This is a genomic window from Streptomyces sp. 135 (assembly GCF_020026305.1).
GTDB lineage: Bacteria > Actinomycetota > Actinomycetes > Streptomycetales > Streptomycetaceae > Streptomyces.
Genome location: NZ_CP075691.1, coordinates 6307518 through 6538203, shown reverse-complemented (window position 1 = coordinate 6538203; position 230686 = coordinate 6307518). Strand labels below are relative to the sequence as shown.

General features: G+C 70.9%; 184 protein-coding genes, 2 pseudogenes and 1 riboswitch (2 of these 187 only partly in view). Of the genes and pseudogenes, 73 read left to right on the top strand and 113 right to left on the bottom strand.

The genetic code is table 11. The annotated features are described in order from the left end of the window. The 11 genes from KKZ08_RS29415 to KKZ08_RS29365 all read right to left on the bottom strand — a co-directional run. Positions 1 to 1225, bottom strand: the 5' portion of a protein-coding gene (locus KKZ08_RS29415) for an alanine racemase (RefSeq protein ID WP_223777302.1). Its footprint begins 80 nt before the window's first position; 1225 of the gene's 1305 nt are visible here — the first part of the coding sequence; its start codon is at positions 1223 to 1225; its stop codon lies beyond the left edge, outside the window. After that, positions 1209 to 2762 carry a class I adenylate-forming enzyme family protein gene (locus tag KKZ08_RS29410; RefSeq protein ID WP_223777301.1) on the bottom strand — a complete coding sequence of 518 codons (1554 nt, stop codon included), beginning with the start codon at positions 2760 to 2762 and terminating at the stop codon, positions 1209 to 1211. The genes KKZ08_RS29415 and KKZ08_RS29410 overlap by 17 nt, the downstream gene beginning before the upstream one ends. Beyond that, on the bottom strand, positions 2759 to 3940 hold the full coding sequence (locus KKZ08_RS29405) for a hypothetical protein (RefSeq protein ID WP_223777300.1): 1182 nt from the start codon (positions 3938 to 3940) through the stop codon (positions 2759 to 2761). The genes KKZ08_RS29410 and KKZ08_RS29405 overlap by 4 nt, the downstream gene beginning before the upstream one ends. Beyond that, positions 3930 to 4202 (bottom strand): acyl carrier protein, encoded by a 273-nt coding sequence (locus KKZ08_RS29400; protein WP_223777299.1) that lies wholly within the window; start codon positions 4200 to 4202, stop codon positions 3930 to 3932. The genes KKZ08_RS29405 and KKZ08_RS29400 overlap by 11 nt, the downstream gene beginning before the upstream one ends. Further along, positions 4199 to 4942 (bottom strand): alpha/beta fold hydrolase, encoded by a 744-nt coding sequence (locus tag KKZ08_RS29395; protein WP_223777298.1) that lies wholly within the window; start codon positions 4940 to 4942, stop codon positions 4199 to 4201. The genes KKZ08_RS29400 and KKZ08_RS29395 overlap by 4 nt, the downstream gene beginning before the upstream one ends. Further along, positions 4939 to 6237, bottom strand: coding sequence for an MFS transporter (locus tag KKZ08_RS29390; RefSeq protein ID WP_223777297.1), 1299 nt, complete (start codon positions 6235 to 6237; stop codon positions 4939 to 4941). Before KKZ08_RS29390 ends, KKZ08_RS29395 begins: the two co-directional genes overlap by 4 nt. Continuing rightward, a complete protein-coding gene (locus KKZ08_RS29385; RefSeq protein WP_223777296.1) occupies positions 6234 to 7520 on the bottom strand; it encodes an ATP-grasp domain-containing protein in 1287 nt (428 codons plus the stop codon). Before KKZ08_RS29385 ends, KKZ08_RS29390 begins: the two co-directional genes overlap by 4 nt. A 29-nt stretch (positions 7521 to 7549) precedes the next feature. Continuing rightward, on the bottom strand, positions 7550 to 8881 hold the full coding sequence (locus tag KKZ08_RS29380) for a PLP-dependent transferase (RefSeq protein ID WP_223777295.1): 1332 nt from the start codon (positions 8879 to 8881) through the stop codon (positions 7550 to 7552). A gap of 44 nt (positions 8882 to 8925) precedes the next feature. After that, entirely contained in the window at positions 8926 to 10044 is a 1119-nt protein-coding gene (locus KKZ08_RS29375; protein WP_223779238.1) for a homoserine O-acetyltransferase, read from the bottom strand. A gap of 1244 nt (positions 10045 to 11288) precedes the next feature. Continuing rightward, positions 11289 to 11429, bottom strand: coding sequence for a hypothetical protein (locus tag KKZ08_RS29370; RefSeq protein ID WP_223777294.1), 141 nt, complete (start codon positions 11427 to 11429; stop codon positions 11289 to 11291). A gap of 93 nt (positions 11430 to 11522) precedes the next feature. Next, positions 11523 to 12191 carry a hypothetical protein gene (locus KKZ08_RS29365; protein ID WP_346657899.1) on the bottom strand — a complete coding sequence of 223 codons (669 nt, stop codon included), beginning with the start codon at positions 12189 to 12191 and terminating at the stop codon, positions 11523 to 11525. Between the two features lie 17 nt (positions 12192 to 12208). On the opposite strand from KKZ08_RS29365, the pseudogene KKZ08_RS29360 reads away from it, so the two are divergent. The 6 genes and pseudogenes from KKZ08_RS29360 to KKZ08_RS29335 form a co-directional block, all read left to right on the top strand. Further along, positions 12209 to 12349 (top strand): annotated as a pseudogene (locus KKZ08_RS29360) (NADH:flavin oxidoreductase); the annotation flags it as partial. Between the two features lie 243 nt (positions 12350 to 12592). Then, the gene (locus tag KKZ08_RS29355) at positions 12593 to 12823 is read left to right on the top strand and encodes a hypothetical protein (RefSeq protein ID WP_223777293.1); all 231 of its coding nucleotides are present in this window, start codon (positions 12593 to 12595) and stop codon (positions 12821 to 12823) included. Between the two features lie 144 nt (positions 12824 to 12967). Beyond that, a complete protein-coding gene (locus tag KKZ08_RS29350) occupies positions 12968 to 15232 on the top strand; it encodes an MMPL family transporter (RefSeq protein ID WP_223777292.1) in 2265 nt (754 codons plus the stop codon). Beyond that, positions 15229 to 16788, top strand: a complete 1560-nt coding sequence (locus KKZ08_RS29345; RefSeq protein ID WP_223777291.1) for a streptophobe family protein — start codon at positions 15229 to 15231, stop codon at positions 16786 to 16788. The genes KKZ08_RS29350 and KKZ08_RS29345 overlap by 4 nt, the downstream gene beginning before the upstream one ends. 111 nt (positions 16789 to 16899) lie before the next feature. Next, the gene (locus tag KKZ08_RS29340; protein WP_223777290.1) at positions 16900 to 17640 is read left to right on the top strand and encodes a response regulator transcription factor; all 741 of its coding nucleotides are present in this window, start codon (positions 16900 to 16902) and stop codon (positions 17638 to 17640) included. Between the two features lie 65 nt (positions 17641 to 17705). After that, positions 17706 to 19190, top strand: a complete 1485-nt coding sequence (locus KKZ08_RS29335; protein ID WP_223777289.1) for a HAMP domain-containing sensor histidine kinase — start codon at positions 17706 to 17708, stop codon at positions 19188 to 19190. Between the two features lie 641 nt (positions 19191 to 19831). On the opposite strand, the gene KKZ08_RS29330 is transcribed toward KKZ08_RS29335, so the two are convergent. Next, complete coding sequence (locus KKZ08_RS29330) at positions 19832 to 20464, bottom strand: TetR/AcrR family transcriptional regulator (protein WP_320589727.1); 633 nt, start codon at positions 20462 to 20464, stop codon at positions 19832 to 19834. A gap of 107 nt (positions 20465 to 20571) precedes the next feature. Here KKZ08_RS29330 and KKZ08_RS29325 point away from each other — a divergent pair, with 107 nt between their 5' ends. From KKZ08_RS29325 to KKZ08_RS29310, 4 genes are all read left to right on the top strand, one after another. Continuing rightward, positions 20572 to 22128 carry a long-chain fatty acid--CoA ligase gene (locus KKZ08_RS29325; protein ID WP_223777287.1) on the top strand — a complete coding sequence of 519 codons (1557 nt, stop codon included), beginning with the start codon at positions 20572 to 20574 and terminating at the stop codon, positions 22126 to 22128. Between the two features lie 11 nt (positions 22129 to 22139). After that, on the top strand, positions 22140 to 23309 hold the full coding sequence (locus KKZ08_RS29320; protein ID WP_223777286.1) for an acyl-CoA dehydrogenase family protein: 1170 nt from the start codon (positions 22140 to 22142) through the stop codon (positions 23307 to 23309). A gap of 125 nt (positions 23310 to 23434) precedes the next feature. Further along, the gene (locus KKZ08_RS29315) at positions 23435 to 24745 is read left to right on the top strand and encodes an MFS transporter (RefSeq protein ID WP_223777285.1); all 1311 of its coding nucleotides are present in this window, start codon (positions 23435 to 23437) and stop codon (positions 24743 to 24745) included. Positions 24746 to 25195: 450 nt separating this feature from the next. After that, on the top strand, positions 25196 to 25369 hold the full coding sequence (locus KKZ08_RS29310; protein WP_223777284.1) for a hypothetical protein: 174 nt from the start codon (positions 25196 to 25198) through the stop codon (positions 25367 to 25369). Between the two features lie 333 nt (positions 25370 to 25702). Here KKZ08_RS29310 and KKZ08_RS29305 read toward each other — a convergent pair whose 3' ends face one another. Next, positions 25703 to 26263: a TetR family transcriptional regulator gene (locus KKZ08_RS29305; protein WP_223777283.1), complete on the bottom strand. Its 561-nt coding sequence runs from the start codon at positions 26261 to 26263 to the stop codon at positions 25703 to 25705. 116 nt (positions 26264 to 26379) lie between these two features. On the opposite strand from KKZ08_RS29305, the gene KKZ08_RS29300 reads away from it, so the two are divergent. The 4 genes from KKZ08_RS29300 to KKZ08_RS29285 all read left to right on the top strand — a co-directional run bounded on the left by KKZ08_RS29300 (position 26380) and on the right by KKZ08_RS29285 (position 30276). Next, the gene (locus KKZ08_RS29300) at positions 26380 to 27072 is read left to right on the top strand and encodes an SDR family oxidoreductase (protein ID WP_223777282.1); all 693 of its coding nucleotides are present in this window, start codon (positions 26380 to 26382) and stop codon (positions 27070 to 27072) included. 56 nt (positions 27073 to 27128) lie between these two features. Next, positions 27129 to 28184 (top strand): aldo/keto reductase, encoded by a 1056-nt coding sequence (locus KKZ08_RS29295; protein ID WP_223777281.1) that lies wholly within the window; start codon positions 27129 to 27131, stop codon positions 28182 to 28184. Between the two features lie 133 nt (positions 28185 to 28317). Then, positions 28318 to 29322: an NADP-dependent oxidoreductase gene (locus KKZ08_RS29290; RefSeq protein ID WP_223777280.1), complete on the top strand. Its 1005-nt coding sequence runs from the start codon at positions 28318 to 28320 to the stop codon at positions 29320 to 29322. Between the two features lie 90 nt (positions 29323 to 29412). Further along, entirely contained in the window at positions 29413 to 30276 is an 864-nt protein-coding gene (locus tag KKZ08_RS29285; protein ID WP_223777279.1) for an alpha/beta hydrolase, read from the top strand. Between the two features lie 723 nt (positions 30277 to 30999). Here KKZ08_RS29285 and KKZ08_RS29280 read toward each other — a convergent pair. The 9 genes from KKZ08_RS29280 to KKZ08_RS29240 form a co-directional block, all read right to left on the bottom strand. Continuing rightward, a complete protein-coding gene (locus KKZ08_RS29280; protein ID WP_223777278.1) occupies positions 31000 to 32313 on the bottom strand; it encodes a TIGR02679 family protein in 1314 nt (437 codons plus the stop codon). After that, entirely contained in the window at positions 32310 to 36443 is a 4134-nt protein-coding gene (locus KKZ08_RS29275; RefSeq protein ID WP_223777277.1) for a TIGR02680 family protein, read from the bottom strand. Before KKZ08_RS29275 ends, KKZ08_RS29280 begins: the two co-directional genes overlap by 4 nt. Further along, positions 36440 to 37753 (bottom strand): TIGR02678 family protein, encoded by a 1314-nt coding sequence (locus KKZ08_RS29270; RefSeq protein ID WP_223777276.1) that lies wholly within the window; start codon positions 37751 to 37753, stop codon positions 36440 to 36442. The genes KKZ08_RS29275 and KKZ08_RS29270 overlap by 4 nt, the downstream gene beginning before the upstream one ends. Further along, a complete protein-coding gene (locus tag KKZ08_RS29265; RefSeq protein WP_223777275.1) occupies positions 37750 to 39306 on the bottom strand; it encodes a TIGR02677 family protein in 1557 nt (518 codons plus the stop codon). The genes KKZ08_RS29270 and KKZ08_RS29265 overlap by 4 nt, the downstream gene beginning before the upstream one ends. A 117-nt stretch (positions 39307 to 39423) precedes the next feature. Then, positions 39424 to 43968, bottom strand: coding sequence for a hypothetical protein (locus KKZ08_RS29260; RefSeq protein WP_223777274.1), 4545 nt, complete (start codon positions 43966 to 43968; stop codon positions 39424 to 39426). Further along, a complete protein-coding gene (locus KKZ08_RS29255; RefSeq protein WP_223777273.1) occupies positions 43955 to 46834 on the bottom strand; it encodes a DUF3962 domain-containing protein in 2880 nt (959 codons plus the stop codon). The genes KKZ08_RS29260 and KKZ08_RS29255 overlap by 14 nt, the downstream gene beginning before the upstream one ends. Before the next feature lie 67 nt (positions 46835 to 46901). Continuing rightward, positions 46902 to 50348 (bottom strand): signal recognition particle, encoded by a 3447-nt coding sequence (locus KKZ08_RS29250; protein ID WP_223777272.1) that lies wholly within the window; start codon positions 50346 to 50348, stop codon positions 46902 to 46904. Next, positions 50341 to 51537 (bottom strand): hypothetical protein, encoded by a 1197-nt coding sequence (locus KKZ08_RS29245; RefSeq protein WP_223777271.1) that lies wholly within the window; start codon positions 51535 to 51537, stop codon positions 50341 to 50343. Before KKZ08_RS29245 ends, KKZ08_RS29250 begins: the two co-directional genes overlap by 8 nt. Next, positions 51534 to 53159, bottom strand: a complete 1626-nt coding sequence (locus tag KKZ08_RS29240; RefSeq protein WP_223777270.1) for a PD-(D/E)XK nuclease family protein — start codon at positions 53157 to 53159, stop codon at positions 51534 to 51536. The genes KKZ08_RS29245 and KKZ08_RS29240 overlap by 4 nt, the downstream gene beginning before the upstream one ends. A gap of 139 nt (positions 53160 to 53298) precedes the next feature. Here KKZ08_RS29240 and KKZ08_RS29235 point away from each other — a divergent pair, with 139 nt between their 5' ends. The 4 genes from KKZ08_RS29235 to KKZ08_RS29220 are packed head-to-tail and all read left to right on the top strand — an operon-like array spanning position 53299 to position 58224. Further along, on the top strand, positions 53299 to 54198 hold the full coding sequence (locus KKZ08_RS29235; protein WP_223777269.1) for a hypothetical protein: 900 nt from the start codon (positions 53299 to 53301) through the stop codon (positions 54196 to 54198). A gap of 53 nt (positions 54199 to 54251) precedes the next feature. After that, the gene (locus KKZ08_RS29230) at positions 54252 to 55376 is read left to right on the top strand and encodes a hypothetical protein (RefSeq protein WP_223777268.1); all 1125 of its coding nucleotides are present in this window, start codon (positions 54252 to 54254) and stop codon (positions 55374 to 55376) included. After that, a complete protein-coding gene (locus KKZ08_RS29225; protein ID WP_223777267.1) occupies positions 55373 to 56884 on the top strand; it encodes a hypothetical protein in 1512 nt (503 codons plus the stop codon). Before KKZ08_RS29230 ends, KKZ08_RS29225 begins: the two co-directional genes overlap by 4 nt. Then, positions 56881 to 58224 carry an AAA family ATPase gene (locus KKZ08_RS29220; protein WP_223777266.1) on the top strand — a complete coding sequence of 448 codons (1344 nt, stop codon included), beginning with the start codon at positions 56881 to 56883 and terminating at the stop codon, positions 58222 to 58224. The genes KKZ08_RS29225 and KKZ08_RS29220 overlap by 4 nt, the downstream gene beginning before the upstream one ends. 78 nt (positions 58225 to 58302) lie before the next feature. On the opposite strand, the gene KKZ08_RS29215 is transcribed toward KKZ08_RS29220, so the two are convergent. From KKZ08_RS29215 to KKZ08_RS29205, 3 genes are all read right to left on the bottom strand, one after another. Next, complete coding sequence (locus KKZ08_RS29215; protein ID WP_223777265.1) at positions 58303 to 59238, bottom strand: site-specific integrase; 936 nt, start codon at positions 59236 to 59238, stop codon at positions 58303 to 58305. 213 nt (positions 59239 to 59451) lie between these two features. After that, positions 59452 to 59658: a helix-turn-helix domain-containing protein gene (locus KKZ08_RS29210; protein WP_223777264.1), complete on the bottom strand. Its 207-nt coding sequence runs from the start codon at positions 59656 to 59658 to the stop codon at positions 59452 to 59454. Between the two features lie 316 nt (positions 59659 to 59974). Continuing rightward, positions 59975 to 60259 carry a helix-turn-helix transcriptional regulator gene (locus KKZ08_RS29205; protein ID WP_223777263.1) on the bottom strand — a complete coding sequence of 95 codons (285 nt, stop codon included), beginning with the start codon at positions 60257 to 60259 and terminating at the stop codon, positions 59975 to 59977. 271 nt (positions 60260 to 60530) lie between these two features. On the opposite strand from KKZ08_RS29205, the gene KKZ08_RS29200 reads away from it, so the two are divergent. The 8 genes from KKZ08_RS29200 to KKZ08_RS29165 all read left to right on the top strand — a co-directional run bounded on the left by KKZ08_RS29200 (position 60531) and on the right by KKZ08_RS29165 (position 67872). After that, positions 60531 to 61418 (top strand): hypothetical protein, encoded by an 888-nt coding sequence (locus KKZ08_RS29200; protein ID WP_223779237.1) that lies wholly within the window; start codon positions 60531 to 60533, stop codon positions 61416 to 61418. Beyond that, positions 61415 to 62116, top strand: coding sequence for an ATP-binding protein (locus tag KKZ08_RS29195; RefSeq protein ID WP_223779236.1), 702 nt, complete (start codon positions 61415 to 61417; stop codon positions 62114 to 62116). The genes KKZ08_RS29200 and KKZ08_RS29195 overlap by 4 nt, the downstream gene beginning before the upstream one ends. A 107-nt stretch (positions 62117 to 62223) precedes the next feature. After that, positions 62224 to 63036, top strand: coding sequence for a DUF2637 domain-containing protein (locus KKZ08_RS29190; protein WP_223777262.1), 813 nt, complete (start codon positions 62224 to 62226; stop codon positions 63034 to 63036). 64 nt (positions 63037 to 63100) lie between these two features. After that, positions 63101 to 63709, top strand: a complete 609-nt coding sequence (locus KKZ08_RS29185; RefSeq protein ID WP_346657898.1) for a plasmid mobilization relaxosome protein MobC — start codon at positions 63101 to 63103, stop codon at positions 63707 to 63709. Continuing rightward, positions 63706 to 65421, top strand: a complete 1716-nt coding sequence (locus tag KKZ08_RS29180; protein WP_223777261.1) for a relaxase/mobilization nuclease domain-containing protein — start codon at positions 63706 to 63708, stop codon at positions 65419 to 65421. The genes KKZ08_RS29185 and KKZ08_RS29180 overlap by 4 nt, the downstream gene beginning before the upstream one ends. A gap of 102 nt (positions 65422 to 65523) precedes the next feature. Beyond that, positions 65524 to 65904: a hypothetical protein gene (locus tag KKZ08_RS29175; RefSeq protein ID WP_223777260.1), complete on the top strand. Its 381-nt coding sequence runs from the start codon at positions 65524 to 65526 to the stop codon at positions 65902 to 65904. A gap of 20 nt (positions 65905 to 65924) precedes the next feature. Continuing rightward, positions 65925 to 66278, top strand: a complete 354-nt coding sequence (locus KKZ08_RS29170; protein ID WP_223777259.1) for a hypothetical protein — start codon at positions 65925 to 65927, stop codon at positions 66276 to 66278. A 205-nt stretch (positions 66279 to 66483) separates the two neighbouring features. Further along, on the top strand, positions 66484 to 67872 hold the full coding sequence (locus KKZ08_RS29165) for a hypothetical protein (RefSeq protein WP_223777258.1): 1389 nt from the start codon (positions 66484 to 66486) through the stop codon (positions 67870 to 67872). A gap of 57 nt (positions 67873 to 67929) precedes the next feature. Here KKZ08_RS29165 and KKZ08_RS29160 read toward each other — a convergent pair whose 3' ends face one another. Next, the gene (locus KKZ08_RS29160) at positions 67930 to 68481 is read right to left on the bottom strand and encodes a flavoprotein (protein WP_223777257.1); all 552 of its coding nucleotides are present in this window, start codon (positions 68479 to 68481) and stop codon (positions 67930 to 67932) included. Positions 68482 to 68693: 212 nt separating this feature from the next. Between KKZ08_RS29160 and KKZ08_RS29155 the strand changes: the two genes are divergently transcribed. Then, the gene (locus KKZ08_RS29155; RefSeq protein WP_223777256.1) at positions 68694 to 69740 is read left to right on the top strand and encodes a phosphotransferase; all 1047 of its coding nucleotides are present in this window, start codon (positions 68694 to 68696) and stop codon (positions 69738 to 69740) included. Here KKZ08_RS29155 and KKZ08_RS29150 read toward each other — a convergent pair. The 12 genes from KKZ08_RS29150 to KKZ08_RS29095 form a co-directional block, all read right to left on the bottom strand. After that, positions 69737 to 70768, bottom strand: coding sequence for a glycosyltransferase (locus tag KKZ08_RS29150; protein ID WP_223777255.1), 1032 nt, complete (start codon positions 70766 to 70768; stop codon positions 69737 to 69739). The genes KKZ08_RS29155 and KKZ08_RS29150 overlap by 4 nt on opposite strands. Positions 70769 to 70774: 6 nt before the next feature. After that, positions 70775 to 71389, bottom strand: a complete 615-nt coding sequence (locus KKZ08_RS29145) for a hypothetical protein (RefSeq protein WP_223777254.1) — start codon at positions 71387 to 71389, stop codon at positions 70775 to 70777. Then, entirely contained in the window at positions 71383 to 72309 is a 927-nt protein-coding gene (locus KKZ08_RS29140; RefSeq protein WP_223777253.1) for a PIG-L family deacetylase, read from the bottom strand. Before KKZ08_RS29140 ends, KKZ08_RS29145 begins: the two co-directional genes overlap by 7 nt. After that, positions 72306 to 73037, bottom strand: a complete 732-nt coding sequence (locus KKZ08_RS29135) for a glycosyltransferase (protein WP_223777252.1) — start codon at positions 73035 to 73037, stop codon at positions 72306 to 72308. The genes KKZ08_RS29140 and KKZ08_RS29135 overlap by 4 nt, the downstream gene beginning before the upstream one ends. Then, complete coding sequence (locus tag KKZ08_RS29130) at positions 73034 to 73813, bottom strand: aminoglycoside phosphotransferase family protein (protein ID WP_223777251.1); 780 nt, start codon at positions 73811 to 73813, stop codon at positions 73034 to 73036. Before KKZ08_RS29130 ends, KKZ08_RS29135 begins: the two co-directional genes overlap by 4 nt. 101 nt (positions 73814 to 73914) lie before the next feature. Then, on the bottom strand, positions 73915 to 74802 hold the full coding sequence (locus KKZ08_RS29125; RefSeq protein WP_223777250.1) for a glycosyltransferase: 888 nt from the start codon (positions 74800 to 74802) through the stop codon (positions 73915 to 73917). A 65-nt stretch (positions 74803 to 74867) separates the two neighbouring features. Further along, positions 74868 to 75062 carry a hypothetical protein gene (locus KKZ08_RS29120; RefSeq protein ID WP_223777249.1) on the bottom strand — a complete coding sequence of 65 codons (195 nt, stop codon included), beginning with the start codon at positions 75060 to 75062 and terminating at the stop codon, positions 74868 to 74870. Next, entirely contained in the window at positions 75059 to 75505 is a 447-nt protein-coding gene (locus KKZ08_RS29115; protein ID WP_223777248.1) for a hypothetical protein, read from the bottom strand. Before KKZ08_RS29115 ends, KKZ08_RS29120 begins: the two co-directional genes overlap by 4 nt. A gap of 193 nt (positions 75506 to 75698) precedes the next feature. Then, complete coding sequence (locus KKZ08_RS29110; protein WP_223777247.1) at positions 75699 to 76901, bottom strand: transcriptional regulator; 1203 nt, start codon at positions 76899 to 76901, stop codon at positions 75699 to 75701. A 90-nt stretch (positions 76902 to 76991) separates the two neighbouring features. Next, complete coding sequence (locus tag KKZ08_RS29105) at positions 76992 to 77651, bottom strand: HAD-IA family hydrolase (RefSeq protein WP_223777246.1); 660 nt, start codon at positions 77649 to 77651, stop codon at positions 76992 to 76994. A gap of 300 nt (positions 77652 to 77951) precedes the next feature. Beyond that, complete coding sequence (locus tag KKZ08_RS29100; protein WP_223777245.1) at positions 77952 to 78434, bottom strand: ASCH domain-containing protein; 483 nt, start codon at positions 78432 to 78434, stop codon at positions 77952 to 77954. After that, a complete protein-coding gene (locus tag KKZ08_RS29095) occupies positions 78431 to 80491 on the bottom strand; it encodes a GNAT family N-acetyltransferase (RefSeq protein WP_223777244.1) in 2061 nt (686 codons plus the stop codon). The genes KKZ08_RS29100 and KKZ08_RS29095 overlap by 4 nt, the downstream gene beginning before the upstream one ends. A 297-nt stretch (positions 80492 to 80788) precedes the next feature. On the opposite strand from KKZ08_RS29095, the gene KKZ08_RS29090 reads away from it, so the two are divergent. Beyond that, complete coding sequence (locus KKZ08_RS29090) at positions 80789 to 81541, top strand: HNH endonuclease signature motif containing protein (RefSeq protein ID WP_223777243.1); 753 nt, start codon at positions 80789 to 80791, stop codon at positions 81539 to 81541. A gap of 620 nt (positions 81542 to 82161) precedes the next feature. Then, positions 82162 to 82662 (top strand): very short patch repair endonuclease, encoded by a 501-nt coding sequence (locus KKZ08_RS29085; protein ID WP_223777242.1) that lies wholly within the window; start codon positions 82162 to 82164, stop codon positions 82660 to 82662. Positions 82663 to 82922: 260 nt separating this feature from the next. On the opposite strand, the gene KKZ08_RS29080 is transcribed toward KKZ08_RS29085, so the two are convergent. The 3 genes from KKZ08_RS29080 to KKZ08_RS29070 form a co-directional block, all read right to left on the bottom strand. Further along, positions 82923 to 84266 (bottom strand): class I SAM-dependent RNA methyltransferase, encoded by a 1344-nt coding sequence (locus tag KKZ08_RS29080; RefSeq protein WP_223777241.1) that lies wholly within the window; start codon positions 84264 to 84266, stop codon positions 82923 to 82925. Positions 84267 to 84372: 106 nt separating this feature from the next. After that, on the bottom strand, positions 84373 to 86439 hold the full coding sequence (locus KKZ08_RS29075; RefSeq protein WP_223777240.1) for an APC family permease: 2067 nt from the start codon (positions 86437 to 86439) through the stop codon (positions 84373 to 84375). Positions 86440 to 86499: 60 nt separating this feature from the next. Continuing rightward, complete coding sequence (locus tag KKZ08_RS29070; protein WP_223777239.1) at positions 86500 to 88881, bottom strand: MMPL family transporter; 2382 nt, start codon at positions 88879 to 88881, stop codon at positions 86500 to 86502. A 193-nt stretch (positions 88882 to 89074) separates the two neighbouring features. On the opposite strand from KKZ08_RS29070, the gene KKZ08_RS29065 reads away from it, so the two are divergent. From KKZ08_RS29065 to KKZ08_RS29050, 4 genes are all read left to right on the top strand, one after another. Next, positions 89075 to 89407 (top strand): winged helix-turn-helix domain-containing protein, encoded by a 333-nt coding sequence (locus tag KKZ08_RS29065; RefSeq protein ID WP_223777238.1) that lies wholly within the window; start codon positions 89075 to 89077, stop codon positions 89405 to 89407. Further along, positions 89407 to 89646: a hypothetical protein gene (locus KKZ08_RS29060; protein ID WP_223777237.1), complete on the top strand. Its 240-nt coding sequence runs from the start codon at positions 89407 to 89409 to the stop codon at positions 89644 to 89646. Before KKZ08_RS29065 ends, KKZ08_RS29060 begins: the two co-directional genes overlap by 1 nt. A gap of 146 nt (positions 89647 to 89792) precedes the next feature. Further along, positions 89793 to 90461 (top strand): TrkA family potassium uptake protein, encoded by a 669-nt coding sequence (locus KKZ08_RS29055; protein WP_127910113.1) that lies wholly within the window; start codon positions 89793 to 89795, stop codon positions 90459 to 90461. Further along, the gene (locus KKZ08_RS29050; protein WP_223777236.1) at positions 90461 to 91138 is read left to right on the top strand and encodes a TrkA family potassium uptake protein; all 678 of its coding nucleotides are present in this window, start codon (positions 90461 to 90463) and stop codon (positions 91136 to 91138) included. The genes KKZ08_RS29055 and KKZ08_RS29050 overlap by 1 nt, the downstream gene beginning before the upstream one ends. Positions 91139 to 91206: 68 nt before the next feature. Here KKZ08_RS29050 and KKZ08_RS29045 read toward each other — a convergent pair whose 3' ends face one another. The 13 genes from KKZ08_RS29045 to KKZ08_RS28985 all read right to left on the bottom strand — a co-directional run bounded on the left by KKZ08_RS29045 (position 91207) and on the right by KKZ08_RS28985 (position 105524). Then, entirely contained in the window at positions 91207 to 91953 is a 747-nt protein-coding gene (locus KKZ08_RS29045; protein ID WP_223777235.1) for a DUF3159 domain-containing protein, read from the bottom strand. A 3-nt stretch (positions 91954 to 91956) separates the two neighbouring features. Next, positions 91957 to 92355, bottom strand: a complete 399-nt coding sequence (locus KKZ08_RS29040; RefSeq protein ID WP_127910110.1) for an OB-fold nucleic acid binding domain-containing protein — start codon at positions 92353 to 92355, stop codon at positions 91957 to 91959. A gap of 104 nt (positions 92356 to 92459) precedes the next feature. After that, positions 92460 to 93143 (bottom strand): response regulator, encoded by a 684-nt coding sequence (locus KKZ08_RS29035; RefSeq protein ID WP_223777234.1) that lies wholly within the window; start codon positions 93141 to 93143, stop codon positions 92460 to 92462. Positions 93144 to 93175: 32 nt separating this feature from the next. Further along, complete coding sequence (locus KKZ08_RS29030) at positions 93176 to 95731, bottom strand: sensor histidine kinase KdpD (RefSeq protein ID WP_223777233.1); 2556 nt, start codon at positions 95729 to 95731, stop codon at positions 93176 to 93178. Positions 95732 to 95900: 169 nt separating this feature from the next. Next, positions 95901 to 96569 (bottom strand): ABC transporter ATP-binding protein, encoded by a 669-nt coding sequence (locus KKZ08_RS29025; RefSeq protein ID WP_223779234.1) that lies wholly within the window; start codon positions 96567 to 96569, stop codon positions 95901 to 95903. 14 nt (positions 96570 to 96583) lie between these two features. Beyond that, positions 96584 to 97531, bottom strand: a complete 948-nt coding sequence (locus KKZ08_RS29020) for an ABC transporter ATP-binding protein (RefSeq protein WP_223777232.1) — start codon at positions 97529 to 97531, stop codon at positions 96584 to 96586. Further along, complete coding sequence (locus KKZ08_RS29015; protein ID WP_223777231.1) at positions 97524 to 99173, bottom strand: hypothetical protein; 1650 nt, start codon at positions 99171 to 99173, stop codon at positions 97524 to 97526. The genes KKZ08_RS29020 and KKZ08_RS29015 overlap by 8 nt, the downstream gene beginning before the upstream one ends. A 1022-nt stretch (positions 99174 to 100195) precedes the next feature. Next, positions 100196 to 102175: an ABC transporter permease gene (locus tag KKZ08_RS29010; protein ID WP_223777230.1), complete on the bottom strand. Its 1980-nt coding sequence runs from the start codon at positions 102173 to 102175 to the stop codon at positions 100196 to 100198. Next, entirely contained in the window at positions 102172 to 102948 is a 777-nt protein-coding gene (locus KKZ08_RS29005) for a hypothetical protein (protein ID WP_223777229.1), read from the bottom strand. The genes KKZ08_RS29010 and KKZ08_RS29005 overlap by 4 nt, the downstream gene beginning before the upstream one ends. Before the next feature lie 26 nt (positions 102949 to 102974). After that, positions 102975 to 103436, bottom strand: coding sequence for a hypothetical protein (locus tag KKZ08_RS29000; protein WP_223777228.1), 462 nt, complete (start codon positions 103434 to 103436; stop codon positions 102975 to 102977). A 177-nt stretch (positions 103437 to 103613) separates the two neighbouring features. After that, positions 103614 to 104390 (bottom strand): DUF3710 domain-containing protein, encoded by a 777-nt coding sequence (locus KKZ08_RS28995; RefSeq protein ID WP_223777227.1) that lies wholly within the window; start codon positions 104388 to 104390, stop codon positions 103614 to 103616. 1 nt (position 104391) lies between these two features. Beyond that, positions 104392 to 104940: a dUTP diphosphatase gene (dut, locus tag KKZ08_RS28990; protein ID WP_223777226.1), complete on the bottom strand. Its 549-nt coding sequence runs from the start codon at positions 104938 to 104940 to the stop codon at positions 104392 to 104394. After that, a complete protein-coding gene (locus tag KKZ08_RS28985; protein ID WP_223777225.1) occupies positions 104940 to 105524 on the bottom strand; it encodes a PaaI family thioesterase in 585 nt (194 codons plus the stop codon). Before KKZ08_RS28985 ends, dut begins: the two co-directional genes overlap by 1 nt. A 58-nt stretch (positions 105525 to 105582) precedes the next feature. Here KKZ08_RS28985 and KKZ08_RS28980 point away from each other — a divergent pair, with 58 nt between their 5' ends. Beyond that, positions 105583 to 106035: a DUF3093 domain-containing protein gene (locus KKZ08_RS28980; protein ID WP_223777224.1), complete on the top strand. Its 453-nt coding sequence runs from the start codon at positions 105583 to 105585 to the stop codon at positions 106033 to 106035. Here KKZ08_RS28980 and KKZ08_RS28975 read toward each other — a convergent pair. The 4 genes from KKZ08_RS28975 to KKZ08_RS28960 all read right to left on the bottom strand — a co-directional run bounded on the left by KKZ08_RS28975 (position 106032) and on the right by KKZ08_RS28960 (position 109548). Further along, the gene (locus KKZ08_RS28975) at positions 106032 to 106937 is read right to left on the bottom strand and encodes a hypothetical protein (protein ID WP_223777223.1); all 906 of its coding nucleotides are present in this window, start codon (positions 106935 to 106937) and stop codon (positions 106032 to 106034) included. The genes KKZ08_RS28980 and KKZ08_RS28975 overlap by 4 nt on opposite strands. A 13-nt stretch (positions 106938 to 106950) precedes the next feature. Next, positions 106951 to 107247 carry a DUF4193 domain-containing protein gene (locus KKZ08_RS28970; protein ID WP_205035431.1) on the bottom strand — a complete coding sequence of 99 codons (297 nt, stop codon included), beginning with the start codon at positions 107245 to 107247 and terminating at the stop codon, positions 106951 to 106953. Positions 107248 to 107640: 393 nt separating this feature from the next. Continuing rightward, positions 107641 to 108888, bottom strand: a complete 1248-nt coding sequence (locus tag KKZ08_RS28965) for a HAMP domain-containing sensor histidine kinase (protein WP_223777222.1) — start codon at positions 108886 to 108888, stop codon at positions 107641 to 107643. Between the two features lie 6 nt (positions 108889 to 108894). After that, a complete protein-coding gene (locus tag KKZ08_RS28960; RefSeq protein WP_055544891.1) occupies positions 108895 to 109548 on the bottom strand; it encodes a response regulator transcription factor in 654 nt (217 codons plus the stop codon). 302 nt (positions 109549 to 109850) lie between these two features. Between KKZ08_RS28960 and KKZ08_RS28955 the strand changes: the two genes are divergently transcribed. Beyond that, entirely contained in the window at positions 109851 to 110024 is a 174-nt protein-coding gene (locus KKZ08_RS28955; protein WP_167515896.1) for a hypothetical protein, read from the top strand. Positions 110025 to 110139: 115 nt separating this feature from the next. Here the strand turns inward: KKZ08_RS28955 and KKZ08_RS28950 are convergent, their stop codons facing one another. Then, positions 110140 to 110949, bottom strand: coding sequence for an inositol monophosphatase family protein (locus KKZ08_RS28950; RefSeq protein WP_223777221.1), 810 nt, complete (start codon positions 110947 to 110949; stop codon positions 110140 to 110142). Between the two features lie 32 nt (positions 110950 to 110981). Continuing rightward, on the bottom strand, positions 110982 to 112109 hold the full coding sequence (locus KKZ08_RS28945; RefSeq protein ID WP_223777220.1) for a ferrochelatase: 1128 nt from the start codon (positions 112107 to 112109) through the stop codon (positions 110982 to 110984). 142 nt (positions 112110 to 112251) lie between these two features. Here KKZ08_RS28945 and KKZ08_RS28940 point away from each other — a divergent pair, with 142 nt between their 5' ends. Further along, positions 112252 to 113502, top strand: a complete 1251-nt coding sequence (locus KKZ08_RS28940; RefSeq protein ID WP_223777219.1) for an MFS transporter — start codon at positions 112252 to 112254, stop codon at positions 113500 to 113502. Beyond that, entirely contained in the window at positions 113450 to 114781 is a 1332-nt protein-coding gene (locus tag KKZ08_RS28935) for a D-arabinono-1,4-lactone oxidase (protein ID WP_223777218.1), read from the top strand. Before KKZ08_RS28940 ends, KKZ08_RS28935 begins: the two co-directional genes overlap by 53 nt. Positions 114782 to 114787: 6 nt before the next feature. Here KKZ08_RS28935 and KKZ08_RS28930 read toward each other — a convergent pair whose 3' ends face one another. Then, entirely contained in the window at positions 114788 to 116023 is a 1236-nt protein-coding gene (locus tag KKZ08_RS28930) for a hypothetical protein (RefSeq protein ID WP_223777217.1), read from the bottom strand. Positions 116024 to 116496: 473 nt separating this feature from the next. Here KKZ08_RS28930 and sepH point away from each other — a divergent pair, with 473 nt between their 5' ends. Further along, a complete protein-coding gene (gene sepH / locus KKZ08_RS28925) occupies positions 116497 to 117597 on the top strand; it encodes a septation protein SepH (RefSeq protein WP_223777216.1) in 1101 nt (366 codons plus the stop codon). Positions 117598 to 117657: 60 nt separating this feature from the next. Here sepH and KKZ08_RS28920 read toward each other — a convergent pair whose 3' ends face one another. Next, positions 117658 to 118485, bottom strand: a complete 828-nt coding sequence (locus tag KKZ08_RS28920) for a sulfurtransferase (RefSeq protein ID WP_223777215.1) — start codon at positions 118483 to 118485, stop codon at positions 117658 to 117660. Positions 118486 to 118808: 323 nt separating this feature from the next. Between KKZ08_RS28920 and KKZ08_RS28915 the strand changes: the two genes are divergently transcribed. Further along, positions 118809 to 119621 carry a VOC family protein gene (locus tag KKZ08_RS28915; RefSeq protein ID WP_223777214.1) on the top strand — a complete coding sequence of 271 codons (813 nt, stop codon included), beginning with the start codon at positions 118809 to 118811 and terminating at the stop codon, positions 119619 to 119621. Position 119622: 1 nt separating this feature from the next. On the opposite strand, the gene KKZ08_RS28910 is transcribed toward KKZ08_RS28915, so the two are convergent. The 4 genes from KKZ08_RS28910 to KKZ08_RS28895 all read right to left on the bottom strand — a co-directional run bounded on the left by KKZ08_RS28910 (position 119623) and on the right by KKZ08_RS28895 (position 125061). After that, positions 119623 to 120282 carry a thymidine kinase gene (locus KKZ08_RS28910; protein ID WP_223777213.1) on the bottom strand — a complete coding sequence of 220 codons (660 nt, stop codon included), beginning with the start codon at positions 120280 to 120282 and terminating at the stop codon, positions 119623 to 119625. A gap of 68 nt (positions 120283 to 120350) precedes the next feature. After that, positions 120351 to 121541 (bottom strand): nucleotide pyrophosphatase/phosphodiesterase family protein, encoded by a 1191-nt coding sequence (locus KKZ08_RS28905; protein WP_223777212.1) that lies wholly within the window; start codon positions 121539 to 121541, stop codon positions 120351 to 120353. Continuing rightward, the gene (locus KKZ08_RS28900) at positions 121541 to 122128 is read right to left on the bottom strand and encodes a DUF5998 family protein (protein ID WP_223777211.1); all 588 of its coding nucleotides are present in this window, start codon (positions 122126 to 122128) and stop codon (positions 121541 to 121543) included. Before KKZ08_RS28900 ends, KKZ08_RS28905 begins: the two co-directional genes overlap by 1 nt. A 71-nt stretch (positions 122129 to 122199) precedes the next feature. Next, on the bottom strand, positions 122200 to 125061 hold the full coding sequence (locus KKZ08_RS28895) for a bifunctional GNAT family N-acetyltransferase/acetate--CoA ligase family protein (RefSeq protein WP_223777210.1): 2862 nt from the start codon (positions 125059 to 125061) through the stop codon (positions 122200 to 122202). 177 nt (positions 125062 to 125238) lie between these two features. Here KKZ08_RS28895 and KKZ08_RS28890 point away from each other — a divergent pair, with 177 nt between their 5' ends. Further along, positions 125239 to 125520 carry an HPr family phosphocarrier protein gene (locus tag KKZ08_RS28890; protein WP_223777209.1) on the top strand — a complete coding sequence of 94 codons (282 nt, stop codon included), beginning with the start codon at positions 125239 to 125241 and terminating at the stop codon, positions 125518 to 125520. Between the two features lie 179 nt (positions 125521 to 125699). On the opposite strand, the gene KKZ08_RS28885 is transcribed toward KKZ08_RS28890, so the two are convergent. From KKZ08_RS28885 to KKZ08_RS28870, 4 genes are all read right to left on the bottom strand, one after another. Further along, positions 125700 to 126386, bottom strand: coding sequence for a GntR family transcriptional regulator (locus KKZ08_RS28885; protein WP_223777208.1), 687 nt, complete (start codon positions 126384 to 126386; stop codon positions 125700 to 125702). 193 nt (positions 126387 to 126579) lie between these two features. Next, entirely contained in the window at positions 126580 to 127383 is an 804-nt protein-coding gene (locus KKZ08_RS28880; protein WP_223777207.1) for a M23 family metallopeptidase, read from the bottom strand. A gap of 12 nt (positions 127384 to 127395) precedes the next feature. After that, positions 127396 to 127558: riboswitch (cyclic di-AMP (ydaO/yuaA leader) on the bottom strand. Between the two features lie 204 nt (positions 127559 to 127762). Then, a complete protein-coding gene (locus tag KKZ08_RS28875; protein ID WP_223777206.1) occupies positions 127763 to 129148 on the bottom strand; it encodes a pitrilysin family protein in 1386 nt (461 codons plus the stop codon). Continuing rightward, positions 129145 to 130515, bottom strand: a complete 1371-nt coding sequence (locus KKZ08_RS28870) for a pitrilysin family protein (protein ID WP_223777205.1) — start codon at positions 130513 to 130515, stop codon at positions 129145 to 129147. The genes KKZ08_RS28875 and KKZ08_RS28870 overlap by 4 nt, the downstream gene beginning before the upstream one ends. 236 nt (positions 130516 to 130751) lie before the next feature. On the opposite strand from KKZ08_RS28870, the gene KKZ08_RS28865 reads away from it, so the two are divergent. Then, positions 130752 to 133205, top strand: a complete 2454-nt coding sequence (locus KKZ08_RS28865) for a DNA topoisomerase IV subunit A (RefSeq protein WP_223777204.1) — start codon at positions 130752 to 130754, stop codon at positions 133203 to 133205. A gap of 6 nt (positions 133206 to 133211) precedes the next feature. Here KKZ08_RS28865 and KKZ08_RS28860 read toward each other — a convergent pair whose 3' ends face one another. Further along, positions 133212 to 134381, bottom strand: a complete 1170-nt coding sequence (locus KKZ08_RS28860; protein ID WP_223777203.1) for a GTP-binding protein — start codon at positions 134379 to 134381, stop codon at positions 133212 to 133214. A 346-nt stretch (positions 134382 to 134727) separates the two neighbouring features. Here KKZ08_RS28860 and KKZ08_RS28855 point away from each other — a divergent pair, with 346 nt between their 5' ends. The 3 genes from KKZ08_RS28855 (at position 134728) to KKZ08_RS28845 (ending at position 136034) form a co-directional block, all read left to right on the top strand. After that, the gene (locus KKZ08_RS28855) at positions 134728 to 135303 is read left to right on the top strand and encodes a DUF6082 family protein (protein WP_223777202.1); all 576 of its coding nucleotides are present in this window, start codon (positions 134728 to 134730) and stop codon (positions 135301 to 135303) included. Between the two features lie 93 nt (positions 135304 to 135396). After that, positions 135397 to 135633 carry a hypothetical protein gene (locus KKZ08_RS28850; RefSeq protein ID WP_223777201.1) on the top strand — a complete coding sequence of 79 codons (237 nt, stop codon included), beginning with the start codon at positions 135397 to 135399 and terminating at the stop codon, positions 135631 to 135633. A gap of 128 nt (positions 135634 to 135761) precedes the next feature. Further along, positions 135762 to 136034, top strand: a complete 273-nt coding sequence (locus KKZ08_RS28845) for a hypothetical protein (protein ID WP_223777200.1) — start codon at positions 135762 to 135764, stop codon at positions 136032 to 136034. Positions 136035 to 136345: 311 nt separating this feature from the next. On the opposite strand, the gene KKZ08_RS28840 is transcribed toward KKZ08_RS28845, so the two are convergent. Further along, positions 136346 to 137530 carry a citrate synthase/methylcitrate synthase gene (locus tag KKZ08_RS28840; RefSeq protein WP_223777199.1) on the bottom strand — a complete coding sequence of 395 codons (1185 nt, stop codon included), beginning with the start codon at positions 137528 to 137530 and terminating at the stop codon, positions 136346 to 136348. 130 nt (positions 137531 to 137660) lie between these two features. Between KKZ08_RS28840 and KKZ08_RS28835 the strand changes: the two genes are divergently transcribed. From KKZ08_RS28835 to KKZ08_RS28805, 7 genes are all read left to right on the top strand, one after another. Beyond that, on the top strand, positions 137661 to 138941 hold the full coding sequence (locus KKZ08_RS28835; RefSeq protein WP_223777198.1) for a citrate synthase: 1281 nt from the start codon (positions 137661 to 137663) through the stop codon (positions 138939 to 138941). 503 nt (positions 138942 to 139444) lie between these two features. Continuing rightward, complete coding sequence (locus KKZ08_RS28830) at positions 139445 to 140881, top strand: MFS transporter (protein ID WP_223777197.1); 1437 nt, start codon at positions 139445 to 139447, stop codon at positions 140879 to 140881. Positions 140882 to 140917: 36 nt separating this feature from the next. Continuing rightward, entirely contained in the window at positions 140918 to 141823 is a 906-nt protein-coding gene (locus KKZ08_RS28825) for a sucrase ferredoxin (RefSeq protein ID WP_223777196.1), read from the top strand. A gap of 159 nt (positions 141824 to 141982) precedes the next feature. Beyond that, positions 141983 to 143623: a sensor histidine kinase gene (locus KKZ08_RS28820; RefSeq protein WP_223777195.1), complete on the top strand. Its 1641-nt coding sequence runs from the start codon at positions 141983 to 141985 to the stop codon at positions 143621 to 143623. Between the two features lie 22 nt (positions 143624 to 143645). Then, the gene (locus KKZ08_RS28815; RefSeq protein WP_223777194.1) at positions 143646 to 144323 is read left to right on the top strand and encodes a response regulator; all 678 of its coding nucleotides are present in this window, start codon (positions 143646 to 143648) and stop codon (positions 144321 to 144323) included. 107 nt (positions 144324 to 144430) lie between these two features. Next, positions 144431 to 144838 (top strand): YciI family protein, encoded by a 408-nt coding sequence (locus tag KKZ08_RS28810; RefSeq protein ID WP_223779233.1) that lies wholly within the window; start codon positions 144431 to 144433, stop codon positions 144836 to 144838. Positions 144839 to 144858: 20 nt separating this feature from the next. After that, a complete protein-coding gene (locus KKZ08_RS28805) occupies positions 144859 to 146046 on the top strand; it encodes a DUF6596 domain-containing protein (protein ID WP_223779232.1) in 1188 nt (395 codons plus the stop codon). 37 nt (positions 146047 to 146083) lie between these two features. Here KKZ08_RS28805 and KKZ08_RS28800 read toward each other — a convergent pair whose 3' ends face one another. The 3 genes from KKZ08_RS28800 to KKZ08_RS28790 all read right to left on the bottom strand — a co-directional run bounded on the left by KKZ08_RS28800 (position 146084) and on the right by KKZ08_RS28790 (position 150496). Then, a complete protein-coding gene (locus KKZ08_RS28800) occupies positions 146084 to 147676 on the bottom strand; it encodes a cation acetate symporter (protein ID WP_223777193.1) in 1593 nt (530 codons plus the stop codon). Next, entirely contained in the window at positions 147673 to 148233 is a 561-nt protein-coding gene (locus tag KKZ08_RS28795) for a DUF485 domain-containing protein (RefSeq protein ID WP_223779231.1), read from the bottom strand. Before KKZ08_RS28795 ends, KKZ08_RS28800 begins: the two co-directional genes overlap by 4 nt. 139 nt (positions 148234 to 148372) lie before the next feature. Next, complete coding sequence (locus KKZ08_RS28790; RefSeq protein WP_223777192.1) at positions 148373 to 150496, bottom strand: DNA topoisomerase IV subunit B; 2124 nt, start codon at positions 150494 to 150496, stop codon at positions 148373 to 148375. A 441-nt stretch (positions 150497 to 150937) separates the two neighbouring features. Here KKZ08_RS28790 and KKZ08_RS28785 point away from each other — a divergent pair, with 441 nt between their 5' ends. Then, the gene (locus tag KKZ08_RS28785; protein WP_127911237.1) at positions 150938 to 151168 is read left to right on the top strand and encodes a hypothetical protein; all 231 of its coding nucleotides are present in this window, start codon (positions 150938 to 150940) and stop codon (positions 151166 to 151168) included. Positions 151169 to 151364: 196 nt separating this feature from the next. Here the strand turns inward: KKZ08_RS28785 and KKZ08_RS28780 are convergent, their stop codons facing one another. The 7 genes from KKZ08_RS28780 to KKZ08_RS28750 form a co-directional block, all read right to left on the bottom strand. Then, a complete protein-coding gene (locus KKZ08_RS28780; RefSeq protein WP_223777191.1) occupies positions 151365 to 152195 on the bottom strand; it encodes a serine protease in 831 nt (276 codons plus the stop codon). A gap of 139 nt (positions 152196 to 152334) precedes the next feature. After that, positions 152335 to 153879 carry an RNA polymerase sigma factor gene (locus KKZ08_RS28775; protein WP_263303363.1) on the bottom strand — a complete coding sequence of 515 codons (1545 nt, stop codon included), beginning with the start codon at positions 153877 to 153879 and terminating at the stop codon, positions 152335 to 152337. A 452-nt stretch (positions 153880 to 154331) separates the two neighbouring features. Then, positions 154332 to 155222, bottom strand: a complete 891-nt coding sequence (locus KKZ08_RS28770) for a FadR/GntR family transcriptional regulator (RefSeq protein WP_223777190.1) — start codon at positions 155220 to 155222, stop codon at positions 154332 to 154334. A 162-nt stretch (positions 155223 to 155384) separates the two neighbouring features. Beyond that, the gene (locus tag KKZ08_RS28765) at positions 155385 to 157265 is read right to left on the bottom strand and encodes an ATP-binding cassette domain-containing protein (protein WP_223777189.1); all 1881 of its coding nucleotides are present in this window, start codon (positions 157263 to 157265) and stop codon (positions 155385 to 155387) included. Between the two features lie 261 nt (positions 157266 to 157526). Then, entirely contained in the window at positions 157527 to 158288 is a 762-nt protein-coding gene (locus tag KKZ08_RS28760; RefSeq protein WP_223777188.1) for an NUDIX hydrolase, read from the bottom strand. Positions 158289 to 158455: 167 nt separating this feature from the next. After that, complete coding sequence (locus KKZ08_RS28755; RefSeq protein WP_223779229.1) at positions 158456 to 160372, bottom strand: glycogen debranching N-terminal domain-containing protein; 1917 nt, start codon at positions 160370 to 160372, stop codon at positions 158456 to 158458. Between the two features lie 399 nt (positions 160373 to 160771). Next, the gene (locus KKZ08_RS28750; protein WP_223779228.1) at positions 160772 to 162484 is read right to left on the bottom strand and encodes a DUF4192 domain-containing protein; all 1713 of its coding nucleotides are present in this window, start codon (positions 162482 to 162484) and stop codon (positions 160772 to 160774) included. 133 nt (positions 162485 to 162617) lie between these two features. Here KKZ08_RS28750 and KKZ08_RS28745 point away from each other — a divergent pair, with 133 nt between their 5' ends. Both KKZ08_RS28745 and KKZ08_RS28740 read left to right on the top strand, forming a co-directional pair. Then, positions 162618 to 164807 (top strand): RecQ family ATP-dependent DNA helicase, encoded by a 2190-nt coding sequence (locus KKZ08_RS28745; RefSeq protein ID WP_223777187.1) that lies wholly within the window; start codon positions 162618 to 162620, stop codon positions 164805 to 164807. Between the two features lie 220 nt (positions 164808 to 165027). Further along, positions 165028 to 165666, top strand: coding sequence for a hypothetical protein (locus tag KKZ08_RS28740; protein ID WP_223777186.1), 639 nt, complete (start codon positions 165028 to 165030; stop codon positions 165664 to 165666). A gap of 593 nt (positions 165667 to 166259) precedes the next feature. Here the strand turns inward: KKZ08_RS28740 and KKZ08_RS28735 are convergent. From KKZ08_RS28735 to KKZ08_RS28725, 3 genes and pseudogenes are all read right to left on the bottom strand, one after another. After that, positions 166260 to 166965: pseudogene (locus KKZ08_RS28735) on the bottom strand (hypothetical protein). A 79-nt stretch (positions 166966 to 167044) separates the two neighbouring features. After that, the gene (locus KKZ08_RS28730) at positions 167045 to 167746 is read right to left on the bottom strand and encodes a ribonuclease HII (RefSeq protein WP_223777185.1); all 702 of its coding nucleotides are present in this window, start codon (positions 167744 to 167746) and stop codon (positions 167045 to 167047) included. A gap of 241 nt (positions 167747 to 167987) precedes the next feature. Then, entirely contained in the window at positions 167988 to 168602 is a 615-nt protein-coding gene (locus KKZ08_RS28725) for a TetR/AcrR family transcriptional regulator (protein ID WP_223777184.1), read from the bottom strand. 142 nt (positions 168603 to 168744) lie between these two features. Here KKZ08_RS28725 and KKZ08_RS28720 point away from each other — a divergent pair, with 142 nt between their 5' ends. Next, entirely contained in the window at positions 168745 to 170301 is a 1557-nt protein-coding gene (locus tag KKZ08_RS28720; protein ID WP_223777183.1) for an MFS transporter, read from the top strand. Between the two features lie 185 nt (positions 170302 to 170486). Here KKZ08_RS28720 and KKZ08_RS28715 read toward each other — a convergent pair whose 3' ends face one another. From KKZ08_RS28715 to abc-f, 4 genes are all read right to left on the bottom strand, one after another. Continuing rightward, entirely contained in the window at positions 170487 to 171989 is a 1503-nt protein-coding gene (locus tag KKZ08_RS28715; RefSeq protein ID WP_223777182.1) for a DUF4173 domain-containing protein, read from the bottom strand. A gap of 614 nt (positions 171990 to 172603) precedes the next feature. After that, complete coding sequence (locus KKZ08_RS28710; RefSeq protein ID WP_223777181.1) at positions 172604 to 173512, bottom strand: ADP-ribosylglycohydrolase family protein; 909 nt, start codon at positions 173510 to 173512, stop codon at positions 172604 to 172606. A gap of 12 nt (positions 173513 to 173524) precedes the next feature. After that, on the bottom strand, positions 173525 to 174184 hold the full coding sequence (locus KKZ08_RS28705; RefSeq protein WP_223777180.1) for a histidine phosphatase family protein: 660 nt from the start codon (positions 174182 to 174184) through the stop codon (positions 173525 to 173527). Between the two features lie 34 nt (positions 174185 to 174218). Continuing rightward, the gene (gene abc-f / locus KKZ08_RS28700) at positions 174219 to 175829 is read right to left on the bottom strand and encodes a ribosomal protection-like ABC-F family protein (protein ID WP_346657897.1); all 1611 of its coding nucleotides are present in this window, start codon (positions 175827 to 175829) and stop codon (positions 174219 to 174221) included. A 138-nt stretch (positions 175830 to 175967) separates the two neighbouring features. On the opposite strand from abc-f, the gene KKZ08_RS28695 reads away from it, so the two are divergent. Next, the gene (locus tag KKZ08_RS28695; RefSeq protein WP_223777178.1) at positions 175968 to 176720 is read left to right on the top strand and encodes a TetR/AcrR family transcriptional regulator; all 753 of its coding nucleotides are present in this window, start codon (positions 175968 to 175970) and stop codon (positions 176718 to 176720) included. 28 nt (positions 176721 to 176748) lie between these two features. Here the strand turns inward: KKZ08_RS28695 and KKZ08_RS28690 are convergent, their stop codons facing one another. Next, positions 176749 to 177354 carry a YdbC family protein gene (locus KKZ08_RS28690; protein ID WP_223779227.1) on the bottom strand — a complete coding sequence of 202 codons (606 nt, stop codon included), beginning with the start codon at positions 177352 to 177354 and terminating at the stop codon, positions 176749 to 176751. A 91-nt stretch (positions 177355 to 177445) separates the two neighbouring features. Here KKZ08_RS28690 and KKZ08_RS28685 point away from each other — a divergent pair, with 91 nt between their 5' ends. Then, positions 177446 to 178168, top strand: a complete 723-nt coding sequence (locus tag KKZ08_RS28685; RefSeq protein WP_346657896.1) for a TerD family protein — start codon at positions 177446 to 177448, stop codon at positions 178166 to 178168. Between the two features lie 159 nt (positions 178169 to 178327). On the opposite strand, the gene KKZ08_RS28680 is transcribed toward KKZ08_RS28685, so the two are convergent. Further along, complete coding sequence (locus KKZ08_RS28680; RefSeq protein WP_223777177.1) at positions 178328 to 181228, bottom strand: vitamin B12-dependent ribonucleotide reductase; 2901 nt, start codon at positions 181226 to 181228, stop codon at positions 178328 to 178330. Between the two features lie 137 nt (positions 181229 to 181365). Then, positions 181366 to 181911 (bottom strand): transcriptional regulator NrdR, encoded by a 546-nt coding sequence (nrdR, locus tag KKZ08_RS28675; RefSeq protein ID WP_223777176.1) that lies wholly within the window; start codon positions 181909 to 181911, stop codon positions 181366 to 181368. Between the two features lie 496 nt (positions 181912 to 182407). On the opposite strand from nrdR, the gene lexA reads away from it, so the two are divergent. Beyond that, positions 182408 to 183193 carry a transcriptional repressor LexA gene (lexA, locus tag KKZ08_RS28670; RefSeq protein ID WP_223777175.1) on the top strand — a complete coding sequence of 262 codons (786 nt, stop codon included), beginning with the start codon at positions 182408 to 182410 and terminating at the stop codon, positions 183191 to 183193. Between the two features lie 96 nt (positions 183194 to 183289). Here the strand turns inward: lexA and KKZ08_RS28665 are convergent, their stop codons facing one another. The 5 genes from KKZ08_RS28665 to KKZ08_RS28645 all read right to left on the bottom strand — a co-directional run bounded on the left by KKZ08_RS28665 (position 183290) and on the right by KKZ08_RS28645 (position 192181). Next, complete coding sequence (locus KKZ08_RS28665) at positions 183290 to 185260, bottom strand: ATP-dependent DNA helicase (protein ID WP_223777174.1); 1971 nt, start codon at positions 185258 to 185260, stop codon at positions 183290 to 183292. 40 nt (positions 185261 to 185300) lie between these two features. Continuing rightward, a complete protein-coding gene (locus tag KKZ08_RS28660) occupies positions 185301 to 187181 on the bottom strand; it encodes an IucA/IucC family siderophore biosynthesis protein (protein ID WP_223777173.1) in 1881 nt (626 codons plus the stop codon). Between the two features lie 58 nt (positions 187182 to 187239). Further along, positions 187240 to 188022: a GNAT family N-acetyltransferase gene (locus KKZ08_RS28655; RefSeq protein WP_223777172.1), complete on the bottom strand. Its 783-nt coding sequence runs from the start codon at positions 188020 to 188022 to the stop codon at positions 187240 to 187242. Between the two features lie 54 nt (positions 188023 to 188076). Further along, complete coding sequence (locus tag KKZ08_RS28650; RefSeq protein ID WP_223779225.1) at positions 188077 to 190440, bottom strand: IucA/IucC family protein; 2364 nt, start codon at positions 190438 to 190440, stop codon at positions 188077 to 188079. Between the two features lie 151 nt (positions 190441 to 190591). Further along, positions 190592 to 192181, bottom strand: coding sequence for a diaminobutyrate--2-oxoglutarate transaminase family protein (locus tag KKZ08_RS28645; protein ID WP_223779224.1), 1590 nt, complete (start codon positions 192179 to 192181; stop codon positions 190592 to 190594). 712 nt (positions 192182 to 192893) lie between these two features. Here KKZ08_RS28645 and KKZ08_RS28640 point away from each other — a divergent pair. After that, complete coding sequence (locus KKZ08_RS28640) at positions 192894 to 194141, top strand: hypothetical protein (RefSeq protein WP_223777171.1); 1248 nt, start codon at positions 192894 to 192896, stop codon at positions 194139 to 194141. Positions 194142 to 194437: 296 nt separating this feature from the next. Beyond that, a complete protein-coding gene (locus KKZ08_RS28635) occupies positions 194438 to 195658 on the top strand; it encodes a hypothetical protein (protein ID WP_223777170.1) in 1221 nt (406 codons plus the stop codon). A gap of 112 nt (positions 195659 to 195770) precedes the next feature. Here the strand turns inward: KKZ08_RS28635 and hflX are convergent, their stop codons facing one another. The 6 genes from hflX to miaA all read right to left on the bottom strand — a co-directional run bounded on the left by hflX (position 195771) and on the right by miaA (position 203856). Next, on the bottom strand, positions 195771 to 197261 hold the full coding sequence (gene hflX / locus KKZ08_RS28630) for a GTPase HflX (RefSeq protein ID WP_223777169.1): 1491 nt from the start codon (positions 197259 to 197261) through the stop codon (positions 195771 to 195773). A 242-nt stretch (positions 197262 to 197503) separates the two neighbouring features. Further along, a complete protein-coding gene (locus KKZ08_RS28625; protein WP_223777168.1) occupies positions 197504 to 199003 on the bottom strand; it encodes a M1 family metallopeptidase in 1500 nt (499 codons plus the stop codon). Positions 199004 to 199118: 115 nt separating this feature from the next. Then, the gene (locus KKZ08_RS28620) at positions 199119 to 201260 is read right to left on the bottom strand and encodes an HD domain-containing protein (RefSeq protein WP_223777167.1); all 2142 of its coding nucleotides are present in this window, start codon (positions 201258 to 201260) and stop codon (positions 199119 to 199121) included. Positions 201261 to 201402: 142 nt separating this feature from the next. Further along, positions 201403 to 202281, bottom strand: a complete 879-nt coding sequence (dapF, locus tag KKZ08_RS28615) for a diaminopimelate epimerase (protein WP_223777166.1) — start codon at positions 202279 to 202281, stop codon at positions 201403 to 201405. 67 nt (positions 202282 to 202348) lie between these two features. Continuing rightward, complete coding sequence (locus KKZ08_RS28610; RefSeq protein WP_223779223.1) at positions 202349 to 202810, bottom strand: hypothetical protein; 462 nt, start codon at positions 202808 to 202810, stop codon at positions 202349 to 202351. 107 nt (positions 202811 to 202917) lie between these two features. Then, complete coding sequence (gene miaA / locus KKZ08_RS28605; RefSeq protein WP_223777165.1) at positions 202918 to 203856, bottom strand: tRNA (adenosine(37)-N6)-dimethylallyltransferase MiaA; 939 nt, start codon at positions 203854 to 203856, stop codon at positions 202918 to 202920. Positions 203857 to 204038: 182 nt separating this feature from the next. Here miaA and KKZ08_RS28600 point away from each other — a divergent pair, with 182 nt between their 5' ends. Then, entirely contained in the window at positions 204039 to 204341 is a 303-nt protein-coding gene (locus tag KKZ08_RS28600; protein ID WP_223777164.1) for a hypothetical protein, read from the top strand. Between the two features lie 34 nt (positions 204342 to 204375). Further along, entirely contained in the window at positions 204376 to 204663 is a 288-nt protein-coding gene (locus tag KKZ08_RS28595) for an antitoxin (protein ID WP_223777163.1), read from the top strand. 382 nt (positions 204664 to 205045) lie between these two features. Here the strand turns inward: KKZ08_RS28595 and KKZ08_RS28590 are convergent, their stop codons facing one another. Together KKZ08_RS28590 and miaB are read right to left on the bottom strand one after the other, a co-directional pair. After that, complete coding sequence (locus KKZ08_RS28590; RefSeq protein ID WP_223777162.1) at positions 205046 to 205759, bottom strand: class III extradiol dioxygenase subunit B-like domain-containing protein; 714 nt, start codon at positions 205757 to 205759, stop codon at positions 205046 to 205048. A gap of 183 nt (positions 205760 to 205942) precedes the next feature. Then, positions 205943 to 207433 carry a tRNA (N6-isopentenyl adenosine(37)-C2)-methylthiotransferase MiaB gene (gene miaB / locus KKZ08_RS28585; RefSeq protein WP_223777161.1) on the bottom strand — a complete coding sequence of 497 codons (1491 nt, stop codon included), beginning with the start codon at positions 207431 to 207433 and terminating at the stop codon, positions 205943 to 205945. A 140-nt stretch (positions 207434 to 207573) separates the two neighbouring features. Between miaB and KKZ08_RS28580 the strand changes: the two genes are divergently transcribed. Continuing rightward, positions 207574 to 208569, top strand: a complete 996-nt coding sequence (locus KKZ08_RS28580; RefSeq protein WP_223777160.1) for a TAXI family TRAP transporter solute-binding subunit — start codon at positions 207574 to 207576, stop codon at positions 208567 to 208569. A gap of 53 nt (positions 208570 to 208622) precedes the next feature. Here KKZ08_RS28580 and KKZ08_RS28575 read toward each other — a convergent pair whose 3' ends face one another. Both KKZ08_RS28575 and KKZ08_RS28570 read right to left on the bottom strand, forming a co-directional pair. Then, a complete protein-coding gene (locus KKZ08_RS28575; RefSeq protein ID WP_223777159.1) occupies positions 208623 to 210038 on the bottom strand; it encodes a HAMP domain-containing sensor histidine kinase in 1416 nt (471 codons plus the stop codon). 15 nt (positions 210039 to 210053) lie between these two features. After that, entirely contained in the window at positions 210054 to 210743 is a 690-nt protein-coding gene (locus KKZ08_RS28570) for a response regulator transcription factor (RefSeq protein ID WP_223777158.1), read from the bottom strand. A 279-nt stretch (positions 210744 to 211022) separates the two neighbouring features. On the opposite strand from KKZ08_RS28570, the gene KKZ08_RS28565 reads away from it, so the two are divergent. From KKZ08_RS28565 to KKZ08_RS28535, 7 genes are all read left to right on the top strand, one after another. After that, entirely contained in the window at positions 211023 to 211802 is a 780-nt protein-coding gene (locus KKZ08_RS28565) for an amino acid ABC transporter ATP-binding protein (RefSeq protein ID WP_276573909.1), read from the top strand. Between the two features lie 47 nt (positions 211803 to 211849). After that, positions 211850 to 212770, top strand: a complete 921-nt coding sequence (locus KKZ08_RS28560; RefSeq protein WP_223777157.1) for a glutamate ABC transporter substrate-binding protein — start codon at positions 211850 to 211852, stop codon at positions 212768 to 212770. A 95-nt stretch (positions 212771 to 212865) separates the two neighbouring features. After that, positions 212866 to 213513: an amino acid ABC transporter permease gene (locus KKZ08_RS28555; protein WP_223777156.1), complete on the top strand. Its 648-nt coding sequence runs from the start codon at positions 212866 to 212868 to the stop codon at positions 213511 to 213513. After that, entirely contained in the window at positions 213510 to 214508 is a 999-nt protein-coding gene (locus tag KKZ08_RS28550; protein ID WP_223777155.1) for an amino acid ABC transporter permease, read from the top strand. Before KKZ08_RS28555 ends, KKZ08_RS28550 begins: the two co-directional genes overlap by 4 nt. Positions 214509 to 214774: 266 nt before the next feature. Next, complete coding sequence (locus tag KKZ08_RS28545) at positions 214775 to 216508, top strand: FAD-dependent monooxygenase (RefSeq protein WP_223777154.1); 1734 nt, start codon at positions 214775 to 214777, stop codon at positions 216506 to 216508. Positions 216509 to 216969: 461 nt separating this feature from the next. Further along, positions 216970 to 217530 carry a cysteine dioxygenase family protein gene (locus KKZ08_RS28540; protein ID WP_223777153.1) on the top strand — a complete coding sequence of 187 codons (561 nt, stop codon included), beginning with the start codon at positions 216970 to 216972 and terminating at the stop codon, positions 217528 to 217530. Further along, a complete protein-coding gene (locus KKZ08_RS28535; RefSeq protein WP_223779221.1) occupies positions 217521 to 217916 on the top strand; it encodes a rhodanese-like domain-containing protein in 396 nt (131 codons plus the stop codon). Before KKZ08_RS28540 ends, KKZ08_RS28535 begins: the two co-directional genes overlap by 10 nt. A 35-nt stretch (positions 217917 to 217951) precedes the next feature. On the opposite strand, the gene KKZ08_RS28530 is transcribed toward KKZ08_RS28535, so the two are convergent. The 4 genes from KKZ08_RS28530 to recA form a co-directional block, all read right to left on the bottom strand. Beyond that, entirely contained in the window at positions 217952 to 220525 is a 2574-nt protein-coding gene (locus tag KKZ08_RS28530) for an FtsX-like permease family protein (protein WP_223777152.1), read from the bottom strand. Continuing rightward, on the bottom strand, positions 220522 to 221313 hold the full coding sequence (locus KKZ08_RS28525; protein ID WP_223777151.1) for a helix-turn-helix domain-containing protein: 792 nt from the start codon (positions 221311 to 221313) through the stop codon (positions 220522 to 220524). Before KKZ08_RS28525 ends, KKZ08_RS28530 begins: the two co-directional genes overlap by 4 nt. A gap of 300 nt (positions 221314 to 221613) precedes the next feature. Beyond that, positions 221614 to 222420: a recombination regulator RecX gene (recX, locus tag KKZ08_RS28520; protein ID WP_223777150.1), complete on the bottom strand. Its 807-nt coding sequence runs from the start codon at positions 222418 to 222420 to the stop codon at positions 221614 to 221616. Positions 222421 to 222423: 3 nt separating this feature from the next. Next, complete coding sequence (gene recA, locus KKZ08_RS28515) at positions 222424 to 223557, bottom strand: recombinase RecA (RefSeq protein ID WP_223777149.1); 1134 nt, start codon at positions 223555 to 223557, stop codon at positions 222424 to 222426. Positions 223558 to 223855: 298 nt separating this feature from the next. On the opposite strand from recA, the gene KKZ08_RS28510 reads away from it, so the two are divergent. Next, on the top strand, positions 223856 to 224992 hold the full coding sequence (locus tag KKZ08_RS28510) for a winged helix DNA-binding domain-containing protein (RefSeq protein WP_223777148.1): 1137 nt from the start codon (positions 223856 to 223858) through the stop codon (positions 224990 to 224992). A gap of 72 nt (positions 224993 to 225064) precedes the next feature. Here the strand turns inward: KKZ08_RS28510 and KKZ08_RS28505 are convergent, their stop codons facing one another. Then, entirely contained in the window at positions 225065 to 226339 is a 1275-nt protein-coding gene (locus KKZ08_RS28505; RefSeq protein WP_223777147.1) for an AI-2E family transporter, read from the bottom strand. Between the two features lie 104 nt (positions 226340 to 226443). Then, positions 226444 to 226638 (bottom strand): DUF3046 domain-containing protein, encoded by a 195-nt coding sequence (locus tag KKZ08_RS28500; RefSeq protein WP_127910735.1) that lies wholly within the window; start codon positions 226636 to 226638, stop codon positions 226444 to 226446. Between the two features lie 79 nt (positions 226639 to 226717). Here KKZ08_RS28500 and KKZ08_RS28495 point away from each other — a divergent pair, with 79 nt between their 5' ends. Further along, positions 226718 to 227692 (top strand): hypothetical protein, encoded by a 975-nt coding sequence (locus tag KKZ08_RS28495; protein ID WP_223777146.1) that lies wholly within the window; start codon positions 226718 to 226720, stop codon positions 227690 to 227692. A 150-nt stretch (positions 227693 to 227842) separates the two neighbouring features. Further along, positions 227843 to 230686 carry the 5' portion of an ATP-dependent helicase gene (locus KKZ08_RS28490; protein WP_223777145.1) on the top strand. It continues 1845 nt past the right edge of the window, so 2844 of the gene's 4689 nt are visible here — the first part of the coding sequence; its start codon is at positions 227843 to 227845; its stop codon lies beyond the right edge, outside the window.

Sequence of the window (230686 nt, the reverse complement as noted above, 5' to 3'; positions counted from 1 at the left end):
CCTCCGCGGGCAGTGGATGCCCGAGGAAGGCGACGAGGCTCGCCGACAGGCCGTAGGCGCCGACGTTGGGCACGGCGACCAGGTCGTGCGGGCGCAGCGCGGGCAGCCGCGCGGCACGGGACCAGGTGTCGAGGGGGGTGCACAGGGGTCCCGCGACGAGTGCCGTCAACTCTCCCGCCTCCCGCGGCTCCTGGGCGGCGACCAGGGTCGGGTCGAGCGGGGGGAGCCGCCGCATCCCCGCCATGCCGCCCAGGTGGTTGATGCCGGATTCGAGGACCACGATGTCCTTGCCGTGCGAGCGCTTGACGTCGAGTACGGCCGTGAGCAGGGTGCCCGCGGTCCCGACGAGGTGGCGCCCGGACTCGAAGACGACCTCGGGGCCGCCGTCGCGCCAGCCGGGTATCTCCTCGTCGAACAGCGCCTCCAGGCGGGGCCGCAGGGCCCGCAGGTCGGGGGCGTGGCCGGCGCGGGCGAAGGGCGCGCCGAAGCCGCCGCCGAGGTCGAGCACCTCGCAGCGCACCCCGTGCGCGGACAGGGTGGCGTCGAGAGTCCGCGCGGTGCGCAGGGTGCGGGCGAACTGCGCTTCCAGGGCGTCGACTTCGCCGAGGTTGCTGCCCATGTACAGGTGCAGGCCGACGACGCGGGCGTGCGGCCGGTTCGCGAATCGGGCGGGTTCGGCGAGGACCCAGCCGGCGTCGGCACCGAACTGCGAGGCCACCCCGGTCATCGCGAGGCCCTGCCCCGGCACCGGCTCGTCGTCGTTGATCCGCAGCAGACAGCGGGCGGTGACCCCGGACTCCTCCGCCAGACGGCTCAGTTGCCCGATGGCGTGCGGCGAGTCGACGGAGAAGAACCGTACGCCGCGCTCCAGCGCGTCGGTGATCTCCGCGTCACGCTTTCCGGGGCCTGTGTACAGCACCGTGTCGGCGGCCCAGCCCGCCTGAAGCGCGGCGGTGAGTTCGCCGGTGGAGCACACCTCGGGCCTGGCGCCGCCTTCGCGCAGGGTGCGCAGCAGCGCGGGGTGCGGGTTGGCCTTCAGTGAGTAGTACAGGCCGGCCCGCTCGGGCAGGGAGGCCCGCAACCGCGCGTGGTTGCGGCGGACTTCGGCGAGGTCGTAGACGTAGGCGGGGGTGGGTACGTCCGCGAGGTCCTCCAGCGGGACGGGCAGCACGGCCGCGCCCTCCTGAGGGGCGAGCGGGGACGCGGCGTCAGCGGGTGTGGACACGGCCGGCCCCTTCCTCCAGGGCGGCGAGCGCCTTGCGGTCGGTCTTGCCGTTGCCGGTCAGCGGCAGGGCGTCGATGACCAGGCAGTCGCGCGGAATCTTGAACTCCTCGATCTGCTCCCGCATGCGCAGCAGTACGTCGGCTCCGGTGAGCCCGCCGGTGACCTGTACGAAGAGCCGGGCGGCCCGGTCGCCCTCCGGGGCGAGCACGGCCGCGGCCTCCACTCCGGGCACGCGGCGCGCGGCCGCCTCCACCTCGGTGGCGCTCACCCGGAAGCCGTTCGTCTTGTAGAGGTCGTCGCGGCGTCCGCTGAAGTACAGGAAGCCGTCCTCGTCGAGCCAGCCGTAGTCGCCCGTGCGCAGCTCGGGGAAGAGGCCTTCCGCGCGGTGGAACCGCTGGGCGGTCAGTGCGGGGCGGCGCCAGTACCCGGCCATGACATGAGGGCCTCGTACGGTGATCTCCCCGATCTCGCCGGGCGGCAGGCGGTGGCCGGCGTCGTCGACGACGAACACCTCGGTGCCGGGCAGCGCCCGGCCGCTCGCACCGGGCCGTACGAGGTCCTCGTCCGCGGGCATGATGGTGGCGCGCTTGCACTCGGTGAGGCCGAACATCAGATGCACCCGGAGCCCGGGGACGGCCTCGCGCAGCGCGGTGAGGGCCTGCTGCGGCATCGCGGCGCCGGTGTTCGTCAGCATCCGCAGCCGGGGGGTGCGGTCTGCGCCGGCCCGGCGCAGCAGCCGGGCCAGGGCGTCGGCGACGGCGGGGACGGCGGGCAGGACGGTCGCCCCGGCGCGCAGCAGGTTCGTCAGGAGCCGCGGGCCGACCTCGGCCGGCCGGCCGAGCCAGAGGTGCGCGCCGCTGCTCGTGGCGAGGAAGAGCTGGTAGAGGCCGTAGTCGAAGGACTGCGGCAGCGGACTGTAGATCACGTCGTCGGACCGGTAGCCGAGCACCCGCTGTATCGCCCGTACCGCGAACACCGCCTGCTGGTGGGTGCTGACCACGGCCTTCGGAAGCGCCGTGGTGCCGGAGGTGTAGATCAGGCAGAACGGGTCGACCGGCAGCGGCGCGGCCGGCAGCGGGCCGAGCGGTGCCTTCGCGTCGAAGGCCCGGCGGGCGACGTCGTCGGCGTGGTGCGCGCGCACGCCCCGGAGTGCGGCGGCGGCCAGCGACTCGCTGTGGTCGCTCACCAGGAGCGCGGGCTCGCAGTCGCCGAGGACGTGGTCGAGGGCCGCGCCGCGCACCTGTTCGTGCAGCAGTGAGAAGGCGACACCCGCCCGGGAGGCGGCGTACACGAGGACGGACCGCAGCACTCCGGGGCCGCCGGCGATGATCAGGCGCTCGCCCCTGCGCAGCCCCAACTCGTTCATCCAGACGGCGAGTCGGCGGCTGGCTGCGTCCAGTTCCAAGTAGCTGACGTGGTGCTCGCCGCTGGTGACGGCGGGGGCTTCGGGGTGCAGCCGGGCCGCGGTGTCGAGCAGTTCGTGCATGGTGGTGGCGCTCGGCGGGGCCGCCTGCGCGGTGGACGTCGGGAAGTTCATCGGCCCTCTCCGTCAAGGACGAGCGCACGGGGTGCGCCGCCGTCGTTCGATCGTTGGACGACGCGGCAGACGGCGTCGACATGGTGCAGGTTCTCGGGGGCCAGGTCGTCGGCGGCGAACTCGATGCCCAGTTCGCTCTCCAGCCGCTCGACGATCTCCACGACCCGGAAGGAGCTGAAGGACGGCACGGAGTCGAAGGCCGCGCCGGCGAGCAGGGTGGCCTCGTCGGTGCCGAGCACCCGGGCGGCCGTGGCGGCGACCGCGCGGCGCAGTTCCTCCGGTACGCCGGGGGTCCGCGGTTGCGGTGTCCGGGCGGCGGAGGCGGCCGACGCGGGCTCCGCGCCGTGCCCGAAGACCTCCGGGTCGGCGTGGAGGAGGGCGGCGAGCCGGTCGGTGAGGCCCTGGGGCTCCGGGCGGCCGCGCTCCACCCGGCGGTGTGCGAGGTAGACCTGCTCGGTCAGCTTCCGCCAGGCGGTGAGATGCGCTTGCGGCGCGTCGCCGTCCGGGAGCCGCCCGGTGTGGCGGAGGTAGGCGGTGTGCAGCTCGCGGTCCCTGGTGAGCAGCCAGGTCTCCAGGGTCAGCTGCCGCAACGCGGCCGTACGGTCGGGGTGTTGACGGTACGCGTCGGCGTAGGCGTCCACCGTGTGCGGGTCCGCGAAGTCCGCCTCGGGCACGGCCGCGGCGGGGACGCCGTGCCCGGCTCCCAGCCGCACCGCCAGCGCGGGGCCGGGGACGGCCGCGGCGAACTCCTGCCGGGTCAGCGTCCACCGGCCCGGTCTCGCGATGCCCCAGGGCGTCTCGTTGTGGTAGCTGTCGCGGATGAGCACGCCCTCCGTACCGTCGTTCTCCAGCAGGAAGCTGTGCTCCATGTGGCGTTGCCGGTAGTACGGCACCCAGGGCAGATGGAAGGCGTCGGCGACGACATAGCAGCCGTCGGCGGGAATGAGGTCCGCCGCCGAGGCGGCCGTGTGCGGCTCGCCCGCCACGAGTCCGAGGCGCCGGGTGGCCTCCGTCAGCTGCGCGCGTACGCCGCGCTCCACCGTGGGAAGACCGAGGGGCCCGGGCGCGGGCCTGAACCGCAGCCCGGCGCCGAGCAGGAGATGGGTGCCGGCACCGTGCAGCCGGTCGGCGTGCGCCGCCAGGTTGACCTGGAGGCAGTCGAAGAGCTCAGCGTCCATCGGGGGCCCCGGTCAGCACGATGTCGATGAGGTCCCGCACCGTCTCGAACCAGCGCCCGACGAGCACGTCGTCGGTGAACTGGACCCCCAACTCGTCCTCCAACTCGACGAGAACGCTCAGTACCGCGAGGGAGTTGAGCTGAAGCACCTCACCGACCAAGGGTTCGTCCTCACGGAGGTGGCCGACGTCGGCCGGGATCCGCTGGGCCAGGATCCGTCGCACGCACGCGGCGACGGAGTCACGCGTCAGTAGGGCGCTCATCGTGTTCCTTCTGGGTGGAGGTGGTGGGCGTCGGACACGCCGACGGAGGCGTCGATGAAGGTGTCGAGGTGGCGCAGGACCGTGCTCGTGTGCCCGGTGCCGAAGGTCTCGAAGTGGCCGCAGTCCAGCTCGGTCACGGCCAGCCGGGACGCCCGCCGCCGCCAGTCGGCGATCTGCCGCTCCCGCTCCGCGCCCGCGCAGGACATGAGCAGCACCGCTCCGGTGTGCCGGCTCGTCACATGGTGTACGGCGCAGGCGTCGAGGTGGGCGGCGGCGGTGCGGCCCGCCGCCTCGGCGGCCTCGGGGCCCATCGGCACCAGTCCCCCGCGCCGGATGTCCGCGAGGAGTCCCTCGCGCGGTTTCCCGTACGCGGACCAGGGTTCGGCGAAACTGTCGATCATGACGACAGCGGGGGCGGCTCCTACCGCGGCGAGCCGGGCCCCGGTCTCCCAGGCGAGCAGCCCGCCGAGCGACCAGCCGACCAGCAGGTTCGGGCGCTCCGGCAGGTCGCGGATGAGCCCCAGGTAGCGCTCGACCATGGCGTCGACCGTGCGGTCCGGTTCCTCGCCCGGTACGAGTCCCACGGCACGCACCCCGTGGACGGGGCCGCGCCGGGCCAGCCGGGAGAGCAGCGTCACGTACTGGCCGAGGCCGCCGCCGGCCGGGTGGAACACCACGGTGTTCAGCGCTCCGGGTCGCCGGCCGAAAGGGGTGAGCACCGGCTGTGCCAGGGCCGTCATGTGGCGCTCACCTCCTGCGCGGCCGGCGTCTTCGCCTGCCGCACGGGCACGGGGCGCGTCTTCAGGAAGACCTCGAGGGCGATCCCCGAGGCGACGGCGAGCGCCGCGTACAGCAGGCCGACGGTGGACAGCGCCAGGACGTCGAAGAGCGCTCCGGCGAGCAGGGTGCAGACGATCAGGAGGCCGGTGCCGAGGGCGTTGGTGAAGCTGGTCAGCGCCACCAGGTCGGTGGCCGGGCACTTCTGCACGACCTCTCCCTGCGCCGCCGTGAAGGCGAACTCGAAGAGGAAGAGGAAGCCGAAGTACGCGGCGTACAGGCTCCACGGCTGCGCGGTGAGACAGACCAGGAACAGCACGGCGGCGGTCAGGCCGTTGAGCGCCAGCCCCTGGTAGGTGCGGGCCGTCGTACGGCGCAGCACGACGGGGACGGTGACCGCGCCGAGGACGAGCGCGATACCCGCGACGATCTGCAGGTTCATCACGCCGCTCTCGCCCTGCCCGAGCACCCGTACCGGCACCACCGTGCGGGCCGCGCTGTGGAAGCCCTGGAACACCCCGACCGCGAGGACGAGATACACCACCGCGCGGATCAGCCCGCGCCGGCCGCTCAGGGTGGCCCGGACCTGGGCGGGCAGTCCGCGGCGCGTCGTGCCCTCGGCGCGGGGCACCGAGACGGCGGGCAGCCAGCGGTAGCAGCAGGCGGAGAGGGTGAAGGTGACCGCGTCGATGGCCCCGGCGGTGACGACCGACACCTCGCCGACGAGGAGGCTGCCGAGGACACCGCCGGCCGCGCTCCCCAGGTAGTAGGAGTTGTTGAAGGTGTACGAGGCGAGCTTGAGGTCCGGCCCGTCGAAGAGCTGTCGTGCGTAGACCACGCGGGCCGTCTTGGTGATGCCTTCCAGGAGTCCGCGGACCAGGAAGCAGCCGAGCACGGCGACGATCAGGTCCGCGCCGAGGAGGACGCCGATGGCCAACGAGACCGCGGCGCCGCCCAGTTCGGCGTACACGACCGTGCGACGCAGCCGCGGCCCCTCGCACACTTTCCGGACGACGCCGACCAGCACGACCGGCAGGATCCACTGGAAGCCGAAGACGGCGGCCGCGCCGAGCCCGGAGCCGCCCTCGGTGAGCAGCCAGGAGGAGGCGGTGAGCAGCAGGAAGAACGTACCGGCGGAGCTGACGAGCATGGCCGCCCAGAGCACCAGGAACCGGCGTGAGGTGAAGAGCGCGCGCCGCGCGGCAGCGGCGTCCGGCGCGGTCCCGTCCGTCGCGCCCTCGGTGCGTCGTGCGCTCATGAGCGCGCCTCCAGCAGGCCGGGGGCCAGCGGCACCATCGGGAAACCGAGGAGTTCCGAGATCTCCTCGCGCAGCTCCGTGCAGGCCGCCTCGGCGCGCGCGGCGTCCTCGGCGACCACCCGGATGACGCCGTACGTGGTGGTGTTGCCCTCCATGCCGAGCAGGCGGGAGCCGGGGCCGATGCTGGTGGACCCGGAGTGCAGCCGGGGCCGGAACGCCTCGAACCAGTCGGCGGGCAGGTCGTCGCGGACGACGCAGTCCTCCTGGGCCGCCAGGAAGGTGTGGCTCGCGGCGGTCTCGACCGGGAAGGGCTCGGGCGACAGCGGCTCGCCGTCGTACAGGTCGACGAGGACTTCGAAGAGGCCGCGGCCCGTCGCCGCCCGGATGACCTCGGGCACGGTGCCGCCCGCTATCCGCGGGTTGACCTCCACCAGGCGGGGCCCGTCGGCGGTGCCGATCACCTCGACGTGGAAGAGGCCCAGGTCCAAGCCGAGCGCCCGGCACACGTCGACCGCGTAGGCGCCGAGTTCCCGCTCGGCGGCCGGTGGGAGGCCGCAGGGCACGGTGGAGCCGAGTTCGAGCACCGGGTTGCCGAGGCCCAGCTTGCGGCGCACGGTGACGAGCGGTGTGTAGGTGGTGCCGTCCGTGGCCACCTCGACCGAGTAGAGCGGTCCGACGGCCACCTCCTCCAGGATGTAGCGGTCGTCGAGGTCCACGGCGAATCCCTGCTCGAGGGAGTCGAGCCGGGCGCCGGCCTCCTGGAAGTGACGTTCGATGTCCTGGGGCGACCGGGCGAAGGTGGTGACGTTCTTCCCCACGCCGCAGACCGGCTTGACCACGACCGGATAGCCGATGTCCGCGGCCGCGGCGAGCGCCGCTCCGGCCTCGGTGACCTCGGCGTACCGCACGTTGGGCAGGCCGTGCTCGTCCATGATGCGGCGGCAGGCCGCCTTGTCCCGGGCGGCGGCCACACCGCGGAGCGAAGGCCCCTGGGCACCGGTCAGCTCGGCGAGCCGCGCGGCCGTCCCGGCGAGCATGTGCAGGGTGGCGATCACCCCGTCGATCCCGTCCGGGTGCACACCGGCGGCGCGCAGGGCCCGCAGCGCGGCTCGCGGGTCATGGAGCTCCGTGACCTCGATGGCCCGGTCGGCGAGGTCGAGGGCCCGTTCGCGGCTGGCGGGGGTGTGCATGAAGTCGTACCGCGACGACCACAGAAGCGTGACGCTGTCCCCCTTCTCCCTCGCGTACTCCATGGCCCGCAGGCCCAGGACGCTCGAATCCACAAAGACCAGATGCTGCACCGCTGCTGCCCTCACTGCTTCGTCGCTCGGCCGGGAGCCGAGGTGGCTGCCGCCAGTGCGGTCGCCAGGTCGGATGTGATGTCCTCGATGCCTTCGATGCCGGTCGAGAACCGGATCAGCCCCGGCGCCACACCCGCCGCCCGCTGCTGCTCGGGGGTCAGTTGGTAGTGCGTCGTACTGGCCGGGTGGATGGCGAGACTGCGTACGTCGCCGATGTTGGCGAGGTGGCTGACGAGTTCGAGGCCGTCGATGAAGCGCGCGCCCGCCTCCCGCCCGCCGGCCAGCTCGAAGGAGACGACTCCGCCCGCCCCGCGCGGCAGATACTTCCGCGCCAGGCCGTGCCAGGGGCTGGACGGCAGCCCGGGGTAGTGCACCGCCGAGACCTCGGGGCGGCCCTCCAGCCAGTGGGCGAGCGCGAGGGCGTTGCCGACGTGCCGCTCCATGCGCAGCGAGAGCGTCTCCAGGCCCTGTAGCACCAGGAAGCTGGTGAACGGTGTGGTGGCGGGACCGAGGTCGCGCAGCAGCCGCAGCCGTAGCCGGCGGGCGTACGCGCCGGGCCCGAACTCGGCCCAGAACCGCAGCCCGTGGAAGCTCGGGTCGGGCTCGCAGTACTTCGGGAAGCGGGCCGCGTGCGCGCCGAAGTCGAAGGTGCCGTTGTCGACGACGACACCGCCGATGACCGTGCCGTGCCCGGAGAGGTACTTCGACGTGGAGTGCACCACCACGTCGACGCCGTGCTCGGCGGGCCGCAACAGGTACGGCGTGAGCCCCGTGTTGTCGAGCACGAAAGGCACCCCGGCCGCGTGCGCGACGTCGGCCACCGCGCGTATGTCGAGGAGGTTGTTACGGGGATTGCCCACTGTCTCCCCGAACACCGCCTTCGTGGTGGGCCGCAGAGCCCGCCGCCACGATTCGGGGTCATCGGGATCGTCGACGAACGTCGTCTCGATCCCGTACTCGGGCAGCAGATGCCGGAGCAGGTTGTACGTTCCGCCGTACAGGGTCGCGCTCGACACGACATGGTCACCGGCGCCCGCCAGATTGAGGATGGCCAGGGCCACGGCGGCGTGCCCGGAAGCGACGGCCACGGCGTCGACGGCGCCCTCCAGGGACGCGATGCGCCGTTCGAGCGCTTCGTGCGTCGGGTTCTGGATGCGCGAGTAGATGTTGCCCTTCTCCTCGAGGGTGAAGAGGCGCGCCGCATGGGCGGTGTCCTGGAACGCGAAGGCTCCCGTCTGGTAGATCGGCACGGCTCGGGCCAGCGTCGTCGGGTCGGGCGCCGTTCCGGCGTGGATCTGCCGGGTCTCGAAGGACCAGGCCTCGGGCGCCATCACTTCCGTCATTGCGTCGTTCCTTGCTCTCTCGGTCCTACTTGCCGATGGTCCGTTCACCGCAGTGCCTGCCGGAGGACGGCGCCGACCTGCTCGTGTTCGATGAGGAATCCGTCGTGCCCCGTGGGCGACTCGACGACGGAGAAGTGCGCGCAACGCGGCAGCCCGCGGGCGATCCTGTGCTGCTCGTACGGCGGAAACAGCCGGTCACTGCTGAACCCGAGGACGAACGCGTCCGCCCGTACGCGCCGCAGAGCCGCGTCCACGCCCCCGCGGCCGCGCCCGATGTCGTGCCGGTTCATGGCGTCGGTGAGCGCGACGTAGCTGCCCGCGTCGAAGCGGTGCACGAGCTTTTGGGCGTGGTGGTCGAGGTAGGACTCGACGGCGTAGCGGCGGATTGGCGGGGTGGGGGCGCCCCCGCCTCCCCCCGGTACCAGGTGTCTCTTCTCCCTCTCGATCCGCCTGCCGAAGCGTTCTTCCAGCTCGGCGCCGCCGCGGTAGGTGACGTGGGCGATGCGGCGGGCGTTGCCGAGCCCACGGTGCGGGCCGCGGCCGGCCGGAGCCCCGTAGTAGTCGCCGCCCCGCCAGTGCGGGTCGCTGCGGATGGCGTGCAGTTGGGGAACGGACCAGGCGATCTGGTCCGCCGTGGCCGCCGCGGAGCAGGCCAGCACTCCCAGGGTGCGCACCCGGTCGGGCCGGCCGACGGCCCATTCCAGGGCGCGCATGCCGCCCATGGAACCGCCGAGGACGGCCGCCCAGGTACGGATCCCGAGGGCATCGGCGAGCCCCGCCTCAGCAGCCACCTGGTCGCGAATCGTCAACGCCGGGAAGCGCGACCCCCAGGGATGGCCGTGCCGTGTCGTCGAGGCGGGCCCGGTGGAGCCCTGGCAGCCACCGAGAACATTGGGCGCGACGACGAACCAACGGTCGGTGTCGACCGCCCGGCCGGGACCGACGAGCGCGTCCCACCATCCGGCGGTGGGGTGCCCCGGCATCGCCGGACCGCTCGCATGACTGTCGCCCGTGAGCCCGTGCAGAACGAGCACCGCGTTCGACGCGTCCGGGGCGAGCCGGCCCCAACTCTCGTAGGCGAGCCGCACATCGGGGAGCACGCCGCCCCCCTCCAGCCCCAACGGAGCGGGCAACGCAGCCCACTTGCGCCGCCCGACCGCCATCCCCGGCACCCAGGCACCACTGACGGGCGCCCCCGGCCGAACGTCGGCCTCCGCATCCACCTCGACATCCGCGTCCGGACCTTGGAACACGGCCGGACGAATGCCCCCGGCCCGACGAAGCCCCAGGGCCAGAACGCTGTCTGTATCCATGCCGGAGAACCTAGAAGCGCCCCTGCCCACCCCGGCACGGCCGACCCGCTACTTCGTCATCTCCCCACCGGCCGGGCTGTCACGGGGCCCGCAGTAAGTCAGGTCCGGCATGCCGGCTGCGCCGCGTACTCCCCCGCGACGCCCCCTCCCGGCACCGGCCACCGGGACCCGCCTCGCCGCGGGGCCGCGGTCATCAAGAGCCTCGGCTTCTCCACCGTCTGCCGAACGGCCCGATCTGGCGGAGGGCCACGCCCGCAAGGCCGCCTCGGCACTGGCGGCCTGCTGGTGGACCAGACCGAGCGGCTGGGCCCCGACCACCACGACACCCTCGCCACCCTTTGGCCACGACGGTGCCACCGCAGGACTTCGCTAACCGGTGGGAGCAGAAGGCCGAAGACAAGGTCCACGAACTCGGCCACGGATCACCCACGAGCAGATCAGCCTGCTGTAACCCGCACCTACAACCGCCAGGCCCGCGGGATGGCTACGCGGCCTTCGCCCTATGCCGCCAAACAGCATGCTCCAGTGCGCCCTTGTCGTGCCCGAGCAGTACGGCGGCTTCCTCATACACTGCGCGCACCCGAACGCGGGGCCTCGCACCGCCTGCGGCGGCACAGCAGAGGCTTCCGCTTAGAGCGTCGTCCGAGCGTCAAGAATCTCCGAACGCCCCTCTGAAGGCATCCGCTCGAACCACTGCACGGAGGGAAACTGGGCGAGCAACCCACCCGGACAACAAAAGCGCTGGTCAGGACCCCTTGCTCGCAGGTTCGAGGATCGCCACGCACTCAACATGATGCGTCATCGCGAAACATGTGGAACGGAGACACGTGCAAGAACCTGCAGGTCAGTGACCTGCGCGCGGAAACCAGGGCGAATCGCCCCTGTGCATTGTGCGCGCTGTAGGCGTTACGCGCGCATGTCCGACGCATGCTGCCCAGGCTGCCAGTGCCCTGCAGCAGCCTCTCCCAGGGCGATGCACGCCTCAGGAGGTCTGTGCCCGGCCGGTTGCTATGGGGGTGGCCGCTCGGCGGACCTGCGCCGCGGGACCGACCTGGCGAAATGTCCGCCCCCGCTCGCCGGCATGCCCGGCCGCGTCACGCCTCTGCGAGAGTGCGCGAGGCGTCCAGGAAGCGCTTGGCGGTCGCGTGTAGAGGTTGGTGGGGGGACTGCTCGACCTTGCCGGGCTTGCCCTGGCAGGCGAGACGCGACCAGTCCGTGCGGCGACGGCTCGGCAACGTCGTGCGCTCCTGTCTCCCGGAGCGGGGCCGCGCGGCGGATCGGCGAAGATCATTGCGTGTCCGTCCCGCGTGCGCGGCTCCTGACTGGTTTCACAGCGGTTCACGGAAGTTCAGCTGCGGCGGAAACGACAAGCGCCGCCTCCTGCGGGCCCACGGCGGGCGGTGCTCATGACCTGACTGCCGGGAGCGCCGGCCCGTTCGCCGACGATCACGCAAGAACGCAACGAGTCCCCGAGAAGTTGGTCGGTATGCACTTGTTGCAGCGCAGGCACAACGAGCGGGCCGTGCCCTCCGCCCGTACACGGTTGACGAAGTCCGGTGCGCGCAGCAGCGCACGGGCCATGGCGACAGGAACGCATCCCGGTAGGGGTATCCACGTAGAAAGCGGTGACCGAGCAGCTGTACGCCGAGACGCTGCGGCTGCGGCAGTGCGGCCGCGAAGTCCCGTACCGGCGCCCTGCCCTTGAATAAATACATGGGGTTGAGCAGCGAGCTCCCGACGGTCAGCTCAAGGGCGTCGACCGTGCCGTCCGCCTCGATCCAGCGGGCGACCCGCAGCGCCTCGTCCAGCCAGAGACCACCGCCGGCCCCGTCGTCCATGTTGAACTTCGCCAAAATCGCGATCCGGTCCCCCACCGCACGCACCGCCGCGCGGGCCACCTTTGCCCGGTTGTCCAGTGAACCGCCGTAGGCATCCCGTGGCTTGTTGATGCGCGGGCTGAGGAAGGAACTGGCGAAGTAGTTGTGCCCGAGGTGCATCTCGACCGCGTCGAACCATCAAGGCCGCGACGTTCGAAGGGCGCAGCGACGGTGGCCTCGTCACCGACGCGCTGATCGAGTTCCATCGGGTCGTGGCGGCGGGCGGTGTGGGCATGACGACCGTCGCCTACTGCGCCGTCGCGCCCGAGGGGCGCACCCAGTACGTAGTGGCCGTCCCCCGGTGCCATCTGTAGTGGCTCACACCACCGATTGCCATGGTCACGTCGCCGCCGCTCAGCGCTCCGCGGCCGCCCGCATCGCGGCACACGCCGGTGCGGGTCGGAGAACGCGAGCTTCCCCATCAACGACGCCTCGGCCTCACGGCGTCGGCCGAACACCTCCACGTAGCAGTCCTGGGCCGAGGGCGACTCCGGCTCGGCGAAGAACGCCCACTCCGCCACATGGCAGGCCAACCGTATGTCCGTGTCGGCGAGTTCGTGGGCCCGAGCGGTCAACGCGTCGACGCCGCCCGCGAGACGCACGCCCTGGAAGCCGCCCCCGACGACCCCGCGATCGCCGAGGCAGTGGCCGCCCTCTACACCGAGCGCGGCGCCCGGGAGTCCAGTCTGATGGCGACGAACCTCCACCGGTCCGCGGCCACCGGCGCACTGAGCCGATTTCCCCCCTCGTAGAATTCGAGATGGCCGCTTTCCGTGAGCAACACGGCACGGAAAGCGGCTCTCAGGAAACTCCCAGGAATCACTCCGGAACCGGTCAGTGAAAGATGCCACTCTTGCCCCCGTTCTGTTGATCGGCAACATATCCGGGGGCCGCTTGTGGCTGCTTTCCTCTTCAAGACCGGCAAATTCTCCTTTCGATGGCGGTGGTTGGTCACCGTCCTGTGGGCGGGTCTGCTCGTGGGGGCTGGGGTTCTCGCCTCCCGCGCGGACGCCGCGCCGCCGAACGATTTCTCCATTCCGGGAACTGAGGCCCAGCAGGCTTATGACCTCTTGGCAGAGCGCTTCCCCGAGATAAAGGCCGATGGCGCCACGGCACGGGTCGTCTTCAAGGCCGACGACGGCAAGGTGACCGACCCGGACCAGAAGCACGCTGTCGACGACGCCGTACGGGCTCTCGGCGAGGCACCGCAGGTCGAGCGGGTGACCAACCCCTACGAGACGGGGTCCGTCAGCAAGGACGGTACGACCGCCTACGCGCAGGTGTCGTACGGCGTGACGGTGAACGAGCTCACCGACGCCTCGCGCGAGGCCCTGATGGACACCGTGGAGGAGGCACGCGCGTCCGCCCTCACCGTCGAGACCGGAGGCAACGCCGTCTCCGAGAAGGCCGCGGGCGGCCACTCCTCTGAGGCCATCGGACTCGCGGTGGCCGCCGTCGTGCTCGTCATCACCTTCGGCGCGTTGATCGCGGCGGGGCTGCCGCTGCTCACCGCGCTGCTCGGTGTCGGCGTCGCCACCTGCGTGATCAAGGTCCTCTCGGCACCGCTCGACCTGGGCGGGACGACGTCCGTCCTGGCCTCCATGCTGGGCCTGGCCGTCGGCATCGACTACGCGCTGTTCGTCGTCTCCCGCTACCGCGACGAGCTGGCCCGCGGCAGGAGCCGTGAGGACGCCGCCGCACACGCCGTGGGCACCGCAGGCTCCGCGGTCGTCTTCGCCGGTCTCACCGTGGTGATCGCCCTCGCGGCACTGCCCGTCGTGGGCATCCCGGTGCTCTCCCAGATGGGGCTCGCCGCGGCCGGCACCGTCGCGCTCGCCGTACTGATCGCCGTCACCCTGATCCCGGCCCTGCTCGGCATCGCGGGAGGCCGCATCAAGCCGGCCCGCCCCCGCCCCCGCCGCCGCAAGGGCCACAAGGGCCGCAAGGACGGCGCGGGGTCCGAGACGGCGCCGCGGCCCGGTCCGGGCGCCCGCTGGGTCCGGTTCATCACCCGGCGGCCGCTCGCGGTCCTGCTGCTCGGCGCCACCGCCCTGATCACCGTCGCGGTGCCGGCCGCCTCGCTCGAACTCGGCCTGCCCGGCGACGAGTCCAAGCCGACGTCCACCACCCAGCGCCGCGCATACGACCTGCTCGCCGAGAGCTTCGGCCCCGGCTTCAACGGGCCGCTGACCGCTGTCGTGCGAGCCGACGGCGGCGGTGACGCCCAGGCCGCCGCACGGGACACCGCCGCCCGGATGCAGGACACGGACGGGGTGGCCACAGTGACGCCGCCGCGGTTCAACGAGAGCAAGGACACCGCCGTACTCACCGTCGTGCCCGCCACGGCGCCCGGCAGCAAGGAGACCACCGACCTCGTCCACACGCTGCGCGCACCCGAGGCCGAAGGCGACGACGCGCAGGTCCTGATCGCGGGCACGACCGCGATGAACATCGACGTCTCCCAGAAGCTCGCCGAGGCACTGCTCCCCTACATCGCGCTCGTCGTGGGCCTGGCGTTCCTGCTCCTGATCGCCGTCTTCCGCTCGATCCTGGTGCCGCTCAAGGCGGCGCTCGGCTTCCTGCTGTCCATCGCCGCCGGGCTCGGCGCGGTGGTCGCGGTCTTCCAATGGGGCTGGCTCGGCGCCCTGTTCGGGGTCTCCGTGCCCGGCCCCGTGATGTCCATCATGCCGATCTTCATGGTCGGCGTCGTCTTCGGTCTCGCCATGGACTACGAGGTCTTCCTGGTGACGCGGATGCGTGAGGCGTACGTCGCCGACCCGCGGCCCGTACGGGCCGTGGTGAGCGGTTTCGACCACAGCGCGCGGGTCGTGACGGCCGCCGCGGTGATCATGATCGCGGTGTTCGCCGGATTCATGGGGTCGAGCGAGCAGATGGTGAAGACCATCGGCTTCGGCCTGGCGATCGCCGTCCTCTTCGACGCGTTCGTCGTCCGGATGACCCTCGTCCCCGCGGTGCTCGCGCTGCTCGGGCACCGTGCCTGGTGGCTGCCGCGGTGGCTGGACCGCTGGGTGCCGCGCGTCGACGTGGAGGGCGAGAGCCTCCAGGGCAGCGGTCCGGCCCCGACCGACCCCGCGCCTGCCGGCCTGCCGCCGTCGGACACCACCGCCGCCCCCGCCGAGCCGTACGAGGTGCTCCGATGAGCCGTACCACCACGACGCCCCCGATAGCGCGGAAGAGCGACCCGGCGCCGAGAGCGGCGAGAGGGCAGAAGGGCCCGGGGAACGCCGACACCCCGCTCAAGCCCGCCGGGGGCTCCGCGCGCCACGCGGTCGAGGGCGGGCTTGCCGTCCTCACTGCCCTCACGGTCATGTCAGGCGCGGGATACGCGGCGCTGCGCGCCCTCGGCGCCGACGGCAGCGCGCCGCTGACCCAGCTCGTCCCGGCCCTCGTCAGCCTCGCCTTCGGCGGGCGGGCCGACCTGAGCGCCGACCTGACGCCGAAGGCCGGTGCCGGCGGAGGCATGCTCGACATGCTCGGCGGCGGTGGCGGTGGCGGTGGTGGTCTCAGCGTCGGGATCGCCGGTCAGGTGTGGGCCATGCCGCTGATGCTCACCTTCCTCGGCGCGGCCGTCCTCGGCTGGTGCTTCTTCCGGCCGCTGCGCCGCCGCGCGCGGCCGGCCCCCGCGCTGGTGATCGCCCGCTCCATGGGGGCGCTCGGCGTCACCGCCGTGCTCGTACCCGTGCTGGCGGTCATGGCCCGCGGCTCGCTCTCCCTTCCCGAGAGCGTGTCGGACAGGCTCGGCAAGGGCGGCGGCTCGGGCGGCGGGCTCGGCAGGCTGACCGGCGGCGGGGGGATCCCGTCCCTCGACTTCACCACGGATGTCGTGCTGACCGGGTTCCTCGCAGTGCTCGAAGTGGCACTCGTCATCGGCCTCGGCTGCCTGGCCGCGCGCCACACGTCGCTGCCCGCGCCCGTCGCTCTGAGCCGGGCGCGCCTCAAGTGGAACCCGGTCACCTCGACCCTGACCGGGATCTTCACCGCCCTGTGCACGCTCGCCCTGTTCCTCGCGCTCCTGGCCGGAGCCGCCGCGGCGACCGGCCGCGACCAGGCGGCGAAGGCGGCCGGGGTGCTGCTCCTGGCCGCGCCGAACCTGCTGTCCGCCGTCCTCACCTCCGGCCTGGGCGCGTCCTGGCAGGCCGGAATGGAGCGCCGACAGCCCCAGGGCGGCGGAATGATGGGCGGCCTCGGCGCCATGGGCGGCGGAACGGGGGGCGGCGGTACCGAAGGAGGGGGCAAGCAGGTCGACGTCAGCGGCAAGGCCGTGGCCGGGCTCCCCTTGTGGCTGATCGGCCTGACGCTCCTGCTGTGCCTGCTCGTGTACGCGGGTTACCGCACCGCCGCGCGCACCCCGGCCCGAACGGCACGCGAGGAGGCCGACGCGCTGCTGGGCCGCCACGTGGAGATCGCGCTGCGCGCCGGCGTGGCTGTCGGCGTCGGCATCCTGATCCTCGGCCTCGTCTCGCAGGCGTCGATGGGTATCGGCTTCTCCCTCATGGGCAACGAGATGGGCGGGATGGACGCCGGGCTCGACGGCTCCGTAGGGTTCCCGGCGCTCGCCGGCTTTGTCCTGGCCGGCCTGGCCTGCTACGCGGGCAGCCGGCTGTACACCGTGCGGGACGGGCGTCGGCCGCATCCGCGGGGCCACACACAGGTTCGTGAGGTTTCCTCGAAGCCGGGCCCCCGTCGGCGGGGCTGACGCAAGACATGACAGAAACCCGGGGACCGGCCCGGCCAGGTGTCCCGCCAGGGCGACCGGTCCGGTCCCCGGACGCGGAACTCACGTACAACGAAGCGGAACGAACCAGCCATGACACCAGCCCGCGCGGCACGCCGCGGCACCTCGTCCAAGGGCCACCTGCTCGTCGTCGACGACGAGCCGACCGTGCGTGAACTCCTCCCGGCCGCCCTGTGCTACGCCGGGTTCGACGTCGATGTCGCGGCGGACGGGGAAGAGGCCCTGCGAGTGGCGGCCCAGCGCCCGCCGGATCTGGTGCTCCTCGATGTGATGCTCCCGGGCATCGACGGTTTCGAGGTGATCCGACAGCTGCGCGCCCTTCCCCGCACGGCCGGCCAAGGCGTCGGCGGCGACGTGCCCGTGCTGTTCGTCACCGCTCGGGAGGACCGCCAGGACCGGATCGCCGGCCTCACCCTCGGCGGTGACGACTACATCACCAAGCCCTTCGACCTGGAGGAGCTGATCGCCCGCATCCACGCGGTGCTGCGCCGCACCAAGGGCGAGCCGTCCGAGAACCTGACCCTCGGCGACCTCGAACTGGACCCCGAAGGACACCTGGTGACCCGGGCCGGGCAGCCGGTGCGTCTGTCGCCCACCGAGTTCCGCCTGCTCCACTTCCTGCTGACCAACGCCGGGCTGACCATGTCCAAGGCGCAGATCCTGGAGAACGTCTGGCGCTACGACTTCGACGGCGACCCCAGCATCGTCGACACCTACATCAGCTACCTGCGCCGCAAGGTGGACCGGGTCGGCCCCAAACTCATCCACACCGTGCACGGCATCGGCTACGTACTGCGCGGGCCCCGACCATGAGGGTGCCAGGGTCTCTCCACAACCGGCGCCATCCTGTGCGCAAGGCACGGCGTGCCCTCGCGCGCATGTCTCTGCGCACGCGTCTTCTGTGCCTGGCGACCACGCTGGTCGCCGTCGGGCTCCTCGCGGCGGGCGCCGCCGTCAACACCGCTCTGCGCGGCTATCTGGAGGGACGCGTCGACGCGCGCCTGAAGATCACGGCGCAGATCGCCGCCCGCATCACACCGCCACCGGGCATGGACACCTCGCAGAATGTGCGCGTCCTGAGTTCCTTCGAGGACACCACGGTGTCGTACGTGGACGACGCCGGCGCCCCCCGTAGCACCTTCGACTCCACCACCGCCGCGCCCGGGGGCGGGCCGCAGCTGCCGGAACTCGACCGGGACGCCGTAGTCGACCGAGCGGGGAAGCCGTTCACCGTTCCGGCGCGGGACGACGGCCACAGCTGGCGGGTCGTGGCGCTGACCAGGCCCGACCAGTCGATCGCCTCGACGGACGAAGCAGCCGCCCGCGGGAGCGTCCTCGTCGCGACGTCGCTGGACGAGGTGGACCGCACGGTGGAGAAGACCCGGACCGTCTCCCTGACCACCGGCGGGATACTGCTCGCCGTGCTGGCCGTCGTCGGCTGGTTCGCGGTCCGTTCCGGGCTGCGGCCGCTGACCCGTATCGAGGAGACCGCGAACGCCATCACCTCCGGTGACTTCTCCCACCGCATCCCGGAGGCGGCCGGAGCGCAGACCGAGGTGGGGCGACTGACCACCTGCCTGAACCGGATGCTCGACCAGATCGACACCGCCTTCCGCGCCCGAGCGGAGGCCGAGGCACGGATGCGGCGCTTCTTCGCGGACGCCAGCCACGAACTGCGCACCCCGCTCGTCGGCATCAAGGGGTACACCGACCTGTACCGGATGGGCGCCTCACGGACCCGGCTGGAGACGGACCACCTCATGGCGCGGATCGCCGGGGAGTCCGAGCGTCTGGCCCGCCTCGTGGGCGACATGCTCCTCCTGGCCCGCCTGGACGAGGCGGCGCAGGGCAGCGCCGTCGGGACCGGCCCGGCCCCCGCCTTCCCGCTGGAGCGCGCCCCGATGGACCTGCGCACACTGGCCGCCGACGCGTTGCACGAGGTCCGGGCCCTGGACGCCGCCCGCCCCGTCACGCTCACCGGCCCGGGCGGTGGCAAGCCCGCCACCGCCCAGACGCTCGCGGACGAGGCACGTCTGCGGCAGGTCGTGACCAATCTGGTCGGCAACGCGGTAGCGCACTCGCCCGGCGGTACGCCGATCCGGATCGGCGTGGGAGTGCGGGACGGCCTCGCGGTACTGGAGGTGGCGGACCGGGGGCCGGGCCTCTCACCGGAGGAACGGCAGCGGGTCTTCGAGCGGTTCTACCGCGCCGACGCGTCCCGCAGCCGCGCCACGGGCGCCGGTGCGGGACTCGGCCTCTCGATCGTGCACTCCCTCGTCACGGCCCACGGCGGCGACATCGAGATCGATTCAGCCCCCGGTCAGGGGTGCACCTTCCAGGTACGGCTCGCCCTCCTCGAGTAGGGCTGCCTCCCGCGTCGGAAGGCGGGCCGGAGGCCGCGGGCCGGGCACCGATCTGGGAGGCGTAGTGGACGATCACCAGGTCGAGGGCGGGAGAGATGAAGAGGCGCTGGCCGTGGATACCGCCGGCCATGAAGGACCGTACGGGTCGTTGGGGATCCACCAGAGGTCGTGGTACGAGAGGGTCGCGGGCGCGTCGGGGGTGCGGCGGGGAAGCGCACGCAGTGGGGGTAACCGGCCGGGACGCCGGAGACGATGGTGGAGGTGACTGCCTCGGTAAGGATCTGGCGGTCGCCGACCGCGCCGCAGCGGATCATCTCGGACAGGAGGGCGGAGGTGGTGGCGCCGGTGACGCGCCGTAGGAGCTCGGCGAGGGCTTCGACGTTGCCGTTCTCGTAGCGGAACTCGGTGCCCGGCTCGGCGGTCGCTCGGGCGGTGCCGAGGTGTTCGCGGATCGTGGCCGGCCCGGTGTAGCCGTAGGGGCGCAGTTGGGGCGAGGACGGCGAAGTAGCGCTGCGCTTCGAGTGCCTTGTCGTACGGGCGGCCCGCGTAGCTCCCACCTTCTGGACGAGTTACCGTACATGCTGTTCAGCAACTCAACCAGATGGGTCAGTCAGCGGGCGGGCGCCGTGGCGCAGGCGTGGTCAGGGGGTGAGGTCGAGAGCTCCCGGGGCGTCGGACGGGGTGAGTCCGGTGGCCCAGACGCGGCCGTAGACCGAGAGGTCGCGCAGATGGGCGGTGATTTCGGCGGCGCTGTAGCCGGTGTCGTTCTCAACCCACCAGGTGAGCAGGCCGATGAGTTCGCCGGTCCACGCCCGGGCCACGACGTCGAGGGGGATGCGTGGCGTCACCGCGAGCTGCTCGGTCCGGGCGCGGAAGGCGGCCTCGGCGTGGGCGCAGATGAGGTCCGTGAACTCCCGTAGGGCCCGGCCGTCGCCCTCACCTCGCAGGACGACTCTATAGACGGGTTTCTCCTGCTCGGCGTGTTCGAAGATGTACTTCACCGGCAGTCCGGTGAACCCCTCCGCGTGCGCCTGCCGGACCGCCGGCAGGAGGCGGTCCCGGTCCTCGGCCAGGTCGCGGACGATACCGACGAGGAGGTCCTCCTTGTCCCGGTAGTGGGCGTAGAAGGTAGCCCGGCCGATATCGGCGCGTTCGGTGATCTCCTCGACCGTGACCGCGTGGAACCCCTTCTCCAGGACCAGTCCGACCAGGGCCTGGCGCAGTGCGGCCCGCGTCCTGCGGACGCGGCGGTCTCCCGCGGGCTTCATGTCCACTTCGTTTCCTTCTCATCCGAACCGTTGACCTGACCCTAACGCTGCCTTTACGTTGCCGCACACCAAGCTTGCTACTGGACATACTGTTCGGAAACTCTGGAGGTGCGATGAACCTCGGACGGTACGTACGCCGTACTGCCGGTCACCAACCCGATGCTGAGGCGGTGGCCTGCGGACCCGTCCGGCTGACGTACGCGGAACTCGACGACCACAGCGACCGGCTCGCGACGGCCCTGCGCGCCCTCGGCATGAGCCGGGGTGACCGGGTCGCGACCCTCGCCGGCAACCGTGCCGAACTGATCGTCACAGAAGTCGCCCTCTACAAGGCCGGCCTGGCCCGCGCGCCGATCAACGCCAGGCTCGGCACCGCAGAAGTCGCCCATCTGCTGGCGGAGTCGGACGCGCGGGTGCTGTTGACGGACACGGCTCATCTGGACATCGCCCGCGCCACGGTGCCCGGCACGGGAGTGAAGACTGTCGTCGGCTATGACGGTTCGAGCGACCTCGGGCCGGGTTACGCCGAGACCCTCGCGGGCACCGAGCCGGAGCCCGTCGAGGCGGAGTGCGACGAGGGCGACATCGCCGTACTGCACTTCACCTCGGGCTCCACCGGCAAGCTCAAGGCGGCGGTCCAGACGTACGGCAACCGGCTCGCCCTGATGCGCAAGTCGGTGATGAGTGCCGATACCCGGGTGGGCCCCGGTGACCGGCAGATCCTGGCCGGGCCTGTCACCCATGCCTCGGGCATGCCGCTGATGGGCATCTTCTTCGCCGGCGGCTGTGCGGTCGTACTCCCGCGCTGGGACGCCGAGGAGTTCCTCGCCACCGTCCAGCGCGAGCGTGCCACCCATGCCTTCGTCGTGCCGACGATGGTCAACACCGTGCTCGCGCTGCCGAACGCCCGCGACTACGACGTCTCCAGCCTGCGCCAGCTGATCTACGGCGCCGCACCGATGTCACCGGCCCGGATCAGGGCCGCCTGGGACCTCTTCGGCCCTGTCCTCTCCCAGGGATACGGCTGTGGCGAGACCACCTCCGGTGTGCTCTTCCTCTCCACAGAGGACCACCGGCGCGCGATCGAGGGCGAGGACGAGGAACTGCTGCTGTCCTGCGGCCGTGCGCTCGCCGAGGCCGAGGTCGCCATCGTCGACGACAGCGGACAGCCCGTCGCCGACGGAGAGATCGGAGAGATCGCCGTCCGCGGCCCCGATGTCGTCCCCGGCTACCACAACGAACCGGCCCTCACCGCGGAGACCTTCCGGGACGGCTGGTTCCTCACCGGCGACCTCGCCCGCCGCCGCGCGGACGGCTACGTCTTCATCGTCGACCGCAAGAAGGACATGATCGTCTCCGGCGGGTTCAACATCTACGCCGTCGAGGTCGAGTCCGTCCTGCACCAGCACCCCGACGTCTACGAGGCCGCCGTCGTCGGCGTCCCGGACGAGCAGTGGGGCGAGGCAGTCAAGGCCGTCGTCGTGACGCGCGACGGCGCCCCCCTCACGGAGGCCGAACTCATCGCCTTCTGCGCCGAGCACCTTGCCCGCATGAAGAAGCCCCGCTCCATCGACTTCGTCGACGCCCTGCCCCACAACCCCAACGGCAAGATCGACCGCCGCGCCATCCGCGACCCCCACTGGGCGGGCGCCGAGCGCCGCGTCAACTGAACAGGACTGGCATGCCCTTCACCCTCGAACCCTCCTACGACGACAACCCTCGCCTCCAGGACCTCGTCATCCGCCTGCGCGCCTACCTCACCGACGAGCTCATCCCCTACGAGCGCGAGCACGGCATCACCGCCGAGACCAAGCTCGACCGCACCACGCTGGAACACGTCTGGAAGCGCAGCGCCGAACTCGGCTTCTACGGCATCAGCCTGCCCCCCGAACTGGGCGGCCAGGGCCTGAACTTCTACGAACTGTGCGCGCTCAAAGAGGAGCTGACCGCCTCCGGCGCCGCGCTCTCCCACTCCGTGCTGGGCGACATGGGCGGCCCGCTGCGCGTCGGCGCGATCGTGAAGTACGCCACCGAGGAACAGCGTGAGCGGTACTTGCTGCCCGTCGTCCGGGGCGAGCGGGCGTGCTGCTTCTCCATCACGGAGGAGGACGCGGGCTCCGACGTACGCCGCATGACGACGACCGCCACCCCGGAGGGGGACACCTATGTCCTCAACGGCAAGAAGGTGTTCTCCTCCGCCGCTCCCTTCGCGGACTTCGCCATCGTCGTCGCCCGCATGGCCGGCACCGAAGAGGCGTACAGCGCCTTCCTCGTCGACCTGGACACCCCAGGCTGCACGGTGCTCGACGGTGAAGTCCCCATGTCCGGGCAGCAGATGGAGGGCGACCTCGTCTTCGAGGACTGCCGCATCCCCGCCGCCAACCTGCTCGGCGAGATCGGCCAGGGCCTGCGCATCGGCATCGGCCGCATCACCCTCAACCGCCTGCTGCACTGCCCGTCCCTCATCGGCGCCGCCCGCCGCGCCTGGGACCTGTCGGTGCACTACGCCATGAACCGCACCGTCTTCGGCCAGCCGCTCTTCGCCCACCAGGCGATCCACCACAAGATCGCCGAGATGGCCACCGAGATCTACGCCGCCCGCGCGATGGTGATGGCCACCGCCGCCAAGGCCGACCGGGGAGACAACGTCTCCGTCGAAGCCAACATGTGCAAGCTCTTCACCTCCGAGGCGTCCTTCCGCGTCGCCGACCAGGCCGTCCAGATCCACGGCAAGGCCGGGCTGACCCGCGGCAACGAGGTCGAGCAGATCTTCCGCAGCCTGCGGATGTTCCGGATCGTCACCGGCACCACCGAGATCCACAAGAACGCGATCGCCAAGGGCCTGATCTGACCCACCCCTTGGTGCCCAGGGCGGTGCCGCGGGCCCCCGCTTCGGCGAGCGGGCCCGCGGCCTCGGGGAACAACCGCCCACCTGTACGACCCCCTGCTCCACCCGCATCCGCAGGAGTCGCCCCCATGGCACCCCGTACCGCCACGCAGTCCCAGCACGCCCCCGCTCCCGCCGCTGACAGCCGCAGAGCCTGGCTGATCACGGCGATGATCGTGACCTTCATGGTCATCAACTTCGCCGACAAGTCGGTCCTCGGCCTCGCCGCCGTTCCGATCATGGAGGAACTCGACCTCAGCAACAGCACCTACGGCCTGATCTCCAGCTCCTTCTACTTCCTCTTCAGCATCTCCGGACTCCTCGTGGGCTTCCTTTCCACCCGCATCTCCAGCCGGGTCCTGCTGTTCGGCATGACCCTGCTGTGGGCCGTGGCCCAACTCCCGGTCCTGGCCCTGGCATCGGTCCCGACCCTGATGGCCGGCCGTATTCTGCTCGGCGCCGCCGAGGGACCGGCGGCGTCCATGTCCATGCACGCCCTGTACAAGTGGTTTCCGCCGGAGCGCCGCGGCTTTCCCTCGGCCCTCCAGATCGGCGGTGCGGCCCTGGGCACCCTCATCGCGGCACCGGTGGTCACCTGGCTGATCGAGGGATTCGGCTGGCGCTCGGCCTACGCCGTCCTCGCTGCCGTGAGCGCGACCTGGGCACTGGTGTGGTGGCGCGTCGGCCACGACGGCCCGTACGACCACAAGCGCACAGCCGGCGGAACCAGTGAGCCCAGATTGCCCTACCGCAAGATCCTGCTGACCGGAACCGTGCTCGGCAGCATTTCCAGTGCCTTCGGCGCGGCGTGGGCGCTGTCCCTCAGCCATGCCTGGCTGCCCGCCTACTTCAGGACGCAGATGGACATGTCGGCGGCGGCTTCCGCGACCGCGATCAGTGTCATGTCCGGCTTCGGGCTGGTGCTGCTACTGGCGGTCTCCCCGTTCATGGACGCGCTGAAGTCCCGTGGTGTGAGCAGCCGTTGGTCCAGCGGGGCGGGGCAGAGCATCGCCGTGTGTGTGGCCGGGTGCGCGATGACGGCCTTCCCGTTCATCGACGCCTCCGGTCCGCGGCTCGTGCTGATCGCGCTGGCCTTCGGCGGCACCGCGATCGCCGTCCCGCTCCACTACATGACGACCGCCGAGGTCGTTCCCCCTGCCCAGCGCGGCGCCGTCTTCGGCATCGTCGCCGGCGTCGGCACCCTGCCCGGCCTTGTGGCGCCCTTCTTGACCGGCCATCTCATCGACGCGGCCGACACCCCGTCCATCGGCTACACCACCGCATTCCTCGCCGCCGGCGCGGTGATGCTCACGGCAGGCACCTTCGCGCTGGCGGCCATCCGCCCGGAGCGCGACGCGCGGCGCCTGAGGCTCGGAGCCGAGCCTCAGCCGCTGGGGTAGGCACCCTCTCACGGAGATCGCACAGGAGGTCAGCACCACGGCTGGGCGGCGAGGGCGTCGATGTTCGGTGCTTGGTGGGTGGGGCAGGGGTGCCCCCATGGCGTCCGGCAGGACAGCACGTACAGGGCCCTCAGGCCCCGCAAAGCCGCGGACTGATCAGAATCACCAAACGTCGCGGGCATTGAGGCGCCCAGCTCACCGGCAAAGGCAGACACAATCTCTGGCGCCTCGCCGAACTCGCCCCGCTCCCCATACCGGCCAGACTCGTCAAACCACACCCTGTCGTAGCCGCCCTCGAAAAGCCCGCCACCGGTGCGCAGGGCCATAAGGCGGTACTCGGCCCCAAGGCGAAAGCGTCGGCTTCCTCGCCTCCGCGGTGAAGCCGCCGAACGCAAACGCCGCGCAGGCCACCAAGCCCGCGAGGAGCAGCAGCGGCGCTGGGAAGCCGCCATGCACGAAGCCCGCGCCGCATACGCCCACGCCTATCGCGTCAAGTACCTCGGAGAGCAGGCAGACGCCTGGTACCAGGCCAAGCGCCTGACCGAGTACGTCACGGCAGTACGCAACATTAAAGAAGGAGCTTCCACCAGGCCGCATCCGACGCACCGCCACCGGCGGGAATGACTACCTGACACCTCATCAGAATGCGCGCCGAACGTGCGTCACGTGCGTCGCTCATGCGTCAAGATATCGCCCGTAACGCCCACGGCGCACATAATGCACAGGAGGCGAAACCGCGGGTCAGCGACCCTTCTCGGCCGGCTCCAGAATCGCCACACACTCCACATGATGCGTCATCGGCCTGAGCAGATGCTGTGAAATACCAGGTCAGAGCGCTATGTCGGCTCTCTGCCTCCCCTCTCCGCGTGCGAAGAGCGTCAAACGAGCGTCATGACGCCCGGCTCGTCACTTCCCGGGGACCGGACGGCTGCCACGACGCGGCCACCGCGCCCGCGATCAGCCCACTTCAGCCAAGGCCGCGTGCGCGGCGGCGAGGATCTCCCCGGAGAGCGGGGAGCCCTTGGTGGCCCTGGCCAGGACCAGCGCACCGAACAGGGTGCAGAGGCGGACGATGCCGTCCTGGTCGTCACCGGCCAGGAATTCGGCGAAGTCGGCCACCCCCTCGGCGTAGACGCGACGGGCCTCGCACCCCCCGCCCTCGCGCGCGATGTCGGTGGCGAGCGCGGCGACCGGGCAGCCGTCCGCCGGGGCGTCGCGGTGCTCGACGGAGAGGTAGGCGTCGATCAGCGCCTGCTGGGCGGCGGCGCGCTGCCCGTCGTGCCGCTCGAGCCCGGCGCTGTAGCGCTGGGCGAGCTCGGCGAAGGCGTGCGCGGTGGCCTCGTCGACGAGTGCCTCCTTGGAGGCGAACTGCTTGTAGAAGGCGCCGTGGGTCAGACCGGCCGCCTTCATCAGGTCGGCGACGCTGACCTGCGTGCCCTGCTCCCGGAACAGCCGGGAAGCGGTGTCCACCACCCGCCTGCGATTTTCCTCCGCCTGCGCCTGCGACACGCGACCCATGACCCGCCTCCCATTTGGATGTCGACTGGCATCTATCATAGACCCGTGTTTAGATTGCCTTCATAATCTAAAAAGCTGCGGGTGGCCGTGAGCGCCCGCCACGACCAGGAGTGGACATGGAACTGAAGAAAGCGGTCGCAGTCGTCACCGGCGCCAATCGGGGCTTCGGGCGGCACCTGGCCGCCCAGCTCGTCGAGCGCGGCGCGAAGGTGTACGGCGCGGCCCGACGCCCCGAGACGGTCGATGTGCCGGGCGTCATCCCGCTGCGGCTGGACGTCACGGACGAGGCGTCGGTACGAGAGGGCGCGCGCCTGGCGTCCGACGCGACACTGCTGATCAACAACGCGGGCATCTCCACCGGCACGACGCTGATGGGAGGCGACGTGTCTGAGGTACGCCGGGAGATGGAGACCAACTTCTTCGGCCCGCTCGCCGCGACCCGCGCCTTCGCCCCCGTCATCGAGGGCAACGGCGGCGGCGCCGTGCTCAACGTCCTGTCCGCCCTGTCCTGGTTCCACCCGGCAGGACTCGGCTCCTACGCCGCGTCCAAGGCCGCCGCTTGGGCGCTGAGCGACGCGACCCGTGAGGAGCTGGCACCGCGCGGGATCACCGTCTCGGCGCTGCACGTCGGCTACATGGACACCGACATGGCCGCCGGCGTGCCCGCCGATCAGAAGGTCGCCGTCGCCGACGTCGCGGCCCAGGCCCTGGACGGCATCGAGACCGGCCTGCCCGAGATCCTCGCCGACGAGACCAGCCGGTACGTCAAGCAGAGCCTGTTCGCGGCACCCCAGCCGAACGCGGACTGACGCTCACCCCTCCCCCCGGCGCGACCACCCTCACACCCCTCAAGCAAGGACGTCTGATGCGCTACACGACCTTCGGCCACCGGACCGGACTGCGCGTCTCCGAGTACGCGCTCGGCACCGCGAATTTCGGCACCGGCTGGGGCGCAGGCGCCGAGCCCGACGAGGCCCGGCGGATCTTCGACCGGTTCGCCGAGGCCGGCGGCACCTTTCTCGACAGCGCGGACGGCTACCAGTTCGGCGAGTCGGAGCAACTGACCGGAAAGCTGATCTCCGCCGACCGCGACCACTTCGTCCTGGCCACGAAGTTCACCCTCGGCGCCGCCCCGCAGCCGGATATCTCCAAGACCGGCAACAGCCGCAAGAACATGGTCGCCTCGGTCGAGGCCGGCCTGAAGCGCCTGGGGACCGACTACATCGACCTGTTGTGGGTGCACTTCCCCGACGAGCTCACTCCGATGGAGGAACTCCTGCGCGGGCTCGACGACCTGGTGAGCGCCGGCAAGATCCACCACGCCGCGCTGTCCAACTTCCCCGCCTGGCGCGTCTCGCGCGCGGTAACCCTCGCGGACCTGAAGAACTGGGCCCCGATCGTGGGCATCCAGCACGAGTACAGCCTCGTCGAGCGCACCGCCGACCGTGAGCTCCTGCCCATGGCCGAGAGCCTCGGGCTCGGCGCAGCCCTGTGGTCCCCGCTCGGCGGCGGACTGCTCACCGGCAAGTACCGCAGCTCCGCCGAGGGGCGCCTGAGCGACCTGGGCATGGTCATCCACACCGAGAGCACCGGCCAGAAGACCGCCGTCGTCGACACCGTCCTGGCGATTGCCGAGGAGACCGGCGTGACGCCCGCCCAGGTGGCGGTGGCCTGGGTGCGCGAGCGCGCCGCCCGCTCCGTTGCCACGCTCGTCCCGATCATCGGCCCACGCAGTCTCTCCCAGCTCGACAGCTACCTCGGCGCCCTCGACGTCCAGCTGACCGACGAGCAGTACACCCGCCTGGCCGAGGTCAGCGCGGTGCCGCTCGGCGTGCCCCACGAAGGGATCGCCGCCACCCTGGACCGCCTCCAGGGAGGCGCCGCCGACCGCGTCACCGCCCCGGTCGTGCCGGTGGCCTGATGGCTGAACGCGGCTGAGGACGGGATGCGCCCACGCCGCAGCCAGGAGCGCAACACAGCTGTCTCGCGCCGGGAGAAGCCCGGGGCGAGCGAGACCCTGACCTTCACGGACGGGAAACGGAACGGAGACAACGATGAAGGCTTTCATGGTCGAGAAGTACGGCGACCAGGCCGGGGTGCGCGCCGCCGAAGCACCCGACCCCCAGGTAGGTGCCGACGACGTCCTGGTCAAGATCCACGCGGCGGGCGTCAACCCGCTGGACATGAAGATCCGCAATGGTGACCTCAAGGCGATCCTGCCCTACCGTCTCCCGCTCGTCCTGGGCAACGACCTCGCCGGGACCGTCGTTGGGGTCGGATCGTCCGTCGACCGCTTCGCCGTGGGCGACGAGGTCTACGCGCGGCCTGACAAGGACCGCATCGGCACCTTCGCCGAACTCATCGCCGTCCACCAGGACGACCTGGCGCCCAAACCGGCCACCCTCACCATGGCCGAGGCCGCCTCCCTCCCCCTGGTCGCCCTCACCGCATGGCAGGCACTGGTCGAGCGGGCCCGCGTGCAGCCGGGCCAGAAGGTCTTCATCCACGCGGGCGCCGGCGGCCTCGGCTCCATCGCCGTCCAGCTGGCCAAGGCACTGGGCGCATACGTGGCCACCACCGCGAGCACCGCCAAGGTCGACCTGGTCAAGGAACTCGGCGCAGACGAAGTCATCGACTACCGCACACAGGACTTCACCGAAATCCTCCACGGCTACGACGTCGTCCTGGACTCCCTCGGCGGCGAGGACCTCGCCAAGTCCCTGCGCGTCCTCAAGCCCGGCGGCCAGGCCATCTCCGTCGCGGGCCCGCCCGACCCGGCCACCGCCCACGAGCTCGGCGCGAACCCGGTCCTGCGCCTGGCCATCACCGCCCTCAGCGCCAAGACCCGGCGCCAGGCCAAGCGCCTCGGCGTCACCTACGCCTTCCTGTTCATGAAGGCCAGTGGCGCCCAACTCCGCGAACTCACCCCCCTCATCGACGCCGGGAAGATCCGCCCCGTCGTCGACCGCGTCTTCCCGTTCGAAGAAACCCTCCAGGCCATGGAATACGTCGAGAGGGGACGAGCAAAGGCCGGCAAAGTCGTCGTCGCGATGACGTAAGGGTGAAAACGAGTCCCAGGCGCCAGTCACCTCCGACAGCAACAAGACCCTGCACGCCCCACTCCCCCCCCACCACCTCAGGACCCGGCCATGAGCACACCGTCCAGTTCACCCGCCCCGATGTCGTACAAGAACACGCCGAACCGCTCCGTGTCGGTGCGTGGCGTGACCTTCGCCTACCGGCGGCTCGGCCCGGACGACGGCGTACCCCTGATCCTCCTCAACCACCTGTCCGCAGTCCTGGACAACTGGGATCCCCGCGTCGTCGACGGACTCGCCGCCCGGCGCCCCGTGATCACCTTCGACAACCGCGGCGTCGGCGCGTCCGGCGGTTCCACACCCGACACGATCGAGGCGATGGCTCGCGACACCGTGCTGTTCATCCGGGCCCTCGGGTACGACAGCGTCGACCTGCTCGGCCTGTCGATGGGCGGCTTCATCGCCCAGGTCATCGCGGCAGAAGAATCCGATCTTGTACGTAAGCTCATCCTCGCGGGCACGGGTCCCGCCGGAGGCCCCGGCATCGACAAGGTCACAAGCCTCACCATCAAGGACACCGTCAAGGCCGTCCTGACCCGCAAGGACCCCAAGCAGTACCTCTTCTTCACCGACACCGCGGGTGGCCGCCGGGCGGTCCACGCCTTCCTGGACCGGCTGAAGGAACGCACGAACGACCGCGACAAAGCCATCTCGCTCTCATCGTTCCGCGCCCAGCTGAAGGCCATCCACCGCTGGGGCCGCCAGGCACCGGCCGATCTGTCGCGCATCCACCAACCGGTCCTGGTGGCCAACGGCGAGAGCGATCGCATGGTCCCGAGCGTCAACACCGTCGACCTGGCGGCCCGGCTGCCCCAGGGCGAACTGGAACCCCTCTACCCCGACGCCGGACACGGAGGGATCTTCCAGTACCACGACAGATTCGTCCCGCGGGCGCTCGAATTCCTGGAACGGTAGCCAGCCGCCGGACAGGTCCATGGCCCCTGCCCTGCGCTCAGCGAGACCGGCACCAGGAAATCAGTCCGCACACATCGCCACCGCTCTGGGAGCCCCGCCGACTGCGGCTCGCCTGCTGACCACGGCCGGACAGCTCGTCACCACCGGCCGTCGGTGAATCCTCCGCCTGGCCCGGCACTGGCCCGGTCACATCACCCCAGCCCTCGACCGGCTCACCCACGCGCCCGCCCCAGGCTGACCAGCTTCCCCGTCCCCTGGACGGCACCTCACCACATGGAACCTCGAGGCCGACGCGCTGCTCGGCAGGTCAAGCCCGACAAGTCGATCGACCCACGCTAGCTGATCCAGGACGACCACCTCACGCGCCGTCAGAAACAGCGTCGAACGAACGTCAGGGCATTTCCCGAACCCGTCCCTTACGGGAGTGTTCTCGGCGCACGCCCCCGCTGCGAAACCGCAGGTGAGACACGTGGCGGGAACCCGCAGCACGCTCCACACGGTGGACCTGCGGCAACATGTCGGCACGACCCGCCCGCAACCTGTGGAATTAATATATCAGCAGGTCAGAGGCCCTTTGCTGCGGACTCGAGAATTGCCACGCACTCCACGTGCGAGGTCATCGGAAAGATGTCACGCAAAACGGCAGTCGTCATAGCCGCAGGTCAGCACCGGTATACGGCTCCTCTGAGCGCCCCTTCGGTCGCTTGGAGCGTCAAATGAGCGTCACGGACAGCCAGCGGGGTGCTCCTGGCGAGCCGCAGCAGCGAGATCTTCCAACAGCACATCGGCTACCAGCTCCTCGACCACGGCGATGTCGTGCTCCGCCATGGCTTCGGCCAACTCGGGATCCCACGGTGCTCCGGTGATGCGCCCCGGTCGAGGACCGTGCGCGTTGCGGACGATCGCGGATCGGTAGTCTGCCGCCGTCATGCACCAGGGGTGCGCCCCTGTTTTCTCCATGACGTATGCGGCAATGCGGATGCCTTCGCCATCGAAGTCACCGTGGTAACGGAGAGCAGCGCCTTGGTCCGCGAGTAGGCGCAGGAGCTGGATAGCTGCGCTGTTGGGCCAGCCGGACGTGCAGACAAGCGGCGGGCAGCTGGAGCCGAAGCGACGGAGGGCGAGGGCCAAGATACTGGGGTTCTCCACTACGTGGACGACGAGTGGGGCAGGAGTGGCGGGCAGGGTGAGCTCGCCCGGGTTCCTGACGTGGGCGAGGGTCAGGCTGGCGGCCTGGCCGGCCTCCGTGCACAGGCGGGCCACACGGGCGAGAAGGCCGTCGCCGCCGGGGCGCAGTCCGCCGGCGATGACGGTGGCGGACAGCTCGTCGTCGGCGACGCCAGCGCGGGACCACAGGGCGCGCCGTTCCGCTGCGGACTGCGGCGGAGCAATGTCGTACAGAGTCGCCAGGGCACGCAGGACGAGGGTGGAGACGGGTGCGCCGTCGTCGAGAGCGTGGGCGTGGCCGTTCAGGACTCGGGCGGCGAAGACGGGCAGGGGTTCGGCCTGGCCCGGTAGTTCGGCGAGCACCTTGAGCGTGTCGGTGAGGAGCGTACGGGTACGTTCCGCCGAGCCGCCGACCAATCCCGCGGCTCGACAGGACGCAGCCCAGTCGGCGAGCACCGGCTGCGCCCGTACCGTGTCGTGACCAGCCAGCCAGGCCCACAGACCGGCGCGTTCGTCCTCCTGGCGGCGGCGTTCACCGGCTCTGTCGCCGAGCGGGCCGATGAGTTCGGCGACGACTTCTCGTACTGTGCGGCCGCAGAGCTCGGTGACGGCCTCCTCCAGGCGGGCCAGGGCGACGGAGGGCCGGGGGTTCGGCAGGCGGTCCAGGCCGAGGAGGTCTGCGAGGGCTTCGCGCTGGGTCTCGTCCAGCAGTCCGAGGCGTACGCGTGTGACGGGGCGGCCGGAGGAGAGACGGTCGTGGACCGTTTGCCAGACGGGATGGAGTTCGGGGCGGCGAAGGGTCGCGTCACCCGACGCGAGATGCTCCCGAGAGGTCGTCCCGCCGGACACGGGGTGATCTCGCAAGGTCATCCTTCCTCCATTCCGGTGCCGTTCCAGACGAAGCGCGCGCTGGTGACGGCGTCGTCTCCGTCGGTCAGGAGTTGGTGGACGGCGATGCCGGGCAGTTCCCTGTAGTTTCCCCACTCGTGGTCGGAGGTGATCATGAGGTCCAGGTCGAGTGCGGTGAGCAGGGCGAAGACTTGTCCGCGGTTGACGGTGTCGACGCCGACGAAGACCTCGTCGAGGAGGATCGGGCGGGGGGCCAGGGGCACGTCCTCGTAGTGGGCGGCGACGGCGGCGAACAGGGGCAGGTGCAGTGCGATGGCTTTCTCCCCGCCGGAGAGCGCGCCGTGCAGCCGCTTGGTCAGGGGCTGCCAGCCGCTCCCGTCCGCCCGGTCGAGGCGGACGGTGAAGGTGTGCCAGGCGGTGTAGTCGAGCACCTCGCCGAGGTGCTCCTCCCAGCTCGCGGCCGTGTCGCTGCCCTTGGCCTCCTCGATGCGGGCACGGAAAAAGGCGTGCAGGGCCTCCCGGTCGGACTCGGTGACCCGACCGGGATCCTTCAGGAGCAGCTGGCGGGCGGTGCGGGTGCTGTCGGGGAGGTCCGGGCGGACGTCCCAAACGAGCTGGACGGCGACGTTGGAGGCGGTACGGACCCGCTCCAGGTGCCCGTTCATGTGCGCGACGAGTTCGCCGGCCCGGCGGATGCGGGCGGCGAGGTGGCGGCGGATGTCACCGGTGAGGATCTGGTCGAAGAGGCGCCGTTCGGCGGTGCTGATGTCCTCGCGGCTGCGGTCGCGCTCCTGGGTGAGCGCGGCGAGCAGACCGGTCGCCCCGACGCGGACGCCCTCCAGAGTGGCGGTGAAGAGCTGGACGTCGTCGTCGGGCTCCAGCTCCAGGTCGGCGCGGACGCCGAGGTGGCGGCGGGCCTCGTGGACGGCTTCGGAGAGGCGGGTGGCAGCGTCTCCGAGGTGGCGCGGGGCGTGCGGGACCTGGGGCCACCGTGCCGCCATGGCGCGCGCGGCCTCCAGAGTGGCCTTGGTACCGTCCCCGGCGTCGAGTTCGGGTACGACGCCCGCGTCCTCGGCCAGACCCATCAGGCACAGGTGCCGGAACCGCCGCGCCGCGCCGTCGCGGGCCTCGACTGCCTTCTCCTGCCGGTCGGCGTCCTGGCCGCTGGTGGCCCTCAGCTCTCCGATGCGGCCTTCCAGGCCCAGGAGGAGCTCGGCTGCCTGGCGGGCTTCCTTGCCGCAGCGGATCCGCTCGGCACGGGTCTCCGCAACGCGCGCGACGATCTGCCGGTAGTCCGCGCCGACCGTCTCCTCCACCGCCTTCAGGCGTGCCGTCATACCAGCCGCCTTCGCTTCCGCAGCGGCCGCGTCGGCGGTCTGCTTCTCCGCGCGAAGGCGTGACCGGTCCGCCCGTGCGGCCGTCTCACCAGCCCTTTCAGCGGCCGCGATCGCGTCGATGCGGGCGTCCGTCCAGGCATCGGCGAGGTCGCGGAAGCTCTCCACGTCGCGGCCGAGTTCGCGCAGCCGGTCGCGGTCCGTGGGCAGTCCGTGTTCGGCGGCCCTGCGGCTCAGCGTGCGCAGCGCGCCGGCCACGTCACCCTCGCGTGCGGCCAGATGCTCGGTCGCGTCACGCACGGCGTCGTCCCGGGCGGCCACCTTCTCCTCGGCCCGGTCCCAGTCCCGTCGGCAGGCGTCGAGTTCCCGGTGGTCGGGCCGGGCGGTGCGGTCCTCCGCCAGCCGGGCGGCGCGGGCTCCGAGTTCCCGCAGCCGGTCGGCGAGGGTGGCCAGGGAGGCGTCCTTCTCGGCGATCAGCTCGGTCAGTTCGGCGATCTCACGCTGCTTGGCCCGCTGCCGGGCGAGGGCTCCGATGTGGGCGGGCTCCGGCTTGCTCCAGGAACCCGTGGCCGGCGCGAGGCGCCAGGCGCCGTCGGAGGAGACTGCCGCAGGGTGACCGCCGGGCAGGGTGGTGCCGTACGCGATGCCGGCGAGGATGCGGGTCACCGTGCCGGCCGGTACGGGAATGTCCTCCTCGGGCCTCAGCACGTCCAGCAGGCTGGAGCCGGGGGCGGTCGTGGCGAGGCCGACCTCGACACGGGTGTCGTGCCCAGGAAGGGTGAGCCCTTCGGATGCGCTCACCCATGCGTCCAGGAGGCCCGACGCCTCCAGTGCCGCTTCCACCCCGGCCTGTACGGGGAGCGGGACGTCCTCGTGGAAGGCGATCAGCCGCCACAGCGGCGCGCCCGCCGCAGCCGTGCGGACGGTGGTGCGGGTGGGTGGAGCGACGGGCTGGAGATCGGTCTCGCCGCTGAGCTTGCGCCTCCGCGCGTCGAGCAGGTCCCGTTCCTGCTCCAACCCCTGTTGCGCCGTGCGGACTCCGGCCCGCTCCGTGGTGATCTCCTGGTCCAGCGGTCGTGCGACCGTTTCGACCAGCTCGCGCACGTCTGCCTCGACGGCCGCCCTGGCGGCCAGTTCATCGAGGTCGGGGATGCGCAGCTCCGTGCAGTCCCGGGCCCAGGCGAGCAGCCGCTCCGCCTGGGCTGCCAGGGCTTCGTCCCAGGCGGCGGCGGTCGTGTCGCGGTGGGTGATCGCGTCCGCGAGCCGGGTTCGGGCCTCGTCCAGCAGGCCCTCGGCGGTACCCCGGTCGCGTACCGCCCGGTCGTGGGCGTCGATCGCGTCGGTGATGTCGGCGACCTGCTGCCGTCGGGCGGTGACCGCGCCCCGGAGCAGTCGGCGGGCGGCGGTGCCAGGAGCATCGGACCGCCTGCTCCCCGTCCTGACCGGGGTGTTCGCCGACTCGTTGCCGAGGGGCTTCACCTCCCCTTCCGCGTCCAGCATCGTCTTCACCTCGTGGTGAATGGACTCCATGCCTGCGGCCCGGGCCGAGCGGTGTGCCTCGTCCGCAGTCGCGCGGGCGTGTTCGTCGCGCGAGCGGGCGTGTCCCGCGACCTCGTCGGCGTGCTTCCGGTCCTCCTCCGCCTCGGCCTCGGCGGACCGGGCGGCGGTACGCAGCTCCGCGGCGGCCGCGACCTGTTCCTCGGTGCCGCGGCGGAGCCGGTCGAGCTCCTCCCCCTTCTGGTAGGCGTCGCTCTCCCGAAGCCCTTCGATGATCTCGTCCAAGGCGTGCGCCCGCAGTTCCAGCTCCTCGCGCAGGGCCAGGGTGGAGGCGCGCTCCTCGCACGCCTTCTCGTACTCCTCGGCGCTGACGCGGGCGTTCCGGGTGAGGTCGTCCATCTCGGTGGTCGCAGAGATCAGCGCTGCCGCGCCGGCCCGCAGGACCCGACGGGCGTAGGCGCGCTGCCGGGAGGCGACGTTCTCGGCGGCCGTCACCTCGGCGTCGAGCCGGTCGAGGTGGTCCCGCTGTCGGTCCAGGCGCTCGAAGCCCTCGGCGAGCTCGGTGATCTCTCCTTCGCCGAGCGGGGGCAGGGCGCGGGACAGCAGGGTGGACAGGAGGGAGGGGTCGAGCCGTTCGGACAGCTTGGGCTGGCGGAGCTGGAGCAAGGCGGAGAGCAGGGACTCGTACCGCTGCTCGCCCATGCCCCCGAAGAGTTCGCGCCGCACAGTGGCGCGGTAGTCGATGGCTGCCGGATGTACCTCGCCGCGGTCGCGCAGGGCTTCGGTGAGGGCCGCCTTGGTCAGGGGCTGTCCGGTGTCGTTGACGAGGTGAACCCCGTCGGGGTGGGCGATCCGGGCGGTGGTGGTGAAGTAGTCGGCGTGCGCCGTGGTGGTGTGCACGCTCGCGTGCAGGCGGGCTCCGCAGCCGAACCAGTGCTCGGTGCCGTCGTCTCCGACGCGGCGGAACTCCATCCACACATACCCCACACGGGTCTTTCCGGACGCTCCCTGGCCGAGCAGGTTCCAGTGCATCGTGCGCTCCGAACCGCCGAACGTGGAGAGGCGGTTGGGGCGGAGGCTGGCGTCGAAGAGGAAGGGGAGCAGCAGTTCCAGGGCCTTGGACTTGCCGGTGCCGTTCTGACCGCGCAGCAGCAGGCGACCCTGGTGGAAGGTGAAGGTCTCGTCGTAGTAGCGCCAGACGTTGAGGATGCCCGCGCGATGGGGCTGCCAGCGTCCGCGGCCGGTGTCCGCCTCGTGAACGGGTGACGGTTCGATGGTCTCCTCGGGCCGTCGCTGGAGGGGGAGTTCCGTCACGCTCACTGCTTGTCTCCTTCTCCGACGCTGCCGGCGGTGGTCACGGCTAGCGGATCGTTCTTCGGGGCTGGGCCGGTGGTCTCCGTCAGGCGGTAGCGGTACGCGGCCGGTCGCGCGACGACACGGTCTCGGGCCCTGCCTGCCAGGCCGACGTCGAGCAGGATCCGTACGGCGTCGTCGGCAAGGCGGGCCGGGCCTTCCTCCGACTGGTACGCCTTGGCCCAGCCCGGGAAGCGGCGCAGCAGCTCCGCTCCGGCTTCGGCCAGCTGCTCGGGCAGCAGGCCCGCGGGCGTGGCGCAGAGCGGTGCGAGGAGGAGCAGCGCGGCGACTCGGGCTGTGGAGCTGTCGTCGGGGAAGCGGACGTCGGTGGCGATGGCGTCCGGGTCGACGAGTAGAAAGCCCTCCGCCCGTTCCTCCAGGAGGAAACCGGCCTGTTCGACAGAGCGGCGCAGGATCTGGCGTCCGGTCAAAGAGGTGACGTAAGCGAGCTCGTCGTCGGCGAGATCGGCCCGGTAGAGCACGGGGTCGTCGAAGAGGCGGCGCAGCACCGAGTGGCGCAGCCTCAGGTTGCGCTGGGCGTCCGTGATCGCGGTGGTCTCGGCGTGCGTGTCGTCGGCTGTCCCGTCGGCAGAAGCGCCTCCGTAGCGGCGCTCCCTGACCAGGCCGACAAGGAGGTCCTCGAACCGCGCGGGCACCTCCTCCGGAGGCACGGCGAGCCGGGAGGCGCCGACCGGTGCGGCGGGCAGCCGCATGAGCAGCGTGTTGTCCACGCGGTAGAGGACCTTCGCCTCCGCGGAGTCGACGTACGTCTCGGTCGTGCCGTCCACCACACGCAGTACGTCGTACGACTCCAGCAGCTTCAGGACGTCGACGAACGCCATGCGCTCCGGCCGGTGGACCGGGTCGAACCCCGCCAGCGCGCGGTCGGCCGCCATGGCCTGGACGACGCGGTCGGCGAGCATGCCGATGGTCGTCATCGGCATCGACAGCAGCTCCGCGGCGGCCACGCACAGCAGGACGTACCGTCGGCGGTCGAACGGGGCCCGGCCGGAACGCGCCCGGCGAGCGGGGCGGGAGCCGTCGGGGTTGACGCGGACCTTGGTGAGGCGGGCGTAGCCCCGGCGGGGCTCCACGACCAGATTCCAGCCGCAGGTGTAATCGAACCAACGAGTCAGCGGGTCACGGCGGCGGCGCACCAGATCGAAACCGGTCGGGTCGGCTGCCTCGGTGAGCAGCGGGCGGGCCAGAAGGAGGCGGATGGCACGGGCGACCTCCTCCCGTTCGGCGGAGGCCAGTTGGTTGGCGAGGGTGCTCATCCTGCGGCCTCCTGCCCCGTGGCGGCGCGGACTGCCGGGAAGGAGATCGCCCCACCCACGGCCGTGACGTGGATGACGTAGTCCGGTCCTGCCATCGTCCCCTGCACGGTACGCAGTACGGCGGTGCGCCCGTCGGGGGGCGGCGACAGCGCCACCTCCACCCGGCCGTCGCCGGTCGTGGCCCGTCGCCGGCCACCCGCGTCCGGCCGGGCGGCCAGCGCCCGACCCAGCAGGTCGAGGAGACGGTCGAAGGCCGCGGGGTCGAGGGTGCTGAAAGAGGAGAGCCGTACCGGGCCGTCCGTCTCCAGCGCCTGCCAGGCGCGTGCCAGCTCCGCTCGCTCCGCCCGGGCCCGCTCGGCGCGTTCCGCCCTGACCGCCGCAACGTCCCGCACCGTGGCCGTACGAGTGAAGCGTTCGGTCCGTCCGCTGGTCCTCAGCAGGGCCGACACCTGTACCGGCGGCGCCTCGGACCAGGAGTGGGACGAGGGGATCAGCTCCGGGTCCGGGTGGGCGAGGTGGGCATGGCGGGCCGGGCCGAGGCCGAAGGCGGCCGACCACAGCCGGTGCAGGTCCTCCTCGTCGGGAGCCGCAGCGAACCAGCGCGCGAGCTCGCGGAAGTCCTGTACGGCGCTGGAGGGGCGGCGCCGGGACTCGTTGATCCGCTCCAGCACCTGCAGGAGGGAGACGATGGCGCGCCGGGCGATGTCGTGCAGCTGCTCGATCCGGGGGCGCGCCCCGTCATCCGGCAGGAACCAGGCCCTCAGCCCCGCCCAGCGCGCCCGCCGGCTCTCCAGCCAGCCGGCTGCCGGGTCCTCTCCCGGGGCCGGAGGCAGCTCGGCACCGCGCAGGGCCCGCTCACGCAGCACCGCGATGCCCCGTTCCTCCACGCGGGCCACGGCGGCGGCCACCGTCTCGCCGCGCCGGTCGAGATTGACCAGGAACTCCTGGAGATACGCGACGGTGGCGGCCTTCACCTCACGGAACACGTCCAGATCCACTCCTTCGGCGCGAAGGAGCCTCTGCAACTGGCCGTTGAAGGCCTTGGTGTTCTCCACCAGACCCTCCAGATGACCCTCCAGCTCCCGCAGGGTGCTGAAGATCCGTCGGTCGGCCGCGGCAGGTTCGCCTGACAGGAGGGTCAGTTCGTCGAGCCGGTCGGCGATCGCCTCCAGCACCGCGGTCTGCAGCGCTCCTGTGGAGGCCAGCACCTCCAGGGCGTGTCTCACCCCGGCGAGCGCGGCCTCGCCCCGGCGGGTCAGCGAGTAGTGCAGGTTGCGCCGCTCGTACTCCTCGGCCGTGCGATAGTTCTGGGCGTGGTTGTGGACCACGTCGAGGAGTTCCCACTTCACCAGCCGTTTCAGCGTCTCGTGCAGTTCCTCGTCCTCGAGGTCCGAGACCCAGCCCACCGCACGCAGCCGCTCCCGTACGCCGTCGAGCCCGAGCGCGGTCTCCAGGTGCTCGCCGGCCACCCCGAAAGCCTCGAGCACGGCGCCGTTCAAGTCGGCCGTCTCCCCCGTGGTGAACCGGAACATCTCCGGCGGAACCCTGCGCATGCTGGTACGTCCCCTCCGCCGCCACCCCTGCGGCACTTCGGCGCCCACGTTAAGGGGCGGTCCGAAATCACGTTCTCGAGTCGCTGTCATCATTCTCATGGCAGTCACGGCCGAGGATTACTCCGTGCTCTCGAACGGGTAGACAAGGCTCTGCGCGCCCCGGATGCCGGAGACGAGTACGTTGCTGCTCGGACGGTAGGGCAGGTGCTTCAACGGCTCCAGGATGATCCGTACGGTGACCGGTGCGGCTCCGGCCTCCAAACCGGAGACGACCACAAGGAAGAAATCGTCGCTTTCGATCGCCCGCTGGAACTCCGCAGGGGTGAGCTGGATCGTGTCCGGCTCGGCACCGCCGTACGTCTTGAGTTCGTAGAACCGGGCCAGCTCGTCCACTGCGTCCGCCCCCAAACCGTGCTGAGCCCTCAGGTCACGCAGCTCGGTCTCGTCCAGCGCCAGAGCCCGGCGTACGAGGTCCAGTGCCGCCTTCTCCTGCTCCACGGCCGTATAGGGACGTGCGGCGGTGCGCTGCTGGGGGACGGCCGAGCCGGACCGGGGCTGGGGCAGGCCGACCGGGCCCTTCTTCGGGGCGGTGCCCGTCGCGGGCCCGGCCCCGGATTGCGGTGCCGTGAGGTTTCCCCGGTCCACGACGAGACGGAGGGTGGCGGGATCCACCAGTCGGCGGAACGAAGCGGGGGGCCGCACGGCGGGGACGGAGGGGCCCCGGCCGTGCGGGATCGCGGGTAGTGCGGGCGCCCGGCCACTGATCGTCGACGGGGCTCCCGCAACCGGACGCCTTTCCCGTCCGTTCGTCCGGCCGCGTCGGTCCGCTTCTTCCCGCATCTCCATGAGCCGGCGATCGCGTTCGGCGACGGCGGCTTCCTGTTCACGGCGGACCTGATCCTCCGCGAGGCTAAGGTCCACGGCAGTGCGGCCCCGCTCCGCCCGGTCACACGCGGCGGTCCAGGCGAGGGCCGCCGCCCTGCGGTGTCCAGGGAACTTGGCGGCGATCGAAGCACCGCCCGCAGAGGGCCGGTTCACCGCTGACAGGTCACGGACGTACAGGGTGCTGGAAGCCCAGTCGACACCGGCGTCGACGGATACTTCCACCGGAGTACCGGACAGTTCCACCCGGCAGATCAGGTCCGGTGCCACGCTCACAGTGAGTGTCGCGAGTCCGTCCCAGGAGCCGTCCAGGCCGCGGGCCACCTCCGGGGCGTTGCGTTGCAGGTCCTCGCGCAGATGGGTGACAGCCGCGCGGACCAGTTCCGTCGCGTCCGGATCGTGCGAAGCGACAGTGGAGCTGTGCACACTGAGTTGCTCCACTCCGATCCACGTGAGGCGCAGGGCCCCGGCCAGTGGACGGAACTGATCCAGCTCTGCTCCCGGCCGCCACACGGCGTGGTCACGGCCCAAGCCGTCGGCGACCATGGGGTCCTCGACCGCGTACACAGGCCGCTTGCTAAGCCATCCCTTGCTCGTGACCAGGGGAAGTCTTCCCAGCCGCCCGGCTGTCAGCTCCTCCGACCGGACGGCAGAGGGGCGACGGAGCATCTTCAGGGTCTCCAGGACTACCGATTGAGTAGTTCCCTCCGGAACGTTCCGTCGCTCCCTCCTGTCCTGCTGCGCCAACTCCCTGATCACCTTCACAGCGTCGTCGACGGTCGGCCGACGCGCCCCGAGCCGCGTCCAGAACGCCTCGCCACCAGTGAACACGGGAGCGAAGGCCCGTGACGCTCCGAACAGTGGCTCGCCGATGAGGCACTCGCCCGGGCGCCGCCAGCCGGAGTTCGTGAGGACCAGCCCTTCGCCTGTGGTGAAGGCACGAAGGACTTCGCTGAACGGCATCTCTCCTGATCCGCCCGAAGTCCCCCTTCCGGCGGCACGCTCGGCCAGGGCTTCGTAGACGATCATTGCGGCGGGGGCGTTTCGTTCAGCCCCGTCCTTCTCCTCACGACGGAGCCGCCGCAGGCACTCGACGAGATCGCGGGTACGGGCGTCTCCGACGACGTCCAGGGCTCGGAGTACCTCAGTACGCCGCCGTGCCTGCTCCTGGATGTCCGGATGCAGGAATTGGGCGTCCCCGTCCCCGTAGACGGCCACGGTGCCCGCGGTGCGGGTACGGAGCCGGAAGGGGCTGGACGGAGTGCCGTTCCGATCGTCCAGCCAGGCCACCTCGCGTAGTTGCCAGAGCCATAGGGCGGCCGTCCGCCCTCGGTCGTGCCATGTGTGGTAGTCGAAAGCCGCACCGACCTCGGCATGTTCGGAGAAGCGACTCCATGAGCGGCCGAGTACGTGGAGAAGCGCGGCCGCCCTGCGTCGGCGACGTGCAGAGTCGTCGTCCTTCGCGATATCGGTTGCCACGGCATACAGGTCGGGGCAGTCGTAATCGTTGAGGGTGTAGGTCGCGCGAAGAGCCTCCAGCGCTTCCGTGCGCGCCTTCGAACCCGAGGCGAAGGCTGAGGGAAGTCCTCTGGCGCCTCGTTCGAACCGCGAGTGCTGTCCAGGATGACTGCGCGGCCGGGGAGCCGTCTCGGCACCAAGCAACCGGAGAAATCTCAGGGCTCCGATGCTGCCGCCTTGCAACACCTTGGCGTAACGCGATCGCAGCCGCGCCGGGCCGGAAGTCGAGCCGGCGGCGAAGGCGAAGCTCTCGTCGTGCTCGGCGCTGTCCAGCCCGGACGGAAGATAGGCCCGGGCGGGTGTGATCTCCACGTCCTCCCGCGCTCCATCGGTGGTGTAGCGGTGGCCTTGGAGCCGCACTGCCAGCCCGACCTTCCTTCCCCACAGCTCACGGCGGCTCTCCGGTACGTGTGCGAAACCGTCCCGCAGCGCCACGAGCTGCTCATCCGTGAGGACAAGCCCAGCTCCACCTCGCGCACCCCCGAAGTCTGCGAGACGCTGAATCACCGCTGCCGGGTCGTCGTCGTTGAGCAGTACCCCTTGCTTGCCGAGCCATCCCCGGACCGACCGCGCGTCGTCGGTGTCGGCCAGAAAGTCCGGGTGGATCTCACGGGTGAGCCCCAGTTCGAGTCCCAGCCCACGAGGAGTGGCGGCGAACAGCACGGGTACAGAGCCGCGCATGCCGTACTGCGTACCGGAACTGTCCACGAGCCAATCACGTGACGACAGGAGGCCGCTCCAACCCGCTTCGATGACTCGCGCGACCAGTCGGACCGTCGCTCGTGGTGATCGACTCCCGTCGCCAAGGAGGTCCAGCGTGTCGTACACCTCGACCCGGGCCGGTGCGCCGACACCGTTCTCCTCCCAATCCGACAGCACCTCCCGCCACCTGCCGTCCGGGGCTCGCATCGCTCCGGGCAGCGCGGCGGGCACATCAGCCAGACGGGCGACCTCCTCCTCGGTCACGGCACCTTCGAGTTCTTCGTCCTCCACGGCAAGCGATCCGAGATCGAGGAGACCCTCCCCCGGGACTTCCAGGAGCAGCTTCGCGGACACCAGACGCCGGGCGTGGTCGAGCAACCGCTGTTCCATCGCAGCAGCCGGATTGCGCCCGTCACGGACGTGATCCGGCAGGGGAACAGCACTCCAGGCGTTGACCGGATCCTGCCGGAACTGCCGCAGAACGGCTGCCGTCCACAGATCGGCCACCAATGGAACGAGCGCACGGTTCCACGGGGTTTCGTCGAGCGCCTGCCGGCTGGCGAGCGGGTCGAACTGCGCACTCGTCCAGAGGGCCGGCCCGATCTCCTGAACCGGCAGACCGACGTGGATCCGTCCGGGACCGCCGTGTCCGAGCGGGAGGGCGACGGCGAGAGTCGTGGTGGGTCCGGCAGCCTTGTGCGCCCTGTCGATGCCCGAGGGACTGGGCACAGTGGTACGGCACACCAGCCATCGAGTCCCAGTGGCCGCACGGGCGAGGTGGGTCCCCACCTCTGCCGGTCCACCGCCGACCTCGGCCTCGAAGCCGGGTCCGGGCTCCCGGGATAGAGCGAGCCGGTGCCGGACGCCGCCCTGCGTATCCAGGTGCGTGACGTCGGATACGTGGTCGAGGAAGAGCAGCGCGCCGGAGGTCCAGGCAGCGAGCCACCCGTCGACGCTCTCCGCGTCGAGCGCACCGGGTGCAAAGGGAACGCGGAGCACGGTCCAGGCGTCGTCCGCGAACCAGTCCGGTACGACGAGCGGTTCGGCGACGGAGACATAGGGATCGCCGATGCGCACCCGGTAGTGGCCGCTGTGCACTTCCAGATGGGGAGAAAGCGACTGCAGCGTCATCAGCCCGATGCCGAACCGCCCTGTGGATTCGGCTTCGTCCGCCTTGCTGGACAGCCACGGCATGGCCAGGGCCACTACGTCCGGCAACCGCACCGGGGCACCGTTATGGGCAACGAGAAGGTCTCGCTCCCTGGTGAGGATGCGCACTTCTGAGGCGCCGAGATCCTCCGAGTTCTGCACGATCTCGGACAGACCCTGCAGTGGATCACTCGAAAGGTTGCCCGCGTGGTCCCGGGTCCGGCCGAAGGCGTGGCGAACCATCCCGGGCAGTGTCGCGAACCGTTTGCCCAGGTGCTCGACGGCTGCGGCCGTCGCTTCACCGCCCTCCGGCTCCGGTACGGCGTTCGCGTCCCGCATTTCCTCCTGATCGAAGATGCGGTCGGCGAACCCGACGGCCCGCGCGGCCGCCTTCGTGTCACGCGTTCCCATGTGCCTGGTCCTCGTCGTCCTCATCGGTGTCGAAGTCGAATGCGAGCTGCCCTGGGCCGTCTTCGACGCCGGTCCCTACGACCGGCCCCGCCGTCGGGTCCACCGCCTCCTCCTCGTCGTGCGGCAGCGCGTACTCGTCCGCGAGCCGTGCGAGGTGGAGAGCGAGCGGCAGGCCGAGCACGTCCCGGTAGTCGTCCTTGCAGATGCGCTGTTGGTGGACGAACGCAGCCCATGCCTCGGGGTCGTCGCCGGGCTGAAGGCAGGCCAGGGTGAGCTCCAGTAGCTCGGGGTTCCACGCGTTCACCGTCGGCCGGTGGGCGCTCCGGCCGGCGGGGTTGACGTGAGGGGTCAGCTTCGCGTCGTCGTTCGTCAACTTCGTCTGCGTGCTCGCCTTGTCCGCCGTGCTGTAGAAGACGCGGCCGGGGGCTCCGGGCTCGTCGGGCACCCACAGTCCCATGCCGAAGCCGCCCCGCTGTTGCCCGGCCAGCTCTTCCTCGCGCTCCTCCCGTTCCGCCCACCACTGGGGCGTCTCGTCACGGCCGCTGTCAGCGACCCTGACGACCCGGAGGTGCTTGCCGTAGAGACCGATCCGCTGCGCGGGGCCCCCGTCGAGGCCGATCCGATCCACCTCGAGCCCGCCGTTGGTGAGCCACGGCCAGCGCTTGCGCACGTCTTGTGCGTGGGACAGGACCAGGGTCGGCGTGCCGCGCAGACTCGCCAGGGTCCTCCTGATGAAGGCAGCCGTGACTGCCGACTGCTGCGCCGAGGTCCTCAGGTCATTCCCCCGCACTCGTCCGGTCAGGATCCGGAGCAGGTCCGGGTAGGGCATCCACTCCGAGGTGTCCGCGGTCCGTCCGAGGACACATGGTGCGTCCGGCCGGAGCAGCACGGCGATCGGGGTGAACTGTGCCCTGCCCGTGGGACCGTCGACCCGGCGCTCGACCAGATGGAAGGCCACCTGGTTCAGACCGGAAGGGATGCGATCGCCGAGAGTGTGCTGGGGCACCAGGCGCATCCCGGTCTGACGAAGGCCGTCCGCCCAGGCCGCTTCGGCCCGCAGGGCAGCGTCCTTCTCGGCGTCAGCCGTGTCCATTGCGGTGTCCAGGGGGCGGATGAACTGGGTGACCAAGCCTGCGTCCGCGCACCCGAGCCGGATCGCGTACTTGGGGTCGGTACGCCTCGCGGGACCTTGGAACGCTTCGCTTCCTTCCAGCTCGACAAGGGCGATCCGAGCCCCGGGCACCTGCTCCCTCAGGCGGGTCATCGCCTCGGCGACCCGTCCGCGCCGCTCACGGATGGCCTGGTCGTGTTCCTGTCCCGCGCGCGGCGGCCGGTCCTCCGCTCCGAGCGGGGATCCCAGCTCGCCCAGCGGGTGGGCGTGGAGCCGCACGGTGAGCTCCTCGGCCTCCCACACCCATGTCTCCGGTCCTCGTTCACGCCGAAACTCTGTGAGTCCGAGCGCGCTCTCGGCGGTGGCGACGAGCCTGTCCCGCTGGTCGTCGGTCTGGTGAACCAGGAAGCCGACGAGATCGGTGCCGTCCAGCGTCGCGGCGAGCGCCGCACGCCGCACCCGCGCGTTGTCCGCCGCGGTCCGTTCCGTCCGTTCCAGGAGGGCGGCGAGCTCTTCGGTGGTGGCGTTCTTTGGCATGGAGGGCCGCTTCGTGAGCTGTCTGACAGGCGGGCGACCGTACCGGCTGCGCTGGAGCTTCGGGGCGGGGACGAACTCGGGGGCCAGCGCTTGCTCGGCCCACTCGATGAGACGGCGGCGTTCGCTGGGCATCAGTCCGGTCCCGATGGGGTGTCTGCCCATGGCGGCCTGGTGGCCGACCGCCAGCCTGATGCCGTCCTTCCCGTCCCCGATCCAGTGGTCGGCCTCCTTGACCAGTCGATCCACCGACGGGAGCCCGTCGAGCGCGGCGACGGCGGCGAGCATGCCACTGGGGCCGCCCTGCCTCCAATCCGTGGTCCCGTTGCGCCACTGCAGCATGGCAACCGAGAGTCGCCGGGACACCGGTGCGTCCGGCACGAGCGAGATCTCTGGCAGTAGGTAGACCGAGACCCCCTTGCGGAAGGGCATCCAGACCTTTCCGGTGACGAACCGGCGGATTCCCGCGCTGAGGTGAATCCGAGGAACCGGCGAGAACGGGACGGTGCGCACGCCGACGCGGAGGGTGGCCGCGTAGTACGACGGCTTGCGCTCGCCGCCCCTACCCGCGGGTCGGTATTCGATCGGCGGCCACGACATCAGTTCCGCGCTGCTGCTTCCGGCGTCGTACCCGCCGCCGGCGCCGGCGACCTGGTGGAAGGTGAGTTGCCGGCCTCCGTGCTCGTAGGCACCCTGACGTGCGATGCGTGCGGCCAGTTCGTCGGGGAGCAGTCGGTACACCAGACGGGTGGGCTTGGCGGTGCCACCGGGAGAAGGCTGTTGTTCGAGCAGGTCGATGGTGTCTGCGCGCCAGGTCAGGCTTCCGGTGTCCAGCTCGCGGAAGCACTCCGCGAGCAGACGCCGTGCGTCCGGATCACCGGGATGGCGGGGGAGGTTTCTGAGCCAGGTGGCGGCGTAGAGGTTGGTCACCGGGGTGGGAAACGGCTCGGTGCAGTAGAGCCAGGGGGAGTCCGTTCCGAAGGTGGCGTTGGACGCCACGGTGACGACGTCCGGGGCGGTGGTGCGGATCAGCTGGTTGATCTCCCGGGTGGGGATGCGGCGTGCGCCGTGCCATCGGCCTTCCGGCCGGCCATGGTCACGCAGCTGGCCGAGCGGCTCCTCCCAGTGAGCGGGCAGCGAGAGGGTGTGCCGTAGGACGGGGAAAGGCCCCTGTGCCGGGTCAGGCATGTACGAGGCGGTCCGTACGTGCTGGTACGCCATCTTGTGAGTCTCCTGATCGGAGGAAGGTGCGTGAACAGGTTCGGGGTGCGGATGGGCAGCCGCGGTCTCAGCCCATGTCGACGAGGGCGCGGTAGAGCGGCTCGTACAGCTCGCGGACGAGCGACTTGTCGATCGGAGAGGGTTCCGGCGGAGCTTCGGCGCCTTGAGCGACGATGCCGGGCTCGTCGAAGTAGGGGGCCAGCACGGCGCGCATGCTCGCCAGCAGGCTGGTGCCCGGGGTGTCGACAGCCTCGAATCCCGCCTCGCGGGGTGAGAAGGCGGCGTCCACGAAGGCCACCCTGGCAGGCACACCGCCACGTACGAGGCGGCCGATCACCTGCCACATCACGACCAGCTGGTCCCAGGTGAAGGCGACCTTCTCGTCGTCCCGGAGGCTGGACCAGGCCATTCGGCGGGTGAGGTACCGGTTCCACTGGCGGCGGGCGCGACTACGGAACCCGATGGCGGCCTGGTGCGGCGTGGCAGCCGCGAGCGTCGCCTGTGTGAAGACCCTTCCGGTGTCCCGGAGCTGGCGTACCGCCCAATCGTTGATCGACTGGATGGCGAGGGCGATGTCGTCGGGCCGCGGGTGGGGCCGGGCGAGGAAGTAGACGCTGCCGATCGCGGCCTTGCCCGTGCTCAGCACGATGTTGTGCCCTCGTTCCACCGCGAGCAGCGGCGCGATCAGGAGTTCGCCGCCGATCTTCGCAAAGGAGTGCACGTCACCTCGGGTGAGGGTGCGCACCGCGGGGTCCTCCGGCAGCCGGGCCCAGGCGGTGTCGGCGTCCGCGTCGTCCGAGACGAGTTGGACGACACGGCCGTTCCACTCGGGGATCCCATTGAGGTACTCGGCCGCGCGCCGCGCCTCGTCGTAGCTGCCGACGAGGAGCAGGATGCGGCGTCGATCCTGGTCGGGGATCTCGTCCAGCTCGGTGTCGAGCATGCTGGACGCGCCGGGCAGGCTGCGGTCAGGAACCGCGAGCTGCCGGAGCATCTCGACGAGCGCCTGGGGCCGTTCCTTCGGGGGGCAGCCCGACAGCCGCAGGGGCCGCGGCCCTTCGCTGCCCGGCCAGTGGAGGAACTCCTTGCGGAACTCGGTGCCGAGGACGGCCTCGACCTCCTCGTCCCGCGGGCGAAGCACGGCTCCCACATCGGCGTGCAGGTGGTACCGGCTGGAAGTGCCGGCCCAGCTGGTCGCGGACATGAGCAGAACGTGGGGGGCGGGTCGACTGTCCACCCGACACAGGTCGCCCATTCGCATGAGGAGTTCGCGCCCCACACCGTTGCAGTGGAAGAAGCGCAGCTCACCGCTGCGGTCACCGTCGCGCTCCGAGTCCGTGAGGCGAAACTGGAAGCCGAGGACGTTGCCCATCGGTGATTCGGGGATGACCGCCTCGTAGTCCTTCGGAGGTCTGCGGGAGAGGACGTTCGACGCGTTCTCCAGGTGGAGTGCGGCCTCGACGCGCGGCCACAGGATGGTCATGAAGTCGAGTCGGCTGTGGAGCGCGGCGAGGAGCAGGGTGAACTCGAAGCGTCGGGCCTGTACGTCGATCCGGTCGAGGACTCCGGAGTCGTGGCCCACGACAGCAGTGAGGGTGGAGCGGAGCCGTTCCCGGGTGCGGGCGCCCTGGGGGGCGTGGAGCAGTTCGAGGGCCAGGTGGACGAAGGTGTTGACCAGGGGGGTCACCTGGTCGCCGTCACCAGTGCTCTCGTGCTCGTGCAGGGGGTCGTCCCGGAACCGCAGCAACGCCTCGTCCAGCAGCCGTGCCGCGGGCGGTGGTTGGTCGCCCGCGTCCCGTCCGGGGAACCAGCTGTCGATCAGCAGGTTGTGCAGGGTGAACGCGCTGAAGTAGTCGACGCTGATCCACTGCCGCAGCTCCCCGTCCTTGACCAGGAGCGAATAGAGCCGGTCGGTGGCGGCGCTCACGGTGTTGACGGCGTTCGTCCAGTCGTCGACGTCGCGTTCGGACAGCTGGAGCCGCCCGTCTCGGGCCATCTGCTGGAACTTGTGGACGGCGACCTCGTCGAACCATGAGTTCGGGTAGGTGCCGACGAGGGTGCTGGCCGGGGCGAACACGGTGTCGAGCTGCATCTGCACGCGGTCCGCCTCGTCGACGATGATCAGGTCGCTGAGTCGGCAGGCGAGTTCCAGGTAACGGATCTGCTCGTCGTGCTGGTGCTGGGGCACGGAGCTGTGCACCAGCCCGGCGGGGGTCGCAACCCAGACGCGGGCATCGACGAGGTCCCGGGCGCCGCGATGTCTCGGACAGCGGTTCCACAGCGGGCACAGCTTCCGCTGGGGCTTGGGGCGCGACCTTCGGCCGGCCGGGTTCTCCGCTTCGACCAGTGGATCGTCCGGGGTCTCTTCCTGGTCCACAGCGGGGTACAGCCCGAGGCACGGGGCTTCCCTGATGCCGAGGGGCCTGCGTGCCTCCATGCCGCGCAGCACGTCCACGGGGCAGGCACTGCTCAGGTATGCGAAGCCGGGGTGGTCGTGTCCCAGCATGGTGTCGGCGCCCGCCACCGCGGTGCGGCGGTGCAGGCGTCCGATGTTCCGCTCTCGCGTGGAGTGGCCGAGGATGGGTGCCGCCGCTACCCCGAGCCGCTTGAACAGCTCCACGACGGCCAGGGTTTCGGCGACGTCGCCGACGACCAGGGTGACACGGCGCGACGTCCGAGTGACCAGGTGGTAGGTGAGGATGTCGCGGAGGGTCGACTTGCCCGCACCGACCATGCCGACCAGGTGGAGCAGCTGGTCGATCCTGAGGCGCTCGCCCCGCGTGAACCGACCGAGGGCCTCGTCCCGGACGAGTAACCGGACACGGCTCAGTCGACCGCGCCATCCGCTTCGGGAGCCGCCGATGACCTCCTCCTTCGCGTCCATGGCTGCGGCCGCCGACTCGAGTTCTTCCCAGGTCACGTCCACGGGTTCCCCGCGCCCGGCGGGTGCCGCGTCGAGGGCGTGCGACCTGGGAAGGGCGCCGAGCAGCAGGTCGTCGGTGATCTCGACCGAGTGGAGCCGGTCCTGGGCCCGGAAGGTGTGCTCGCCCGACCCAGCGAGCGGAACACGGCGGGTCGCGAACTCGGGTCCTGTGGTGAGCAGCTCTTCGAACACCTCGAAACGACGCGCTGCCCGGGCGGGTACGCGTCGACGCGGGACCGCGTCGACGCTTTCGAGGTCGTATCCGCGCAGCTGCTGCGGCACGCGTAGGTACGACTCCAGCGCCTCAGACCAAGCGTGTCCGCGTCTGAGGACCCACAGGTGGTGGCGGGCGCGCAGGATGCGCAGCCGCTGTTCGTCGGAGCGGACGTCCCCGAGCGCTTCGCTGTGGGGGTATCCGCCGAGGAGGGGCCACACGTCGAGTGCGGCGCGCGTGGGCGCCACGCTCTGCAGCAGATAGAGGCCCAGTTCGACATCGAGGAGATCGGCGACCCGGAACGCACCGAGGTCATCCGGCCATACATCGGTGAGCTGGCGGGAGCAACGACGGTGCCAGCTGCTGCGATCACGCATGGTGGTCTCCTTGGCGGCGAGGGGATCCGGCGGCTCCCGTCCGGTCGGCGATCTGCTCGGCCACGAGACGCAGGAAGGTCCGGTCGTCGAGCATGGTGATGTTCCCTGCCAGATCTTCGGGAAGGTTTCGGCGGAACTGTCGTCCGTACGCCTCGTTCTCGCGGAATCGATAGCGGGGCACGACCAGGAAGGCTCGGTCGAAGGGCGGGTCGGCCCGGAAGCGGGTGAGTGTGCGTGCGAGCAAAACCGGGTTCACCCGGTCCTTGACGTCCACGGCCCAGTACCGGCCTCCCGGCAGCGGGACGCGCAAGTCGTACGCGTCGAACTGGGGCCACATCTCGGCGTCGATGCCGAAGCGTCTCTTGAGGGTTGACCCGATGTCGTTCTCTGCCAGGCCCGGACTGGTGACGAACATCCGCAGGGGGCGGCTGAGCTGGTGGAGCCCGCTGCGGTCGGAACGTACCGGAACGGGGACAGCGGCGGTGGCGTCACGGCGGCAGCGGTCCAGCTCGCAGCGGTGACCTCCGCCGGGCAGTGGCACCATCAGGCAGCGGCAGCGTCCGCACTGCTGGTACCCGCCGTCGCGTCGATAGGTCGCAGGGACGGGTTCGTAGCACTGTCTGATGACGTGGTGGAGCAGGAGTCCGCACTCCGGGTCCCCGCCGAGCAGGGCGAGCTCCGCGCCGGTGAGTACGGGCCGGGTGGTCAGCAGGGACCGGAAGGCGGTGTACGCCGCAGGATCGCCTGCTGCCCGGCATACGGTGAGTGCCTCCAGCATGCGCTGGTTCTCGAAGATCTCTGCGGCGGGGTCCGCCGCATCCACCTCCCACTCGAGGCAGAGCTGGTGCGGCAGTCTCGTCTGGGGATCCACGAGCGTGCCGGCGGCCCCACGGGCTTCGGGAGGCAGGTCCAGCGGCCAGCCCGTCAGCGGTCGTTCGCAGGCCCAGCGCACCATCTCGGGAATGCTGCCCGGCGGTTCGACTCCGTGTCGCAGGCAGTGCAGGACGAGTCGGTTGTAGGCGTTCTGGACCTGGGCCGGATAGATCGGGTGGGGCACGCCGCGCTGCCGGGACAGACGGACCAGCGCACTGGCGATCTCCCGGAGCAGGGGTTCGTCCGAGCCCGCGGACGGTCGGGAGACCAGGCCGGATCGGGCTGCCCCGGAGTTCGGTGGGGTCTGGGTGATCATGCCTTCTCCTCCGCGTCGGCAGGGGCTTGGGCGCTCGGGCACCACCGCGAGACCGGGCACTGGTGGCAGTGCCCGCCCGGCCGTGCCTCCCACGCACGGTCCTCGCGCCAGGGGCCGGCGTACCGTCGGAGCACCGCTCGCGCCTTGGCCAGGCGCTCCGCGTCCATCGGGTCGATGACGTGGGGGTCGGATCCATCGGGACGGAGGACCTCCAGTTCCACCCTCGATCCGGAGGGGTCACCGCCCAGCTCCCCCTGGGCAAGCAGGACGACGGCCAGGGCGAGCTGCGGATACGCGTCCAACGGATCTTTGCCGATGCGGGCAGGAGTGCGGGTGGTCTTGAGCTCCCGCCATACCCAGGAACCGTCCTCCCTGTAGAGCAGGTCGGGTTTGGCCACGACCAGCGCCTGGGCCGCCGTGTCGTGAAACACCCGGGTCGGTTCGCATTCGACCCGCTCGATGGCCTCGGGGAGCTGGAAGGGGCACGAGTCCACATGCTGCAGGAGCATGGCGCGGCCCGTCTCCGCCTCCTCGTCCGGGACCCTCCACCGGCCGGCGGTCCAGTTCTCCCCCGGCGGGGGCATGTCACCGCGCGTGCAGGGAATGGGGCCGGTGCGGCGGTGGAGCGCCTCGACCCAACCGTGCACGGCCTGGCCGAGCTTGGCCGCGTCGCTGTACTCACCTGTTTTCGGCAGGTGCAGGGAGCGCAGCAGGGACTGCGCCGGGCAGGCGGCGTGGTACCTGAGGTCGCTGATGGACACCTTCCGCAGCGGTAACCGGCGGGAGGGCAGTGCCAGTACCCCCGGAGAGCGGGACACCGCCTCACACCCGGTGAACTGCTTGCAGTCGAAGCAGGCCGCCCCGGGACGCTCCGGACCGCCCCTGACCACATTCCTCACGTGGGGGCCGCCGTGCGCCTCGTAGTACGCCTTGGCCTCCTCCGCAGTTCCGTCGAACTGAACGGTCCGCGATCCGTCGCCCAGGCCGATCTCGATGATCCTGACCCTCGCGACGGGCCCGGGAGAGCCGTGGATCACGAATTCCTGGTTCCAGCGGCGCGGCCACGCCGCGTCGGCTCCGAACGCCGCGGTGTACGCGGCGACCGCGATCTCACCCCGGCTCGACGCACGGGCGTCCCCGTGTCTCAGGCGCCGGTACTCGCGCACCGTGCCGTCGGCCGACTGGTAGCGGCGCCACCATGCGTAGAGCTCCCAGCGCCGACCATTGTCCTTGCGCACCGCCCAGTACGGCTGGACGGGCACGAAGGCGTCCGGCCCCTGGCTCGTGTACTGCCGCACCGCGTGCTCCACGTAGGTCCGGTGCCCCTCGTGCAGAGCAGGCCGGTGGCCGGACAGGGCTCCGAGCGCCTCGTCCACCGTGGCGCCGCCGAACTCGATCCGGTCCAGTGCCGCGCACACGGGACCGAGCGTGAAGGTCTCGTGCTCTTCCCGGGGAAGCTGCGACGGCACCCGCGCCCGAAGTCCTGGCCGGGCCTTCGCCGCGTCGCGGGCCGGGCAGACGTGCGGCTCGTCCGCTCCCCCTCCTGTGCCCGGCCCGATCCGGACCGGCCCCTCGTCCCCCGTCATCCACTGCGGCACACGCCACGGCACGTCGCACGTCATGTCGTTCCCCCTCCCGGCCGAAGCACGGAGTTAGGCCGGCCGTCGTGAACCCCGAGGCCGTGCCGCCGAGCGTAGCGCACAACTTTGGAACTCTTTGGAGAACCTTGGAAATCAAAGGGATCGGCGATACAGTGCGCCCATGACCGCATCGCTGGAGGAGCTCGAGGAACGCCTGTCGCGCCTGCGCGCCCTCCTGCGAGAGGCTCGACGCGCCCGCGACAACGCGGCCACCGCCCGCATCCGCGCCGAACTGCGCGAGGCGGAGGCCGCGTGGGAGCGAGCCCTCGACGCCGAGGAGGCGGAGGGGGCCGCGCCACCTGCCGCGGCTCCTTCCTCACCCGCCGGGACCCCGGCACCTGCCACCACCGCCGGGACCGCATCCTCATTCCGGCTCCAGGCCCACGGGAAGCAGTCCACCCACGGCGCCGTCCCGGTCCGCGAGCAGGTGCACCAGGCGCTCACCCTGCTCGGCGCTCCCGCGTCGCCCAAGCTGATCTCATCCGTATACCAGGCCTTCTTCACCGAGCCGCTGGTCGCGACGAAACTCGCCTCCCTCCGCCGGGACGAGGAAAGGTCCTTCACCGCACAGGGCTACGCCCGCCCCTACTACATCTGTGCCGCCCTCACCCACGACCGGCTCACACCCGCCCGCGGTCTCCTCGCCGTATCCGTCTGGCCCCTGGAGCAGCGCATCGTCGGCCCACTGAGCCCGCGTGCCGACTTCCTTGTCCACGCCATCGGCACCGCCGAGCAGATCCTGCGGCTCGACGTCGCCGGACACGCGCCCTCCGGCGCAGCCCGCCAACTGTTGCGCCGTTTCGCGCTCAACATCCCCGGCGCGTACGACGACGAGGAAATCGACCCCGAACGCGTGATCTCCGCAGCACGCACGGAGGCCGCAGTGCACCAGGAGGCGGACTACTCCCTGCGTCGCACGACCGCCGACCGCGCACGCGGCCAACTCACAGAAGTACAGCAGCTCTTCGGGGCCCCGCCCCTGCACGATGCCCTGCGCGGTTCAGCCGGCTTCACCATCTGACCGACTACCGGATTCCTCCGGTGCCGCCACAGAATTCCGCGTAAGAAGAGAAGATGCCTCCGCAGCACCCTTCTGCCCCCTCTCCGGGAAGACTCGCCGTCCTGCGCGGACCGCGACCTCCGCAGGAGTACACGGCACGCAAGATCACCGCCCTCACGGCCAACCCGGCCTGCTCCCGCCGCGCCGTACTCGACGCAGCGGGCGTGGACAAGGCGTTGCTCGCCCAACGCCTGGGCCATGAGCCGCGTTTCGGCCAGTCCCCCTTCGCGATCCGGCGCGAGCAGAGCTTCGAGGCCCTGGTCAAATGGGGCGGCTACGCGGAGCTCATTCGCCTGCTCCGGGAGCAACTCGACGTCCCCGTCGAGGAAGCCGCGGTAGCCGATCTGACCGAGGTGGGCGGCGACGCTTCGCTCGCGGTGCGGGCGGGCGAGAGTCGGCGGCTTCTGAACCGCCTGGCGGCCGGCGCCGACGAGCGGCTGATCCTGGACCGCCCCGTCCTGACCCTGGAGGTCGCCGGTCAGACCGCCCACGTGATACCGCAAGCCCTCAGCCACCGCACCGGCGGACAGTTCTACGTGGTGGAGATCCGCTCCTTCCCGGCCATCGACGGCCAGGCGAACCCCTTGGCGGTCGCCCAAACCACGAAACAGGCGGCGGTCAGCGTCCTCGCCCTGCGGCAGACCTTCACCGAACTCGGCCTCGATCCCAAGGCGATCGCCCACAGGTTCCTTCTCATCTGCCCGAAGGACTTCTCCAACCGGCCCTACGGGAAGCTGATCGACCTCCGCCAGGAACTCGACGCCCTGCGGTTCCAGTTATCGCGCCTGCGCCGGGCCGAAGACCTGGCCCACGCCCTCTCTCCCGATGCGACGCTCGACACCGAACGGCCGAAGGCCGAGATCGACGCCACGATGCGGGAGCTGGACGCCAGCTTCACCCCCGACTGCCTCTCGTTCTGCGAGATGTCCCGCTACTGCCGGGACGAGGCCACTGACTGCGCCTCCCCGGCCCGACTGGGTGGAGTGGTACGCAACAGTCTTCCCGGCATCGACTCCACCCGGACCGCCCTCCGCCACCTCGACGGCACCAGCGCCCCGGGCCCCGCCGAGGAGGCGGTCATCATCCGGCTGCGGGCCGCCGAACGACTCCGTCGACTGCGTGGAGGTGCGACCGCGTGAGCGTCATCGTCACGGTGGCCGCCCTGCGGGCATCCACGTCGGAATACGCCGAGCGGCTGACGACCGTGCGCCACGAGCATGTGGACGACACCCCGTTCGTCCTCATCCCGCTCACCCTCGCCGGCGAGGCCTGCGCGCCACTCGCAGCTCTCGCCGGGACGGATCCCGACCACCCGGTGCTTCTGACGGTTCGCCGCCCCCACGACCGAACCGAGCGCTTCGGCTTCGTCGAGAGCCTCGCGGACCTCCTCCTGCCCTACTTCGAGGAATGCCGCGCCGCGCCGAAAGAGCCGTACACGGTCGGGCGCGGCAAGGACAAGGAGGAGCGGGAGCGACCCCTGCGCGCACCCCAGCTCCTCGTCCCGAACGCTGGGGGGATCACGTACGTCCGGCTGCTGGGCCGTCTGACCCGGCTGCGCGCGACAGACGGTCCGCATGCCGTCTCCCCATCCGTACCCCTGCTCGGAAAGTGGCTGACCTGGTTCGCCGACCGGGCCGAGTTCCCGGATTCCGCCCTGCTCCAGGCCATGACGCGGTCCCTCTCTGCCCACTGGGCCACCGGGCAGAGCCCCACCGAGAACGCGAACCTGGCGTCCCTGCTCGGCTGGATCGACCCCCCCGCCGGACGCACCGGGGCCGAGACCGCCCGGGAGCGCGAAGACCCCGCGGCGTGGCCGCCCGCCGGGCCGGCGACCGACCCGGTCTTCGACCGCACGCTCGACGAACTGATCACGAAGTACGACGGCGCAACCGGAGAGCGGGGGCGGGACGCCGCCGCTCGCACCATCGACCGCGAGCTGCACGCCCAGATGCTGCCGACCTGGCAGCTGATGTGGCACGGCGTCCGCCTGTTGCGCGAGCTTCCCGCCGGGGGCCACGTCGCCGAACGGCGGGCATACGACCGGCGTCTGTTCGGCGAGTACGCGACCTATCTGGACGACGACGGGCGCCCACAGGCCCGCCGCGACCACGCGGTGGGGGCGGCCCGCCGCCTCGCCCGTATGGAGGAGGCCCAGGAGCGGTACGACGCCGAGCGCGCGTATGACGATCCGCTGGTGATGGCGGAGTACGAACTGACGGGCGAGGCGTTCACGGGCGTGGTCACGGCCCGGGAGGAAGAGCGCACCATCCCCGGGGCGCGGCCCGGATCCCCGCTGTGGCGCCCGACAATCACCGTGCACTGCGAAATTCCCGTGTCCATGGCGGTGGGGACGGCGGTCAAGTCCCCGGCAAGACCGAGGCAGAGGGCCGAGATTCTAGACGTCCTTCCCGACGGAGCCGGGTCCGCCGTGCTGATCCAGCTGAACGGCGGCTTCGGCAACAAGCGCAAGCCTCCCGCGCCTGAGGGGACCATGGCCGACCTCGGCGAGACGATCACCTTCACGTCGATCGATCCCAAGAACATGCCGTCCTCGCTCCCGGCTGAGGAGGACACCCCCTGGACCCACGGCGGTCCGCCACAGCCGTACGAACCCACCGACGAGGACGCGGAAGAGGTCTGGGAATGACAGCCACTCCGGAACCCGACAGCGGCACGTCACCCGGCGCCCTCGCCGACCGGGCGGTCGCCGACGTGCTGTCCGGCCTGGACTCGGCCACCGGACGCGGCATCGTGGTGGACTCTCCACCGGGCGCGGGAAAGTCCACGCTGGTCAAGCGCGCCACCGGCCACCTGACATCGACCGGCCATCAGGTGATGATCGTCGCGCAGACCAACGAACAGGTCGACGACCTGGTCGACAACATCGCCCGGGAATACCCGGACCTCCCCGTCGGCCGCCTCCACAAGAAGGACTTCGTCCTGCCCGAACGGGTGCGCCGGCACGCCAACGTGTGGGGCAGCAACGAGGCACCCGCCCTCCGCGAGCTGCCGGTCGTCGTCTCCACTGCCAAGAAGTGGTCGCACGTCCCCCGCGAGAAGTGCGCGCCATGGCGCTGGGCCATCGTGGACGAGGCCTACCAGATGCGGTCGGACGCGCTGCTGGCGACGGCACCGCTGTTCTCCGAGAAGGACTCACAAGTCCTCTTCGTCGGCGATCCCGGGCAGCTGGACCCCTTCGCCACAGTGGACACCGACCGCTGGCAGGGACTGACCTGGGACCCGCTGCGCAACGCCGTCGACGTGGCGCTGGCGCACAACTCCGACCTGCTGCGACACGAGCTCCCGGTCTCCTGGCGGCTGCCGGAGATGGCAGCCCCTCTCGTGCAGAAGGCGTTCTATCCCTTCTACTCCTTCATCTCCGGCACCAAGGCGGCTGACCGCGTCCTCACCTACGGCACCGCACCTCACCGTGCAACACCGTCGGACGCCGTCCTCGCCTGCGCGGCCGGGTCGGGCTGGGGTCTGCTTGAGCTTCCGCCTCGGCACACCCTCGACGATGACCCCGAGGTGGCCGAAGCCCTGGCAGAAACGGCGGCCCGGTTGCTGGAGCGAGGGGCGCTGGTGAACGGAGAGCCGCTCACCGAGTCCCGCATCGCGATCGGAGCCGCCCGTACGATCCAGGCGGACTCGGTACGGTCGCGACTGGAGAAGCGGGGTCTCACGGACATCACCGTGGACACCGCCAACCGTCTCCAGGGCCGCGAGTTCGACGTCACACTGGTCTGGCACCCGCTCTCCGGCCGTCAGGATGCCTCCGCCTTCCATCTGGAGACGGGTCGCCTGTGCGTCCTGCTCTCCCGCCACCGCTTCGCCTGCATCGTCGTGGCCCGCGCCGGCATCACCGACCTCCTGGACCGGCATCCCCGCAGCAGCCCGGTCTACCTCGACGTACCACCGAAGTTCCCAGACGGGTGGCGGGCGCACCAAGTGGTCATGGACTACCTGGAGAAACAAGCTCGTCCATAGCTGTAGGCCGCCCTTCAGCTCGCCCTGTACGTAGGCGCAGCGCGCATCCGACGCACGCCAGTGGACGGGACGAGTTATTTACGCTGCAAAGGTCAGCGGGACGTCCAAACGCTCCCAAGCTGCCAGCACTGCTTTGTGCGCGTCCGGCTGCAGGTGGGCGTAGCGCTGGGTGGTCTGGAAGCTCTCGTGGCCGAGGAGGTGCTGGACCTCGTAGAGCGAGACTCCCTTCTGGACGAGCCACGAGGCGCAGGTGTGGCGCATGGAGTGGGGCGGATAGTGCGGGACGGGGAGTTGCTCCCCCTCGGTGTCGAAGTAGTGGGCTTTCTCGATGGCCGGCCACCAGGTCTGGCGGCGCCAGTTGCCGTCGTCGAGCCGACGGCCGGCGCGGCCCTTGGTGATGGTGGTGAAGACCAGGGCGTCGCGGTCGAGCGGGTGGATGTGCTGTTCGAGGGCGTCCAGGACGTGTGGTGGGAGCGGAACCTCCCGACGGCTCCTCGAACTCTTGGGGTACTCCTTGATGCCGCTCTTGGTGTTGACCTCCACCACGAACAGGCGGGAACGGCGCCGGTCGATCCGATGGCGGTGCAGGCCGGCGAGTTCGCCCCAGCGCAGGCCCGTGTAGAAGCCGAGCAGACACATGGTGCGCCAAGGGGCCGGGAGCTCGTCGACAATGCTCTGCGCCTGATCGAGGGTGAACCATTGCGGAGGCTTGATCGCGATCTGCGGCAGGTCGATGTTCCGGCAGGGGCTGACCGCGATGACATCGTCGTCGACGGCCGTACGCATGATGGACGACAGCAGGTTGTAGGCCCTCTTGGTCGCCGAGGCACCGACCCCCTTCTCGACCAGTCCGCGGATCCAGCTCTGGACGTCCATGCGGGTGATGGCCCGCATCTCCCAGTCGGCCCAGTGGGGCAGCACGTGGTTCTTGATGCTGGAGGCGTCGCCGCGCAGCGTGTGGGGCTCGACGACGCGGGCCTGCCACCAGCGGGCATGCCACTCGTGAAACGCCATTTCGCCGGCTCGGGGGTCCCGCATGCTTCCGCGGGCGAACTGGGTCTCCATCTCGGCGCCCCAGGCACGGGCCTGTGCCTTGAGGGGAAACGACTCGCTGAACCGGTCTCCAGCCCGGTTGCGGACGGTCGCCTGCCATTTGCCGGACTTCAGCTTCCGGAGGTACGTGGTTCCGTTCCTTCCTGTTTCGCGTACGGAGGGACTTGGTCCTGGTCAGCGGCGGCGCGCGGGCGAGGAGACCGCCCGGCTGTTGATGAAGTCGTCCAGGCTCGCGGCGGGGACGCGAACGCGAGAGCGAGCCGGTCCTGTGCGCAGGTCGACGACGGGCAGCTCGCCGGCGGCGATGAAGCGGTAGACCGTTCGGCGGTCGACGTCCAGGGCTGCGGCGACGGTAGGTATGGACAGCAGGCGCGGGGCCATAGGCGGTTCCTTTGCGGGAGAAAGAGCGACGGGAATGGAGAGATCTAGCTGGGGCGGGGGGCAACAAGCCCAGCCGATGCCGCGAGGTCGCCGAATAGGGCTTCTACGTACGGCCGGAATCTCCGAGCGGAGCAGAAGAGGAAACGAGCGGGACTACACGTACACGGCGGGGGGATCTGAAATCGGCGCGTAGGCGGATCAAGCAAGGCTTCTTCTGGGGATGTGGGCAGACTTCTGACAGGGACCGGCACGACGGGCGTTCCGGGACCCACAATGATCCGGAGAATCCCCGGTTTCGCTAACCGGGGATCGTCGGCTATATTTCGCCCACCCCTGCCGCCCCTGGGGGCATGAGGGGGCCGACGAGGAGGGTTTGCGGGGCGATTCCGAGGGCTGTGGCGATGGCGACGAGGTCGTCGATGTCGCAGCGGCGGACGGTGCGTTCGATGCGGGAGAGCGCGGTGAAGGTCATGGGCCGGCCCAGTGCGGTGACCCGGGCGGCGAGCTGACGCTGGGAGTAGCCGCGGGCGGTGCGGGTGCGTTCGATGGCTTGGGCGGCGGCGTGTCCGGCGGGTCCGATGACGAGAGGGCGTGGCGGCATGGGTGGTGTTGTAGCTTGCGCGCCGGCCGGTCCGGAAGGGCATTCCTGTCTGCCGTGAGCGATGCAAATCACCCGGCGATTTCCCGCAGCAATTTCGGTGACCGGGAATTCGCCCCTACAGTTGCGGGATTCGCCGACGCGGCATGCCGCCGGGCTGTACGGAATTCCAGTGCAAAGTCTGGACTTCTGCGCCCCAGGTGTGGCTGTGTTGGCCATGCACCCCGGCACCGCCGGATTCCCCGGCCCTCTCCCTGAAAGGTGGTCGATCGCCATCGCCCGTATCCGCACCATCAAGCCCGAGGCGTTCTCGTCCGAGTCCCTCGCGGCGGTGTCGCTGTCCGCCGAGCGGACCTTCTTCGGGCTGCTCACCCAGGCCGACGACCAGGGCCGGTTTCGCGACCAGGCCGCCGTCATCGCCGGCCAGCTGTGGTCGCTGCGCCGCGAGCACGGCCCGGAGGCGGTCGAGGACGACTTGATCCAGCTCCACGGTGCCGGGCTGATCTGCCGGTACGAGGGCGGGGACGGCAAGCGGTACCTGCACATCGTCACCTTCGCCCAGCACCAGAAGATCAACCGGCCCAGCGGTGTCCGGACGCCCCCGTGCCCGCACCACGATCTCGGGATTCCGCGTGAGCCCTCACCGCAGGCGCAGGGAGCTCTCGTGGAGACTTCCGCAAGTCGTCAGGGAGGACTCACGGAGCCCTCCGTGAACAACGAATCCGCAGGTCAGAGGCAATTCCGTGAGCACTCACCGCAGCCGCAGGGAGGGCTCACCGAGCCCTCCGTGAGCCCTCACCGTCCGGATCTAGGACCTAGGAACAGGGATCTAGGATCTACCCCGTTGGGGGCGCAAGCGCCCCCCGCGCCCGACTCGGTCTCGACGAAGGACCTGATCGGCGAGTACGCCGCCGGATGCGCTTACCGCCCGCCGCAGGACGTGCTCAGCCACCTCGGCCAGGAGGTGAAGAAGCTCCTCAACGAGGGCATCGCCCCGGACCACATCCGCGCCGGCCTCAACCGTCACCGCGCCAAGGGCCTGCACCCCAGCACCCTGCCCAGTCTCGTCCACGAGGCCATGAACGCCACCCCCGCCGCCGCTGCCCACCAGCCGTGGACCAACCCCACCAACACCGCCGCTGCCTACGGAGGCGACCTCTGACCACCACCGCCCTCACCCGCGCTCCGCAGCAGCCTGCCCGGATCACCGGCCGACTCGGCGACATCCTGGCCCAGCGCGGCATCGCCCCCGACGCCGCCGCCCAGGAGCCGACGCCCGAACCCGTCACCGCACTGCAACAGGCGGAAGCCCGCATCCCCGCCCGCTTCCGCCACGCCCTCGCCGACCACCCCCAGGTCACCGCCTGGGCGGACGAGATCACCCGCGCCGGACGCCCCGGCCCCGGCGGCGCACCGGGCATCGCGGAGGGCCCCTCGCTGCGAATCGTCGGACCGACCGGCACCGGAAAGACCCACCAGGCGTACGGCGCCATCCGCACCCTGCTGGCCGCCGGGGTCCGCCTGCGCTGGGAAGCCGTCACCGCCGCCGACCTCTACGCCCGGCTGCGCCCGCGCCCCGGGTTCGACAGCGAGCGCGACCTGCAGAGCCTGATGCGCTGCCCGCTGCTGCTCCTGGACGACCTTGGCGCGGCGAAGACCAGCGAGTGGACCGAGGAGTTGACCTACCGGCTGATCAACCACCGGTACGAGCACCTGCGCCCCACCCTGATCACCAGCAACCTCACCACCGACACCCTGCGGGCAGCCCTCGGCGACCGCGTCGCCTCCCGCCTGGCCCAGATGACCGAACGCGTCACCCTCGAAGGCGACGACCGCCGCCGTCAGAAGCCCGTCGCCTGACCCCGACAGCGCCCATCCCGCCCCTTGCACCACACCGGAGATTCCTGCTCTTGCCCTCCCCTGCCCCGATACGCCCCGCCTTCGAACGGCGAGGCCGTCCCCTCCTCATGGGGATCACCCTGATCGCCGCCGTCGGCTTCGTCCTCTCCGACGACGCCCTGCGGCAAATGGCCGTCGCCGCCCACATCAGTGGACCGCTGACCTACCTCTTCCCCCTCGTCATCGACGGCTTCATCGCGCTGGGCGTCACCGCCCTGCTCATCCTGCGCACCGCCCCGCTCCGCTCCCGCCTGTACGTGTGGACGCTCGTCACCCTGGCGACCGGCGCCAGCATCTGGGCCAACGCCCTGCACGCCATCCGCCTGAACGAACAGGCCCGCCTCCGCCTCAACAACGCCACCGTCGGCGCCCTGTCCGCCATCGCCCCACTCGCCCTCGCCGGCGCCGTCCACCTCTACCTCGTCATCAACCGCCACCTCGCCGCCAACAAGGCGATGGCGGCCGAACCGCCAACCGCCAAGGCACCCAGTGGCGGACCGCCACCGCCCGCTGCCAAGTCCGCCGCCACCGCCATACCCGCTAAGCAGCGCCTGGTGCAGCCGACCGCCACGCCAGAGCCGAAGCCGCCCGCCGCACCGGCTTCCCCCGCCACGACCGCCACGGCGCCGCCTCCCGCCACCGCCACACCGCCGAGGAAAGCGACGCCAAAACCTGGCGGGCGCAAGGCCAGCGCCCCTGACGCGTACCTCCTGGAGCTCGCCCGCCAGATGCGCTACGAGACCGGCACCGTCCGCCGGACCGACCTGGAGCGCACTGCCCGTGCCCAGGGCTACACCGTCGACAGGGCCCGGGCCCAGAAGGCCGCCGACACCGTCCTGGACGAAGCGGCCACCGCCAAGAATCTGGCGACCACCGCCTGACACTCCTGTCCCCCCCATGCCTACACGGGCGCCCCTCCAGCACCCACTCCGAAGGAACACCCCGATGCACGACAGCCACACCGAGGCCCTCACCAACCAGCCGTTGGTACCCACCGGCGCTGCCCCGGGCGGAGCAAGTTGGAGGTTCGGACACTCCCCCGTCGGGGGTGCGTCCGAACCGGTGCCCGCCCCGGGGGTGGCGGGCACCCTCCCGCGCCAGGGGGCGCGGGAGGGTGTGGCTGCGGCCGAGGGCGGACCGCAGCCGGTGCCGCGTCGCCGGGGCAAGTCCCGCGTACGCGCCCGTACGCAGCGCCGCGCGCACAGCGTCCGCCTCAGCGACGCCGAGCACGCGACCATCGCCGCCGACGCCGAAGCGGTCGGCATGAGCATCGCCGGCTTCCTGGCCCACAGCGGACTCGCCGCCGCCCGCGACCTCGACCGCACCGCAGCCGCCATCGCCACCCGCCAGGACACCCTGACCACCCTCTTCGCACTCCGGCGCCAGCTCGGGCACGCGAACAACAACCTCAACCAGGCCGCCCACGCACTCAACAGCGGCGCCTACCCCGGCGGTCTGGAGGACACCATCGCCGCCGTCCGCCACGCCGTCGACGAGGTCCGCCACGTCACCGCCCGCCTCACCGACCCGAACTCCGAAGGCACCGCCGCTTGATACCCCGCATCCACAAGCAGGGCCGCAACACCGTCCGCCTGCTCGCCTACCTCTACGGCCCCGGCCGCCGCGAGGAACACACCGACCCCCACATCGTCGCCTCCTTCGACGGCTTCGCCCCCGACCCCGGCCGCGATCGGAGCACCACCATCGTCGACCTCGCCCAGCTCCTGGACGAGCCCCTGCACCTCCTCGACGAAGACGCCCGCCCCACCACCCACGTGTGGCACGCCTCCGTCCGTGCCGCCCCCGGCGACCGCACCCTCACCGACGCCGAATGGGCGGACATCGCCCGCCGCGTCATCGCCGCCACGGGCATCGACCCCGGCGACGGCGCGGGCTGCCGCTGGGCAGCCGTCCGCCACGCCGACGACCACATCCACCTCATCGCCACGCTCGTCCGTGAAGACGGCCGCCGCCCCGACCACCACCGCTCCGCCAAGCGCGCCCAGACCGAATGCCGCCAGATCGAAGTCGACTACGGCCTCCACCGCATGGCGGCGGGGGACGGTACCGCCGCCACGCGGCCCACCAGCTCCGAACGCCACAAAGCCGACCGCCTCGGCCGACAGCGCACCCCACGCGAGGAGCTGCGCGAGGAAGTCCGCCGCTCGGTGGCCGGCGCAGCCAGTGAGGAGGAGTTCTTCGACCGTCTCGCCTCGGCCGGCCTGCTCGTCCGGCGGCGCATCGCACCCTCGGGCGACACCCTCGGCTACACCGTCGCCCTCCCTGATGACCGCAACGGCAAGGGCGAGCCGGTCTTCTACTCCGGTTCCAAGCTCGCCCCAGACCTCTCGCTGCCCCGGATCCGTGAACGCTGGACCACATCCGCGGAAGCCCTCTCCTCGGAGCCCTCCCAGCCGTGGGAGACCGGGCCCGCGTCCGCACGCCGACACGCCGCCACAGCCATCTGGCAGGCCCTGCTCGTCATCGACCACGGCGACGACGGCGTCATCGCCGCACAGATATCCGCCACAGGGGAGGTCCTCGACGCCCTCGCCAAAACCTCCGCCGCCCACACCCGCCACGAACTCCAAGCCGCAGCAGCCGCCTTCGAACGTGCCTCCCGCTCCCACGTCCGCGCCGCACGCGGTCACGATCACGCCTTGCGCCGAGCCGCCCGCGACCTCGTCCACAGCGGCCCGGCCCTCGGCCGGGGCGAGGACGGCGCCACCACCGCAATGGTCATCGACATGCTGTTCTTCCTGATCACCGCCGCCGCCCACTGGCACGCCAGGAAGCAGCACTTCCAGCAGGCCGAAGCCGCCCAGCGGGCCGCCGCGCACCTCCGCGCCGCCTATCCCGCCGCTGCCGACCTCCCCATGGCCTTCCTCCACCAGCGGGGCAGCCGTCTGACCCCTGCCTGGCAACGCCATCACGCCGCCACCCTGCGCCAAGCCCTGCCCGAGTTGGCCGACCAGGTCCTCGCCGAACGCGGATGGCCCGCCCTCGCAGCCACCCTCGACGAAGCCCGGACCACCGGCCACAACCCCACCGCTCTGCTGGTGCAGGCAGCCGCTCGGAGGGAGCTGGGCACGGCGGAGCGCATGAGTGACGTGCTCGTGTGGCGGCTACGACGGATGGCCGACCTCCCCGCCGATCCCCAGAACTCCCGCAGCACGCATGGACGAGGCAGCACTGCCGTCTCCTCGCAGCACCGTGCGGCACACCTCGACGCCAGGACCTCGAACAACACCCGAAGGCAGCGCTGACCCGCGAAACGAGGCGGAAAGATAGCCCAGAATCGCCGGTTAGCCTAACCGGCGATCCTCCCAACAATTGACCTTCCGACCAACCCCCGGAAGGAATCCCGCATGCCCCCGTCCGAAGCACGCCCCGAGATCGTCGCCCTGCTCTGCGACGCGAACTTCCAGCACTTCCGCGAAACTGGCTCCTGGTCCCATCGAAACGGCCGCCCCTTCACCCAGGAGGAACGAGAAGCGGTCTTCAAGGCCACCCGTGCCGACCTCGAAGAGCTGAAGTCCCAGCACTCGCGCTACCTGGAGTACCTCCGGACGCACGAGGAAGCACCCGAAGCCATCCAGCGTTTCCTCGCCCCGTTCATGGAGCAGCTCGACGAGAAGAACCTCGGCAACGCCCACACCCTCATGGCGGAGGACGAACGAGCCGAGTTCGACCGCCTGCTCAAGCTCATGATCGAACCCGCTCTCCCCTTCACCCCGTACACCTTCTGACCAGTCACAAGGAAACCTCCATGCCCACCCCTTCCCCCGCACCCCGCCCCCACGTCATGGCCCTGCTGTTCGACACGGACTTCGACCGACCGTGGGGCACCCGCACCTTCCGTCATCTCGACGGCCGTCCCTTCACCGACGAAGAGCAGGCAATCGCCGCTGACGCGACTCTCGAGGAATTCCAGGCCGCCGGCGTTCGTATCCACGACCCCGAAGCAGGAACCGAAGCCAAAGCAGCCGTCACCGAACTCGCCAAGCTGATCTATTCCTACGCCCTGGACCATCACATGGCTCTCGTCCAGTTCATGACCCACGAGGACATGCTCGAATACGACCGCCTGTGCGGCATCGTCGCCGCAGGCGCCGATTCATGACCCGAGAGAAATAGCAGGAACGGGCCAGGTCCTCCATGCAAACAACCAGCCGGTGGCGGGGGTCTTCCCTGCCACCGGCTGCACACTGTCCGCCGCCGTGCCGAAGTCCAGACCACGCGCCCCTGCGCACTTGCGTGCGCCGCTCCTGCCTTCCGTACGGTCCAGCCGATGGCGAACCACCCTCGCACACCGTGAAGGAGAGCTGTTGAAGCCGACCGAGGAAGTGCTCCAGGACCTGACCCAGCCGTCGAACATCTCCATCCACTCCGACGACGCACTCGTCGGCAAGGTGGAAGCCGCTATCACGGCGGACGACAAGAAGCGGAAGGAGAACGAGGACGAGCCGCTTCGCCGAAAGCCCGCCCTCGTCCCGATCCCGTCGACGGAGCTGCCCCGGCAGTTCGAAGTGACCCTCTGGGACGTCCTCCACACCCTCGCCCGGGCCACCGCCCTCTCGTGGCGTGGCGCGGGACGGGGACTGGCGGAGCACTGGGGCGCGCTGAAATACACCCAGGCCCTGGTCGGCGGCAGGGACTCCTTCCTCGGTCTCACCGACGAGGGCCACCGCATCGCGGACCACTACAAGTCGCTGCAGTCCGGCGAGCTCGGCATCGGCTTCGCGCTGACCCTCGCGGAGCACGTGCTGCGCAGCCGTTTCCCCGACCATTCGGTGACAATCGTCCCCGCCGACACGGTGTTACGCGCGGGCTGGGCCCTCACAAGCAGGGACAAGGGCGAGAAGGTGAAGTACCGCTACCGCCCGCAGTACTTCGCCGAGGTCTGGCGTCCTGGCGAGCCGTCTCTCGTCATCCCCCTCGCCTGCAAGGGCAACCACGGCGACGCCGCCACCTCCGCCGACCAGCTGGCCTCCGCCTCCGCACACGCCGAAGCGGTCCACATCGGCGCGTGGAACGAGACCCCCGGCCTGCTGTTCAGCACTCAGCTCCCGACGGACGGCGGCACGATGACCGTCCATGCCCTCCAGGCACCTGGCAGCGGCGGACGGCTGTCCCCCGCGGAAGGTCGTGAGCCGAACCTGAACGCACCGCCGTTCCAGGCGAACGTGATGCCGGACATCCACCCGCCGACCGAGGGCCTGGTGACGCCGGAGCCCGTACGGGGCTGCCACGTACAGCCGAAGGACTACGCCTGGTTCCAGGAGTCCCTGGCCCACACCACCGCAGCGGGCCTCATGACGTTCACCGGTTCCGGCCACGCCACCGCCCGCCACCTCACCGACCGGCAGGGCCGCAAACGCTTCACCGGTCTCGAACACGCGGCCGCAATGAGCATCCAGGACGCCGCCCACACCCTCTTCGGCACCGCGTACGTCGGCACCGACCACGTCTTCCGCCTCAATGGCCCCCGCGTCGAGGCGTTCTCCGGCGTGGACGAGGAGGTCTTCCGACTCCTCGCCAGGGGCGACATTAAGGAGTACCGGGCCCTCGTCCACGCTGGCCGCCACGCCCGCCCCCACCTCACCTACAACAAGGACTGGGGCGGCCCGGTCTCCGTCCACGCCGACGGCTCGGTCCTCGCCCTGCGACTGCTACAGGGACAGGAGGAGGAGCCGCGCCCGGGCTCCGCCCACTGACGAAAGACCCGCCCGGTCCTCTCCGTCCGACGACAGGCGCGCGGGCCTCGATCCGGATCACCGTCCGAAGAGACCTGCGCCCCTGCCCTCCAGCAGCTCCAGCGCCTCCTCCCACCGGAAGCGGTCCGCTCCCCCGCCCGCCTTCGGCCGGTGCGGCTCGTACGACCCGACCAGCACGCCCATCTCCCGCAGCTGGTTCAGGCTCCGGTCGTACGCCGGGTGTGCGGCCATGGCCGCGTTCACGTACGGCAGGACGACCGTCGGAACGCCCACCCCGTACGCCTCGCACAGGATGCCCAGCGCGAGGGTGTCGGCGATGCCGGCGGCCCACTTGTTGATCGTGTTGAACGTGGCGGGCGCGACGGCGATGGCGTCAGCGGGCCGGAGGGGGCGCGGGTCGCCGGGACTGCGCCACGCCGAGCGGATCGGGTAGCCCGTCTGGGCCTCGACCGCCTCGGTATCGAGGAAGCCGAGGCCCTGGGGTGTAGCTACGACGCCGACGCCCCAGCCCTGCTCCTTCGCGGCGGTGATCAGCCGGTGCGCGTCGCCCGCGATGCCGGCGGCGCAGACGACGACGTACAGGAACGGCTTCTCCGACCGATCGTTCATGGCTTTGCCCCCTCGTCGACGCGCTCCCCTGCGGTCACACGATCCAGACCCTAGCCGTCAGCATCCGCGGACGGGGCCGGGCCGGAGAAGCCGCCTACCACCAGCGCGAAGGGCACGGTGTCTGAGTACAAGCGTCGGCCGGACCACGGATGCCCGATGCCGCGCGGTGATCCTTGTGCACCCGGGTGCTCTGCTCACGTATCGTCGCCAAGGTGACCAACGCGCATGTGGCGAGCAGGCACCGCATCCCCTCCGATGATCTTGCGGAACTGATCAAGGAGTTCGACCTCGGGGACGTCGTCGACTGGCGTCATCTGGCTGACGGCCTCATGAACGTGAACTGGCAGCTGGACACGCCGCGAGGGACCTTCGCTCTGAAGCGGGTCACGGATGTGCCGCTCGACAGGTTGCGCCGCAATCTTGCCGTGTTGCCGCCCCTGGCTGAGGCCGGCATTCCGGTGATCGTCCCTGTGGTGGGCTCGTCGGGTGGGGCCGTGGTCGAGGTCGGTGGGAGCGGGTACTGCCTGTTCCCCTGGGCACGAGGAGCGCACGTTCGTGGCGTTGACCTCCCCATCGCTCAGGTGCGGCGGCTCGGCGCAGTCCTCGCCAAGCTCCACCTGGCGCTCCGCCACACCGCCGAAACCGGGGCTCTTGCTGCCGTTCCCGACAGCATCGCCGCAGACGTCGCCACACCAGAACGGGCGGCGGAGAAGGCCGACCGGCTCACTTCTGCTGCGCGGTCCCACGGTTCGGGCGACGCCTTCGACGCGGCGGCGCTCGACGCCCTCGCCAAGCGTCGGGTGCTGCTCGCCGAGTACGCGGCCCTGCGCCCGGAGGGAGACGTTCCCGCAGGGCCGTACGGCTGGACGCACGGCGATTTTCAGTACCGGAACCTCCTCTGGGCCGACGGCGAGCTGACGGCCGTCCTGGACTGGGACCGGCTGGGCGTCCGCCCGTACGCCGAGGAGGTCGTCCGTACGGCACAGGTGCAGTTCGGGGTGGAGGGCGTCTTCGACCTGGAGCGGGTGGCGGCCTTCGTGAGCGGCTACCGGTCGGTGGTCCCGTTGGAGCCGGCCGCGCTGCTCGACGGCGCACGCCGTCTGTGGTGGAAGCGGATGGCGGACTTCTGGCAGCTCGAATTCCATTACGACCGGGGCGACCACTCCTGCGACGACCTGTTCATCGCCGACGAGGCGCTCCTCCACTGGTGGACGGAGCGGCTCGACGAGGTGGAGCGGGCGTTCGGCGGCGCTCTCTAGATCCCCAGTTCCCGGAGCTCTGGGAGGCGCGGGCGGGTGAAACGTGCCGCTCTGGCCCGTGCCAGCTCCCCCAGCGCTTCGCAGTCCACGTCGCGGATCACTCGCGCCCACGCCTCGGGGTCGGCGGTGGCAGGGAGGACGATTCCGGCGTCGCCGATGGCTTCGGGGATCCCGCCCCGGTTGGTACCGATGGTCGGGACGCCGTGGAGGGCGGCCTCGACGATCACGCGGGGGAAGGCGTCTTCCACGGTGGATGGGACCAGCAGAAGGCGGTGGCTACGGTACAGCGGCTCCATGTCGTAGACACGGGGCACGTACCTGACGTTCGGATAGGCCGCGAAGTCGGCAGACGTGTCCCACCAGCCCTCGACCAGGGTGAAGGGCTGTTCCGGCACGAGGCGGATGAGCTGGTGCAGCAGCTCGGCGCCCTTGGCGGGGATGGGGTTGACCATCAGTACGGCTGGGGTGCGCTCTGTGTCCGTAGCCGGTCGTGGGCGGGCGAACGGCGGGTACACCACGTCGATGCGGGTGCCGGGCGTGTGGGGTGCCCGGTCTCGGACGAACTTCGACACAGCAAGCCCATAGTGGGGACGGCCGGCGAGGACGCCCAGTCCGGTGGCGGAGACGGAGTGGAGCAGGCCGGCGACGAGGATGGTCGGCTTCGCCAGTTCGGCCATCCTCGCTGATCCTTCCTGGGCAGTGAACACGACGTCGGGGCGGAGTTCCCCCAGGAGGCTGCCCAGGGCGTGCTCCACGTTGTTCTGCGTCAGCGCCACGCACTCGACCCCGTTCCACCGGTAGCACAGGGTGCCGTTCGCTTCGTCGTACGGGACGCGATTCCTGTGGAGATGGGCGCGCATGTCGGTGAGCTGGGCGGCTCCGTCCCACGGCGCCTCGTGTGAGCCGAGGTAGGTGACGCGCCAGCCGGCGGCGGCGAGTTCTTCGGCGAGGAGTTGCTGGGTGACCTCGGCGCCTCCGATGAGGAAGGGGGGTGGGGTGCGGCGCCAGGCGAAGAGGGCGGTGGGCACCGGCGGTCACCTCATCCAGAAGCCGACGAGGGCTTCCACGGCCCGGGCGACTTCGTCCGGGTCGGCGTCGGCGGCGAGGACCGTGAGCTCTCGCGTCATGGGCCGGCGGGCCGTGTGGACGAAGTAGTCGCGTGCGTGGTGGAGGAAGCCCGGCTCATGGAGGAAGTACTCGGACTCGGCGGCGGTGTGGCCGGCGGTCTTCCGGCGGAGGTGGAGCGTCTCGGCCGGTACGTCGAGGTAGAGGGTGCGATCGGGGCGCAGGAACGGGAGCGTCGTGAGTCGGCCGCGGAGCCGGTGGTGGACTCCGTATCCGAACAGGGCGTCCAAGGCGTAGGCGTGGGCGAGCAGGGTGTCCACGGAGCGGTCGAGGACGACGAGCTGCCTGCCGCTCGCGGCGGCCTCGGCCACTCGGGTCGCCTCGATCTCCATGAACCGCTCGAAGGCGGCCAACTGGGCGGCCGCGGAGTCGGTTCGGGCCGGAGGGATGTCGTCGCGGTGGGCGATGTGCTTGACGTAGCAGTCGGAGACGAACGCGCGCGAGCCGAGGGCGGTGTGGCGGAGGTGGCGTATCGCCGTGGATTTGCCGGCATAGGAGGGCCCTTCCAGGGCGATGATCAGCACGTCGTCTCCTCCGTCCGGTAGAAGCGCTCGGCGTAGAGTCCCGTGCCGTCGACGAGGTCGGCCGCCGTGGTGAAGGCGTGCCGGATCGGCCGGTACATCTTCCGGGCTGGGTGCATCTGCGAGCCGTGCATCCTCAGGACGGTGACCTTGTCCAGGACGACGTCGGTGATGTCGACCAGTTCGGGCCGCATGGCCGCCCCCGTACGCGTACGGAACAGGTGCTGGTCGCAGCCGGCGAGCGCGTACGTCGCCCAGAAGGCGAGGTCCTCCCAGAACCAGGTACAGCCGAGACGGACGGCCGCTTCGTGGACGAGGAGGTGGTCGGGGTGGCGGGTGACGGCGGCGGGCGCGAGGAGTTCGGCGTCGGGGTGAAGCGCGGCGATCCAGCGCAGCTCCTCGGTGACCCGGTCGAGCAGCTCGGGGTCGTAGGGCCTGTACGGCGGCTCGGCGTCCTTGTGTCCGAGAAGGAGTCGGCGTGCGGCGAACGGTGCAAGCGCGGCGGCGCCCTCCCGGTCGCGCAGCTCGGACACCGTGCCGACATCGGCGTACGTGGCTTCCAGGGCGGGGTGCACGCTCCGGGAGCGGGTGAAGACGGTGACCACGGTCAGCGGTCGGGGGCGGGCGAGGAAAGCACCCGAGGCAGAGAGGGCGAAGTCGTCGTGGTGAGGTTCGATGACAAGGACCGGGCGGCCGGCAGGGGTGCGGGCCTCGACGTAGTAGGGGACGCGGGTGTGGGGCGCCGTCACCTCCAGGACACGGTGGTCCATGGCCCGGTGGCGGGCGGCGAGCTGCTGGGTGTGCGTCCGGTGGGCGTGGTGGAGGTCGTCGGGGAAGGTGTAGATGCCGCTGCCGTCCGAAACCGGCAGGCCGACGGCGGGCAGGGTCTTGGGCTGGGGCCGCACGGGGGTCTCCTTCGTCATCGCACGGTGGTCTCGTACCAGTGGCGCCACATGCGGGGCGACCGGAGCCGCAGGCGGGCGGTGACGGGGTTCTGCCACCAGAGCATCCGCAGGCTCGACCACTGGTCGTAGCGGCGGGTCGACGGGCGTACGCGCAGGTCGTCGAGGATCGCCACGGGCCGTCCGGTGGCCTGGCCGTGGGCGCTGAGCCGGGCGAAGAACTCCACGTCCTCGCTCATGAACAGGTCGTCCCGGTACCCGCCGACGTGGTGGAAGGCGTCGGCGGTGCAGAACTGGTTGACACCCTGGGCTCCGCCGCGCCGGGTGCGGTAGTGGTCCCAGTAGGCGCACAGCAGGCGGGCTCCGAGCCGCTCGGGTGTGTAGAGCGGCGGGATGGCGCCGCCGACGGCGCCGGCGTCCATGGCGGCAGCGGCGGCCGTGACCGCTTCCAGGGGTAGGGCCACGTCGGCGTCGGTGAAGAAGAGACGGCCGCTGCGGGCGGCGCTCGCGCCGGTGTTGCGTACCCGGCCGATGTTGCGGACGGACTCGGTGACGACGCGGGCGCCGAAGGAGGCGGCCATGTCGGCGGTGGCGTCGGTGCTGGCGTTGTCGACGACGATCACCTCCCCTGTGCGGCCGGTGACCTCCTCCCAGCGGGCGAGGGAGGCGAGGACGGAGGGCAGGTAGCGGGGCAGGTAGGCGACCTCGTTGAAGGCCGGGATCACCACCGACAAGGCAGGGGTGGTCATCGGTACGTCCTTTCGGGACGGGGTACGCGGAAGAGGTGCGGGGTCCGGCGGCTCAGCTCGTCCAGGCGGCTGGCCCACCGGGCGCGGTCGTCGCCGGGTTCGGAGTGGGCCCAGCAGCGCAGCGTATGGAAGACGGCCCAGGCCGTCAGCTGGTGGTGGTCCAAGGCGAGCGGATAGGCGTCGGTGACCGTGCGGGCCCGGTCGGAGGCGATGGCGCCGGACATGACCAGGGTCTGGGCCACGTCGGACTCGCGGGGGCCGGCTGCGGCGTCGGTGAAGTCGACGAGGTGGCGGACGGCTCGGGGCCCGGCGAGCACGACGTTGTCGCCGTGCAGGTCGCCGTGGCACCACACCGGGGCAGCCGCGGGGGCGTCGGCGATCGCGGCCAGGGCGGGCGCGATGCGATCCAGAGCGCTGGGCGGACAGCGCCGACCGATCGAGGTGACCTGCTCATGGAGCGGCCGGCGCGGGGCCCACGGCTGGACCGGGGCCCGGTGCAGGCGGCCGAGCAGACCGCCGAGGTCCCTCAGGGCTCGCTCGTCGCCCACCCGGCCGGACCGCACGGCGCTTCCCAGGGTGAGCGGGCCGAGGTCCGCAGTGATCAGAGCGGTCACCTCGTGGCCGGGCACGTGTCCGTGCGCGAGGACGGCGGGCACGGAGACGTGCTTCGCGACGGCCCGGACCGCCACCGCCTCAGTCTCCGCGTTACGACGGGCGGTGACCGCGTACAGCTTGATGACCACGCTCCGGCCGTCGGTCAGAAAGGCCCGGTACACAACCGTCCTCGACCGCGCCGACAGGCGGTGTGCGGCACGAACCGAAACCCCCACGAGACCGAAGGCGGCCCGCGCGACGGCCGCGGGTACGTTCGTCGTGCTCACCACGCACCCGCCGGTTCTGCCCCGAAGGCACCCAGGCGGCGGACGTGCCGAAGGGCGACCGCCAGGTGCCGCCGGTACTCGGCCACGTCCTCGGTGACGGGACAGTCGGCCTGCCAGGGCTTCTCGGGGCCGACGAAGTGCACGAGGGCCGCGGCCGGGTCCGGCCTGAGCGACCGGGTGACGACCCGCCGCACCCAGTTGCCCCGCTCCAGGAACCGGCCGGTCTCGAACCTGTTGAGTCCGGCGGCGGCCGGCCGCACGCGGCCGGAGTGCAGGAGCCACAGGTTCAGGGCGTCCTGGTCGTTGTGGAGGATGTGACGGCGGCCGTGGATGAGCGCGTGCTCGACGCCCTTGCGGACGACGGGCATGTGGCCGGTGCGGGTCCAGAGAACGCCAGCGTTGAAGTAGGGACGGCCGCGCAGGTGGGGCCAGCGTTCGGCGGCCCCAGGCAGCGCCGGGCACTCCCCTACGGCCGGGTTGAACTCGTCGCGTACGGCACCGATCTCGTCCTCCTGGAGGGACCCGAGCGGATCGGTGACGTCTCCGCGTACCAGCACGTCCGCGTCCACGTAGATCAGGTAGGGCCGGCGGACGAAGTCGGGCGTGAATTCGAACCGCAGGTAGGTGGTGACGGTGATGTACGAGGCGTCTGCCATGCGCGAGGCGCGCAGCGGGGCGCAGCGGCGGAGGTCGAAAGAGCCGAAGCCGGTCCGCTTGGCGAAGTCGGAGAGGAGCAGGGCCTGCGCCGGAGCGAGGTCGAGGGTGAGCACTCGTACCGCCGCGTTGCGGCGGGCGACGGGGGTGAGGCTGTCGGCCAGGCTCGCGATCGCGGCGAGGCCGGGGACCAGGTACTGGTGGTCGATGCAGAGACCGAACGCGTACACGGGACGTCGCCTTTCAGGCGTGGTGCACGGAAGGGAGTGAGGGACGGGCCGGTGAACGCGGAAGCTCACCGGTTGTCCCCGCCGCCGGAGGGGGCGAGGACTTGGAGGCTTTCGGGGTCGTCGGTCTCCCAGCAGGGCCCTCCCCCTGTCGGCGGCCGCAGCACCCACACGGTGCCGCCGGCACGGACGTCGGTGACGATCGCCCGCCGTCCGTCTCCGTCCCTGACAAGGTCGCCGACCCACGCACGCTCGGTGCTCACGAGGTGCCCTCGTCGTGCGTGTCGGTCTGTCCGAACCAGCCGGAGGCCGCGTCCGCGAGGTCGCGGCGGCGTCGGGCCTGACCGGGCGTACGGCGGGCCGGGGTGCCGTTCGACGCGTCCGCGAGGAACCCTCCCCGATCGCGGAGGAGCACGCCGAGGGCCGCGAACTGGGCCGCGTCAGAGGCGACATGCGCCGGGCCGCTGACGACGACGCCTCGGATCATCCCGGCGGACAGGGCGGCTGTGACCGCCTGCCACCCCGGCCGCTCAGCGAGCGGCAGCGCCGGGTCGGAGTCGGACCAGACCCCGGCGACGTGCCAGTGCCGGGCGTCGGCGTAGTAGCGGCCACGCTCCTCGTTCTCGCCCAGGGCGGTGGAGGTGGTGGCGCAGGAGTAGACGGCAACGGGTACGTGCCCGAGGCCGCCGGGCGGGTTGTTCGGCATGCCTCCAGGCTGCTGGCCTGCGATGCACGGGCCCAGGCACGGCCCGTCGCAGCGGAGGAACCTCGTACCGGGCTCGACTGCCACGTCCCGTGGCAGCGGTCGCGGACTCCTCCGTGGGGCTGGCACGGCCCGTAGCAGTCATGCCGGTGGCACCCGCGGAGCTACTACGGACCGTGGTACTGCGACCCGTTCCTCAGCGCACCCCGAGCGGGACACCGGCGGAGTTGGCCAGCCCGCGCAGTCGGCTGACGGACACGCCGGCGAGCCTGCTGATGATGACGCCGGGAAGCATCTGGTGGCGCACCCAGCCGGGAGCCGTTTCGCACACCGTTTGGAGGGTGTCGGCGGCGGCCTCCCACCGTCGGCATTCCACCTGGGTGAGAGCGACGTCCAGGCCGAAGCGGGCACGGGTGGCCAGCGGCACGCTGGCGTCCAGGCGGACGGTGTCCATGAGGCGCAGAGCGCCGCCCGTATCGCCGAGCGCCACCGCGATGCTCATCGCTTGCGTGGCGGCGTACATCGGCCCGTACGGCTGTGCGTGCGAGCCGCGGGCGTGTTCGTCTCCGATGCGGACTGCGACGGCGTGCGCCTGGGAGAGGTACTCGCGGGCGTGGTCCGCGCTCGCCCCGCCCCGGGAAGCGGCGACGGCGGCGTTCGTGACGAGCTGACCGTAGACGCTGAGCCGGTCCGGATCGTGCTCGCTCATCTTGGGCTCGATCCGGTCCGCCTGGGCCGCCGCGAGGAGGAAGCCCTGCTTGGTGCGCCCATCACGGAGATTGACCCACGCGGTCGTGGCGGCGAGATGGGCGTCGCGCAGTTCGTCCCCGCTCTGAACGGCGATCTGCCGCCCGTACGTCAGCGCCGCGTACGCCAGGTCCCGCGAGCCGAGCACGTTGGCGGCCATGCCCGCGGTCTGGAAGGCGTCGATCAGGACGCCGGCGACGGCCTCCCGCTCATCGAGGCCGGCGGCGTCGAACCGGGCGCGGGCTTCTGGAAGGAGCCGCCCGAGGAGGGTACCGAGCTCGGTGTACCGCCCTTCCCAGTAGGCAGCGTCCGCGCGACGAACGACCGCTCGAAGTTCTTCGACGCTTCCCGGCTCGACCTCGGCGGGGATGCCGATGGCAGCGTCGTGGGTCGCCGCGGAGACCAGGCGCAGCGCGGCCCTCTCGTCGCGGTCCATGGACCGGCGGGGCGCCTGCTGCCCGAGGAGCACGGCGATGTCCGTACCGAGCGCGTTGGCGATCGACAGCAGCGACGGCAGGGAAGCCGTCCCGCCGCGTTCGAGCTTGCGGACGACGCCGACGGACACACCGGCGGCCTCGGCTAACTGCTCCTGCGTCATGGCACCGCGCAACGCCTTCAAGCGCTCAGAGGTGGTGTACTCCGACCACTGCATGCTCCAGAACCTCCGCGTGATGGGCCCCACACGGACAGTACTCACATAAGCGGGGCGGTGGACATCCTTCGGCCAGGCGGCAGTTGACGCTCAGACCGTGAGCACAGCCGTGACGCCGAGAAGAGCCTCCAGCTCGGCGACCGCCCTGTCCTCGTCGGTGGCGTGAACAGTCGTGATGCCCAGCTCGGCAGCCGGCGGCAGGTTCACCTCGTGATCGTCCACGAACACGCACCGCTCGGCAGGCAACCCGATCCGCTCCAGGGCCAGCCGGTAGATAGCCGAGTCCGGCTTCGCCATCCCCTCCAGCTCGGACACGACGTGCACGTCGAAGAGGTCCCAGATGCCCACGTGGTCGTACGGATTGAACGGATCGAGGCCGAAGCTATTGGACAGCAGCGCGAGCCGGTGGCCGGCAGCCCGTGCGGCCCGAGCAAGCGCGATCATCCGACGCGCCGGAGGAACGTCGACCCAGGCCCGTCCCATCAGGTTCACGGGGTCTACGTGCTTCCCCAGGAGAGCTGCTGTTCCTTCATTCCACTCGGCCTGCCCGATCTCCCCGATCTCCAACGCCGCGTACAGCCGCCGACCTTCCGGATGATCGTTGAGCGTCGCCCGCCACGCCCCGGGTTCAAGCCCCTCAGACACGCACCAGGCCTGGTGGACCTCGATGGGGCTGGCGGTGAGCACCCCCGCGAAATCCAGGATCAACCCCAGCTGCCCGTCCCCGTCAGCCCTGCCCCCGCGCACCATCCGGCGTTCGCCCCTTCCGAGATCGGACTCATACGGGGACGCTACCGCGCATCCACCGGTCAGAGCACACGGGGAGAAGTCACCTAACCTTGGACCAACTGCCCGCCCTCTGCCCGGCAGCCGTTGGGCAGAGGCTCTCACCCACGAGCACCTCCCTCAGCCTGTCTCCACCCGCACGGATCCGCGACACACGCCGAGCCTGAGCCAGAAGGTACCGTTTCCTTGCCTGGCCCCAAGAAGTCACCGGTCTCGGTGCCGTCCGGCCGAGCTCCCAATCACGTCACGTGACCTTCGCGTCAGTTAGGAAGGCACCCGGTCCACCAGTGCCTCGTGCAGGGTGGAGGCATCCTTGTCCGGCGCCGCTTCAGACAGCCTGCGAAGGTCCTCATCGGTCAAGTACCTGTAGCTCTGAGGCGGGTGAAAGGGTCCTGCGGCCCGCAGCGCAGACAGCGGAACGGGGTCCTGGAAGGTGACAGGTGCCTCTAGCGAGAGGCCGCTGGCGCGGGTCGCCCCGCTCATATATTCGTCATACTCTCGGCGACTGATACCTGCACTCGCACGGCTCGCCGACCACACCTCACGTGGCGAAGCCACCTGCACGGAGGCGATCCGAGCCATGCCCACGATGGCCATCGTGGGCGCGGTCGCGTAGAGGAGCACCGGAGTTCCAGGTGGGGCTGCGACGCGCTGACGGCGCACCTCGACCGTCTTGGTTCCAGCCAGGATCGCCGTGGCGAACCGCGGGTGGACGGACAGCAGCATCGCTCGCTCCGGATCGCTCACGTCTTTCGGTGCCCCTCTTCGTACACGGCCTGGAACAGCGCGCTGTCGATCTTCATCATCGACATCGGCGTCTTCCACGTTAGCCCCAAGCCCTTAGCCAACGAGGTCAATCGCGAGCGCGTCACCTGCGCAGGGAAGATCTCCGTGTCCGAGAACCTCAACGCCATTACCTTGCCCGTCGGTTCGGCTTGCGCACGCACGTCAGCACGACCATATACGCCCAGGTGTTCGAATCGCGAGAAGAGGGAGTCAGGGTCATCGACTATCACCTCGTCCAGCCGCGAGCAGCCGACGGCCATCATCCCTTGCTGCCCAGCAGTCCCCCGACTGACGTACCAAAGGACTCTGCTAGGAACGCTCTCCCCACGATGGCCAGCAGACCGGTAGTAGACGTGCTCACGGCTGATCCCGAGCACGTCGTCACGCGGCACGAGCATGGCCGGCACGTTGAACAGCTCTGTGGACCAAAGAGGCCGAACAGGAACGACGAAGGAAGGAAGGGCGGTGTCGATGAGTTTCGCAGGCCACCAGGCTCGCTCAGCTACGCTTACGACTTCCGGTGAAGCACGAGCATCCAAGCGCGGCGCCGTACGGCCAGCACGTGCGGCAATCTCTCCTGCCGCCTCCGAAACGGCCTCAGCCGGCCCGCAGAGATCGACGATGAGTGCCGCGAAGCCGCGCTCGTCCTCGGTGAATCCGTCGGCACCCAGAGCAGACCTGGCGGCTGTGGAGAGATAGGGATCAGCAATGCGCACGATCTGCGCGCCTCGATCTCGCCCCAGCCGCTTGAGCATGAAGAGCAACTGCCGGGCAAGCGTCTCCTCCAATGGATGGGAAGCGGTGCGCAGGATGGCGACGTTCAACGTGCGACCATCCATCGCCCAGGCATAGAGGGCCACCGGATGCCCGTCGCCGTCCCGAAGCAGCTCTCTCCGCCACAGCACGCCATCCGCGCCGAGCGCCTTCAATCGCTCCACGAAGGCGGTTCCTGTGTCGCCGCCCGTCTGCTCGAAGAAGGCGACCAACTCACCTTCACTCCCGGATGCGACTTCCTCCATCGAGAAGGCTGTCCCCATGAGGTCCGCCGGACGGTACACCTGGGCTTGGCGGAGCTCGTCCACATGAAGTGTCACCATGGCCGGCGACACCACCCGAACGCGCGCCACATCCCAAGCGATATCAGCCAGCCTCTCCAACTCGGGATCGCGCGTCACCAACACCTGCAGCCCGGCGCAGGAAGTCTCGGCCACGTAGCGCAGTCGAGCACGCATCTTGCCGTCGATCAGCAATTCCGGCAGTTCTTTGCTCAGGGCTGCAAGCATCTCCTGCTGGCGAACCGATACCGCCGCCCCGTCAGGCGACGCCGCTCGAAGCTGGGGCAGACCGTTGCGCTGACGCTGTCTCGCCTCACGGTTCTCGATCTCGTGCACATCAAGAAGGAGCTGCGGTGTGTATGTCAGCTCGATCAGGTCCGCTAGCCAGCCGGCTTCAAGGGCCTTCGACTCCTCGACAGCCCGCTCAGCACCCTCGCTCCGCAGTCCGGAGAAGACGCTGTGGTCGACAGTCACGACCAGCAGGGCGTCGCTTCGCACCTCGGTGAACAGGTCATCATGACCAAGGTCGAGCCACCAGGTGTCAAGAGGCTCCTTGTCCTCGCCACGGCCAATGTCCTCACCCTTCGGAACGAAACCGAGGCCGCTCCACATGGGGCTGAGCCCGTAGTCCCGTCGGCACCTGGCCCGAATGCCGAGCCGATGCCCTTGCCTGCTGCGCAGCTCCGCGATCAAGCGCCGCGCAATGCCCTTCCCTCGGTGCTCCTCGGCCACGCAGAGATGCACGAGACGGACATGCTGGCTGCGTTTGGGCAACCCGAAGAGCGCATACCCGACAAGTTCATCACCTTCCAGCGCGACCAACAGCCCGCCGTCCTCGGCGTACTTGCGGTACGCGGGTGGGGTGAGCAGCCCCAGGCGCTTCGTGTATCGGTCACCCAGGGCAATGGCGGCGCTGAGCAAGTCCGACTGCTCTCCCGTCACCGGCAGCACCTCGATCGCCATCCGTGTCCCCTCCCGTTCGATCACCGCCCCAAGCGCATACTGCCCAAACTGGAAAGGCCAAGCCACCGATTGAGCAAAACCGGCTGATGGCGGGAATCTTGCGGCGTCTCCCTGCCGCTACATGCCACTGACGCAACGCCGCCGAGCAGACGATGAGGTTCAGCCCGGGCCATCGGTACCGAGGCGTCTAGATCACGTTCCTGTCGCCCCCCTCACCCTGCGTGCCCACCCAGGCACCCATTGTCAGTGGCGTCGAGTAGCGTGCCGCCCTCAGAAGAGCAACACAAGGAGAAGCCGATGGCGGACGCTACCGTGCCCCGGGGCAGTCGAACGAAGCAGGCCACGTACGTCTGGCTGATGAGCCTCACCGCGAACGAAGGCTTGTGCACCTACTGCGCTGTCAAGCCGTCAACGACCCTCGATCATCAGCAACCCGTGGCCGGCAATGGCGCCGACGTGTGGTGGAACTTCCTCCCGGCATGCAAGCCCTGCAACGACTGGAAGCGTGGGCGCAGTCCGATGGAGTGGCTCATCGACCAGAAGCTGCACCGCGAGCATCCCCGCGACGGTTTCGACACGCGCAAGATGCCTCTCCGCATGTTCGCCGGGTTCGAGACACGCATCGAGCGAGTACGCCGCGAGATCGCCGACCCTGATCGCCGAGACTGGTTCCGGCACCACTTCGGGGCAGCCCGCTACAAGAACAAGGGCGACATCTGGGGCCACCTCGAACTGTGCAGGAAGACGCTGGATCGGTACCCTCACCTGCCTTGGAAGACGCCAAGCGTCGATCCCTCCGAGCCCGATGTCTGCACCCGACGCATCTGCTGCGGGTGGAGGCATCCGGACTCACGAACCGTACGCGGCGTGATCATGGGCCGCAGCGAATACGCAGCGATCAGTCAGGCCGCATTCGAGTCCGACATGTCCGTTGGAGATCTTACGGCGACCCTCCTCCTCCGCCACCTACGGGACCGGCACAACGAGATGCCGAACAACAGTCACATGGCCGCGCGCACTCCCCCGAGCATCCCAACACAGCGCAGCTGAGGCCGGGGGCCATCGCCCCCCTTCGGTCCACCCCGGGCCGTCGTCCCGAAAACAACCGAAGTTCTCGTCGCCCATCAGTCACACAGAACGTCCGCGCAGGTCAGAGCCACCCCACTTCCCCATCCACCAGGTGCCTTCTAAGCACTTGGCCGCAGGTCGAGTCCTACGAAGAGCAAGACGGAAAGCTTTCCTCGGTTACGCACAGTTCCTCAATGACAATCGGAGGAGCGGCACAGCCGGCACGTGGGACCGCGTGTCCGACTCCCAAGCTTCGGAGGAAGTTCAGGGACGGCCGCCGACCGCCCCCAAGCACTCGATTCGGCCTGAAGATGACGCCCCTCTGTGTCCGCCCCCGATCTTCAGCGCGGTCGGCCCGGAGCCATCCCCAGCGTCCTCGCGGCGGCCCAACTCGTTCAATCCACGGTCACGGCGCTGCTATCCGGCTCCTGAGGCCTGCCCGTCGCACAATCACGTCCGACCACTGCCCACAACCCCTCGGTGAAACCGGGAAGGAGCACGATGCCGAGTTCGGTCGCAGCATGAGCAGCGGTCGTGAACGGCCCGGGCGGATCAACGGTACGACGCCCGTAACGGCGAGGCACCCCGATGGTTGATCAGGCGTGAGAATCCAGGAACGCCGCAGGGAGACGCCGGCGCCGCGCGATGCCAACGCGCGGCGGGTCATGGTCGCCCAGCGAAGCCGGGACACGGCTCCGGAGCTTGCGCTTCGCCGGGCTCTGCACTCATTGGGCTTCCGCTACCGCGTGGACCTGCCGATCGTCGGCATGCCACGTCGTCGCGCCGACGTCACGTTCATGAAGTGGCGCACCGCCGTGTTCGTACAGGGCTGCTTCTGGCACGCCTGCCCAAGTCACCTGCACGCGCCCCGGCACAACGCGGAGTGGTGGCGGCAGAAGCTTCGGGGCAACGCCCGCCGCGACGAGGAGACCGATGCCCACCTCACGCTGATCGGTTGGCTGCCACTCCGCGTCTGGGAACACGAGACCGTCGACGCCGCCGTCAAGCGGGTGACGGCGGCGCTCGCCACCCGTGGCCATCCCCGCGCCCTGGCCGTCAGCGCCTGGACGCCCATGCCCGAACGGGCAGCCGACGGCTCGTAGAGGGCCACTCGCGACATCCAAACGCGCGTGAGGCCGGGACGCCAGCACCACTCCAGTGGGGATGGAAAACGCCAAACGTGGTCGACGGGGTCCAGAGGGAAATGACCTGCACGTCTCGCCCCTGCTTGCCTGTAGCCCCCGAAGGGACCTGACTCTCCATCAGAACGAGCGTCAAATGGGCGTCACGAGCGTCATCTCAGCGTCAAGATATCGCCCGTAACGCCCACACGGCACATACCGCGCACCCACAAAACCCCAGGTCAGGCGTCCTTCTTCGCCGGCTCCAGGATCGCCACGCACTCCACGTGGTGCGTCATCGGAAACAGATCGAACGCCCGCAGCGACCGCACCCGGTACCCGCCCTCCCGGAAGTACCCGAGGTCCCGCGCCAGCGCCGCCGGATCGCAGGCCACGTACGCGATCCGGCGGGCGCCGAGGCCCGCCAGGTGGCGGACCGTCTGCTTGCCCGCGCCTGCGCGCGGGGGGTCCAGGACGATCAGGTCGGCCTCCGTGATGCCCGTGCGCGGGAGGACCGATTCGACCTTGCCCTGTTCGATGCGGACGCGGTCGAAGGCAGCGAGGTTGTGGCGCGCGTCCTCCACGGCCCGCTTGCCGGACTCGATGCCGAGCACCGCGCCCTGCTCCCCGACCCGGTCCGCGAGGGCGCCCGCGAAGAGGCCGACCCCGCAGTAGAGGTCCAGCGCCGTGTCGCCCTTGCGGGGCAGCAGGCCCTGCATCACGGCGAGCATCAGCGTCTCCGCCGCCTTCGGGTGGACCTGCCAGAAGCCGCCGCTGCCGACCCGGTACGTCCGGCCGTCGGCCCGCTCACGGACGAAGGGGCGGCCATGGACGCGGTGGATGCCGCCGTCCTTCTCCTCCACCCTCATCACCGACACCGGCTTGTCCAGCTCCACGATCGGCAGCCGCGCGCCCGGCTTCGGGGTGAGGATCACCTGGCGGTCCTGGGAGCCCGTCGCCGCGATCGCCTCGATCGACTCCATGCCGGACCAGTCACGCTGTTCGATGCCGAGTTCGGAGACGCCGTCCGCCGCGATCATGCAGTGCTCGATCGGCTCGACCTCGTGCGAGCGGTGGCGGCGCAGACCGGCGTTGCCGTCCGCGTCCACCGCGTACTGCACGCGCGTACGCCAGGAAGGGACCTCGCCCGGCGGCAGCTTGTCGCCCTCGGCCGGCATGACCGTGCCGTCCCAGCCGGCCTCCTCGGGGGTCAGGCCCGCGAGGCGCTTGAGCTGTTCGGCGATGACCTCGCCCTTGAGCCGGCGCTGCGCGCCCGGCTTCGCGTGCTGCCAGTCGCAGCCGCCGCAGCGGCCGGGGCCGGCGTAGGGGCAGGGGGCCTCGACGCGGTCCTTGGAGGGGTCGAGGATCTGCACCGCGTCCGCGCGCAGGAAGCGCGCACCCTCCTCGCCCTCGGTCACCCGTGCGATGACCTTCTCGCCGGGCAGCGCGTGCCGCACGAAGAGCACCTGGCCCTCCACCGTGCGGGCGATGCAGTGGCCGCCGTGCGCTACGGGGCCGATCTCGACCTCGTACTCGTGTCCGACCAGGGAGTTCCCCGCCTGCGGATTCTTCGGTTCTGCCTGCATGGCGGGGTGACTCCACAACGTAAAAAGGGGAACAGCCGGACAACAGCCCACCAGTCTACGTGGGTGTCGTCCGGCTGTTCACCACAGACAGCGCCGCAAGGCGGCGTCATGCCCTCTTGCTCGGCTCCTTCTCCTTCTCCTTGGTGCGCCTCGGCTTCTCCACCGGGCCCCGCCGCACCGCACCCGGCGCGTTCCACTCCTGGCGCTTGCGGGCCCGCCGCTTCGCGGCCTCGGAGGAGTCCAGCTGGTAGGGGACGGACGTCACCATCACGCCCGGCGTGAAGAGCAGCCGACCCTTGAGGCGCAGCGCGCTCTGGTTGTGCAGCAGGTGCTCGTACCAGTGGCCCACCACGTACTCGGGGATGATCACGCTGACCACGTCGCGCGGGCTCTCCCGGCGCAGGTTCTTCACGTACTCGATGATCGGCCGGGTGATCTCGCGGTAGGGCGAGTCGAGGACCTTCAGCGGCACGGTGATGCCGCGTCGCTCCCACTCGTCCTTGAGGGCCTTGGTCTCCGCCGGGTCGACGTTGATGCTGAGCGCCTCGAGCGTGTGCGAGCGCATCAGCTTCGCGTACGACAGGGCGCGCAGCGTCGGCCGGTGGATCTTGGAGACGAGGACGATCGAGTGGACGCGGGAGGGGCGCACGCTGTCGTCGGACGGGGTGTCCGGGGCGGCGATCTCCTCGGCCACGCGGTCGTAGTGGCGGCGGATCGCCGTCATCGTCGCGTAGAAGATCACCATGCCGAGCAGGGCGACCCAGGCGCCGTGGGTGAACTTGGTGACGAGTACGACGACCAGGACCAGGCCCGTGAAGAAGGCGCCGAAGGTGTTGATCGCGCGGGAGCGGATCATGCGGCGGCGCTTGTTCTGGTCCTTCTCGGCGGCCAGGTGGCGGTTCCAGTGCCGGACCATGCCGATCTGGCTGAGCGTGAAGGAGACGAAGACGCCGACGATGTAGAGCTGGATCAGGCGGGTGGAGTCGGCGCCGTAGACGAAGACCAGGAGGGCCGCGGCGCCCGCCAGGAGCACGATGCCGTTGGAGAACGCGAGGCGGTCGCCGCGGGTGTGCAGCTGGCGCGGCAGGTAGCGGTCCTGGGCGAGGATCGAGCCGAGCAGCGGGAAGCCGTTGTACGCCGTGTTGGCCGCGAGGAAGAGGACGAGCGCGGTGGCGGCCGCGAGGATCATGAACAGGAAGCTGCCGTGGCCGAAGACGGCCTCGGCGACCTGGGAGATCACCGGGTTCTGGACGTAGTCCGAGCCGACCGGGACGCCGTTGTGGAAGAGGTCCTTGCCCGGGTACTCCGCCATGCGGACCTTGGTCACCATGGCGAGCGCGATGATGCCGCAGAACATGGTGACGGCCAGGCCGCCCATGAGGGCGAGCGTCGTCGCGGCGTTCCTGGACTTCGGCTTGCGGAAGGCCGGGACGCCGTTGCTGATCGCCTCGACGCCGGTGAGCGCGGCACAGCCCGAGGAGAACGCCCTCAGGAGCAGGAAGACCAGCGCGAAGCCCGCGAGGCCCTGGTGCTCGGGCTTGATCTCGTAGTCGGCGGTGGGCGCCCGCATGGTGTCGTCCAGGACGATGCCCCGGAAGGCGCCCCACGCGATCATGAGGAATACGCCGGCCACGAAGACGTACGTCGGGATGGCGAAGAGCTTCCCGGACTCCTTCACGCCGCGCAGGTTCATCAGTGTGAGCAGGACGATGACGGCGACCGCGCAGAGGACCTTGTGCTCGACCACGAAGGGGACCGCGGAGCCGAGGTTCTCGATGCCCGAGGAGATCGACACGGCCACGGTCAGGACGTAGTCGACGAGCAGGGCGCTCGCGACGGTGAGGCCGGCCTTGGGGCCGAGGTTGGTGGTGGCGACCTCGTAGTCGCCACCACCGCTCGGGTACGCGTGCACGTTCTGTCTGTACGAGGCGACCACGGTGAACATCAGCACCACGACCGCCACCGCGATCCACGGGCTGAAGTGGTACGCCGACACACCCGCGATGGAGAGGACGAGAAGGACCTCTCCCGGCGCGTACGCCACGGAGGAGAGCGGGTCGGACGCGAAGACGGGGAGTGCGATGCGCTTCGGCAGGAGCGTTTCTCCGAGCCGGTCACTGCGCAGTGCGCGCCCGATGAGGATCCGTTTGGGCACGTCGGTCAGTTTGGACACGCAGAGGATCGTAAGCGTTCGATCGGGCGCCCGCCCACCCACCACCCCCATCTGGTTCGGCTATCCGCTGTGTGGGAGGCTGCCCTGTTTAGAGCGCTGCTCAAAACTTCCCTCGGGGCGGCCCCCCTCGCCCCCGGCGGCAAAGCCCCCGTCGGGCCCGTCGGGCCCTTCACTGCGGGGAGCCGACCGCCCCTGCGCGCGTCGGATCGCACGGGACGGCCACCAGGTGGCGCGCCCGAGGAGGAGCAGCGCCGCCGGAAGGATCATGACGCGAATCACGAAGGCGTCGAGCAGGACTGCCGCCGCGAGGACGAACCCCATCTGCTTCATCTCCAGGATGTGCAGCATCACGAAGCTCGCGAAGACGGTGACCATGACGAGGGCCGCGCTGGTGACCACCTTCGCGGAGGAGGCGATGCCGTCGAGGACCGCCTGCCGCGTGGGCACGCCGTTCAGCGCGGCCTCGCGGATCCGGCTGACGACGAAGACCTGGTAGTCCATCGAGAGCCCGAAGAGGATCACGAAGAGGAAGAGCGGTACGCGCGAGGAGATGCCGTCGAGCGAGACGAAGGAGAGCAGGTCCTCGGCCCACCGGCCCTGGAAGACGAGGACGAGCAGTCCGAGCGCGGAGGCGGCGGAGAGCAGGTTGAGCCCGACGCCGAGCAGCCCGAGGACGACCGAGCGGAACGCGTAGACCGTCATGGCGAAGGTCATCAGGAGCAGGAAGCCGAGGACGAGCGGCAGCTTCTCGTTCTGGTGCTCCACGTAGTCGACGCCGCGGGCCACCTCGCCGGTGACGGCGGTCTCCACGCCGGGGAGCTTGCCGACGGTGGCGGGGAGGTGGCGGTCGCGCAGGTGATCGAGTGAGGCTTCGGCCTCTTGCGAGTACGTGGCGTGGCGGGTGTTGAGCTCCAGGGTTGTGGTCCTGCGGTCCTCGGAGGAGCGGAGGAGCGGAGGTGTGGTCCTGCGGTCCTCAGAGGAGCGGACGACCGGAGCGCCGCTTCTCTGCTCCTCGGAGGAGCGGGCAACCGGAGCACCGGCGCGGTCGGCGAAGAGCGGGTCCGCCTGTGCCTCGCGGGCCAGCTCCCGGAGGGCCTGCCGCACCTCACCGGACTGCGAGGCCCGCGCCCGCACCACGACCAGGTGGCGCACACGCAGCTCGGGGAAGGCCGCGAGCAGCCTGTCGTACCCCTTCATCGCCGCGATCTCGCGGGAGAAGCTGTCCCGCGCCGGATTCTTGAGGTTCATGTTCAGCGCGGGCAGCGCGAGCCCCAGCATGACGAGGACCGACAGGCCCAGGGTGAGCGCGGGGTGCTTGCGGGCGGGCGTGAGCAGGGCGTGCCAGGCGCGGCCGGGACCCTTCTCGCCGTACGCGCACACGGACTTGCCCCGGGCGAGGCGCCTGGCGGCGCGGCGCTCGGTACGGCGGCCGAGCTTGACCAGCAGCGCGGGAAGCACCGTGACCGAGCTGACCACGGCGACGGCGACGACCAGGATGGTGCCGGTGGCGAGCGAGTCGAAGATGACGTCACGGGCCAGGAAGAGCGCGGTGGTGGAGACGATCACGGCGAGCCCGGAGACCACGATGGCCCGGCCGGCCGTCGCCGCGGCGGCCTCGACGAGCGCCTCGGAGGTGAGGCGGCCGCCCGCCCTGGCCCGCTCCTCGCGCTCGCGCTTGAGGTAGAAGAGCGTGTAGTCGACGCCGACGGCCATGCCGATGAGCAGGATCATGCTCATCCCGACGCCGGTGTCGGGCAGCAGGTGCGAGGCCACCATCGCCAGGCCCATGGTCGCCATGATCGACGTGATCGCGAGCAGCAGCGGTACGCCGACCATGACGACCGAGCCGAAGACGACGGCCAGTGTGATCAGCGTGACGGGCAGCGTGATCGCCTCGGAGAAGGCGAGGTCCTTGCCGCGCTGGTCGTTGACGCCCTTGCTGACGGAGGCGTCGCCGGTCTCCTCGATCGTCAGCTCCGGGTGGGCCTGGGCGGCCTCCTCCGTCTGGGCCCTCAACGGGACGACGTTCTTCTTGCCGTCCTGCTCCGAGCCGTTGAGCTCCACCGGCACCCGCAGGACGCGCCCGTCCGCCGAGCGCACCGGCTCCGCCACCGAGGCGACCTCGGGCAGTGCCTTCATCCGGGTGGTGACGTCCTTGACGGCGGCGTCGGCGGCCGCCTCGTCCAGGGGGCCCGACGCGGCCCGGATCAGTATCTGTTCCGTGGGCCTGAGCTGGACGCCGCCCTCGGTGGCCAGGGCCTCGGCCCGGCCGGCCTCGCCGACGCGGAAGTCCTCCGAGGTGGCGCTGTTCATGCCGGCGGCGATCCCGCCGCCCAGGCACAGCGCCACGAAGGCCAGCCACCCGATGATCGCCCGCCGCGGATGCAGCGCGCTCCACCGGGCCACGCGCACCGTGGCCGACCGTTTTCCGACGCTTCTCATGTCCATCCCCGCCCCACCCCTTCGCCTGCCCAGCGCCTGCGCTTCGCAGCTTCCTACTCCGTCTTTCATGTGTAAGCGGAGACTGACAGGTGAAGGAACGAGCCGTCAACCGTCGCATCCGTCGGATTGACAGCGGAACCCGCCATACGTAAGCCTTGACTGACAGGTATCGGGACCAGCACGAAGGCGGACCATGGACAGCGAGGAGCTCCTGGCTTTTCTCGCGGCGGTCGGCCACGCGCAGCGCATCCGGATCATCAGCGAGCTCGCGTCCGGCCAGCTGTACGTCAGCGAACTGGCCCGGCGGCTCGGGGTGTCCCGCCCCCTGCTCTACATGCACCTCGAACGCATGGAGAAGGCCGGCCTCGTCGTCGGCCGCCTGGAGCTCTCCGACGACGGCAAGGCGCTCAAGTACTTCGAACTGGCGCCGTTCGACGTGCGGTTGAACGTGGATACGATCGTCGCGGCCGTCCGGCAGGGCCGGACGGGCGACGACGGACAGCACTCAGACAAGGGGACGTCCTAGTGGACGACGTGATCATTCCGGTCGCATTTTTCCTGATACTCGCGGGCGCGGTCGTCGCCGTCGCCTACTTCCAGTCGCAGCGCAACCGCGAGCGCGACCGGCAGTACGCGCAGGCCATGCAGGAGTACCGCGAGGCCGTCGAACGCGCCAGGTCGGAGCAGGAGGCGACCCGCCTCCAGCTGGTGGAGCTCGGTCACCGGCTGCAGAACGTCGAGGGCCTGCTGCGCAGCGTCGACTGAGCCCGCGGATCCGTCCGCCCGGCAGGTGCGCGGGGGTGCCCGGGGGTGCCCTGCGCGGACCGCGCGTGTGTAGCTTGGGCTCCGGTCTGAGACGCTTTTACCGTTCAGCCTGAGCACAGAGTATTGACACAGCCGGAAGGACGGTCGTGCACATCGTCATCATGGGCTGCGGGAGAGTCGGTTCCGCTCTCGCGCAGACCCTGGAACAACAGGGGCACACGGTCGCCGTGGTCGACCAGGACCCCACGGCCTTCCGCCGCCTGGGCTCCGGGTTCGGCGGCCGCCGCGTCACCGGCGTCGGCTTCGACCAGGACACCCTGCGCGAGGCCGGCATCGAGGAGGCGGGCGCCTTCGCCGCCGTCAGCAGCGGCGACAACTCGAACATCATCGCCGCCCGCGTCGCCCGCGAGATGTTCGGCATCGAGAACGTCGCGGCCCGCATCTACGACCCCCGCCGCGCCGAGGTCTACCAGCGCCTCGGCATCCCCACGGTCGCCACCGTCCGCTGGACCGCCGACCAGATGTTGCGCCGCCTGCTCCCCTCGGGGGCGGAACCGCTGTGGCGCGACCCCACCGGCGGCGTGCAGCTCGCCGAGGTGCACGCGTCCGAGGCCTGGATCGGGCACAAGATCAGCCGGCTCCAGGAGGAGACCGGCGTACGCGTCGCCTTCCTCACCCGGCTGGGTGAGGCGGTCCTGCCGACCTCGCAGACGGTCCTCCAGGAGGGCGACCTGGTGCATGTGATGATGCGCACCGATCAGGTCGACAAGGTCGAAGCCGCGTTCGCCGAAGGCCCCGAGGAGGGCGGTCACTGATGAGGGTCGCCATTGCCGGAGCCGGTGCGGTGGGTCGCTCCATCGCCGGTGAGCTCCTGGAGAACGGCCACGAGGTCCTTCTCGTCGACAAGGCGCCGACGGCCATCTCCGTCGAGCGCGTCCCGCAGGCCGAGTGGCTGCTCGCCGACGCCTGCGAGATCACCTCCCTCGACGAGGCGGCGCTCCAGCGCTGCAACGTCGTGATCGCCGCGACCGGCGACGACAAGGTCAACCTCGTCGTGTCCCTGCTCGCCAAGACGGAGTACGGCGTCCCGCGCGTCGTCGCCCGCGTGAACAACCCCAAGAACGAGTGGCTCTTCAACGAGTCCTGGGGCGTCGACGTCGCGGTCTCCACGCCGCGCCTGATGTCCGCCCTCGTCGAGGAGGCGGTGAGCGTCGGCGACCTCGTGCGGCTGCTGCGCTTCAGCCACGGCGACGCGAACCTCGTCGAGCTGACGCTGCCGCCCGAGTCGGCCCTCGCGGGCACGCGGGTCGGTGACGTGCAGTGGCCCGAGGACACCTCGCTGGTGACGATCATCCGCGGCACGCGCGTCCTCGCGCCGACCCCGGACGACTCGCTGGAGGCCGGTGACGAGCTCCTCTTCGTGGCCGCGCAGGCGCGCGAGGAGCAGCTGGAGGATCTGCTCTCGGTGCGCCGGGAGGACGCGGTGGGCTAGCAGTCGGCGGTACGCGGATGGGGGCGCCCAGTAGTTACTGGGCGCCCCCATCCGCGTACCGCCGACTGCTAGGGGGCGCTGCGCTCCGCCTCCGCCGCCTCCGCCTTCTCGGCCTTCTCCGCCTCTTCCATCTCGGCGAAGACGTCGATCGGCGGCGGGGCCTTCGCCAGGAAGACCCAGGTGAGGTAGACGGCGAGCAGGAACGGCGGGATCTTCAGGGCGACCAGGACCCAGCCGAACTGCGTGGTGTCCGCCCACCAGTACAGCGGGAAGAGGATCGCGCACTTGGCGAGCAGGATCAGGCCCCAGGCCCAGCTGGCCTTCGCGTACGCCTTCTTGCGGCCCGGGTTGCGGGTGCGCCAGGAGAGGTTCTCCTTGAAGACCGGGCCGAGGATGAGGCCGATCAGGGGAACGCCCGCGAGGGTCGTGATGATGTAGGCCAGGGCGAGGCCGAGGGTGTAGAGCATGCCCGGCAGGTAGAAGTCCTTGGCGTTGCCGGTCATCATCGCGAAGACCACGCCGAAGGCGACTCCGAAGACGCCGCTGAAGGCGTGCTTGACGGTGTCCTTCATGACCAGGCGGACCACCACGAGCACCAGGGAGACCGCGAGGGCCGCGATGGCCGACATGTGCAGGTCCTTGTTGACCGTGAAGATGGTCACGAAGAGCAGGCCGGGGACGACCGTCTCCACCATGCCCCGCACGCCGCCGAAGGCCTCGAAGAGGGCTGCTTCGGTCACGGCCCTGGAATCGGACGCGGTCTGCTGGTCCTGATCCGCGTTCCCCTGGTGCGTCGGCTTGTCGAGGGACGTCACCGGCTACTCCCGTCCGAGCGGTCTGAGTTCGTATTTGGGGTTGAAGAGCACCCGGCGGCCGCGGCTCATCGAGATCCGGCCCGATGCGATCAGCTTGCGCCCCGGCTCTATCCCGACGATGGAGCGCCTGCCGAGCCACACCACGTCCAGCGCCGCGGAGCCGTCGAACAGCTCGGCCTCCAGCGCGGGGACCCCGGCGCGTGGTCGCAGGGTGACCGTGCGCAAGGTACCAGTAACGGTGACTATCTGGCGGTCTTGGCAGTCTCCGATGCGGACGCAGCCCGCGGTCTCGGAGTCCTCGCGCAGCTCCTCCGACTCCAGATCCTCCTGCGAGGAGGACAGCCGGTCGAGCATGCGCCGGAAACGGCCTGCCGGCTTTTCGGAACCAGGAACAGCACTCATACAAGAAGCCTACCGGGGGGTGCCGACACCGGGGAAAGGGGTGCGCTCATCTGTGCTTATGCCCGCTCACGGCGGATTCGACGCGTGCGGTCGGACGGCGGAGTTCACCGCTCGAAGCGGTAGCCCATCCCCGGCTCGGTGATGAAGTGCCGCGGATGTGCCGGGTCGGCCTCCAGCTTGCGGCGCAGCTGCGCCATGTAGACGCGCAGGTAGTTGGTCTCCGTGCCGTAGGAGGGGCCCCACACCTCCTGGAGCAGCTGCTTCTGGCTGACCAGGCGGCCGGTGTTGCGCACCAGGACCTCCAGGAGATGCCATTCGGTCGGCGTCAGGCGTACGTCGCGGCCGGCGCGGTTGACCTTCTTGGCGGCCAGGTCGACGGTGAAGTCCTCGGTGTCGACCATGATGTCGTCCTCGCCCGCGCCGGTGGGCTCGGCCCGGCGGACGGCCGCGCGCAGCCGGGCCAGGAGCTCGTCCATGCCGAAGGGCTTGGTCACGTAGTCGTCGGCGCCCGCGTCGAGGGCCTCGACCTTCTCGTCGGAGCTGTGCCGGGCGGACAGCACGAGGATCGGGACGCGCGTCCAGCCGCGCAGGCCCCGGATGACCTCCACGCCGTCCATGTCGGGCAGCCCGAGGTCGAGCACGATCACGTCGGGGTGGCGGGCGGCGGCCAGTTGCAGCGCCGTGGCGCCGTCGGATGCCGCGTCCACCTCGTACTTGCGCGCCTTCAGGTTGATCACGAGGGCGCGTACGATCTGCGGCTCGTCGTCGACCACGAGCACCCGGGTCATGCCGGCCTGCCTTTCTGGGTTCTGGTTCGGGGTCACTGGGTGACCTGGGCGGGGAGGTCGGGCAGCTCGGGGCGGTCCGGTGGCCGCCCCGCCACCGCCCGCAGGGTGAGGACCATGGTCAGGCCACCTCCGGGCGTGTCCTCGGCGGTGAGGGTGCCGCCCATGGCCTCGACGAAGCCGCGGGCGACGGCGAGGCCGAGGCCCACGCCCGCGCCGCGCGGAGCGTCACCGTAGCGCTGGAAGGGCGCGAAGATGCGGTCCTTGGCGGTGTCGGGGACGCCGGGCCCGCGGTCCACGACGCGCAGCTCGACGCGCTCGCCCAGCGCGCTGGCGGAGACCTTGACGGGCTCGCCCTCGGGGGCGTACTTGACGGCGTTCTCGACGATGTTCGCGACCGCCCGCTCCAGCAGGCCCTTGTCGACGGCGACCATCGGCAGCGTCTCGGGGATGTCCAGCTCCGCGCTGCCGTCGGGGACGCCGCCGAGGGCCATGGGGACGACTTCGTCGAGGTCGATCTCGCGGATCAGCGGGGTGACGGTGCCGGTCTGGAGCCGTGACATGTCGAGGAGGTTGCCCACGAGGTGTTCGAGGCGGTCGGCGCCGTCCTCGATGCCCGCGAGGAGCTCGGCCTCGTCCTCCTCGGACCACTCGACGTCGTCGGACCGCAGCGAGGACACGGCCGCCTTGATGCCCGCCAGCGGCGTACGCAGGTCATGGCTGACGGCGGCGAGCAGCGCGGTGCGGATGCGGTTGCCCTCGGCGAGGGTGCGGGCCTGGTCGGCCTCGGACTTCAGGCGCTGGCGGTCCAGGACGACGGCGGCCTGCGCGGCGAACGCGGCGAGGACCCGGCGGTCGGCGGCGGGCAGGACGCGGCCGGACAGGGCGAGCGCCATGTGGTCGCCGACCGGCATGTCGACGTCGGCGTCCTCGGGGCGGCCCGGCGCGCGGCCGTCGCCGACGCTGCCCGCGCAGGTCCAGGGCTCGGTGTCGCCCGCCCGCTCCAGGAGCGCGACGGACTCCATGGCGAAGGTCTCCCTGACCCGCTCCAGGAGGGCGTCCAGGCTGGTCTCGCCGCGCAGGACGCTGCCCGCGAGGAAGGAGAGTATCTCCGACTCGGCGCGCAGCCTGGCGGCCTGGTGGGTGCGCCGCGCGGCGAGGTCCACCACCGAGGCCACGGAGACGGCGACGCCCACGAAGACGGCGATCGCGACGATGTTCTTGTTGTTGGAGACCGTCCACAGGTGCAGCGGCGGCGTGAAGTAGTAGTTGAGGAGCAGCGAGCCGACGGCCGCCGACGCGAGGGCAGGCAGGAGACCGCCGAGGAGCGCGGCGGCGACCGTCAGCGTCAGGAAGAGCAGCATGTCGTTGGCGAGGCCGAGGTCGGCGTCGACGTGGGTGAGCAACAGCGTCAGGAGCGCGGGTCCCGCGACGCCGACCAGCCAGCCCCAGATGATCCGGGAGCGGCCGAGGCGGGCGCCGCGGGCGACGGGCAGGCCGCGCCCCTTGGCGACCTCGCCGTGGGTGACGATGTGCACGTCCAGGTCGGGCCCGGAGTCGCGGGCGACGGTCGCGCCGACGCCGGGCCCGAAGACGTACTGCCAGGTCTTGCGGCGCGAGGAGCCGAGGACGATCTGGGTGGCGTTGACGCCCCGGGCGAAGTCGAGCAGCGCGGCCGGTATGTCGTCGCCTATGACGTGGTGGAAGGTGCCGCCGAGGTCTTCGACCAGGGTGCGCTGGACGGCCAGCTCCTTGGGGGACGCGGCGGTCAGGCCGTCGCTGCGGGCTATGTAGACGGCGAGGATCTCGCTGCCGGAGCCCTTGGCGGCCATCCGGGAGGCGCGTCTGATGAGCGTACGGCCCTCGGGTCCGCCGGTCAGGCCGACCACGATGCGTTCGCGGGCCTGCCAGGTGGAGCGGATGTTGTGCTCGCCCCGGTACTGCTGGAGGTACTCGTCGACGCGGTCGGCGACCCACAGGAGGGCCAGTTCGCGCAGGGCGGTGAGGTTGCCGGGGCGGAAGTAGTTGGAGAGGGAGGCGTCGATGCGGTCGGGCTTGTAGATGTTGCCGTGGGCCATGCGGCGGCGCAGCGCCTGGGGCGACATGTCGACCAGTTCGATCTGGTCGGCGCGGCGCACCACCTCGTCCGGGACCGTCTCGCGCTGGCGTACGCCGGTGATGGACTCGACGACGTCGCCGAGGGACTCCAGGTGCTGGATGTTCACCGTGGAGACGACGTCGATGCCCGCCGCGAGGAGCTCCTCGACGTCCTGCCAGCGCTTGGCGTTGCGGGAGCCGGGGATGTTGGTGTGGGCGAGTTCGTCGACGAGGGCGACGGCGGGGGCGCGCTCCAGGACGGCGTCGACGTCCATCTCGGTGAAGGCGGTGCCGCGGTACTCCAGGTCCTTGCGGGGCACCTGTTCGAGGCCGTGCAGCATCACCTCGGTGCGCGGTCTGTCGTGGTGCTCCACGAAGCCGACCACGCAGTCCGTGCCGCGCTCGACGCGCCGGTGCGCCTCGGAGAGCATCGCGTACGTCTTGCCGACGCCCGGTGCCGCGCCCAGGTAGATCCGAAGCTTGCCGCGTGCCATGGCCTCATTGTCTTCCTCGAACAACTGTGTACGCAGCGTCTACCTGCGTACGCACGTCCGACCTTACGGCCAGCAAATCCGGCATTACGGGCGAGGGGGTGCGGGGAGGCCGTCCTTGACACAACCCTGATACGCCTGTGGACACCATCCTGATGCGTCCGTGGAGGGGTCAGGGTTCGACGATCTCCCCGTCGCGCAGTTCGAGGACCCGGTCGGCGAGGTCGAGCAGCGCCGTGTCGTGCGTGGCGACCAGCGCGGTGACGCGCTCGCTGCGGACGACCGCGCGCAGCAGCTCCATCACGGCGAGCCCGGTCTCCGCGTCGAGCTGCCCGGTGGGTTCGTCGGCGATCAGCAGGGAGGGCTTGTTCGCCAGGGCGCGGGCGATGGCCACGCGCTGCTGCTGTCCTCCGGAGAGCTCGCCCGGCCGCTGGTTCGCGTGGTCCGCGAGGCCGACGAGGGCGAGCAGCAGCGCGACCCGTTCCTCCCGTGCGCGTGGGTCGGTCTTCTTCAGCCGCAGGGGGACGCCGACGTTCTCGGCTGCGGTGAGGATGGGGATGAGTCCGAAGGACTGGAAGACGAAGCCGAGGCGGTCGCGGCGCAGCTCGAGCAGGCCGCTCTCGCCGAGGCCCGCGCGGTCCAGGCCGTCGACGGTGATCTTGCCGCTGTCCGGGACGTCGAGTCCGCCGACGAGGTTCAGCAGGGTCGTCTTGCCGGAGCCTGAGCGTCCCTTCAGGGCGACGAGTTCGCCGCGCGGGACGGTGAAGGAGACGCCGCGCAGGGCGCGCACGGCGGCGGCTCCGGTGCCGTACGTGCGGTGGAGGTCTTCGACGACGACCATGGCTTCCGGCGCGCTCACCCGCCACCGCCCTCCGCCCCCGCCCCGTCCGGCCACACGCCCACATGACCCGGCTCGGCCGTCAGCCGCACCCGCCCCCGCAGCCCGTACCGCTCCACGTACTCCCCCGGCAGCTGCAACCGCCCCGCCCGGTCCAGAACCGTGAACTCCTCGCCCGCGCCGCCCCGTTCGCGGAGCGTCTCCGTAGACGTACGGCCGTCACGGATGCGTACCGTGCGGCGGACCTGTTCGGAGACGAGCGGGTCGTGGGTGACGACCAGGATGGTCGCGCCCAGCTCCTCGTTGGCGCGGCGCAGAGCCGCGAAGACGTCCTCCCCGGTGGCCGTGTCCAGCTCTCCGGTGGGCTCGTCGGCCAGCAGTACGCGCGGGGAGTTGGCGGTGGCGACCGCGACGGCGACGCGCTGCTGTTCACCGCCGGAGAGTTCGGCGGGCCGCCGGTCGCGGCAGTGCGCGACGCCGAGCACGCCGAGCAGGTCGACGGCCTTCTCCCGGCGGGAACGGCGCGGCACGCGCGCGTACTTCATCGGCAGGGACACGTTCTCCCGTGCGGTCAGGTACGGCAGCAGATTGCGGCCGGTCTGCTGCCAGACGAAGCCGACGGTGTGCCTGCGGTAGTCCAGCCGCTCGCGTCGCCCCATGGCGAGCAGATCGTGGCCCGCGACCCTCGCGCGGCCCGCGGTGGGCAGGTCGAGCCCCGACAGGATCGACAGGAGCGTGGACTTGCCCGACCCGGAGGCGCCGACCAGGGCCACGCACTCGCCCTCGGCCACCACCAGGTCGAGGCCCTGGAGCGCCTGCACCTCGACGTCCTCGGTGCGGTAGACACGCACGAGGTTGTCGCAGACGACGAGACCCTCGTCGCCCGCGGACGGAGGCGCGGCGCGGGCCCGCGCCTCCAGAGCGGACAGTTCGGGCACGGCTCCCCGGCGGGACGCCTCAGTCATCGGTTCTCCCCAGTCGCAGGACGGCGCCGAGCCCCCGGCGCCGCCCGAGCCAGGTCTCCACGGCCACCGCCACGGCGACCAGGACGCAGAGCCCCGCCGCCAGAGCCACGGTGAACAGCGCGTCGACGTGCCGGTCGGGCGCGGTGGGCCCGCCGGTGAACTCCCGCAGGTCGAGGGCGGGCCCGAGCAGCGCAGGCAGCGCGAGGCCGAGGGCGATGCCGCCCGCCAGGGCCGCGAGCATCATGGGCAGCAGTTGCAGCAGCTGGAGCGCGGACGTGGCGCGGCCGCCGAGGCCGAGGGTGCGCAGGTAGGCGACGGTGCGCCCGCGCGCGGGAGCGGACAGCAGCAGTTCGAGGACGAGGGCGAGCAGCGCGAGGAGCACGGCGAGTGCGGTGCAGGCGGTGTGCGCGGTGTCCACGGCGGCGATGAGCCCGTCGTCGTCGGCCTCGGCCTGTTCCTCGGTACGGATGCGGAGTTCGCCGGTGGCGGTTCCCGGGGCCGCGCGCGGCACGAGGGAACGCAGCGCCCCGGCGTCCAGGCGCTCGCCGTACAGCAGGAGCGCGGACTCCTCGAACTCCGAGGCGGCGAAGGACCCGAGGTCCCCGTTGTCGGTGAGCAGCAGGTGTTGCCGTGCCTCGGTGGCTCCGCGTACGGGCCCGAGCGCCGGGTCGCGTTCCACCCCTTCGGGCAGCGGCCCGGCGATCCGCAGCCGCACCTCCTTGCCGTGCCGCGTGAAGGTGAGCAGGTCTCCCACGCGGCCTTCGGAGGCGAGCACCCTGATCTCCCGGCCCCTTCCGCCGCCGGTCAGCCCGGCGTCGCGCAGTGCCCGCGCGGCGGCCGAACTCCCCGCCGCCTCCCGCAGCTCGACCGCGTCCACCCCGATCAGGCTGGAGATCCCGTACCTGCCCCCGTCCGTACCGCTGACGGGATCGACCCGCAGCTGCCGCACCGCCACCGTTTCCCGCACGCCACGCGCGCGTGCCAGCCGCGCGGCCATGTCGGGGTCGCGCCCCGCCCCCAGGAAGGAGGCGTCGGCGCCCACCTGCCAGGCCGCAGCCGACCGCCGCCCCTCGGCCAGCGTCCCGGAGACGAGGCCTCCGAAGACGGCTCCGGCGAGCGTCACCACGAGGACGAGCAGCGCGAGCCCGCGCGCGGGGGCCTCTTTCGCGGCACGGGACAGCGCGACGAGCCCCACGACGCCGCGTCCCCGGCCCGACCACCGCGCCGCCAGCCGCACCGGCCAGGGGTAGCACCGCACCAGCACGGCGACCGCGGCGAGCCCGAGCAGCACGGGAACCGCGGCGAGCAGCGGATCGGGCCCCAAGGCCCCCGCGACCCCCTCGACCCCCGGAATCCCATCACCCCCCGCAGCCCCATCGGCCCCATCCGCCCCGGACATTCCCACAGCTCCCCCAGCCCCCGCAGCTCCGTCGATGCCACGCGCCCGCAGCGCGAACACGTCTCCCGCGGCCAGCAGCAGCACGACCGCCTCGGCGACCAGCCGCCGCCCGGCCCGCCCCGGTGTCCGCTCGCGCAGCACCACCCGGTCCCGCACCGCGTCCCACGTGAGGAGGGGGAGCAGCAACCAGCAGAGCACCGCGACCACCAGACCCCTGCCGTACGCGGGTGAAGTCCCCGGCACCGCCCCGGCGACCGCGCAGCCGGTGCCGAACCCGAGTGCCGCGGCAGGCGCGTTCCACGCGGCGCGCGCGAGGGCGAGCCGGGGCCGAGGCGCCCCGCGCCCGCAGCAGCCGGTCCGCGGGCAGGCGGCGGCGCACCACCAACAGCGACGTCACGACGACGGCGGCAAGGCCGACCCCTAGCAGCGAGGCCGACGCGAACGAGATCACGACCGTGGCCTGGCGCCACCGCCGCAGGAACTCCTCGAAGACATCGGGCAGTTCGGTGGCGGTCTCCAGCTCGGTCGCGGGGTGGACGCCGATCACGCACGACTTCCCGCCGTACCCCCCGAACCGGCAGGTGGACTCGCGCGCGGAGAGCGGATGGCGGCCATGGGCCGGCGCTCTCGCTCTTCGCGCGCCGCGCCGCGGCCCGGAAGATCCCGGTGACGCGCCCCACGGCGTGGACGTTCTCCAGGGCCCCCGCACTCAGCGGCACCCGCTGCCCGACCCGGAGCCTGAGCGCGTCCCGTGTCCGCGTGGACACGGCGAGCTCGATGGCCTCGCCCCGCGCGCGGGGCGCCCGCCCGGCCACGTACGCCTCCTGTCCCGGGGCGTCGGAGGCGTACACGAGGGACAGCGCGGCCCCCGCGCCTCGCACCGTGGGCAGCTGGACCCGGGTCGAGTCGTGCACGAGCGCCCCCCGCAACGACCGGGGCGTGGAATTCTCGATGGCCTGCGCGTACCCGTCGAGATCGGCGCCGAGATCGCTCTCCGCGCCGATCCGCGCCTCCTCCGGGTCGAACCGCGCGCTGTGGACGACTCCGGGCGCGAGCCGCTGCGCCTGCTCAAGACGGGAGCCCAGGGCCTGCCCGGCCAGCTGTTCGAGCACTCCGGGCCCACCGGCGGCGACCGCGACCAGCACGCAGACCAGGGCGCTCAGCAGCAGGGCGAGCCCTCCCCGCCACCACTCGCGCAGCACGGACCTCCCGCGCCCCGCGACACCACCCACGCCTCCGCTCGGCCCCCTCACTCCCTCACCCCCTCACCCTTCCTCCCCCACCCGAAGCACCCGCGTCAGATCCACCCGCCCGAGGACCCGCGCGGCCACCGTCACCACCGCACAGATCACCGCCGCGGTCACCCCGGCCGTCACCCCCACGCGCACCCACGGCACCTGGGTGACCAGCGAGGGAAAGACCGGATCCCCCTCGGCGTCGACGGTCACCACGGGCATGATCACCGACGCCAGGGCCGCCCCGAGCCCCGTGCCGAGCACCGCCGCCACCCCGGCCAGCGCCAGTTGCTCCGTCCACAGGTACGCCGCCACCTGCCCCCGCCGCACGCCGAGCGCCCGCAGCAGCGCGAACTCCCGCTCCCTGGACCGCGCCGAGACCACCGTGTGCAGCGCGAAGGCGATGACGGCGAAGGCGGGCGCCAGCACCAGGCACAGCGTCAGCGCGCCCCGCGCGCCCCGCCGCAGGGGATCGGCCGCCAACTCCGCGCGGGCACAGGGCACGTCGACGGCCTTCCCCAGCCGAGGATCGGCGCGCACTGCGGCCATGGCCGCACCCGTGTCGGCGCCGCGCACCCCCACCCACCACGCCTCCTCCGCCTCGGGAAGCGCCCCGCTCAGGGCCCACTGGGCGGCCATGGCACGGGAGTCGGCGAGCAGTCGCGGCCGGTCGCGCGGCACTCCGGGCACCGCCGCGAGCCGCCCGACGATCCTGACCCGCGCGCTCCCGCCCGCGCTCCGCCGGACCGTCACGGTGTCCCCGACCCTGATCGCCCCCGAGTCGAGCAGCGCGTCACCGGCGAGCGCCGGCGCGGCCGGCCGCCCCTTGGCCCGGTCCGTGCCGAGCCGCACGCTCCACGCGGGGTACTTCAGCCGTACGTCGGGCCCGCGCAGCACCGCGTCGACGAGTGTGCCGGGACCGGGGGTGTCCTGGCAGAGCACGGGCCCCGGCGCCTCGCCCGAAGCTCCCCGCTCCCGCCGCACACCCGGGCAGTAAGCCGCGTGCCGGTCCGGCGCGTCGGCCCGCAGGTCGTGCCAGCGCGCCGCCCGCGCGAGCCCCGGCACGCGGTCGACGGTCAGCCGGTAGGTCCGCCGCACCCGTTCGCCGACCATGCTCAGGTCGATCTGGAGGATGCGTACGCCCCCACCGCGCACGCCCACTTTCAGCGGCACGGACCGGGCCCGCCCCTCCTCGACCACCACCGAACTCGACCGGCCGAGGCCGTCCCCGTCCTCGAAGTGGACGGTGAGCCGTACGGGTACGACGTCACCGCCGCCACTGGCCGCCATCCGCACCCGCAGCGGCAGTTCCCGCAAGGACCCTTCGCCTCGGACCGGTAACCCGTGCTCCGGTATCCCTCTGCCGAGCGGCGCCACCAGATCGCGTACGGGCGCGTCCGCGAGATCGCCCCGCAGTGCAGGCACCGGCCCCCGCGCCGTGTTCACGGTGGTGACGGCCACCGCGTCCTGCCCGACGTACCCCTCCGAGGTGATCACGGGCGTGACGGCCGCCGCGCCCGGCAGTGCCTCGTACGCACCGCGCCGCTCCTCGGGCGCCACGCCCTCGCCCGGCTCGACGCGCAGGTCCGCGCCGACCTGGAACGCTGCCTGGTCACGGTCGCCGCGGTCGAGGATCGCCAGCGCCGTACTGCTGAGCGCGGCGACCGCGAGGGCGAGTGTCACCACCAGGGCGGGCCCGGCGTGGCGTGCCGCGCGCCGCCCGATCTGCCAGCCGCCGAGCGGCAGGACGAGCCCGCGGGCGCGCCGCGCGAGGGGGTCGACGACGCGGGCGAGCAGCGGCAGGAACCGCAGGACGAGCAGCGCGGCCGCCCCGGTCATCGCGACCGGTGCGAGCACCAGGACCGGATCGAGGCCGTCGGCGCCGGTCACCGGCGAGCGGTACTGCCGCAGCTGGAGCCAGCCGAGGACGGCGACCGCCGCGAGCGCCACGTCCGCCCCGAGCCGCTGGGCCCCGGCGAACCGCGCCACCCGCAGCCGGAGCCGGGTCACCGCCCGCCGGTCCGCACGACCCGGGCCGTCGGCAGCAACAGCGCGGCGCCGTGTGCGGCGACGGCGGCCAGGGCCGCCGCCCATCCGAGGCCGGTGGCCGCCGGCCCGGCACCTCGCCCTCGACGAGCCCGGCCTCGGCGAGCCCGCGCAGCAGCGGTCCGGCGAGGAAGGGCGCGGCCACCCGGCGGGCACGGCCACGCAGGCCCACTGCCCGGCCGTCGACAGGACGAGCCGCCGGGTGCCCGCCCGCGGGCGGCGAGCAGGGCCAGCTCCGGGCGCCGGTGTTCGGCGAGCTGCCGCGCGGTGAGCACGAGGGCGGTCGCGGCGAGCGTGGCCAGGAGCGTCGCGGGGACGTAGAGCCCGGCGCGGGCCACGGCGATCGGCGCGGTGAGCCGGTCGAGCGCCCGGCGCAGCCCGGCCGACACGATGATGTCGTCCCCGGGCGGCCCGCCGCCGCCCCGCAGCACGGACAGCGAGGCGTCGCTGCCCGCGAACCGCTTGGCGCGGTCCTGAAGCGCCCCGATGTCCCCGAGCCGCAGCCCGCCCGCTTCGGGCACCCCGAGCCACAGCGCCGCCGCGTCCCCGGCGAGTCCCCGGCTGCCCGCGAACGCCTCGCGCGCGGCGACCGCGACCGAGTCCGGCGTCCCGAACGTACTGCTCAGCGAGGCCCACACGGCCGGTGAGCGGTCCCCGGCGGCGTACAGTCCGACCACCTTCGTCCGCACGAGCCGTTCGTCCGCGCCCCGTACCGTGACGTCGTCCCCGGGCCGCACGGCGAGTTCCGCGGCGGCGGCCTCGGTCAGCGCGACCTCGACGGGCCCGGCGCGGGGCGCGGCCAGCGCCCGGCCCGCAGTGCGGCGTGCCGCTCCGCGCCCTCCACGGCGACCACGGTGAGGGTGGCGTCCTGGCGCGGACGGCCCGCGGCCTCGGTGACGGCGAGTTCGTCGCCCCGGGCCGCGGGCGCCCGCAGCGCCGACCAGGTGTGGTGGGGTACGTCACGGTAGGCGCGGCCGAGGGCGGCGCGGACGTCCTGGTCCAACCGCCGTGCGCCGTCCGCCCGATGGGGACCCGCGACCTCGACGACGGCCTCCCGGTCCGCGGCGAGCCGTCGCTGCACCCCGCCCTCCACGGCCTTCTCACAGAGCGCCGCGAGGGCGGCGAGGACGGTGGCCGCGAGCAGCACGGCGAGCCCGGCGGCCCCCAGGACCAACCCGTGATGCCGACTCCCCCGCACCGCGGCGGGCACCCGCCGTCCACTCACCGCACCGGTCTCCCCCCGAGTGACCGGCACAGTATGGGCGTACGCGAATGTGGCCCGCAATGGTCCGGACGAACCGGAACCACCGCGGGCCACAAGGCAGTTGAGATACCGTCAGGCGAGCACCGTCAGACGGGCACCTCAGACGATGGAAGGGCTACGGCGTCGCGCTCGGGGGGGTCAGCGGACCTCGGTGATCTCGGGGCCGCGCTGGAGCTGCCCCATGCCGCCCGAGAAGCGCGAGCCTTCCTGCTGCTCCTGCTGGACGCTGCCCTCGGCGACCATCTGCGCGTCGTCCGGCAGCTTCAGGACGATCGGGTCGCGCGGGGCCATCGGGCCCTCGCCGCGGACGACGACGGTGTCCCGGAAGATCTGCTCCAGGAGGCCGGCGGCCTGCGGCTGCACCGCGCCCTGCCCGGAGATCACACCGCGCAGGAACCAGCGCGGCCCGTCGACGCCGATGAAGCGCACGACCTGCACCCCACCGGTGCCGTCCGGCAGCTGTACCGGGACCTGCGCGCGCAGCTCCCAGCCGAGGGGGCCCTCGACCTCGTCGATGACACCGCCCTGCTGGGTGATTCCGGTGGCGATCTCCTCGCGGACCTCGCCCCAGATGCCCTCCTTCTTGGGGGCGGCGAAGCCCTGCAGCTGGATGGCGCTGTCCTGGAGCACGACGGTGGCCGCGACGATCGCGTCGCCCGCGACCTCCACCCGCAGCTCCATGCCCTCGACCCCCGGCACGAAGAGCCCGCCGAGGTCCACGCGGCCCTCGCCGGGCTCACGGACCTCTGAGATGTCCCAGGGACCGTCGGGACGGGGCTCCGGCTCGAGCCTCACGCGCGAGCGCGCGACGTCGGCGGAGCCGGCGGACTCAGCGCCGTTCACGCCGTCGACGACCTGCTCGTCCGCGCCTGCCGCGTCCTCGGCGGCACTGTCCTTCTTGCGACGTCCGAACACGTCACTGTCCTTCCCGGTCGGATACGACCGATGCGTATCGATTCCCACCCGTTTGTTCGCCCTGGCTCACGCCCGAGCCGACGCCCACGGCGGCATGGCCGCCGGTGGACCCGAAGCCCCCCTCGGCCCGTGCCGATACGGGAAGCTCCGCCACCTCCTGGAAGCGCACCTTCTCGACCCGCTGGACGACCAGTTGGGCAATCCGGTCGAAGCGCTCGAACCGCACGGACTCGCGCGGATCGAGATTCACGACGATCACCTTGATCTCTCCACGGTACCCGGCATCCACCGTCCCCGGGGCATTCACCAGAGCGACACCGCAGCGGGCGGCGAGCCCGGAACGGGGGTGCACGAAGGCCGCGTACCCCTCAGGGAGCGCGATGGACACCCCGGTGGGCAGTACGGTCCGCTCGCCCGGCGCGAGTTCGCCGGCCTCCGTCGTACGCAGGTCGCAGCCCGCGTCACCGGGCTGCGCGTACTCCGGCAGCGGCACCTCGGGGTCGACGCGCCTGATCAGCACGTTCAGCTCGCCGGAAGGGGTACGGGACATCACGGGTTCACCTCGAAAGCGCGGGCACGCCGGATCTGGTCCGGGTCGTTCATGGCGGCCCGGATCTCCTCCGGGCGGCCGTTGTCGATGAAGTGGTCGACCTTCACCTCGATGAAGAGGGCGTCGGCGCGGACCGCGACGGGCCCGTCGGGACCGCCGATCCGGCCGGTGGCCCTGGAGTAGATCTTCCGACCGGCGACGGCGGTGACCTCGGCCTCCAGGAACAGCACGGTGCCCAGCGGCACGGGCCGTGCGAAGTCGGTCTCCAGGCGGCCGGTCACGGCGATCACCCGCAGCAGCCAGTTCAGCGAGCCCAGCGTCTCGTCGAGGGCGGTGGCGAGGACACCGCCGTGGGCGAGGCCCGGGGCGCCCTGGTGCGCCTCGCGCACGGTGAACTCGGCAGTGACGGTCACACCCTCGCCGGCGCGGGCCGCGAGGTGCAGCCCGTGCGCCTGGCCCTCGCCGCACCCGAAGCAGTGTTCGTAATGGGCACCGATCAGCTCGCCGGGGGCGGGCGCGTCGGGGTGGCGGACGGGCGCTATGGCGTCGGCCGGGGGCGTCAGAGCTGCAGATGTACCACTCACAGGCGCAGACCTTACCTCCGCGTCAGCGCTCACAGCCCACCGTGCCAAGCTTGGTTCCATGCAGCCTTACGAAGAACGCCTGACCGCACCCCGTTCGTGGTGGTTCGCCTCGGTCCTGGTGGGTGTGGCGATGGCCCTGATCATGCTGCCGTTCGGCACGCTGCCGCTCCTCGGCGGCCTGGTCGGCGGCACGGCGGTGGCGGCGGTCGTCACCAGTGCGTACGGCTCGGTGCGGATCCGCGTGGTGGCCGGCTCGCTGGTCGCCGGCGACGCGAGGATCCCGGTGTCCGCCCTGGGTGAGGCGGAGGTCCTGACGGGCGAGGAGACCCGCGCCTGGCGCTCCTACAAGGCCGACCCGCGCGCCTTCATGCTGCTGCGCGCCTACATCCCCACGGCCCTGCGCGTGACCATCACGGACCCGGCGGACCCGACGCCGTACGCCTACCTCTCGACGAGGCACCCGCAGGCCTTGGCGGAAGCCCTGGAATCGGTGCGCCAGAGCGCCCCTTAAGCAGGCGCCCCGTAATCACTCGGCGACTCCAGAGGCGGCAGCTCCGGCAACGCGTCCCACGGAACCTGCCGCTTCCGCAGATCATCGCGGATCTTCTCGGCCAGCTTCTTCGTGTCGCGGCGGTTCATCACCGCCCCGACCGCGGCGCCCACCATGAAGGGCATGAGGTTCGGAAGATTGCGGACCATCCGCTTCATGATCTGCTGCCGCAGCTCCCTCTTCACCTGGCCGCCCAGCGCGGCATTGAGCGTCGAGGGCTTCCCCATGTCGACGCCGCGCTCCTGCGTCCATGAGGTCAGGTACGCCGTGCTGCGCTGCTTGAGGTTGCCTTCGGGACGCTGTCCGTAGACCTCGTGCAGTTCGGCGATCAGCTTCAGTTCTATGGCCGCGACACCGGTGATCTCGGCCGCGAGCTCGGCGGGCATCGCCGGTGGTACGGGCATCGCCGCCGCGGCGCCCACACCCGCGCCCACCGTGGACGAGGCGTTGGCGGCGCCGGCGACGAGCTTGTCCGCGAGCTGCTCGGGGCCGAGGCCCGGGAACTGCTTGCGGAGGGTCGCCAGATCGCGGACCGGGATCCGCGGGGCGTTCTCGATGAGCCGGTCGGCGAGGTAGCCGATGCCGGCCTTGGCGCTGCGCCCGCCCTTGCGCACACCTTCCTTCACTCCGTCCGCGACAGCGGCGACGCGGCTCCGGGGCCCGGTTGTCCGAGTGGTCCCTGAGGCCTTGTCGGCCGCCGTCCCGTCCGGCGCCACCTCGACGGCGTTCGCCGGTTCGAGCGAGGCTGCTCCGTTGCTGGAAGAGCCCCGCTCGTCGTCACGTACGCCGTCGCCCGAAGCGGCGGCTTGGTCCGCTCCGCGCTTGCGGAAGCGGCGCTTCCTGGACGGGGTCGAGCCAGTCATGGCCGACCCCGCCTCAGTCGCAGTCGCGGCAGATCGGCTGGCCGTTCTTCTCCTTGGCCAGCTGGCTGCGGTGGTGCACCAGGAAGCAGCTCATGCAGGTGAACTCGTCCTGCTGCTTCGGGAGCACCCGGACGGCGAGCTCCTCGTTGGACAGGTCCGCGCCGGGCAGTTCGAGGCCCTCGGCGGCCTCGAACTCGTCGACGTCGACAGTCGAAGTCGACTTGTCGTTCCTCCGGGCCTTCAGTTCCTCGATGCTGTCCTCGTTGAGGTCGTCATCGGTCTTGCGTGGGGTGTCGTAGTCCGTTGCCATGTCGCTCTCCCCCTCTGGGTGTCTGCGGTGTCTCCAGCGCACGTAACGCGTGAGAGGCCGGACTTGTGCCCGACCCGAGGCGGAGATTTTGCCTCACATCAAGGTCTGTTACTCAATCGACACCCAACCGCACCCCTGATGAGGTGGTCGGCTTGGATGGCGATCGGGACCGTACACGGTCCGAATGTCGCACTCACGGGCGCCACCCCGTGTACTTCCCGTGATCAAGACCCCCGAAAACCCGGATTTTCCAGGCTTTCCGACGACTTTCACGATCACGGAGAGTAGATGGCGAGAAAATCGCCATTGTGATCGATCGCACACGGTTCTCCGGAGATCGAGTCCCGAAAATTCCGCGCAAAGCGAACACACCATCGTGTTCGCGGCAGCATGTCAGATGGGAAGCGTGACTCGCATCACGAGCCCACCCCCCTCGCGCGGCTCCGCGATGATACGGCCCCCGTGGGCCCTGGCCACCGACCGGGCGATCGACAGGCCGAGCCCGACGCCCTTGTCGCTGCCCGTCCGCTCGGTCCGCAGCCTGCGGAACGGCTCGAAGAGGTTGTCGATCTCGTATGCGGGCACCACGGGGCCCGTGTTCGACACCACCAGGACCGCCTGGCCGTGCTGCGCCTCCGTGGTGACCTCGACCCACCCCTCGTCCGGCACGTTGTACCTGACGGCGTTCTGGACGAGGTTCAGGGCGATCCGCTCCAGGAGTACGCCGTTGCCCTGCACGACGGCCGGGCCGCGCTCCCCGCGGATCTCCACGCCCTTCGCCTCGGCCTCGCCTCGCACCTGGTCGACGGCGCGGTCGGCGACCTCGGCCAGGTCGACGGGCTTGCGCTCGACGATCTGGTTGTCGCTGCGGGCGAGCAGCAGCAGGCCCTCCACGAGTTGCTCGCTGCGTTCGTTGGTGGCCAGGAGCGTCTTGCCGAGCTGGTGGAGCTCGGGGGGCGCCCCGGGGTCCGAGAGGTGCACTTCCAGGAGCGTGCGGTTGATCGCCAGCGGCGTGCGCAGCTCGTGCGAGGCGTTGCCGACGAACCGCTGCTGGGCGGTGAAGGCCCGCTCCAGGCGGTCGAGCATCTCGTCGAAGGTGTCGGAGAGCTCCTTCAGCTCGTCGTCCGGGCCGTCGAGCTCGATGCGCCGGGTCAGGTCCGTGCCGGCCACCCTGCGGGCGGTACGGGTGATGCGGCCCAGCGGCGAGAGCACGCGGCCCGCCATCGCGTACCCGAAGGCGAAGGCGATCACGGCGAGGCCGAGGAGGGCCAGAAGTGAACGGCTGAGGAGGTTGTCCAGGGCGTTCTGGCGCATCGTGTTGACGCACTCGTTCAGCGCGGCGTTGAGCTGTGCCTCCGTGGGGCCCTCGGGGAGCAGCCGGAAGTTGGCGCAGCTGTCACTGCTCACCGAGGACTTGCCCGTGACCCTGAACGGCAGGTCACTGCCCACGTTCAACGCCTGCGCGGCGAGCAGGTAGATGATCGACAGCAGCAGGATGCCCGCGATCAGGAACATGCCGCCGTAGAGCAGTGTGAGGCGTATGCGGATGGTGGGACGCAGCCAGGGGAAGGGCGCTTCGACCTTCCTCGGGTCCCATGTCGGCTTCGGAGGCGCCGCCGGTGGCGCGGGTGTCGCGGCCACCGGGGGTCAGATCCGGTAACCGGAGCCCGGGACCGTCACGATGACGGCGGGCTCACCGAGCTTGCGGCGCAGGGTCATGACGGTGACCCGGACCACGTTCGTGAACGGGTCGGTGTTCTCGTCCCAGGCCTTCTCCAGGAGCTGCTCCGCGGAGACGACCGCGCCCTCGCTGCGCAGCAGCACTTCGAGGACGGCGAACTCCTTGGGGGCCAGCTGGATCTCCTTGCCGTCGCGGAAGACCTCGCGACGGTTGGGGTCGAGCTTGATCCCGGCCCGCTCCAGGACGGGCGGCAGCGGCACGCTGGTGCGCCGCCCGAGGGCACGCACGCGTGCCGTGAGCTCGCTGAACGCGAAGGGCTTGGGGAGGTAGTCGTCGGCGCCGATCTCCAGTCCCTCGACGCGGTCGCTGACATCGCCCGACGCGGTGAGCATCAGGACGCGGGTCGGCATGCCGAGCTCGACGATCTTGCGGCAGACGTCGTCGCCGTGCACGAGCGGGAGGTCCCGGTCGAGCACCACCACGTCGTAGTCGTTGACGCCGATGCGCTCCAGGGCGGCCGCCCCGTCGTACACGACGTCGACGGCCATGGCCTCCCGGCGCAGTCCGGTGGCCACCGCATCGGCGAGCAGCTGCTCGTCCTCGACGACGAGTACGCGCACGTCGCTGTCCTTCCTCTGTGCCCCTGCGGGCAGGTTTGTCTTGGGGTAGGGCTCCATCCTGCCCCTTTCGGCCATAAACCGGCTGTAAGGCGGTCTGGGGACCGGGGAATGCGGGATTTTCTCGGCCCGTTGAGGTTTCTACGGAAGGGAGCGGGGGGAGGACGGCCTTACACCCGCGATCACGCTTTGTATGTGGCATGCCACGAACCGCTTTCTCCAGGAGCGGTTCGAGACGTGATCGCCCCTTCTTGAGGGCACACCCCCGTGCCATCGACCCACGACCCAGCCGAGGGGGCGCAACCATGGACGCATTCACCGCAGGTCTCCTGCAGCGCATAAAGGCCACGGAGTCCGACCTCACGATGGCCCGTGAGACGGGAGACGACTTCCTTGCCGAGGTCGAGCAGGCGGAGCTGGAAGACCTCCACCGCCTGGCCGCCGAGCACGGCGTCGAGGTAGGCGCTCTGCACGTCTGAGCACGTACGCGTCTGAGCATGTACGCGTCTGAGCATGTACGCGTCTGAGCACATACGCACGAAGGGCCCCGGCATCCTTGGACGAGGTGCCGGGGCCTTCGCGTGCGCGCCCGCGTCAGTCGTGCCAGGCCCCGAGGTCCTCCAGGAGGTCCTGGAGGGGCTCGAAGAGGCCGGGTGCGGCAGCGATGGCCAGCTCGCCCGACAGGGCCTCTCCGGGGCGGCCACCGGTCAGGGCGCCCGCTTCCCGCGCGACGAGGTCGCCCGCCGCGAAGTCCCAGGGGTTGAGCCCTCGCTCGTAGTACGCGTCCAGCCTGCCCAGCGCGACGTCGCACAGGTCGATCGCCGCCGAGCCGCCGCGGCGGATGTCGCGCACCTTCGGGACGAGGTGCCGGGCGACCTCGGCCTGCCGGGCACGGCGCTCGGTGAGATAGCCGAAGCCGGTGCCGACCAGGGCCTGACCGAACGGCGGCGCGGGGCGCACGCGCGCGGGGCGGTCGCCGACGAAGGCGCCCTCGCCGAGGACCGCGCGGTACGTCTCGCCGCGGACCGGGGCGTGGACGACCCCGACGAGGGTCTCGCCGTCCTTGCGGGCGGCGATGGACACGCACCAGTCCGGGCGGCCGTACAGGTAGTTGACGGTGCCATCGATCGGGTCGACGACCCACTGCACGCCGCTGCTGCCCTCCAGGCTCGCGCCCTCCTCGCCGAGCACGCCGTCGTCCGGCCTGCGCTCGGCGAGGAAGTCGGTGATGAGCTTCTCCGAGGCGATGTCCATCTCGGTGACGACGTCCACGGCGCTGGACTTGGTGGCCGCCACGCCCAGGTCATCGGGGCGGCCGTCGCGCAGGAAGACACCGGCGCGGTGCGCGGCCTCCAGGGCGACGTCGAGCAGCTCGGCCTTGAGCGCCTTCAGCGGGTCCGTCATGGTGCTCGCTCCAGCTCGGGGGGTCTCGGGGGTCACGCGTACGGGCTGTCGGCGCCGGCGGCCGCGGGCTTCGGGGCGCGGGCCGGGCAGCAGCCCACCGGGCACAGGTCGTGGCTCGCGCCCAGCGTCCCGAGGGCGCAGGGGGTGACGGGCGTGCCGCTCTCCTTGGCCGCGCGCTCCAGGACCAGGTCCCTGATCGCCGCGGCGAACCGCGGGTCGGCGCCGACCGTCGCCGAGCGGCGGACCGGCAGGCCCAGCTCGGCGGCCTTGGCCTCGGCCTCGGTGTCGAGGTCGTACAGGACCTCCATGTGGTCCGAGACGAAGCCGATGGGGACCATGACCACCGCGGGGGCGCCGGCGCCGTGCCGCTCCTCCAGGTGGTCGCAGATGTCCGGCTCCAGCCACGGGATGTGCGGCGCGCCGCTGCGCGACTGGTAGACGAGCTGCCAGGGGTGCTCGACGCCGGTCTCCTCGCGCACCGCGTCGGCGATGAGGCGGGCGACGTCCAGGTGCTCCTTGACGTAGGCACCGCCGTCGCCGTGGTCCTCGGTCGGGCCCGATGTGTCGGCCGCGGCGTTCGGGATGGAGTGCGTCGTGAAGGCGAGGTGCGCGCCGTCCCGTACGTCCTCGGGCAGTTCGGAGAGGGACTTCAGGACGCCGTCGATCATGGGGCGCACGAAGCCGGGGTGGTTGAAGTAGTGCCGGAGCTTGTCGATCCGCGGCAGCTCCAGGCCCTCGGCCTCCAGGGCGGCGAGGGAGTCGGCGAGGTTCTCGCGGTACTGGCGGCAGCCCGAGTACGAGGCGTACGCACTGGTGGCCAGGACCAGGATGCGGCGGTGGCCGTCGGTGACCATCTCGCGCAGGGTGTCGGTGAGGTACGGCGCCCAGTTGCGATTGCCCCAGTAGACCGGCAGGTCCAGGCCGTGCTCCGCGAAGTCCTTGCGCAGGGCGTCGAGGAGGGCGCGGTTCTGGTCGTTGATCGGGCTGACCCCGCCGAACAGGAAGTAGTGCTGCCCCACCTCCTTGAGCCGCTCCTTGGGGATGCCGCGCCCGCGCGTCACGTTCTCCAGGAACGGGACCACGTCGTCGGGGCCCTCGGGGCCGCCGAACGAGAGCAGCAGCAGGGCGTCGTAGGGAGTGGGATCGAGCGCATCGGACATGCAACCGATCCTGCCACCCGCCACTGACAGCCGGAAAATCACGGTGCGTCCGCCCCGCCGGGGCCGTAAGCTGTATCAGCCACCTTTACGCCTTACCGGGGTCGCTTCTCACAGGCGGCCCCGGCGCTTTCGCGGAGTCCACGTGCCCAGCTCCTACCGAGCCCTCTTCGCCGCCCCCGGCACCAAGGCGTTCTCCACGGCCGGGTTCCTCGGCCGTATGCCGCTTTCGATGATGGGCATCGGCATCGTGACGATGGTGTCCCAGCTGACCGGGCGGTACGGCCTCGCCGGCGCGCTCTCGGCGACGGTGGCGCTGTCCGCCGCCGCGATCGGGCCGCAGATCTCCCGCCTGGTGGACCGGCACGGCCAGCGCCGGGTGCTCAGGCCTGCCACGCTGGTCTCCCTGGCCGCGGTCGCAGGGCTGCTGCTGTGCGCGAAGTTCGAGACGCCGGACTGGACGCTGTTCCTCTTCGCCGCCCTGGTCGGCTGTGTGCCGAGCGTGGGCTCGATGATCCGGGCCCGCTGGGCCGTCCTGTACCGCGGCACCCCGCAGCTGCACACCGCGTACTCCTTCGAGTCCGTGGTGGACGAGGTCTGCTTCATCTTCGGGCCGATCATCTCGATCGGGCTCTCCACGGTGTGGTTCCCCGAGGCCGGGCCGCTGCTCGCGGGGGGCTTCCTCGCCGTCGGTGTCTTCTGGCTGACGGCCCAGCGGGCCACCGAGCCGGTGCCCCACCCGCGCGAGCACCACACCAGGGGCTCGGCATTGCGTTCAGGCGGCCTCCAGGTGCTCGTCGCCACGTTCGTCGCGACCGGCGCGATCTTCGGGTCGATCGACGTGGTCACCGTGGCGTACGCGGAGGACCAGGGCCACAAGTCCGCGGCGAGCCTGGTGCTCGCGGTCTACGCGCTCGGCTCCTGCCTCGCCGGAGCGGTCTTCGGGCTGCTGCACTTCAAGGGGGCACCGGCCCGCAGGTGGCTGCTGGGCGTCTGCGCGATGGCCGTGAGTATGATCCCGCTTCAACTGGTCGGGAACCTGCTGTTTCTGGCCGTGGCGCTGTTCGTCGCGGGCCTTTCCATCGCACCCACAATGATCACGACGATGGCCCTCGTCGAGGAGCACGTACCACGCGCGAAGCTGACCGAGGGCATGACCTGGGTGAGCACCGGACTCGCGGTCGGCGTCGCGCTCGGCTCCTCCGCGGCCGGCTGGGTGATCGACGCCGCGGGATCGGAGGCCGGGTACACGGTCCCGGGGATCTCCGGGGCCGCCGCGGTCGTCGTCGGGCTCCTGGGCTATCGCCGGCTGAAGAGGCCGGTTCCGCGACGGGGAGGGACCGATGAGCACGGGAACGGGCACGGCCAGCGGGAAGAGCACAGCGGCGTGGCGTAACTGGGCGGGCAACGTCACCGCGCGGCCCGCCAGGGAGACCACCCCCGCCTCGGTGGACGAGCTGTCCGAGGCCCTGCGCCGCGCCAAGGCCGACGGCCTGCGGGCGAAGCCCGTCGGCACGGGTCACTCCTTCACGGCGGCGGCCGCGACCGACGGCCTCCTCATACGGCCCGATCTCCTCACCGGCATCCGCGCGATCGACCGGACGGCGGGCACGGTCACCGTGGAGGCCGGCACCCCGCTGAAGCGCCTGAACACGGCGCTCGCCCGCGAGGGCCTGTCGCTCACGAACATGGGCGACATCATGGAGCAGACGGTCTCCGGAGCCGTCAGCACCGGCACGCACGGCACGGGCCGCGACTCGGCCTCGATCGCCGCCCAGATCACGGGCCTTGAGCTGGTCACCGCCGACGGCACGATCCTGACCTGCTCCGCCGAGGAGAACCCCGACGTCTTCGCCGCCGCCCGCGTGGGGCTCGGGGCGCTCGGCGTGATCACCGCCATCACCTTCGCCGTGGAACCGGTCTTCTTCCTGACCGCCCGTGAGGAGCCGATGACGTTCGACCGGGTCACGAGCGACTTCGAGGCGCTCTTCACCGAGAACGAGCACTTCGAGTTCTACTGGTTCCCGCACACCGGCAACTGCAACACCAAGCGCAACAACCGCAGCCCGGGTCCCGTGGCCCCGCCCAGCAGGATCAGCGCCTTCGTAGAGGACGAGTTGCTCTCCAACGGCCTCTTCCAGGCGGTCAACTCCCTCGGCCGGGCCTTCCCCGTGACCATCCCCGGCATCGCCAAGATCTCCAGCAAGGCGCTGTCCGCCCGCACGTACACGGACATCCCTTACAAGGTCTTCACCAGCCCGCGCCGGGTGCGCTTCATGGAGATGGAGTACGCCGTTCCGCGCGAGGCCCTCGTGGAGACCCTGCGTGAGCTGAAGGCCATGGTCGAGCGTTCGCGGCTGCGGATCAGCTTCCCCGTGGAGGTCCGCACGGCGCCGGCGGACGACATCGCGCTCTCCACGGCCTCGGGCCGGGAGAGCGCGTACATCGCCGTCCACATGTACAAGGGCACGCCGTACCAGGCGTACTTCGCGGCGGCGGAGCGGATCTTCACCGCGCACGAGGGGCGGCCGCACTGGGGCAAGCTGCACACGCGCGACGCGGAGTACTTCGCCGAGGCGTACCCCCGCTTCGATGAGTTCACCGCCGTGCGCGACCGCCTGGACCCGGACCGCATGTTCGCCAACGCCTACCTGCGGCGGGTCCTCGGCGACTGACCTCGCCTACGGGCTGGTGGTCTCGCCCTGCTGCGCTTCGCCGTCGGTGCCCGTGCCGGAGCCGGCGCCTGTGCCGTTCGAGGGCGTGGGGGTCGGCTTCGGCGTCGGCGTCGGGCCCGTCGTGGAACCGTCGTCTCCGGAGTCGGTGCCCTTGTCCTTGTCGGGGTCCGTGCCGGTGCCCTTGTCGGGGTCCTGGTCCTGCTTGGAACCGGAACCGGAGCCATCGCCGCTGCCGTCACCATGGCCCGGGGTCTGCCCGCCGGTCCCGTCCGGATCCGGCGACGCGTTGTCCCCGCCCTGCCGGGAGTCGTCCGTCCCCGAAGTGCCGTTGTCCGAGGGCTGCCCCGACGGTTCACCGGATGGCGTGGTGGGCTTCTTCGGAGAGGTGTTGTTCCCCGAGAAGCCGTTGCTGATCGTCGTCCCCTCGCCGCCGCTGAGGTCCTTCCCGGAGGCCAGCTCGTACGTGGTGATGCCTGCCATGGCGACACCGAACACGACGGCTGCCGCGATCAACGGCCGCTTCCAGTTGCGGATCTGCGCGCGGTGCGTGGTGCCGTCGGTGAAGTCGTCCGAGGGCAGCGGCGGTTCGAGCGGCACTCCCGGAGGCGATGCCGGGGCCCCGACGCGCAGCACGCGCGTGGCGTCGTCACGGGGCGTCAACCGGGTGGCGTCCTCGGGGGACATCACTTGGGTGGCATCCTCACCCGGCACGAGCCGGGTGGCGTCGACCGGGCCGAGCAGCTGCGTCTTCTCGGCGTCGAGACCGGCCGCCACGGAGGGCAGCGCGGTCGTCGGGTCGGCGTCCGCGGCGGGAAGCGCCCTGGTCGCGTCGGCTTCGGGGTCCTGTGGTCTCCCCCATGTCGTGGTCACGGGCCCGGTGGCGGACGCGGCCCCCGGGTAGCCGGGGTAGGCGGACGTCCTGAACGTCTCGGGCACGCGCGTGGCGGTGGTGGCGGGCACCTGATGCGCCTTCGGCTTGGCCTGCACCGCCACGACGCGTATCTGCTCGCCGGTGCGCTTGAAGAAGTGCTGGAAGATCGTGCCGCCGCAGGTCGCTATGCCGCTCACGACGCCGGCGCCGAGGATCGTCCCGTAGACGCCGAGGTTCGAGGCCAGCTTCGCCGCCACGACCGCGGCGATGGCGCTCCCGGCCACCTGAGGCACGCTGAGATCGAGGCGCCGCTTCTCCTCCGGCTCCTCCTGGTCCTTCGACTCCTTGCCGGAATCCGGCTTAACTCGCATCTCCGACCCTTGCCTGCCTTCCTCGCCTTTTCGACTCACTGCACGAGAAGGGGACGTATGACCGAAGGGATTAGTTCCGTTTCGGGTGATTCCGTGAAGTGCGCCACGCGCGCGCGGGAGCGACAAGCGGCGAAAAGTCCGCCAACTCCCTTCCCCCATGAGAAGTTCGGCGGCGCGGCGGTCCACCCGCGTGGCCCGAATGGAGTACTGTTGCGAGCCCTGGGTCCGGTCTCCCGCCAGGGTGCCCGGGGCCTTACCAGGACCGCCGGGTGGGGGGCTAGCCGCACAGGGTGGCGAAAGTCGTCACTTAGCGTTGCAAAATGGTTACCGTGCCATAACGGCGGTCCAGGGCCCCTGCCCGACACGCCGGGCAACTCGGCAAGGTTGTGGCAGGCTGCACCCGGGCAGGCCACACTCGACTAGCGGAAGCAGCGACGCACGTGACGTCGGCAGGCACCACCCGGGAGGTCCCCATGCCCGAACTGCGTGTCGTGGCCGTCAGCAACGACGGCACACGGCTGGTGCTGAAGGCTGCGGACAGCACGGAGTACACGCTTCCGATCGATGAGCGGCTGCGTGCGGCCGTCCGCGGCGACCGGCCCCGACTCGGACAGATCGAGATCGAGGTGGAGAGCCACCTCCGCCCGCGCGACATCCAGGCGCGGATACGTGCCGGTGCCAGTGCGGAAGAAGTGGCCCAGTTCGCCGGGATCCCGGTCGACCGCGTCCGCCGGTTCGAAGGCCCCGTGCTCGCTGAGCGCGCCTTCATGGCGGAGCGCGCCAGAAAGACCCCCGTACGCCGTCCGGGTGAGAACACCGGGCCCCAGCTCGGCGAGGCCGTGCAGGAGCGGCTGCTGCTGCGCGGCGCCGACAAGGAGTCCGTCCAGTGGGACTCCTGGCGCCGTGACGACGGCACCTGGGAGGTCCTGCTCGTCTACCGCGTCGCGACCGAGCCGCACTCCGCGAGCTGGACGTACGACCCGCCCCGGCGGCTCGTCCAGGCCGTGGACGACGAGGCGCGCTCGCTGATCGGCGAGACGGACGACATCGCCGCGCCCGAGCCCAGCTTCCCGTTCGTGCCGCGCATCGCCCGGCTCCCCCGGGACCGTCCGCCGGAGCGGCCACTCGACCGCGCCCTGGACCGGCAGCTCGACCGCCAGAGCATCCCGGCCTCCCCCGCCGAACCGGCGGAGGAGACCGACGGCGTGGTGCCCGCGGTCGCCGAGCAGGAGCGCGACTCGCTGACCAGCCTCCTGGAGGCGGTGCCCAGCTTCCGTGGCGACATGGTGGTGCCCGAGCGGCCCTCGGCCGCGACCACCGCGGAACTGCCGCCGCCCGCCCAGGAAGAGCCCGAGCTGGAGCCGGAGGCCGAGGAGCCGCCCGCGGCGTCGGCCGGCGCCGGCTCGGCCTACGCGGACGTCCTCATGCCGCGCTCGGTGGCCAGCCACCGCGACCGCCTGGTCGGTTCCACCGACCGCCAGGCCGAGGCCGACGGAGTGCGCCCAGGGCGCCGCGCCGCGGTGCCCAGCTGGGACGAGATCGTCTTCGGCACGCGCCGCAAGAAGCAGGAGTAGCCGCGGGTACGCGCGTGGGGCCCCGCACCAGTTGGTGCGGGGCCCCACGCGCGTACCGGACTACTGCGGGTCCGGGCCCGTGGCGACCGGACGCGAACCGTCCGCCGACCACTCCGACCAGGAGCCGACGTACAGCGCGGCCGGAATGCCCGCGACCGCGAGGGCCAGCACCTCATGGGCGCCCGAGACGCCCGAGCCGCAGTAGACGCCGACCTCCGAAGTACCGGAGGCACCCAGTGCCTTGAAGCGGTCCGCCAGCTCGGCGGCGGGCTTGAAGCGGCCGTCCTGTGCGACGTTCTCGGTGGTCGGCGCCGAGACCGCGCCGGGGATGTGCCCGGCCACCTTGTCGATCGGCTCGACCTCGCCGCGGTAGCGCTCGGCCGCGCGGGCGTCCAGGAGCAGGCCGGAGCGGGCCAGGGCCGCCGCGGAGTCCGCGTCGAGGAAGTCCGTGCTGTTGGGGGCCGGCTCGAACGTGCCCTCGGCCGGGGCCGTTCCGGCGCCCGACTCCAGGGGGCCGGTCCACAGGGCGAGGCCGCCGTCAAGGACACGCACGCAGGCGTGCCCCGTCCAGCGCAACATCCACCACAGGCGTGCGGCCGCCCAGTTCTGGCCACCGTCGTACACGACGACAGCGCGGTCCGCCGAGACCCCCGCGGCCCGCATCACGGCCCCGAAGTGGTCCACGTCGGGGAGCGGGTGGCGGCCCCGGGGGCCCGCGGGTCCTGCCAGGTCGGCGTCCAGGTCGACGAAGACAGCCGACGGAATGTGCCCTTCCTCGTAGGCGTCGCGCAGGGAGCCCTGGTGCTGCCAGCGGACATCGAGCAGGACCGGCGGATTCTCGCCCGCCAGGTCGCTCGCGAGTTCGGATGCGGAGATGATGGCGTTCATGGGCCCATCCTTGCGCATGGGGTGGCCGTACGGCCGAGGTCCGGCTACCCTGCTCCGCCGGAAGCCGCCCGGCCACGGGGCGTACGGAACCCAGCACGCCCCGTACAACGGATGGACCCCGCTCGGCCGCCTCGCGGCCATGGGTGAGCCACCGTAAATCGGGCATCCTCCGCGGGAGGCCGGGCCGTGCGGCGCGGCCGGGACGCGTGGCGCGACGGGTGGTGCGAGCATCTACGGGGGCGCGCATGCGCGCGGCGAGGGCACGCGCATTCGGGAAAAGCGGAAGTGAAGCGGCCACCACGAAGGCCGAGGAGAGGGTGACGATGACCGAGGCACAGGCGTCCGCAGGGCGGCGCGACGGCGCGGGAGCCGGTCGAAGCGCACCCGGCACACCCTGCTGGGTGAGCCTGATGGCGCATGGCCTGGCGGCGACCCAGGAGTTCTACGGGGCGCTCTTCGGCTGGGAGTTCCGGCCGGGTCCCGAGCAGCTCGGGCCCTATGTGCGGGCCCTGCTCGACGGCCGCGAGGTGGCCGGCATCGGCCAACTGCCGGCCGACCGGCATCTGCCGATCGCCTGGACACCCTATCTGGCGACGGACGACGCGGACGCGACGGCGGAGGCCGTGCGGTACTGCGGCGGCACGGTCGGCGTGGGTCCGATCACCGCGGGCCAGGCGGGGCGGATGGCCGTCGCCTCGGACCCCACGGGCGCCGTCTTCGGGCTCTGGCAGGCCGCGCGGCACCTGGGCAGCGCGGTGACCCGGGTGCCGGGCGCACCGGCCTGGAACGAGCTGGTGACGCGGGAGACCACGGGCGTCGTCACGTTCTACGAAACCGTGTTCGGCTTCACCGACGAGGCCGTCGTCTCGGCCGATGACGACTATCTGACCCTGCGCATCGAGGGCCGCCCGGTGGCGTCCGTGCACGGCGTGGGCGACGCGCTGCCGCGCGACCGGGGCCCGCACTGGATGACGTACTTCGAAGCAGCGGATGTCGACGAGGCGGTGACCCGGGTCGTCGAGCTCGGCGGGCAGGTCGTCAAGCCGCCGCGGGCCGGCACCCAGGGCCGGGAGGCGACGGTCGCCGATCCGGAGGGGGCGGTCTTCACCCTCGTACGCTCGCACGAGCGCGCCTGAGTCAGGCGTGAGCGGCGGTGTCGACCGGCAGGACGTCGGGCGAGAGAGCGCCCGCGCGTGCGGTCGCCGCCGTCGCCCTGCGGCGGTGGTGGCGGCGGCACAGGACTTCGTAACCCACCTCGTCCGCTGACTGGTTGACGTCGCCGACGACGACCTGGGCGCCCTCGACGACCATCTCGCCGCCTATGGTGCGGGCGTTGTGCGTGGCCCGGGCGCCGCACCAGCACAGGGCCTCGACCTGGAGCACCTCGACGCGGTCGGCGAGCTCGACCAGGCGCTGCGAGCCGGGGAAGAGCTTGGAGCGGAAGTCCGTGGTGATGCCGAAGGCGAAGACGTCCAGGCCGAGGTCGTCGACGACCCGCGCGAGCTGGTCGATCTGCTCCGGGGCCAGGAACTGCGCCTCGTCCGCGATCACGTAGTCGGCGCGGCCGCCCTGGGAGAGGTGGTCGACGAGGTGGGCGTAGAAGTCGAAGTCGTCCGCGGCCTCGATGGCGTCAGTGACGAGGCCGAGCCGCGAGGAGAGCTTGCCCTCGCCCGCCCGGTCGTCCCGCGTGAAGATCATTCCCTGGAGTCCGCGGGCCGAGCGGTTGTGCTCGATCTGCAGAGCCAGCGTGCTCTTTCCGCAGTCCATCGTTCCGGAGAAGAACACCAGCTCGGGCATGGGGAGTTGCGGACCTTTCGGGGGCGTGCGGAGGCGGGGCGCCCCGGAGGGCGTGTCAGGGCGTATGGCTAGGAGCGTACTTCGAGAAGGGGGACGAGTTGTTCCACAGGGGTCATGGAGCCGTGCATGCCGACCAGTGCGGACTCCTTGGGCTCCCGCTCACTGGCGACGATCGCGACGTCGGCGTGCGCGGCGGCGATGACGTCGCCGAGACGCTCGTACACACGTTGATCAATGTGTGGACCGAACCAGCCGGCGGCGATCGCCTCGTCACGGGAGGCCACCCAGAACTGCTCGCCGAGCACCTCGCGCCACACCGTGAGGACGTCGCTCTGGGCGCCCGGGACGGCGTAGACGTGACGGGCGCGGCCCTCGCCGCCGAGGAGGGCGACGCCGGCGCGCAGCTCCCAGTCCTCGTCGAAGTCGATGCGGGAGGCGTCGTCGAAGGGGATGTCGAGCATGCCGTGGTCCGCGGTGATGTACAGGGCGCTGCGTGGCGGGAGCTGCTCGGCCAGCCGCTGGGCAAGCCGGTCGACGTACATGAGCTGGCCGCGCCAGGCGTCGGAGTCGACGCCGAAGCGGTGGCCCTTGCCGTCGACTTCCGCGTAGTACGTGTAGACCAGGGAGCGGTCCCCGGCGGCCAGTTGCTCGGCGGCGAGGTCCATGCGGTCCTCTCCGGAGAGCTTGCCCCGGAACGAGCCGCCGCTGAGGGCGACCTTGGTCAGCGGGGTGTGCTCGAAGGTCGGGGAGGACACCTGAGCGGTGTGCACGCCCGCCTCGTGGGCCTGCTGGAAGACCGTCGGGTACGGCTGCCAGGCGTGCGGGTCGGTCCATGGGTTCCAGCGGAGCTGGTTCATCAGCCCGCCGGTGGCGGGGTCGCGCACGGTGTAGCCGGGCAGGCCGTGCGCACCGGGCGGCAGGCCCGTGCCGACGGAGGCGAGCGAGGTCGCCGTGGTGGCGGGGAAGCCGGCCGTGATGGGCCGCCCGGTACCGCCCCGCGAACTGGGCAGCAACGAGTTGAGGAAGGGTGCCTCCGCCGGATGGGCCTTGAGCTGCTCCCAGCCGAGGCCGTCGATCAGGAAGACGCAGTTGCGGTCGGCGGGGGCCAGTTCGGCGATGGTCCCCGCGGCGTGGCCGGGCACACCCTGGTGGGCGACGAGCGTCGGCAGCAGGTCGGCGAGCGAACCCGAGCCGTACGCGGGCACGGGAGCGGTGTCGAGGGCGAGCGGTTCCACGTCGTCCCAGGCGGGCAGGGACATCAGCGGGCGGTATCCGCGGTCGCCTCGGACAGGGCCTGGGCGAAGGCGAGGGTCTGCCGCACGGCGTCGGGGCCGTCGCCCGCCTCGCTGACGCGCAGGCTCAGGTCGTCGGCGGTCGAGCTGCCGGTGTAGCCGTGGTCCGCCTCGCAGTTGGGGTCTCCGCAGGCCGCGGGCTCCAGGTCGATGCGGGAGACGGCGCCCCAGCCGATGGTCAGGACGACCTCGCGCGGCGGCGTGCCCGGGACGTACTTCTCCGGGTTGGCGACGACGCGGCTGAGGACGACGGAGGAGATCCGGCCGATCTTGACCGACTCCGTGGAGGTCGTCGCGTACGGCGTCGGGGAGGTGCCGTCCGCCGCCTGCTCGTCGGTGTGGCTGACGATGAACCGCGTGCCGGTCAGGACGAGGACGGTGACGTGCCGGCGCACTTCGTTGGCGTCGAACGTCGTCTCCTGGTGGACCAGGTACGACCCGATGGCCTCGCCGCCGATCGCGGCCTCCACCGCCTCGGCCACGAGGGCCGGGTAGTAGCCGCTGCGCTCGATCGCCGCGCGCAGCCCCTGGGTCGTCGTACCGGTCTTTGCCATGCCGTCCATCCTACGGCCCGGTGCGGGGCCGCTGGGCCCCCGTGGCCGCCCCGGCGCCCGCGGAGCGCGGTTCAGTACCCGGGGAGCGTCCGCGGACCGAGGTCGTCGCGGGCGGGCGGGGGCGCGAGCCGTACGGAGGCGCCGAGCACGGAGAGGCCGTGCGGGGCGACGACCACGGGTTCCAGGGTGACGCCGACCACTTCGGGGTGGTCGTCGACGAGCCGGGAGACCCTCTGGAGCAGCCCTTCGAGGGCCGGGGTGTCGACGGGGGCCGAGCCGCGCCAGCCGAAGAGGAGGGGTGCGGTCCTGATGGACCGGACCAGGGAGGCCGCCTCGCGGTCGGTGACCGGGATGAGGCGATGGGCGGTGTCACCGAGCAGCTCGGAGGCGGCGCCCGCGAGCCCGAAGGAGAGCACCGCTCCGGCCGCCGGGTCGATGACGGCGCGCACGACGGTGTCGACGCCGCGCGGCACCATGCCCTGCACGACGGGCCGCAGCTCGGCGGGCTTGCCGAAGGTGTCGATCAACTCTTGATAGGAGCGGCGCAGTTGCTCCTCGTCGGCGAGGTCGAGCCGCACGCCGCCGAGGTCGGCGCGGTGCCGCAGGTGCGGGGCGGTGGTCTTCAGGGCCACGGGGTAGCCGAGCGTGCGCGCGGCGTGCGCGGCGGCGTCCGGGTCCGGGGCGGGCAGGGCCCGTCGTACGCGGATGCCGTACCGCCTGAGCAGTTCGTGGGCGTCGGCCGGGGCGAGGGTGGCACCGCGGGGGTCGCCGTCCTTGCCCAGCAGCTCCGCGATGCGCTCGGCGGTCCCGCTCTCGTCGATGTCGTCGTACTCGTGCACCTTGCCGGGCTCGGCGGCCTCGCGGCGCCACTGCGCGTATTTGACGGCTTCGGAGAGCGCGCGGACGGCGCGCTCGGCGGCGGGGTAGGCGGGGATGCGGTACTGCTCCGCCGGGGGCTCGCCCGTCCCGGGCGATGGCGGCTCGCCTTCGGCGGCGGGCGCGGGCCGTGCGGGGTGGACCGGGTCGGCGCAGCCGCCGGCGCCGGACTCCTTCGGCTGGACGCCCGGCCGGGTGCTGGTCGCGGCGGAGAGGGCCTCGGCGAGGCCACCGAGCTCGACATGGACCACGGCGACGGGTTTCGCCGGGCAGCCTGCCGCCGCGGCCCGCAGCTCCGTGGCGAGCGTCTCGGGGTCGGCTGCGACCCCGTCCTCCCGCACCCAGGGGATCGCGTTGACGATCACCGCGTCGCATCCGTCGTCCGACAGCGTCTCCGCGAGCGCGGCCCGGAAGTCGGCCGGGGTGGCCCCGGTCGTGAGGTCGCGCGGCGGCAGCGGCCGCAGCCCGTCGGCGACACACGCGTCGTAGGTGAGGAGCCCGAGCGACTCGGAGTTGCCGAGGATGCCCACGCGCGGTCCTGACGGCAGCGGCTGGCCCGCGAGCAGCAGGCCCGCGTCGACCATCTCGGTGACGGTGTCCACGCGGATGACGCCGGCCTGACGCAGCAGCGCCGAGACCGTGGCGTGCGGCAGGCGCGTGGCCTGCACGGCGTGGCCGGTGGGCGCGATGCCGCTGTGGCGGGCGCCCTGGACCACGACGAGCGGCTTGACGGTCGCGGCCCGCCGCGCGAGGCGGGTGAACTTGCGCGGGTTGCCGATGGTCTCCAGGTACATCAGGGCGATGTCGGTGTCGGGGTCCTCGTACCAGTACTGGAGGAGGTCGTTGCCCGACACGTCGGCGCGGTTGCCGGAGCCGACGAACGTGGACAGTCCCGCGCCCCGGCGGTGCAGCCCGGAGAGCAGTGCGATGCCGATGGCGCCGGACTGGGTGAACAGACCGATGCGCCCGCGCGCGGGGGGCTCGGGAGCGAGCGAGGCGTTGAGCCGCGTCCCCGGGGAGGTGTTGATGACACCGAAGGCGTTCGGGCCGATGATGCGCATGCCGTAGGACCGGGCCTGGCGGACCAGTTCGCGCTGCCGCTCGCGGCCCTCGGCGCCGCTCTCGCCGTATCCGGCGGAGAGCACCAGGAGACCCTGCACCCCGCGCTCGCCGCACTCGGCGACGACCTGGGAGACCCGGTCGGCGGGCACGGCGACCACGGCGAGGTCCACGGGCTCCTCGATGGCCGTGACCGAGCGGTACGCGGGCACCGCGTCGACTTCGGAGCCTTCGTCGAACGCGCTGTTCACCGCGGAGAGGCGCCCGGTGAAGCCTGCCTCCTTGAGGTTGCGCAGCACGCTGCGGCCCACGCCGCCGGGGGCGCGGCCCACGCCGATCACCGCGACCGAGCCGGGCGTCAGCAGGCGCTGCACGGACCGCCCCTCGGCGCGCTGTTCGCGGGCGCGCTGCACGGCGAGCGAGCGGTCGGTGGGCTCCAGGTCGAACTCCAGGCGTACGACGCCGTCTTCGAAGCTGCGCTTCTGCTGGTACCCCGCGTCCGTGAACACCTTGATCATCTTGGTGTTGGCGGGCAGCACCTCGGCCGCGAAGCGCCGGATGCCGCGCTCCCTGGCGACCGCCGCGATGTGTTCGAGGAGCGTGGAGGCCACGCCGCGGCCCTGGTGGGCGTCCTGCACGAGGAAGGCGACCTCGGCCTCGTCGGCGGGGGCGCTGGCGGCCATGCCGCGCTCGTCGATGCGGTCGTAGCGCACGGTGGCGATGAACTCGCCGCCCACCGTGGCGGCGAGTCCCACGCGGTCCACCTGGTCGTGGTGGGTGAAGCGGCGCACGTCCTTGGCGGACAGCCGCGGGTAGGGCGCGAAGAAGCGGTAGTACTTCGACTCGTCCGAGACCTGTTCGTAGAAGCTGACCAGGCGGTCCGCGTCCTCGGCCGTGATGGGCCTGATCCGGGCGGTGCCTCCGTCGCGCAGCACCACGTCGGCTTCCCAGTGCGAGGGATAGTCGTGCCGATCCTGCTGCTCCGACGGGGTCTGCATGGGGCCAGGGTACGGGTCGCGGGGCCGCCTGGGCCGGGGCAGGCTGGGAGGGATTCACGGGCGGCCGGGGGCGGGGCCTAGGGTCGGGGAGGACCGCACGTCAGGCCGGCGGAGCACCCGCGACGGCATGAGACACTGGTCTAGACAAGTGTGAAACACCTGGAAGGGCAGCAACACATGGCTGAGCGCCGCGTCAACGTCGGCTGGGCCGAGGGCCTCCACGCCCGACCCGCCTCCATCTTCGTCCGCGCGGCCACGGCCGCCGGCGTCCCCGTGACGATCGCCAAGGCCGACGGCAACCCGGTCAACGCCGCCTCGATGCTCGCGGTGCTCGGCCTGGGCGCCCAGGGTGGCGAGGAGATCGTGCTCGCCTCCGACGCCGAGGGTGCGGAAGCCGCCCTGGACCGTCTGGCGAAGCTGGTCGCGGACGGTCTCGAGGAGCTTCCGGAGACGGTCTGACCCACGCAGCACCTTTCAAAGGGCCCACCCTGAACACGGGGTGGGCCCTTTGTCTTATGTCTTATGCCTTACCTGGTGGCAGTTTATGCGGCGACAGTTCACGCATGGAGATAAAGGAACGGCCGGAATTACATTGACCGGCACTTCTCTCGCGCCTCACTTTGTATACGGCACCCGCGTTAATTCCTGAGGCTCACCGTGTTTACGGGATGTTGCACTTCCCTCACCCGGCCTGCCCTCGGCGAGGGGCGCAACCGGTGCGCGGCCGTCGCCCGCTCCGCGTGGCCGGCAGTGAGCATCCTGGCCCGTTCCACGTCCCCGCGGGCCACCGCGTCGACGATCGCCGCGTGCTCGGACCAGGACACCGCGGGCGCGGCCGGGGGCCCTACGACGTACATCCAGGCGAGCTTGTGCCGCAGCTGGGTGAGCAGCGTGATGAGGCCGGGGCTGCCGGAGGCCTGGGCGAGCGTCTCGTGGAACCAGCCGCCCAGCGAGCGCAGATCCTCCCCCTGACCCTTCCGCACGCGCTCCTGGCCCAGCCGCACGAGTCCGCGCAGGACCTTGAGGTGCGCGTCGGTGCGGCGCTGTGCGGCGCGGGCCGCGGCGAGCGGTTCGAGCACCGTGCGCAGCTCCAGGAGGTCGGCTGCCTCCTGCTCCGTGGGCTCGGCGACACAGGCGCCCGCGTGCCTGCGCGTGACGACGAAGCCCTCGGCCTCCAGGGTGCGCAGGGCTTCGCGTACGGGGACGCGGGAGACGCCGTAACGGCGCGCGAGAAGCTCCTCGGTGAGCCGCCCACCCCTTTCGTAGACCCCGGCGACAATGTCGTCCCGGATGGCCGTGCATACCGAGTGTGCGGGAATGCGCATGACCGGACCTCCGCCTTAATCCCCGCGAAACGCGGTCGACCGACGCTCGTTCCGGAACTCTATTGCAGAGCCGCTTAATTTCCGATGGCGGGCCGGATTCCATGGATATCTTTTGGCCAGGCGAGGGCGGGCCGGAAACGGCGAAGGCCCCGGCTCGGGAGAGCCGGGGCCTTCGGTGAGGTACCGGGACGGGTCAGACGTTGACGCCGTGCGAGCGGAGGTACGCCACGGGGTCGATGTCCGAGCCGTAGTCCGGGCCGGTGCGGGCCTCGAAGTGGAGGTGCGGGCCACTGGAGTTGCCGGTGGAGCCCGAGAGGCCTATCTGCTGGCCCGGGGTGACCGTCTGGCCGACGGTGACGCCGAGGGATGACATGTGGCCGTACTGGGTGTACGTGCCGTCGTTCATCTTGATGACCACGTTGTTGCCGTAGGCACCGCCCCAGCCCGCCTCGACGACGGTACCGGCGCCCACCGCGTGGACCGGGGTACCGGACGCTGCGTGGAAGTCGACGCCGGTGTGGCTGCCGGAGGACCACATGGCGCCGCCGGTCTGGTAGCCCGTGGAGACGTACGAGCCGGAGATCGGGGAGACGTAGGTGTTCAGGCGCTTGCGCTCGGCCTCGCGGGCGGCGCGCTCCTTGGCCTCGCGCTCCTTCTTGGCCTTCGCCTTGGCCTCGGCCTCGGCCTTGCGCTTCTCCTCGGCAGCCTTCTTCTTGGCGGCCTCTTCGGCCTTCTTGGCGGCCGCGGCGTCGTCGGCGGCCTGCCGCTGGGCGGCGGCCTGCGCGTCGATGCTGGCGGCGAGCGAGTCGCCCACGGAGATCGCCTGGGTGAGCCCGGTGTGTTCGAAGGCGGCGTCGTCGGCGGCGGCGAGCGCCGGAGCGGCCAGGCCTCCGATGACACCCGTGGTGGTGATCGCGGCGACGCCCGCGACGTTCGCGGTGGTGCGGGTGAGGCGGCTGGGACGACGGTGCTTCCCGGTGGCACGGGTGAACGCCATGAAGCGGCTGATCCTTTCCTTCCTTCTCGCCTACCGGGTTAGCTGACGGGTTCGGAGCAGGAAGGTCTCCTACGAGTCCCTCACCTGACGGCAAGGTGCCCGATTCACCCCAGGGGACATGTGGGTCCCCGGCTCCCCTGGCTCGCGCCGTACGGGGACTCGGCGATGACTGTCCGGTGCCGCGGATGCGACGTACTGCGTGACGAACAGCCGGACCGACGCTAAACGGGCCGTCTTTCAATCGACAAACAGAACGCCTCTTTTGTAGCGCACGCCACACACCGAACAGGCAACCACCCTATGAATTCGGACATATAGGGAGTACGCGACCCCGGCCATCGAAACGGTCGCCGGGGTCCCGATATGTCCTGACAGCTGCTCAGCCGGCGACCACACTCACCTCGCCGATGCCGAGCGCCCTGACGGGCTCCTCGATCTCCGCGGCGTCCCCGACGAGGATCGTCACCAGGTGGTCCTCCGGGAAGGCGCTCACGACGGCCGCGGTGGCCTCCACGGTGCCGGTCGCGGCCAACTGCCGGTAGAGCCGCGCCTGGAAGTCGTCCGGGAGGTTCTGCTCGACCTGGTCGGCGAGCGTGGCGGCCACGGAGGCGGCCATCTCGTACTTGAGCGGGGCCACGCCCACCAGGTTCTGCACCGCCACGTCGCGCTCGGCGTCGGTCAGGCCCTCGGCTGCGAGGGTGCGCAGGACCGTCCAGAGGTCCTCCAGCGCGGGCCCCGTGGAGGCGGTGTCGACGGAGCCGCTGATGGCGAGCATCGCGGCGCCCGTGCCGTCCGGTGCGGAGCGCAGGACCTGGCTGAACGCCCGTACGCCGTAGGTGTAGCCCTTCTCCTCGCGCAGGACGCGGTCCAGACGGGAGGTGAGGGTGCCGCCCAGGCAGTACGTGCCGAGGACCTGGGCCGGCCAGATCCGGTCGTGCCGGTCCGGGCCGATGCGGCCGATCAGGAGCTGCGTCTGGACGGCTCCGGGGCGGTCCACGATGACGACGCGGCCCGTGTCGTCCGCGGTGATCGCGGGCATCGGGCGGGGCTCGGCGGTGCCGCCCTTCCAGGTGCCGACGGTGTCCGCGAGGACGGCGTCCAGGTCGGTGCCCGCGAGGTCGCCGACGACCACCAGGGTGGACGTGGCGGGACGCACGTGCGCCTCGTAGAAGGCGCGCACCGCGGCCGCGTCGATGGCCTTGACCGTCTCCTCGGTGCCCTGGCGGGGCCGCGACATGCGCGAACTCGCCGGGAACAGCTGCCTGGAGAGCTCCTTGGCCGCGCGGCGTGCCGGGTTGGCCGCCTCGTGCGGGATCTCGTCCAGGCGGTTGCGTACGAGGCGTTCGATCTCGCTGTCCGCGAAGGCAGGGGCCCGCAGGGCGTCGGAGAGCAGGCCGAGCGCCTTGGGGAGGCGGGAGACCGGGACTTCGAGGGAGACGCGGACGCCGGGGTGGTCGGCGTGCGCGTCCATGGTGGCGCCGCACCGGTCGAGCTCGGCGGCGAACTCCTCCGCCGAATGCTTGTCGGTGCCTTCGTTGAAGGCCCTCGCCATGATCGTGGCGACGCCGTCGAGACCCTTCGGCTCGGCGTCCAGGGGCGCCTCCAGGTGGACCTCCACGGCGACGACCTGCTGGCCGGGGCGGTTACAGCGCAGCACCGTGAGGCCGTTGGGCAGCGCGCCGCGCTCGGGGGCGGGGAAGGCCCACGGCTTGGCCGTACCGGCCTGGGGCTGGGGGTGGAACTGCATCGTCGCGGCCTCGGTCACTTCGCCGCCTCCTCTTCCTCTGCGGTCTCGGCGGCCTGAGTGTTCTCGGCGTCCTCGGCGTCGGTGGACACCGGTTCGTAGACGAGCACCGCGCGGTTGTCCGGGCGCAGGCGGGCCTTGGCGACCTCCTGGACCTCCTCGGCGGTGACGTCGAGCACGCGCTGCACCGCGGTGAGAGCGAGCTGCGGGTCGCCGAACAGGACCGCGTACCGGCACAGTTCGTCCGCGCGGCCCGCGACCGTGCCGAGACGGTCGAGCCACTCGCGCTCCAGCTGGGCCTGGGCGCGCTCCATCTCCTCCGGGGTGGGGCCCTCCGCGGCGAAGCGGGCGAGCTCCTCGTCGACGGCGGCCTCGATGACCGGGACCTCGACGTCGCCGGACGTCTTCACGTCCAGCCAGCCGAGCGAGGGGGCACCGGCGAGGCGCAGCAGGCCGAATCCGGCGGCGACGGCGGTGCGGTCGCGGCGCACGAGCCGGTTGTAGAGCCGGGAGGAGTCGCCGCTGCCGAGGACGGTGAGGGCGAGGTCGGCCGCGTCGCACGCGCGCGTGCCGTCCTCCGGGAGGCGGTAGGCGGCCATGAGGGCGCGGGCCGGCACATCCTCCTCGATGACCTCGCGCAGCTCCTTGCCGATGCGCTCCGGGAGGGAGCCGTCACGCGGCGGCTGCTTGCCGTCGTGCGAGGGGATCGACCCGAAGTACTTCTCGACCCAGGCGAGCGTCTGCTCGGGGTCGATGTCGCCGACGACCGACAGGACGGCGTTGTTGGGCGCGTAGTACGTGCGGAAGAACTCGCGGGCGTCTTCCAGGGTGGCCGCGTCCAGGTCGGCCATGGAGCCGATCGGCGTGTGGTGGTAGGGGTGCCCCTCCGGATAGGAGAGCGCGGTCAGCTTCTCGAAGGCCGTGCCGTACGGGACGTTGTCGTAGCGCTGGCGGCGTTCGTTCTTGACGACGTCGCGCTGGTTCTCCATGGACTCCTCGTCGAGCGCGGAGAGCAGCGAGCCCATCCGGTCGGCCTCGAGCCACAGGGCCAGCTCCAACTGGTGGGCGGGCATCGTCTCGAAGTAGTTGGTGCGCTCGAAGCTGGTCGTGCCGTTGAGGGAGCCGCCCGCCCCCTGGACCAGTTCGAAGTGGCCGTTGCCGTGCACCTGCTTCGAGCCCTGGAACATCAGGTGCTCGAAGAGGTGGGCCAGGCCGGTCCGCCCCTTGACCTCGTGGCGGGAGCCGACGTCGTACCAGAGGCAGACCGCGGCGACCGGGGTCAGGTGGTCCTCGGAGAGCACCACGCGCAGGCCGTTGGCCAGCCGGTGCTCGGTCGCTGTCAGGCCGCCGGAGCCGGCCTCGGCTGTGGCCGTGTGACCCATGGGCATGTACGTCCCTTCGATCGCTGGATCGTCGTGATCATCGCTGGGTTCAGAACAATTGCTGCCAGTCCTGCCACTGTATGCAAGCGTGCGGACACCTGACGAAGTTCCCGGTCCGCCCTCGGCGTAGTCGCGGTGGTGACGCCGCCGTCGGCGCGGGGCGTGGTCGGCGTTGTCAGTGGGACAGTCCACAATGGTCGGCGTCAGATCCCGCACTTGTTGGTGAAGGAGCCGCAGCAGCGATGGCCCGCCGCAGCACGAAGACCCCGCCGCCCGACGACTCGTTCGAGGAGAAGATCCTCGACATCGACGTCGTCGACGAGATGCAGGGCTCCTTCCTCGAGTACGCGTATTCGGTCATCTACTCCCGGGCCCTGCCGGACGCCCGCGACGGCATGAAGCCGGTCCACCGCAGGATCGTCTATCAGATGAACGAGATGGGCCTGCGCCCCGACCGCGGCTATGTGAAGTGCGCCCGTGTCGTCGGCGAGGTCATGGGTAAATTGCACCCCCACGGCGACGCGTCGATCTACGACGCGCTGGTGCGCATGGCCCAGCCCTTCTCGATGCGCCTCCCGCTGGTGGACGGCCACGGCAACTTCGGCTCGCTCGGCAACGACGACCCGCCGGCCGCCATGCGGTACACCGAGTGCAAGATGGCCGACGCCACCTCCCTGATGACGGAGTCGATCGACGAGAACACCGTCGACTTCGAGCCGAACTACGACGGCCAGGAGATGGAGCCGTCCGCCCTCCCGGCGGCCTACCCGAACCTCCTGGTCAACGGCGCGTCGGGCATCGCGGTCGGCATGGCGACGAACATGCCGCCGCACAACCTCGGCGAGGTCATCGCCGCCGCGCGCCACCTGATCAAGCACCCGGGGGCCGACCTCGAGACGCTGATGAAGTACGTGCCGGGCCCCGACCTGCCCACGGGCGGCAAGATCGTCGGCCTGACCGGCATCAAGGACGCGTACGAATCGGGCCGCGGCTCCTTCAAGATCCGCGCGACGGTCGCCGTGGAGAACGTGACGGCGCGCCGCAAGGGCCTGGTCGTCACCGAACTGCCCTTCTCCGTAGGGCCCGAAAAGGTCATCTCCAAGATCAAGGACCTGGTCGGCGCGAAGAAGCTCCAGGGCATCGCCGACGTCAAGGACCTCACCGACCGCTCGCACGGCCTGCGCCTGGTCATCGAGATCAAGAACGGCTTCGTCCCGGAGGCCGTCCTGGAGCAGCTGTACAAGCTGACGCCGATGGAGGAGTCCTTCGGCATCAACAACGTCGCGCTGGTCGACGGACAGCCCCTCACGCTCGGCCTCAAGGAGCTCCTGGAGGTCTACCTCGACCACCGGTTCGACGTGGTGCGCCGCCGCAGCGAGTTCCGCCGCGGCAAGAAGCGCGACCGCCTGCACCTGGTCGAGGGCCTCCTGGTCGCCCTTCTGGACATCGACGAGGTCATCCGCCTCATCCGCTCCAGTGAGAACTCCGCGCAGGCCAAGGAGCGCCTCATCGAGCGCTTCTCGCTGAGCGACATCCAGACGCAGTACATCCTGGACACCCCGCTGCGCCGTCTCACCAAGTACGACCGCATCGAGCTGGAGTCCGAGCGCGACAAGCTCAACGGCGAGATCGACGAGCTGACCGGCATCCTGGACTCGGACGCCGAGCTGCGCAAGCTGGTCTCCTCCGAACTGGCCGCCGTCGCCAAGAAGTTCGGCACGGACCGGCGCACGGTGCTCCTGGAGTCGGCGGGCTCCCCGGCCGCCACGGTCTCGCTCCAGGTCGCGGACGACCCGTGCCGCGTCCTCCTGTCGTCGACCGGCCTGCTGGCCCGTACGGCCAACGGCGAGCCCTTCGGCGACGGCGAGACCAAGCGTGTCAAGCACGACGCGATCGTCTCGGCGGTGCCGGCCACGGCGCGCGGCGAGGTGGGCGCGGTCACGTCCGAGGGGCGGCTGCTGCGGCTCTCCGTAGTGGACCTCCCGCAGCTCCCGGAGACGATGGGCGCGCCCAACCTCTCCGGAGGGGCGCCCGTCTCCGAGCTGCTTCCGCTGACGAAGGACGAGAAGCTGATCTGCCTGATGACGCTCGACGAGTCGTCGCCGGGTCTGGCACTGGGCACCGCGCAGGGCGTGGTCAAGCGTGTGGTGCCCGACTATCCCTCCAACAAGGAGGAGCTTGAGGTCATCACCCTGAAGGACGGTGACCGGATCGTGGGCGCGGCCGAGCTGCGCACCGGCGAGGAGGACCTCGTCTTCATCACGGACGACGCCCAGCTGCTGCGCTACCAGGCCTCCCAGGTGCGCCCGCAGGGCCGTCCAGCGGGCGGCATGACGGGCATCAAGCTCGCCGACGGCGCGAAGGTCATCTCCTTCACGGCGGTGGACCCGGCGGTGGACGCGGTCGTCTTCACGGTGGCGGGCTCGCGCGGCACGCTCGACGACTCGGTGCAGACGACGGCCAAGCTCACGCCGTTCGACCAGTACCCGCGCAAGGGCCGCGCCACGGGCGGTGTGCGCGTCCAGCGGTTCCTGAAGGGCGAGGACTGCCTGAGCTTCGCCTGGGCGGGCCCGACGCCGCCGCACGCGGCCCAGCGCAATGGCGCACCGGCCGAGCTGCCGGACATCGACCCGCGCCGTGACGGTTCGGGCGTATCGCTGGCGAAGCCGGTGGCGGCGGTGGCCGGCCCGGTGTAGCCGCGGTCAGCGGGCGGGCTCGGCGTCGGGCTCGTCGGCGTCCAGTTCATCGCCGTCCGGCCCGTCGGCGTCGGGCTCATCGGCGTCCGGCTCCTGGACGTAGCGCAGTACGCCCCACATGCCGTGCTCATCGGCCTGTGGGGCGTACTCACGACAGGCCTCGAGCCCCTTCTCCAGGGCGGGTACGTCGATGTCCGACCCGATGAGGACGAGCTGGGTCAGGCGCGGCTCGCCCGGAGCCCACGGCTCGGGGTAGAAGCGCAGAAAACGCCCGACGGCGTGCACCGCGTACCGGTTCGCCGGGTCGGAGGGGCCGAAATCGACGTACCCCTTGATGCGGTAGAGGCCCTCCGGCCTGCTGTCCAGGAGGGCCATCAAGGGGCGGGGCTTCATGGGCGCCTCGGAGACGAAGGAGAGGCTTTCGTAGGCGGAGTGCAGGTGGTCGTGGTGGCGGCAGCCGTCGGACGGTTCCGCCTGGTCGCGAGGACCGTCATCGCCGCGGAGATCACCCTCGTCCCGCAGATCGTCCTCGTCCCGCAGATCGTCGAAGGAGAGCTGCCCGACCCGCTCCCCCACCGGCGCGCGGTCGAAGAACAGCTCCACGTCCACGCGGCCGAAGGAGGCCGCGACGACAGCCGCGCGGCCGGCGAGCCCGCGGACGACGCCGAGGACGCGCTCGTGCTCCTCGCGCGGCACCCGGTCGGCCTTGTTGACCACGACGAGATCGGCGACGCCGAGATGCCGGTCCACCTCGGGATGCCGCTCCCTCGTGGCATCGAACTCGGCGGCGTCCACCACCTCGACGAGCCCCCCGTACACGATGTGGGGGTTCTCGCTGGCGAGCAGCATCTTCACGAGCTCCTGCGGCTCCGCGAGGCCGCTCGCCTCGATGACGATCACATCGATCCCGGCGGAGGGCCGGGCGAGCCGCTCCAGGTACTCGTCGAGCTCGCTCGCGTCCACGGCACAGCACAGGCAGCCGTTGCCGAGGGAGACGGTCGAGTCGCCGAGCTGCCCCGCGACCGACATCGCGTCGATCTCGATCGAGCCGAAGTCGTTGACGATCGCCCCGATCCGGCTGCCACCGCTGCGGTGCAGCAGATGGTTGAGCAGGGTGGTCTTACCGGAACCGAGGAATCCGGCGAGGACGATGACCGGGATCTGCTGCTTGTTCAACCGTGGGCCCCTCGTACCGACGTTCGTACGGGTCGCGGCGAGCCCGTACACAGGGTGCGGGCCGCTGCGGTTCCCCCGCGAAAAGTGAAGACCGTCCCAGGATATGTGCGCCCGGACGTGCCGCGAAGTGAACGATTGTTAGCGGCGCTCGCGGGGCACACATTGGGCACGGCGCCGGGATGTGCGACCACCCCTTCCTTCCGTGCGCCTCCTCTCCGCCTCCCCGCCGATCAGAGCCGCTCGGCACCCTGGGAGACGGCAAGCGCACCGCCCACCGCTCGCCGGTCCGCTCCCTGTCGCCCCGCACCCGACGACCGGCGGACGGTCGCCTGATTCGGGGGTTGACATGGCCACACAGATTTCATGGACATGGGGGGTGGGCTCGGCAGCGGTTGCCGGGCTCGCGTTCGCGACCGGGACGTTTGCATGGCACTGGACACGGCAGCGCAGGCAGGCGGCATGCACGGCGGAACGCGAACGCCTCACGTCCGAGCGCGACCTCGCGGCAACCGAAGCACAGCGCCGGAACAACGCGCTCACCGAACAGCATCGCCTGCACTTCGACTTGCTGTGCAAAGCCATGGGGGACGCCACACTGGCCGCCGTCCTGGACACCTACGAGGGAGATGTACCCCCCGAAAGACAGCGGCAATTCCTCTTCGCGAACGCGCTGTACATCAACGCCCTGCATGCGCACCGCATCGGTGCCATGACGCTCGGAGAACTACACGGACACCTTCGGGTGATGTGCCAGAATCCGCTCTTCCGGCACTACTGGGATGCCACGCGCCACCACCGGGCAAGCCTGGACCGGTCCTCCGACGAGGCCAAGCTGGGCCGGATGATGGACCGTCTGGACAGGGAATTGCAGGAGGCGGACACCGACGAGTGGTGGGTGGTGGGTGAACCTCCCGCTGAGTAGGTCCAGTTGGATGACGACGCACCCATCCCGGCGACATCAAGGGCTAACCTGGCTCCGCCCTTACTCCCCTATCGCCCAAGGACCGGGATCCCCTTGAAGATCGTGCGCCGCATCGGCGCGTCTCCCCGTGAGCGGGGCAGCGCAACCGGCCAGACCTGTCCCGACATCTTCGAACTCAGCGACGGCAACTTCGCCGTCATCGGGACAGACAGGACCGAGGCGCTCGACGGCAAACTGCCGGCCGATGCTGCACGTGCCGCCTATGAGCGCATCGTCGTCATCAGCCGGGACACCCTCATCCGAGCCAAGGTCGACATCCCCGAGACCTGAGCCGCCCGAGTTCGCCGTCGTGCCGCACCCGGTAATCCGACGGCGCATCGCCATCGCACAACGTGAGTGACCCCTCACCGCCCGACATATTCGCCGTCATTTCCTGCCTGCCCGCAAGGAGCCGCAGAATGGCCGTACGTCTTGGGCGCAAGAGCGCCCTGGAACTCTCCACATACCGCCGGATAGGCGTCGCCCCGCCCCAGCGGGGCAGCTTCTCGGGCGAGACGTGTCCCGACATCTTCGAACTCGATGACGGGGACTTCGCCGTCATCGGCACCGACGCGACCGACGAGCTCACGAGCTCCTTGCCGCCCGGCTGCGTCCGCGGGGCCCACCAGCGCATCGTCGTCATCACCCGCCAGACGTTCACCATGGCCAGGCGCGACATTCCCGACGCGTGACGAGCCGCAGCCCTCTCGGGCCCGGTCCCCACAAGGGCCGGGCCCGTTACCCGTGCCCGGCCGCGGGAGGAATTCCGCAGACCCGGGGAGGAATTGATGGCACGTCTACCGACGGGGCGTTCCGTCGCTACTGGAACCCGACGCGGGCCCACAAGGCCGCACTTCCCCCGGAGAGCGCGGAGGGGCGGGTGTTCCGGGCCTTCGAGCAGGCCCTGGCGAACCACCAACGGGCCACCCGTCGCCCGGTCCGTCACCGCCGGCCCACCCGACCACCGGCCGCCGATCGCCGACCGCCGGGCCGGAAAGGGTGCCTACGGCGCCGACGACACCGGCGGTACCGGGACCGGCGGTGCCTCCCCCACGTACCGCGCCGCCGGGCGAATGATCTTCGAGTCCCGTGCCTGCTCCAGGACGTTGGCGCTCCAGCCCACCACGCGCGCGGCAGCGAACGTCGGCGTGAACATCTCGCGCGGCAGCCCGCACAGCTCCATGACGACCCCGGCGTAGAACTCCACGTTCGTGTGCAGCTCACGCCCCGGCTTCAGCTCCGCCAGGATCGCCTCGACCTGCCGCTCGACCTCGACGGCGAACTCCACCATGGGCCCGCCGAATTGGCGCGCGATGCCCCGCAGCATGCGCGAGCGCGGATCCTCGGTGCGATAGACCGGGTGCCCGAAGCCCATGATGCGCTCCCCCGCGAGGACACGCTCACGGATCCACCCGTCGATGCGGTCAGGGGTCCCGATCGCATCGAGGGTGTCGAGGGCGCGGCTCGGTGCCCCACCGTGCAGCGGCCCCGACAGCGCGCCCACGGCGCCCACCAGACACGCGGCGACATCCGCCCCGGTGGACGTGATGACCCGGGCCGTGAACGTTGACGCGTTGAAGCCATGGTCAATGGTTGAGATCAAGTACTGCTCGACCGCGCGGGCGCGGGCGGCGTCCGGCTCGGAACCGGTGAGCATGTAGAGGTAGTTGGCGGCGTACGAGAGGTCGTCCCGCGGTTCCACCGGTTCAAGGCCCTGGCCGAGCCGGTACAGCGCGGTGAGGAGCGTCGGCACGACGGCGGACGCGGCCAGCGCGTCGGCGCGCCGCTGGTCCTCGTCGATGTCGTACACCGGACGGAAGCCCTTCGCCGCCCCGAAGAGCGACAGGGCGGTGCGCAGCCCGGAGAGCGGTCCCGACAGCACACTGGCGCGGGCGATGGCGGGCAGCGCGGCGTGCACCTCTTCGGGGAGGTGGCGCAGCGCCGCGGTGCGCGCGGCGAAGGCGGAGCGCTGCGCGGCGTCCGGTAGCTCGCCGTGGAACATCAGGTGCCATACGTCCTCGAAGCTGCGGCTCTGCGCGAGCTCGACGGCCGAGTACTGGCGGTAGTGGTAGAAGCCCTCGTATCCCCTCACGTCTCCGAGTCGGGTCTCGGTGACCACGACACCCGCGAGTCCTCGTGGGACCTCGACAGGCTCGTTGGGGGCGGCGGTGGAGCCATTGATCGGCATGTTCTTCCTCGACTTCCTCCCTGAACTTGATTTGACTGTCCATGCTTGACTAGTTAGCTGTCCATATTGATTTCCTCAATTAAAATCAATGTACAGATGCAGGTGTCGAGATGCGGATACGGTGTCGCCCATGACGGATCAGGGAACCGCGCACGACGGTCGACGGCGGCTGAGCACCAAGGAAGCCGCCGAGTTGCTCGGTGTGAAGCCCGAGACCGTGTACGCGTACGTGAGCCGAGGTCAGCTCAGCAGCCGCCGTGGAGCGGGGGCACGCGGCAGCACGTTCGATCCCAGGGAGGTCGAGGCCCTGGCCCGCAGGAACAGACGGGAACCAGCCGCCTCGACCAGCGCCGACGAACTCTCCGTACGCACCCGCATCACGCTCATCGACGACGACCGCTACTACTTCCGTGGCGTCGACGCCACGGAGCTCGCGCTGGCGCACTCCTACGAAGAGGTCGCCGAGTGGCTGTGGACCGGCGTCCTGTGCCCCGGCATCGGCTTCACCGCCCCGAGGGAGACCGTCTCCGCGGCCCGCCGGGCCGTCAGCACCCTGCCCGAGCACAGCGGGCCGACGGACCGGCTGCGCGTAGCGGCCATCGCCGCCGGGGCCGCCGACCCGCTCCGCTTCGACCTCTCCGAAGAGGCGGTCATCGGCACCGCGCGCACCCTGATCCCCACGCTCGTCGCGGCCCTCCCTCCGGTGCTCCCCGGGCACCGGGACGAGGGTTTCTTGGCCCGGCGGTTGTGGGCCCGCCTGAGCGGTCTCGACCCCGACGAGGCATCGCTGCACGCCCTGGACACGGCGCTCGCGCTGCTCGTCGACCACGACCTCGCCGCGTCGACGCTCGCCGTACGCGTCGCCGCCTCGGCACGCGCCCACCCCTACGCGGCGGTGTCGGCGGGCCTCGGCGTACTGGAGGGCCCGCTGCACGGCGCCGCCAGCGGCCTCGCCCACCGCATGCTGCTCGACGTGCTCGACCGGGGCAGCGCGACCCCTGTGGTGGCCGACGAACTCCGCGCGGGCCGCCGCGTCCCCGGCCTCGGCCACCGCCTCTACCGCGGCGAGGATCCGCGGGCACAGGCGCTGTTCGGCCTCTTGGAGATGATGCCGAAGGCGGGCCCCGCCGTCGCCGCGGCCCGCGACGTGGTCGCCACCGCCGCGCGCCACACGGACCTGCACGCCAACGTCGACCTCGCCCTGGCCGTCCTGACCGCCTCCTCCGGGATGCCGGCGGAGGCGGGCGAGACGATCTTCGCGGTGGCCCGCACGGCGGGCTGGATGGCGCATGCCCTGGAGGAGTACGACGAGCGGCCGCTGCGCATGCGCCCCAGCGGGCAGTACGTCGGACTGCGCCCACCGCAGCCGCCGCCCGCCCCGGCTTCGCCCTCCGGGCAGGCCCCGTTCTGACCAGCACCCCGCAGATACTGGAGAGGCTGGGGTTCTGCCGCCGACGCAATGCTCGATGTGCCGACGCAATATCTGATGTACGGAGACCCCGAGGGTGTCGTACCGTTGAGAAGTTGCTGTGCCGTAGACGTCGGCACCGGCGGCAGACTCCTTGTTACTTCTGTGGCGATCTAGAGGTGTTTTCATCCCCCAGGCCCGGTAGCGGTCCGCAGTTCCCCCACGTGCCGAGTGTTCGCACGTGTGCGGGGGCGGACTCGCGTTGGCCTGAGTTGCGTCGCCCACCCCTGTATGTCGTTTCCGGGTGCAGCTCTGCCGTCTGCCCCGGGTTTCGCGGTTTCCGGCCCGGCGCGGCTGACTGCTGAGCTCCCCGATTCCTTTGGATCAGGAGTCCCACCAGTGTCTTCCCCCGCGCTCGGCAACGAGCCGCAGCACACCACCGAGCCCCCGGCTCACACTCCGGCGGATCGCCCGCCGAGGGGGCCCTGGCTGCCCGGATCGCCCTCGTGGTGCTCCTGGTCGCCGAGCTCATGGACATCCTCGACCAGTCGGTCGTCCTGACCGCCCTGCCCGCGATCCAGGGGTCGACCGGAGCCGGTCCAGCCGCGGTGCAGTGGCTGACCGCCGGTTACTCGCTGATGGTCGCCGTCGGGCTGATCACCGGCGGACGTCTCGGCGACCTCCACGGCCGGCGCAGGATCCTCCTTGTCGGCACCATCGTGTTCACCGTGGCCTCGCTGCTGTGCGGCCTGGCCACCGGCCCCGGTGTGCTGATCGCCGCCCGTGTGCTCCAGGGTGCTGGAGTGGCCCTGATGATCCCGCAGGTCCTGGCCACCCTCCACGTCACCTTCGACGGCGAGAACCGCAGCAAGGCCTTCGGCCTCTACGGAGCCGTCCTCTCGCTCGCCAACGTCCTGGGACCGGTCCTGGGCGGCCTGCTCACCGAGGCCGACCTGCTCGGACTGTCCTGGCGGCCGATCTTCCTGATCAACGTGCCCGTCGGCCTCGCCGTGATCATCCTGGGACGCAGGTTCATCCCCGAATCGACCGCACACAGGACCGCAGACAGGACCGCGCACAAGGCCGCGCAGACGACCAGGCACAAGACCGCGCACAAGACCGACCGGCTCGACCTCAGCGGCATGGCGCTGTCCGCACTGGCCATCGTCCTGATCCTCTTCCCGCTCACCGAGGGCCACACCCACCACTGGCCGCTGTGGTGCTTCGCCATGCTCGCCGCGGGTCTCCTCGTCCTCGGCGTCTTCCTGCGCCACCAGCAGCACAAGCAGGACCGTGCCCCGCTCGTGACCCTGTCCCTCTTCCGGGACAGGCAGTTCTCCGGCGGCCTGTCCGCACAGCTGATGCTCGGCCTGCTGTGCGGCCTGTTCTTCATGACGTGGACGCTCTACCTCCAGCGCGGCCTGGGCATGAGCCCCTTCCACGCGGCCCTGGCGTTCGTGCTGCTAGCCCTCGGGGAACTGGCCGGTGCGACGACCGCGGCGAAGAGTGCCGGGCGCTTCGGGCGCCGGTTGCCCCAGGCCGGAGCCCTGATCGCGCTCTCCTCGATGGCCGCCTACGGACTGGAGATCAGCAGCCGACAGACTGACCTGACCCTCCTCACGATGACCGCCCCGGTGGTACTGATCGGCTTCGGCCTCGGCATGGTCGGCGGCCCGCTCGCCGACATGGCGCTCGCCGAGGTCCGGCACGAGAACGCCGGTTCCGCCTCGGGTCTGTTCAACACTGCCATGCACCTGGGCATCGCCCTCGGCACCGCGCTGACCGCCCTCGCGTTCTTCACCGCCACCAACGGCTCACCCGACGGCGCACTCAACCGCGACGCGTTCACCAGCGTGCTGTGGTGGGTCGGCGGCGCCCTCGCCCTGATGTGGGCCCTGATGTTCTGCCTGCCCAAGCAAGCCAACGGTCAGGGGCAGGAGTGAACAGCCCTCCCTCGCGCGCAGGTTAGGCTCACCTACGTGAGTACGTGTGCGACCGCCTCGCGGGACCTGGACGAGCCTCTTGCGGGGACAGCGGCAACTGCCAGGACATGGCTCCTGGTGGAGCAGCCGGGCCCCTGGGGCGCCAAGGCGCTGACGTCCAGCCATCTCGACCCGGAGATCGGCCGCGCCCTGGAGAGCGCCGCCGAAGGCACGGGCGTGCGCGTCGCACTGATCCGCCGCCCCGGACGCCACGCGGACTGCCATGCTCCGACCCGGCATCGGGTGTACGTGGCGCACACCGTCCCCGGCCGCACATGGCTGCGCTCCGAGGTGACGGACGACCCGAGGCGCTTGCTGGACCTCGACTTCGCGGCTCTCGGCGCGGGCGAGCACGGCGGCTTCGGCACCCCGCACACGGGCGCCCCGCTCGCGCTCGTCTGCACCAACGGCAAGCGCGACCGCTGCTGCGCCCTGCTCGGCCGGCCGCTCGCCGCCGAGCTCGCGGCCGCCGGTGAAGAGGGGGCCTGGGAGATCACTCATCTGGGTGGTCATCGTTTCTCGCCCACGCTGTTGGTGCTCCCGTACGGCTACGCGTACGGGAGGGCCGGGACGCACGCCGTCAAGGAGATCCTCGAAGCGGTGCGCGGGGGCCGGGTGATCAGCGAGGGCTGCCGGGGCAACTCCGCGTGGGAGCGCCCCGCCCAGGCCGCCGAGCTGGCGGTGCGGACGGCGACGGGCGAGGACGGCGCCGGGGCCCTGACCGTCCTCGGCACGGACGGCGCGGCCCCGCGCTGGGAAGTGGCCGTGGCACACACCGATGGCCGCCGGTGGCAGGTCACCGTGGAACAGGGCGCCTCGCAGCCGCCCCGTCCGGAGAGCTGCGGTGCGGCTCTGAAGTCCCCGGCGCGGATGGACGTGGTGGCGGTACGCCCGGTCCCGTAGAGCGCAGGCACCCCTGGCCCCCTAGGGCGCCGCAAAGGGGCAACGGCCGACCGGAGCCCGGGTCCAACGCGTCAGACCGCCAGACCGCCTGGTTCGCGTACGAGATCCCCACCACACTGACTTCGGAGTAGCCCGTTACCGGCCGTACCGTTCGTACACATGAGCCCGACCTCCCCTGTGCGACGCCGCCGCCTCGGCCTGCCGCGGCGCGTGTTCTCGCAGGTACTGCTGATGCAGCTGGCGATCGCCGCCGGGGTCGCGGTCCTGGCCACCGGGCTCTTCCTCGCGCCGCTCAGCGATCAGCTCGACGACCAGGCGATGCGTCGCGCGCTGGCCATCGCCCAGACGACGGCCGCCCGCCCCCAGCTCGCCGAGGAGCTGGAGTCCTCACCGCCCACGGGTGACGGGCCCGTCCAGAAGGAAGCCGACCGGATCCGCCGGGCCAGCGGCGCCGAGTACGTCGTCATCATGAACAAAGAAGGCGTTCGCTGGTCCCACACCGACCGCGCCCAGATCGGCAAGGTCGTCTCGACCGACCCCAGCGACGCGCTCGCGGGCCACGAGGTCATAGAGATCGACGACGGCACGCTGGGCCGCTCGGCGCGCGGCAAGGTGCCGCTGCGGGACGCGGACGGGGCCATCGTGGGCGCCGTCTCCGTAGGCATCGAGTACGACAGCGTGCGCGCCCGTCTGGTGCACTCGATCCCGGGGTTGCTCGCCTACGCGGGCGGGGCGCTGGCCGTCGGCGCGCTCGCCGCGTACCTGATCTCCCGCAGGGTGCAGCGGCAGACCCGTGACCTGGCCTTCTCCGACATCTCGGCGCTGCTCGCGGAGCGCGAGGCGATGCTGCACGGCATCCGCGAGGGGGTCGTAGCCCTGGACCGCGCCGGCCGGATCCGGCTGCTCAACGACGAGGCACAGCGCCTCCTCGGCCTCGGTGCGGAGGCGCTCGGCCGCCCGCTGGACGACGCGCTCGGCGAGGGGCGTACGACCGATGTGCTCGCCGGCCGGGTCACCGGCACCGACCTGCTGACCGTCCGCGGACAACGCGTCCTGGTCGCCAACCGCATGCCCACCGACGACGGGGGCGCCGTCGCCACCCTGCGCGACCGCACGGAGCTGGAGCAGCTCGGCCGCGAACTGGACTCCACCCGCGGCCTCATCGACGCCCTGCGTGCCCAGGACCACGAACACGCCAACCGCATGCACACGCTCCTTGGACTGCTCGAACTGGAGATGTACGAGGAAGCCGCCGAGTACGTGGGCGAGGTGGCCGGCGCGCACCGCGTGACCGCCGAGCAGATCACCGAGAAGATCCACGACCCGCTGCTCGCGGCGCTCCTGGTCGGCAAGGCCACGGTCGCGGCGGAGCGCGGAGTCGCGCTCTCCGTACCGCGCGACACCTCGCTGCCCGATCGGCTCGTCGACCCGGGCGGCCTCGTCACGATCGTCGGCAACCTCGTCGACAACGCCCTTGACGCCGCCGCGGGCACCCGCCACGCGCGCGTGGAGGTCGCCGTACGCACCGAAAGGCGCTCGGTGGTCCTTCGCGTCCGCGACACGGGTCCGGGAGTGCCCGCCGGGCAGCGCGAGACGATCTTCACGGAGGGCTGGACCACCAAGGAGCCGCCGGCGCACGGCAAGCGTGGTATCGGCCTCGCTCTGGTCCGCAGGCTCGCCGAGCGGCAGGGCGGCAGCGCACGGGCCGCTGAGGCACCTGAGGGGGGCGCGGAGTTCACTGTCGTCCTGCCCGAAGCGCTCGGCGAGCCCGAACTGGCCGCCACGGAGGAATCACGATGACCGAAGGCACGGAGGCGACGCGTTGATCGAGGTCCTTGTCGTCGACGACGACGTCCGGGTCGCGGACGTCAACGCCGCCTATGTGGCGAAGATCCCCGGCTTCCACGTGGCGGCGAAGGCACACAGCGCCGCCGAGGCGCTGCGCCTCGTCGAGGAGACCCCCGTCGACCTGGTGCTGCTGGACCACTACCTGCCGGACGAGACGGGTCTGTCGGTCGTACGTGCGTTGCGTGGGCGCGGACACCAGACCGACGTGATCATGGTGACGGCGGCGCGCGACGTCGCCACGGTGCAGGCGGCGATGCGGCACGGCGCACTCCAGTACCTGGTCAAGCCCTTCTCCTATGCGGGTCTGCGCGCCAAACTCGACGCGTACGCGACGCTGCGCCGCACGCTGGACGGTGGCGGCGAGGCCGAGCAGGCCGAGGTCGACCGGATCTTCGGCGCCCTCTCGTCGACCCCGGCCCCCGAACTGCCGAAGGGCCACTCCCCCACCACGGCGGAACTGGTACGCCGAGCCCTGATGGCCGCGGACGGCCCCCTCTCCGCCCAGGAACTGGCCGACCGCACCCGCCTGAGCCGCCAGACGGCCCAGCGCTACCTGAAGCTCCTGGAACGCACGGGCCGCGTCCGCCTGAGCCTCAAGTACGGCGACACGGGGCGCCCGGAACATCGCTATGAGTGGGCGGCCAGCGTCTAGCGGCGCGCGAAAGAAACTTCGGCTGGGCATGTCGAGAACCCGTCACCGGCTCCGTCCCCGCCATGAACGCGACCAGAATGGGTCGCACCAGCCGCAAGGAGACCACGATGGCCAAGTACCTGCTGCTCAAGCACTACCGAGGCGCCCCCGCCGCGGTCAACGACGTACCCATGGACCAGTGGACGCCGGAGGAGATCGCGGCGCACGTGCAGTACATGCGCGACTTCGCGGACCGGCTCGAGGAGACCGGCGAGTTCGTCGACGGCCAGGCGCTCGCGCCCGAGGGCACCTTCGTCCGGTACGACGGCGAGGGCCGGCCGCCGGTCACCGACGGACCGTTCGCCGAGACCAAGGACCTCATCGCCGGCTGGATGGTGATCGACGTCGACAGCTACGACCGCGCCGTCGAGCTGGCCGGGGAACTGTCGGCAGCCCCCGGGGCGGGTGGGAAGCCGATCCACGAGTGGCTCGAGGTGCGGCCGTTCCTGTCCGCGCCGCCCACCATCACGGAGTGACCTCTCACGTGTCCTCCGAGATGAACGAGGCCCTGCTCCGGAGCCTCACGCCGAGCGTGCTCGGCATCCTCGTCCGCCGCGGAGCCGACTTCGCGGCGGCCGAGGACGCCGTGCAGGAGGCGCTGGTCGAGGCGGTCCGCGTCTGGCCCGCCGACCCCTCCCCCAGCTCTTCGAGCGGGGGGAGCCCCGTGCGGGACCCGAAGGGCTGGCTGGTCACCGTGGCCTGGCGCAAGTTCCTCGACGCGGCCCGGGCGGACGCCGCCCGCCGCCGGCGCGAGGAGCTCGTCGACGAGGAGCCCGCTCCCGGGCCCTCGCCCGCGGTGGACGACACGCTCCAGCTCTACTTCCTCTGCGCCCACCCGTCGCTGACGCCGTCGTCCGCGGTCGCGCTCACCCTGCGGGCCGTCGGCGGGCTCACCACCCGCCAGATCGCCCGGGCCTACCTCGTGCCCGAGGCGACCATGGCCCAGCGCATCAGCCGGGCCAAGCGCACCGTCTCCGGCGTTCGGTTCGACCAGCCCGGTGATGTCGCCACCGTCCTGCGCGTCCTCTACCTGGTCTTCAACGAGGGCTACTCCGGAGAGGTCGACCTCGCCGCCGAGGCCATCCGGCTCACCCGGCAGCTCGCGGCCGCCATCGACCACCCCGAGGTGTCCGGGCTGCTCGCCCTCATGCTGCTCCACCACGCCCGGCGCGCCACCCGCACCACTCCCGACGGCAGCCTGGTGCCGCTCGCCGAGCAGGACCGCGGCCGGTGGGACACCGATTCGATCGCCGAGGGCGTCGAGATCCTCCAGGCGGCCCTGGCCCGCGACCGGCTGGGCGAGTTCCAGGCCCAGGCCGCCATCGCGGCGCTCCACGCCGACGCGCCCACCGCCGAGGAGACCGACTGGGCGCAGATCGTCGAGTGGTACGACGAACTCGTCCGCCTGACCGACAACCCGGTCGTTCGGCTCAACCGCGCCGTGGCCGTCGGCGAGGCCGATGGACCACGCGCCGGACTGGCGGCGCTCGCGGCCGTGGACGACTCACTGCCCCGCCACGCCGCGGTGGCCGCGTACCTCCACGAACGCGATGGCGACGTGGCGACCGCCGCACGGCTGTACGCGGAGGCCGCTCACGCGGCACCCAACCTCGCCGAACGCGATCACCTGACGCGCCAGGCCGCCCGTCTCAACGCCCGGCTGAACGCCCGTCCGGGCGGCTGACGGCTCGCGCCGCGGCGGGCGCGGCCGGGAGGAATGGTTACGCCGCTCCGGCGCCCGTCAGAGACCGCACCTCGGTCTCCGCGTGCTTGGCCTCGTCCGCCGGTTCGCGGGAGGTCACCGTGCCCAGCCAGCCCGCGAGGAAGCCCAGCGGGATGGAGACGAGCCCCGGGTTCTCCAGCGGGAAGTACTGGAAGTCCACGCCCGGGAAGAGGGAGTTGGGCGCTCCGGACACCACCGGCGAGAACAGCACCAGTACGAGCACGGGCAGCAACCCCCCGTACACCGACCACACCGCGCCCCGCGTGGTGAAGTTCCGCCAGAACAGCGAGTACAGCAGCACCGGCAGATTGGCGGACGCGGCGACCGCGAAGGCGAGGCCCACCAGGAACGCCACGTTGAGGTCGCGGGCCAGCAACCCGAGCCCGATCGCCACCACACCGATCCCTGCGGCGGCGACACGCGCCACCGCCACCTCACTGCGCGGCTTCGCGCCCCGCCGCCGCAGGGAGGCGTACAAGTCGTGCGCCACCGACGCCGAAGAGGCAAGCGTGATCCCGGCGACCACGGCAAGGATCGTGGCGAAGGCGACGGCCGCGACGATCGCGAACAGAACCGTTCCGCCAGTGGAATCCGCGCCGCCGCCCAAGTCGAGGGCCAGCAGCGGAACCGCCGTGTTACCCGCCGCGTTCGAGCCCCGCACTGCCTCCGAGCCCACGATCGCGGCCGCGCCGAAGCCCAGCACGATCGTCATCAGGTAGAAGCTGCCGATGAGCCCGATGGACCAGACGACCGAGCGGCGCGCGGCCCGCGCGGTCGGCACGGTGTAGAAACGGGACAGGATGTGCGGCAGCCCCGCGGTGCCGAGCACGAGTGCCAGTCCCAGGCTGATGAAGTCGAGCCTGGCGGTCCAGTCGCCCCCGTACTTCAGCCCCGGCGCCAGGAACCGCTCGCCGTGGCCGCTGCGGTCGGCCGCGGTGCGCAGCAGTTGGTCGAAGTCGCCGTGGAAGCGCACCAGGACGAGCACGGTCAGCGCCATCGCGCCGCACATCAGCAGGACCGCTTTCACGATCTGGATCCAGGTGGTGGCCCGCATCCCTCCCCACGACACATAGATCACCATGAGCGCGCCGACGCCGACCACCGTCCAGGTCTGCGCCGCCCCGCTCGTCCCACCGAGCAGCAGCGCGACCAGCGAGCCGGCCCCCACCATCTGCGCCACCAGATAGAGAACGGACACGGTCACGGAGGAAGTTCCCGCCGCGATGCGCACCGGCCGCTCCCTCATCCGCGCGGCCACGACATCGGCGAGCGTGAACCGGCCGCAGTTGCGCACCAGTTCGGCCACCAGGAACAGCACGACGAGCCACGCGACGAGGAAGCCCACCGAGTAGAGCAGTCCGTCGTACCCGAAGAGCGCGATGAGTCCGGAGATGCCGAGGAAAGAGGCGGCCGACATGTAGTCACCGGCGACGGCGAAACCGTTCTCCATCGGTGAGAACAGCCGTCCGCCCACGTAGAACTCCTCGGCCGAACCATGCCTGTGGCGACTCACCCACGTCGTGATCGCGAGCGTCACGGCCACGAAGACACCGAACAGGACGAGCGCGAGCGTCTGGTGGTCTCCGGTCACCGCTCCACCTCCTGCTCGCGCGACCCGCTCGGCACCCGCCGCCGCTCCTGTTCCTCGACCCGCTTCCGCTTCTGCTTCTGCTTCTGCTCGAACACCGTCCACCGCAGATCGAGGGCGGGCCGGTCCCTGCGCAGTCGCGCGTGCCGGGCATACGCCCAGGTCAGCAGGAACGTCGTGAGGAACTGTCCGAGCCCCGCCAGCAGCCCCACATTCACCGCTCCCGCGACGGGGCGCGCCATCAGGCCCGGCGCCGCCGTCGCGGTCACGACGTACGCCACGTACCAGGCGAAGAAGACGGCGACGGCGGGGAAGACGAACCTCCGGTACCGGCGGCGCACCTCCTGGAAGGCCTCGCTGCGCTGCACCTCCAGGTAGATGTCCGCCGCACTCGCGCTCCGCTGCTGCCCGGCGGCCCGGGGTGCTGCCACGGAAGCCGGCACGCCCGTACCGTCCAGCTCTCCCCAGCCGGAGGCGAACGCGTCATGCCAGGGATCTCGCGGATCACCGGCCGGCACCCAGTCGGTCCGGCCCGTGCCGACATCGGGCCCGTCGTGCATCTTCACCGAACTCTCCTTGTCCGCGGCCCCATTTGGCCGCGTGCCCAAGGATGGGCAGACCGGGAAGATCCCTGACACTTCTCCCGGCGCGCTTCACCCCATCAGGTGAAGCGCCATCAGATCCGGCTGACCGCCTCTGTTAGGCGTCGATGCGTGAGCGGTCCAGCGTCGCGGCGGAGCTCGTGATGAACTCCTTGCGCGGTGCGACGTCGTTGCCCATCAGCAGATCGAAGACCTGCTCCGCCGAGTCCAGGTCGGAGATGTTGATCCGCCGCAGGGTCCGGAAGCGCGGGTCCATCGTGGTCTCGGCCAGCTGGTCGGCGTCCATCTCGCCGAGGCCCTTGTAACGCTGGATCGAGTCCTTGTAGCGCACGTTCTTGCGCTGCATCTCGAGCAGCGTCTCGCGCAGCTCACGGTCCGAGTACGTGTAGATGTACTTGTCCTGGCCCTTCTTGGGCTGGCTGAGCTCGATGCGGTGCAGCGGCGGCACCGCCGCGAAGACCCGCCCCGCCTCGACCATGGGCCGCATGTACCGCTGGAACAGCGTCAGCAGCAGGATCCGGATGTGCGCGCCGTCGACATCGGCGTCGACGAGCAGAATGATCTTCCCGTAGCGCGCCGCGTCGATGTCGAAGGTCCGGCCGGACCCGGCTCCTATGACCTGGATGATCGCACCGCACTCGGCGTTCTTCAGCATGTCCGTCACGGATGCCTTCTGAACGTTGAGGATCTTGCCGCGGATCGGCAGCAGCGCCTGGAACTCGGAGTTCCGCGCGAGTTTGGCGGTGCCGAGCGCGGAGTCACCCTCGACGATGAAGAGCTCGCTGCGCTCCACGTCGTCGCTGCGGCAGTCCGCGAGCTTGGCGGGCAGCGACGAGGACTCCAGCGCGGTCTTCCGGCGCTGGGCGTCCTTGTGCTGGCGGGCCGCGATGCGTGTACGGGCCGCGGCGACGGCCTTGTCCATGACGGCACGGGCCTGCGCCTTCGCGTCCCGCTTGGTGGACGTCAGGAACGCCTTGAGTTCCTTGGCGATGACGTTGGCGACAATGCGGTTGGCCGCGGAGGTGCCCAGTACCTCCTTGGTCTGCCCCTCGAACTGCGGTTCGGCGAGACGGACCGTGACGACGGCGGTGAGGCCTTCGAGGGCGTCATCCTTGACGATGTCGTCCTCGGCGACGCGCAGCACCTTCTGGGCGCGCATCGCCTCGTTCATCGTCTTGGTGAGGGAGCGCTCGAAGCCCGTCACATGGGTGCCGCCCTTGGGGGTGGCGATGATGTTGACGAAGGACCGGACGGTCGTGTCGTACCCGGTGCCCCATCGCAGCGCCACGTCGACGCCGAGCTCACGGGTGACCTCGGTGGGGGTCATCTGGCCGTGGTCGTCGAGGACCGGCACCGTCTCCTTGAAGGTGCCCTGCCCGGAGAAGCGGAGGACGTCGCAGACGGCCTTGTCCTGGGCCAGGTACTCGCAGAACTCGCTGATGCCGCCATCGAAGCGGAAGGATTCCTCGCCCTTCGTGCCGCCCTCGCCTAGGCCGAACTCGTCGCGTACGACGATGGTCAGGCCCGGCACCAGGAAGGCGGTCTGACGGGCGCGCTGGTGCAGGTTCTCCAGGGAGAGCTTGGCGTCCTTGAGGAAGATCTGGCGATCCGCCCAGTAACGCACGCGCGTGCCGGTGCGCGTCTTGGGGATCTTCTTGACCTTGCTGAGCTTCGCCGACGGGTCGAAGGGCGCGTCGGGCCCCATCTTGGCGAAGGCACCGGGGACGCCGCGCCGGAAGCTGATGGCGTGCGTGTGCCCGGCTCGGTCCACCTCGACGTCGAGACGCGCGGAGAGCGCGTTCACCACGGAGGCGCCCACGCCGTGCAGACCGCCGGAGGCGGCGTAGGAGCCACCGCCGAACTTGCCGCCCGCGTGGAGCTTGGTCATGACGACCTCGACTCCGGAGAGGCCGGTCTTGGGCTCGACATCGACGGGGATGCCCCGGCCGTTGTCCCGGACCTCCACGGAGGCGTCGTCGTGGAGGATGACTTCGATGTGGTCGCAGTAGCCGCCCAGGGCCTCGTCGACGGAGTTGTCGATGATCTCCCAGAGGCAGTGCATCAGGCCGCGGCTGTCCGTCGACCCGATGTACATGCCCGGACGCTTGCGGACGGCCTCGAGCCCCTCCAGGACGAGCAGGTGCCGCGCGGTGTAGTTGGAACCGTCCCGGTCTGCTCCGGTCAGCAACGCTGTGGACGGCACGGACGTCTCGGCGGTCACGCGGTTCGCTCCTCGCTGAATTTCAAGGGGAGTCCTTTGGGGTAAGGACGCGGCTTCGGTTGCCCGTCAGAGGGTACCGAGGCCTGGTAGAGCCGTTGTAACGCCACCCTCGTCCCCCCGCACACTAACTCAGCCTCGCATACATGTTCGATCCCTCGATGGAGTGAAGCGCACGTCACGTTCCCTTCGAGGCATGAACCATTTAGGCTCCGGGCACGTCCTCATGAACAACCGGCAACCCAGCCGGGAGGACACCCACCTGACAGACAGCGCGAAACCGTAAGACACGTAAGAGACGCAATACGGCACATTCGCCGCCAACCGGCAACGGACAACCTCCTCAAAAAGAAACTTCGAGGAAAAGCCGCGAGCGGGAACGTTTTCGGCCTGGTTGGATGTTGACCCTGGTACGACAGCTCGTCGAGCTAGAGAAGAGGCGACGTGACTACTGTTCTGACCCCCGCGAGCCCCCTGACGGCCGCTGATCGCTGCGACCGCTGCGGCGCCCAGGCATACCTGCGTGTCGTCCTGCTGAGCGGCGGCGAACTGCTCTTCTGCGCCCACCATGGCCGCAAGTTCGAGCCGGAACTCAAGAAGATCGCCGCTGAGATACAGGACGAGACGGAGCGCTTGACCGCCGTTCCGGAGAGCACCACCGAAGAGGAACGCTGACACCTCGCACCCACGACGAGCCAGCCCCGGCGCACCAGGCCGGTGACGGGCGGCCGCCCCTGCCAACAGGCAGGGGCGGCCGCCCGCTCTCGTCACAGGGCCTCCTGGCCCCTTCCGCGCCCTCCGGGGGCCGACGGACTCCGCCGGCCGCCCACCGGGGGCCCACGGCTCCGCCGACCCCGTATGAGCACTCACCTCAGGCGCGGCCCCCCATCATCCTCACCACGTCCGAGATCCGCGTATAGACCCCTGGCCGGCCAGGACGCCCGCAGCCGCTCCCCCAGGACACCAGGCCGATCAGCCGCCCCTCGGCGACCAGCGGCCCGCCGCTGTCGCCCTGACAGGCGTCTCGACGGCCATCCATCTCACCGGCGCACAGCATGGTCGTCGCCGAGTACTTCCCGTCGGCACTGCCCGGGTACGCCTCCTCACACACCGTGTCGGGCAGTACCTGCACCCGCGCCGCGTGGAGCGTGCGGGCGTAACTGCCCGATCCCGTGGTGTCCCCCCAGCCGTATACGGCTGCCTGGGTCCCCGCCGTGTACGCGGGATCGCCCGGCCCCGCCATGCCGATCACGTAGCTCTCGGGGAGCGGCTCGGCCAGGGTCAGCGCCGCGAAGTCGCCCGAGTTCGTGTCGCCGTCGTACTCCGGATTGACCCGGGCCTCACGGACCGGGATCTCTTCCCCCTCCGACGTGCTCAGATCTCCGCGACCGGCGATGACCCTCAGGTCCGACACTCTGTTCAGCGGTACGCCGAGCACGCCCTCGCTCAAGCAGTGGGCCGCCGTCAGGACGGTCGTACGCCCGACCACGACGGCGCCGCAGAACTGCCCTGAGCGGGTACCCCCGAACCGGTCACGGCTGGAGAGCGCCACCACCCATGGGCTCTCCGAAATCCGCACCGGACTGCCCCCGATGACCACGCTGTCGGCCGCCGCGGGCGACGGGGAGGCCAGCGGCAGGGCGGCGGCAGCGGCCGCTGTGGCCAGCACCCCCGTCCACGATCGGGCGAAGGGACGACGCATGCGATCTCCTCACTCTGGGCTGGGATGGCTTACCCAGAGTCATTCAGCGCCGCATACCGCGCACCCGCGCGCGGAAGGCCCGAAGCCTCGTACCGAGGACTTCGGGCCTTCCGGGGAACGCTCTGACGACTGTCGAGACCTAGTCGAGGTAGTCGCGCAGGACCTGCGAACGCGAGGGGTGACGCAGCTTCGACATCGTCTTCGACTCGATCTGACGGATGCGCTCACGCGTCACTCCGTAGACCTTGCCGATCTCGTCGAGGGTCTTGGGCTGGCCGTCCGTGAGACCGAAGCGCATGGAGACCACGCCCGCCTCACGCTCGGACAGGGTGTCCAGGACCGAGTGCAGCTGCTCCTGGAGCAGCGTGAAGCTGACCGCGTCGGCCGGCACGACCGCTTCGGAGTCCTCGATGAGGTCACCGAACTCGCTGTCGCCGTCCTCACCCAGAGGGGTGTGGAGGGAGATCGGCTCACGACCGTACTTCTGGACCTCGATGACCTTCTCCGGGGTCATGTCGAGTTCCTTGGCCAGCTCCTCCGGAGTGGGCTCGCGGCCCAGGTCCTGGAGCATCTGGCGCTGGACACGGGCCAGCTTGTTGATGACCTCGACCATGTGCACCGGGATACGGATGGTGCGGGCCTGGTCGGCCATGGCGCGGGTGATCGCCTGACGGATCCACCAGGTGGCGTACGTGGAGAACTTGTAGCCCTTGGTGTAGTCGAACTTCTCGACCGCGCGGATCAGACCGAGGTTGCCCTCCTGGATGAGATCCAGGAAGAGCATGCCGCGGCCGGTGTAGCGCTTGGCCAGGGAGACCACCAGGCGGAGGTTGGCCTCCAGGAGGTGGTTCTTGGCGCGGCGGCCGTCCTCGGCGATGATCTCCAGCTCACGCTTGAGCTTCGGCGCGAGCTTGTCGGCGTTGGCCAGCTTGTCCTCGGCGAACAGACCGGCCTCGATGCGCTTGGCGAGCTCGACCTCCTGCTCGGCGTTGAGCAGCGGGACCTTGCCGATCTGCTTGAGGTAGTCCTTGACGGGGTCGGCGGTGGCACCGGCCGCGGCGACCTGCTGGGCGGGCGCGTCGTCCTCGTCCTCGTCGGAGAGCACGAAGCCCTGGGCGCCTTCCTCGGCGGGCTCGCCCTCGCCGGGCTTGCCGGCGGCGGGTGCCTCCTCGGTGGCCTCTTCGTCCAGGAGCTCGTCGGCGTCCTTCTTGGAAGCGGACTTCTTGGCCGTGGCCTTCTTGGCGACGGTCTTCTTGGCGACGGCCTTCTTGGCCGTCGTCTTCTTGGCTGCGACCTTCTTCGCGGGCGCGTCCTCGGCGGTGCCGTCCGCGGTCGGCGCCTCAGTGGCGGCGGTGGCGGTGGGCTTCGCCGTGGCGGTCTTGGCCGCGACCGTCCTGGTCGCGGTGCGCTTGGCCGGGCTCTTCGCTGCGACGCTCTTGCGGGGGCGTTTTGGCTCCGCGGCACTGACCATCAGCGTCACACCCTCTTCCTCGAGGATCTGGTTGAGGCTGCGCAGAACGTTCTTCCACTGAGTGGCCGGAATCTGGTCAGCTTCGAAGGCACGACGCACGTCATCGCCGGCGATCTGCCCATCAGCCTTTCCCCGCTCGATGAGCGCCATGACAGAGACGGATTCGGCGATCTCCGGCGGGAGCGTACGGGATGTGCTGGCCGACACGAACAACCTCTCGGAACGTTGGAAAACGGCTTCCGGCCCCGTCCATTGTGGACCGGAGCCGACGACCGGCGGCTAGGGATTTGGGCCGACGGCGCGGGCGGGGGCCGGGGAGCTACACAGCGTCGCGAACGTCCGCTGTATTCCTTCCTCGGCTATCACCTCTTAGGTCATCGCGCTGTTCCTTGGAGCGTTACGCCCAATCTACGTGGCCCGAGTCACACCCCGTAAGTACTCAAAAGCATCCAGATGCGGCCAGAAGCGACCTTTACGCATGCACGAATGATCCCCCGATGCACCGCGACGCAACCCTCACGATCGCGTCGCCGGACCCCGCCGGGCTCTGGAGGAGCCCGTGGAGATCCGGCGACGGCTGGTGCGGCGAGGGAGCCGTCGACCGCTCAGGGACGGCGAGGCACTTGCCGCGGGGAGCACACACGGCGGGCGGCGTGGACGCGCGGTCAGTGCTCGCGCGGGGCGGGCACGACGCGCTCCACCTCGGGGTGGACCGTGAGCAGCTGCCGCATCGCGGCCTCGGCGACGGCGCCGTCGCCCGCCGCGAGCGCGTCGACGACGCGCGAGTGGTGCACGAGAGAGGCCTCGCTCGGGCGGTCACAGCCGGTGACGGGGCCCCCGGAGACCTGCAGGGCGGCCGAGACGATGCCGGAGAGGTGCTCCAGCATGCGGTTGCCGGCGAGCTGGATGAGGAGCGAGTGGAACTCCGCGTCGGCGCGCGAGAAGGTGATCGAGTCACCCTGGGTCATTGCGTGGCCCATGATCTCGACCATGTCGACGAGGCGCTGCTGCACTTCCTCGCGACCGTGTCCCGCGGCGAGCCGGGCGGCGAGTGGCTCGATCATCCAGCGTAGCTCGCCGAGCTCGCGCCGCTGGTCGTCGCGCTGTGGCCCGAAGGCCCGCCATTCGATGATGTCCGGGTCGAGCAGGTTCCAGTCGCTGACGGGACGCACGCGCGTGCCGACGTTGGGCCGGGCGCTTACCAGGCCCTTGGCCTCGAGCACGCGCAGCGACTCACGGACGACGGTGCGGGAGACCTCGAAGCGCTGGCCGATCTCCTCGGGGACGAGCGGGCGGTCGGCGCCCAGGTCGCCGGAGACGATCATCTGGCCCAGCTGTTGGACGAGTTGGCCGTGCAGCCCGCGGCCGCGGCTTCCTGACGCGCGCCGGCTCACGCGCCCCAGATCGTGGTCGGCGCCGTCCCACATGGGCGCGACGACACGGTCGCTGCCCCCATGTGGCTCGGCGAAGGGGTATCGGTCGAGGTCGCCCGGGCCGGCGAGACCGGAGTCGGCGGAGCGGGCGGTGGTCATCATGGTGTGCGCAAGGGTACTCACGGATCAGTTGTCGGCGTGGCCTCCAACTGCCTTGAGGTCTTTGGTGAAAAGCACACGAAAGGGTGATCGCTTACCTCGCCGCAATTGACGCCTTATCGGAAAGAAGTGAGCGTCGCCCGGGGAGTTGCGCACAGGCCCGGAACGGAAGGCGACGGATGATCGTCAACGGACTCTGCTTCGCATCGCCGTGAGCACATACGCGCAGAGCAGAGCGGTGAGCGACAACGCCAGCGCCCCGCCCACAGGTTGAATGATCATGCGCATTCCTCCCGCCACATAACGCTCGACTCCGAACGGCCACTGCATCAGCGCGAGCTCCCGCAGCCGCCCCGAAAGCCCGGCCGCCGACCGCACAGCAGGGCCCTCAACGGCCTTTTGTACGAGAGGTACGACGACGATCGGCACCCCTAGCACGGCGGCCAGGCCCGCGGTGGTGGAACGGAAGACGCCGGCGGCCAACACTCCGGCCCAAGCGCACCCCGAGACCAGGGCTGCCCAACTCACGCTCAAGGAAAGCCAGTCAGCGGGAACTCCGCTGAGCTCTTCTCCGTATACGAGATGAAGCACCACGGCGTCGGCCCCGACGGTGAGCCCGCCCGACAGCAGCGCCGTGGCGGCGGCGACGAGCAGTTTGGCGAGGAGCAGCCCCAAGCGGCGCGGGACTGTGCCCCGGTCCACGGCGAGGGCGGGGTGGCGGAACTCGTCCCCGAACGCGAGGGCACCGAGCAACCCCGCGCCGAGAGCCGCCGGCGGCAGGGGCAGATCCTGAGGCCAGGCGGCGAGCAGGCGCGCTTGCGGCGTGTGCCCGGCCCGCGCCAGGAGGACGCAGATCAGTACGGAGGTGGCGAGGACCGCCGCGAGGGTGAGATAGCCGGTCCCCACGCCCGTCAGACGGCGCAGCTCGTAGCGCACGGGGCGAAGAGGGCTGGGGCTGGGGTGGACAGTGATGGGCGGTGGCAGGCAGGAGGCGGAGTCGCTCTGGGGGGCGGAAGGGGCAGGTAGAGCAGTGGAGGAGGGCGCCAGAGGGACGGTGGGGAGGCGTTGCGTCTCGCTCAGGGGCGCCTCTTCTTCGGTCTCGGCCTCACCTTGGCCGGTTTCGCCGGCCCCGGAGGCGGCCGCAGGGGTCGTCCACACCTCCGACGGCTCCCAGCGGCCCGCTGGACCGACAGGCCCCGCGTCGCCCACCTCGTCGGCGAGTTGATGGACGAGGATTCCGTGCCGGTACGCGGTCTCCCCCACCTCCGCGCAGTTACTGCCGTAGACGGTGAGCCTGTTGCCGCCCTCGGCGACCGCCTCGACGGACCGCCGGCTCGCACGTGCCTCTTTGGTGAGGAGCGCGCCGAGGCGAGCCGCGTAAGGGCTCAGCACGGCGACCCGGGGGCGGAGTCTGGTCCGAGCGAAGTCGGGGGCTTCCTGGTCCGCGACGAGCCGCCCCGCCTCCAGTGTGACGACGCGGTCAGCGGTCCGAGCGGCCTCCTTGGGGTCACCCGTGGCGAACAGGACCGTTCCGCCCTGGCTCGCGTGGGCGCGCAGGATTCCGTGCAGCCAGGCGCCCTCGCGGGCCGAGAGTCCCTCGGTCGGCCCGTCCAGGACGAGCGTGTGCGGGTCTGCGAGCAGCGCGCAGCCGAGCCCCAGACGCCGGTCCATGCCACGCGAAAGGGTGCCGAGGCGCTGATCCCGGAGGCTCACGAGGCCTACGACCTCGAGTACGTCCTCGGCGCGCTGGACGGGCACTCCGACTGCCGCGCACAGCATGCGCAGGTGACCACGGACGGTGCGCGACGGGTGCCCCGGGACGTCGCCCAGGAGCACGCCCACCTCACGCGACGGATGGGGGATGCGGTGCAGGGGGCGGCCCCTGAAGTACGTGATGCCGCGGCCCTGTTGGAGTTCGAGCATCAGCCGCAGTGCCGTGGTCTTCCCAGCGCCCTCGGCGCCGAGCAACGCCGTGACACGGCCGGCGCGCGCCTCGAAGGACACGTCGTCGACGGCGGGCGGGAGCTCCTCGCGGGGATTGCTGGTCAGTCCGATGGCCTGGATCATCGCTTCTCTCGCAGGACGGGGCGACCGCTCGGCGGCCGAGGCCCGTCCGCCGGATCGGGGACGGACGAACCCCGTGGGTACTAAAGCAAGATAACGCGATATTTCTGGCATTTCGGGCAGGAGTCGGGCTGCTGGTGTCCCCGGAAGACCGCCAGAACGCAGGACGGCTGGAGCGTCGGAGACGAAGAGCCGACGGGCGAGGTACCGACGGACAACGCGAGTACGGCGGCACGCTCCGGCCCCGAGGCGTGCGGTGGAGGGTCAGACCTCCGGGCGCAGCATCGGCGGGTTGAGGAGCGTCGCGCCTCCCGCACGGAAGAGCTGGGCGGGGCGGCCTCCCTGCCGGGTCGTGGTGCCGCCCGTGGGGACGAGGAAGCCTGGGGTGCCGGTCACCTTGCGATGGAAGTTGCGGGGGTCGAGGACGACGCCCCAGACCGCCTCGTACACCCGTCTCAGCTCACCGACCGTGAACTCCGGCGGGCAGAAGGCCGTGGCCAGTGACGAGTACTCGATTTTGGAACGGGCGCGCTCCACGCCGTCAGCCAGGATCTGTGCGTGATCGAAGGCAAGCGGCGCGGACGGTTCGCCGTCACGGCCGAAGCTCGCCTGATTGAGCAGGGCCTCCACCGGCGCCCAACGCGCACTGTGCGCATCGCCGCCCGCCCGGGGCGCGGGCAGGTCCGGCGCGAGCGCGAGGTGGGCGACGCTGACCACTCGCATCCGGGGATCGCGCTTGGGGTCGCCGTACGTGGCGAGCTGTTCGAGATGTGCTCCGTTGTCCTGCGCCGGAGCGTCGGGCTCGTGGGCACACAGGCCCGTCTCCTCGACGAGTTCGCGCGCCGCCGCGGCCGAGAGGTCCTCGTCCGGACGTACGAATCCTCCGGGGAGCGCCCAACGCCCCTGGAACGGCTGTTCACCGCGCCGCACGGCCAGCGCGCAGAGCGCGTGGCGGCGCACGGTCAGCACGACCAGGTCGACAGTGACGGCGAAGGGCGGGAAGGCCGACGGGTCGTAGGGGGGCATGCGGTGATCATAGTCGTCTTCCTGACGATAAACACCTGCTTCGTTCACCCTTCCGGCGTGGTTCTTCCCCGCCCTTGTATGACTGCCGGCCCTTCGTGCCTTTCCTCCGCCTCGCCCTCCGCGCTACGGATTTCCTGGCCTGTGGCCCTCCCGTCCGCTCCTCAGGGTCACACTCCCAACTGAAGCCCCTCGGCCGCCTCCTCGACCATGGCGAGGCCCAGCCGGCTCACCCGTACGGAGAACGGTGCGCCCGCGACGCTCAGCGCGGTCAGCCCGAGCTCCCCCAACGGGGCACTGCGGACCGGACTCAACGTCACAGTCCCCGCGGGCGCGTCGGGACGGATCCCGGCGAGCGCCGTCAGGACATGCACCCCGGCCGCAGCAGCGATCGCGGCCGGGCGGCAGGCAGCCGGGTGCGGCAGCGGGGCCCCTCCCTCCGTGCGCTGCTCCCCGGCGTACATCTCCGGCAGCCGATGGTCGAAGCACGAGGCCGCGGACAACATGCCTCGCAACAGTGAGCTCGCCTCCTTGTCGTATCCCGCCGCCGCGAGGCCCGTGACGGCGACCGCCGTCTCCTGCACGCGGACCGCCCCGCCCCGGTGCCCGAAGGGGTTGTACGCGGCCTCATTGGACCCGAGGCTGCGCAGCCCCCAGCCGGAGTCCATGACGGGCCCGCCCAGCAGCCGGGCGAGTTGTTCGGTCTGGATCTTGTCGAGCAGGCCCGGGGCAAGCTCCCCCGACCCCAGCAGGCCGGTGTCCAAGAGGTGGGCCGCGCCCCCGGTGAGGTACGGCAGAAGGCGACCGTCGGGCAGGCGGGCCGAAGCCGGCCGGCCACCTGCCCGGTCCGCCACCCAGAACTCCTCCCGGAACGCCGAGCGCAGCCGCTGGGCCCATTGCCGCAGGCCCGCGGAGCCCTCTATGCCGTACGCCTCGAGCAGGTCCGAGCCGAGCAGCGCGGCCCGGTGCGCATGTGCCTGGGTCTCACAGCGCGCCAGCCCACTCGGATGCGCGTCGGGCAGGAACACGCCGTCACCGATCGCGGTACGCAGCCACCGCAGGCACCTCTCCGCCGTGGGCAGCAGTTCCTCCACCTCCGGCCCGGGAAGCCCCCACCGTCGCGCCTCGGCGAGGAGCGCCGGGAAGAGCAGCGTCGCCTCGGTGCCGGCGCAGCCCGGTGGCAGGTGCGGCCCCGCGTCCCTCAATGGCCCCGGGATCATGCCCGACCGGGGACCTGCCCCCGCGAGCTGACTCCGGGCGAGGCTGCGCATCGTCCCGGCGGCGAGCCGGGTACCGAGCGGCAGTGCCATGCGGGCGGCGGCCAGCGCCTCGGCAGGTGCCAGTCCGCAGCGCCAGGGCGCACCTGCGGCCAGGTAGACGTCGGTGGTGTGCTCGGGGTCCCTCAGCAGTAGCGCCTGTAGATCCTCGACGGAACGGGCCAGCAGTGGCTGGACTCCGGGGTCGTCGCCGACCGCCTCCGCCGTGGCGACGGAACGCATCGCGCCGTGTCCTGCCGCACGGATCGGCCCCGCTCCATCAGGTCTCACCCGCAGCTCAATGCTGCGAGAGGCACCTGGCGGCAGGTCCACCTCCCAGCGCAACAATCCTGCGGAGGCCAGAGCGTCCGCGGGCGCCGGGCTGGCCGTGACCAGGCAATGCGCCCCTGCGGAGGACCACCGCATCCCGGAGTCGTGCACGCTGGCGGGAACCTCGGGCCCGGCTCTGCCGGACGCGACGATACCCAACTCCGCGAGGTCCGTGCCGAGCGAGATCTCAAGGGGCAGCCGCAGGGGGCGCGCGGCCGAGCTGTGCAGCGTGATCCGTTCCGTACCGTCGGCGTGCCGGATCCGCTCGACGACGAGTTCCGGGTCGGGACCGGTACCGGTCGACAGGCGCAGTGTCGCCACGAAGCGGGCGCTGTCCGCCGAGAGCATCCGGGCCTGCACCGCGACCGGCTCGTGCCCTGCCACGCGTACCTGACAGCGGGACAGGAGCCGTCGTCCCGCGCGGTAGAACCCCTCCAGTCCGCGGCCGGTCAACTGCCCCTGGTCCGTCGAGATCGCGAAGGCGGGCAGAGCGACGCAGATCAAGGTCGCGTGCGCGGGCGGGAGCTGCGCACATCGGGGCGCGGTCGCGGACGTCGCCCTCGTCGACTGTGCCTGAGCCGGTGCCCCGGACGGCTGCGGTGCGAGGGGCCGGAACGCGGGGGCCGGCGCGGCCCGGTGGGACCCCTCTCTGTCGGGTGCGGGAGACGGAGCGGAAAGGGACATGGGGCGGCTTCTTCGGCGTTGTCTGCGCTACGGAAGGGCGGAGGCGGTACAGCCACGCGACCCGGTCGCGGGTACCGCCACTCAGGTGAACGGGCCCGCCCTGCCGCAAGTCACGCCTCCACGGCGGGAAGCCGACCACATGGAGCCAACTTCGTATGGACGCCAGCCCTGAGCGCAACCGCGCCGCCCATCTGGCCCAGCAACGGACCGGCGCGCTCATCGGCCGTTCCTCATGCCGCGCCTGAGCGTGCGCCGCCGGTTCTGCGGGCCCGTACCCGGACCGCCGGAGCCGCTGGGGCCACCTTTGGCGCGGGGGCTGCCTGGTCCTCCTGAGGTGCGCGGGGCGTCGGAGGTACTGGGGCCACCGCTTCCGGGCGAGCGAGGCAGCCGCCGCCGGCGTCGTCGAGGGGCGCTTTCCCGCGTGGTCGAGGCCCCGGCCTCCAACAGCCCTTCAGCCTGCGGCATTTCGGCCATGCCGTCCGGCGATTTGGGGGCCGCCTCCCCGTCAGGGCCGTCGTGGTCGTCATGGTCGGCGCGGTCGTCATGGTCGTCGCGGTCGTCATGGTCGGCGCGGTCGTCGCGCCTCCTGCGAAGACAGCGACGGATCGGCTCCGGATCCATGTCTTCGTTGCAGGCTCGGTTCAGGAGCAGAGCAAACATGTACTCCGGGTCGGCGCACAGAGCCATGTCCAGGGCTTCCTGGCCTTCCGCCAGGTCACCGAGGGACCAGGCGACCCAGCCGGCAAGGGCCAGCGGCGCCGCGGCGTGCTCCGCGTACGCGCCGACGCAACGGCGGGACAGTGCCCTCCACAGACGCAGGGCCAGATGCGCCTCCGCGCCTTCCATCCACTCGGCCGCGCGGTCCCGTGTATCCCGGACCTGGAGGCCGAGGATCAAGGCGGCCGCCTCGTCGTGTGCGATCAGTTCGTCGTCCCTGCTGTCGGCCTCAAGCGCGCCGGAAACGGGCGGGGCGTCGGCCAGCCGCGCCATGACTCGGTGCGCCAGATCGAGCGTCTCGACAGCGGTGATGCGCGCTTTCTCGCTCAGCATCCTGGGGATGAGCGCAAGGCCTGCGGCGTCCAAGGCTCGCTCCTGTTCGATCGCCGCAGCGGATTCCCAGGGAGTCAGGCGCCCCCTGATCTCACTCTGCGTGGCGGCCGCCTGGACTCCCACGTAGGTCGCCGCGGCGGCGAGGACCGAGGTGCCCGGCCTGAGCAGAGGCATGCCTTCCGGTGGGCAGCAGCGGGTCTCCGGGCAGCAGTAGGTCCAGAAACGGTCCCCCGAAATACACACGACTTCGAAGACCGGGACGTCGAGGGCACCGCACGCCGTACGCAACACCTGCGCCAGCGGCCGCAACTGCTCCACGACAGGTTGGCCGGACCCTGCTGCGTCGGGCTCCCGGCAGAGGAAGGCGATGACGCCGTCGGGGCGAGCTCCCCTCCGCTCGCAGCCGCCCACCAGGCACTGGGCCAGTTGCTCCGCGACGTTCGGCCAGTCCTCCGCGCGCTCCGGGATTCCCAGGCGCACGCGCCCGCCGAACTGCCCGCGATCACCATGCAGAGCGATGAGCACGATGCTTTCCTCGGGCTTGAAACCGAGTAGGTAGGGCAGGGAATCGGCCAGTTCGGCCGGTGTGCGCAGGGTGACCAGCGGCTCATCGAACGGGTTCGGCGGGGCCGTCCCCTCGCCGATATCGGTGAGGCTGCCGGGGCGGACGGTCTCGTCGGGGCTAGCGGGGCGCATGGGACCGACGGGGGCCACGGAGTCCACGTGGCCGACAGGGCCGCTGGGGCGGACCGCGTCGGTGGGTTCGACCGAGCCGCCGAGACGGGCCGCGCGGTTCGGGTCGACACCATTCGTTCCGATGCCGTCCGCGTCGATGCCGTTCGGGTCGATCGGACCGGTTGCTTCGCTGTGATTCGTCATGCGCCGACTCTCCCGCGGATCACAAGATTCCGGTTGCCCCTGTGGATAACCCCGATCAGGGACACGCCAAGCTTTGTCCACAGGCTGACGGACCCGTTCGCCTAATGTCCGACCCATCGGGTTGCATGGGGGCATGACCAACCAAGACCTGCGCACGGCGGCCGACGCCGTACTCGCCCGCCTCGTCGGCGGCCCCGCCCCCACCTACGGCGAGGCGCCCCCGTCGGGCGGCGCCCGGCTGCGCGAGGATCAGTGGCGCGCGATCGAGGCGCTGGTCGCCGACAAACGCCGGGCGCTGGTCGTGCAGCGCACGGGCTGGGGCAAGTCCGCGGTGTACTTCGTCGCGACGGCCCTGCTGCGCGAGCGCGGCAGCGGTCCGACCGTGATCGTCTCGCCGCTGCTCGCCCTCATGCGCAATCAGGTCGAGTCCGCCGCTCGAGCCGGCATCCGCGCGCGCACGATCAACTCCTCCAACACGGAGGAGTGGGAGTCCGTACAGGCCGAGGTCGCCGCGGGAGACGTCGACGTGCTGCTGGTGAGTCCCGAACGCCTCAACAACCCGGACTTCCGCGACCAGGTCCTGCCCAAGCTTGCCGCGGCCACCGGGCTGCTCGTCGTCGACGAGGCGCACTGCATCTCCGACTGGGGTCATGACTTCCGGCCCGACTACCGCAGGCTGCGAACCATGCTCGCGGACCTTCCGCCCGACGTGCCGGTCCTGGCCACCACGGCGACCGCCAACGCGCGCGTGACGGCGGATGTCGCCGAGCAGCTGGGCACCGGGGGCGGCTCGGACGCGCTCGTGCTGCGCGGGCCTCTCGACCGGGAGAGCCTGAGCCTGAACGTACTCCAGTTGCCGAATGCCGCGCATCGGCTGGCCTGGCTGGCCGACCACCTCAACGACCTGCCGGGGTCCGGGATCATCTACACCCTCACGGTCGCCGCCGCCGAAGAGGTGACCGCCTATCTGCGACAGTGCGGGCACACGGTCGCCTCGTACACGGGGAAGACCGAGAACGCCGACCGCCAGCAGGCCGAGGAAGACCTTCTCGCCAACCGCGTGAAGGCTCTGGTCGCCACCTCCGCGCTCGGCATGGGCTTCGACAAGCCCGACCTGGGGTTCGTGGTCCACCTCGGCTCCCCCTCCTCGCCGATCGCCTACTACCAGCAGGTGGGGCGCGCGGGCCGCGGTGTCGACCACGCGGAGGTGTTGCTTCTGCCGGGCAAGGAGGACGAGGCGATCTGGAATTACTTCGCTTCGCTCGCCTTCCCACCAGAGGAGCAGGTGCGCCGCACGCTCGACGTCCTGGCCGAAGCCGGCAGACCGCTTTCGCTGCCTGCTCTTGAGCCCCTGGTCGAGCTGCGCCGCTCACGGCTCGAGACGATGCTCAAGGTCCTCGACGTGGACGGTGCTGTCCGCCGCGTGAAGGGCGGCTGGATCTCCACCGGCCAGCCGTGGGCGTACGACACCGAGCGCTATGCCTGGGTCGCCAAGCAGCGGCAGGCCGAGCAGCAGGCGATGCGCGAGTACGCGTCGTCGTCCGGTTGCCGCATGGAGTTCCTGCGACGCCAACTGGACGACGAGGAAGCGGCCCCCTGTGGGCGTTGCGACAACTGCGCAGGTGCGCGATTCGGGGGTGAGGTCTCCTCCGCCACGCTGGACTCGGCACGGGGCGAGCTCGGACGGGCGGGCGTGGACGTCGAGCCCCGCAAGATGTGGCCCACCGGCCTGGCCGCAGTTGGCGTGGACCTCAAGGGACGCATTCCGGCAGGCGAACAGGCCGCTCCCGGGCGGGCATTGGGCCGGCTCTCCGACATCGGGTGGGGCAACCGCCTGCGTCCCATGCTCACCCCGCAGGCCCCGGACGGGCCGGTTCCGGACGACGTGGCGAAGGCCGTGGTGGATGTACTGGCGGACTGGGCTAAGGGCCCCGGCGGCTGGGCCTCGGGCGCGGGCGACGCGCAGCCGCGACCGGTAGGCGTGGTGACCATGACCTCGCACACCCGGCCTCAGCTGATCCAGTCGCTGGGCGCCCGGATCGCCGAAGTGGGCCGACTCCCCCTCCTCGGCTCCATCGAGTACACCGCGGGGGCCGATGCGGGGCGGGTCCCCAGGAGCAACAGCGCGCAGCGCCTGCGCGCCCTGGACGGCGCGCTGACGGTGCCGCCCGCGCTCGCCGCCGCGCTCCAGGAAGCCGAGGGGCCAGTGTTCTTGGTCGATGACATGACCGACAGCGGCTGGACGCTCGCGGTGGCCGCGCGCATGCTCCGTCGCACCGGCGCCAAGGGGGTGTTGCCGCTGGTCCTGGCTGTGCAGGGCTGAAATGAGCGTCAGGACAGGACGAGTTGGGCAGGGATATACGCGACGCATCGCCCGATACCGGCGCGTGGCCCCGACTTGCTCGTTGCCGCGAGCCACGACGACGGGAAGAATTGGAGTTGCTCCCCGCGCGATACCCAAGGCCCGGTAGGGCTGTGCCGCGGTGCGCTCCCCCCAGCCCGACCCCCGCCCTCAGTTGGGGCGCGTAGCCGAAGGGAGGACCGTGACCTTCGGATTCGCTCCGTCCGATGCGGCATCGCTGTCGCAGTCTTCGACGTCGGCCGAGATGTCCGCCGATGCCGCCCACCGACTGGCCCGGATGCTTGAACCCGCAGAGTGGTCTGCCGCGGGAATCCCTCTGCTGCGCAACCCCCGTGAGGTCGTGAGTGGTCTGCACTCCCGACATCGGCCGACGCCCATGACGGCCGTCGTGGCGGTGCTGGATGCGGAGGAACGGCTCCGGGCGAGCGCTTCGTTCAGTCTGCGCGCGAGCGCGACGGACGGCTGGATATTCCGTAACGCTCTGCTGGCCCAGCTGCGCCGGATCATCCCTCACGATCTGCGGCGCCGCACGCCGGTGCGCACGGCCGTGCTGCTCTACTGCCGCGAAGGGGACGCCCGTTGGACGCAGGAGGACGGAGCCTGGATGTGGGGTCTGCGGGACGCCTGCACCTTGCACGGATTGCGTTGCGGCGCGTACATCACGCTGACGCGCGACGGCTGGCAGGTGCTCGGTGAGGGACGCGGTGGCCGCAGGCCGAGCGCCGACTCGCAGCCTGAAGCCCTCACAGGGGCCGATCCGCCGACTCCTCGCACCGGAGGGGCAGCCTCGGATGTGTTGCGTCGCGCGGCGGCACGCTGACGCGGACGGACGCGGGCCGCACTGCCCGCGGTGCGCGACCTGGCCGCAGCGCTTCAGAGGCGGACACCAGGGGCGTCGTCACCTCGACCCACCCGGCGCAGACCCAGCCGATCCGGCGGGTGGCCTGTCAGCCACAGCCGCCCCCGGACATGCCACGCCGCCCCCCGGCCTAGACGCCGTCAGGCACAGACAACGAACAGGCGCAGGCACAGGCACGGCCCAGAGGCACGCACCCCGTCCCCACACCGCCCGCTCACAGGAAACCGCACGGAACCGCACGAACGGCACAGCACGGATCGGCAAGCAGCCGAACCAGCCATGCCTCGCGCGACCAACGTCGGACCACCCGCGACCCGATCCGCACGGCACAGCACACCGCACCGTGGTGGACACCGCACGGTGGACTCTGACACCGCACGGCCCCGCCGAGCGACACGCGGCCCGCAGCGGCCGCCAACGTGCGTCCCCTACCGGACGCCGTCGTACGCCTGACGCAGACACCAAGCGTCGTACGCCTGGCGCAGATCAAGAGTCGTACGCCTGAGGCACCCGCCTGGCCAGGACGCGCCAGGCGGTGACGCCGGACGCGGACGTCAGACGCCCGCGCCCAGCATCGAGTTGATCCGCTGCGGGTCGCCGCACACGATCAGCAGGGTGCCTGCACGGGTCACGGCCGTCGGCAGCGCGGCGACCGCGGTCTCCTCGCTGCCGCCGTTGACGGCGACGACGACCACGGGCCTGGACGCCGCACGGGTCAGCACGGCGGCGTCGGCGTAGAAGACGTCGTCACCCGCGTCGTGCTGAGCCCAGTAGGCGGCCTCGCCGAAGGACAGCTCGTGCGTGGCCCACGGGTGCGGATCGCCGGTGGTGATCACCAGGACGTCCCCGGGCGCGCGCCCGGAGTCGAGCAGCAGGTCGACGGCTTCCTCCGCCGCGTCCAGCGCGCCCTCGGCCGAGGCCGGGATCAGCTGGATCTGCGGAGCGGAAGCCGCAGGGTCACGGTCGGTGGACGCTACGGAAGCGGACACTCCGGAAGTAGTCACTCCGGAAGCGGAGGGAGCAACGGTGGAGGGACCGGAAGCAGCCGGGACGGACGGCCCGGGCTTGGCGGCCGCATCGCGCGGCGCACGCTGCGCGGGCGGCATCGGCCGGGCAGGGCCCGGACGGCCGGGGCGGCGGGGCCGCGGGACGCGGACCGGGTACGGGGCGGGGGGTCGGCGCGGTGCGGCCATTGGCCGGCGTGGCGCGGGGACCCTGGGCACTCTCGTGAATCTGAGGCTCCTCGGGAATGAGAGGCATGAAGTGTTGTCTATCAAACGCCGATGCGAGTCGCGTCGGCGGGTGGCACATGAGTGCGACCGGAAGGGCCGGAAAAGCGTCAGAACTCAAAGCCGAGCTGACCCTCGATTTCCGGAACGTTTCCGTCCGCCCAGCTGCGGGCCTTCTTGAGGTGCCGCCACTGGGGCAGCGCATCAAGATACGCCCACGAAAGCCGGTGGTACGGGGTGGGTCCCCGTTCCGCCAGCGCGGCCTTGTGTACCGGCGAGGGATAGCCGGCGTTGGCCGCAAAACCGAAGTCTGCATGTTCGATGCCCAGTTCGGCCATCATTTTGTCGCGCCGGACTTTGGCAATGACCGAAGCCGCCGCGACGGCCACACAGGACTGGTCGCCCTTGATCACCGTACGAACCTGCCAGGGAGCGCCGAGGTAGTCGTGCTTGCCGTCGAGGATCACTGCGTCCGGACGGATCGGCAGCCCCTCCAGCGCGCGCACCGCGGCGAGCCGCAGCGCGGCCGTCATCCCCAGTTCGTCGATCTCCTCGTGCGAGGCGTGCCCGAGGGCGTGCGCCGTGACCCAGCTCTCCAGTTCCGCCGCGAGCACGGTGCGCCGCTTGGGAGTGATCAGCTTGGAATCGGTGAGCCCTTCGGGCGGTCGGCGCAGTCCCGTGACCGCCGCGCAGACGGTGACGGGGCCCGCCCACGCACCGCGCCCGACCTCGTCGACACCGGCGACGATCTTCGCTCCGGTGGTGGCGCGCAAGGAGCGCTCGACGGTGTGGGTGGGTGCTTGGTACGGCATGGCGCCAGATAGCCTACGCCGCCTGAGGTCTCCAGCGACACCCAGGCCTGCCCAGTAACTTCGAGGGCCTTCCGGAGGGCGCCTCCGGCAGGTCCCTGGCCGGTCAGAGCGGGCCCGAGGACCGCCCTCACCGAGGGCGGGAAAGCCGCTCGGCAGACAGCGTGAAGCATCCGGCCGACCAGCCACCCGGCGCAGCCGACTCACCCCGCCAAGCCGACCAGGAACCGACCCGCACCTCACCTCACCGCCGCAATAGCGGCACCATCACCTGATCGATCAGATCCTCGAATTCCTCATCCGTCCATTCGCTCCCGCACACCTTGGAGCGATACATCAGCATGGCCGGAATGACATCACATACGTAGTCGTCCATTCCCCCGGAACGCACCTCTCCGCGCGCAATTCCCCTGCGTACGACTTCCTTGATCAGCTTGACGCCCGGTTCGACGACCCCCTCGAAGATCACGTCACGGAAGCGTTCCGCCGTCTCCGAGTCGCATTCGTGAAGTACGGCACGCAAGGCGAAGCCGGGGCGCGAGAACATCGCCTCCCGCAGCTGCCGGCACAGTTGCAGCAGCTCCTCCCGAACACCTCCGAGGTCCGGCGCACTGTCGATCTGCGGCAACCCGGCCCGCAGCGCGTGTACGACGAGGTCCGCCTTGGACGGCCAGCGGCGGTACACCGCGGCCTTCCCCGTCTGCGCGCCCGCCGCGACGCCCTCCATCGTCAGCCCACCCCAGCCGACCGTACTGAGCTGTTCAAGGGCGGCATCGAGGATCGCCCTCTCCAGCACGGGCCCCCGGCGCCGCGGGGAAGCCGCCTGAGCGGGGGCGGCCGTCCAGCGCGAAGTAACCATCGACATCTCTCCGTTGAGCGAGCAAGCGAGCAGAAAGAGGGAAGCGAGCTTCAGTGAACGCTTGCGTTCACTGAAGGGGAGTCACTACCGTCTTTCAGGACAGTGAACGGCACCGTTCACTATGGCACTTGCGGGGGATCATGTGACTACCTCTCAACTTACGCAAGATCGAAAGCCTGGAGCCGCACGCCGGGAGGGGCACCCCGGCATAGCCCTCACCGTCATCGCGGCCTGCCAACTCATGGTGGTCCTGGACGCGACGATTGTGAATATCGCGCTCCCCCACATTCAGGGCGCACTCAACTTCTCGACGACCGACCTCACTTGGGTCGTCAGCGCATACACCCTCACCTTCGGCGGCCTGCTGCTGCTCGGCGGCCGGGCCGGGGACATCCTCGGACGACGCCGCGTCTTCATGGCCGGCATCCTCCTCTTCACGTTCGCCTCACTCCTGGGCGGATTCGCCCAAGAGCCGTGGCAACTGCTGGCCGCGCGCGCCCTCCAGGGTGTCGGAGGCGCGATCGCGTCACCCACCTCGCTGGCGCTCATCACGACGACCTTCCCCGAGGGACCGGAGCGGAACCGCGCGTTCGGCGTCTTCGCAGCCGTATCGGCGGGCGGCGGCGCGATCGGACTGCTGGCCGGCGGCATGCTCACCGAGTGGCTCGACTGGCGCTGGGTGCTGTTCGTGAACGTACCCATCGGCATCCTGATCGCCGTCCTCACCCCGCTCTACATCAACGAATCCGAACGCCACCCGGGCCGTTTCGACCTCCTCGGCGCGCTCACCTCGACGGCAGGCATGACCTCGCTGGTCTTCGGCTTCATCCGGGCGTCGGAAGAGGGCTGGCGCGACAGCCTCACCCTGGGGTCGTTCGGGGCGGCGGTCGTCCTCCTGATCGCCTTCGTGCTCGTCGAGAGCCGCGCGAAGGAACCGATCACTCCGCTGCGTATGTTCGCCGACCGCAACCGCTCGGGCACGTACGTGATCATGCTCAGCCTGGCTGCCGCGATGTTCGGCATGTTCTTCTTCATCGTGCTGTTCGTACAGAACGTACTGAACTACACGCCCATCGAGGCAGGCCTGGCGTTCCTGCCGGTCACGGTCGTGATCGCGCTCGGTGCGGCCCTGTCGCAGAAGTTCCTGCCTGTGCTCGGCCCCAAACCGTTCATGGTGACGGGGTCGGTCATCGTCGCCGCGGGACTGGGCTGGCAGACGCTGCTCGGGCCGGACAGTTCGTACGTCGGTGGAGTGCTCGGCCCGATGCTGCTGTTCGGCTTCGGCATGGGCCTGAACTTCGTGACGCTGACGCTGACGGCGGTCTCCGGAGTTGGCCTGCACGAGGCAGGCGCGGCATCCGGGCTGCTCAACGCGACACAGCAGGTGGGTGGCTCGCTCGGCCTCTCCATCCTCACCACGGTCTTCGGCACGGCGAGCCGGGACGAGGGGAAGGAGCAGATGGCGGACTTCATGGCACACGCCACGCCGGAACAGAAGGCCGAGTTCGCCAAGACGCACGAACTCCCGGCGCCTTGGGGCCATGAAGTGCTGTCCGAGGGCATCTCGACCGCCTTCATACCGGCGGTGGCCATGGCTCTGCTGGCCCTGGCGACCGCCGTACTGGTGGTCCGCGTACGCAAGAGCGATCTCGACGCTCTTTCCGGCACGGCTAGCGCGGCCGGCCCCAGCGGCGGCTGAGCGGGGCGCGAGCCGACCGCGGCGGTCAGATCGGCCCGGCAGGCGAGGTGTGGCCGCCCGGTGCGGGCAGTGGTTGCTGAAGCGGGTGCGGGCGGCGGGCGGACGCGGTCACCTCAGCCCGCCGCCGCCAGCGCCGAGTACAGCACCCCGCCGTACGGCGAGCCGGGCCCCTGGGCGCCCCGACGTCAGGGGTAGGACGGGTACGGGGTGTGCGGATCGTCCGTACCCGTCCTTCCGCAGACCCCCACGCCCGTCCGCGGCGGCCGTGCCTCGATGATCCGCCTCGCCCGGGACTCCCCCAGGCTCGTCGCGTACCAGGGACCTTCCTCATCGCCGAGGCTCTCGGCTATGCCCTCGATCGCACAGGAGCGCTGGGGCTCCGGAAGCTTGTCGAGGGCCGGTATCGCGTCCGCGGACAGCTGACGGGCGTAATCAGGGTCGAACTTTCCGGTGTCCTCGTAACGCTGCACGTTGCGCTCGGCGATCATCGCGTCAGGCGACAGCAGACCGAAGGCCAGCACTCCCGCCGCAGCGCTCGCGGCGACGGCACGCGGCAGCCATCGAGCGCCCCAGACGCCGGCAGCCATGATCAATACGATGATCACGCCGAGCCAGAGCTCCACGGCTACGACCGAAATCCTGAGCCGGGTGAGGCCGTACGCCTCCACGTACATGTCCATGCGGCGCATCGCGGACGCCACCACGACGAGCGTCAGCGCGCAGAGCGTGCCGAGCACCGCACGGACGAGCGTGCGGTCCTTGGTGCCATCACGAGGTGCCCACCGCAACGCGAACACGATGACGAGCAGTGTGAGGAGTGTGGCCAGGAGCAACTGCCAGAAGCCTTGCCGCGCATAGGCGGAGTACGAGAGTCCGGTCTTGTCGAGGACGGCTTCGTAGCCGCCGAAGAGCACGGCGAGCTGGACGGCGTTGAAGGCCGCGAAGAGGACGTTGAGGACGATCAGCGGCAGCGCCCACTCCATCCGGCCGCGGGCCCGGCCGGGCTTCACCACGAGCCGGTCCCACCGGAGGGGGGAAGCTGCCACGTGCGCTGCGGCGAGCGCGCCGGCCGCCCCGATCACCAGGAGCAGGACGCGCCAGGGGGCTCCGGCGAGCGAGGTGTCCGGTATCAGCTCGCCGAGCAGGCCGGCGAACGCGGCATCCGCACCGGCGAACAGTGCGCCGAAGACCAGGAGCAGTGCGGCGGTCATCGCCACCGCGCGCATCGCGGGACCGGCACCGCGCGCACTCCCCGCGCGCTCGCGCATGCCTCGCCAGCCCCAGACGAGCCCCTTCCAGATCGCGTCGAAGAGGCCGATGGGGCTGAGGATTATCCCGAGCCAGGTCCGGCAGCCCTGCAAGGCGAGTGAGCCGAGCGCGACCGCGGAGACGACAGCGAGGAACGACGGCCATCCCGCGTCCCGCAGTGCGGGCACGATCAGCAGTGCGAGTCCGCCGACCGCCCACGTCAGGGACCAGGGGCCGGGCGGGCTACCGGCCTTCTGAGAGGCGACATAGGCAGCGAGCGCGGCAGGGACGGCAACGATCAGCAGATTGATCGACAGTCCGTCACCAAAGAGCAGCATGCTCAGTACGGCTGCGGCGAGCACCGAGAAGAGTGTCGCCGTCCGGACGGGGCCAGGCGGGTCGGTGCGCAGACCGGCGAGGAACGGCGTGGTTTCGCGCATGGGGGAACCCCAGGCGTCGTGTGGCTGCGGTCCTCCCCGTCCCACTGCCTGGTACTGCGGATGCCGCGGCGGCACGGGCGTCCCGTACTGCGGTGGTGCAGCGGCCCGGCCCTCGGGGCCGGCCTGACCACCGCCGCCGGATACCGACACCCCGTGACCACCGGCCGCTTCGGCGGCGTCGCGTGGCTCCTCAACGGCCGGCGGCTCGGTGGCGCCAGGCGGTTCGGCCGCGGCGGGCGTGTCCACCGCGGCCGATGCACTCCCACCAGCAGATGCATCACCGCCGACGGACGCATCACCACCGGCAACCGCTTGGCCTCCGCGTAGTGCTTCGCCATCGCCGCTACGTTCTGCTTCGCCACCGGCCGTGGGCTCACCACTGGCTGATAGGTCGGACACGGGACCCCCTCCCGACCGGTTCATCCGGACCGCACGCGGCTCACAAACGTGACCGTTGGGCTGCCGGGACCGGCATCTCGTTCAACGCGCGCAAGCCAAGATCAACTGACGGGCCGCATCAGACTAACCGGACGTCCATGCTCAGCTCCCGGCCCGGATGCGCCTGTGGCACGACCGTGACCTGCGGCCGCCGATGGTTCCCGAAGTGCCCGGGATCAGGCCTTCCCGACGGGCAGCCAGTCCGGCAGCGCCTCGGTCCGCTCCAGCCACTCCGCGGGCGGCTCGCCGCCGTCCCCGGAAGCAACCACGCCCCCCACGATGGCGCAGGTCGTGTCCATGTCGCCGCCCACCTGGGCGGTGTCCCAGACAGCGCGTTCGTACCCGCCGAGCCCCCGGGCCGCCGACCACAGCGCGAACGGCACCGTGTCATGGGCCGTCGTACGGCGCCCGCACCCCAGCACCGCGGCGACCGTCGCCGCGTCGCCGTAGTCGAGCATGTCCCGTGCCCGGCGCAGTCCCGCACCCACGGCACTGCGCGGCACCAGGGCGACGACGCCGTCGAGGAGGGCCTGCGGCGTCGGCGGGCCCGCCGGATCGGCCGTCAGCGCAGCGGCTGCGGCCACCGCCATGGCGCCGACCACGGCCTCTCGGTGCTGATGCGTGGTGTAGGCCGAGATCTCCGCCTGGTGCGTCGCCTGCTCCGGGTCGTCCGCGTACCAGGCGCCGAGCGGGGCGATCCGCATCGCGGCACCGTTGCCCCAGGACCCCTGTCCCTTGAAGAGCGCGGAGGCCAGCTCCCGCCAGTCGCCGCCCTCACGGACCAGCCTCAGCAACCGGTTCACGGCAGGTCCGTACCCGCGGTCGAAGTCGTGGTGCTCGGCGAAGGACTGAGCCAGCGCGTCCTGGTCGATCCGGTGGTGCTTCATGAGGACGGCCAGCACGGAACAGGCCATCTCGGTGTCGTCGGTCCACTGCCACGGGGCGTCCGGCAGCTGTCGGTGCTTGAGCAGCGGGTAATGCGCGGGCACGAAGAACTGGGAGCCCAGCGCGTCCCCCACCGCCAGTCCTCGCAGGCTGGCCAGAGCGCGCTCCAGGCGCCGGTCGGGAGAGGAGTCAGCGGTCATCGCCCTGCCACTCTATCCGGTGACGCCGTACGGCTCCGGCTCGCGCCAGCGCACGAACGGCCGGTCCAGTGCGTACTTGCCGTCCTCACCGAGCACCAGCATCCTCATCTCGCCGTTCCCCGGGTTGGCCAGGGACTCGAACTCCGCCACCGTCCAGTGGAACCACCGCATGCAGAACAGCCGCATGGTGAGTCCGTGCGTGACCAGCAGGACGTTCGGCGGGTGGTCCGGGGCCTCGAAGCTCCGGTAGAGGCTCTCCAGGAAGGCCCCCACCCTGTCGTAGACATCGGCTCCCGACTCGCCCTGCGCGAAACGGTAGAAGAAGTGTCCGTACGCGTCCCGGTACGCCTTCTGCAGGCGTACGTCGTCCCGGTCCTGCCAGTTGCCCCAGTCCTGCTCCCGCAGCCTGGGCTCCTCACGCACCCGCACCAGCTCGGGGTCGAGCCGGAACGCCTGCAACGTCTCGTGCGTGCGGCGGTACGGCGAGACGTACACGCTCACCCGCTCCCGGCCGAGCACCTCCCGCAGTCGTTTGCCCGTCTCCGCCGCCTGGGCCCACCCCGTCTCGGTGAGGGCGAGCGCGTGGTCGGGCTCGCGCTCGTACACGGTGTCGTCGGCGTTCCCCGCCGACTCGCCGTGCCGGACCAGGATGATGCGCCGCGGGCGTGCCATGCGGAAACCCTAGATCGGCTCGCTCGCGGGTGGGTCAGCCGGGTAGCCGCCCGGACTCCATCCGGCGTATTCGCCCCGTGAAACGCCGTCGGAGTGACCGGTCGTGCGAGACGACGACCAGCGCTCCTGTCCACTCGTCGAGCGCCGCCTCCAATTCCTCGACCAGGCCGAGCGCCAGGTGGTTGGCGGGCTCGTCGAGGAGCAGGAGATCCGCGGGCCTGGCGAGCAGCCGCGCGAGAGCAAGCCTCCGGCGTTGTCCGGCGGAGAGCGAGCCCACTGGGATGTGCAGGTCGCGATCCCGGAACAGGCCGAACGAAAGGAGCAGTTCCGTCTGTTCCTCCTCGGTCAGTCCGAGCCCTCTGCCGAAGACCTCAAGGACGCGCTCGGCAGGACGCCGGACCGGTATCTCCTGTGCGAGATAGCCGATCCGCCCTCTGCGGACGACGGCGCCTTGGTCCGGTTCCAGCACGCCCGCCAGGGTGCGCAGCAGTGTGGATTTCCCCGCGCCGTTATCCCCGTGGATCAGCAGGCGCTCGCCGGCCGACACCGTGAACTCGTCCACTGCGAGCCGCTCGCCCACGCGTACGTTCCGCAAGGCCACCAGCGCGCCTTCGGTGGCGCCCGTCACGGGACGCGCCGCGAATCTCAGAGGCTCGGGAGGCTTGGCGACGGGCTGCTCCTGGAGTCTGCGGAGTCGCTCCTGCGCGTTGCGCACGCGGCCCGCGACCGAGGTTTGGACCCGGCCTCCCGCCCGGTCGTACGCCATTTTGTTGTTGTCCTTCATGGCGCGTCCGCCGGCGACGGCATGGGCGGTGGTCGCCATGAACTCCTGGAGTCGGGCGGTCTCCTCGCACCACTGCGCGTACTCCTGCTCCCAGCGCGAGCGGGCAGCTGCCCGTTCCGCGAGCAGTCCTTGATAGCCGCCGCCGTGCCGCACCACGGTCCTGCGGTCGGCGTCCACTTCAAGGATCGCGGTGGCGACCCGCTCCAGGAACGTGCGGTCGTGGGAGACCGCGACCACGGTGCCGCGATGTACCGACAGGGCGCTCTCCAGCCAGTCGAGCGCCCCCTCGTCCAAGTGGTTCGTCGGTTCGTCCAGGAGCATGACTTCCGGGGCCGCGGCGATGAGACAGGCCAGGCCGAGCCGCGCCTGCTCCCCTCCGGACAGGCTGCCCAGGACTCTGTCCCTGCCGATATGCCCGAGGCCCAGCCCGTGCATCGCCTTGTCCACACGCGCGTCCGCCTCATAGCCGCCGCGCGATTCGAAGGCCGTCAGCAGATCGCCGTACTCCCCCAGGGCCTGTTCGGTCGCGGAACCAAGGTCCGCTTCGAGCTCGCGCAGCCGCCGCTCCATGGCTCGCAGCTCGGCCAGCGCCGCGTCGATCGCGTCACCGACGCAGCGCTCCGCAGGCAACTGGGGAGTCTGTGCGAGCAGCCCGACCCCCTGTTCGGCGACGGTCACGACCTCACCTTCGTCGGGCTGCTCGTCACCGGACATCAGGTGCAGCAGTGTCGACTTGCCCGCGCCGTTCTCCCCCACGACGCCTATGCGCTCGCCCGGCTTGATCGCGAGGGAGACCCCGTCGAACAGCAGCCGATCGCCACGGGCCTTGGTCACGCCATGCAGAGAGATCTGAGTAGGCAAGGGCACCCCCGAATTCACATCCACGCCAGGCAAACGCAACGGGCGTTGCATTACGACAAATGTGACACAGCGAGAGAGCTAACGCAACAGAAGTTGCAGTAAACTTCTCGGACACGAGATGACGGAGAGGGACGATCCATGGCGCAGAAGCCCGTTGCCGCTGGTCGGAGCAGCCGGTCGCAGGATGCGGATCGGCGCGCCGCCGGGTCGGCGAGTGGCGATACGGACCGGCGAAACCCTCCCAAAGGGGTCCCGGAGCCCGACGATGTCGAGTCGTCGCCGGCGTCGACCGCCGTCCCCGGCACCCGCCGCCCCGGCGGCCGCACGGCCCGCACCCGCGCCGCCGTCCGCGACGCCGTGCTGAGCGGCCTCGCCGATCATGGCTACCCCGGCCTCACCGTCGAATACGTGGCCGACCACTCGGGAGTCCACAAGACCACGCTGTACCGCCGATGGGGCGGACTCGAAGGCATGGTCGCCGACGCCCTGGACATGGCGGGCGAGGACACATGGACGCCGCCGGACACCGGCAGCCTGGAAGGGGACCTGCGCGAGCTGGCCAGGGAGGTGGTCGCATCCTTCTCCGACGAGACGTCGGCCGCGGCGCCGACCGCCTTCGTCGCCGCGGCCTTCCAGTCGGAGCGCGCCGCCGCAGCCCTGCACTCCTTCTACGCCGAGCGGTTCACCCGCTGCGAGACGGTCGTCGCCCGTGCGGTGGAGCGCGGCGAGGCGACTGCTGACATCGACGCGGCGGCTCTCGTCCGCGCCGTGTCCGCACCCCTGTTGTTCCGCGTCTTCATCACACGTGAACCGATCGACACGACGCTCGCCGACCAGTCGGCGGCGGCGGCCATCGCCGCCACGCGTGAAGGGGTGTTCACCAGGCGGTGAGGGTGCGCGCCCTCACCGCGACGCAGGGTCAGACCGTCCAGGACGGCTCCAGTTGCACGATGTCCCCGGCGAGAGCGGCGACATCGGCGTCCGTCTGCGCACGCAGCGAGAGGCGTTCCACCCGCTCGGCGCGGTATTTGCCGTGCTCGGCGGCGGATTGCCACATGGAAAGCACGAGGAATTCGTGTCCGGGCGCTTCTCCGAAGAGCCCGCGCACCATCCCGGGTGAGCCCGCCATCGCCGGGTTCCACACCTTCTCCTGCATGAGGGCGAAGTGCTCGACCCGGTCTTCGCGGACCCGGCAGTGCGCCACCCGCACCACGTCGGCGCCCGTGAAGCGCGGTTCGAACCCTGTCTTCACGTCGAAGCGGTAATCGAAGAGCTTGGCCTGGAGGTCCTTGAAGGTGCCCCCCTGTGCAGCCGCCAGGCGGTCGTGCGAGCGAGCCATGAAGGAGTCATAGAAGGCACGGCTTTCCCAGAAGGCGAAGACATGGGCGACGCCCGGCCTCCCTCGGCTCCACCCCCCGCCCTGTCCCCGGAACCCCGGCTCCCCCAAAAGCCCCGCCCATTTCCGCTGCCCTCGCTCGAACCCCCGACGGTCCACCACGGTGCAGCGAATCCACTTGACCAGCACCGCGCCATCGTACGGCGCGGAGCGCGGCCCGGCTCGCGCTCCGGCGTAGTGCACCCGGATCAGCTCGGCCGAGCCGGTGGCACCCAGCTCGATGCCGAACGCCCGAGCGAGAATCATCGCCGATTCGCGCACAGGGACGCCCTGTTCGATGACCGAGCCGTCCGGATACGTCCATGGCACCCTCCTGACCAGGGAAGCTACTCCGTTGTCAGTCGTACGTCGTAGCGTGTATCCGGGACATCCTGGCGGAACGACGACGGCCAGGTCACGAGGAGGGGGAAGCCCGATGAGCAGTGTCAGCAAGGGAATCAAGAAGGTCGAAGTCGGTCTCAAGTGGGACCCGAGCACGGCCGGCTCCCCGCCCAACGACCTCGACATCATCGCCGCGACGTACGCGGCGGACGCTCCCTACGGAAAGCCCGTCTACCTCGTCCACTTCGACAGCCGCTCGCCGGACGGCACGATCACCCTCAACCGTGACAGCAGGACGGGGCAGGGCTTCGGTTTCGACGAGGTCATGGTGCTGGAGCTCGATCGCCTCGCGCCCACGTACTCCCGCGTCGTGGTGGGCGTAGCGATCCAGCAGCAGGAGACGCAGAAGGTGTTCGGCGACATCACGAACACCGCTGTGCGGATCCGCGAGGGCCACACGGACCTGGCACAGAACGACCTCGCGGGCGTCGCCGACAGCACAGCCGCGACCATCGCCGAATTCACCAGGGACGAGTCCGGGGCGTGGTCGTTCCGCGAGGCCATCCGTGGTTTCGACGCCGACCCCACGTCGTTCGCCTCCCTCATGGGGAGCAAGACCTGACGCCGGGCCGTGCGGTGCCCGAGCACCAGGAGCCGGGCTGAGCGCTGCGCGGGCACGACGAAGGGGACCGACGTATCGCCGATCCCCTTCATGTCGCTGTCAGCGGACAGCCACCCGCTCAGCTGTGCCGGAAGCGTGCCCGGCACAGCCCTTCACAGGTCAGCTGCAACCGCTGGTGGAGCCGCAGCCCTCGCAGATGTAGCAGGAACCGGCCCGCTGCATCTTCGTACCGCAGGAGAAGCACAGCGGCGCATCCGCCTGGATGCCCAGCTGCATCTCGACGAGCTCGGCGCTGGTGTGCGCCTGCTGCGGGGCGGGCTTGGCGGCCTCGGCCTCCGCCTTCGGCGAGGCGACCGCCTTCAGCGACTCGGTCTGCCGCGGAGCGGACTGGGCCAGCCCCTCCACGTCGACCTCGGAGTCGTCGAGGGACGGCTCGTAGGAACCCGTCTCCAGGTGACGCTGGCGCTCCTCGGCGGAGTGGATGCCGAGCGCGGAGCGCGTCTCGAAGGGCAGGAAGTCCAGCGCCAGGCGGCGGAAGATGTAGTCGACGATCGACTGCGCCATCCGCACGTCCGGGTCGTCCGTCATACCGGCCGGCTCGAAGCGCATGTTCGTGAACTTGGAAACGTACGTCTCCAGGGGCACGCCGTACTGCAGACCGACCGAGACGGCGATCGAGAAGGCGTCCATCATGCCCGCGAGGGTCGAGCCCTGCTTGGACATCTTCAGGAAGACCTCACCGAGACCGTCGTCCGGGTAGGAGTTGGCGGTCATGTAACCCTCGGCGCCGCCCACCGTGAAGGAAGTGGTGATGCCGGGACGGCCCTTCGGGAGACGCTTGCGGACCGGGCGGTACTCGACCACCTTCTCGACCGCGGCACGGATCGTCTCTTCGGTCTTCTCGGTGATCTCGGTCTTCTCCGCCTCCTTCTTCTTGGCGGAGAGCGGCTGGCCGACCTTGCAGTTGTCGCGGTAGATGGCGAGCGCCTTGACGCCCATCTTCCAGGCCTCGAAGTAGACCTCTTCGACGTCCTCGACGGTGGCGGTCTCCGGGAGGTTGACCGTCTTGGAGAGGGCGCCCGAGATCCACGGCTGGATCGCGGCCATCATGCGGACGTGGCCCATCGCGGAGATGGAGCGCTCGCCCATGGCGCAGTCGAAGACCTCGTAGTGCTCGGTCTTCAGACCCGGGGCGTCGATCACGTTGCCGTTCTCGGCGATGTGATCGACGATCGCCTCGATCTGCTCCTCCTGGTAGCCCAGGCGACGCAGGGCCTGCGGCACGGTGCCGTTGACGATCTGCATCGAGCCGCCACCGACGAGCTTCTTGAACTTCACCAGGGCGAGGTCGGGCTCCAGGCCCGTGGTGTCGCAGGACATCGCGAGACCGATGGTGCCGGTCGGGGCGATGACGGACGCCTGGGAGTTACGGAAACCGTTCTTCTCACCGAGACGGATCACGTCCTGCCAGGCCTCCGTGGCGGCGGCCCAGATCGGCGAGTCCAGGTCGTCCATGCGGACGGCCGAGGCGTTGGCGTCGGCGTGCTGCTTCATGACGCGCTTGTGCGGCGTGGCGTTCTTGGCGTAGCCGTCGTACGGGCCGACGACAGCGGCCAGCTCGGCGGAACGCTTGTACGAGGTACCCGTCATCAGCGAGGTGATGGCACCGGCGAGGGCACGGCCGCCGTCGGAGTCGTACGCGTGACCGGTGGCCATCAGGAGGGCGCCGAGGTTGGCGTAGCCGATGCCCAGCTGACGGAAGGCGCGGGTGTTCTCGCCGATCTTCTGGGTCGGGAAGTCCGCGAAGCAGATCGAGATGTCCATCGCGGTGATGACCAGCTCGACGACCTTCGAGAAGCGCTCAGCGTCGAAGGACTGGGTGCCCTTGCCGTCGTCCTTCAGGAACTTCATCAGGTTCAGCGAGGCGAGGTTGCAGGACGTGTTGTCCAGGTGCATGTACTCGCTGCACGGGTTCGAGCCGTTGATCCGGCCGGACTCCGGGCAGGTGTGCCAGGCGTTGATCGTGTCGTCGTACTGGATGCCGGGGTCGGCACAGGCCCAGGCCGCCTCGGCCATCTTGCGGAAGAGCGACTTGGCGTCGACCTCTTCGATGACGTCACCGGTCATACGGGCCCGCAGGCCGAACTTGGAGCCGGTCTCCACGGCCTTCATGAACTCGTCGTTCACACGGACCGAGTTGTTGGCGTTCTGGTACTGGACGGACGTGATGTCGTCGCCGCCCAGGTCCATGTCGAAGCCCGCGTCACGAAGGGCGCGGATCTTCTCCTCTTCCTTGACCTTGGTCTCGATGAAGCCCTCGATGTCGGGGTGGTCGACGTCGAGGATGACCATCTTGGCCGCGCGGCGCGTGGCGCCACCGGACTTGATCGTTCCCGCGGAGGCGTCGGCACCGCGCATGAAGGAGACGGGACCCGAGGCGTTGCCTCCGGAAGACAGCAGTTCCTTGGAGGAACGGATGCGGGAGAGGTTCAGGCCGGCGCCGGAGCCGCCCTTGAAGATCATGCCCTCTTCCTTGTACCAGTCGAGGATCGACTCCATGGAGTCGTCGACGGCCAGGATGAAGCAGGCGGACACCTGCTGCGGCTGGGGCGTGCCGACGTTGAACCAGACCGGCGAGTTGAAGCTGAAGATCTGGTGCAGGAGGGCGTACGCCAGCTCGTGCTCGAAGATCTCGGCATCGGCGGGCGAGGCGAAGTAGCCGTAGTCCTCGCCGGCCTTGCGGTAGGTCTTCACGATGCGGTCGATCAGCTGCTTGAGGCCGGTCTCGCGCTGCGGGGTACCGACGGCCCCGCGGAAGTACTTGCTGGTGACGATGTTGACCGCGTTCACCGACCAGAAGTCGGGGAACTCGACGCCACGCTGCTCGAAGTTGACCGAGCCGTCGCGCCAGTTGGTCATGACGACGTCACGGCGCTCCCAGACCACCTCGTCGTACGGATGCACGCCGGGGGTCGTGTGGATGCGCTCGATGCGCAGACCCTTGGCCTTGGATCCCTTGGCTCGGGAACCTCGTGCCGGGCCGCTCGTCGTCTCGGTCATGCCGCCTCCCTGTATCAGGCTAAAACGCCCTGAAGTGCCACGAACTTCCCGTGACACGGATGTGTATCTGGCGTCGCGGACGTCACAAAGGACACCCGCGACAGGTCTGGTTCGCCGCCGGCCGGTCGGCCAGCCGGTCAGTCGGCGGCGGTGGCGGGCTCCGGGACCTCGACAGTCCCTCCAGGCCCGCGGTCATTCACGACGCGCTCTCCGCCCGCGTCGCGCGGCTCCGCGTCGAGCCGCTGTTCCCTCAGCTCCCCGATGGCAGCCTCGAAGTCCTCGAGCGAGTCGAACGCCCGGTACACGGAGGCGAAGCGCAGGTAGGCGACAAGGTCGAGTTCCTGCAACGGACCCAGTATGGCCAGCCCGACGTCATGGGTGGTCAATTCGGCGCTTCCGGTGGCCCGCACGGCCTCTTCCACCCGCTGCCCGAGAAGGGCGAGGGCGTCCTCGGTCACCGGCCGTCCCTGGCATGCCTTGCGGACGCCATTGATGACCTTGGCGCGACTGAAGGGCTCCGTCACGCCGCTGCGCTTGATCACCATCAGTGAGCACGTCTCCACGGTCGTGAAACGACGGGAGCAGTCGGGGCACTGGCGGCGCCTTCGGATCGACGTGCCGTCGTCAGTGGTGCGGCTGTCGACTACGCGGCTGTCGGGGTGCCTACAGAAGGGGCAGTGCATGGAACTCCCAACCCTCCTTCACGGCACGACTCATAAGCCTCAACGGGCCCTTGGGGCCCCTCGAAGCAGCCCCAAGCATAGGCGATGCCTGAACCCCTGAAGGACCAGGGACCACAACTTCTGGGCTGCTGTCGCAATCCAACCACTAGATCTGGGGTTAGGCCGCTTTTTCGACACCTAGCGTGTCGCGTCACCCCTGGTCGCACCGGACCTACGCAGGCGCCACTCACGCAGCTCGGAAAGGGGGCCGGTGCCGGGCCGACGGGGCGCCGGGTGGCAGTATGGGAGCTCCACTGAGGGGCTCACGACCCCGGCGGTGAAGCGTACCGTAATGAACCGAATTGCCGTTCGGCGCGAGCGTCAGCCATACACCTGGAAACCTGATCACGTCAGGTAATCAGCGATTTTTCACTCGAACGTGTGTTTGGCGCAACCTTTCGAAAGCAACTACCGTTGGCTAGCTAGGGAGAGAACATCTCGAGAGGGGCCGACCGACGTGACCACCACCGCAGACAGCGCCACCATCACTGCCCAGGACCGCTCCCAGAGCCGACTCGAGCCGGTGCATGCCATGAATGACGCAGCCACGAACCAGGAGGGGCCGAAGCCCGCGCGCTCCCTGCCGGGCCGACCTCCAGGCATCCGGGCCGACAGCTCGGGGCTCACCGACCGGCAGCGCAGGGTGATCGAGGTCATCAGGGACTCCGTGCAGCGGCGCGGCTACCCACCGTCGATGCGGGAGATCGGTCAGGCGGTGGGCCTCTCCAGCACTTCCTCGGTGGCCCACCAGCTGATGGCTCTGGAGCGCAAGGGTTTCCTCCGTCGCGACCCCCACCGTCCGCGCGCGTACGAGGTGCGCGGCTCGGACCAGCCGAGCAGTCAGCCCACCGACACCACCGGCAAGCCCGCCGCGTCGTACGTCCCGCTCGTCGGCCGGATCGCGGCCGGTGGCCCGATCCTCGCCGAGGAGTCGGTCGAGGACGTCTTCCCTCTCCCCCGGCAGCTCGTGGGCGACGGCGAGCTCTTCGTGCTGAAGGTCGTCGGTGACTCGATGATCGAGGCCGCGATCTGTGACGGCGACTGGGTCACGGTGCGCCGCCAGCCCGTCGCGGAGAACGGCGACATCGTGGCCGCCATGCTGGACGGCGAAGCGACGGTCAAGCGTTTCAAGCGGGAGGACGGGCACGTCTGGCTCCTCCCGCACAACTCCGCGTACCAGCCGATCCCCGGCGACGAGGCGACGATCCTCGGCAAGGTCGTGGCGGTGCTGCGGCGGGTGTGAGCCTGCGCCCCTGACCGGGCCCCGGAACCAACTGCGCCGGTTCCGGGGCCCTGCTGTGTCCGGGCTCTCTACGCCACGCCTGGGCCGCCCGGCTCTCTATGCCTCGGCCGCCTTCGCCGCGGCATCGATCGCGGCCAGGGAGCGGCGTACCTGATTACGGTCCGTCGTGTACCAGAAGTCGGGCAGCGAAGCCCGCAGATAGCTGCCGTAGCGCGCCGTGGCCAGCCGGGGGTCCAGGACGGCGACCACGCCGCGGTCCCCGGACGCTCGTACGAGACGCCCCGCGCCCTGCGCCATCAGAAGAGCCGCATGGGTGGCCGCGACCGCCATGAAGCCATTGCCGCCGGCGTCGTCGACCGCCTTCTGGCGGGCGCTCATCAGCGGATCGTCGGGGCGCGGGAACGGGATCTTGTCCATGATCACCAGCTGGCAGCTGGGGCCCGGCACGTCCACCCCCTGCCAGAGCGAGAGCGTCCCGAAGAGGCAGGTCCTCGCATCCGCCGCGAAGCCCTTGATCAGCTCGCCCAGGGTCTCCTCGCCCTGGAGGAGGATGGGCATGTCGAGGCGCTCCCGCAACTCCTCCGCCGCGCCCTGAGCCGCACGCATGGAGGAGAAGAGGCCGAGCGTGCGACCACCGGCCGCCTCGATCAGTTCGGCCAGCTCATCGAGCATGTCGCTGCGCGTGCCCTCGCGGCCCGGACGGGCCAGGTGCTTGGCGACGTAGAGGATGCCCTGCTTGCCGTAGTCGAACGGGGAGCCGACGTCGAGGCCCTTCCACTGCGGTGCGTCCTCGGACTCCGTGCCCTCCGGAGCCAGGCCGAGCGACGCCCCGACGCCGTTGAAGTCGCCGCCGAGCTTGAGCGTGGCGGAGGTGAGGACCACCGAACGCTCCGCGAAGAGCTTCTCCCGCAGGAGACCCGACACGGACATCGGGGCCACGCGCAGGGAGGCTCCGAAACGGTCGTGCCGCTCGTACCAGACGACGTCGTACTCGGAGCCGTTCGTGATGCGCTCCGCCACGTCGTGGATCGACTCCACGGAGGCGAGTGCCTGCTTACGGACCGCGTCCTCGTCCTGGACCGACTTGTCCCGGGTGGAACCGAGCGCCGTGATGACCGAGCGAGCGGCGTCACGCAGGGCCATCAGCGCGTAACCGAGGTCTTCGGGGATCTCTTCCAGGCGGCCCGGCAGGGCCAGCTCCATCAGTCGTTCGAAGCCTTCGGACGCGGTCTGGAGCTGGTCGGCGGCCTTCTCGTTGACGAGCTTGGCGGCGCGGCGGACCGCGCGGTTGACCTGCCCGGGGGTGAGCTCGCCCGTGGCCACGCCGGTGACCCGGGAGACCAACTCATGGGCCTCGTCAACGATCAGCACCTCGTGCTGGGGAAGGACGGGGGCGCCCTCGATGGCGTCGATGGCGAGCAGCGCGTGGTTCGTGACGATGACGTCGGCGAGCTTGGCGCGCTCGCGGGCCGCCTCGGCGAAGCACTCCGCCCCGTAGGCACACTTCGAGGCGCCGAGGCACTCCCTGGAGGAGACGGAGACCTGCGACCACGCGCGGTCGGAGACGCCGGGCGTCAGGTCGTCACGGTCGCCCGTCTCGGTCTCGTCGGCCCAGTCCCGCATCCTCAGGAGGTCCTGGCCCAGTTTGCTGGTGGGCGCCGCCGCCTCGAACTGGTCGAAGAGGCCCTCCTCCTCGTCCTGGGGCGCGCCTTCGTGGAGGCGGTGGAGGCACAGGTAGTTCGAACGGCCCTTGAGCATCGCGTACTGAGGACGGCGGCGCATCAGCGGATGCAGCGCGTCCACGGTGCGCGGCAGGTCCCGCTCCACGAGCTGGCGCTGGAGGGCGAGCGTGGCGGTCGCGACCACCACACGCTCCCCGTGTGCCAGGGCCGGCACGAGATAGCCGAGGGATTTACCCGTGCCGGTGCCGGCCTGGACCAGCAGGTGGGAGCCGTCGTCGATCACCTCGGCGACGGCCTCGGCCATGGACACCTGGCCAGGGCGTTCCGTGCCGCCGACAGCGGTGACGGCGGCGTGCAGGAGCTCGGGGAGGGAGGGCTTCGTCATAGCGCGACCACCCTACGGTGCCCCACTGACAATCCCGCGATCAAGGCTGATGGAGAGGGTTGGGCACGGTGCCGTGCACGGCGGCGTGCGGGCGTTGCGAGCGGTCGCGGTACCCATCGAGGAGGAGTCGGTTCCGGTTGAGGCACAGCCGCTCGATACGTGGTGTGAGCAGGTCGAACATCTCGTACCGCTCCTTCATCTCCGGAGCGCGTGCCTGGTGCCGGAGGATCTCGGCGCGCACGGCGGACCAGAAATCGGTCTCGGGCACACCCAATTGCTCCTCGCACAGCGGCGCCAGGTAGCGGAAGACCCCCACGAAGAGACCGGAGTGGATGAACTGGGTGAGGAATCCGGGGGGCTCGGTGAGCAGTACGTCGCGCACGTCGCCCGGCATCGAGTCGTGCTCGGGCAGCCGCACGGCGCTGACGTTCACGTCGTCCACGAAGTCCTTCACCGCGAGGCGGACGGGCACGTCCTTGTCGTCGAAGACGACGATGGCGTTCTCCCCGTGAGGGGAGAACACGGTGCCGTAGCGGTAGAGGAAGTGCAGGAGCGGAGGCAGCAGGGCGGCGAAGAGCCGGCGCAGCCATACGGTGGGGGCGAGGCCCGAGCGTTCCACGAGCTCCGTGACGAAGGCCCTGCCGGCCGGGTCGACGTGCAGCAGCGAAGCAAGGGTGCGGGCGCGTTCGTCGGGGGCGAGGTAGCGGGTGAGAGGCTCGCGCCAGATGGCGCCGAGCAGCTCCCTGTACTGGTAGGGGACCTCCGGCAAACCGTCGTACACAGGGTGTTCGACGGCCACCGATGCAACCTCGCCGAGGAGGATCACCCGGCACTCGTCACGCAGGAAGGGATCGACGTCACGTAGTGCGTGCATCCAGGCGGTGACGGCGGGCGCGGCGATCGTGCGCTCCGTGGGCAGGCCACGCCAGACCAGAGTGTTGAGGACCGACAGCGGCAGCTTCACTGTGTGCCTGTCGGGGCGGGACGCATTGAGGAACGTACGGATGGACTGCTGGGGAAGGCGTACGTCCCCGTCGCTTCCCAGCGGAACGATGGCGTTCGCAGCTACGGAGGGAGCGAAGAGCGGGAGGACGACCTCGTCCCACTGCCAGGGGTGCACCGGCAGGTAGAGGTACTCCTGGGGGTCGAGCCCGCGCGAGCGGAGTAAGTCCGCGAAGGCCTCCTGCGTGGAGGCGGGGAGCTCTCGGGCGTAGAGCTGCTGAGCTGTCTGCAGCCCGGTGACGCCTCGATACACGGCGAGGTCGGTGTGGACCGCGATCCATGGAAGCGTCGTGGAGCGGCGGGCCTCGGGCGCCCAGAGGCCGGCGTCGGTCGCGGAGAAGCCGATGCGCCCTTTGTTGAGGACGAGCCAGGGGTGGCCGGTCTGGTGCCCCTCCAGTTCCGCGTAACCAAGGTCGGCGAGCTGCGCCGCGGTGAGCGCGGTGTGGTCGATCCGGGCGTCGGCGCTGAGCGTGACACTGAGCTCGCGTACGAGGTGACCGAGGGTGGCGCCGTCGAGTCCCAGCGTCCTGCGGGCCAGCGCGAGGAATCTGACGGGGTCGCTGAGGGGGCGGGCCGCCGCACCGCCCTCGCTCAGGGCCAAGCTGGCGGGGTCCACGTGCCAGCCGCCGTACGAGCCGCGGCGGGCGCGGAAGGTGAGGCAGGGGCCGTCGTGGTCACGGTGGACACCGAGCGGCGTGTCAGCTGCGGCCGGCTTCGCCGGTTCGAGGTGGAGACGGTAGGTGTCCGTCTCCATCTCCATGGCCGGCACGGGCCGGATGATCTCCTCGTACGCGAACTCGCCGATCATCTTGGCGAGCAGTCGGCGTCCGGCCTCACGCCATCTGTCCTGGGTCAGCTCGGGCGGGTCGTAGAGCGCGGTGGAGGGGCAGGAGATGGGGCTGGCGGACGGATTCGGCACGTGGACTCCTCAGGGAGGGAACCGGATCGGGTCGAGCGGTGCACCAAGAGTGATCGGGTCAGAGCACTGCGCGCAGGGCTCGGTCGCGGACCATGAGCGCCGCCCGTTTGTCGGGCAGGTCCACTTCGGCGGAGAAGCGGAAGCCAGCACTCAGGAATGCGGAGACGGAGGGGGTGTTGCGAAGGTCGGGTTCTGCGATGACGCGTGCGCATGCGGGGCGGCGGTCGAGGACAAGGTCTGCGACGGCCCTGAGCAGTGCTGTGCCAAGGCCGCGGCCGCGGTTGACGACGCCACCGATGAGGAGGTGGATGCCGGTGTCGTGCGGGCGGAAGGGGTAGTGGCGGGCCAGCGGGTCGAGGTCCGCGCGGTAGATCTCCCAGTAGCTCATCGGCATGCCTTCGAGCACGCCGAGGCAGGGCACGCTGCGTCCGTCTCCGTCGAGCTGGGGGCGAAGGTGCTCCTCGGTGACGGCTTCGGGTCCCGCCAGTTCCCAGAAGGCCGCCACCGCGGGGTCGTTCATCCACCGGCTGATCAACGGGAGGTCGCGTTCGAGGCGGACAGGTACGAGTTGGAAGACACCGGCGTCGGTGGTGACCGGCCCCCAGGCGGCGATGCCGTCGAGGAGGTCCTCCACCGCCACGGTGCCCGGAGCATGGTGCGGCGCTCGTTCGCCGTGCTCGATGTGAGCTGCCGTTCGCGGAGTTCGCTCGTCGCTCTCGGCCAGCAGGGCGACGAGCTCGTCGGGCAGGCGCAGGTCGAGGGTGTCCGCGCCGTCCGCGCCATCGGCGCCGGAGGCCGCGGGTTCGGTGCCGGCGTCGGTGCTCGCATCGGTGGGAGACACGGCGTCGCTCCTGTCAGAAGAGTCAGAAGAGTCTGGAGAGGTGGGGCATGTTCCTCAGGAATGGAGGGGGTTGGTGATGGTGACGTACACGGACTGGGTGTCGACCGGGCCGACGAGCTCGTCGAGGCCGTGGAGCCGGGTCAGCAGGTTGGCCTTGCACCGCAACACGGGTGAGTCGAGCAGCATCGTGGGCAGCGAGGTGCGCAGCCGGTCGGGGCCGGATGCGATGTCGCCGAGGAAGCGCCGGAAGGCCGCGAGCAACAACCTCTCGTCCGCCAGACGTTCGGCGCCGAATGCTCCGATCAGACCCAGGACGTTGTTGATGCCGAGGTAGTAGGCGAACCGCTCGTCGGTCACGTCGTCCGCGACGAAGGTGTCGCTGTGCTGCCCGATGCCGGGGAGTCGCCGGTCGAGTTCGGCACGCCGGGATTCGCGGAAGTAGTAGCCCTGGTTGTCGCGGTAGCGGCCGCCCACGGGCCAGCCCTCGGAATCGAGAAGGATGATCGTGTTCTGCTGGTGCGCTTCCAGAGCGACGCCCGCCTCGCTGTCCAGCCACAGCACAGGGCGGACGACGGTCTCCAGGTAGCGCAGGAACCACTCGGTGGCGACCGCGCCTCGGGGGCGGCCCGTCCGTCCCGCCAGCCTGGTCACCGTCTCGCTGAGCCGGGAGCGCATCAGCCGGAGGTCCTGGCAGGCGGGCAGCGTCGAAGGTTTGGGCGAGACGAGGCCCGCGACGCAGGTGGCGTCGTCCCCGGGGCCGAAGGGGTTGTGCCGGATCATGACGTCGAGCCCGGCCACGGGCGCACCGTCACGGTCATTGACAGCGAGCCACGCGGGGTCGCGGACGATGTCGAAGCGGGGGTGCGCCGCCTGCCACTGCTTGGCGAGGCCGCTGCGCAGCAGCCGGTGGACTTCGACGCCGCGATGGAGTTCCTTGCGGAGGTTCTCACGACGGGAGTTGGTGATGCGCACGCCGAGCGAGAGCTTGAGCATGGCGGCTGCGCCGGAACGGTAGAGGGTGCGTACGGAGGAGGTGGGGTGCCAGGGGGCGCCATGAGGGCCGAGGTCCTGGAGGAGGCCCGCGTCGAGGAGTTCGGCCGCCGTGGGGCGGTGCCGGAGCTCGCGGATCTGCCATGGGTGTACGGGCAGGGCAACGCGGCCATCCGGCAGCGGCAGTTCAGGGCCTGCGAGGCGGGCGGCGAGCTGGTCGGCCGGGAGCGTACGCCCACGCTCGGTCCAGGCCGAGTCCGCGGCGAGCACGGAGGGGTCGACGGCCAGCCAGTGCAGTGCGAAGGCTCCGCGCGACTCCGGTGAGTAGAGGCGGGATTCGGTGTCGGACAGGCCCTCGCGGCTTTTGGGGGTCGGGTGGAGGGGGTGGCCGAGGAGCAGCGATTGTTCGGCGGCGAGAAACAGGTCGGGTTCGTCGGCCGGGCTGGCGCGACGGTCGGCGATGAACTGGGCGGTGCGGCGGACCGAGTCGGCGACCCGGCCGACCAGGTCGGCGCCGTCGACGGGGCCTGCCGGGGGCGCAGCTGCCGGGGGCGCAGCTGCGGGGGGCGCCGTGGTCGGGGGCGTTGACCCGCCTGGGTTCGCCTGCGCTGCCCGGTTCGCTGCGGGTGTCGGGGTTCCTGTGGCTGGCGGGTCTGGCTCCGTCGGTTGCTTCGGCGTGGCTGGGGGCATCGAGCCTGCCGAGGTGACCGGTTCTGCCGGTTCCATTGAGCTGGCGGATTCCGCTGAGCCTGCCGGTTCCGCTGAGCCTGCCGGTTCCGCTGAGCCTGCCGGTTCCGCTGAGCCTGCCGATTTCGCTGACCCCGCCGGGCTCACCGGAGCTACCGGGCTCGCCGGACCTGCCGGGCTCATCGAATCCGCCGAGCTGATCGGATCCGCCGGGCTCACCGGACCTGCCGGGTTCACTGGGCTCGTCGAGCTCACGGGGCCTGCCGCGCGCTTATCGCCCTCCCGGCTCACGACTTCTGCCGTGCCCCCCGCCGCCGGAGTGCCCGCCGCCGGACCGGCCGTCGTCGGTTCCGCGTCGCGGCGTGCCGTCTCGCGGCCGAGGAGGGCGGCGACGGTCACCGCGTCGACGGGAGGGGCGCTGGCCGGGCCGTCCTCCAGGTAGGGCAGGCCGAAGCGGTGCCAGCCGGTGGCCGACCAGTAGTGCACGGGGACGAGCAGGGCCGTGCCGCTGGCGTGGAGGGGAAGGCGCAGGGCGCCCTGTTCCGGTGCCGGAAGGTTGTTCTCCCTGACCCAGCAGCGCAGGAGGCTCTCGACGGCGGCCGCCTGCGCGGCGGTGTGCGGGTCGGGGTGCTCCAGCAGGTCGATGGCCGTCCCGCGCAGGTGGTCGGCCTCTTGGCCACCACATTTCTGCCGGGGGACCGTACCGGACTCCGCCACCAAGGGGGATTGCGTGACGCACATGCCTGGGGCGTCGAGGTGGGGGCGGCCTTCGGATGCGGGGGTGGCGTTCAAAGGAGGTTCCTTGTGAGGTGGTTCGGGCTCCGTGTGGCGACGGGTCCGGGGCGCGCCCGGCATGTCAGGGCCGCCGCGGGGCGGTCCGGGTCCGTCTTGGCTATCCGTGGTGGGAACGCGCCGCGGTGGTCAGCGCGTCGGCGAGCCGGTCAAGGACCGCGGCCGCCTGTTCGTCGGTGATGGTCAGCGGGGGAAGGAGTCGTACGACGCTGGAGTGGCGGCCGCCGAGTTCGACGATGAGGCCGCGCCGCAGGCACTCGCGCTGTACGGCGGCGGCCAGTTGGGGTGCCGGCGGGCGAGGGCGGGCAGCGGGCGGCACATGGTCGGTGCCCCTGATGAGCGGGTCGTGTGCTGTACCGGGCCGGCCAACCGTCGGCATGTTCTCGGAGCCCTGGTTGCCGGTGACGTCACCATTGGCGGTCAACAGTCCCCCGGCCTCGGTCCCGCCGCACGCGGAGCCCGAGCCCGCCACCGTCAGTTCAACCGACCCGACGGGCTCCCCGACCTCGACGGGCTCTACGGGCGCACTTAGAACACGGGGAACACCAGGCTCACCTGGCTCGACGAGTTCGACACCGATCATCAGGCCCCGGCCGCGGACCTCTCCGATGCACGGGTGGGCCGCGGCCAAGGAACGGAGTTGGCTGATCATGCGGGCGCCCAACGTGGCGGCACGTTCGGCGAGGCCGTTCTCGCGGACGTATGCGAGAGTCGCCGCGCCCGCTGCCATGGCGAGTTGGTTACCGCGGAAGGTGCCGGCGTGGGCACCGGGGGCCCAGACGTCGAGGTCGTCTCGGTAGATCACGACGGCGAGGGGCAGACTGCCGCCGATCGCTTTGGAGAGCACCATCACGTCCGGTACGACGCCGCTGTGTTCGACGGCCCAGAAGGCGCCGGTCCGCCCGACGCCCGTCTGGACCTCGTCGGCGATGAGCGGGATGCCGCGTGCCGCGGTGATCTCACGCATCCGGCGGAGCCAGGCATCGGGCGCCGGAAGGACGCCGCCCTCGCCCTGCACGGGTTCGAGGATCATGCCTGCGGGGACCGGGACGCCCGACTTGGCGTCGTCGAGGAGGTTCTCGGTCCAGCGGGCGGAGAGTTCTGCGCCGCGTGAGCCGCCGAGGCCGAACGGGCAGCGGTAGTCCTGCGGGTATGGGAGGCGCGCGACCCGTACGTCCTGCGCGCCACCGGATACTTCGAGCGCTCCTGCCGTCATGCCGTGGTAGGCGCCGGTGAAGGCCAGCATGCCGTCGCGACCGGTGGCCGCGCGGACCAGTTTCAGCGCGGCCTCCACGGCGTCCGTTCCGGCGGGGCCGCAGAACTGGATCCGCGCACGCTCGGCGAGGCCGCTCGGCAGTGTGCTGAACAGCTCGGTGGTGAAGGCGTCCTTGACGGGTGTGGCCAGGTCGAGGACGTGCAGCGGCGCCCCCGAGTCCAGGACCTTCCTGATGGCTTCGAGCACCACCGGGTGGTTGTGGCCGAGGGCCAGGGTTCCGGCACCTGAGAGGCAGTCGAGGTAGCGGCGCCCATCCGCGCCCTCGATGGTCATGCCGCGCGCCCGCACCGGCACGATCGGCAGGGCCCGGGCGTAGGTGCGAGCGGCCGACTCGCGCGCGGACTGCCGCCGCAGGATGCCCTCCTGCGCGACGGGCTGCGAGGAGTTCTCAGACCGCACCGGCTCCACCGGCAGAAACGGCACAGGGGACACAGGCAGGGTGGTCTCCACGCACTCGACACTCTCACCGGACCGCGCGGAAGCCACGGCGGCCCCACCGGCGGCCCGGTCGGCGGCCCGACCGCGTTCTCCGCCTCGCCCAGGCTCCTCGCCCCAACCGCGCCGCTCCGGCCGACCATCCCCTCCGGCCTCCCCCATCACCTCAGCCGCCTCACTCCCCCCGCTCTCCCCCCTCCCCCCGATTTCTCCATCCTCCGAAGTCCCCCCAACCCCAACAGACTGTGAGGACTGCAAGGGCTGCAAGGGCTGCAAGGGCTGCGCTACGGAACACGCTGCGGACACCGCCGCGGGCGCAGGCTCGGTCACGGCCACGACTGTTGGTCCTCCCGCTGTGGACAAGCACGCCCGGTCGTGACTCCGGTGAGCCCATATGACCGTGGGTGCAGGCGAGCTGGCAGGGGGATGAACGCTGGCCGCGACTCCCCCGTACGTACCAACGACGGTGAACCCCCGGGATCACGGGTCATCGGAAGATCCTTGCCGTGACGGAACCGTTGCCCTTCCGTCGGCCGTCCCCAACGGCATCGGCATAGTGTGGGGGGCCGCTCACCAGGGACAGCGCGCCGCTCCCCCGAATGATGGGGATCCGCGCCGGTGGGCGACGGGTGCTCCGCACCCGGATGTCCAGCTCTTTGAACGTTTTTCGAGGCCCAGGGGGAATCTCACGATGCGACCCATACGTCCGCTCTTCACCGCCCGCAGTGGGAGGAGTGCGCGCACCAGGACCTCCCCCGTGGCGGCCGCGGTGGCGCTCGGCGCGGCGCTCGTTCTGACCGCCACGGCCTGCGGCCCCACCGAGGACAACGCCGACGGCGACTCCTCCTCGGCGCAGCCCGGTGACAGCGAGGGCGGCGGCAGCAACGGCGATGACAAGATCAAGCTTCCGGCGGACCTCCAGGACCGGCTCAAGGAGCACGGGATCGACCTGGACAAGTGGAAGAACGGCGCCTGGAAGAACTGGGACAAGGACGACTGGCTGCGCGAGGCCGGTGACTTCGTCAACCCGATCATCGAGGACCTCTGGGATTCCGACCGGATGCGGGACGCCGACAAGAACCCGGACCGCAGCGTCGACGACAACGACATCTCCGGTGACCAGGGCATCACCGACCCGACGCCCGAGCCCGTCGAGGCGGCAGCCGTGAAGGCGCCGTACCACGCCCAGGCAGCCGAGTCGGGCAAGCTGTTCTTCGACGGGCCCGAGGGTTCGATGGTCTGCTCCGCGACCGTCATCAAGGACCCGGCTCACCCGGGCAAGTCCAACATGGTGTGGACCGCCGGCCACTGCGTGCACGCCGGTGCCAAGGGCGGCTGGTACCGCAACATGGTCTTCGTCCCCTCGTACAACGACAGCGGCAAGTCGGCCGCGGAGCTGCAGAACGCCCCCAAGGAAGAGATCGCTCCGTACGGCGTCTGGTGGGGTGACTGGGCGCAGACTTCCGACCAGTGGATCGAGCAGGGCGGTCCGACGGGCGGCAAGGGCGCACCGTACGACTTCGCGGTGATTCACGTGGCGCCCGAGAAGGGCAGCGAGGGCAAGTCGCTCGAGGAGACCGTCGGTTCGGCGCTCCCGGTGGACTTCGACGCCCTCGCGGTTCCGCAGATCAAGACGATGACGGCCACGGGTTACCCGGCGGCGCCGCCCTTCGACGGCCAGAAGCTGTTCCAGTGCGCCGACAAGCCGGGCCGGCTCTCGCTCACCAAGCCCGACCCGACGATGTACCGCATCGGCTGCACGATGACCGGCGGCTCGTCCGGCGGCGGCTGGGTGGCGCAGGGCCAGGACGGCAAGCCCGCCCTGGTCTCGAACACCTCCATCGGTCCGGTGACGGCGGGCTGGCTGGCCGGTCCGCGCCTGGGCAAGGAGGCCAAGGGCATCTACACGGCGGTCAGCAAGAAGTTCGCCGGACAGTAAGTCGGCCCTGGCAAATCGGACTCCCGGTAAGCCAGGTCTCTCATACCGCATGCCGTACAACGGCGGGGCCGCCGGAAACCTTCACGGCCCCGCCGCTGTTCGTCCCCAACCTCACAGGCATAGTGGGATGTTGTGTCAACGCGGGGTTTACCGGGCTTCCCGGAGCCTTGCATGACGCGTCCATGACATACATGTCCTGTGGCGCATGCCCATCTCCATGGCCATCACCACGCACATGACAATGCCGCAATCACGTACCAATGATGCAATCTCGTTCTATCGGGGGTAATAGCACCATGCGTTCCACTCGTGCGCTCTTCGCGCGCAGCCGTGGCCGGCGCGCCGCACTCGCCGCCACCGGGCTCGCGGCGACCCTGGCGCTCACCGCCACGGCCTGCGGTCCCAGCGAGGACAAGGCGAGCGGCAAGCCGGACACCGCCGCTTCCCAGGGATCCGACGGCTCCGACGCCGGTTCCGAGAGTGCCGACTCCAAGCTGCCCGGCGAGCTCGCCGACAAGCTCAAGGAGCACGGTATCGACCCGGACCAGTGGAGGAACGGCGCCTGGAAGAACTGGGACAAGGACGATTGGCTGCGCGAGTCCAAGGACTTCGTCAATCCGGTCATCGCCGGGCTCTGGAAGCCCGAGCGGATGAAGAAGGCCAAGGACCCGAACAAGACGATCGCAGCGAAGGACGCGAGCGCCGACCAGGGCGCGACCGACCCCGCCCCGTCGCCGGTCCGGGCCAAGCCCGAGAAGACGCCGTACCACGAGAACGCCGCCCCCGTCGGCAAGATCTTCTTCGACTCTCCCGAGGGTTCGATGGTCTGCTCCGGCACTGTCGTGAAGGACCCGCGCAACCCGGGCAAGTCCAACCTCGTGTGGACCGCGGGCCACTGCGTGCACGCCGGCGCCGAGGGCGGCTGGTACCGCAACATCGCGTTCGTGCCCGCCTACAACGACCTCGGCAAGTCCGAGGCCGAGCTGGGCAACGCGGCCGCGCAGGAGATCGCCCCCTACGGCCAGTACTGGGCGGACTGGGTATCGACCTCCAACGAGTGGATCAACGAGGGCGGTCCGACGGGCGGCGCGGGCGCGACGCATGACTACGCCGTGATGCACGTGAAGCCGGAGCGGGGCGGCAAGTCCCTCGAGGAGACCGTGGGCAACGCGCTCGATGTCGACTTCTCGACTCCGACCACGCGGAGCGTGAGCTCGATGGGCGCCTGGGGCTACCCGGCCGCTCCTCCCTACAACGGTCTGATCATGCACAAGTGCGTGGACAAGCCGGGCCGTCTCTCGCTGTCGCCGAGCCTGCCGACGATGTACCGCATCGGCTGCACCATGACCGGCGGCTCGTCCGGCGGCGGCTGGTTCCGGATGGTGGGCGACAAGACCGAGCTCGTGTCGAACACCTCCATCGGCCCGGCCGAGAACACCTGGCTGGCGGGACCGCAGCTGGGCAAGGGCGCCGAGCAGGTCTACGACATGATGAGCAAGAAGTACGGCTCTCAGTAACCGAAGTAACTGAAGTAACCGAAGCAACGGACACGGCGAAGGCCCGCCCCCTGCGAGAGGGGGCGGGCCTTCGCCGTGTGACTGGGCCGGACCGTGACCGGACCGGCTGCCGTCAGCGGGTGGCCGGTACGTACGGCCCGAGTTCCGCGGCGAGTTCCTCGTGCACCCGCGCCTTGAGCAGGGTTCCCTCACCGGTGTGCTCCTCGGAGAGGACCTCGCCCTCGGCGTGCGCACGCGAGATGAGCTGGCCGTGGGTGTACGGGACGAGGGCCTCGATCTCGACCTTGGGCCGCGGCAGTTCGGAGTCGATCAGCGCGAGGAGCTCCGCGATACCGGCACCGGTGCGCGCGGAGACCGCGATCGCGTGCTTCTCGTTCCGCATCAGCCGCTGGAGGACCAGCGGGTCCGCCGCGTCGGCCTTGTTGATCACGACGATCTCGGGCACGTCGGTGGCGCCCACATCACGGATCACCTCGCGCACGGCGGCCAGCTGCTCCTCCGGCACCGGGTGCGAACCGTCCACCACGTGCAGGATCAGGTCGGAGTCGCCGACCTCCTCCATCGTGGACCGGAACGCCTCGACGAGGTGATGCGGCAGATGCCGTACAAATCCGACGGTGTCGGCCAACGTGTAGAGACGGCCGGTCGGCGTCTCGGCCCGGCGCACGGTCGGGTCGAGGGTGGCGAACAGTGCGTTCTCCACCAGGACGCCCGCGCCCGTGAGGCGGTTGAGGAGCGAGGACTTGCCCGCGTTCGTGTAGCCGGCGATCGCGACCGAAGGCACCTTGTTGCGTCGGCGCTCCTGCCGCTTGATGTCGCGGCCCGTCTTCATCTCCGCGATCTCACGGCGCATCTTCGCCATCTTCTCGCGGATCCGTCGCCGATCCGTCTCGATCTTGGTCTCACCGGGACCACGGGTGGCCATGCCGCCACCGCCGCCGCCACCCATCTGACGGGAGAGCGACTGACCCCAGCCGCGGAGCCTCGGCAGCATGTACTGCATCTGCGCGAGGGCCACCTGTGCCTTGCCCTCTCGGGACTTGGCGTGCTGGGCGAAGATGTCGAGGATCAGGGCGGTCCTGTCGACCACCTTGACCTTCACCACGTCTTCGAGGTGGATCAGCTGGCCGGGGCTCAGCTCACCGTCGCAGACGACGGTGTCGGCGCCGGTCTCGAGCACGATGTCACGCAGCTCAATAGCCTTGCCGGAGCCGATGTACGTCGCCGGGTCCGGCTTGTCGCGGCGCTGGATGACGCCGTCGAGCACGAGCGCACCCGCGGTCTCCGCGAGAGCGGCCAGCTCGGCGAGGGAGTTCTCCGCATCGTCCACGGTCCCGGAGGTCCACACGCCGACGAGGACCACGCGCTCCAGGCGGAGCTGGCGGTACTCGACTTCGGTGACGTCCTCGAGTTCGGTGGAGAGCCCGGCGACGCGGCGCAGAGCCGCGCGGTCGGAGCGGTCGAGCTGCTCGCCGTCCCGCTCTCCGTCGATCTCGTGGCTCCAGGCGACGTCCTCTTCCATCAGGGCATCGGCCCGAAGACCTTCGGGGTAGTTCTGCGCGAAGCTCTGTGCGTCCTGGGAAGGGGAAGAAGAGGAGGTCATTGGGTCCTTACGTCGATGCGTCGATGGAATACGGACGGATCCCTGATCCGTCACCGACGGATGCGTCACCCGTCACAGTCGACAACGCCCGGGTCGGCCCGGAGATTCCCGGGACCGGCCTCGGCCGACCCTGAGATGTCCCCGAGGGGAAACCCCGGAGTCCGGACCGGCCGTGCCGTCGACCTGAAGATGGTTGCACGAAACGGGTCGTCTCGTCATCCGTGTTTTTCCCTGCCGGGAAGTTATTTCCCTTCCGGCGCTCCCGTACGCCAGTCCGGGTGCCCCGGCATGGGCGGCGTCTTCGGCCCGTACAGCCAGGCGTCGAAGAATCCTCCCAGGTCACGGCCCGCGACCTCGGAGGCGAGCCGCACGAAGTCGGCGGTCGTGGCGTTGCCGTCACGGTGCATGTGGACCCACTGCCGCTCAAGGTGCTCGAACGCCCGGCGCCCGATCTCCTGGCGCAGCGCGTAGAGGACCAGGGCGCTGCCGTCGTAGACGACGGGCCGGAAGAGGCTGGTCTTCTGCCCGGGAGCGGGCTCCTTGGGCTTGGCGGGCGGTCCGCCGGCCGCGCGCCAGCCGTCCGACCGGGCGTAGGCAGCCCGCATCCGGTCCTTCATGAGCCGCTTCGTCTTCTCCTCGGCGAAGAGCGCCTCATACCAGGTGGCGTGGCCTTCGTTGAGCCAGAGGTCCGACCAGGTCCGCGGGCTCACGCTGTCACCGAACCACTGGTGCGCCAGTTCGTGCACCATGATCGCGTCGACGTACCACTCGGGGTACTCGGGGCGGGTGAAGAGCTCTCTCTCGAAGAGAGAGAGCGTCTGTGTCTCCAGTTCGAAGCCGGTCCGCGCGTCGGCGACCAGGATGCCGTAGGTCTCGAAGGGGTAGCGGCCGACTTTCTTCTCCATCCAGTCGATCTGGCCGGGCGTCTTCTTCAGCCAGCGCTCCAGGAGCTTGCGGTCCTTGGTGGGCACCACATCGCGTACGGGAAGGCCGTGCGGGCCCTTGCGGTGCACCACGGTGGAGCGCCCGATCGACACCTGCGCCAGTTCGGTCGCCATGGGGTGGCGGGTGCGGTACGCCCACGTGGTGGTCCCGTCGGCACGGCGCGCTTTGGCTACCGGCAGGCCGTTGGCGACAGCGGTGAGCCCCTTGGGGGCCGTGACACGGAAGGTGAACGCCGCCTTGTCCGCCGGATGGTCGTTGCACGGGAAGACCAGGTGGGCGGCGTCCGCCTGGTTGGCCATGGCGAGCCCGTCCCTCGTGCGCAGCCAGCCGCTCTGGGCGTCCTTGGTGGAGACGGGGTCGCTGGTGTGCCGGACGGTGATCCGCAGCCGCTCGCCGGGCGCGACCGGCGCGGACGGCGTGAGGACCAGGTCCTCACCGGTGCTGTCGAAGCGGGCGGTTTCGCCGTTGACCTCGACGGAGCGGACCTTGCTGTGGGTGAAGTCGAGGTTCACGCGCTCCAGGGGCGACGTGACACGGGCGTCGATCTTGGTGACGGCATCCAGGGGCTTGCGGTTGTCACCGCGGTAGGTGAAAGCGATGTCGTACGAGTCCACGTCGTACCCGGGGTTGCCCAGGTGCGGGAAGAGCGGGTCGCCGATGCCGAGCGGGGCGGCCGGCGACGGCGCGCTCGCGGCGACGAGGGCGGCGGATGCGGTCGCCGCGATCAGTGCCGCGGCGATGCGGGGGGTGCGAAGGGCCTTCGGCCGCTGGGCCGTGATCCGAGGGGTGAGCAGCATGGCTTACGGCTATCAGCGCGGGCCCGTCATGGGGTGACGACGCGCGTTCCGGCCACTCGAACGAGTCGCCGTGCCTCCGTTCGATGAGCCGAGTCGACGGTCCCGGCCCCCGGGGTCAGTGGGCGGCGGCCGGGTGCTGGGCGCGGCTCACGTCGTACACGCCCGGCACGGCGCGCATGGCCCGCATCAGCGCCGGAAGGTGCGCCGCGTCCGGCAGTTGCAGCGTGTACGTGTGGCGGACGCGCTGCTGGGTGGGCGGTTCCACGGTCGCGGAGATGATGGCGACGCCCTCAAGGGCGATTGCTTCGGTGAGGTCGGCGAGGAGGTGGGCGCGGCCGAACGATTCGGCGGTCAGGGTCACCCGGCACTCCGTGGTGTCCCCCCAGCGCACACCGACCTCCGCGCGCCCCACTTCCTTCATGCGCTCCACCGCCGGACAGCCGACACGGTGGACGGTTACGACGCCTCCGCGCACGGCGAAGGCGGTGATGGCGTCGGGCGGCACCGGCGTACAGCACCCCGCCAGGCGCACGGTCGCGCCCTCGCGGTCCACCACGGCGCTCGCGGCGGCCGGGCGAGGCGCGTCGGCGGCCTCGGGGCGGGGCGTGGTCACCGGTGTCTGCCGGGCCGGCCGCCGACGGGACGGCGTGGGGGCGGGAGCGGGCGTCGGATGCGTCGTCAGCCAGCGCCTGATCGCGATGCGGGCGCCGGGCGTGCGGGCGTGGTCGAGCCACTCGCTCGACGGCCCGGAGGTGGCGTCCTGCCCCATGAGCAACTGCACGGTGTCGCCGTCCCGCAGGACGGTGCTGAGCGTCGCCAGACGGCCGTTGACGCGTGCGCCGATGCATGCGTGCGCGTCCTCGCCGTACTGGGCGTAGGCGGCGTCCACGCAGCTGGCGCCTGCGGGCAGGCCGAGCGTGCCGCCGTCGGGGCGGAAGACGGCGATCTCGCGGTCCTGCGCGAGGTCTTCGCGCAGCGTCGACCAGAACGTGTCCGGGTCGGGCGCGGCCTCCTGCCAGTCGAGGAGCCGGGAGAGCCAGCCGGGCCTGGTCGGGTCCACACGCTCGTCGTCGGCCCGCTCGGAGGGCTCCTCCGAAGAAGGAGCGTAGGGATTGCGCAGTGCGACGACGCCCGCCTCGGCCACCTGGTGCATCTGGTGCGTGCGGATGAGGACCTCGGCGACCTGGCCGTCGGGGCGGGCCACCGCCGTGTGCAGCGATTGGTAGAGGTTGAACTTCGGTACGGCGATGAAGTCCTTGAACTCCGAGACGACCGGCGTGAAGCAGGTGTGCAGTTCGCCGAGGACTCCGTAGCAGTCCGCGTCTTCGTTGACGAGCACGAGGAGGCGGCCGTAGTCCGAGGCGCGCAGCTCACCGCGCTTGCGGTGCACCCGGTGGACGGAGAGGAAGTGCCGCGGCCTGATGAGGACCTCGGCGGTGATGCCCGCCTCTCGGAGCACGCCGCGCACCTCGCCCGCGATGTCCCCGAGCGGGTCCCGCTCGCTTGCGGCGTTGGCGTCGATGAGGGCCTTGACCTCGGCGTACTCCTGCGGGTGGAGGATCGCGAAGACGAGGTCCTCCAGCTCGGTCTTGAGCGCCTGTACGCCGAGGCGCTCGGCGAGCGGAATGAGGACGTCCCGGGTCACTTTGGCGATGCGGGCCTGCTTCTCGGGGCGCATGACACCGAGCGTGCGCATGTTGTGCAGGCGGTCGGCGAGTTTGATCGACATGACGCGTACGTCGTTACCGGTGGCGACGAGCATCTTGCGGAAGGTCTCCGGCTCGGCCGCCGCTCCGTAGTCGACCTTTTCGAGTTTGGTGACGCCGTCGACGAGATAGCAGACGTCGTCACCGAACTCGGCCCGGACCTGGTCGAGGGTCACGTCGGTGTCCTCGACGGTGTCGTGGAGCAGGGACGCGGTCAAGGTGGTGATCTCCGCGCCGAGCTGGGCGAGGATCAGGGTCACGGCGAGGGGATGCGTGATGTACGGTTCGCCGCTCTTGCGCGTCTGGCCCCGGTGCGAGGACTCCGCCAGGACGTACGCACGGCGCAGCGGCTCCAGGTCGGCGTCCGGATAGTGGGCCCGGTGTGCCTCCGCCACGTGGCCGATCGCGTCGGGGAGGCGGTCGCGGGTGGCGGGCCCCAGCAGGGCGGCCCTGCCGAGCCTGCGCAGGTCGAGACGGGCGCGGCCGCGCCTGCGCTGGCCCCCGGTCGTCATGGGGACGGGCGTGGCAGGGTTCGTGGCCTCCGCGCTCATGGGCACCTCCGGCTGCGTCGACCGGCGGTGAACGGACGGTGACGTACTCCGTCCGGGCCGGTGCTTGATGCTACCGAGCCCATCACGCGGCACTGACCACCTCTCGCCGAGCGTGAAACGGATCACCCATTCGAGCGACAGTTCATGCGATTGCCGTTTCGAGCCATTCGGACGCGAACTCGCCTTCGGCGACGATCACGGCGGGGCCGGTCATCTCGATCTCGCCGTCGGGCCGCTCGGTGATCACCAGCCGCCCGCCGAGCACGTCGACGGTGTACGTGACCGGGGCGCCGGTGGCGGCCGGGTCCACGCCGTCCCTGCGGGCCGCGGCCACGGCCACGGCGCACGTGCCGGTGCCGCACGAGCGGGTCTCCCCCGCGCCGCGCTCGTGCACGCGCATGGCGACGTGACGCGGGCCGCGGTCGACGACGAACTCGACGTTCACCCCGTCCGGGTAGGCGGCAGCGGGGCTGAAGAGCGGCGGGGCGTAGAGGTTGCCCGCTTGGGAGAGGTCGTCCACGAAGGCGACCGCGTGGGGGTTGCCCATGTTCACGTTGAGCGCGGGCCACTCGTGGTCGGCGACCGAGACCGTGACGTCGTCTCCGGAGAGGCGCGCCTTGCCCATGCCCACGGTGATCTCGCCGCCGGATTCCGCCTTGGCGATGTGCACGGTCTTCACCCCGCCACGGGTGGCCACCGCCAGGTCGCCGGCGCCGATGTGTCCCGCGTGCTGGAGGTACCGGGCGAAGACGCGCACTCCATTGCCGCACATCTCGGCGATCGACCCGTCGCCGTTGCGGTAGTCCATGAACCATTCGGCCTCGTCCGCGAGATGACGGGCCTCGGGGTGGGCGGCGGAGCGTACGACGTGCAGGACGCCGTCGCCACCGATGCCCGCCCGGCGGTCGCACAGGGCGGCGACGGCGGCCGGGGGCAGCTCGATGGCGTTGTCCGGGTCCGGGATGATCACGAAGTCGTTCTCGGTCCCGTGCCCCTTGAGGAAGGCGATCCGCGTGCTCATCCCTCGATCGTACGGGGTGGGTACGACACTCGGTCGGCCCGGTGCCCGCGGGCTGCCGGTGGCGGCCTCAGCGGAGTCGGGCCACCCGCCACACGGCGAGGACGGCGGCGCCGACGAACAGCAGGGCGTACGCGGAGACGACCCGCCAGTCCGGGCGGCGTCCGGAGCCGCGCTCGGGCAGCCCGGGCCAGGTGTGCCCCACCCGGCGGGCGGCCATCATCCCCCAGCCGGCCGCACAGCAGCTGAGCAGCAGTCCGAGCATGGCGACCACCGCGCCGCCGTCGCCGAACTCGAAGGCGAGCGGGAAGGCGAACATCAGGGATCCGACCGCGGCGAGGATCACGATGGGCGCGAGCTGCCAGATGCGCAGGCGTCGCTGCGGGCGCAGCTCGACCTCGACCTCGGCCTCCGCGGACATCTCGTCCGCGCCGGGACCGTCGTCCGTCACGCCTCCCGGCGCCTCGTCGGGGCCGTCGGGACTCAGCTGCTCTCCACCGTCATGCGCGGTGTCACGAGGGCCGGCCTCCATCGCCACGCGCCCTCCCACTTCGGACTTCACTGGTCGATCGATGGTCGATGATGGCACGCCGTCAGGTGCCCGGATGACCGCCGGAGCGTCCCGATGCCATCACGTGATCAGGCTGTGACCGGTCGTTCGACCAACGCCAGTGCGCGTGCCGGGAGTTCCCCGCGATCGGCCACGGCCCCACTGAGCCAGTGCACCCGGGGATCGCGCCGGAACCAGGAGTCCTGACGGCGCGCGAAGCGTTTGGTGGCGCGCACCGTCTCTGCGCGCGCCTCCTCCTCGGTGCACTCTCCGGCGAGGGCGGCGAGCACCTGTTGGTAGCCGAGCGCCCGCGAAGCCGTAAGCCCCTCGCGCAACCCTCGGGCCTCCAGCGCGCGTACCTCGTCGACCAGGCCCGCGTCCCACATGCGGTCCACGCGCGTGGCGATGCGTTCGTCGAGTTCGGGGCGGGCGACGTCGACGCCGATCTGGACCGTGTCGTACACGGACTCGGGCCTCGGCAGGTTGGCGGTGAAGGGCTTGCCGGTGATCTCGATGACCTCCAGGGCGCGGACGATCCGGCGGCCGTTGCTCGGCAGGATCGCCTGGGCGGCCCCGGGGTCCGCGGCGGCGAGGCGGGCGTGCAGCACTCCGGGGCCCCGCAGGACCAGCTCCTCTTCCAGGCGGGCGCGCACGGCGGGGTCGGTGCCGGGGAACTCCAGGTGGTCGACGGCCCCCCTGACGTACAGCCCGGAGCCGCCGACCAGGATCGGCCAGCGCCCCACGGCGAGGAGACGGTCGATGTGCGCGCGGGCCAGCTTCTGGTACTCGGCGACGCTGGCCGCCTCCGTGACGTCCCAGATGTCGAGGAGGTGGTGGGGGACTCCGTCGCGCTCTTCGGGCGTCAGCTTGGCGGTGCCGATATCCATCCCTCGGTAGAGCTGCATGGAGTCGGCGTTGACGACTTCGCCCCCGAGACGCTGGGCGAGGAAAACGCCCAGATCGGACTTTCCGGCCGCGGTGGGGCCGACGACGGCGATGACCCGCGGGGCGGGAGCTGCGCTACTCACCGCCCCAGTCTCGCAAACCCCACGACCACTTCCCGAACGAGCTACGTGACGACAGGGCTCTCAGGTCGTTGCCTGTTGCGAGGTTCCGGCCGCCGGTTTCGAGGACCGACGACCCGGGCGACGCAATGTGCCGCACCGGGCGGCGCGGGATTTCGCCCACACGAGTAACGTATGGAGTAGATATGGGCGTTTTTGCAAGGTTCCGCCGGAAGGCCAAGGACAGCGAAGAGACGACGACCGAGGCAGCGGCCGCCGCGTCGGTGACGGCCGAACCGGAGAAGGACGAGGGAACCGCCGGGGGCTCCCCCGGCTCGACCGATTCCAAGCCCGTTGCCGAGACCGGCACGGACAAGGAGAGCGCCGCCGAGGACAAGCCTGCGGAGGGCGGCGACGAGACGGCCGCGGCGGAGGGCGTGGACATCCCGAAGCAGCAGTCCGCCGAGAAGGCGGCCGACACCGAGGCCGGTGAGGGCGCCCGAAAGTAGCTCCCGCAGCCCCTAAGCGAGGGAAGGTGAACCCATGGGCTTCCTGGACCGCATGAAAGCCAAGCTCGCCCCTGCCAAGGACAAGGTCTCGGACCTCGCGCAGCAGCATGGGGACAAGATCGACCACGGTCTGGAGAAGGCCGCGAAGGTGGTCGACAAGAAGACCAAGGGCAAGTACAGCGACAAGATCCAGGCGGGCACGGGCAAGGCGAAGGACGCCGTCGACCGTCTCGCCGCGCAGGACCAGGGCAAGGGCAAGGACGACGGCGGCAGCGCAACTCCGCCGCCGTCGGCGCCTCCGACGCCCCCTCCGGCTCCCTGACCCGCATCGGCGGACGGCCGTGAAGCATGCCGCTTCACGGCCGTCGCCGTGCGCGGGGACGGCTGTCCGCACAGTCGGCGGGCCCTTCCGCGGGACCGCCCGGCGCCCGTCCGCGCGCCCGCGGGGGCCTCGTCAGCATGACCGTCGGGCCTGTTCCGCAGGCCCCCCGCGGCCGTCGGGGCCGCGTCAGCACGGCCGTCGGGCCTGTCCGTCCGGCCGTCGGGCGTCGGCCGGCAGGCGTCAGGCGGCGGGCGACGGACGGGCCGCCGTGGGACGGGGCGGGAATCGCTCGGCCTCTGGAGGCGGTGCGGCCAGGCGGTCACTACGGTCACCAGGTCCAAGCGCTCACTAGGACCACCCGGTCACTAACACCACCCCGTCACTACGACCAGGCGGCCACCAGATACCCCACACCGTACGGCGCGTCCTCGTAGAGCAGCTCGCCGCTCAGCGCCGCGCCCTCGGCCGCCCCGGCGAGCACCTGCCACGGGGCGCGGCCCGCCGCCTTCAGTTCGTGCGCGAGCTCGGCGTCCAGCGCCTTCAACGCCGCCACGTCAGCCGCGCCGAGTGCCCGCCCGACCTCCTCGTCGAAGCCGGCCGCGCGCTCGTCCAAGTACCCCGGCGCCTTCAGCGTGCGGCACGCGCTGGCGTCGCCCATCACCAGCAGGGCCACGCGGTCCGCTCGCCCCGCGATCTCCCCTCCGAGTCGAATACACCGCTCGGCGGCAAGTGGTTCCCCCACACCCAGGCCTTCCAGGGGAGCGGTCGACCAGCGGGTGCGCTCGAGCAGCCAGGCGGCCACCGCGAGCGACGGCGGAAGCTCCCGCCCGGCCGCCTCGCCCTGGGGGTAACCGAGTCGTACGTCGAGATCGACCCCGAAGTCCCGGAAGGACCCGCGCGCCCCCTGCGCATGCGATCCCTGCCCGCTGGGCTCGGCGGGACCCACCACCACGAGCCGGTCGGGCCTGGCGGCGGCGAGGACCCCGATGGCGTCCGTGCACGCCGCGCGCGCGGCGTGCAGTTCGGGAGCGGCCCCCGCTGCGACTTCGGGGACGAGCAGGGGCGGACAAGGGCACACGGCGGCGGCGACAAGCATGATCCGCAGCGTAACGCGCCTACTGGGAGACCGGTCCCGAGTCCCACTCCAGCTCGCAGATCAAGAACCGGTAGGGGTACGACACCCTCGTGGGCGGCCTTGTCCACCAGAAGCGCCCAGAGTGCCATCGCAGCCCCCGACCCGGCGTCGGCGGCCCCCGCCGCCGACGGCCCTCACCTCAGGTCAGTCGCAGCCGCAGCCGCTCCCCGTCGCCACCGGCAGCGGCGCGGGAGCGCCGATCTTCGGCAGGCCCAGCATGACGCCCGCGGGCTTCGCGGCCGCTTCGGTGTTGCGCTTCTCCCAGGCGTCACCCGCGCGCGTGGGGCGCACGTTCAGCACGGTGCCCTCGGCGAGCAGGTGGTGCGGGGCGGCGTAGGTGATCTCGACCGTCACGACGTCACCGGGGCGCACCTCGGTGTCCGGCTTGGTGAAGTGCACCAGGCGGTTGTCGGGGGCGCGGCCGGAGAGGCGGTGCGTGGCGCCGTCCTTGCGGCCCTCGCCCTCGGCGACCATCAGCTCCAGGGTGCGGCCGACCTGCTTCTTGTTCTCCTCCCAGGAGATCTCCTCCTGGAGGGCCACCAGGCGCTCGTAGCGCGACTGGACGACCTCCTTGGGGATCTGTCCCTCCATGGTCGCGGCCGGGGTCCCGGGGCGCTTGGAGTACTGGAAGGTGAAGGCGTTGGCGAAGCGGGCCTCGCGGACCACGTGCATCGTCTGCTCGAAGTCCTCCTCGGTCTCGCCGGGGAAGCCCACGATGATGTCGGTGGAGATCGCCGCGTCCGGCATGGCGGCGCGGACCTTCTCGATGATCCCCAGGAAGCGGTCCTGGCGGTACGAGCGGCGCATCGCCTTCAGGACGGGGTCCGAACCGGACTGCAACGGCATGTGGAGCTGCGGCATCACGTTCGGCGTCTCGGCCATCGCGGCGATCACGTCGTCGGTGAAGTCGCGGGGGTGCGGTGAGGTGAAGCGCACGCGCTCCAGGCCCTCGATCTTCCCGCAGGCGCGCAGCAGCTTGCTGAAGGCCTCTCGGTCGCCGATGTCGGAGCCGTACGCGTTCACGTTCTGCCCGAGGAGGGTGATCTCGCTGACGCCCTCGCCGACGAGTGCCTCGATCTCCGCGAGGATGTCGCCGGTCCTGCGGTCCTTCTCCTTGCCGCGCAGGGCGGGGACGATGCAGAAGGTGCAGGTGTTGTTGCAGCCGACGGAGATGGAGACCCACGCGGCGTACGCGCTCTCGCGCCGGGTCGGCAGCGTGGACGGGAAGGCTTCGAGCGACTCGGCGATCTCGACCTGTGCCTCTTCCTGGACGCGGGCGCGCTCCAGGAGGACCGGCAGCTTGCCGATGTTGTGCGTGCCGAAGACGACGTCGACCCAGGGCGCCTTCTTGACGATGGTGTCGCGGTCCTTCTGGGCGAGGCAGCCGCCGACGGCGATCTGCATCCCGGGACGCTTCGTCTTCATCGGGGCCAGGCGGCCGAGATTGCCGTACAGGCGGTTGTCGGCGTTCTCGCGCACGGCGCACGTGTTGAAGACGACGACGTCGGCGTCGCCGTCGGCTCCTTCGGGCGCACGTTCGTAGCCGGCGTCCTCCAGCAGCCCGGAGAGCCGCTCGGAGTCATGGACGTTCATCTGGCACCCGTAGGTGCGCACCTCGTAAGTCTTCGCGCTCATCTCGCCCCCCAGAGTACGGGGTCGCCACGCGCGCGTGGCCGCCGATGGCGAACCCGGGCACTCCGGAGACGGCTCGCAGCGGGGAGTGGTGTGACCTCGCCCCTGGTCATCACGGTGAGCGGGCTGGCAGGATCGCGCGCATGCTCCAGGTCCTCCCCCGCATCGGCAGGCGCCGCGCCCTTCAGGGCTCGGCCGCGGCGCTCGTGGTGCTCGGGCTGCTGTCGTGGTGGCTGTTTCCGGTGGGTGAGGACTCTCCGAACGGGCGGATGAAGTTCAGCACGGGCGTGCGGAACGGCGTCTACGAGCGGTACGGAAAGCTCCTGCGCACAGCGATTTCGCAGGACATGCCGAAGGTGGACGTGGAGCTCCTCAACAGCCAGGGGTCGCCGCAGAACATCGAGCGGGTGGCGACGGGCGAGGCCGATTTCACCATCGCGGCCGCCGACGCCGTCGAGAAGTACCGCCTTGAGGGCGCGCCCGAGGCGGACCGCCTGCGCGGCTGCGCACGCCTCTACGACGACTACGTCCAGCTGGTGGTGCCCCGGGGCTCCGACATCCAGTCCGTGGCAGATCTGCGGGGCAAGCGGGTGGCGGTGGGGCAGGACCGCTCGGGCGTGCGGCTGATAGCGGACAGGGTGCTGGACGCCGCGGGCCTCGATCCGGAGACGGACATCGAGCCGGTGTCCGCGGGCATCGACACCATGCCGGACCTCCTGAAGAACCGCTCCATCGATGCCTTCTTCTGGTCGGGCGGGCTGCCGACCACCGCTGTGCGCACGCTCTCCAAGGACATGGACCTCCGCCTCGTCCAGCTCGGCCACCTCGTCGAGAGGCTGCACAAGCAGGGCGGCGCCTCGCGCTACTACCGGGCCGCGACGATGCCGGCCGACGCCTACCCCCTCGCCCAGCAGGGGTCCGCCGTGCCCACCCTGGCGGTCGCGAACCTTCTGGTCACGACCGACCGGGCCGATGCCGACCTGACCGCCGGGCTGACCCGCACCGTGATCGACAGTCGCGACCACATCGGCGATGAGGTGCATGCGGCCCAGCTGGTCGATCTACGGACCGCCCTGTTCACCGATCCCCTCCCGCTGCACGACGGGGCGCGCCGCTACTACCGCTCGGTCAAACCGTGAGCGGGGGCACGGGAAGGGCCGGGGAGAAACCTGGCGAGGGCCGTCAGCGGCTCTCAGGAGGCCGCTGACGGCCCGCTACGGGGGACGCTGACGGTCACCTTCAGTCCATGCGGTTCGTTCCGCGCGTACGCGATGGAGCCGCCGCCGGCCGTGAGCAGGGCCCGCGAGATGGACAGGCCGAGCCCCGAGCCCTGCACGTTCTGGTGGCGGTTGCTGCGCCAGAAGCGGTCGCCGACGCGCGCCAGCTCGTCGTCGGTGAGACCGGGCCCGCTGTCGGTGACCACCACGGTCGTCGTTCCGTTGCTGGAGGAGACCGTCACGTGGACCGGCCCTCCCTCGGGGGTGAACTTCAGGGCGTTGTCGATCACCGCGTCCAGCGCGCTGGAGAGGGCGACCGGGTCGGCCCAGCCGGTGGTCGCCGGGCAGTCGCCCGTGAGCCGTACGCCCCGCTCGTCGGCGAGCGGCCGCCAGGCTGCGACGCGCTCGGCCGCCAGCTCGCCGATGTCCGTGAGGCGCAGGTCGGCCGCCGCGTGCTCGGCGAGCGCCAGGCCGAGCAGGTCGTCGAGGACCTGGGCCAGGCGCTTGCCCTCGGTGCGGACGGAGGCGATCTCCTCGTTGCCCTCGGGCAGTTCGAGGGCGAGGAGTTCGATGCGGAGCAGCAGGGCGGAGAGAGGGTTGCGCAGCTGGTGCGAGGCATCGGCGACGAAGGCACGCTGCTGTTCCAGCACGTCCTCCACGTGGTCGGCCATCTCGTTGAACGACCGGGCGAGGCGTCTGAGTTCCGGTGGCCCGCCCGCGGCGGCGACACGTGACTTGAGGCGTCCGGTCGCTATGTCGTGCGTGGTGGCGTCCAGGACCCGTACCGGGCGCAGCACCCAGCCGGTGAGGCGCAGGGCCGCTCCCACGGCCAGGAGCATGGCCGCCGATTCGCCCGCGGCGATGAGCAGCCAGCCCTGGAGCGTCTTCGAACGCATGCGTCCCGTGGGCGAGTCGGTGACCACCACGGCGATCACGTCCCCGTCCCTGATCACCGGGGACGCGACGGCGAGGCGGCCGCGCTGCCACGGCCAGACCTGCTCGGGGTCATGGCTGCCGCGGGAGCGCAGGGCCTCCTGGAAGGCTCGGCGGACATCCCCCTTGGAGGGCAGGTACCAGGAGGCCGGGGCGTGGGCCATGGGGTCGTCGTCGCGGTAGAAGACACCCGCTCTGATGCCGTAGACCTCGTAGTAGTCGTCGAGTTCCTTCTGCAGCGTCTCGCGGCGCTCGTCCGTGCCACTCTTCACCCGGGAGCCCGTGGGGCGTTTGGTGACGAACTGCGCGAGGGAGGCGAACCGCGCCGTGTCGTCGATCCGGTCGACGATCACCTTCTGCTGCTGCGCCGCCGCGACACTGACGGCCAGCGGGAACCCGAGCGCGAGCAGGACGCCCGCCATGAGGACGATCAGCAGCGGGAGGAGGCGGGAGCGCACCTGTCCTCGCTCTTGCTATGTGGCCGGGGCGACGAGGCGGTAGCCGACGCCGCGCACCGTCTCGATCAGGGCGGGCATGTGCAGCTTGGAGCGCAGGGACGCCACGTGCACTTCCAGCGTGCGCCCCGTCCCTTCCCAACTGGTGCGCCACACTTCGCTGATGATCTGTTCACGGCGGAACACCACTCCGGGGCGCTGGGCAAGGAGCGCGAGCAAGTCGAACTCCTTGCGGGTCAGTTGGACAACCGAACCCGCCACGCTGACCTGCCGGGTGGGCAGTTCGATGTGCACGGAACCGAGACGCAGCTCGCTGTCGCCGGGCGCCGTCGCGCCGCCGGGCGTGGGGCGCCGGATGACCGCGTGGATGCGGGCGATCAGCTCACCGGTGTCGTACGGCTTCACTACGTAGTCATCGGCTCCGAGGTTCAGGCCGTGTATCCGGGAGCGTACGTCGGCGCGGGCGGTCACCATGATCACCGGTGTCGAGCCGCGCTTGCGGATCTTGCCGCAGACCTCGTAGCCGTCCTGGTCGGGCAGGCCGAGGTCGAGCAGGACCACTCCGAAGGGGGGCGCTTGTGCGGGCAGCAGGGCCTGGAGGGCCTCTTCGCCGTTCCGGGCGTGTACGACGTCGAAGCCGTGCCGGGTCAGGATCGCGGACAGGGCGGCGGCCACGTGATCGTCGTCCTCGACAAGAAGCAGTCTCATACGGGCCCCCTCCAGTTCATCCGTCATTCCGTTGTGGCCGGTAGTCGCGCAGCGCGCATGCGCACAAGGCATCCACGCCGATGGGTAAGGACCGCGTCAAGAGGGATCGGGTCACGGACACGTTCCGTTATCCAGCCGGTACGCACATCGTGGACCCTCTTCACACGGTGTGTCCGGTTGCGGCCGGATCGTTATGCTCAATTTCCCCTCAGATGTAATGACGCTGGTCGCACTGGGTTATTACTGTCCTCCCAACCGAGGAGGATGGAGCAACAAGCCGTGACCGAAGTATCGGTGACCAAGGACGCCATACCGCCCGGGGCGGACGACCTGGTCGTGCTGAAGAACGTCAACAAGCACTTCGGCGCTCTGCACGTCCTCCAGGACATCGACCTCACCATCGCCCGTGGCGAGGTCGTCGTGGTGATCGGCCCCTCAGGGTCCGGCAAGTCGACCCTGTGCCGCGCCATCAACCGCCTGGAGACGATCGACTCGGGAGCCATCTCGATCGACGGCAAGCCGCTGCCCCAGGAAGGCAAGGAACTCGCCCGCCTCCGTGCGGACGTGGGCATGGTCTTCCAGTCCTTCAACCTTTTCGCGCACAAGACCGTGCTCGAGAACGTGACGCTGGGCCAGATCAAGGTGCGCAAGACCGGCAAGGCGGAGGCGGAGACGAAGGCGCGCGGTCTGCTGGACCGCGTGGGCGTCGCCTCGCAGGCCGACAAGTACCCCGCCCAGCTCTCCGGCGGTCAGCAACAACGCGTCGCGATCGCACGTGCGTTGGCGATGGACCCCAAGGTGATGCTCTTCGACGAGCCCACGTCGGCGCTCGACCCGGAGATGATCAACGAGGTCCTCGAGGTGATGCAGCAGCTCGCCCGTGACGGGATGACGATGGTCGTCGTCACCCACGAGATGGGCTTCGCCCGGTCCGCGGCGAACCGCGTCGTCTTCATGGCGGACGGCCGGATCGTCGAGGAGGCCACGCCGGACCAGTTCTTCAGCAACCCGCGCAGTGACCGGGCCAAGGACTTCCTGTCGAAGATCCTTAAGCACTGAGGCTCCCGCGCCGTCTCAACTCCTGCCGAAACAAGAGGATGTTCACCATGAAGCTCCGCAAGTCCGCCGCCACCGCGGCGGCCATCGCCGCGCTCGCGCTGACCGCCACCGCCTGCGGCGGCAAGGAGGGTTCCGCCGGCGACAAGCCGGAGGGCCCGGACAGCAAGGACACCAAGGCCCTCAGCTACACGGTCAAGAAGGACGTCTCGATCGACTCGTCCGTCTTCAAGGACGCCAAGAAGCGCGGCAAGCTGGTCATCGGTGCCAAGGCCGACCAGCCTTACCTGGGCTTCCAGGACCAGTCGACCAAGGAGTACTCCGGGTTCGACATCGAGATCGCCAAGATGATCGCGGCCGACCTCGGCTTCTCGCCCAAGCAGATCGAGTGGAAGACGGTCGACTCCGGCGCCCGCGAGACCGCGGTCTCCAAGGGCGACGTCGACTTCATGATCGGCACGTACACGATCAACGACGAGCGCAAGAAGCAGATCGACTTCGCCGGACCGTACTACCACGCCGGTGCCTCCCTGCTGGTCCGCAAGGACGAGAAGGACATCAAGGGCCCGGAGACGGTCCGCGGCAAGAAGGTCTGCTCCATCGTCGGCTCCACGCCGCTGCAGAACATCAAGAAGCCGAAGTACGGCGCCAAGGTGACCGAGCTGTCCAAGTACTCCGAGTGCGTGGCGCAGATGCTCAACAACCAGGTCGACGCCGTCACCACCGACGACGCCATCCTGATGGGCTACGCGGCGCAGAACCCGAAGAAGCTCAAGGTCGTCGGCAAGCCCTTCTCGGACGAGCCCTACGGTGTCGGCCTCAAGAAGGGTGACAAGGCGCTTCAGAAGGCCGTCGCGGACGCCATCAAGGCGCACCAGGAGAACGGCGACTACAAGAAGGCGTTCGACGCCACCATCGGCAAGTCCGGCTCCGAGTACAAGGACCCGCCGGCCTTCACCGACCCCAAGTAGGACCCCGCGCCCCGCTTCGTACGGCCGACACGTCCGTACGGGGCGGGGTGTCTTGTGAGCCCGCCGCCGCCCGACCGCCCTCTCGCGGAGAATTCATGAACGTACTGACCGACAACCTGTCGCTGTTCCGCGAGGGGTTCATCGGCACCGTGGAGCTGACCGTGGTCAGCGGAATCATCGCCATGGTGCTCGGCGTGATCATCGCCGCTTTCCGGGTCTCACCGGTGCCGCCACTGCGCGTCTTCGGTACCGCGTGGGTGAACATCCTCCGGAACACCCCGCTGACCCTGCTGTTCCTGGTGGCCTTCTTCATCCTGCCGAAGATCCTGTTCCCGGACATGGACTCCTTCGTGCTCGGCGTCGTGGCGCTGGGCTTCTACACCTCGTCCTTCGTAGCCGAGGCGCTGCGGTCCGGCATCAACACCGTGCCGATGGGCCAGGCCGAGGCCGCTCGCGCGATCGGCATGAGCTTCACCCAGGTCATGCGGGTCGTAGTGCTCCCCCAGGCCACCCGCGCGGTGATCGCTCCGATGGGGTCGATCTTCATCGCGCTGACGAAGAACTCCGCGATCGCGGGCGGCTTCGACAACGTCGACTTGTTCAACGTCACCAAGACCCTCAGCAATGACGGTTACGACATCACCATGATCTTCGTCTGGGTGACCCTCGCCTACCTGATCATCACGTACGCCATCAATGGCGCCTTCCGGCTGCTGGAGCACCGTATGGAGGTGGCCCGATGAGCGCCAGTGTCCTCTTCGACGCACCCGGCCCCAAGGCCAAGGTCCGCAACCGGATCTACTCGGTCGTCGGCACCGCGGCGGTGCTCGGCCTGCTCGTCTGGGTCGTCCTGCGGCTCAACGAGAAGGGCGAGTTCGAAGGCGCCCTGTGGGACATCTTCAACTACTCCGGCATCCGCGACAACATCTTCGAAGCGCTCCTGGCGACGCTGAAGGCCTTCGCGTTCGCCGGTGTCCTCTCGCTGGTCTTCGCGGTCGTGCTGTGTGTCGGCAGGCTCTCCGACCACCGCCCGGTGCGCTGGGCCTCGGTGATCTTCATCGACCTCTTCCGGTCGATCCCGCTGCTGATCACGATCTTCGCCCTGTGGGTCGGCATCGTCGGCGACATGACGCCGTTCTGGGCGCTGGTCCTCGGCCTGTCGATCTACAACGGCTGCGTCCAGGCCGAGGTGCTGCGCGCGGGCATCAACGCCGTGCCGAAGGGCCAGCGGGAGGCCGCCTACGCCCTGGGGCTGAACAAGACGCAAGTCATGACCAGCGTCCTGTTCCCGCAGGCCGTGCGCTCCATGCTGCCGACGATCATCAGCCAGCTGGTGGTGACCCTCAAGGACACCTCGCTCGGCTTCATGATCCTCTACCCCGAGCTGCTGTACTCGGCGCGGCTGATCGCCAACAACACGCCGGTGAACGGCTCGTACCCGTTCGTCCAGACGGTCGTCGTCGTCGGCGCCATCTACATCGCGCTCTGCATGGCGCTCTCCTCGCTCGCCACCTGGATCGAGAAGCGCGGGCGCCGCGCCAAGACCGGCATCGTGGTGGCCGCCGCCGCGGAGCCCACGGAGGCCCCCGGCGTACTGGACACGACCACGCAGCTCGGCCCGTCGGTCGCCGTGGAGCCCGCGGCGGGTGCCGCGCCCGAGGCCGGAGCCGGTTCTTCCGATGGCGGCTCCGGGCGTCCGGGCGACGACTCCACCGGCTCAGTTGGCAAGTCCAACTGACGGAGCGTCGACAGAGGAGTGGGGGGTGGCCACCGTGCCGCCCCCCACTCCTGTCTCCCCAGGCCTGAATCCCCCTGCCCGCACTCCGCCCCACTGTTACTTCCTGGTGGACGCCACTGCCGACGTCACTTGACGCAAGCACCAGCAATAGGTTGCATACGTTCTGTGATCGTGCACCGGGCTCCAACTGCCAGTTTCCGTACGTACGTCCAGCGCTTCCGGACAGCCCGGACCCTCGGATCCCGCCGGGCCGGAGGGTGCGCGCCGTGGACCCGGTGATCATCGTCGGCGCGGGCCCCGTCGGCCTCGCGCTCGCCCTCGCGCTCGCCCGCCACTCCGTGCCCACGGTCGTCCTCGACGAAGGGCCGGGCAAGGACGAGCAGCGCCTCGCGCGGACGACCGTGCTCCGCGAGGACACCGCGGCCTTCGTGGAACGGCTCGTCGGTCACTCGTTCGGTGACGCGGAGTCCGGCGCCCGCTGGGCCGGTTGGCGGTCCCTGCGGCGCAAGCAGGTGATGCGGGAACTCACTTTCGACGACGAGTCCCCCTCCCCGCTGCATCTGCCGCAGCACGTGCTGACCGGCGCGCTGCGCAAGGCCATCGCCGGCGAACGGCTCGTCGAGATCGCGGTGGAGAGCAAGCTCGACTCCCTGGAGCAGGACGCGTCCGGGCTGACCGCCCATACGCGCGCCCCCAAGGACACGTGGTGGCGTGGCAGTTACCTGGTGGGCTGCGACGGGTCCCGCTCCACCGTGCGCAAACTCCTGGACATCCGTTTTCCGGGCCGTACGGCGGTCGAGCGCCACGCCGTGGCGGCGCTGCGGACGGAACTTCCTTGGGCCGGCGAAGCGTTGTTGCACCGGATGCCTCCGTGGCGTGGCGGGGGCGCCGAGGTGACGGGCCGCCCGCTCGCCGGCGGGGTGTGGCGGCTCGACTGGCTCCTGCCGCCGCGCGGCGAGCTGGTGACGCCCGACGCGCTCGTCCTGCGGATCCGGGAGACCCTCGCGGGCTGGTGCGGGGGTTCCACACCACCGTACGAACTGCTCGACACGGGCGTGCACACCATCCACCACCGGCTGGCCCGCCGGTGGCGGGTCGGCCGCGCCTTCCTCGCCGGGGACGCCGCGCACCTCCTGGGCGCGCTCGGCACGCAGGGGCTCGACGAGGGCCTGCGGGACGCGGACAACCTCGCGTGGAAGCTGGCGCTCGCCTGGCACCACGGCCCGCACGATCCGCTGCTCGACAGCTACCAGGCCGAGCGACGGGCCGGTGTGGCCACGCGCCTGCGCGCCGCCGACCAGTCGCTGCCGGTGCTGCGCGGCGGTGGAGGTCTGCGCTCCTACGTGCCGGGGTCGGCACGCGGACACGACGCGCTCCTCACGGACGGCCACGTGGGGCGCGGGCCGCTCGGTGCGCCCTCGTCGTACGCGGACTCCCCCCTGGCGCCCGCGCCGTCCGAGTCGCAGGTGGCGGTCGGCACGGAGGCGGGCGCACCGGTCGCCGACGTGCAGGTCACCGCCCCCGACGGGTCCTTCGTCCAGCTGCGGGAGCGGCTCGGATTCGGTCATCTCCTCGTCGTCCTCGTCGCCCCGGGCACGGCGGTGTGGGAGCGGCGGCACTGGGTGACGGCCGGGATCATGCCTCGGCTCGCCGCCGCCGTGACGGCACTGCCGCACCCGGCCGAGTTGCTCGTCGCGGAGAGCTATCCCGGGGCCGCCGCGCACACCGTTCTACTCGTACGCCCCGACGGGCACCTGGTCACCGCGCTCTCCGGAGTACGGCCGGCCGAGCTGTACGCGGCTGCCGAGGCGGCGGTGGGCGGCGCGGGGCCGGCGGAGCGTGAGGGCGCGGATCAGGCGAGCGGAGACGAGAAGGGCGGCGACCAGAAGGGCCGCCGGGAGGGTGACTCGGCGCAGCGGGGCCTGGCGGTGCGGCCGGGCTCAGCGGTTCAGGCAGGCGGGCAGGAGAGCTCGGCGGGGGCGGCGCGGCCGGGCAAGTGAGGCGGTGGCGGGAGGTGCGGGTTGGCCGGGGTGGCGAGCGGCGTGGCTGGTGTGGCGAGTGGCCGGGCCCGCTCCCCTCGCGGCCACCAGGCAGAGGCGGCGGTGCGGGCGGAGACGGACGGGGGGCGGACCCGGGCGGAGGCCGGTGATCCGTCCGGCAGAGGTGTCCGAATGCCCGGAGGCCCGCGTACACGCCCCGCCGTACCGAGTCCGTCCGACCGCCCCCTGAACCCCTCGCGACCGCATGCCGAGCAGGAGTTGACCGCCCCAGGCCTCCATGGTCTACTCCGGATCGTGACCGACACCGATGTGCGCCTGTGGCGGAGGGTCCATATGGACCTTGTCCGGTACGCAGGCTGCGTGTGTCACTCGTCCTGCTGAATTCGCATCTTTTCTCCACGCGCTGAGCGCCGCCCTCCGGCCTGCTCGCGCGTCTTCCGCGAACCTCCAGGACGGTACCCGTGTCTGTTTCCCCACCTTCCGCTTCCGCCTCCGTCACGCCCGCGTCCGCGCGCTCCACCGCTCCGACCGCTCCGACCGCCGCCGAACTCCTCGACTTCGTCCGCCGCAGCGCGGCCGACCCCGACCTCATCGCCTCCCTTCCGCTCGACCCCGAGGGCCGCACCTGGGTGCGTCTGGAGGGGCCCGGTGGCAGCGAGGCGTGGCTGATCGGCTGGCCGCCGGGTACCGGAACCGGCTGGCACGACCACGCGGAGTCGGTCGGCGCCTTCCTCACCGCGGCGGGCACCCTCAAGGAGAACTCGCTCGCCGTGCGCCTGCCCACCGACGGCTGGAAGACCCTGGAGCTCTCCGAAGACGTCGACCGCGAGCGTGAGTTGAAGGTCGGTGAGGGCCGCGCCTTCGGCCGTAACCACGTACACGAGGTGCTGAACGAGTCGACCACCGAGCACGCCATCTCCGTACACGCCTACTACCCGCCCCTCCCCCGGATCCGCCGCTACAGCCGCACCGGCGAGGTGCTCCGCCTGGAGTCCGTGGAACGCCCGGAGGACTGGCAGTGAGCGATCGGCCGACCGGTATCGACGAGTTGCTGGAGCGCGTACGGCGCGACCTGGACCGGGTCGGCCCCCAAGAGGCGTACGACGTCGCGCGGGCCGGCGGCCTGCTGGTCGACATCCGGTACGCGGCACTGAGGGAGCGCGACGGCTTGATCCCCGGAGCCCTGGTCGTCGAGCGCAACGAACTGGAGTGGCGCCTCGACCCCCAGGGCAGCCATCGCGCCCCGCAGGCCACGGATCACGATCTGCGCGTCGTCGTGTTCTGCAACGAGGGCTACGCGTCGAGCCTCGCGGCCGCTTCCCTGCGGCAGTTGGGCCTGCGTCACGCGACCGACCTCATCGGCGGCTTCCAGGCGTGGAAGGCGGCAGGGCTCCCGGTCGCGGTGTGACCGCGCGGAGGCCCGGCCGCCCTCCTCCTCGCCGCCTACTCCTTGGCCGCCGCCACCGTGACCGGGAGTGACCTGAGGACAGCGCGGCCGGGCAGCGCGGTCGCCAGCAGGGCGAGCAGTCCGGCGACGGCGACCACGGAGACGTACACCAGCGGAGTGACCGTCGGTGCCGCACTGCCCGTCATGCCCACGCTGAACGCGGTCAGTACGGCGAGCGCCACTCCGCTGCCGAGTGCGGTGCCGATGAAGAGCACCGACAGCGCCTCGGTGCGCAGCATCCGCAGTACCTGGCGGCGGGTGGCGCCCGCGAGCCGGAGCATCGCGAATTCGCGCATGCGCTCGGACACGGACATCGCGAGGGTGTTGACGACCGCGATGGCGGTGAAGGCCAGGACGAGACCCATGGCGAGGTGGTTCACCTCGGCATTGGCCTGCTGGCGTTCGGCCTGGAGTCCGTCGGCGACGGCCGGCGAGAGCACTTGGACGCCCGGGAACTTCTCGACGGCGGCCGCGAGTTGTTCCTGTGTACGGTCGCTCTTGACGAGGACCGTGGCGGCGAGCGGGTTGTCGACGTGGCGGGCGACCAGGTCGCGAGCCATGGTCAGGTCGCCGAAGCCGAGCCCGCGGGCGTACACGGCACGGACGGTGAGCTCCGCCTTCGTGCCGTCTCCGAGAGTGAGCGCAAGCGTGCCGCCCGGCTTCAGACCGAGCTGGTCGGCTGCCAGTTCGCTGACGGCGACGCTGCCCGCGCCGAAGCCCTTCAGGGATCCGGCGACGACATCAGGGTCCCAGGTCCGGGCGAGCCCTTCCGGCGTGACGCCTTGCGCCGGGTACTTGTCGAGCCCTACCCGCACGGTGGTGCGGACGACCTCGGTGGCGGCCTCGACGCCTTCGGCCGTACGCAGTTCCCGCGCGGCCTGCGCCGGGATGCCCGGCCCTTGCGCGACGAGCACCCAGTTCGCGCGGATGCCGTCGCGGGCCTGCGCCCGGGCCGCGTCCCCAAGGGTCGGCTGGACGAAGAGGACGGTGCAGGTCATGCCGGTGAGGAGGGCGAGGGGGGTGACGGCGGCGGCCATCCGGGCCGCGTTGCCGCGCAGATTGGCGTGGGCGAGCTTGCCGGTCGCCCCCGTCAGCCGGAGCGGGCCGCGCAGCAGCGCGGCCGCCGCCCTGACGACGAACGGGCCGAGGAGCGCGAGGGCACAGGCCAGGACCACCACCGCCAGGAACGTCACGGGAGTCGAAGCGGCCTCCGTGCGCAGCGCGCTCAGCACGGCGACGAGCACCGCACCGCCGGCGAGCAGGACGAGACCGGCGACGATCCGGCCCCAGGCGGGTCTGGACCGCTCCACCCGTGCCTCGGCGAGGGCCTCTGCGGGGCGGATCCGGACGATCCTGCGCCCGGCGATACGAGCGGCGGCCCAGGCTCCGAGCACGGTCGCGCCGATGGCGACGCAGGGCGGGAAGACGCTGACGGCGCGCTCCAGGGTGGCGGGGACCGCTCCGGTCTCCACGAAGCGGCCGTGCAGCCAACCGCCGAGCGGGATACCGGCGAGCGATCCGATGACGCCCGCGGCGGGCCCGACGAGCAGGGCCTCGCGTCCGAGCAGCTTGCGGATCTGCTGGGGCGTCGCGGCGACGGCACGGAGCAGGGCCAGTTCGCGGTGGCGCTGCTGGACGGAGAGGGCGAAGGTGCCGACGACCACGAGAACCGCGACGAGGAGGGAGGTGCCGCCCATCGCGCCGCCCATGCTGACGAGCTTGACGCGGGCACCGGCCGCATCGAGGAACTCGACGGGCCCGCGGTCGTCACCCGCGCTGACCTGCGCCGTCGTACCGTCGAGGGCGTGTGCGACGGCACGCTTGAGGTCGGCGACGCCGGTGTTGCGGTCCGGTACGACGCCGAAGGCGCTGACCATTCCGGGGTGCGCCGCGAGCCGCTCGGCCTCTCCGGAGGAGAAGAAGAGCGAGGTCTGGTGGGAGAGGGCACCGCTCTCGGGGGCGGCGACGCCGGTGATGCGGTAGGTACGCGGGCTCTGCGTCGACTGGACGGTGAGGCGGTCGCCGGGGGCCAGTCCGGTGCGGTCCGCGAGGTCACGGTCGATGACGAGGTCGCCTGACGCGCGCGGAGCACGGCCGTCGACGAGGCGGAACGGGGTGAGGGCGGCGGACCTCCATGCGTGTCCGTACGCGGGCCTGTCCCTGTCGATCGCGGCGGCGGCCGTCAACGGCTGTGCAAGGAACGTCAGTTCGGGCACGACCTCACCGACGCCCGGAGCCTTCTTGAGCCTGCGCTCTATGGCATCGGCCGGCAGCCAGGCCCGTTCGGCGATCGGTTTCGCCTTGTGCTTGACCTTGGTCTTGCCCTTCTTGTGCTTGACCTTGGTCTTGCCCTTCTTGTGCTTGACCGTGGTCTGGTGGACGTTCTGGTCGGCGGAGACGATCACCGGTGCGGCGGCGTAACGCTCGGTCTTGACGGTGCCGCGCAGGCCGGTCTCCAGAAGCGTGCCGCAGGCCGTGATGAGCGCGGCGGCACACATCAGCGCGAGGAAGGCACCCAGGAATCCGCCTTTGCGGTCCCTGACCGTTTGCAGTGCGTAGCGCAGCATCATGAGGGCTCGGTCTCGTCTCGGTTCTCGGAGGGGGCGTCCGGGAAGGGCGGCGTAGCGGGTGCGGGCGCGGGTGCCGGTGCCGGTGCCGGTGCCGGTGCGGGCGCGGGCGCGGCTTCGGGTACTGGTGCCGGGAAGGCCAGGAAGCGCGTGAGCACGGTGCGGGCGTCGGCCGGGGTGTCGGTGTCGGGCCTCTTGTAGCGGTTGAGCAGCGCGATGTACGCCTCGAAGAACTCACGGAGTTCGGAAACGGTCAGCCGCATCGTGCCGCGCGAGTAGGGGAAGGCGTCGCCCCACTCCCCCGGTTCGGCACCCGTCTCCCGCCGCACCTGCTCGAAGAGTTCGAGGTCGGCTGCGTACGAGATGTCGTTGAGCTCGTCCATCACGCGCCGCACCTCGGGGCTCTGGCGGCTGCGCGGTGGAAAGCGGCGGTCACCGGGGACGGCCCGCCACCAACGCTCACGACCATGCCCCGAGCCCGGCGTCTCCTCGACGAAGCCGTAGCGGGCGAGTTCACGCAGGTGGTAACTGGTCGCCCCGGTGTTGAGGCCGAGCGCCCTGGCGAGCGTCGCCGAGGTCGCCGGGCCGTGCACGGTGAGGTGCTGCAACATCTGCTGGCGGCGCGGCTGCGCGAGGGCTTTGAGTACGCGGAGGTCGCTGAGTTCTTCTGGGGGTGGTGGTGGCAGGGCCGTCTGGCGCTGGGGTGTCTGCGGCTGGAGCGTCTGGGGTGTGGGCGGGGTGGAGGCCTCCGCCGGAGCCGGGGTCTTCTCCGGGGCCGGGATCGATCCCACGTCGAGGCTCGGGCATGGTGCCGGGTCCGCCGACGAAGCACTGGCCGGCACCGGGGCCGAGGCCGCGCCGGGAGCCGGATCGCCGGGAGCCGAAGACGTGCTGGGCGCCGGGGCATGCGCTGGGGCCGCGTCAGTAGTGCCGGGTTCCTGTGCCATACGTACACAGTCGTCCGTGCACATGGTCCTGTGCACTGCGGTGGCCCGGCGTCTCCGCAGGGGGGTTAACCCCACCCCGCGGAGCGCTGGTTGGGGTACGTGGATCGTTCCGGGTGCCGCCCCACCCCCGTGGGAGCGGCGCCCTCAGAACGCCTCGTACCCCAAGTCCTCGGTGTCCTCGCCCTCTTCCTCCAGGGCCTGCCGGACCACTCTGAGCGCCATGCCTTCCCCGTAGCCCTTGCGAGCGAGCATGCCCGCGAGGCGACGGAGCCGCTTGTCGCGGTCGAGGCCGCGCGTGGAACGGAGCTTGCGGGCGACCAGCTCTCGCGCGGTCGCCTCCTCCTGCTCCGAGTCGAGCTGCCCCACGGCTTCGTCGATCAGCGTGGACTCCACGCCCTTGGTGCGCAGCTCCCGGGCGAGCGCCCGGCGGGCCAGGCCTCGGCCGTGATGCCGGGACTCCACCCAGGCGTCCGCGAAGGCGCTGTCGTTGATCAGCCCGACCTCTTCGAAGCGGGAGAGGACTTCCTCCGCCACGTCGTCGGGGATCTCCCGCTTGCGCAGCGCGTCGGCGAGCTGCTTGCGCGTGCGCGGGGTACCGGTGAGCAGGCGCAGACAGATCGCCCGCGCCCGCTCAGCCGGATCCCCCGTCGACGGATCCCCCTTCTCGGCCCTCGACGAGGGAGGGGGGCCGCCGTCCTGGTGGTCGCCGAAGCCGCCACGGCGTCGGCGACGCCCGCCGCTCCGGCCGGTGCCACCCTCCCGGTGGCCGTCACCGCCCCGGAAGCCCGTCCGGTCATCGCCGTGCGAACCGGTCTCGTCACCGTTCTGGAAGCCGCGGCCGTCGTCCGGGCCGACGCCGCCCTGATCCACACCGCCCCCGTGGCCCCGCCCCGCGGCGCCGGGGCGGCTTTCGGGGGTGGTGTGGTCCGCCCAGTCCGTTCGCCGTGTCACGGGCTAGCTCTTGGCCGCCGCGGCCTTGGACTTGGTGGCCTTGGCCGCCGGTGCGGGCACCGTCTTGGCGGCGTCCTCGGCCGGAGCCGCGCCCGCCGCACCCGCCGCGTCCGCGCCCGGCTCGGCGACCGGAGCCTCGGGCTTCACGCCGACGCCCAGCTTCTCCTTGATCTTCCTCTCGATCTCGTTGGCGAGGTCGGGGTTGTCCTTCAGGAAGTTGCGGGCGTTCTCCTTGCCCTGGCCGAGCTGGTCGCCCTCGTACGTGTACCAGGCGCCCGCCTTGCGGACGAAGCCGTGCTCGACGCCCATGTCGATCAGGCCGCCCTCACGGCTGATGCCCTGGCCGTAGAGGATGTCGAACTCGGCCTGCTTGAAGGGTGGCGCGACCTTGTTCTTGACGACCTTCACGCGGGTGCGGTTGCCCACCGCGTCCGTGCCGTCCTTCAGGGTCTCGATGCGGCGGATGTCCATGCGCACCGAGGCGTAGAACTTCAGCGCCCGACCACCGGTGGTGGTCTCCGGGGAGCCGAACATGACGCCGATCTTCTCGCGGAGCTGGTTGATGAAGATCGCCGTGGTCTTGGACTGGTTGAGCGCGCTGGTGATCTTCCGGAGCGCCTGGCTCATCAGGCGGGCCTGGAGACCCACGTGCGAGTCGCCCATCTCGCCCTCGATCTCCGCGCGCGGCACCAGGGCGGCGACGGAGTCGATGACGATGAGGTCGAGGGCGCCGGAACGGACCAGCATGTCGACGATCTCGAGTGCCTGCTCGCCGTTGTCCGGCTGGGACAGGATGAGGTTGTCGATGTCGACGCCGAGCTTCTTCGCATACTCGGGGTCGAGGGCGTGCTCCGCGTCCACGAAGGCCACGGCGCCGCCCGCCCGCTGGGCGTTGGCCACGGCGTGCAGCGTGAGGGTCGTCTTACCGGAGGATTCCGGTCCGTACACCTCCACCACACGGCCGCGGGGGATGCCGCCGACGCCGAGGGCGACGTCGAGCGCGGTCGACCCGGTGGGGATGACCTCGATGGGCTCATTCGGCCGCTCGCCCATGCGCATCACTGCGCCCTTGCCGAACTGCCGTTCAATCTGTGCGAGCGCGGCGTCGAGCGCCTTCTCGCGGTCGGTTCCTGCCATGGGTTCCACCCGATTTGCTTGAGTCGATCGCTTCACGTCAAAGACGCTAACGCCTGCCACTGACAATCCGCCCCGACGCCCGTCCAGCCTGTGGATAACTCAAGGCCGTCCCTCACCGAAATCCTGCGCAGCGGGCCAGGGATCCTCCCTCGCGCCCCTGGAAAATGACCGCCGGACACCCTATAAGAATGGATGTTCGATTTTAGTGTCAAGCGTGGCACGCCGCACCGCCCGGCGATCCGGGACGGTGGCCCGAACCCTGGCTGGGGCGCGGTGCCGCGAGGCAGAATCCTCCGCTGTGATGATCACCGCGGACGAACTCAACCGGGCCACCCTCAGCCGCCAGCTGCTGCTGAAGCGCGAGCCACTGACCGTCCAGGACGGGATACGGCGCGTGGTCGCGCTCCAAGCGCAGCACCCGGCCTCGCCGTACGTCGCGCTCTGGAACCGGCTCGCCGACTTCGCTCCCGGCGAGCTCGACGCCGCCTTCACCGAGCGCACGGTGATCAAGGCGACCCTCATGCGGATCACGCTGCACACCGTGCACGGTGCGGACTACCGGGACTTCCGCGAGGCGATGCAGCCGACGCTGTACGGTTCCCGGCTCGGTTACCGCTTCGCCGCGACGGGCCTGACGCCCGCGGACGGCGAGGAGCTGGTGCCGGAGCTGCTGGCCTTCGCCGACCGCCCGCGGACCTCGGCCGAGATGCAGGCGTGGGTCGAGGAGCGGCTCGGCGCCGAGAAGGCGGCCGGGGCGTGGTGGGGACTGAAGGCCTACGCGCCGCTGCACCACGCCGCGACCGGCGCCCCGTGGTCGTTCGGCGTCCGGCCGTCTTTCGTGGCGGCCGATGCCGGGCCCCCTCCCACAGGGCGGGCGGTGCGGCCGGAGGCGTTGCGCGCCCTTCTCCTGCGGTACCTGGCCGGCTTCGGGCCCGCTTCAGTGGCGGACATGGCCCAGTTCTCCATGGTGCAGAGGGCGCCCGTCCGTGCGGCACTCCGCACCCTGGAGGGGACCGTCGAGGCGCTCCAGGGGCCGGACGGCGGCACCCTCTTCGATCTCCCCGGCGCTCCTCGCCCGGCCGCGGACACACCCGCCCCGCCCCGTCTTCTGGCGATGTGGGACAGCGTCCTGCTGGCCTACGCCGACCGCAGCCGGGTGATACCCCCGGCCTACCGCCCCCTGGTGATCCGCAACAACGGCGACGTGCTGCCCACCCTGCTGGTGGACGGCCGTGTCGCCGGGGTGTGGCGGCAGGTGGACGGCGCCATCGAGGCCACGGCCTTCCATCCCCTGTCCTCCGCGACCTGGGACGGGCTCGCCACGGAGGCCCGCTCCCTGCTGGCGCTCCTCACCGGCCGCGGGACGAAGGTCTACAGCCGCCACCATTACTGGTGGGCCAAGCTCCCCGAGGCCGAGGTCCGGTTGCTGGCATAGCGAGCGGAGGTGTGGGGCCTCCTGTCCTGCTGAGGTGCTCTGGACGTCGGTCCCGCCGACGCCCGCCGCAGCCTACGGACGCCCGTCCGGCTTCGGCCTCGTCTCGGACTCCGCCGCCGCCCCCGGTTCATTCGGCCCGCGCAAAGCGCGCCGCACGCGCGCGAGGAGGGTCGGTCCGACCCTGCGCCGGTGACCGTGCACCCGGGGGTCGTCGGTGACGTCGTACCGCTTCACGTACGCCCCGAGGAAGGCCTGAAGGGTCGCGACGGCGGGGATGGCGATAAGCGCACCGACCGCTCCGAGGAGTGCCGTCCCCGCGATGACCGACCCGAAGGCGACCGCGGGGTGGATGTCCACGCTCTTGGCGGTGAGCTTCGGCTGCAGCACGTAATTTTCGAACTGCTGGTAGATCACGACGAAGATCAGTACCCAGAGCGCGTACCAGGGATCGACCGTGAAGGCGATCAGCATCGGCAGGGCGCCCGCCAGATACGTGCCGATGGTGGGGATGAACTGGGAGACCAGGCCCACCCACACCGCGAGCACGGGCGCGTAGGGGACGTCGAGCGTCTGGAGCAGGATGTAGTGGGCGATCCCGGAGATCAGCGCCATCAGCCCGCGCGAGTACAGATAGCCGCCGGTCTTGTCGACCGCGATCTCCCAGGCGCGCAGCACCTCGGCCTGCCTGGCGGGCGGCAGCACCGAGCACAGCGCGCGCCGCAGCCGCGGTCCGTCGGCCGCGAAGTAGAACGAGAACAGCAGGATCGTCAGGAGTTGGAAGAGGCCGCCGAGGACCTGCGCGGAGACGTCCAGGACGCCGCTGGCGCTGTTCTGCACGTACTTCTGGAGCCAGTCGGAGTGGACCAGGCTGTCCTGCACCTCGACGCGGGAGAGGTCCGTGTGGAACGTCTGGTTGATCCAGCTGATGACCTTGTCGAGGTAGTCGGGGAAGTCCTCGACCATGTCCACGATCTGTCCGGCGAGCATCGAGCCCATCAGCGTGACGAAGCCCGCGCTCACGATCATGACGCCCATGAAGACGATGAACGTGGCGAAGCCCCTGCGCAGCCCGCGTGCCGCCATCCAGCTCACCGCCGGCTCGACCGCGAGGGCCAGGAAGAACGCGATCAGGACATTGATCAGCAGCCCGGTCAGCTGGTGGAAGGCCCAACTGCCCAGCTGGAAGCAGGCGATGAGCGCGAGGGCGAGCACCATGGCGCGTGGCAGCCAGCGCGGCATGTGGGCGCCGTTCCCCGCCTCGGCATCGGCGGGGGGCCGCGGGGGCGGCGGCGTGCCGAACGGAGCGATGTCCTGGGTGACCTGCGCGGTCTCGTCTGTGGATGCCACGGGCCCAGTCTCGCCCACGCCGCCGGCAAACGGCCGCCGCCCCCGCATCTCGGGACGGCTCACGCGCGCGTGGTGCCCTTCGGCGTGAACCAACCGCCCTGAAGTCAGCGCTTTTCGGCCGGTACGTCCATGGCCGTGCAGACCGCGCGCCACACGTCCTTGGCGTCCCAGCCCGCGTCCAGCGCCTCATTGACCGTACGGCCGCCCAGTTCCGACATCACATGATCGCGCGCGAACGAGTCGGCGTACCCCGCTCCGAAGTGAGCCGCCATCCGCTGCCAGAAAACCGTCAACCGCATGCCTTCAGTATCGCGCCCCTGAGAGTGCAGCCGGGCTCAGGGGGCTTGCCGGGGCCGCTTTCCGCCCTACGGTCGGGACATGGCCGAAACCGGAGCATCCCCCGACCCAGTGCCCTCCCCCGACGCGGCGCCCTCCCCGGTAGCCCGCGCCGAGCACTTCGTCTGGCTCACCGCGCGCGTCCTGGAGCAGCGGCGGTTCGCGTACCACTTCCCCACGAAGGCCGTCGGCACGGGCCGCGACCAGGCCGCGGACGCGGTGGAGACCGCCCTCGCCGCGTACGCCACCGCGGACGGCGGGTACGGCTACGCGCTCGAACCCGATCTGCGGGGCCCCGTGAGCCAGCCGCTGCACACCGGGCACGCGCTGCGGGTCCTGGACTCGATCCGACGCTGCGGCGGGCAGCGGGTGGAGCGCGTGTGCCGCTATCTGACGGCGGTCTCGACACCTGAGGGTGCTCTCCCCGCGATCCATCCCAGCCAGCGTGGCTACCCTTCGGCGCCGTTCGTGCCCATCGTGGACGACCCGCCCAGCGAGCTGCTCGCCACCGGACCCGTGGTGGGCCTGCTGCACCGGAACGACGTGTGGCACGCCTGGCTCTTCCGGGCCACGGACTTCTGCTGGGCGGCCGTCGAATCGCTGGAGAAGTCGCACCCCTACGAAGTCCAGGCGGCGGTCGCCTTCCTGGACGGCGTGCCCGACCGCTCGCGCGCGCAGGCCGCCGCCGACCGCCTCGGCCGCCTCGTGCGCGAGCAGCGCCTGGCCGCGCTGGACCCGGATGACCTGGACGCGTATCCGGTGTCGCCGGGGTACGCGCCGGGCGAGCACCACTTCCCGCACGACTTCGCGAAGGCCCCCGAGTCGCTCGCGCGCGCGTGGTTCACCGACGCCGAGATGGAGCGCTCGCTGGACTTCCTGGCGCGGGAACAGCAGGAGGACGGCGGCTGGCCGATCCGCTGGCGGCAGTGGGCGCCGGGCACGGCCTTCGAGTCGCGTCCGATCGTGACGATCGAGGCGCTGCGCACCCTGCGGGCGTACGGGCGGCCCATCGACTGAGTCGTCGGCCGCCCTCGGGTCGGCATCGCGACAGGGCGGGCGGCACCGGCGGCCGTCACCCCTCGTCGCCGGCCCCCTCTCCTCGCCCCCGGCGCGACACCATTTCCGCAGGTCGACGCCGTTGTCAGTGGCGGGGTGCACGATGGGGTCATGGTCAGCTCCACGTCCGGTGCCCACGGCGCCCTCGACGCGTTCTCCCCCGCGACCCGCGGCTGGTTCACGGGGGCTTTCTCCGCGCCCACCTCCGCCCAGACCGGCGCGTGGCGGGCGATCGCCGAGGGGTCCGACGTGTTGGTCGTGGCGCCCACGGGATCCGGCAAGACCCTGGCCGCGTTCTTGGCCGCGCTGGACCAGCTGGCCTCGACCCCGCCGCCCGCGGACCCGAAGAAGCGCTGCCGGGTGCTGTACGTCTCCCCGCTCAAAGCCCTCGCGGTCGACGTGGAACGCAACCTGCGCAGTCCCTTGACCGGCATCCGCCAAGAGGCCGTGCGCCTCGGCATGCCCGAGCCGGAGGTGCGCGTCGGCATCCGCTCGGGTGACACCCCTGCCGCCGAGCGCCGTGCCCTGGCGACCCGCCCGCCGGACATCCTGATCACCACCCCCGAGTCGCTCTTCCTGATGCTCACCTCGGCCACACGGGAAGCGCTCACCGGCATCGAGACGGTGATCCTCGACGAGGTGCACGCCGTCGCGGGCACCAAGCGCGGCGCCCATCTCGCCCTGTCCCTGGAGCGGCTGGACGAGCTGCTGCCGAAGCCCGCGCGTCGCATCGGCCTCTCGGCGACGGTGCGGCCGGTGGACGAGGTGGCGCGCTATCTCTCCCCGAAGCGGAAGGTGGAGATCGTCCAGCCGCCGTCCGGCAAGGAATTCGACCTTTCGGTGGTCGTGCCGGTCGAGGATCTCGGCGAGTTGGGCGGCTCCCCGGTCGCCGATTCCGGGGACGGCGGGGGCCCGGCGGCGGAGCGTCCCTCGATCTGGCCGCACGTCGAGGAGCGCATCACCGACCTCGTCCAGGCGCACCGCTCGACGATCGTCTTTGCCAACTCCCGCCGCCTGGCCGAGCGCCTGTGCAACCGCCTCAACGAAATCGCGTACGAACGGACGACCGGGGAGGCCCTCCCCGAGGACCACTCCCCGGCGGAGCTGATGGCCGAGTCAGGCGCCGCCAAGGGCGCCCCGCCGGTCCTGGCGCGCGCCCATCACGGCTCGGTCTCCAAGGAGCAGCGCGCCCAGGTGGAGGAGGACCTGAAGGCGGGCAGGCTGCCGGCCGTCGTCGCCACCTCCAGCCTGGAGCTCGGCATCGACATGGGCGCGGTCGACCTGGTCGTGCAGGTCGAGTCGCCGCCGTCCGTCGCCTCCGGGCTCCAGCGCGTGGGCCGCGCGGGCCACCAGGTGGGCGCTGTCTCCACCGGGGTCGTCTTCCCCAAGTACCGCGGCGACCTGGTCCAGGCCGCCGTCGTCACGGAGCGGATGCGCACGGGCTCCATCGAGTCGCTGCGCGTCCCGGCCAATCCTCTGGACGTGCTGGCGCAGCAGCTGGTGGCGATGGTCGCGCTCGACACCTGGCAGGTCGACGACCTCCTGACGGTGGTCCGCCGGGCCGCCTCCTTCGCCTCGCTCCCGGAGTCCGCCTTCACGGCCGTCCTCGACATGCTCGCGGGCCGCTACCCCTCCGACGCCTTCGCGGAGCTGCGGCCCCGCGTGGTCTGGGACCGCGTGGCGGGCACGGTCACGGGGCGGCCCGGCGCGCAGCGCCTCGCGGTCACCTCCGGAGGCACGATCCCCGACCGCGGCCTCTTCGGGGTCTTCCTCGCGGGCGCCGACCCGAAGAAGGGCGGCGGCCGCGTCGGAGAGCTCGACGAGGAGATGGTGTACGAGTCCCGGATCGGGGACGTCTTCACGCTCGGCACCAGCTCCTGGCGCATCGAGGACATCACCCGAGACCGCGTCCTCGTCTCCCCCGCTCCCGGTGTCCCCGGCCGGCTGCCCTTCTGGAAGGGCGACCAGCTGGGCCGCCCGCTCGAACTGGGCCGTGCGCTCGGCGCGTTCCTCAGGGAGGTCGGCGCGCTCTCGCGGGAGGACGCGCGCGTGCGGCTGCTCGCCGCGGGGCTCGACTCCTGGGCCGCCGACAACGTCCTGTCGTACCTCGCGGAACAGCGCGAGGCCTGCGGACACATCCCGGACGACCGCACGATCGTGGTCGAGCGGTTCCGTGACGAGCTGGGCGACTGGCGGGTCGTCGTGCACTCCCCCTTCGGCGCCCAGGTACATGCCCCGTGGGCCCTCGCCCTGGGCGCCCGCCTGACCGAGCGGTACGGCATGGACGCCCAGGTCATGCACGCCGACGACGGCATCGTGCTGCGCCTGCCGGACGCCGACCTGATGGGCCTGGACCTCCTCGACCAGGACCCGACCGGGCCCCCTGTGGAGTACGACGCGGAGAAGGCCCCCGTAGGCGCCGGTGACGTCGTCTTCGACAAGGGCGAGGTCAACCAGATCGTCACCGACCAGGTGGGCGGCTCGGCCCTGTTCGCCTCCCGCTTCCGGGAGTGCGCCGCCCGCGCCCTGCTGTTGCCGCGCCGCAGCCCCGGCAAGCGCACCCCTCTGTGGCAGCAGCGCCAGCGCGCCGCCCAACTGCTCGAAGTCGCGAGCGAGTACGGGTCGTTCCCGATCGTCCTGGAGGCCGTCAGGGAGTGCCTCCAGGACGTCTTCGACGTACCGGGCCTCACGGAACTGATGGGCGACATCGAGTCCCGCAGCGTCCGCCTCGTCGAGGTCACCACCCCCGAGCCCTCCCCCTTCGCCCGCTCCCTCCTGTTCGGATACGTGGCGCAGTTCCTGTACGAGGGCGACTCCCCCCTGGCCGAGCGGCGCGCGGCGGCCCTCTCCCTGGACTCCCATCTGCTCGCGGAGCTGCTCGGCCAGGCCGAGCTGCGCGAGCTGCTCGACGCGGACGTCCTCGCCGAGCTGGAGCAGGAGCTCCAGTGGCGCACG

Excerpts from the sequence above, each read along its gene's own strand:
- KKZ08_RS29410 (WP_223777301.1), bottom strand. The coding sequence starts at position 2,762 with ATGAACTTCCCGACGTCCACCGCGCAGGCGGCCCCGCCGAGCGCCACC.
- KKZ08_RS29405 (WP_223777300.1), bottom strand. The coding sequence starts at position 3,940 with ATGGACGCTGAGCTCTTCGACTGCCTCCAGGTCAACCTGGCGGCGCAC.
- KKZ08_RS29400 (WP_223777299.1), bottom strand. The coding sequence starts at position 4,202 with ATGAGCGCCCTACTGACGCGTGACTCCGTCGCCGCGTGCGTGCGACGG.
- KKZ08_RS29395 (WP_223777298.1), bottom strand. The coding sequence starts at position 4,942 with ATGACGGCCCTGGCACAGCCGGTGCTCACCCCTTTCGGCCGGCGACCC.
- KKZ08_RS29390 (WP_223777297.1), bottom strand. The coding sequence starts at position 6,237 with ATGAGCGCACGACGCACCGAGGGCGCGACGGACGGGACCGCGCCGGAC.
- KKZ08_RS29380 (WP_223777295.1), bottom strand. The coding sequence starts at position 8,881 with ATGACGGAAGTGATGGCGCCCGAGGCCTGGTCCTTCGAGACCCGGCAG.
- KKZ08_RS29375 (WP_223779238.1), bottom strand. The coding sequence starts at position 10,044 with ATGGCGGTCGGGCGGCGCAAGTGGGCTGCGTTGCCCGCTCCGTTGGGG.
- KKZ08_RS29365 (WP_346657899.1), bottom strand. The coding sequence starts at position 12,191 with ATGCACCTCGGGCACAACTACTTCGCCAGTTCCTTCCTCAGCCCGCGC.
- KKZ08_RS29355 (WP_223777293.1), top strand. The coding sequence starts at position 12,593 with ATGGCAGGCCAACCGTATGTCCGTGTCGGCGAGTTCGTGGGCCCGAGC.
- KKZ08_RS29345 (WP_223777291.1), top strand. The coding sequence starts at position 15,229 with ATGAGCCGTACCACCACGACGCCCCCGATAGCGCGGAAGAGCGACCCG.
- KKZ08_RS29340 (WP_223777290.1), top strand. The coding sequence starts at position 16,900 with ATGACACCAGCCCGCGCGGCACGCCGCGGCACCTCGTCCAAGGGCCAC.
- KKZ08_RS29335 (WP_223777289.1), top strand. The coding sequence starts at position 17,706 with ATGTCTCTGCGCACGCGTCTTCTGTGCCTGGCGACCACGCTGGTCGCC.
- KKZ08_RS29325 (WP_223777287.1), top strand. The coding sequence starts at position 20,572 with ATGAACCTCGGACGGTACGTACGCCGTACTGCCGGTCACCAACCCGAT.
- KKZ08_RS29320 (WP_223777286.1), top strand. The coding sequence starts at position 22,140 with ATGCCCTTCACCCTCGAACCCTCCTACGACGACAACCCTCGCCTCCAG.
- KKZ08_RS29315 (WP_223777285.1), top strand. The coding sequence starts at position 23,435 with ATGGCACCCCGTACCGCCACGCAGTCCCAGCACGCCCCCGCTCCCGCC.
- KKZ08_RS29310 (WP_223777284.1), top strand. The coding sequence starts at position 25,196 with ATGCACGAAGCCCGCGCCGCATACGCCCACGCCTATCGCGTCAAGTAC.
- KKZ08_RS29305 (WP_223777283.1), bottom strand. The coding sequence starts at position 26,263 with ATGGGTCGCGTGTCGCAGGCGCAGGCGGAGGAAAATCGCAGGCGGGTG.
- KKZ08_RS29300 (WP_223777282.1), top strand. The coding sequence starts at position 26,380 with ATGGAACTGAAGAAAGCGGTCGCAGTCGTCACCGGCGCCAATCGGGGC.
- KKZ08_RS29295 (WP_223777281.1), top strand. The coding sequence starts at position 27,129 with ATGCGCTACACGACCTTCGGCCACCGGACCGGACTGCGCGTCTCCGAG.
- KKZ08_RS29290 (WP_223777280.1), top strand. The coding sequence starts at position 28,318 with ATGAAGGCTTTCATGGTCGAGAAGTACGGCGACCAGGCCGGGGTGCGC.
- KKZ08_RS29285 (WP_223777279.1), top strand. The coding sequence starts at position 29,413 with ATGAGCACACCGTCCAGTTCACCCGCCCCGATGTCGTACAAGAACACG.
- KKZ08_RS29280 (WP_223777278.1), bottom strand. The coding sequence starts at position 32,313 with ATGACCTTGCGAGATCACCCCGTGTCCGGCGGGACGACCTCTCGGGAG.
- KKZ08_RS29270 (WP_223777276.1), bottom strand. The coding sequence starts at position 37,753 with ATGAGCACCCTCGCCAACCAACTGGCCTCCGCCGAACGGGAGGAGGTC.
- KKZ08_RS29265 (WP_223777275.1), bottom strand. The coding sequence starts at position 39,306 with ATGCGCAGGGTTCCGCCGGAGATGTTCCGGTTCACCACGGGGGAGACG.
- KKZ08_RS29260 (WP_223777274.1), bottom strand. The coding sequence starts at position 43,968 with ATGGGAACGCGTGACACGAAGGCGGCCGCGCGGGCCGTCGGGTTCGCC.
- KKZ08_RS29255 (WP_223777273.1), bottom strand. The coding sequence starts at position 46,834 with ATGGCGTACCAGCACGTACGGACCGCCTCGTACATGCCTGACCCGGCA.
- KKZ08_RS29250 (WP_223777272.1), bottom strand. The coding sequence starts at position 50,348 with ATGCGTGATCGCAGCAGCTGGCACCGTCGTTGCTCCCGCCAGCTCACC.
- KKZ08_RS29245 (WP_223777271.1), bottom strand. The coding sequence starts at position 51,537 with ATGATCACCCAGACCCCACCGAACTCCGGGGCAGCCCGATCCGGCCTG.
- KKZ08_RS29240 (WP_223777270.1), bottom strand. The coding sequence starts at position 53,159 with ATGACGTGCGACGTGCCGTGGCGTGTGCCGCAGTGGATGACGGGGGAC.
- KKZ08_RS29235 (WP_223777269.1), top strand. The coding sequence starts at position 53,299 with ATGACCGCATCGCTGGAGGAGCTCGAGGAACGCCTGTCGCGCCTGCGC.
- KKZ08_RS29230 (WP_223777268.1), top strand. The coding sequence starts at position 54,252 with ATGCCTCCGCAGCACCCTTCTGCCCCCTCTCCGGGAAGACTCGCCGTC.
- KKZ08_RS29220 (WP_223777266.1), top strand. The coding sequence starts at position 56,881 with ATGACAGCCACTCCGGAACCCGACAGCGGCACGTCACCCGGCGCCCTC.
- KKZ08_RS29215 (WP_223777265.1), bottom strand. The coding sequence starts at position 59,238 with ATGGCGTTTCACGAGTGGCATGCCCGCTGGTGGCAGGCCCGCGTCGTC.
- KKZ08_RS29210 (WP_223777264.1), bottom strand. The coding sequence starts at position 59,658 with ATGGCCCCGCGCCTGCTGTCCATACCTACCGTCGCCGCAGCCCTGGAC.
- KKZ08_RS29205 (WP_223777263.1), bottom strand. The coding sequence starts at position 60,259 with ATGCCGCCACGCCCTCTCGTCATCGGACCCGCCGGACACGCCGCCGCC.
- KKZ08_RS29190 (WP_223777262.1), top strand. The coding sequence starts at position 62,224 with ATGGGGATCACCCTGATCGCCGCCGTCGGCTTCGTCCTCTCCGACGAC.
- KKZ08_RS29185 (WP_346657898.1), top strand. The coding sequence starts at position 63,101 with ATGCACGACAGCCACACCGAGGCCCTCACCAACCAGCCGTTGGTACCC.
- KKZ08_RS29175 (WP_223777260.1), top strand. The coding sequence starts at position 65,524 with ATGCCCCCGTCCGAAGCACGCCCCGAGATCGTCGCCCTGCTCTGCGAC.
- KKZ08_RS29170 (WP_223777259.1), top strand. The coding sequence starts at position 65,925 with ATGCCCACCCCTTCCCCCGCACCCCGCCCCCACGTCATGGCCCTGCTG.
- KKZ08_RS29160 (WP_223777257.1), bottom strand. The coding sequence starts at position 68,481 with ATGAACGATCGGTCGGAGAAGCCGTTCCTGTACGTCGTCGTCTGCGCC.
- KKZ08_RS29140 (WP_223777253.1), bottom strand. The coding sequence starts at position 72,309 with ATGACGAAGGAGACCCCCGTGCGGCCCCAGCCCAAGACCCTGCCCGCC.
- KKZ08_RS29135 (WP_223777252.1), bottom strand. The coding sequence starts at position 73,037 with ATGACCACCCCTGCCTTGTCGGTGGTGATCCCGGCCTTCAACGAGGTC.
- KKZ08_RS29115 (WP_223777248.1), bottom strand. The coding sequence starts at position 75,505 with ATGCCGAACAACCCGCCCGGCGGCCTCGGGCACGTACCCGTTGCCGTC.
- KKZ08_RS29110 (WP_223777247.1), bottom strand. The coding sequence starts at position 76,901 with ATGCAGTGGTCGGAGTACACCACCTCTGAGCGCTTGAAGGCGTTGCGC.
- KKZ08_RS29105 (WP_223777246.1), bottom strand. The coding sequence starts at position 77,651 with ATGGTGCGCGGGGGCAGGGCTGACGGGGACGGGCAGCTGGGGTTGATC.
- KKZ08_RS29095 (WP_223777244.1), bottom strand. The coding sequence starts at position 80,491 with ATGGCGATCGAGGTGCTGCCGGTGACGGGAGAGCAGTCGGACTTGCTC.
- KKZ08_RS29090 (WP_223777243.1), top strand. The coding sequence starts at position 80,789 with ATGGCGGACGCTACCGTGCCCCGGGGCAGTCGAACGAAGCAGGCCACG.
- KKZ08_RS29080 (WP_223777241.1), bottom strand. The coding sequence starts at position 84,266 with ATGCAGGCAGAACCGAAGAATCCGCAGGCGGGGAACTCCCTGGTCGGA.
- KKZ08_RS29070 (WP_223777239.1), bottom strand. The coding sequence starts at position 88,881 with ATGAGAAGCGTCGGAAAACGGTCGGCCACGGTGCGCGTGGCCCGGTGG.
- KKZ08_RS29065 (WP_223777238.1), top strand. The coding sequence starts at position 89,075 with ATGGACAGCGAGGAGCTCCTGGCTTTTCTCGCGGCGGTCGGCCACGCG.
- KKZ08_RS29050 (WP_223777236.1), top strand. The coding sequence starts at position 90,461 with ATGAGGGTCGCCATTGCCGGAGCCGGTGCGGTGGGTCGCTCCATCGCC.
- KKZ08_RS29040 (WP_127910110.1), bottom strand. The coding sequence starts at position 92,355 with ATGAGTGCTGTTCCTGGTTCCGAAAAGCCGGCAGGCCGTTTCCGGCGC.
- KKZ08_RS29035 (WP_223777234.1), bottom strand. The coding sequence starts at position 93,143 with ATGACCCGGGTGCTCGTGGTCGACGACGAGCCGCAGATCGTACGCGCC.
- KKZ08_RS29030 (WP_223777233.1), bottom strand. The coding sequence starts at position 95,731 with ATGGCACGCGGCAAGCTTCGGATCTACCTGGGCGCGGCACCGGGCGTC.
- KKZ08_RS29025 (WP_223779234.1), bottom strand. The coding sequence starts at position 96,569 with ATGGTCGTCGTCGAAGACCTCCACCGCACGTACGGCACCGGAGCCGCC.
- KKZ08_RS29020 (WP_223777232.1), bottom strand. The coding sequence starts at position 97,531 with ATGACTGAGGCGTCCCGCCGGGGAGCCGTGCCCGAACTGTCCGCTCTG.
- dut (WP_223777226.1), bottom strand. The coding sequence starts at position 104,940 with ATGTCCCGTACCCCTTCCGGCGAGCTGAACGTGCTGATCAGGCGCGTC.
- KKZ08_RS28980 (WP_223777224.1), top strand. The coding sequence starts at position 105,583 with ATGCAGCCTTACGAAGAACGCCTGACCGCACCCCGTTCGTGGTGGTTC.
- KKZ08_RS28975 (WP_223777223.1), bottom strand. The coding sequence starts at position 106,937 with ATGACTGGCTCGACCCCGTCCAGGAAGCGCCGCTTCCGCAAGCGCGGA.
- KKZ08_RS28970 (WP_205035431.1), bottom strand. The coding sequence starts at position 107,247 with ATGGCAACGGACTACGACACCCCACGCAAGACCGATGACGACCTCAAC.
- KKZ08_RS28955 (WP_167515896.1), top strand. The coding sequence starts at position 109,851 with ATGGACGCATTCACCGCAGGTCTCCTGCAGCGCATAAAGGCCACGGAG.
- KKZ08_RS28950 (WP_223777221.1), bottom strand. The coding sequence starts at position 110,949 with ATGACGGACCCGCTGAAGGCGCTCAAGGCCGAGCTGCTCGACGTCGCC.
- KKZ08_RS28945 (WP_223777220.1), bottom strand. The coding sequence starts at position 112,109 with ATGTCCGATGCGCTCGATCCCACTCCCTACGACGCCCTGCTGCTGCTC.
- KKZ08_RS28935 (WP_223777218.1), top strand. The coding sequence starts at position 113,450 with ATGAGCACGGGAACGGGCACGGCCAGCGGGAAGAGCACAGCGGCGTGG.
- KKZ08_RS28930 (WP_223777217.1), bottom strand. The coding sequence starts at position 116,023 with ATGCGAGTTAAGCCGGATTCCGGCAAGGAGTCGAAGGACCAGGAGGAG.
- sepH (WP_223777216.1), top strand. The coding sequence starts at position 116,497 with ATGCCCGAACTGCGTGTCGTGGCCGTCAGCAACGACGGCACACGGCTG.
- KKZ08_RS28920 (WP_223777215.1), bottom strand. The coding sequence starts at position 118,485 with ATGAACGCCATCATCTCCGCATCCGAACTCGCGAGCGACCTGGCGGGC.
- KKZ08_RS28915 (WP_223777214.1), top strand. The coding sequence starts at position 118,809 with ATGACCGAGGCACAGGCGTCCGCAGGGCGGCGCGACGGCGCGGGAGCC.
- KKZ08_RS28910 (WP_223777213.1), bottom strand. The coding sequence starts at position 120,282 with ATGCCCGAGCTGGTGTTCTTCTCCGGAACGATGGACTGCGGAAAGAGC.
- KKZ08_RS28905 (WP_223777212.1), bottom strand. The coding sequence starts at position 121,541 with ATGTCCCTGCCCGCCTGGGACGACGTGGAACCGCTCGCCCTCGACACC.
- KKZ08_RS28900 (WP_223777211.1), bottom strand. The coding sequence starts at position 122,128 with ATGGCAAAGACCGGTACGACGACCCAGGGGCTGCGCGCGGCGATCGAG.
- KKZ08_RS28895 (WP_223777210.1), bottom strand. The coding sequence starts at position 125,061 with ATGCAGACCCCGTCGGAGCAGCAGGATCGGCACGACTATCCCTCGCAC.
- KKZ08_RS28890 (WP_223777209.1), top strand. The coding sequence starts at position 125,239 with ATGGCTGAGCGCCGCGTCAACGTCGGCTGGGCCGAGGGCCTCCACGCC.
- KKZ08_RS28885 (WP_223777208.1), bottom strand. The coding sequence starts at position 126,386 with ATGCGCATTCCCGCACACTCGGTATGCACGGCCATCCGGGACGACATT.
- KKZ08_RS28880 (WP_223777207.1), bottom strand. The coding sequence starts at position 127,383 with ATGGCGTTCACCCGTGCCACCGGGAAGCACCGTCGTCCCAGCCGCCTC.
- KKZ08_RS28870 (WP_223777205.1), bottom strand. The coding sequence starts at position 130,515 with ATGCCCATGGGTCACACGGCCACAGCCGAGGCCGGCTCCGGCGGCCTG.
- KKZ08_RS28865 (WP_223777204.1), top strand. The coding sequence starts at position 130,752 with ATGGCCCGCCGCAGCACGAAGACCCCGCCGCCCGACGACTCGTTCGAG.
- KKZ08_RS28855 (WP_223777202.1), top strand. The coding sequence starts at position 134,728 with ATGGCCACACAGATTTCATGGACATGGGGGGTGGGCTCGGCAGCGGTT.
- KKZ08_RS28845 (WP_223777200.1), top strand. The coding sequence starts at position 135,762 with ATGGCCGTACGTCTTGGGCGCAAGAGCGCCCTGGAACTCTCCACATAC.
- KKZ08_RS28840 (WP_223777199.1), bottom strand. The coding sequence starts at position 137,530 with ATGCCGATCAATGGCTCCACCGCCGCCCCCAACGAGCCTGTCGAGGTC.
- KKZ08_RS28835 (WP_223777198.1), top strand. The coding sequence starts at position 137,661 with ATGACGGATCAGGGAACCGCGCACGACGGTCGACGGCGGCTGAGCACC.
- KKZ08_RS28820 (WP_223777195.1), top strand. The coding sequence starts at position 141,983 with ATGAGCCCGACCTCCCCTGTGCGACGCCGCCGCCTCGGCCTGCCGCGG.
- KKZ08_RS28810 (WP_223779233.1), top strand. The coding sequence starts at position 144,431 with ATGGCCAAGTACCTGCTGCTCAAGCACTACCGAGGCGCCCCCGCCGCG.
- KKZ08_RS28805 (WP_223779232.1), top strand. The coding sequence starts at position 144,859 with ATGAACGAGGCCCTGCTCCGGAGCCTCACGCCGAGCGTGCTCGGCATC.
- KKZ08_RS28795 (WP_223779231.1), bottom strand. The coding sequence starts at position 148,233 with ATGCACGACGGGCCCGATGTCGGCACGGGCCGGACCGACTGGGTGCCG.
- KKZ08_RS28780 (WP_223777191.1), bottom strand. The coding sequence starts at position 152,195 with ATGCGTCGTCCCTTCGCCCGATCGTGGACGGGGGTGCTGGCCACAGCG.
- KKZ08_RS28765 (WP_223777189.1), bottom strand. The coding sequence starts at position 157,265 with ATGATCCAGGCCATCGGACTGACCAGCAATCCCCGCGAGGAGCTCCCG.
- KKZ08_RS28760 (WP_223777188.1), bottom strand. The coding sequence starts at position 158,288 with ATGCCCCCCTACGACCCGTCGGCCTTCCCGCCCTTCGCCGTCACTGTC.
- KKZ08_RS28750 (WP_223779228.1), bottom strand. The coding sequence starts at position 162,484 with ATGACGAATCACAGCGAAGCAACCGGTCCGATCGACCCGAACGGCATC.
- KKZ08_RS28745 (WP_223777187.1), top strand. The coding sequence starts at position 162,618 with ATGACCAACCAAGACCTGCGCACGGCGGCCGACGCCGTACTCGCCCGC.
- KKZ08_RS28730 (WP_223777185.1), bottom strand. The coding sequence starts at position 167,746 with ATGCCGTACCAAGCACCCACCCACACCGTCGAGCGCTCCTTGCGCGCC.
- KKZ08_RS28725 (WP_223777184.1), bottom strand. The coding sequence starts at position 168,602 with ATGGTTACTTCGCGCTGGACGGCCGCCCCCGCTCAGGCGGCTTCCCCG.
- KKZ08_RS28715 (WP_223777182.1), bottom strand. The coding sequence starts at position 171,989 with ATGCGCGAAACCACGCCGTTCCTCGCCGGTCTGCGCACCGACCCGCCT.
- KKZ08_RS28710 (WP_223777181.1), bottom strand. The coding sequence starts at position 173,512 with ATGACCGCTGACTCCTCTCCCGACCGGCGCCTGGAGCGCGCTCTGGCC.
- KKZ08_RS28705 (WP_223777180.1), bottom strand. The coding sequence starts at position 174,184 with ATGGCACGCCCGCGGCGCATCATCCTGGTCCGGCACGGCGAGTCGGCG.
- KKZ08_RS28695 (WP_223777178.1), top strand. The coding sequence starts at position 175,968 with ATGGCGCAGAAGCCCGTTGCCGCTGGTCGGAGCAGCCGGTCGCAGGAT.
- KKZ08_RS28685 (WP_346657896.1), top strand. The coding sequence starts at position 177,446 with ATGCCGAACGCCCGAGCGAGAATCATCGCCGATTCGCGCACAGGGACG.
- KKZ08_RS28680 (WP_223777177.1), bottom strand. The coding sequence starts at position 181,228 with ATGACCGAGACGACGAGCGGCCCGGCACGAGGTTCCCGAGCCAAGGGA.
- nrdR (WP_223777176.1), bottom strand. The coding sequence starts at position 181,911 with ATGCACTGCCCCTTCTGTAGGCACCCCGACAGCCGCGTAGTCGACAGC.
- KKZ08_RS28665 (WP_223777174.1), bottom strand. The coding sequence starts at position 185,260 with ATGACGAAGCCCTCCCTCCCCGAGCTCCTGCACGCCGCCGTCACCGCT.
- KKZ08_RS28650 (WP_223779225.1), bottom strand. The coding sequence starts at position 190,440 with ATGTGCGTCACGCAATCCCCCTTGGTGGCGGAGTCCGGTACGGTCCCC.
- KKZ08_RS28640 (WP_223777171.1), top strand. The coding sequence starts at position 192,894 with ATGCGACCCATACGTCCGCTCTTCACCGCCCGCAGTGGGAGGAGTGCG.
- KKZ08_RS28635 (WP_223777170.1), top strand. The coding sequence starts at position 194,438 with ATGCGTTCCACTCGTGCGCTCTTCGCGCGCAGCCGTGGCCGGCGCGCC.
- hflX (WP_223777169.1), bottom strand. The coding sequence starts at position 197,261 with ATGACCTCCTCTTCTTCCCCTTCCCAGGACGCACAGAGCTTCGCGCAG.
- KKZ08_RS28625 (WP_223777168.1), bottom strand. The coding sequence starts at position 199,003 with ATGCTGCTCACCCCTCGGATCACGGCCCAGCGGCCGAAGGCCCTTCGC.
- KKZ08_RS28620 (WP_223777167.1), bottom strand. The coding sequence starts at position 201,260 with ATGAGCGCGGAGGCCACGAACCCTGCCACGCCCGTCCCCATGACGACC.
- dapF (WP_223777166.1), bottom strand. The coding sequence starts at position 202,281 with ATGAGCACGCGGATCGCCTTCCTCAAGGGGCACGGGACCGAGAACGAC.
- KKZ08_RS28610 (WP_223779223.1), bottom strand. The coding sequence starts at position 202,810 with ATGGAGGCCGGCCCTCGTGACACCGCGCATGACGGTGGAGAGCAGCTG.
- KKZ08_RS28600 (WP_223777164.1), top strand. The coding sequence starts at position 204,039 with ATGGGCGTTTTTGCAAGGTTCCGCCGGAAGGCCAAGGACAGCGAAGAG.
- KKZ08_RS28595 (WP_223777163.1), top strand. The coding sequence starts at position 204,376 with ATGGGCTTCCTGGACCGCATGAAAGCCAAGCTCGCCCCTGCCAAGGAC.
- KKZ08_RS28590 (WP_223777162.1), bottom strand. The coding sequence starts at position 205,759 with ATGCTTGTCGCCGCCGCCGTGTGCCCTTGTCCGCCCCTGCTCGTCCCC.
- miaB (WP_223777161.1), bottom strand. The coding sequence starts at position 207,433 with ATGAGCGCGAAGACTTACGAGGTGCGCACCTACGGGTGCCAGATGAAC.
- KKZ08_RS28580 (WP_223777160.1), top strand. The coding sequence starts at position 207,574 with ATGCTCCAGGTCCTCCCCCGCATCGGCAGGCGCCGCGCCCTTCAGGGC.
- KKZ08_RS28570 (WP_223777158.1), bottom strand. The coding sequence starts at position 210,743 with ATGAGACTGCTTCTTGTCGAGGACGACGATCACGTGGCCGCCGCCCTG.
- KKZ08_RS28560 (WP_223777157.1), top strand. The coding sequence starts at position 211,850 with ATGAAGCTCCGCAAGTCCGCCGCCACCGCGGCGGCCATCGCCGCGCTC.
- KKZ08_RS28555 (WP_223777156.1), top strand. The coding sequence starts at position 212,866 with ATGAACGTACTGACCGACAACCTGTCGCTGTTCCGCGAGGGGTTCATC.
- KKZ08_RS28550 (WP_223777155.1), top strand. The coding sequence starts at position 213,510 with ATGAGCGCCAGTGTCCTCTTCGACGCACCCGGCCCCAAGGCCAAGGTC.
- KKZ08_RS28530 (WP_223777152.1), bottom strand. The coding sequence starts at position 220,525 with ATGATGCTGCGCTACGCACTGCAAACGGTCAGGGACCGCAAAGGCGGA.
- recA (WP_223777149.1), bottom strand. The coding sequence starts at position 223,557 with ATGGCAGGAACCGACCGCGAGAAGGCGCTCGACGCCGCGCTCGCACAG.
- KKZ08_RS28500 (WP_127910735.1), bottom strand. The coding sequence starts at position 226,638 with ATGCGGTTGACGGTTTTCTGGCAGCGGATGGCGGCTCACTTCGGAGCG.
- KKZ08_RS28495 (WP_223777146.1), top strand. The coding sequence starts at position 226,718 with ATGGCCGAAACCGGAGCATCCCCCGACCCAGTGCCCTCCCCCGACGCG.